Annotated in this window: 209 protein-coding genes and 3 tRNA genes (2 of these 212 running past the window's edge); 130 read left to right on the plus strand and 82 right to left on the minus strand. The window is 67.1% G+C overall.

Annotated features, from left to right (window positions below):
* The 4 genes from rph to ACSFA0_RS14810 form a co-directional block, all read left to right on the plus strand.
* A protein-coding gene (gene rph / locus ACSFA0_RS14795; protein WP_435451032.1) for a ribonuclease PH crosses the window boundary here: on the plus strand, window positions 1-310 show its end. It extends 419 nt beyond the left edge of the window; only the last 310 of its 729 coding nucleotides appear in the window; its start codon lies beyond the left edge, outside the window; it ends in the stop codon at window positions 308-310.
* A 26-nt stretch (window positions 311-336) separates the two neighbouring features.
* Entirely contained in the window at window positions 337-936 is a 600-nt protein-coding gene (gene rdgB / locus ACSFA0_RS14800; RefSeq protein ID WP_435451033.1) for an RdgB/HAM1 family non-canonical purine NTP pyrophosphatase, read from the plus strand.
* Window positions 933-2,180: a radical SAM family heme chaperone HemW gene (hemW, locus tag ACSFA0_RS14805; RefSeq protein ID WP_435451034.1), complete on the plus strand. Its 1,248-nt coding sequence runs from the start codon at window positions 933-935 to the stop codon at window positions 2,178-2,180. Before rdgB ends, hemW begins: the two co-directional genes overlap by 4 nt.
* 77 nt (window positions 2,181-2,257) lie before the next feature.
* Window positions 2,258-2,345 (plus strand) — tRNA-Ser (locus ACSFA0_RS14810).
* A 109-nt stretch (window positions 2,346-2,454) separates the two neighbouring features.
* Here ACSFA0_RS14810 and ACSFA0_RS14815 read toward each other — a convergent pair.
* The 3 genes from ACSFA0_RS14815 to ACSFA0_RS14825 all read right to left on the minus strand — a co-directional run bounded on the left by ACSFA0_RS14815 (window position 2,455) and on the right by ACSFA0_RS14825 (window position 5,009).
* A complete protein-coding gene (locus ACSFA0_RS14815) occupies window positions 2,455-3,429 on the minus strand; it encodes a DUF3644 domain-containing protein (RefSeq protein ID WP_435451035.1) in 975 nt (324 codons plus the stop codon).
* A gap of 25 nt (window positions 3,430-3,454) precedes the next feature.
* Window positions 3,455-3,685, minus strand: coding sequence for a helix-turn-helix domain-containing protein (locus tag ACSFA0_RS14820; RefSeq protein ID WP_435451036.1), 231 nt, complete (start codon window positions 3,683-3,685; stop codon window positions 3,455-3,457).
* A 176-nt stretch (window positions 3,686-3,861) separates the two neighbouring features.
* A protein-coding gene (locus ACSFA0_RS14825; RefSeq protein ID WP_435451037.1) for an IS3 family transposase occupies window positions 3,862-5,009 on the minus strand; the annotation gives its coding sequence in 2 pieces (ribosomal slippage) (window positions 3,862-4,742 and window positions 4,742-5,009; 1,149 coding nt in all).
* Between the two features lie 347 nt (window positions 5,010-5,356).
* On the opposite strand from ACSFA0_RS14825, the gene ACSFA0_RS14830 reads away from it, so the two are divergent.
* The 3 genes from ACSFA0_RS14830 (at window position 5,357) to ACSFA0_RS14840 (ending at window position 8,232) form a co-directional block, all read left to right on the plus strand.
* Entirely contained in the window at window positions 5,357-6,784 is a 1,428-nt protein-coding gene (locus ACSFA0_RS14830; RefSeq protein WP_435451038.1) for a hypothetical protein, read from the plus strand.
* Window positions 6,785-6,931: 147 nt separating this feature from the next.
* A complete protein-coding gene (locus ACSFA0_RS14835; protein ID WP_435451039.1) occupies window positions 6,932-7,255 on the plus strand; it encodes a hypothetical protein in 324 nt (107 codons plus the stop codon).
* Window positions 7,256-7,578: 323 nt separating this feature from the next.
* A complete protein-coding gene (locus tag ACSFA0_RS14840) occupies window positions 7,579-8,232 on the plus strand; it encodes a hypothetical protein (protein ID WP_435451040.1) in 654 nt (217 codons plus the stop codon).
* Between the two features lie 341 nt (window positions 8,233-8,573).
* On the opposite strand, the gene ACSFA0_RS14845 is transcribed toward ACSFA0_RS14840, so the two are convergent.
* The gene (locus tag ACSFA0_RS14845; protein ID WP_435451041.1) at window positions 8,574-11,105 is read right to left on the minus strand and encodes a beta-propeller fold lactonase family protein; all 2,532 of its coding nucleotides are present in this window, start codon (window positions 11,103-11,105) and stop codon (window positions 8,574-8,576) included.
* Between the two features lie 345 nt (window positions 11,106-11,450).
* On the opposite strand from ACSFA0_RS14845, the gene ACSFA0_RS14850 reads away from it, so the two are divergent.
* Window positions 11,451-13,667, plus strand: a complete 2,217-nt coding sequence (locus ACSFA0_RS14850; protein ID WP_435451042.1) for a putative bifunctional diguanylate cyclase/phosphodiesterase — start codon at window positions 11,451-11,453, stop codon at window positions 13,665-13,667.
* Window positions 13,668-13,731: 64 nt separating this feature from the next.
* Here ACSFA0_RS14850 and ACSFA0_RS14855 read toward each other — a convergent pair whose 3' ends face one another.
* Entirely contained in the window at window positions 13,732-15,453 is a 1,722-nt protein-coding gene (locus tag ACSFA0_RS14855) for an EAL domain-containing protein (protein ID WP_435451043.1), read from the minus strand.
* Between the two features lie 176 nt (window positions 15,454-15,629).
* On the opposite strand from ACSFA0_RS14855, the gene ACSFA0_RS14860 reads away from it, so the two are divergent.
* From ACSFA0_RS14860 to ACSFA0_RS14875, 4 genes are all read left to right on the plus strand, one after another.
* Complete coding sequence (locus ACSFA0_RS14860; RefSeq protein WP_435451044.1) at window positions 15,630-17,174, plus strand: methyl-accepting chemotaxis protein; 1,545 nt, start codon at window positions 15,630-15,632, stop codon at window positions 17,172-17,174.
* A 133-nt stretch (window positions 17,175-17,307) separates the two neighbouring features.
* Window positions 17,308-17,553 (plus strand): hypothetical protein, encoded by a 246-nt coding sequence (locus ACSFA0_RS14865; RefSeq protein ID WP_435451045.1) that lies wholly within the window; start codon window positions 17,308-17,310, stop codon window positions 17,551-17,553.
* A gap of 91 nt (window positions 17,554-17,644) precedes the next feature.
* A complete protein-coding gene (locus tag ACSFA0_RS14870; protein WP_435451046.1) occupies window positions 17,645-17,884 on the plus strand; it encodes a hypothetical protein in 240 nt (79 codons plus the stop codon).
* 45 nt (window positions 17,885-17,929) lie between these two features.
* Window positions 17,930-18,178 carry a hypothetical protein gene (locus tag ACSFA0_RS14875; protein WP_435451047.1) on the plus strand — a complete coding sequence of 83 codons (249 nt, stop codon included), beginning with the start codon at window positions 17,930-17,932 and terminating at the stop codon, window positions 18,176-18,178.
* Between the two features lie 92 nt (window positions 18,179-18,270).
* On the opposite strand, the gene ACSFA0_RS14880 is transcribed toward ACSFA0_RS14875, so the two are convergent.
* Window positions 18,271-18,459 (minus strand): hypothetical protein, encoded by a 189-nt coding sequence (locus tag ACSFA0_RS14880; RefSeq protein WP_435451048.1) that lies wholly within the window; start codon window positions 18,457-18,459, stop codon window positions 18,271-18,273.
* 342 nt (window positions 18,460-18,801) lie between these two features.
* Here ACSFA0_RS14880 and ACSFA0_RS14885 point away from each other — a divergent pair, with 342 nt between their 5' ends.
* On the plus strand, window positions 18,802-18,927 hold the full coding sequence (locus tag ACSFA0_RS14885; RefSeq protein WP_435451049.1) for a hypothetical protein: 126 nt from the start codon (window positions 18,802-18,804) through the stop codon (window positions 18,925-18,927).
* Between the two features lie 34 nt (window positions 18,928-18,961).
* On the opposite strand, the gene flhD is transcribed toward ACSFA0_RS14885, so the two are convergent.
* The gene (gene flhD, locus ACSFA0_RS14890) at window positions 18,962-19,315 is read right to left on the minus strand and encodes a flagellar transcriptional regulator FlhD (protein WP_435451903.1); all 354 of its coding nucleotides are present in this window, start codon (window positions 19,313-19,315) and stop codon (window positions 18,962-18,964) included.
* Between the two features lie 325 nt (window positions 19,316-19,640).
* Here flhD and ACSFA0_RS14895 point away from each other — a divergent pair, with 325 nt between their 5' ends.
* Window positions 19,641-20,312: a hypothetical protein gene (locus tag ACSFA0_RS14895; protein ID WP_435451050.1), complete on the plus strand. Its 672-nt coding sequence runs from the start codon at window positions 19,641-19,643 to the stop codon at window positions 20,310-20,312.
* Window position 20,313: 1 nt separating this feature from the next.
* On the opposite strand, the gene ACSFA0_RS14900 is transcribed toward ACSFA0_RS14895, so the two are convergent.
* Window positions 20,314-21,069 (minus strand): hypothetical protein, encoded by a 756-nt coding sequence (locus ACSFA0_RS14900; RefSeq protein ID WP_435451051.1) that lies wholly within the window; start codon window positions 21,067-21,069, stop codon window positions 20,314-20,316.
* A 260-nt stretch (window positions 21,070-21,329) separates the two neighbouring features.
* On the opposite strand from ACSFA0_RS14900, the gene ACSFA0_RS14905 reads away from it, so the two are divergent.
* On the plus strand, window positions 21,330-21,923 hold the full coding sequence (locus ACSFA0_RS14905) for a lipocalin family protein (protein ID WP_435451052.1): 594 nt from the start codon (window positions 21,330-21,332) through the stop codon (window positions 21,921-21,923).
* A gap of 72 nt (window positions 21,924-21,995) precedes the next feature.
* A complete protein-coding gene (locus tag ACSFA0_RS14910) occupies window positions 21,996-23,153 on the plus strand; it encodes an acyl-CoA dehydrogenase family protein (RefSeq protein WP_435451053.1) in 1,158 nt (385 codons plus the stop codon).
* Window positions 23,154-23,332: 179 nt separating this feature from the next.
* Here the strand turns inward: ACSFA0_RS14910 and groL are convergent, their stop codons facing one another.
* The 3 genes from groL to ACSFA0_RS14925 all read right to left on the minus strand — a co-directional run bounded on the left by groL (window position 23,333) and on the right by ACSFA0_RS14925 (window position 26,949).
* On the minus strand, window positions 23,333-24,985 hold the full coding sequence (gene groL / locus ACSFA0_RS14915; RefSeq protein ID WP_435451054.1) for a chaperonin GroEL: 1,653 nt from the start codon (window positions 24,983-24,985) through the stop codon (window positions 23,333-23,335).
* A 50-nt stretch (window positions 24,986-25,035) separates the two neighbouring features.
* Window positions 25,036-25,326, minus strand: coding sequence for a co-chaperone GroES (locus ACSFA0_RS14920; RefSeq protein WP_056572926.1), 291 nt, complete (start codon window positions 25,324-25,326; stop codon window positions 25,036-25,038).
* Between the two features lie 189 nt (window positions 25,327-25,515).
* Window positions 25,516-26,949: an MFS transporter gene (locus ACSFA0_RS14925; RefSeq protein ID WP_435451055.1), complete on the minus strand. Its 1,434-nt coding sequence runs from the start codon at window positions 26,947-26,949 to the stop codon at window positions 25,516-25,518.
* A 67-nt stretch (window positions 26,950-27,016) separates the two neighbouring features.
* Between ACSFA0_RS14925 and ACSFA0_RS14930 the strand changes: the two genes are divergently transcribed.
* From ACSFA0_RS14930 to ACSFA0_RS14940, 3 genes are all read left to right on the plus strand, one after another.
* Complete coding sequence (locus tag ACSFA0_RS14930; RefSeq protein WP_435451056.1) at window positions 27,017-27,457, plus strand: helix-turn-helix domain-containing protein; 441 nt, start codon at window positions 27,017-27,019, stop codon at window positions 27,455-27,457.
* 110 nt (window positions 27,458-27,567) lie between these two features.
* On the plus strand, window positions 27,568-28,587 hold the full coding sequence (locus ACSFA0_RS14935; protein WP_435451057.1) for a phosphotransferase family protein: 1,020 nt from the start codon (window positions 27,568-27,570) through the stop codon (window positions 28,585-28,587).
* Between the two features lie 61 nt (window positions 28,588-28,648).
* On the plus strand, window positions 28,649-29,158 hold the full coding sequence (locus ACSFA0_RS14940; protein WP_435451058.1) for a GAF domain-containing protein: 510 nt from the start codon (window positions 28,649-28,651) through the stop codon (window positions 29,156-29,158).
* Between the two features lie 66 nt (window positions 29,159-29,224).
* Here ACSFA0_RS14940 and ACSFA0_RS14945 read toward each other — a convergent pair whose 3' ends face one another.
* Window positions 29,225-30,991: an EAL domain-containing protein gene (locus ACSFA0_RS14945; RefSeq protein ID WP_435451059.1), complete on the minus strand. Its 1,767-nt coding sequence runs from the start codon at window positions 30,989-30,991 to the stop codon at window positions 29,225-29,227.
* A 153-nt stretch (window positions 30,992-31,144) separates the two neighbouring features.
* Window positions 31,145-31,624: a hypothetical protein gene (locus tag ACSFA0_RS14950; protein ID WP_435451060.1), complete on the minus strand. Its 480-nt coding sequence runs from the start codon at window positions 31,622-31,624 to the stop codon at window positions 31,145-31,147.
* 221 nt (window positions 31,625-31,845) lie between these two features.
* Here ACSFA0_RS14950 and ACSFA0_RS14955 point away from each other — a divergent pair, with 221 nt between their 5' ends.
* The 4 genes from ACSFA0_RS14955 to paoC all read left to right on the plus strand — a co-directional run bounded on the left by ACSFA0_RS14955 (window position 31,846) and on the right by paoC (window position 36,250).
* The gene (locus ACSFA0_RS14955; protein WP_435451061.1) at window positions 31,846-32,199 is read left to right on the plus strand and encodes an HU family DNA-binding protein; all 354 of its coding nucleotides are present in this window, start codon (window positions 31,846-31,848) and stop codon (window positions 32,197-32,199) included.
* 249 nt (window positions 32,200-32,448) lie between these two features.
* Window positions 32,449-33,105: an aldehyde dehydrogenase iron-sulfur subunit PaoA gene (gene paoA / locus ACSFA0_RS14960; protein WP_435451062.1), complete on the plus strand. Its 657-nt coding sequence runs from the start codon at window positions 32,449-32,451 to the stop codon at window positions 33,103-33,105.
* Complete coding sequence (locus ACSFA0_RS14965) at window positions 33,102-34,058, plus strand: FAD binding domain-containing protein (RefSeq protein ID WP_435451063.1); 957 nt, start codon at window positions 33,102-33,104, stop codon at window positions 34,056-34,058. Before paoA ends, ACSFA0_RS14965 begins: the two co-directional genes overlap by 4 nt.
* On the plus strand, window positions 34,055-36,250 hold the full coding sequence (paoC, locus tag ACSFA0_RS14970) for an aldehyde oxidoreductase molybdenum-binding subunit PaoC (RefSeq protein ID WP_435451064.1): 2,196 nt from the start codon (window positions 34,055-34,057) through the stop codon (window positions 36,248-36,250). The genes ACSFA0_RS14965 and paoC overlap by 4 nt, the downstream gene beginning before the upstream one ends.
* 46 nt (window positions 36,251-36,296) lie before the next feature.
* Here the strand turns inward: paoC and ACSFA0_RS14975 are convergent, their stop codons facing one another.
* From ACSFA0_RS14975 to ACSFA0_RS14990, 4 genes are all read right to left on the minus strand, one after another.
* Entirely contained in the window at window positions 36,297-36,584 is a 288-nt protein-coding gene (locus ACSFA0_RS14975; protein ID WP_435451065.1) for a hypothetical protein, read from the minus strand.
* 163 nt (window positions 36,585-36,747) lie between these two features.
* Entirely contained in the window at window positions 36,748-37,647 is a 900-nt protein-coding gene (locus ACSFA0_RS14980) for a RibD family protein (RefSeq protein ID WP_435451066.1), read from the minus strand.
* Window positions 37,648-37,823: 176 nt separating this feature from the next.
* Window positions 37,824-38,177 (minus strand): HPF/RaiA family ribosome-associated protein, encoded by a 354-nt coding sequence (locus ACSFA0_RS14985; protein ID WP_435451067.1) that lies wholly within the window; start codon window positions 38,175-38,177, stop codon window positions 37,824-37,826.
* A gap of 146 nt (window positions 38,178-38,323) precedes the next feature.
* Window positions 38,324-40,036, minus strand: coding sequence for a methyl-accepting chemotaxis protein (locus ACSFA0_RS14990; RefSeq protein ID WP_435451068.1), 1,713 nt, complete (start codon window positions 40,034-40,036; stop codon window positions 38,324-38,326).
* 301 nt (window positions 40,037-40,337) lie between these two features.
* Between ACSFA0_RS14990 and ACSFA0_RS14995 the strand changes: the two genes are divergently transcribed.
* From ACSFA0_RS14995 to ACSFA0_RS15005, 3 genes are read left to right on the plus strand one after another with little or no spacing between them, the layout of a single operon-like run.
* Entirely contained in the window at window positions 40,338-41,210 is an 873-nt protein-coding gene (locus tag ACSFA0_RS14995) for a methionine ABC transporter ATP-binding protein (protein ID WP_435451904.1), read from the plus strand.
* Window positions 41,203-41,865, plus strand: a complete 663-nt coding sequence (locus ACSFA0_RS15000; RefSeq protein ID WP_435451069.1) for a methionine ABC transporter permease — start codon at window positions 41,203-41,205, stop codon at window positions 41,863-41,865. The genes ACSFA0_RS14995 and ACSFA0_RS15000 overlap by 8 nt, the downstream gene beginning before the upstream one ends.
* A gap of 29 nt (window positions 41,866-41,894) precedes the next feature.
* Complete coding sequence (locus ACSFA0_RS15005) at window positions 41,895-42,719, plus strand: MetQ/NlpA family ABC transporter substrate-binding protein (RefSeq protein ID WP_435451070.1); 825 nt, start codon at window positions 41,895-41,897, stop codon at window positions 42,717-42,719.
* Between the two features lie 10 nt (window positions 42,720-42,729).
* On the opposite strand, the gene ACSFA0_RS15010 is transcribed toward ACSFA0_RS15005, so the two are convergent.
* Window positions 42,730-42,981: a hypothetical protein gene (locus ACSFA0_RS15010; RefSeq protein WP_435451071.1), complete on the minus strand. Its 252-nt coding sequence runs from the start codon at window positions 42,979-42,981 to the stop codon at window positions 42,730-42,732.
* A 288-nt stretch (window positions 42,982-43,269) separates the two neighbouring features.
* Here ACSFA0_RS15010 and ACSFA0_RS15015 point away from each other — a divergent pair, with 288 nt between their 5' ends.
* From ACSFA0_RS15015 to ACSFA0_RS15035, 5 genes are all read left to right on the plus strand, one after another.
* Window positions 43,270-44,271 carry a ferritin-like domain-containing protein gene (locus tag ACSFA0_RS15015; protein ID WP_435451072.1) on the plus strand — a complete coding sequence of 334 codons (1,002 nt, stop codon included), beginning with the start codon at window positions 43,270-43,272 and terminating at the stop codon, window positions 44,269-44,271.
* A gap of 168 nt (window positions 44,272-44,439) precedes the next feature.
* A complete protein-coding gene (locus ACSFA0_RS15020) occupies window positions 44,440-44,943 on the plus strand; it encodes a sigma-70 family RNA polymerase sigma factor (protein ID WP_435451073.1) in 504 nt (167 codons plus the stop codon).
* Complete coding sequence (locus ACSFA0_RS15025; protein WP_435451074.1) at window positions 44,940-45,944, plus strand: FecR domain-containing protein; 1,005 nt, start codon at window positions 44,940-44,942, stop codon at window positions 45,942-45,944. Before ACSFA0_RS15020 ends, ACSFA0_RS15025 begins: the two co-directional genes overlap by 4 nt.
* A gap of 114 nt (window positions 45,945-46,058) precedes the next feature.
* Complete coding sequence (locus ACSFA0_RS15030) at window positions 46,059-48,602, plus strand: TonB-dependent siderophore receptor (RefSeq protein ID WP_435451075.1); 2,544 nt, start codon at window positions 46,059-46,061, stop codon at window positions 48,600-48,602.
* 60 nt (window positions 48,603-48,662) lie between these two features.
* Window positions 48,663-50,801 (plus strand): TonB-dependent receptor family protein, encoded by a 2,139-nt coding sequence (locus ACSFA0_RS15035; protein ID WP_435451076.1) that lies wholly within the window; start codon window positions 48,663-48,665, stop codon window positions 50,799-50,801.
* A 16-nt stretch (window positions 50,802-50,817) separates the two neighbouring features.
* On the opposite strand, the gene ACSFA0_RS15040 is transcribed toward ACSFA0_RS15035, so the two are convergent.
* The 15 genes from ACSFA0_RS15040 to ACSFA0_RS15110 all read right to left on the minus strand — a co-directional run bounded on the left by ACSFA0_RS15040 (window position 50,818) and on the right by ACSFA0_RS15110 (window position 65,823).
* A complete protein-coding gene (locus ACSFA0_RS15040; protein ID WP_435451077.1) occupies window positions 50,818-52,992 on the minus strand; it encodes a TonB-dependent receptor in 2,175 nt (724 codons plus the stop codon).
* Window positions 52,993-53,061: 69 nt separating this feature from the next.
* On the minus strand, window positions 53,062-53,358 hold the full coding sequence (locus ACSFA0_RS15045; RefSeq protein WP_435451078.1) for a DUF3325 domain-containing protein: 297 nt from the start codon (window positions 53,356-53,358) through the stop codon (window positions 53,062-53,064).
* The gene (locus tag ACSFA0_RS15050; protein WP_435451079.1) at window positions 53,355-55,004 is read right to left on the minus strand and encodes a PepSY-associated TM helix domain-containing protein; all 1,650 of its coding nucleotides are present in this window, start codon (window positions 55,002-55,004) and stop codon (window positions 53,355-53,357) included. Before ACSFA0_RS15050 ends, ACSFA0_RS15045 begins: the two co-directional genes overlap by 4 nt.
* Entirely contained in the window at window positions 55,001-55,300 is a 300-nt protein-coding gene (locus ACSFA0_RS15055; protein ID WP_435451080.1) for a DUF3649 domain-containing protein, read from the minus strand. Before ACSFA0_RS15055 ends, ACSFA0_RS15050 begins: the two co-directional genes overlap by 4 nt.
* Entirely contained in the window at window positions 55,297-56,013 is a 717-nt protein-coding gene (locus ACSFA0_RS15060) for a DUF4198 domain-containing protein (protein WP_435451081.1), read from the minus strand. The genes ACSFA0_RS15055 and ACSFA0_RS15060 overlap by 4 nt, the downstream gene beginning before the upstream one ends.
* A gap of 165 nt (window positions 56,014-56,178) precedes the next feature.
* Complete coding sequence (locus ACSFA0_RS15065; protein ID WP_435451082.1) at window positions 56,179-56,898, minus strand: type 1 glutamine amidotransferase; 720 nt, start codon at window positions 56,896-56,898, stop codon at window positions 56,179-56,181.
* Between the two features lie 12 nt (window positions 56,899-56,910).
* On the minus strand, window positions 56,911-57,621 hold the full coding sequence (locus ACSFA0_RS15070; protein WP_435451083.1) for an ABC transporter ATP-binding protein: 711 nt from the start codon (window positions 57,619-57,621) through the stop codon (window positions 56,911-56,913).
* Window positions 57,614-58,378, minus strand: a complete 765-nt coding sequence (locus ACSFA0_RS15075; protein ID WP_435451084.1) for an ABC transporter ATP-binding protein — start codon at window positions 58,376-58,378, stop codon at window positions 57,614-57,616. Before ACSFA0_RS15075 ends, ACSFA0_RS15070 begins: the two co-directional genes overlap by 8 nt.
* A complete protein-coding gene (locus ACSFA0_RS15080; protein WP_435451085.1) occupies window positions 58,375-59,334 on the minus strand; it encodes a branched-chain amino acid ABC transporter permease in 960 nt (319 codons plus the stop codon). The genes ACSFA0_RS15075 and ACSFA0_RS15080 overlap by 4 nt, the downstream gene beginning before the upstream one ends.
* Window positions 59,331-60,191 (minus strand): branched-chain amino acid ABC transporter permease, encoded by an 861-nt coding sequence (locus ACSFA0_RS15085; RefSeq protein ID WP_435451086.1) that lies wholly within the window; start codon window positions 60,189-60,191, stop codon window positions 59,331-59,333. Before ACSFA0_RS15085 ends, ACSFA0_RS15080 begins: the two co-directional genes overlap by 4 nt.
* A gap of 12 nt (window positions 60,192-60,203) precedes the next feature.
* Window positions 60,204-61,400, minus strand: a complete 1,197-nt coding sequence (locus tag ACSFA0_RS15090) for an ABC transporter substrate-binding protein (protein ID WP_435451087.1) — start codon at window positions 61,398-61,400, stop codon at window positions 60,204-60,206.
* Between the two features lie 28 nt (window positions 61,401-61,428).
* Window positions 61,429-62,673 carry an NAD(P)/FAD-dependent oxidoreductase gene (locus ACSFA0_RS15095; protein WP_435451088.1) on the minus strand — a complete coding sequence of 415 codons (1,245 nt, stop codon included), beginning with the start codon at window positions 62,671-62,673 and terminating at the stop codon, window positions 61,429-61,431.
* Complete coding sequence (locus ACSFA0_RS15100; protein WP_435451089.1) at window positions 62,673-62,996, minus strand: 2Fe-2S iron-sulfur cluster-binding protein; 324 nt, start codon at window positions 62,994-62,996, stop codon at window positions 62,673-62,675. The genes ACSFA0_RS15095 and ACSFA0_RS15100 overlap by 1 nt, the downstream gene beginning before the upstream one ends.
* Before the next feature lie 20 nt (window positions 62,997-63,016).
* Window positions 63,017-64,456, minus strand: coding sequence for a glutamine synthetase family protein (locus ACSFA0_RS15105; RefSeq protein WP_435451090.1), 1,440 nt, complete (start codon window positions 64,454-64,456; stop codon window positions 63,017-63,019).
* Window positions 64,457-64,488: 32 nt separating this feature from the next.
* Window positions 64,489-65,823, minus strand: coding sequence for an aromatic ring-hydroxylating dioxygenase subunit alpha (locus ACSFA0_RS15110; RefSeq protein ID WP_435451091.1), 1,335 nt, complete (start codon window positions 65,821-65,823; stop codon window positions 64,489-64,491).
* 285 nt (window positions 65,824-66,108) lie between these two features.
* Here ACSFA0_RS15110 and ACSFA0_RS15115 point away from each other — a divergent pair, with 285 nt between their 5' ends.
* On the plus strand, window positions 66,109-66,843 hold the full coding sequence (locus tag ACSFA0_RS15115) for a GntR family transcriptional regulator (protein WP_435451092.1): 735 nt from the start codon (window positions 66,109-66,111) through the stop codon (window positions 66,841-66,843).
* Between the two features lie 513 nt (window positions 66,844-67,356).
* Here the strand turns inward: ACSFA0_RS15115 and ACSFA0_RS15120 are convergent.
* The gene (locus tag ACSFA0_RS15120; protein ID WP_435451093.1) at window positions 67,357-68,259 is read right to left on the minus strand and encodes a LysR family transcriptional regulator; all 903 of its coding nucleotides are present in this window, start codon (window positions 68,257-68,259) and stop codon (window positions 67,357-67,359) included.
* Window positions 68,260-68,378: 119 nt separating this feature from the next.
* Here ACSFA0_RS15120 and ACSFA0_RS15125 point away from each other — a divergent pair, with 119 nt between their 5' ends.
* The 5 genes from ACSFA0_RS15125 to ACSFA0_RS15145 are packed head-to-tail and all read left to right on the plus strand — an operon-like array spanning window position 68,379 to window position 74,582.
* On the plus strand, window positions 68,379-69,614 hold the full coding sequence (locus ACSFA0_RS15125) for an NAD(P)/FAD-dependent oxidoreductase (RefSeq protein ID WP_435451094.1): 1,236 nt from the start codon (window positions 68,379-68,381) through the stop codon (window positions 69,612-69,614).
* Window positions 69,614-71,572, plus strand: coding sequence for a hydantoinase/oxoprolinase family protein (locus ACSFA0_RS15130; RefSeq protein WP_435451095.1), 1,959 nt, complete (start codon window positions 69,614-69,616; stop codon window positions 71,570-71,572). Before ACSFA0_RS15125 ends, ACSFA0_RS15130 begins: the two co-directional genes overlap by 1 nt.
* Window positions 71,569-73,191 (plus strand): hydantoinase B/oxoprolinase family protein, encoded by a 1,623-nt coding sequence (locus ACSFA0_RS15135; protein WP_435451096.1) that lies wholly within the window; start codon window positions 71,569-71,571, stop codon window positions 73,189-73,191. The genes ACSFA0_RS15130 and ACSFA0_RS15135 overlap by 4 nt, the downstream gene beginning before the upstream one ends.
* Window positions 73,188-74,192: a tripartite tricarboxylate transporter substrate binding protein gene (locus ACSFA0_RS15140; protein ID WP_435451097.1), complete on the plus strand. Its 1,005-nt coding sequence runs from the start codon at window positions 73,188-73,190 to the stop codon at window positions 74,190-74,192. Before ACSFA0_RS15135 ends, ACSFA0_RS15140 begins: the two co-directional genes overlap by 4 nt.
* 3 nt (window positions 74,193-74,195) lie before the next feature.
* Complete coding sequence (locus ACSFA0_RS15145; protein ID WP_435451098.1) at window positions 74,196-74,582, plus strand: RidA family protein; 387 nt, start codon at window positions 74,196-74,198, stop codon at window positions 74,580-74,582.
* A gap of 13 nt (window positions 74,583-74,595) precedes the next feature.
* Here ACSFA0_RS15145 and metK read toward each other — a convergent pair whose 3' ends face one another.
* Window positions 74,596-75,777: a methionine adenosyltransferase gene (metK, locus tag ACSFA0_RS15150; protein ID WP_435451099.1), complete on the minus strand. Its 1,182-nt coding sequence runs from the start codon at window positions 75,775-75,777 to the stop codon at window positions 74,596-74,598.
* Window positions 75,778-76,000: 223 nt separating this feature from the next.
* Between metK and ACSFA0_RS15155 the strand changes: the two genes are divergently transcribed.
* Window positions 76,001-76,876 carry a lysophospholipid acyltransferase family protein gene (locus tag ACSFA0_RS15155; protein ID WP_435451100.1) on the plus strand — a complete coding sequence of 292 codons (876 nt, stop codon included), beginning with the start codon at window positions 76,001-76,003 and terminating at the stop codon, window positions 76,874-76,876.
* Entirely contained in the window at window positions 76,873-77,757 is an 885-nt protein-coding gene (locus ACSFA0_RS15160; RefSeq protein WP_435451101.1) for an LpxL/LpxP family acyltransferase, read from the plus strand. The genes ACSFA0_RS15155 and ACSFA0_RS15160 overlap by 4 nt, the downstream gene beginning before the upstream one ends.
* Here ACSFA0_RS15160 and ACSFA0_RS15165 read toward each other — a convergent pair.
* Window positions 77,751-78,665 (minus strand): alpha/beta fold hydrolase, encoded by a 915-nt coding sequence (locus ACSFA0_RS15165; protein ID WP_435451102.1) that lies wholly within the window; start codon window positions 78,663-78,665, stop codon window positions 77,751-77,753. The two genes, ACSFA0_RS15160 and ACSFA0_RS15165, sit on opposite strands and share 7 nt — an antisense overlap.
* A gap of 49 nt (window positions 78,666-78,714) precedes the next feature.
* On the minus strand, window positions 78,715-79,398 hold the full coding sequence (gene yihA / locus ACSFA0_RS15170; RefSeq protein WP_435451103.1) for a ribosome biogenesis GTP-binding protein YihA/YsxC: 684 nt from the start codon (window positions 79,396-79,398) through the stop codon (window positions 78,715-78,717).
* A gap of 71 nt (window positions 79,399-79,469) precedes the next feature.
* Between yihA and ACSFA0_RS15175 the strand changes: the two genes are divergently transcribed.
* From ACSFA0_RS15175 to ACSFA0_RS15195, 5 genes are all read left to right on the plus strand, one after another.
* Complete coding sequence (locus tag ACSFA0_RS15175; protein ID WP_435451104.1) at window positions 79,470-80,099, plus strand: c-type cytochrome; 630 nt, start codon at window positions 79,470-79,472, stop codon at window positions 80,097-80,099.
* A 120-nt stretch (window positions 80,100-80,219) separates the two neighbouring features.
* Window positions 80,220-82,355, plus strand: coding sequence for a cytochrome c biogenesis protein ResB (locus ACSFA0_RS15180; protein WP_435451105.1), 2,136 nt, complete (start codon window positions 80,220-80,222; stop codon window positions 82,353-82,355).
* On the plus strand, window positions 82,352-83,668 hold the full coding sequence (ccsB, locus tag ACSFA0_RS15185; protein WP_435451106.1) for a c-type cytochrome biogenesis protein CcsB: 1,317 nt from the start codon (window positions 82,352-82,354) through the stop codon (window positions 83,666-83,668). The genes ACSFA0_RS15180 and ccsB overlap by 4 nt, the downstream gene beginning before the upstream one ends.
* 82 nt (window positions 83,669-83,750) lie before the next feature.
* Complete coding sequence (msrP, locus tag ACSFA0_RS15190; protein WP_435451107.1) at window positions 83,751-84,761, plus strand: protein-methionine-sulfoxide reductase catalytic subunit MsrP; 1,011 nt, start codon at window positions 83,751-83,753, stop codon at window positions 84,759-84,761.
* A 25-nt stretch (window positions 84,762-84,786) separates the two neighbouring features.
* Window positions 84,787-85,437, plus strand: coding sequence for a protein-methionine-sulfoxide reductase heme-binding subunit MsrQ (locus ACSFA0_RS15195; RefSeq protein ID WP_435451108.1), 651 nt, complete (start codon window positions 84,787-84,789; stop codon window positions 85,435-85,437).
* 146 nt (window positions 85,438-85,583) lie between these two features.
* On the opposite strand, the gene lysA is transcribed toward ACSFA0_RS15195, so the two are convergent.
* Window positions 85,584-86,861: a diaminopimelate decarboxylase gene (lysA, locus tag ACSFA0_RS15200; protein WP_435451109.1), complete on the minus strand. Its 1,278-nt coding sequence runs from the start codon at window positions 86,859-86,861 to the stop codon at window positions 85,584-85,586.
* Window positions 86,858-87,082, minus strand: a complete 225-nt coding sequence (gene lptM, locus ACSFA0_RS15205) for an LPS translocon maturation chaperone LptM (RefSeq protein ID WP_435451110.1) — start codon at window positions 87,080-87,082, stop codon at window positions 86,858-86,860. Before lptM ends, lysA begins: the two co-directional genes overlap by 4 nt.
* A 36-nt stretch (window positions 87,083-87,118) precedes the next feature.
* Between lptM and cyaY the strand changes: the two genes are divergently transcribed.
* The gene (cyaY, locus tag ACSFA0_RS15210) at window positions 87,119-87,448 is read left to right on the plus strand and encodes an iron donor protein CyaY (protein ID WP_435451111.1); all 330 of its coding nucleotides are present in this window, start codon (window positions 87,119-87,121) and stop codon (window positions 87,446-87,448) included.
* Between the two features lie 24 nt (window positions 87,449-87,472).
* Here the strand turns inward: cyaY and ACSFA0_RS15215 are convergent, their stop codons facing one another.
* Window positions 87,473-89,869, minus strand: coding sequence for a penicillin-binding protein 1A (locus tag ACSFA0_RS15215; RefSeq protein ID WP_435451112.1), 2,397 nt, complete (start codon window positions 89,867-89,869; stop codon window positions 87,473-87,475).
* Window positions 89,870-90,110: 241 nt separating this feature from the next.
* On the opposite strand from ACSFA0_RS15215, the gene ACSFA0_RS15220 reads away from it, so the two are divergent.
* The 31 genes from ACSFA0_RS15220 (at window position 90,111) to hisA (ending at window position 120,827) form a co-directional block, all read left to right on the plus strand.
* Entirely contained in the window at window positions 90,111-91,190 is a 1,080-nt protein-coding gene (locus ACSFA0_RS15220) for a pilus assembly protein PilM (RefSeq protein ID WP_435451113.1), read from the plus strand.
* The gene (locus ACSFA0_RS15225; RefSeq protein WP_435451114.1) at window positions 91,187-91,822 is read left to right on the plus strand and encodes a PilN domain-containing protein; all 636 of its coding nucleotides are present in this window, start codon (window positions 91,187-91,189) and stop codon (window positions 91,820-91,822) included. Before ACSFA0_RS15220 ends, ACSFA0_RS15225 begins: the two co-directional genes overlap by 4 nt.
* A gap of 11 nt (window positions 91,823-91,833) precedes the next feature.
* The gene (locus tag ACSFA0_RS15230) at window positions 91,834-92,511 is read left to right on the plus strand and encodes a type IV pilus inner membrane component PilO (RefSeq protein ID WP_435451115.1); all 678 of its coding nucleotides are present in this window, start codon (window positions 91,834-91,836) and stop codon (window positions 92,509-92,511) included.
* Window positions 92,508-93,047, plus strand: coding sequence for a pilus assembly protein PilP (locus ACSFA0_RS15235; protein ID WP_435451116.1), 540 nt, complete (start codon window positions 92,508-92,510; stop codon window positions 93,045-93,047). Before ACSFA0_RS15230 ends, ACSFA0_RS15235 begins: the two co-directional genes overlap by 4 nt.
* Complete coding sequence (locus ACSFA0_RS15240) at window positions 93,044-95,203, plus strand: type IV pilus secretin PilQ (protein ID WP_435451117.1); 2,160 nt, start codon at window positions 93,044-93,046, stop codon at window positions 95,201-95,203. The genes ACSFA0_RS15235 and ACSFA0_RS15240 overlap by 4 nt, the downstream gene beginning before the upstream one ends.
* 6 nt (window positions 95,204-95,209) lie before the next feature.
* Window positions 95,210-95,791: a shikimate kinase gene (locus ACSFA0_RS15245; RefSeq protein WP_435451118.1), complete on the plus strand. Its 582-nt coding sequence runs from the start codon at window positions 95,210-95,212 to the stop codon at window positions 95,789-95,791.
* Between the two features lie 43 nt (window positions 95,792-95,834).
* Window positions 95,835-96,944: a 3-dehydroquinate synthase gene (gene aroB / locus ACSFA0_RS15250; protein WP_435451119.1), complete on the plus strand. Its 1,110-nt coding sequence runs from the start codon at window positions 95,835-95,837 to the stop codon at window positions 96,942-96,944.
* 25 nt (window positions 96,945-96,969) lie between these two features.
* Window positions 96,970-98,103: a deoxyguanosinetriphosphate triphosphohydrolase gene (locus ACSFA0_RS15255; RefSeq protein WP_435451120.1), complete on the plus strand. Its 1,134-nt coding sequence runs from the start codon at window positions 96,970-96,972 to the stop codon at window positions 98,101-98,103.
* The gene (locus ACSFA0_RS15260; RefSeq protein WP_435451121.1) at window positions 98,091-99,359 is read left to right on the plus strand and encodes an MFS transporter; all 1,269 of its coding nucleotides are present in this window, start codon (window positions 98,091-98,093) and stop codon (window positions 99,357-99,359) included. The genes ACSFA0_RS15255 and ACSFA0_RS15260 overlap by 13 nt, the downstream gene beginning before the upstream one ends.
* Window positions 99,356-99,967: a DUF1415 domain-containing protein gene (locus ACSFA0_RS15265; protein ID WP_435451122.1), complete on the plus strand. Its 612-nt coding sequence runs from the start codon at window positions 99,356-99,358 to the stop codon at window positions 99,965-99,967. Before ACSFA0_RS15260 ends, ACSFA0_RS15265 begins: the two co-directional genes overlap by 4 nt.
* A complete protein-coding gene (locus ACSFA0_RS15270) occupies window positions 99,964-100,824 on the plus strand; it encodes a class I SAM-dependent methyltransferase (RefSeq protein WP_435451123.1) in 861 nt (286 codons plus the stop codon). Before ACSFA0_RS15265 ends, ACSFA0_RS15270 begins: the two co-directional genes overlap by 4 nt.
* 13 nt (window positions 100,825-100,837) lie before the next feature.
* Entirely contained in the window at window positions 100,838-101,530 is a 693-nt protein-coding gene (locus ACSFA0_RS15275; RefSeq protein ID WP_435451124.1) for a transposase, read from the plus strand.
* Window positions 101,531-101,713: 183 nt separating this feature from the next.
* Window positions 101,714-106,453 carry a glutamate synthase-related protein gene (locus tag ACSFA0_RS15280; RefSeq protein ID WP_435451125.1) on the plus strand — a complete coding sequence of 1,580 codons (4,740 nt, stop codon included), beginning with the start codon at window positions 101,714-101,716 and terminating at the stop codon, window positions 106,451-106,453.
* A gap of 37 nt (window positions 106,454-106,490) precedes the next feature.
* Complete coding sequence (locus ACSFA0_RS15285; protein WP_435451126.1) at window positions 106,491-107,969, plus strand: glutamate synthase subunit beta; 1,479 nt, start codon at window positions 106,491-106,493, stop codon at window positions 107,967-107,969.
* 59 nt (window positions 107,970-108,028) lie between these two features.
* Window positions 108,029-108,886 (plus strand): ABC transporter ATP-binding protein, encoded by an 858-nt coding sequence (locus ACSFA0_RS15290; RefSeq protein WP_435451127.1) that lies wholly within the window; start codon window positions 108,029-108,031, stop codon window positions 108,884-108,886.
* On the plus strand, window positions 108,883-109,665 hold the full coding sequence (gene mlaE, locus ACSFA0_RS15295) for a lipid asymmetry maintenance ABC transporter permease subunit MlaE (RefSeq protein WP_435451128.1): 783 nt from the start codon (window positions 108,883-108,885) through the stop codon (window positions 109,663-109,665). The genes ACSFA0_RS15290 and mlaE overlap by 4 nt, the downstream gene beginning before the upstream one ends.
* Window positions 109,666-109,690: 25 nt before the next feature.
* Window positions 109,691-110,179, plus strand: coding sequence for an outer membrane lipid asymmetry maintenance protein MlaD (gene mlaD / locus ACSFA0_RS15300; RefSeq protein WP_435451129.1), 489 nt, complete (start codon window positions 109,691-109,693; stop codon window positions 110,177-110,179).
* Window positions 110,180-110,208: 29 nt separating this feature from the next.
* Window positions 110,209-110,934, plus strand: a complete 726-nt coding sequence (locus ACSFA0_RS15305) for an MlaA family lipoprotein (RefSeq protein WP_435451130.1) — start codon at window positions 110,209-110,211, stop codon at window positions 110,932-110,934.
* Between the two features lie 130 nt (window positions 110,935-111,064).
* A complete protein-coding gene (locus ACSFA0_RS15310; RefSeq protein ID WP_435451131.1) occupies window positions 111,065-111,724 on the plus strand; it encodes an MlaC/ttg2D family ABC transporter substrate-binding protein in 660 nt (219 codons plus the stop codon).
* A 4-nt stretch (window positions 111,725-111,728) separates the two neighbouring features.
* Window positions 111,729-112,001 carry an STAS domain-containing protein gene (locus ACSFA0_RS15315; RefSeq protein ID WP_435451132.1) on the plus strand — a complete coding sequence of 91 codons (273 nt, stop codon included), beginning with the start codon at window positions 111,729-111,731 and terminating at the stop codon, window positions 111,999-112,001.
* A 33-nt stretch (window positions 112,002-112,034) separates the two neighbouring features.
* Entirely contained in the window at window positions 112,035-112,982 is a 948-nt protein-coding gene (locus ACSFA0_RS15320; protein WP_435451133.1) for an ABC transporter ATP-binding protein, read from the plus strand.
* Window positions 112,979-113,743: an ABC transporter permease gene (locus tag ACSFA0_RS15325; RefSeq protein ID WP_435451134.1), complete on the plus strand. Its 765-nt coding sequence runs from the start codon at window positions 112,979-112,981 to the stop codon at window positions 113,741-113,743. Before ACSFA0_RS15320 ends, ACSFA0_RS15325 begins: the two co-directional genes overlap by 4 nt.
* Window positions 113,744-113,747: 4 nt before the next feature.
* Complete coding sequence (locus ACSFA0_RS15330) at window positions 113,748-113,990, plus strand: BolA family protein (RefSeq protein ID WP_435451135.1); 243 nt, start codon at window positions 113,748-113,750, stop codon at window positions 113,988-113,990.
* A gap of 32 nt (window positions 113,991-114,022) precedes the next feature.
* Window positions 114,023-115,306: a UDP-N-acetylglucosamine 1-carboxyvinyltransferase gene (gene murA, locus ACSFA0_RS15335; protein ID WP_435451136.1), complete on the plus strand. Its 1,284-nt coding sequence runs from the start codon at window positions 114,023-114,025 to the stop codon at window positions 115,304-115,306.
* Complete coding sequence (gene hisG / locus ACSFA0_RS15340; protein WP_435451137.1) at window positions 115,303-115,944, plus strand: ATP phosphoribosyltransferase; 642 nt, start codon at window positions 115,303-115,305, stop codon at window positions 115,942-115,944. Before murA ends, hisG begins: the two co-directional genes overlap by 4 nt.
* Window positions 115,945-115,949: 5 nt before the next feature.
* Window positions 115,950-117,275: a histidinol dehydrogenase gene (hisD, locus tag ACSFA0_RS15345; RefSeq protein ID WP_435451138.1), complete on the plus strand. Its 1,326-nt coding sequence runs from the start codon at window positions 115,950-115,952 to the stop codon at window positions 117,273-117,275.
* Between the two features lie 16 nt (window positions 117,276-117,291).
* Complete coding sequence (locus ACSFA0_RS15350; RefSeq protein WP_435451139.1) at window positions 117,292-117,639, plus strand: hypothetical protein; 348 nt, start codon at window positions 117,292-117,294, stop codon at window positions 117,637-117,639.
* 6 nt (window positions 117,640-117,645) lie between these two features.
* A complete protein-coding gene (gene hisC / locus ACSFA0_RS15355) occupies window positions 117,646-118,734 on the plus strand; it encodes a histidinol-phosphate transaminase (protein ID WP_435451140.1) in 1,089 nt (362 codons plus the stop codon).
* A complete protein-coding gene (gene hisB / locus ACSFA0_RS15360) occupies window positions 118,731-119,360 on the plus strand; it encodes an imidazoleglycerol-phosphate dehydratase HisB (RefSeq protein ID WP_435451141.1) in 630 nt (209 codons plus the stop codon). Before hisC ends, hisB begins: the two co-directional genes overlap by 4 nt.
* A 46-nt stretch (window positions 119,361-119,406) precedes the next feature.
* Window positions 119,407-120,063, plus strand: coding sequence for an imidazole glycerol phosphate synthase subunit HisH (gene hisH / locus ACSFA0_RS15365; RefSeq protein ID WP_435451142.1), 657 nt, complete (start codon window positions 119,407-119,409; stop codon window positions 120,061-120,063).
* A gap of 20 nt (window positions 120,064-120,083) precedes the next feature.
* A complete protein-coding gene (hisA, locus tag ACSFA0_RS15370) occupies window positions 120,084-120,827 on the plus strand; it encodes a 1-(5-phosphoribosyl)-5-[(5-phosphoribosylamino)methylideneamino]imidazole-4-carboxamide isomerase (RefSeq protein WP_140839986.1) in 744 nt (247 codons plus the stop codon).
* A gap of 113 nt (window positions 120,828-120,940) precedes the next feature.
* Here hisA and ACSFA0_RS15375 read toward each other — a convergent pair whose 3' ends face one another.
* Window positions 120,941-121,828 (minus strand): TRAP transporter substrate-binding protein, encoded by an 888-nt coding sequence (locus ACSFA0_RS15375; RefSeq protein ID WP_435451143.1) that lies wholly within the window; start codon window positions 121,826-121,828, stop codon window positions 120,941-120,943.
* A gap of 92 nt (window positions 121,829-121,920) precedes the next feature.
* Between ACSFA0_RS15375 and ACSFA0_RS15380 the strand changes: the two genes are divergently transcribed.
* Genes ACSFA0_RS15380 through tatC form a run of 9 tightly spaced genes read left to right on the plus strand, consistent with a single transcriptional unit; the run spans window position 121,921 to window position 126,740 of the window.
* Window positions 121,921-122,760 (plus strand): D-hexose-6-phosphate mutarotase, encoded by an 840-nt coding sequence (locus ACSFA0_RS15380; RefSeq protein WP_435451144.1) that lies wholly within the window; start codon window positions 121,921-121,923, stop codon window positions 122,758-122,760.
* Between the two features lie 28 nt (window positions 122,761-122,788).
* Window positions 122,789-123,568, plus strand: coding sequence for an imidazole glycerol phosphate synthase subunit HisF (hisF, locus tag ACSFA0_RS15385; RefSeq protein WP_435451145.1), 780 nt, complete (start codon window positions 122,789-122,791; stop codon window positions 123,566-123,568).
* A 44-nt stretch (window positions 123,569-123,612) separates the two neighbouring features.
* Window positions 123,613-124,002, plus strand: coding sequence for a phosphoribosyl-AMP cyclohydrolase (gene hisI / locus ACSFA0_RS15390; protein WP_435451146.1), 390 nt, complete (start codon window positions 123,613-123,615; stop codon window positions 124,000-124,002).
* Window positions 124,002-124,376, plus strand: a complete 375-nt coding sequence (locus tag ACSFA0_RS15395) for a phosphoribosyl-ATP diphosphatase (protein WP_435451147.1) — start codon at window positions 124,002-124,004, stop codon at window positions 124,374-124,376. Before hisI ends, ACSFA0_RS15395 begins: the two co-directional genes overlap by 1 nt.
* 10 nt (window positions 124,377-124,386) lie before the next feature.
* Entirely contained in the window at window positions 124,387-124,776 is a 390-nt protein-coding gene (locus ACSFA0_RS15400) for a DUF4870 family protein (RefSeq protein WP_435451148.1), read from the plus strand.
* A complete protein-coding gene (locus ACSFA0_RS15405; protein ID WP_435451149.1) occupies window positions 124,766-125,125 on the plus strand; it encodes a histidine triad nucleotide-binding protein in 360 nt (119 codons plus the stop codon). The genes ACSFA0_RS15400 and ACSFA0_RS15405 overlap by 11 nt, the downstream gene beginning before the upstream one ends.
* 45 nt (window positions 125,126-125,170) lie before the next feature.
* Entirely contained in the window at window positions 125,171-125,407 is a 237-nt protein-coding gene (gene tatA / locus ACSFA0_RS15410) for a Sec-independent protein translocase subunit TatA (protein WP_435451150.1), read from the plus strand.
* A 10-nt stretch (window positions 125,408-125,417) separates the two neighbouring features.
* The gene (gene tatB, locus ACSFA0_RS15415) at window positions 125,418-125,879 is read left to right on the plus strand and encodes a Sec-independent protein translocase protein TatB (RefSeq protein ID WP_435451151.1); all 462 of its coding nucleotides are present in this window, start codon (window positions 125,418-125,420) and stop codon (window positions 125,877-125,879) included.
* A 60-nt stretch (window positions 125,880-125,939) separates the two neighbouring features.
* Window positions 125,940-126,740, plus strand: coding sequence for a twin-arginine translocase subunit TatC (gene tatC / locus ACSFA0_RS15420; protein ID WP_435451152.1), 801 nt, complete (start codon window positions 125,940-125,942; stop codon window positions 126,738-126,740).
* Window positions 126,741-126,783: 43 nt separating this feature from the next.
* On the opposite strand, the gene ACSFA0_RS15425 is transcribed toward tatC, so the two are convergent.
* The gene (locus ACSFA0_RS15425) at window positions 126,784-127,947 is read right to left on the minus strand and encodes a S1C family serine protease (protein ID WP_435451153.1); all 1,164 of its coding nucleotides are present in this window, start codon (window positions 127,945-127,947) and stop codon (window positions 126,784-126,786) included.
* 206 nt (window positions 127,948-128,153) lie between these two features.
* Between ACSFA0_RS15425 and ACSFA0_RS15430 the strand changes: the two genes are divergently transcribed.
* Genes ACSFA0_RS15430 through pdxA form a run of 3 tightly spaced genes read left to right on the plus strand, consistent with a single transcriptional unit; the run spans window position 128,154 to window position 131,402 of the window.
* Window positions 128,154-129,485, plus strand: coding sequence for an MFS transporter (locus tag ACSFA0_RS15430; protein WP_435451154.1), 1,332 nt, complete (start codon window positions 128,154-128,156; stop codon window positions 129,483-129,485).
* A gap of 10 nt (window positions 129,486-129,495) precedes the next feature.
* Window positions 129,496-130,272: a Nif3-like dinuclear metal center hexameric protein gene (locus tag ACSFA0_RS15435; protein ID WP_435451155.1), complete on the plus strand. Its 777-nt coding sequence runs from the start codon at window positions 129,496-129,498 to the stop codon at window positions 130,270-130,272.
* Between the two features lie 59 nt (window positions 130,273-130,331).
* Window positions 130,332-131,402 carry a 4-hydroxythreonine-4-phosphate dehydrogenase PdxA gene (pdxA, locus tag ACSFA0_RS15440; protein WP_435451156.1) on the plus strand — a complete coding sequence of 357 codons (1,071 nt, stop codon included), beginning with the start codon at window positions 130,332-130,334 and terminating at the stop codon, window positions 131,400-131,402.
* Here the strand turns inward: pdxA and mscL are convergent.
* Window positions 131,389-131,817, minus strand: coding sequence for a large conductance mechanosensitive channel protein MscL (mscL, locus tag ACSFA0_RS15445; protein WP_435451157.1), 429 nt, complete (start codon window positions 131,815-131,817; stop codon window positions 131,389-131,391). The genes pdxA and mscL overlap by 14 nt on opposite strands.
* 168 nt (window positions 131,818-131,985) lie before the next feature.
* On the opposite strand from mscL, the gene petA reads away from it, so the two are divergent.
* The 6 genes from petA to ACSFA0_RS15475 all read left to right on the plus strand — a co-directional run bounded on the left by petA (window position 131,986) and on the right by ACSFA0_RS15475 (window position 136,210).
* A complete protein-coding gene (gene petA / locus ACSFA0_RS15450) occupies window positions 131,986-132,600 on the plus strand; it encodes a ubiquinol-cytochrome c reductase iron-sulfur subunit (RefSeq protein ID WP_435451158.1) in 615 nt (204 codons plus the stop codon).
* Between the two features lie 13 nt (window positions 132,601-132,613).
* Window positions 132,614-134,014 carry a cytochrome b gene (locus tag ACSFA0_RS15455; protein WP_435451159.1) on the plus strand — a complete coding sequence of 467 codons (1,401 nt, stop codon included), beginning with the start codon at window positions 132,614-132,616 and terminating at the stop codon, window positions 134,012-134,014.
* A gap of 16 nt (window positions 134,015-134,030) precedes the next feature.
* Window positions 134,031-134,786, plus strand: coding sequence for a cytochrome c1 (locus ACSFA0_RS15460; protein WP_435451160.1), 756 nt, complete (start codon window positions 134,031-134,033; stop codon window positions 134,784-134,786).
* Window positions 134,787-134,889: 103 nt separating this feature from the next.
* Window positions 134,890-135,501 (plus strand): glutathione S-transferase N-terminal domain-containing protein, encoded by a 612-nt coding sequence (locus ACSFA0_RS15465; protein ID WP_262075014.1) that lies wholly within the window; start codon window positions 134,890-134,892, stop codon window positions 135,499-135,501.
* 28 nt (window positions 135,502-135,529) lie between these two features.
* Complete coding sequence (locus ACSFA0_RS15470; protein WP_435451161.1) at window positions 135,530-136,084, plus strand: ClpXP protease specificity-enhancing factor; 555 nt, start codon at window positions 135,530-135,532, stop codon at window positions 136,082-136,084.
* 50 nt (window positions 136,085-136,134) lie between these two features.
* A tRNA-Thr gene (locus ACSFA0_RS15475) sits at window positions 136,135-136,210 on the plus strand.
* 106 nt (window positions 136,211-136,316) lie between these two features.
* Here the strand turns inward: ACSFA0_RS15475 and phnX are convergent.
* The 3 genes from phnX to ACSFA0_RS15490 are packed head-to-tail and all read right to left on the minus strand — an operon-like array spanning window position 136,317 to window position 139,050.
* Window positions 136,317-137,156, minus strand: coding sequence for a phosphonoacetaldehyde hydrolase (phnX, locus tag ACSFA0_RS15480; RefSeq protein ID WP_435451162.1), 840 nt, complete (start codon window positions 137,154-137,156; stop codon window positions 136,317-136,319).
* A 51-nt stretch (window positions 137,157-137,207) separates the two neighbouring features.
* The gene (locus tag ACSFA0_RS15485) at window positions 137,208-138,650 is read right to left on the minus strand and encodes an NAD(P)/FAD-dependent oxidoreductase (RefSeq protein ID WP_435451163.1); all 1,443 of its coding nucleotides are present in this window, start codon (window positions 138,648-138,650) and stop codon (window positions 137,208-137,210) included.
* Between the two features lie 13 nt (window positions 138,651-138,663).
* Complete coding sequence (locus ACSFA0_RS15490; RefSeq protein ID WP_435451905.1) at window positions 138,664-139,050, minus strand: nuclear transport factor 2 family protein; 387 nt, start codon at window positions 139,048-139,050, stop codon at window positions 138,664-138,666.
* Window positions 139,051-139,213: 163 nt separating this feature from the next.
* Here ACSFA0_RS15490 and pdxR point away from each other — a divergent pair, with 163 nt between their 5' ends.
* The 4 genes from pdxR (at window position 139,214) to ACSFA0_RS15510 (ending at window position 143,640) form a co-directional block, all read left to right on the plus strand.
* A complete protein-coding gene (pdxR, locus tag ACSFA0_RS15495) occupies window positions 139,214-140,749 on the plus strand; it encodes a MocR-like pyridoxine biosynthesis transcription factor PdxR (protein WP_435451164.1) in 1,536 nt (511 codons plus the stop codon).
* A 209-nt stretch (window positions 140,750-140,958) separates the two neighbouring features.
* Window positions 140,959-141,966 (plus strand): taurine ABC transporter substrate-binding protein, encoded by a 1,008-nt coding sequence (gene tauA / locus ACSFA0_RS15500; RefSeq protein WP_435451165.1) that lies wholly within the window; start codon window positions 140,959-140,961, stop codon window positions 141,964-141,966.
* An 11-nt stretch (window positions 141,967-141,977) separates the two neighbouring features.
* On the plus strand, window positions 141,978-142,766 hold the full coding sequence (locus tag ACSFA0_RS15505) for a taurine ABC transporter ATP-binding protein (RefSeq protein ID WP_435451166.1): 789 nt from the start codon (window positions 141,978-141,980) through the stop codon (window positions 142,764-142,766).
* Entirely contained in the window at window positions 142,759-143,640 is an 882-nt protein-coding gene (locus ACSFA0_RS15510) for an ABC transporter permease subunit (protein WP_435451167.1), read from the plus strand. The genes ACSFA0_RS15505 and ACSFA0_RS15510 overlap by 8 nt, the downstream gene beginning before the upstream one ends.
* A gap of 355 nt (window positions 143,641-143,995) precedes the next feature.
* Here ACSFA0_RS15510 and ACSFA0_RS15515 read toward each other — a convergent pair whose 3' ends face one another.
* Complete coding sequence (locus ACSFA0_RS15515; RefSeq protein ID WP_435451168.1) at window positions 143,996-145,342, minus strand: MFS transporter; 1,347 nt, start codon at window positions 145,340-145,342, stop codon at window positions 143,996-143,998.
* 53 nt (window positions 145,343-145,395) lie between these two features.
* Entirely contained in the window at window positions 145,396-147,036 is a 1,641-nt protein-coding gene (locus ACSFA0_RS15520) for a GMC family oxidoreductase (protein ID WP_435451169.1), read from the minus strand.
* Window positions 147,037-147,162: 126 nt separating this feature from the next.
* Between ACSFA0_RS15520 and ACSFA0_RS15525 the strand changes: the two genes are divergently transcribed.
* Complete coding sequence (locus ACSFA0_RS15525; RefSeq protein ID WP_435451170.1) at window positions 147,163-147,972, plus strand: IclR family transcriptional regulator; 810 nt, start codon at window positions 147,163-147,165, stop codon at window positions 147,970-147,972.
* A 6-nt stretch (window positions 147,973-147,978) separates the two neighbouring features.
* Here the strand turns inward: ACSFA0_RS15525 and ACSFA0_RS15530 are convergent, their stop codons facing one another.
* Complete coding sequence (locus tag ACSFA0_RS15530; RefSeq protein WP_435451171.1) at window positions 147,979-148,884, minus strand: LysR family transcriptional regulator; 906 nt, start codon at window positions 148,882-148,884, stop codon at window positions 147,979-147,981.
* A 124-nt stretch (window positions 148,885-149,008) separates the two neighbouring features.
* Between ACSFA0_RS15530 and ACSFA0_RS15535 the strand changes: the two genes are divergently transcribed.
* From ACSFA0_RS15535 to ACSFA0_RS15560, 6 genes are all read left to right on the plus strand, one after another.
* On the plus strand, window positions 149,009-149,791 hold the full coding sequence (locus tag ACSFA0_RS15535; RefSeq protein WP_435451172.1) for an enoyl-CoA hydratase-related protein: 783 nt from the start codon (window positions 149,009-149,011) through the stop codon (window positions 149,789-149,791).
* A gap of 44 nt (window positions 149,792-149,835) precedes the next feature.
* Window positions 149,836-151,044 carry a thiolase family protein gene (locus ACSFA0_RS15540; RefSeq protein WP_435451173.1) on the plus strand — a complete coding sequence of 403 codons (1,209 nt, stop codon included), beginning with the start codon at window positions 149,836-149,838 and terminating at the stop codon, window positions 151,042-151,044.
* A gap of 1 nt (window position 151,045) precedes the next feature.
* Entirely contained in the window at window positions 151,046-151,483 is a 438-nt protein-coding gene (locus ACSFA0_RS15545; RefSeq protein WP_435451174.1) for a Zn-ribbon domain-containing OB-fold protein, read from the plus strand.
* 59 nt (window positions 151,484-151,542) lie between these two features.
* A complete protein-coding gene (locus ACSFA0_RS15550; RefSeq protein WP_435451906.1) occupies window positions 151,543-152,718 on the plus strand; it encodes an acyl-CoA dehydrogenase in 1,176 nt (391 codons plus the stop codon).
* A gap of 23 nt (window positions 152,719-152,741) precedes the next feature.
* Window positions 152,742-154,877: an acetate--CoA ligase family protein gene (locus tag ACSFA0_RS15555; protein ID WP_435451175.1), complete on the plus strand. Its 2,136-nt coding sequence runs from the start codon at window positions 152,742-152,744 to the stop codon at window positions 154,875-154,877.
* Window positions 154,878-154,961: 84 nt separating this feature from the next.
* Window positions 154,962-155,996, plus strand: coding sequence for a Bug family tripartite tricarboxylate transporter substrate binding protein (locus ACSFA0_RS15560; protein WP_435451176.1), 1,035 nt, complete (start codon window positions 154,962-154,964; stop codon window positions 155,994-155,996).
* Window positions 155,997-156,006: 10 nt separating this feature from the next.
* On the opposite strand, the gene ACSFA0_RS15565 is transcribed toward ACSFA0_RS15560, so the two are convergent.
* From ACSFA0_RS15565 to ACSFA0_RS15590, 6 genes are all read right to left on the minus strand, one after another.
* On the minus strand, window positions 156,007-156,798 hold the full coding sequence (locus ACSFA0_RS15565) for a sulfite exporter TauE/SafE family protein (RefSeq protein WP_435451177.1): 792 nt from the start codon (window positions 156,796-156,798) through the stop codon (window positions 156,007-156,009).
* Complete coding sequence (locus ACSFA0_RS15570; RefSeq protein WP_435451178.1) at window positions 156,795-158,330, minus strand: AMP-binding protein; 1,536 nt, start codon at window positions 158,328-158,330, stop codon at window positions 156,795-156,797. The genes ACSFA0_RS15565 and ACSFA0_RS15570 overlap by 4 nt, the downstream gene beginning before the upstream one ends.
* A complete protein-coding gene (sauS, locus tag ACSFA0_RS15575; RefSeq protein ID WP_435451179.1) occupies window positions 158,327-159,769 on the minus strand; it encodes an acylating sulfoacetaldehyde dehydrogenase in 1,443 nt (480 codons plus the stop codon). Before sauS ends, ACSFA0_RS15570 begins: the two co-directional genes overlap by 4 nt.
* A gap of 70 nt (window positions 159,770-159,839) precedes the next feature.
* Entirely contained in the window at window positions 159,840-160,826 is a 987-nt protein-coding gene (locus ACSFA0_RS15580) for a tripartite tricarboxylate transporter substrate binding protein (RefSeq protein ID WP_435451180.1), read from the minus strand.
* 314 nt (window positions 160,827-161,140) lie between these two features.
* Window positions 161,141-161,953, minus strand: a complete 813-nt coding sequence (locus ACSFA0_RS15585; RefSeq protein WP_435451181.1) for an IclR family transcriptional regulator — start codon at window positions 161,951-161,953, stop codon at window positions 161,141-161,143.
* Window positions 161,954-162,211: 258 nt separating this feature from the next.
* Window positions 162,212-163,267 (minus strand): LacI family DNA-binding transcriptional regulator, encoded by a 1,056-nt coding sequence (locus tag ACSFA0_RS15590; RefSeq protein WP_435451182.1) that lies wholly within the window; start codon window positions 163,265-163,267, stop codon window positions 162,212-162,214.
* Window positions 163,268-163,445: 178 nt separating this feature from the next.
* On the opposite strand from ACSFA0_RS15590, the gene ACSFA0_RS15595 reads away from it, so the two are divergent.
* Window positions 163,446-164,453 carry a Bug family tripartite tricarboxylate transporter substrate binding protein gene (locus ACSFA0_RS15595; protein WP_435451183.1) on the plus strand — a complete coding sequence of 336 codons (1,008 nt, stop codon included), beginning with the start codon at window positions 163,446-163,448 and terminating at the stop codon, window positions 164,451-164,453.
* Between the two features lie 28 nt (window positions 164,454-164,481).
* Window positions 164,482-166,206, plus strand: a complete 1,725-nt coding sequence (locus ACSFA0_RS15600) for an N-acyl-D-amino-acid deacylase family protein (protein ID WP_435451184.1) — start codon at window positions 164,482-164,484, stop codon at window positions 166,204-166,206.
* 26 nt (window positions 166,207-166,232) lie between these two features.
* On the opposite strand, the gene ACSFA0_RS15605 is transcribed toward ACSFA0_RS15600, so the two are convergent.
* From ACSFA0_RS15605 to ACSFA0_RS15615, 3 genes are read right to left on the minus strand one after another with little or no spacing between them, the layout of a single operon-like run.
* Window positions 166,233-167,951, minus strand: a complete 1,719-nt coding sequence (locus tag ACSFA0_RS15605; RefSeq protein ID WP_435451185.1) for a cobaltochelatase CobT-related protein — start codon at window positions 167,949-167,951, stop codon at window positions 166,233-166,235.
* On the minus strand, window positions 167,948-168,922 hold the full coding sequence (locus tag ACSFA0_RS15610; RefSeq protein ID WP_435451186.1) for an AAA family ATPase: 975 nt from the start codon (window positions 168,920-168,922) through the stop codon (window positions 167,948-167,950). The genes ACSFA0_RS15605 and ACSFA0_RS15610 overlap by 4 nt, the downstream gene beginning before the upstream one ends.
* A 27-nt stretch (window positions 168,923-168,949) precedes the next feature.
* Complete coding sequence (locus ACSFA0_RS15615) at window positions 168,950-169,780, minus strand: IclR family transcriptional regulator (protein WP_435451187.1); 831 nt, start codon at window positions 169,778-169,780, stop codon at window positions 168,950-168,952.
* A gap of 170 nt (window positions 169,781-169,950) precedes the next feature.
* Between ACSFA0_RS15615 and xsc the strand changes: the two genes are divergently transcribed.
* Together xsc and ACSFA0_RS15625 are read left to right on the plus strand one after the other, a co-directional pair.
* Complete coding sequence (xsc, locus tag ACSFA0_RS15620) at window positions 169,951-171,774, plus strand: sulfoacetaldehyde acetyltransferase (RefSeq protein ID WP_435451188.1); 1,824 nt, start codon at window positions 169,951-169,953, stop codon at window positions 171,772-171,774.
* 21 nt (window positions 171,775-171,795) lie between these two features.
* Window positions 171,796-172,749, plus strand: a complete 954-nt coding sequence (locus ACSFA0_RS15625) for a bifunctional enoyl-CoA hydratase/phosphate acetyltransferase (protein ID WP_435451189.1) — start codon at window positions 171,796-171,798, stop codon at window positions 172,747-172,749.
* Window positions 172,750-172,777: 28 nt separating this feature from the next.
* On the opposite strand, the gene ACSFA0_RS15630 is transcribed toward ACSFA0_RS15625, so the two are convergent.
* Window positions 172,778-173,692 carry a LysR family transcriptional regulator gene (locus tag ACSFA0_RS15630; protein WP_435451190.1) on the minus strand — a complete coding sequence of 305 codons (915 nt, stop codon included), beginning with the start codon at window positions 173,690-173,692 and terminating at the stop codon, window positions 172,778-172,780.
* 85 nt (window positions 173,693-173,777) lie between these two features.
* Between ACSFA0_RS15630 and ACSFA0_RS15635 the strand changes: the two genes are divergently transcribed.
* The 8 genes from ACSFA0_RS15635 (at window position 173,778) to ACSFA0_RS15670 (ending at window position 183,263) form a co-directional block, all read left to right on the plus strand.
* Window positions 173,778-176,723, plus strand: a complete 2,946-nt coding sequence (locus ACSFA0_RS15635; protein WP_435451191.1) for a molybdopterin oxidoreductase family protein — start codon at window positions 173,778-173,780, stop codon at window positions 176,721-176,723.
* Window positions 176,720-177,520 (plus strand): 4Fe-4S dicluster domain-containing protein, encoded by an 801-nt coding sequence (locus ACSFA0_RS15640; RefSeq protein ID WP_435451192.1) that lies wholly within the window; start codon window positions 176,720-176,722, stop codon window positions 177,518-177,520. Before ACSFA0_RS15635 ends, ACSFA0_RS15640 begins: the two co-directional genes overlap by 4 nt.
* A complete protein-coding gene (locus tag ACSFA0_RS15645; protein ID WP_435451193.1) occupies window positions 177,517-178,440 on the plus strand; it encodes a dimethyl sulfoxide reductase anchor subunit family protein in 924 nt (307 codons plus the stop codon). The genes ACSFA0_RS15640 and ACSFA0_RS15645 overlap by 4 nt, the downstream gene beginning before the upstream one ends.
* A gap of 83 nt (window positions 178,441-178,523) precedes the next feature.
* Window positions 178,524-179,213, plus strand: coding sequence for a GntR family transcriptional regulator (locus ACSFA0_RS15650; protein WP_435451194.1), 690 nt, complete (start codon window positions 178,524-178,526; stop codon window positions 179,211-179,213).
* A 130-nt stretch (window positions 179,214-179,343) separates the two neighbouring features.
* Window positions 179,344-180,387 carry a taurine ABC transporter substrate-binding protein gene (locus tag ACSFA0_RS15655; protein WP_435451195.1) on the plus strand — a complete coding sequence of 348 codons (1,044 nt, stop codon included), beginning with the start codon at window positions 179,344-179,346 and terminating at the stop codon, window positions 180,385-180,387.
* Entirely contained in the window at window positions 180,387-181,220 is an 834-nt protein-coding gene (locus ACSFA0_RS15660; RefSeq protein ID WP_435451196.1) for an ABC transporter ATP-binding protein, read from the plus strand. Before ACSFA0_RS15655 ends, ACSFA0_RS15660 begins: the two co-directional genes overlap by 1 nt.
* Window positions 181,217-182,032: an ABC transporter permease gene (locus ACSFA0_RS15665; RefSeq protein ID WP_435451197.1), complete on the plus strand. Its 816-nt coding sequence runs from the start codon at window positions 181,217-181,219 to the stop codon at window positions 182,030-182,032. The genes ACSFA0_RS15660 and ACSFA0_RS15665 overlap by 4 nt, the downstream gene beginning before the upstream one ends.
* A 1-nt stretch (window position 182,033) precedes the next feature.
* Entirely contained in the window at window positions 182,034-183,263 is a 1,230-nt protein-coding gene (locus ACSFA0_RS15670; RefSeq protein ID WP_435451198.1) for a pyridoxal phosphate-dependent decarboxylase family protein, read from the plus strand.
* Between the two features lie 16 nt (window positions 183,264-183,279).
* Here ACSFA0_RS15670 and ACSFA0_RS15675 read toward each other — a convergent pair whose 3' ends face one another.
* Window positions 183,280-183,591 (minus strand): DciA family protein, encoded by a 312-nt coding sequence (locus ACSFA0_RS15675; protein ID WP_435451199.1) that lies wholly within the window; start codon window positions 183,589-183,591, stop codon window positions 183,280-183,282.
* 161 nt (window positions 183,592-183,752) lie between these two features.
* Here ACSFA0_RS15675 and secA point away from each other — a divergent pair, with 161 nt between their 5' ends.
* The 4 genes from secA (at window position 183,753) to ACSFA0_RS15695 (ending at window position 189,186) form a co-directional block, all read left to right on the plus strand.
* On the plus strand, window positions 183,753-186,536 hold the full coding sequence (gene secA, locus ACSFA0_RS15680) for a preprotein translocase subunit SecA (protein ID WP_435451200.1): 2,784 nt from the start codon (window positions 183,753-183,755) through the stop codon (window positions 186,534-186,536).
* A 31-nt stretch (window positions 186,537-186,567) separates the two neighbouring features.
* Window positions 186,568-187,797, plus strand: a complete 1,230-nt coding sequence (argJ, locus tag ACSFA0_RS15685; protein ID WP_435451201.1) for a bifunctional glutamate N-acetyltransferase/amino-acid acetyltransferase ArgJ — start codon at window positions 186,568-186,570, stop codon at window positions 187,795-187,797.
* A gap of 85 nt (window positions 187,798-187,882) precedes the next feature.
* The gene (locus ACSFA0_RS15690) at window positions 187,883-188,752 is read left to right on the plus strand and encodes an ATP-binding protein (protein ID WP_435451907.1); all 870 of its coding nucleotides are present in this window, start codon (window positions 187,883-187,885) and stop codon (window positions 188,750-188,752) included.
* Window positions 188,749-189,186 carry an NUDIX domain-containing protein gene (locus tag ACSFA0_RS15695; protein WP_435451202.1) on the plus strand — a complete coding sequence of 146 codons (438 nt, stop codon included), beginning with the start codon at window positions 188,749-188,751 and terminating at the stop codon, window positions 189,184-189,186. The genes ACSFA0_RS15690 and ACSFA0_RS15695 overlap by 4 nt, the downstream gene beginning before the upstream one ends.
* 7 nt (window positions 189,187-189,193) lie before the next feature.
* On the opposite strand, the gene ACSFA0_RS15700 is transcribed toward ACSFA0_RS15695, so the two are convergent.
* From ACSFA0_RS15700 to ACSFA0_RS15735, 8 genes are all read right to left on the minus strand, one after another.
* Window positions 189,194-189,406 (minus strand): DNA gyrase inhibitor YacG, encoded by a 213-nt coding sequence (locus tag ACSFA0_RS15700; protein ID WP_435451203.1) that lies wholly within the window; start codon window positions 189,404-189,406, stop codon window positions 189,194-189,196.
* A gap of 60 nt (window positions 189,407-189,466) precedes the next feature.
* Window positions 189,467-190,222 (minus strand): cell division protein ZapD, encoded by a 756-nt coding sequence (gene zapD, locus ACSFA0_RS15705; protein WP_435451204.1) that lies wholly within the window; start codon window positions 190,220-190,222, stop codon window positions 189,467-189,469.
* An 83-nt stretch (window positions 190,223-190,305) separates the two neighbouring features.
* Window positions 190,306-190,908: a dephospho-CoA kinase gene (gene coaE, locus ACSFA0_RS15710; protein WP_435451205.1), complete on the minus strand. Its 603-nt coding sequence runs from the start codon at window positions 190,906-190,908 to the stop codon at window positions 190,306-190,308.
* A 19-nt stretch (window positions 190,909-190,927) separates the two neighbouring features.
* A complete protein-coding gene (locus ACSFA0_RS15715; RefSeq protein ID WP_435451206.1) occupies window positions 190,928-191,782 on the minus strand; it encodes a prepilin peptidase in 855 nt (284 codons plus the stop codon).
* Window positions 191,782-193,005 carry a type II secretion system F family protein gene (locus tag ACSFA0_RS15720; RefSeq protein ID WP_435451207.1) on the minus strand — a complete coding sequence of 408 codons (1,224 nt, stop codon included), beginning with the start codon at window positions 193,003-193,005 and terminating at the stop codon, window positions 191,782-191,784. The genes ACSFA0_RS15715 and ACSFA0_RS15720 overlap by 1 nt, the downstream gene beginning before the upstream one ends.
* Before the next feature lie 22 nt (window positions 193,006-193,027).
* Window positions 193,028-194,761: a type IV-A pilus assembly ATPase PilB gene (pilB, locus tag ACSFA0_RS15725; RefSeq protein WP_435451208.1), complete on the minus strand. Its 1,734-nt coding sequence runs from the start codon at window positions 194,759-194,761 to the stop codon at window positions 193,028-193,030.
* Between the two features lie 115 nt (window positions 194,762-194,876).
* Window positions 194,877-194,953: transfer RNA gene (locus ACSFA0_RS15730), tRNA-Pro, on the minus strand.
* Between the two features lie 54 nt (window positions 194,954-195,007).
* Window positions 195,008-196,000 carry a polyprenyl synthetase family protein gene (locus ACSFA0_RS15735; RefSeq protein WP_435451209.1) on the minus strand — a complete coding sequence of 331 codons (993 nt, stop codon included), beginning with the start codon at window positions 195,998-196,000 and terminating at the stop codon, window positions 195,008-195,010.
* 187 nt (window positions 196,001-196,187) lie between these two features.
* On the opposite strand from ACSFA0_RS15735, the gene rplU reads away from it, so the two are divergent.
* From rplU to proB, 4 genes are all read left to right on the plus strand, one after another.
* The gene (gene rplU, locus ACSFA0_RS15740; RefSeq protein ID WP_435451210.1) at window positions 196,188-196,499 is read left to right on the plus strand and encodes a 50S ribosomal protein L21; all 312 of its coding nucleotides are present in this window, start codon (window positions 196,188-196,190) and stop codon (window positions 196,497-196,499) included.
* Between the two features lie 12 nt (window positions 196,500-196,511).
* Window positions 196,512-196,769 (plus strand): 50S ribosomal protein L27, encoded by a 258-nt coding sequence (rpmA, locus tag ACSFA0_RS15745; RefSeq protein WP_015866991.1) that lies wholly within the window; start codon window positions 196,512-196,514, stop codon window positions 196,767-196,769.
* Between the two features lie 101 nt (window positions 196,770-196,870).
* The gene (gene cgtA / locus ACSFA0_RS15750) at window positions 196,871-197,926 is read left to right on the plus strand and encodes an Obg family GTPase CgtA (protein ID WP_435451211.1); all 1,056 of its coding nucleotides are present in this window, start codon (window positions 196,871-196,873) and stop codon (window positions 197,924-197,926) included.
* 68 nt (window positions 197,927-197,994) lie between these two features.
* Window positions 197,995-199,134, plus strand: coding sequence for a glutamate 5-kinase (proB, locus tag ACSFA0_RS15755; RefSeq protein ID WP_435451212.1), 1,140 nt, complete (start codon window positions 197,995-197,997; stop codon window positions 199,132-199,134).
* 13 nt (window positions 199,135-199,147) lie between these two features.
* On the opposite strand, the gene ACSFA0_RS15760 is transcribed toward proB, so the two are convergent.
* The gene (locus ACSFA0_RS15760) at window positions 199,148-199,645 is read right to left on the minus strand and encodes a CNP1-like family protein (protein ID WP_435451213.1); all 498 of its coding nucleotides are present in this window, start codon (window positions 199,643-199,645) and stop codon (window positions 199,148-199,150) included.
* On the minus strand, window positions 199,632-200,285 hold the full coding sequence (locus ACSFA0_RS15765) for an RNA pyrophosphohydrolase (protein WP_435451908.1): 654 nt from the start codon (window positions 200,283-200,285) through the stop codon (window positions 199,632-199,634). The genes ACSFA0_RS15760 and ACSFA0_RS15765 overlap by 14 nt, the downstream gene beginning before the upstream one ends.
* Before the next feature lie 142 nt (window positions 200,286-200,427).
* Here ACSFA0_RS15765 and ACSFA0_RS15770 point away from each other — a divergent pair, with 142 nt between their 5' ends.
* Both ACSFA0_RS15770 and ACSFA0_RS15775 read left to right on the plus strand, forming a co-directional pair.
* Entirely contained in the window at window positions 200,428-202,173 is a 1,746-nt protein-coding gene (locus tag ACSFA0_RS15770; RefSeq protein WP_435451214.1) for a proline--tRNA ligase, read from the plus strand.
* A gap of 2 nt (window positions 202,174-202,175) precedes the next feature.
* Window positions 202,176-202,832 (plus strand): lytic transglycosylase domain-containing protein, encoded by a 657-nt coding sequence (locus tag ACSFA0_RS15775; protein ID WP_435451909.1) that lies wholly within the window; start codon window positions 202,176-202,178, stop codon window positions 202,830-202,832.
* Here the strand turns inward: ACSFA0_RS15775 and paeA are convergent.
* The 6 genes from paeA to hemA all read right to left on the minus strand — a co-directional run bounded on the left by paeA (window position 202,802) and on the right by hemA (window position 209,050).
* The gene (gene paeA / locus ACSFA0_RS15780; RefSeq protein ID WP_435451215.1) at window positions 202,802-204,130 is read right to left on the minus strand and encodes a polyamine export protein PaeA; all 1,329 of its coding nucleotides are present in this window, start codon (window positions 204,128-204,130) and stop codon (window positions 202,802-202,804) included. The genes ACSFA0_RS15775 and paeA overlap by 31 nt on opposite strands.
* Window positions 204,131-204,190: 60 nt before the next feature.
* Entirely contained in the window at window positions 204,191-205,195 is a 1,005-nt protein-coding gene (locus tag ACSFA0_RS15785; RefSeq protein WP_435451216.1) for an AAA family ATPase, read from the minus strand.
* A 106-nt stretch (window positions 205,196-205,301) separates the two neighbouring features.
* Window positions 205,302-205,625, minus strand: a complete 324-nt coding sequence (gene grxD / locus ACSFA0_RS15790) for a Grx4 family monothiol glutaredoxin (protein WP_435451217.1) — start codon at window positions 205,623-205,625, stop codon at window positions 205,302-205,304.
* A gap of 69 nt (window positions 205,626-205,694) precedes the next feature.
* Window positions 205,695-206,534: a peptide chain release factor N(5)-glutamine methyltransferase gene (prmC, locus tag ACSFA0_RS15795; RefSeq protein ID WP_435451218.1), complete on the minus strand. Its 840-nt coding sequence runs from the start codon at window positions 206,532-206,534 to the stop codon at window positions 205,695-205,697.
* A complete protein-coding gene (gene prfA, locus ACSFA0_RS15800) occupies window positions 206,531-207,619 on the minus strand; it encodes a peptide chain release factor 1 (protein WP_435451219.1) in 1,089 nt (362 codons plus the stop codon). Before prfA ends, prmC begins: the two co-directional genes overlap by 4 nt.
* A 156-nt stretch (window positions 207,620-207,775) precedes the next feature.
* Window positions 207,776-209,050: a glutamyl-tRNA reductase gene (hemA, locus tag ACSFA0_RS15805; RefSeq protein WP_435451220.1), complete on the minus strand. Its 1,275-nt coding sequence runs from the start codon at window positions 209,048-209,050 to the stop codon at window positions 207,776-207,778.
* Window positions 209,051-209,145: 95 nt separating this feature from the next.
* On the opposite strand from hemA, the gene ACSFA0_RS15810 reads away from it, so the two are divergent.
* Window positions 209,146-209,424 carry a hypothetical protein gene (locus ACSFA0_RS15810; protein ID WP_435451221.1) on the plus strand — a complete coding sequence of 93 codons (279 nt, stop codon included), beginning with the start codon at window positions 209,146-209,148 and terminating at the stop codon, window positions 209,422-209,424.
* Here the strand turns inward: ACSFA0_RS15810 and ACSFA0_RS15815 are convergent.
* The 6 genes from ACSFA0_RS15815 to ugpB all read right to left on the minus strand — a co-directional run bounded on the left by ACSFA0_RS15815 (window position 209,421) and on the right by ugpB (window position 217,284).
* Complete coding sequence (locus ACSFA0_RS15815) at window positions 209,421-211,910, minus strand: DUF3772 domain-containing protein (RefSeq protein WP_435451222.1); 2,490 nt, start codon at window positions 211,908-211,910, stop codon at window positions 209,421-209,423. The two genes, ACSFA0_RS15810 and ACSFA0_RS15815, sit on opposite strands and share 4 nt — an antisense overlap.
* A 61-nt stretch (window positions 211,911-211,971) precedes the next feature.
* The gene (ugpQ, locus tag ACSFA0_RS15820) at window positions 211,972-212,718 is read right to left on the minus strand and encodes a glycerophosphodiester phosphodiesterase (protein ID WP_435451223.1); all 747 of its coding nucleotides are present in this window, start codon (window positions 212,716-212,718) and stop codon (window positions 211,972-211,974) included.
* A 147-nt stretch (window positions 212,719-212,865) separates the two neighbouring features.
* Window positions 212,866-213,873 carry a sn-glycerol-3-phosphate ABC transporter ATP-binding protein UgpC gene (gene ugpC / locus ACSFA0_RS15825; RefSeq protein WP_435451224.1) on the minus strand — a complete coding sequence of 336 codons (1,008 nt, stop codon included), beginning with the start codon at window positions 213,871-213,873 and terminating at the stop codon, window positions 212,866-212,868.
* Window positions 213,874-214,014: 141 nt separating this feature from the next.
* Window positions 214,015-214,863: a sn-glycerol-3-phosphate ABC transporter permease UgpE gene (gene ugpE / locus ACSFA0_RS15830; protein WP_435451225.1), complete on the minus strand. Its 849-nt coding sequence runs from the start codon at window positions 214,861-214,863 to the stop codon at window positions 214,015-214,017.
* Window positions 214,864-214,906: 43 nt separating this feature from the next.
* Window positions 214,907-215,788, minus strand: a complete 882-nt coding sequence (gene ugpA / locus ACSFA0_RS15835; RefSeq protein WP_435451226.1) for a sn-glycerol-3-phosphate ABC transporter permease UgpA — start codon at window positions 215,786-215,788, stop codon at window positions 214,907-214,909.
* Window positions 215,789-215,961: 173 nt separating this feature from the next.
* On the minus strand, window positions 215,962-217,284 hold the full coding sequence (gene ugpB / locus ACSFA0_RS15840) for a sn-glycerol-3-phosphate ABC transporter substrate-binding protein UgpB (protein WP_435451227.1): 1,323 nt from the start codon (window positions 217,282-217,284) through the stop codon (window positions 215,962-215,964).
* A 236-nt stretch (window positions 217,285-217,520) separates the two neighbouring features.
* On the opposite strand from ugpB, the gene serA reads away from it, so the two are divergent.
* Together serA and ACSFA0_RS15850 are read left to right on the plus strand one after the other, a co-directional pair.
* Window positions 217,521-218,750, plus strand: a complete 1,230-nt coding sequence (serA, locus tag ACSFA0_RS15845) for a phosphoglycerate dehydrogenase (RefSeq protein ID WP_435451228.1) — start codon at window positions 217,521-217,523, stop codon at window positions 218,748-218,750.
* 83 nt (window positions 218,751-218,833) lie between these two features.
* Window positions 218,834-221,990: the 5' portion of a DUF3683 domain-containing protein gene (locus ACSFA0_RS15850; protein ID WP_435451229.1), read on the plus strand. It continues 722 nt past the right edge of the window; the window shows 3,157 of its 3,879 coding nt (coding positions 1-3,157); its start codon is at window positions 218,834-218,836; its stop codon lies beyond the right edge, outside the window.

The raw sequence follows: 221,990 nt of genomic DNA on the forward strand, positions 1-221,990 counted from the left end.
AGCGCAGGACGCGGTCGGCAAGCTGATGGCCAGCGGCGCGCTCACGGCGTCGCCGATCCGCGGCCATGTCGCGGCGATCTCGGTGGGCATCGTGCAGGGCACGCCGCTGCTCGACCTCGAATACATCGAGGATTCGGCCTGCGACACCGACATGAACGTCGTGATGACCGGCGCCGGCCACTTCGTCGAAGTGCAGGGCACGGCCGAAGGCGCGGCCTTCTCGCGCGACGAGATGAACCTGCTGCTCGGCCTGGCCGAGAAGGGCATCGGCGAACTGGTGCTGATGCAGCAGCAGGCGCTGGCCGCCTGAAGGCCGGACGAGGGCAGGGCACATCTATGCGACTCGTTCTGGCATCGAACAACGCCGGCAAGCTGGCTGAACTGCAGCAGCTTTTCGCGCCGCTAGGCGTCGAGCTGGTGCGGCAGTCGGAGCTTGGCGTCGGCGAAGCGGAAGAACCCTTCCGCACCTTCGTCGAGAACGCCCTGGCCAAGGCGCGCCATGCCGCCGCAGCCACCGGCCTGCCCGCCATCGCCGACGACGCGGGCCTGTGCGTCAACGCCTTCGGCGGGCTGCCGGGCGTCGACACCGCCTACTACGCCACGCAGTTCGGTTACCCCAAGGGCGACGCCAACAACGTGCGCGCGCTGCTCGAGCAGATGGCGACGGTCGACGACCGCCGCGCCGCGCTCGTCAGCACCCTCGTGGCCCTGCGCAGCGCGGACGACCCCGAACCGCTGATCGCCGTTGGCCGCGCGCCGGGCGAGATCACCCGCGAGCCCATCGGCGACAACGGCTTCGGCTTCGACCCCGTGATGTTCCTGCCCAGCCTGGGCAAGACCTTCGCGCAGCTGTCGCCCGACGTGAAGAACTCGCACAGCCACCGCGGCCAGGCCGCGCGGGCCATGCTGGCGCTGATGCGCGCCAACTGGATGTGAAGGCCTCCGTCCCGATCGCTGCGGCCGTCGAGCCCGGCGCGCCGCACGCCAACGACGTGCTGCACCTGATGCGCCCCGGCCCGTTGCAACTGGCCGCGCTGCCGCCGCTGTCGCTCTACGTGCACCTGCCCTGGTGCCTGCGCAAGTGCCCCTACTGCGACTTCAACTCGCACGAGTGGCGCGCCGGTGGCGAGCCGCTGCCCGAGCAGCGCTACCTCGATGCCCTGGTGGCCGATCTCGATGCGGCGTTGCCGCTCATCTGGGGCCGCACCGTCCACACCATCTTCATCGGCGGCGGCACGCCCAGCCTGTTCTCGCCCGAGGCCATCGACCGCCTGATCGGCGATCTGCGCGCGCGCCTCAAGCTCGCGCCCGACTGCGAGATCTCGCTCGAAGCCAACCCTGGCACCTTCGAGCGCGACCGCTTTCGCGCGTATCGTGGTGCGGGCGTCACGCGTCTGTCGGTCGGTGTGCAGAGCTTCAACGATGCGCACCTGCAGGCGCTCGGCCGCGTGCACGACCGCGCGCAAGCCATTGCGGCGGTGGAGGAGGCCGCCAGTGCCTTCGACACCTTCAACCTCGACCTGATGTACGCGCTGCCCGGCCAGACGCCGGCGCAGCTCGAGGCCGACCTGGCGCAGGCCCTGGCGCTGGCGCCGCCGCACCTGTCGATCTACCACCTCACCATCGAGCCCAACACCTACTTCGCCAAATTCCCGCCCGTCGTGCCCGAAGACGACGACGCCTACGCCATGCTCGACCGCATCACCGAAGCGACGGCGGCGCTGGGCATGACGCGCTACGAAGTCTCCGCCTATGCGCGCGAAGGGCACCGCTGCGCACACAACCTCAACTACTGGCAGTTCGGCGATTACCTGGGCATCGGCGCCGGCGCACACAGCAAGCTGAGCTTCGCGCACCGCCTGTTGAGGCAGGTGCGCTACCGCGAACCGCAGCGCTACATGGCCCAGGCGCTGGCCGGCGCCGCCGTCGCGCAGAGCGACGAGGTCGCCATCGCCGACCTGCCCTTCGAATTCATGCTCAACGCGCTGCGACTGCGCGAAGGCTTCACGCTGGCGCAGTTCACCGAACGTACCGGCCTGTCGATCACCGCCATCCAGCGCGGGCTGGAAGCCGCCGAGAAGAAGGGCCTGCTGCAGCGCGACCTGTGGCACGCCTGGCCCACCGAGCGCGGTCTGGATTTTCTGAGCGATCTGCAGACGCTCTTTCTGCCGGATGCGTAGATTCTTCGGTCGATCCGCCAGTGGCGCCCGGATGCCCGCATAAAATCGCGGCCGCTGCGTTGAAACGGCGCGGCATCGGAGAGTTGGGTGAGTGGTTTAAACCAGCAGTCTTGAAAACTGCCGACGTGAAAGCGTCCGTGAGTTCGAATCTCACACTCTCCGCCACGGGCCTATGTCTCTCATCGATTCTCGGGCAGTTCGATATCCTTACCCATCCACGTACCCATCTATCGCCAGTGCGACTGGGTGAGACTTCGTGAGAGGTGGGGCGACCTTACTTGTACTGGTCGCCCGCCGCAGTGCAGAGTTCGATGCACCGGGCGATCCAAGTGTCGTACCAGTACCAAGCTCCCTCCACCTGAGCGCCGAACCCCTTCGCCGGGTCTTTGGCGTTTTCCGCTCTCCACATGTCAACGTGTTCCCGCTGCGTGCGGAAGCGGGTAAAGCCCGCCTTTCTTACCTCTTCAGCCACTCGCGACGGCAGGTACTTGTTCCGCTCGACCTCCTTTTTGACCCAGAACTCCTTATCGATTGTCTTGGCGAGTTCCGAGTTTGGATCGATGAACTCGATGACGCGGTCGGCCTGACCTGGTCGGTTCACAAGCTTTTTCTTGAATAGTAGGCGGTAGGCGAAGCGAGGACTGTTGTACTCCTCATGATTCAGCGCAGCGTCGAACTCCGCGATGTACGCGCGTAGCCGGTCCGGAACTTGGGGCGAGGGGCGTCCCACCTGATCCTCCGACAGCTCTACAAATTGGATGCTGTAGGTCAAGTGGGAGTCAAGGCCTTGCTGCTTGCCGAAGAGCTTCTTGACGTAGTTGTTGTAGTTCAGAGCGCAGGCTTGATATCGGCCACTGAGATAGTTGTCGAGCGACCTCGTCATCTGGTGCTCGATCTCGTGCCGAAGCCCGATCAAGAAGCGAAGATTGTTGGCCGTGTCTCTGTCGATCGGGCACGCCTGCTCGTTCAAGCATCGTTCGAGTTCCCAGTACTTGAACGCCCCGTTCTTCGTCCGGTCGAACTTGCGTCGCTTGCCTTCCTGTCGGAAGTGCCGGTACTCGATGCGCTTCTTCCGATAGTGCGCATGCAGCAGGTAAGTCCACGCGATGTTCATCAAGACAATAAACGTCTCCGACTTGAAGGCAACATGGGGATCATTGAAGACGCGGATGGCGCAGAGCGCCGCCTCCTTCGACTTGATGAGAAGCTCCGTAGTGAGAGATCCGATGCTTCGAACCCGAGTAGCCATGCTTCTGGATGCCTCTTAGTCGCGTCTAGCCGAGGTTGTCGATCATGCCTGCAGGCGGCACTCCTATTGCCTTGCACACCGCGACGAATTCGATCACGTCCAGTTGGCGCTCGCCGTTCTCGTACTTCGACACGAACGATTGCGGGCGCTTTACGCGTTCTGCTACCTGAAGCTGGGTCAACCCTGCCTCGGCGCGCGCCTCTGCGAGAAGACGGCGAAGCTTCTTGTACGGTGGAGATTGGAGGCCGCGCGACACGCGGGCGAACGTACATCCCGTTTTAGAATATCCCAATTCAGGATGTCAAGGTGACAGTCTTGTTGAATCCGAGAGGAGTTGGGACGATGGTTCGACGTGTGACTTGGTGCTGCGCTGCCGCGGTCCTTCTGGCGCTCAGCGCCTGTTGGGCTGCCGCCGGAATCGTGGACACCGGCCTAAGCTTCTTGAGCTTTCTCGAACTCTATCGGACTGACGTAGCCGAGCGTCGAATGACGACGCGTCGGGTTGTAGAACCGTTCGATGTAGTCGAACACGTCAGCACGAGCCTGCTCCCTGGAGCGGTACACCTTCCTGGCCGTGCGCTCGGTCTTCAATGAACTGAAGAAGCTCTCCATCGCCGAGTTGTCCCAGACCTCGCCCGCGCGGCTCATGCTGCAGGTGATGCCTTGCTCCTTGAGCAATTCCTGGAAGTGTTCGCTGGTGTATTGGCTGCCCTGGTCCGAGTGATGCAGCAACGCCACCGGCTTGCCCCGGCGCCACACGGCCATCATCAACGCATCGGCCACGAGTTGCGAGGTCATGCTGTCCTGCATCGACCAGCCAACGATGCGACGCGAGTACAGGTCCAGCACCGCAGCGGCATATAGCCAGCCCTCGGCCGTCCAGATGTAGGTGAAGTCGGCCACCCACTTCTGGTTGGGCGCATCGGCCTGGAACTGACGGTCCAACACGTTGTCGGCGATGGCGCTGCGCTGGCCTCGGTCCTGCGGCAAGCCTCGACGCCGTGGCCTCGCGCGCAGGGCCTGTTCTCGCATGAGCCGTTCGATGCGATGCAATCCGCATCGTTGACCCAGTGCCAGCACGTCATGCCACACGCGCCGGGCGCCATAGGTGCGGTCGCTGCCCAGAAAGCTCTGGCGCACCTGGCTGCCGAGCACCTCGTCGACCAGACTGCGTTGGCTCCTGGGCCTGCTGAGCCACGCGTAGAAGCCGCTTCGCGAGACACCGAGCGCCTCGCACATCATTGCCAACGGCCACGGCCCTCGGTGTTTCGCCACGAAGCCGAACTTCACATCGACTCCTTGGCAAAGTAGGCCGCCGCTTTTTTCAGCAGGTCGCACTTCATCCTGAGCTTGGCGTTCTCTTTCCTCAAACGCTCCAGCTCCGCCTGCTCGGGCCTCATGACCCCTTGCCCGGGGAATGCATGCTGCGGGTCGACCGCCGCATCGCGTATCCACTTGCGCAGCACGTTCTCGTGCACATCGAGGTCGCGTGCAGCCTGCGCCACCGCCACGCCTCGCTCCTTCACCAGCTTGACTGCTTCAAGCTTGAACTCTCGGCTGAACTGCCTTCTCGTTCCCATGAACCACCTCCGGTTTCATCTTCCACCTTAACAAGGTGTCTTTGAAACCGGCAGCAGCCCAAAGCTCGAATTTGGCAAGGACCAGTTCGCCGGCGTTTGCCGAAGGCCCCGCTCGCACCGCGGAAGCCGCGAAGCTCCGTTCTTCTCTCGCGGCCCAAAGTGCACCCCCTTATCGCTGGCGCACGAGAGCTTTTCACGAAGGGGCGCAAGACGGAGACGGGGATGCTCAATCCCTCAAAGAAGTTGTTGGTGGGCGTGAGGCTTCCACGAGGAAGCGTGACAACGCGCGAGAGCCAATGCATGATCCGTCCGCGTCGCAGGGAGCCTTGCTTTTGCTTGGAGGAACCATGTTCAACGTCAGTCGACTTGGAGCTTCAGTCATCCCACTGTTCATTTCATACAGCGCGTTCGCTGCAAGCTTTGTAGAAAAGCCCCTTGGCGATTTTGGGGACACACTGCCAAAGGTGCCCAATGTGCCACCGCCCCCCAAAGTGCCGACGCCAGGCGACCTGCTCGAGCAGGGTAAGGAGGCGGCGACCGACGGTTGGAAGACATACACGAAGGGTTGGGTCGATGGTGCGGAGGAGGGAAAACGCGCGCTGAACGACGGTGCAGACGCAGTTAAGGCAGTTGCCAAATTTACAGAGAGACAAACGAGGTCGTCGATAGACAATGCTGAGAAGGTTGCACAACGAGCACGCGAGGGAAAGTTTGCGGATGCAGCATGGCACTGGACGACAGACAACTACAGATCAACTGAAAAAAATGCCGGCAAGGCAACCGAAGAAAGCAAGTGGGTGGACCAGGCAGCCGGCAGTGCTGCTGCAGTTTATGGAGGCCCTGGCGGCGCTGCTGCGTATGCGTCTTGGAAGACCTACCGTGCCACCGGCGACCCTACCAAGGCCTTTCAGGCTGGGCTTTTGGCCGCTGCCACAAGCCAGGCGGGGGCCGCGACGTCCAAGATGCCTGCCGGCACCTTAGGCGAGGTTGTCAAGAAGGCGGCCGTTGCCGGGGCCGCTGGAGGGCTTGCTGTTGCTGCGGCCGGAGGTGACGAGAAGGCCATTCGCGACGGCTTTTTAAAGGCGGGCGGGGCGGTTGTCATTCAAAGGTCAACAGACGCTGCGAAAGCATATTCTCCGAAGGCGGCAGACGCAGTCCAGATCATCGACTGCGTTTCGGCTCGGGACGCAAAGTGCCTTTCCAAGACAACCTACATGCGGAGTAAGGGCAAGCTGCTCACCGACAAATACGGAAAGCCGATAGAGAAAGCGATTCGGGACAATGAAACGGTGGGCCGTTGGTCGTCTGACATCGATAAAGCGACGCTCAAAGGCCAGAAGCTGGCGCGTATTGTGGATCGGGCAAAGCTCCCCGGAACTCAAACCATTCCGGTGATGGGTGACAAATTTGTCTTGACTTGGACACTTGGCCAAACTCAAAAGGTAGACCGGGCGGCTGTCGTGCTCACGCAGGTTGGTAACGATCCTCCCTTCCGGACCGTCAAGCCGGTGCAGCCTGCAGCCAAACCATCGACCAAAAAGTCGACGCCAACCACCGCCGTGTACATATGCCCGGTAGATGGCTTCAACCGCACGGTAACGGTGACTCCGTTCGGCCGAGGTTGCAAAGCGACCTATCAGCGCGGCGATCGTGAAGAGCGGCTGCTGTGGCGTTCTGACCGCTATCGCAACGTGTGCATGCCAGAGGCAGTGGAGTTGGTGAGAAAACTTCGCAACGTTGGAGTGCAGTGCCGTCGAGTGAGCGGTACGGCTTGATCAGTTCGGCAAGGCTGGGGCGCGCCCCTCGCTTGGCGCTAGAGCGAGGCCTTCGATAATTGGATGTCTGCAAGAGCTTGTACCCGGAGGGTTGGGATAGGCTGCTCGCAGCGCTCCGCTCCCAGCCGCACTCAGCAACAAGATCTCATGGCTCGTACAGGAATCGTCATTACCTTCGATCTTCACGATGTTCCGAACTCGCAGAAAAGTCGCATCTACTCGAACATCAAGCGTGATTTGGCCGGCCTTGCACTCAACAAGTTCATCATCAAGACAGACGGGACTGCGGTGGGCCTGCCTCGGAATACCTTTGTTGGAATCCTTGAAGGACGATTGTTCGAGCGCGATGCTGGGCAAGTACGAGACGTGGCCCGGACGAGGGTAAAAGAAATTGTTCTGCGCCATCATTCAAGCGCGACGATCTTCGTCTTCGTGGGAAAGAGTTGGGCTTGGGGAAGGTCCAAACTTTGAGCCTCGCTTTTGAGGCACTGGCTAGTCAAGATTTGAGAGGATTTGACAATGACTCAACTTCAAGCGCATTGGGAGAAGGGGTATCAAGATGGGTGGGGCGAACAAGGCGCGGCCCCCACTTTGGAGCCAAGGATTCCGCCTATGCCCAGCATCCCCGCCGATGTCTTGGACCCCGAGAAATGGGCTTATGACACGGGGAAGTCGCGGGGTGGGCTAGATCGCGTCAGGAAGCAGGCTGGCCTTTAATCCAGGAAGAGTCGTTCCGCGAAGCAAGCCTGAAACTGAAAGCGCGAGAGACCAGACGCGCCAGAGATCAAGCACCAGTGATCATCAGATTCGACTTCCCGAAAGTGACTGCGATCGGCGGCACGTTGCAGGGGCACTGGCTGCGCGGCACCCCATGGGGACGACGCGTGTATCAGTATGACCGCGAAGTTCGTGCCCTTGAAACAACGTTCCTCCGTCTGGTCGAGAGTGCTTTGCTTGAGTACGACCAGATGGAAGAGAGCATCCGCAGCTTTTGGGAGACCAGCACGTATGTGAATTTTGGGGCGATGAATGCTGCCGTCTCTAACGCTGAGATCTGCGTCACCAACATGCACCGTGCCGCAAGAATCTTCAATAGGCTCTTGCGCCGACCGAACATGAACCGGGAACTCTGCCAGTTGCTGGATTTTCGGGGCAAGGCCTTTCGAACGGATGCAGTCACCGGGCGGCTTGGCGATATCCGGAACGCGATCCATCACTTCGAGGATAAGCTTCTCGGCGGAGAGATCGGTGACGACGAGTGGCAGTCTCTTGCACCGACGGGGCCCGAACAGCCTATGGCTAGTGAACCCGGTCAGACGGTTAAGACAATCGATCGTCTTTGTCTTGGCCCTCATTCGGTGACATTCGGCGAGCTTGCCGATTGGCTAGCGGAGATGCGGCAGTGCGCGGTGCTCATGGCAGAGTTCGTACCGGTCCCTACTGAGTGAGAAGGGCCCCAAGGCTCATTCGGATGCTGACGGCTAAGCCATCCGTTGCCGCTCTCCCCCATCTCGATACCCATCTGTTACAGCGCGACCTCGCGAGCCGGAGCGAGATGCTGTGAAAGTTAGCTGCCTTGAGAGGCATCGGCAGGCGTTGCACGAAGGCCTGTTATGGCACGTTGTGACGCGTACACCTAGTGGTCACACTCTCCGCCGTCTATTGGCGGTGCCTATCGCGAATCGCCCTGTGCTTGGGCACCCCGGAAACTGGCCGAACTTCAAGGGGGTCATCGCAGAGTGCAGACACATTTCCAGCTCAAGGTCGTCGAAAGCTTTCCTTCAAAGCGCTAGGGCTTCACGACCGCCAGGTTGTACGGACGCGCCCCGACCCCGAACGGGCTGCCCGGAACAGGGCTGAGCGCGCCGGTCAGCGGATTGATGCGGGCCAGCGCGACAGTGATGGTGATGAAGTTGCCCACGTAGGCCAGGCTGCCGGTCGCGTCGAAGGCGGTGTAGAGAGGGCCCTCGCCCGTGTTGGCTTCGAAGGTATTGCCAGGCAGGCTGGTGAGCACCCCCGTGTTCGGGTCGATGCCAAATACCAGCAACGGGCCGTTCTCTCCAGCGCTCGCGTAGGCATAGGTGCCCGCCGGATTCACCGCAATGGCGCGCCACCCAGATCCCGCGTGCGCGCCCGCAAAAGGGCTGCCGGACATGGCGGTGAGCGCGCCGGTACTCGGGTCGATGTTGAAGCCCGAGATACTGGCCTGGTCATTCGCCACATAGGCGAAGGCGCCCCCCGGGTGGACCGTGACGGAATAGGGGCTGCCGGGGTTCGTGAAGGGGCTGCCCGGAACCGGGGTGAGCGCGCCTGAGCCCTGATCGATGCTGTAGCCCGAGATGTTGCCGCCATTCTGGTTCGCGACATAGGCAAAGGTGCCTGCCGGATTCATGGCCATTCGGATCGGGATCGCGCCGGCTGCGAACGGGCTCCCCGGCATCGGGGTGAGGGCGCCGCTCGCCTGATCGATGGCGTAGCCCGAGACGTTGCCGCCCTGCGAGTTGGCCACGTAAGCGAAGGTGCCGGCCGGATGGATGGTGATGGACACTGGCGCAGCACCCGTCGCGAACGGACTGCCCGACAGCGGCGTGAGCGTGCCGGTGCCCATGTTGACGCGGTACGCGGAAACATTGTTGGTCAACTGGTTCGTGGCATAGAGGAAGGTCCCGCCCGGCGTGGTCGCGGTCGACACCCAGCGTGGGTACGAGCCGGCAGCGAACGGGCCGCCAGGAATACTCGCGAAGGTTCCGAGGGCGGTGTCGAAGCGATAGCCCAGGACCCGGTTGTTTCCGTAGTCCGGCACGTAGATGAACACCGGCTGCGGCGTGGTCGCACACGTGATGCCGACACTTGTGACATCGGCCACCACATTGGCGCCGGAGCCGCTGCCGACCGTGCAGGTCTGACCGACCGGCTGCGCGCTCACGGTGACGTTGTAGCTGCTGGAAGACGCGACAGGCGTGGCGAAGACGAAGGCGCCGTCGGCCGTGAGGACCAGGGAATCGCCACCGTTGTTCTGCAGCGTGAAGGTTCCGCTCAAGCCACTGACCGTGCCGCCGATGGTGTAGGTGTTCGTCGAACAGGTGACGTTGACGTTGGAGACGTCGGCCACCAGATTGGATTGCGCACCGTTGGTGACCGTACAGATCTGGCCTGCCGGCTGTGTGTCGACCGTGACATTGCTGCTGCCGTGCCATGCCACCGGCGTGACGAAGGCGAATGCGCCATTGGTGCTGATGGTCTTCGTGTCGGTGCCGTTGTTCTGCAGGGCAAGCGTGCCGGTCAGTCCGGCGATCGACCCGCCGACCGTGTAGGTGAGCGTGGAACAGCTGACGGCAATGTTCGAGACGCTGGCGGTGATGCCGGCCCCCGAACCGTTGGACACCGTGCAGGTCTTGCCGGCGGGTTGCGTGCCCACCGTCACTGCATAGATGCTGGCGACCGGTGTCGGGAAAGTGAAGTTGCCATTGGCGTTGACGGTCAATGCATTGGCGCCGTTGAGCAGCAGCGCGATCGACTCGCCGGGCGACAGCCCGGTGGTCGAGCCGCCGATGTTGTAGGCCGTGGTCGAGGTCACGACGGAGCCGCCGCCCGGCACGGCGGGAAGCGTGACGAGCACCAGCGGGCCGATCGAACCCGGCGCCTGCAGCTGCACGCTGGTCGGTGTCGCGGTCAGCAGATAGGCATCGAAGAAGCCGTCGATGCCCTGGCCGTTCGCCACGAACGGTGTCGTGCCCGGGTCGAAGCTGGAGGTGTCGACGCCATGGCTGCTCTGGAGCCGTTGCAACAGGGCTGCGATCAGCACCGACGTCCGGGCCTGCTGGTACTGCGCCGGGGTGACCTTCGACAGCAGCGCCAGCACCTGGGCATTGCCGGTGGGCGCCGACGTGTCGACGACAAGGCCCGCGGCGGCATACGAAATCAGGGTGGTCAGCGGATCGATGTTGACGACGCCGCTGATGATCGGGGAGCCCTGCGGCGGGACAGCCACCGCGTTCAGCGGCGCGCCTTCGGGCGTCGTGTAGTTGGCCAGGTACACCGCGGCAGACCCTGCCGCGCACTGGGTCGTGTCCACGGCATAGCTGCCGTCGGCGGCCGTGCTGCCGGATGCGCAGACCTTGCCTGTCGCATCCTGGACTTGGACGACCTGTCCGCCGACGGCTTGGCCGTAGGCGGCCGTGCCGCCGATCTTGTAGGTGGGCGATGGCGCGGTCGGCTCGATGGGCGACGACGTTCCACGGTCACTTCCACCGCCACAGGCGCCGACAGTCAGTGTCAACAGGATGCAGGCGGCGAGGCCGAGGAGTTTGTTGGGTTGCATGGCGAGGGAGGCTTCTGCGGTAAGGGAATGCCCCGCGGCCGCGACGTGGCGTAGCGGCCAAATGGGGGGGGAGGGTGTTCAGGGAATTGGGAGTGAGCGATGCCCCCGCGCTGCGGGGGAATACACGGTCGGCCCGGAGGAGCATGCCCCGTAAGATACAAATGTCAACAAACGTTACAATGCGGTGGTCGCGTGCGCAATGGGCCAGTCGGTCCGGGCGAGCGTGGTCCTGTGCATCGGCCACGACTTCTGGATCACTTGGTCGAGAATGCTTCGGTCGTCTCATCGGCGCTGCAATCTTGTCTTTGGCACGGTTCCGCAGGACGCTTCCCTGCAGGAGGCCGGGTGAAAAGAATCAGCACAGAGGTCCTCAAGCTCCCGCGCTTCGGTGCCGAGCTGCGCAGCGTCGACCGAACGTTCAAGTTCAGCCGCTTGCTGCGTGCATGGAGCGCTGCGATGGCCGCGTCGATCGGCGTGGCCGTCCTCGTGGGATTCGCGCTGCGGTATGAACCCGCATGGCGACTGGGGGAGAACCTGCCGGCCGTCCACCCCTACACCGCGCTCTGCATCACGTTGCTTGCCTTGGGGCTTTTCCCTCCCTGGCCTCGCCGCGCTGTGGGCTGGCGGCATGCGGCGCACGCGGCGGTCGTGGCAGCCATCTTTCTGCTGCTGGTCCGCGTCACAGCGCCTCTGTTCGGCGAGCAGCTGTTCGAGGCCCTGACACCCTTTTCCGCCACGACGGCTGCCCAGCGCGCGTCCGGCACGCCACTGTCGATAGGCGTCGTCGTCGCCTGGACACTCCTGCTCATCGCCCTGGGCGAGGCGCTCCGCTGGGCGCGACGGCCGGTGCTCTCGCAAATCTTCGCAGCGTGCGCGCTCAGCCTGTTGTTCATGGCGGCCACCGGGTACCTGGCAGAGCTGCAGCCGTTCTTCGGCACCATGGCGCCCGCCACCTTGCTCGGCTCCACCCTGCTGGCCGTCTCGCTGCTGTTCGCCACATCGAGGCGGGGCTTCATGCGCGGTCTCACGGCCAACTCTGCACCGGGTCGAATGGCGCGGACGCTGCTGGCCAGCTCGACGGCATTCCTGCTGTTGATGGGGTGGGTCGTCACCCATCGCATCGACGCGCCGGGCATCCCGTTGCCGGCGGATGGCGAACTGCTGGTGTATCAGACCGCGCTCGTGCTGGCCTGGACATGGGCCATCGTGACGGTCATCACGGTGCGTGCCGACCGGCTGGACCGCTACCGCGGACTGTCCGAGCGCCTGTTCGAACGAACGGCCACGCGAGATGCATTGACGGGGTTGTTCACGCGCAACCATCTGATGCGCCTGACCCGCAGAATCGTCTTCGGACAGACGCAACCCTCGACCTACCTGCTGGTCGATCTGGATCGCTTTCGCACGGTCAACGAGGCCTTCGGGCCCGACGAGGGAGACCGGCTGCTGCTCGAGGTGGCCGAACGTCTTCGCGGCGCGGCAGCAGGGTCTGTCGTGGGGCGTTTGGGCGGGGACGAATTTGCGGTGTTGTGCACTCGAATGAGCGATTCGGACGCCGAAGCGCTGGGGGCAGAGCTCGTGCGCACCATGGCCAAGCCGTTCGCCATCCACGGACGTGATTTCAGGCTGAGTGCAAGTGTCGGCATCGCTCAGCGAAGCAGTGCTGCCGGAACGAAGCTCGAACAGGCCGCCGACGACGCGATGCACGTGGCCAAGGCCATGGGCGGAAATCGGTGTGTCGTCTTCGCCCCGCAGATGCACGAGATGCGCATGCAGCACGTCGGGCTGGAGCAGGATCTGCACGAAGCGCTGCGCCATGGCGGCCAGCTCAGCCTTCATTACCAGCCTGTGGTGCACGTCGGGGACCGCCGTGTCCTGGCCATCGAAGCGCTCGCCCGATGGGACCATCCGCGCCTCGGGGCCATTCCTCCCGACCGTTTCATTGCGATTGCCGAAACCACCGGATTGATGGTCGCGCTTGGGAGAAAGCTCATGCAGATCGCCGTGGAACAGGCGGTGGCCTGGGAGGCGGAAAGCCCTGGCAGTTGTCCGTTGTTGAACATCAATGTGTCGCCCGTGCAATTCATCGACAGCGATGTCGTTGGCGATTTGTCCGCGCTGGTCCGGCTGCATGGGTCGCAACCCGACAGATTCTGTCTGGAGATCACAGAGAGTGTTTTTGCCGCCGCCCCGGCCGTTCAGGCGCTGGAGCGTGCCCGGGCGTTGGGATTCCGGGTTGCCATGGACGACTTCGGCATCGGGTACTCCACGCTGTCGCAGTTGCCGCGGCTTCCCCTCACGTCACTCAAGCTGGACCGGAGCTTCATCGTGAACGCCACCCAGAGCGCAGGCGACGCGGCCATCCTGCGGGCGATCGTGCAGCTGGCACACGCCCTGGGCTTGACCGTGGTGGCAGAGGGCGTCGAGACGCGCGCTCAGCTCGACCTGATCGCCAACGTCGGGTGCGATGCGGTCCAGGGGTACCTGGTCGCGCGGCCCATGCGCCCGGAGACGCTGCTGGCCTGGCTCGGCGGTCTTCTCGAGGAGCCTCTGCACCCCTGATCCGACAGACCGGCGTACGCAGGGAGGCCCCTGCGGCCGGCGACTGGCCTCGAGGCCAGCGTTCTCACACGACCGGCCCACCAGCCTCACGGATGGTCAGCCCGGTCGCCCCCAGCTTGGCTTCGTGCTTGGCCAGTGCGGCGGCGTTCGCCACGTCCTGCGCGTCCTCGAAGTCGCCTGGTGACACCAGCAGCGCGCCGATCGACAGGGTGGTGAAGCCGAAGAATCGCAGCACGCCGTGGCGGTCTTCGCCCTCGATGCCGCCGGCCTCGAGTTCGCTGTCGTCGTAGAGGCGCATCGCCGCGCTTTCGAACTGGTCGATCATCCGCAGGCAGCGCTGTTTCCAGTCGGAGCTCTGGAAGAGCACCAGGAAGTCGTCGCCGCCGATGTGGCCGACGAAATCGCGCGTCGGCTCGGCGTTGCGCACGGCGATGCGAGCGAGTAGCCGGATCATCTCGTCACCGCGCCAGTAACCGTAGTGGTCGTTGAAGGCCTTGAAGTTGTTCAGGTCGCCGTAGCAGGCCACGAAGGGCGTGTTGTCGATCAGCAGCTGTTCGATGTGGATGCTGATCGGGATGTTGCCGGGCAGAAAGGTGAGCGGGTTGGCATGGCGCGCGGCCTCGATGCGCAGGTCGGTCACCGCGCGCAGCAGCTGGTCGGCCCGGCCGAGCCCGGCGTAGCGTCCGCCTTCGGTGGCGATGAAGCCTTCGCCCGGGTGACGCGGGTCCGAGCCCATCAGCGCCGCGACCAGGTCGTGCACCTCGGCGTCTAGTTCGATGATGTGCGGTGACGGATCGGCCAGCGCGCGGCACGACGCCCCGCCGAAGCGCTCGCGGAAATGCGGGCGGGCATAGGCATTCATGAGCGGCAACCGTCCGATCAGCGCCACGGGGCGCCCGTCGTCGACGACCGGCAGCGCTTGGAGGTCCGGCTGCGCTTCGAAGAGCGCGAAGGCTTCGTCGTTGGACGTGTGCCACTGAACGGTCGGCGCGACGACCATCGGGAGGCTGCGCAGCACGGTCTTCATCGATGTCTGCGCCGGCGGCGAATGGATGTCGGGCAGGGGGCCGTGCAGCGCATCCTGCGCGACGGTCGCCACATTCGGCAGCTCGACGTGGCGGGTGGCCGCATCGACGAGCAGCGGACCTGTCGCGCAGGACACGCCCATGTCGCGCAGTGCGACCAGGTCGGCCGGCTCGGTCACGCCGGTGGCGATCAGCGTGCTGCCCATGGCATGCCCGAGCGCCACCACGGCGCGCGCGACATCGTGGCGCCGCGAGGAGCGTCCGATGCCACGGGTGAGGGCGCTGTCGACCAGCATGTAGTCCGGGCCGAGTTCGGTCCACAGGCGGATGTGCGTGCATTCGTCGCCGAACTGGCCGATGGCCCAGCGCAGGCCCTGGCGGCGCAGGGCGGCGACGATGCTGCGCAGATCCGCCTCCGAACACGCGCGCACCGCGGCGCTCACGTCGACGATCAGCGGTGCGCGTGGCATGCCGAGTGCGGCCAGCAGCGTCTGCGTCCAGCGCGTGGTGTGGGCGGCGGCGGCTTCGTAGAGCGCGGCCGCGCCGGGTGCCACGATCAGCAGCGCGGTGCTGGTCGTGCCGTCGAAGCCGGCGCCCAGGATCGGCATCGGCCCCGGTGCGACGGGCAGGCGTGTGCCCCATCGGCCCGGCAGGTGCAGATGGTGGCCCACCACGACGACCCGGTGCAGGTCGACGATGGGCTGACAGCGGAGCGCGAGCGGATCCGTGTCGATCTGGTCGGGCAGTGTTTCGATGGGCATGGGGCGTACACCGGTTTCATGGGCCGGTCCCTGGTTATCGGCCGCTCCGGCCGATCTTGAAGCATCGAGGCCATTTGCCCGCGACGATGACCTTCAACTTTTGTAGGCCGTGTCGATATCCAGCCACCGGGGGGCCGATCGGTGACCGGCCTCTCTCCACCGTCAAAAGAATCTCCATGAAGCTGCTCGATGGTTTCGGCATTGCCAAGCGTCTGTATCTGGTGCTCTTCCTGCTGGTGCTCGCGCTGTCGGGCCTGGCCTTCGCCGCGTGGATCCAGCTGTCGCGCGTGAGCGACCTCGCCGGCGTGACAGGTCAGACGCGCATGCCGCAATTGCAACGCATCGCCGACATCGAACTGAACGTCACGCGCGTGTCGCTGCAGATCCGACACGCCATCCTGGTCAGAACGCCGGACGATCTGCGCCAGACGCTGGCGGACATCGTCGCCAAGCGGAAGATCATCGAAGACCGGGCGACGGCCTTCGGCACCGCCCTGTCGACGCCTCAGGAGCGGCAGTCCTTTCAGGACATGGAGCGCCTGGTCAGCGAGTTCTGGCCGATCGCGGTGGCCAACATCCGCTTGATCGAGGCAGGGCAGAAAGAACAGGCTTTCGATGAACTGGTCGGCAAGACCATTCCCGCGCGCAATCGCCTGCTGACATGGCTCGACGCGGAAAAGGATCGGCAGAGTGAACTGCTGGCCGCCGACCTGGCACGGGTCCAGGCCGATGCGGTGCGCACGCGGTCCGAACTGCTCCTGATGATGCTGGCCGTGGCCGTCGGTCTGATGGTGTTCTTCTGGCACTTGGTCGCCGTGGTGCGCCGACGGGTGTCGATGGCATGCGTGGTGGCCCAACGCGTGAGCGAAGGCGACCTGACCGTGCCCGTCACCGACAGCATCCGAGACGAGTTCTCGCCGCTTGTCGCCGCGCTGGCGCGGATGCAGGACAGCCTGTCACGCATCGTGGGCGATGTGCGTCAGGGCACCGACCTGATGGCCACGGCGTCGAGCCAGATCGCGTCGGGCAACCACGACCTGTCGTCGCGCACCGAAGAGCAGGCGAGCTCTCTCCAGCAGACGGCTGCTTCGATGGAAGAGCTCACCTCGACGGTCAAGCAAAACGCCGACAACGCACTTCAGGCGAATCAGCTCGCGGCTTCGGCGTCCGAGGTGGCCGTGCGCGGCGGCGCGGCCGTGAACCAGGTGGTGGACACGATGAGTGCCATCAATGCGTCCAGCCGGAAGATCGTCGACATCATCGCGGTCATCGACGGGATCGCGTTCCAGACCAACATCCTGGCGCTGAACGCCGCCGTCGAGGCGGCGCGTGCCGTCGAGCAGGGCCGTGGCTTTGCCGTCGTGGCTTACGAGGTGCGCAGCCTGGCCCAGCGCTCAGCCGGCGCCGCCAAGGAGATCAAGGGGTTGATCGACGATTCCGTCGGGAATGTCGAGGCTGGCAGTCACCAGGTGGCAGAAGCCGGGCGGACGATGGACGAGATCGTGGCCAGTGTGAAGCGCGTCACCGACATCATGGTCGAGATCAGCGCGGCGAGCCACGAGCAGACACAGGGCATCGAGCAGATCAACAGTGCCATCACGCAGATGGACAGCGTCACGCAGGAGAACACGGCGCTCGTGGAGGAGTCGGCGGCGGCCGCCGCGTCGCTCCAGCAACAGGCGGCACAGCTGGCCGAAGGCGTCCGGGTCTTCAAGCTGTGAGCGCGCTGGCGCTTGCGACAAGCCGACGCGGCGCGCAGGAAAAGCGCTGAACGACGAACAATGCCACGTCGTCCAAGGTGCGGCGGCCCTTTGTCCGATTGTTGAGCGCCTGTTGCGCTCCTAGGGTGTGGGCATGTCGAACACCCGTTCCCTCACCGACCCTGCATCGCTCGATGCGCTGCGCGACGCGCTCGAGCACAGCGCTGCCGACCTGGCGGAGCACCGCGCGTACATGATCGAAGCATTGGGAGACCGCCTCTGCGGCAGCGGCCCCGGGCCTCAGCCCGCCGACACCGAACGCCTGGAGAGGCTGGAGCGGACGCACCGGGCGCGGCGCCTGGCCTACGCAGAGGCCATGCAACTCAAACTCGAAAAGTAGTACCTTGGTTTTCGTTAAATAGTCCCGCGATGGCATGACAATTCGATAACGACTGTTGTCGGGCCAAATGTCGGTAGGCACAATGTATTACATGACGCCTACCTCCCACCCCACCTGGACCTCCAAGGGTCTGCTTGCGGTTCTCCGCGACACCCTGCCCGCGCACGATCTGAGCTTGGCTGCCGCGGCGAATGTGCCGCCGGTCGCCCCGTTTGCACCCCTTCTCGAAGACGTCGCCACCCGGCAGGCGCGCGTCGACCGGATGGGACAACGGCTCAAGCATCTGGTGCATGTGGCTGACGCGCCTGCCGATGCGGCCATGTCAGCATAGGCTTTGCAAGCCCGTTTCGAATTCAAACTTTCAGCAGGTGAAGCCATGAAAACTCAATCGGAAGCCATCCGCGACGGGTACTCCGTCGACTTGTCCGGCCCGGGGCGCCCCATGGGCGCGCGCGGCAACTACCCGAATTACGACGTCATTCCGTTGTTGACGGACATGGAAGCGGAGCTGCTTCATACGCTGTCGCTGATTCGTGCACTGCTCACCGAAGGTGGGGCGACCGATGACTCGAAGCACGGCGTCGTTCAGGCGATCGACGGGTTGCTGTCGGTGGCGCGTCACTGAGGGCCTTTCGACATCCTGAGGCCCTCGCGACCTGGCGGTCGCAAGGGCCATCAACCCGTGGCCGTCCGGCAATGCCGGACGGCCACGTGCGTTCAGCGGGTCAGATAGCGCGCGACCGCGCAGGCGGCCACGATCAGCGCGGCAATGGTGAGATTGCGGCGCCATCCGCTGCGGTATTGCTCCTGACGCTCGAGACGGGCGCGAAGAGAGAGCTCGCCGAGACGCGACGGCACGGTATCTGGCGCATCGTCGTGGCGACCCGTGTGGAAGAACTTGGACATCGAAGAGGACTCGGTAAACAGGGCGCACCCTCCGGGGAAGATGCGCCGGGTCGTTGAAACAGCGCTGCATGGTGACAACGCCACAGAAAAGGTCACTGACTGTGAGCCAGTTCAAATTCTGTAACAAAGATGCCTGCTGTAGTACCTAAGTTCTCTTGCAATCGATGGTTTGCGTGTACTTCGTGATTTTCTGCACATGCATCAGCCGGCCGATACTCCGACCGAGCGAACAGGACGGTGTTGTGGCTGCTGATGCGCCGATGCGCGAAGGGGTGTGCGTGGGATGCTTGGCATCGCCTCGGGACATTTTTCCCGATGTCGATATCAACCAGGAGGGATGCGATGAACACGAGCCATGCCCGGCTGCAACCGCAGGATCCGTTTGCCGCCAAGCTCGGCGTGTACGTCGTACGTGCTGGCGTCCTGCTGGTCATCGTCCTCGCCGCGGCGTCGTTGGTGCGCGGCTGACAGGTCAGGGTCCGTCCGGACCCGACCGATGCCTTCAGTTGAAGGTGACGGCGGTGCTCTCGCGCATCTGGCGCGCGGCCATCAGGATCGACATGTGCGCCTGCTGCAGGCCGCTGCTCTTGTCGTCGGCGGCCACGGTCAGCATCGGCTTGTTGTCGAGCCGAAAACTGCACAGCAACAGGTTCGAGGCGGCGAGTTTCACAATCTGCGACAGTGACATGCTGGCGAGCAGGTCGGCGAGTTCGCGACCGATTCCAAGGCGAAACATCGCCGCTGCCTTGTCCTGCTTCACCAGCTTTTGCGCCAGAAGCATGTACGCGAGATTGACGTCGCCGATCTCCTTGTACGTTTCCGCCGCTGCACCGCTGTCGTTCGAATCGATATCCACTTGCAAACTCCGTGATGAATCAACTGATGTAAGTAGACCATCCGAAGTTTTACATTTGTTAACCATCCGGTGGGCCAAGTGGGAAAGCGTGTGAAACAACACGCTTAGCGTCAGTGGATTCCTACAGGGCACTCGATTTACTGCTCGAAGTAGCGCCTAAGGATTACGTTTTTCTGTCGAATAGAAACCGGTTTCTACGCCATTCCCCGGCAGTCCGCATGGTTTTAGCAATTCGTAAGTACTCTTCCGTTTCGGGTCGGCCGCAAACCAGGTAAACAACGTGACTTCAACGATGCCGGCGGTGCCTGGCGCAACGCGATGACCTATGAAAGCCCTGGACAGCACAATGGTGACCATGAGCGATGGCGATTCAGGCGTTTTTCGACAGGTGGCTGGCCTCTGGATCTCCCCGGAAGTCGGTGTCGTCGCGCCGTGGCGCGCGCGACTTCGGCCATGCGTGGACTACGACGCGGTCGACTATGCAGGGCTGGGGCGTTTTCTCGAGAAGCACTTCTACTGCGGCGAAACCGTCTCGCTGCGCCTGCCCGACGATGCGCTCGACCATGTCGCCGTGCTGGCGCCCCTGCACGGTGCGCAGCCCAGCCGGGCTCACGAATTCGCACAGGGGCTGCTGCGCGCATCGGCGGCCGACGGGTGCCCGATCCCGGTCCGCCACGTCTGGGACGGCTTGCAGCGTCGCAAGGACCGGCGGCGCGCGCCACCGCCGGTGCTGCTCCTGTTTTTGATAACAGGGGCCTTCGAGGCGGTGACGATCTGGCACGCGCAGGCCTCGATGCGCCTGGGCATCCGCGCGGCCGACCTCAGCGTGCTCCTGTCGGGCGACATCAAGCCCAGCGACCACGACGGCAGGCTCACGGACGAACTGCATGCCGAGCTCGAGCGTCAATTCGGCGTCCCCTATCAGCGCCATTGCCGGCTGGCCAAGATGGCCTCGACGCCGCCGCCCGCCTGGTCGACCGGCACGGCGGCGGGCTGAGCTACTTCGGCGTCAGCACGTAGCCTTTCAAGATGCTTGCGGCCGTCTCGACGGCGGCGACATGCTGGCGAACATGCTGGCTCACGGTGGTCAGCAACTCGTATTCGCCGCAGACCAGCCGACGGGCAGAACCGGGCGCACCATCCGTGAGGTCCTGAGGAAAGGCGATGCTCCAGTAAGGCCAGTCGGCCGGCAGGACGTCGATGTCGTAGGCCTCGGCCAACGCGTAGGCCGCGATGGCGGCGGCCTCGAGAAAGCCGTGGTCGGGCTGTGCCACGGGAACGTTGACGCGCTCCACGAAGGTCAGGGCGAAGACGATCCGGGCGTCCAGATCCAGTCGCCGGTCCGCGATCTCGGCGTCCAGGAAGCGGGGCGCCGAGCGGTCGGCACTGGAGACGCGGTGGCCGCAGATGGCGTGCACCGCGCCGTCGCCATGCACGACGAACAGCTTCTGCGGATCGCGTCCCGGCGCCTTGGCGTAGGCCTCCAGCACGTCGCCGAGTCGCCGGCTCCGCGCGGCGTCGCAGTAAAGCCGCGCGGGGGAATGGCCGAAGCGCAAGAGCGCGAGGTGTGCTGCGTCCTCCACGGGCACCGTGCCGGCGACCCGCGTGAGCTTGCGAAGGCTGGCATCGACGCTGCGCAGCACTTTCTCGACAGCACTGAGTGGCTGGCCGGTAAGGGCCGCGAGCACCGCGGCCAGGGGATCGGGATCGCCCGCGACGTCGCGGATGATGGGGTGGAGCGAGGGTGCGTTCATCGAGGATCGGCGGGTGGCGCCACCGCTGTGGCTGACGGCTGAAGGGCTTGTCTCTTGGGTTCCGACGAAGGCTGCTGTACGGAGACCAAGGCTACCGCGAACCGGCCCGGTTCAAACTGGCGAACAGACGGCCAATCCCGCTGCAGGCGCTGCTGCGGACGCCGGCGTCGCGTTCGGGTGGCCGGCGGTCAGGGTCCTGTCCGACGCGTTGTCATTCGGCCGCCTTGTAGCGTGGGACTACCAATCAAGGAGCGCCCGTCATGTCCCGTTTTCTGCAGAGATCCATTCGCCCCTCGGCACTGGTGGCCGCAGCCGTCGCCGTGCTGTTCATCGCCGGCTGTGCCGTGTCGCCGACGCCGAAGATCCAGCCGGTGCCCGAGGTCGACCTTCAGCGCTTCATGGGCGACTGGTACGTCATCGGCAACATTCCCACGCGTCCGGAGCGCAACGCCTTCAACGCGGTCGAGTCGTACAGCCTGCAGCCGGACGGCACCATCGCCACCCGCTTCCGGTATCGCGAAGGGGCGTTCGACGGCGAACTCAAGACGATGAACCCCGTCGCCACGGTGGTGCCCGGCACCAACAACGCGGTGTGGGGCATGCAGTTCATCTGGCCGGTCAAGGCCGAGTACGTGATCGTCGATGTCGACCCGGCCTACCAGATCACGGTGATCGGCCGCAGCGACCGCGACTACGCCTGGATCATGGCGCGCACACCCCGCATCGCGGAGACGAGCTACCAGGCGGCCGTGGCCAAGCTTCAGGCGCTGGGTTACTCGGTCGACAACCTCCGGCGGGTGCCGCAGCGATGGCCGGAACAGCCCGGGGACAGGGACGCGTTGTCGCCTCGATGACCCGACCGGGCGTGCATTGACGGCACGATCGGCCCCATCCGGATGCAACGGCATCCCTCAAAGGACCGATCGATGGATTTCAGCTTCACGCCTGCCCAGACCGAGCTGCAGGAACGCACGCGTCGCTTCATCGCCGATGAAGTGATCCCGATGGAGAACGATCCGCGCCAGGATTCGCACGGCCCCAGCGAGGCGCTGCGCAACGACCTGGTGGCGCGAGCCCGGGCGCACGGCTTGCTCACGCCCCATGCATCGAAGGCGCACGGCGGCCTCGGCTTGTCGCACGTCGACAAGGCCATCGTCTTCGAGGAGGCCGGCTACTCGCCGCTGGGGCCGGTCGCGTTGAACATCCACGCGCCAGACGAAGGCAACATCCACCTGATGGAGGAGGTCGCCACGCCGGCGCAGAAGGCGCGCTGGCTGCAGCCGCTGATCGACGGCCACATCCGCTCCTGCTTCTGCATGACGGAGCCTCCACCCGGTGCCGGCTCGGACCCGTCCATGATGCAGACGCTGGCCGTGCAGGATGGCGACCACTACGTCATCACCGGCCGCAAGTGGTTCATCACCGGCGCCACCGGTGCTGGCTTCGCCATCATCATGGCGCGCATGGAAGACGGCCGCGCCACCATGTTCCTGGCCGACATGGACCAGCCGGAGATCGTCATCGAACGGCAGATCGACGCCATGGACAGCTGCTTCACCGGCGGTCACGGCGTGGTGCGATTGGACGGCCTGCGCGTGCCGGCCGACGACGTGCTCGGTGCCATCGGCGAAGGCTTTCGCTATGCCCAGGTGCGGCTCGCGCCAGCGCGCCTCACGCATTGCATGCGCTGGCTCGGTCAAGCGCGCCGTGCCCACGACGTGGCGAGCGTGTACGCTCGCCAACGCCAGGCCTTCGGGCAGCCGCTGGTCGAGCACGAAGGCGTCGGTTTCATGCTCGCCGACAACGAGATGGACCTGCACGCTGCACGGCTGGCTATCTGGCACTGCGCCTGGGTGCTCGACCAGGGCGGCAAGGGCCGGCACGAATCGAGCATGACGAAGGTGATGTGCTCCGAGGCCGAATGGCGCGTGGTCGACCGCTCGGTGCAGATACTCGGTGCCAGCGGCGTGTCGGGCGAGAGCATCGTCGCGCGCATCTTCACGGACATGCGCGCCTTTCGCGTCTACGACGGCCCGTCGGAAGTGCACCGCTGGAGCATGGCGAAGCGCATCGCGCGCGGTTAGGCCGAGCGCCAGTCGGTCGCAACGGCGGCGCCCATGAAAAAAGCCCTGCAGCTTGCGCTGCAGGGCTCTTTGCCTCGTTGGTGAAACACCGCGGAACTGGCTTTGCCAGGCCGCTGGTGTTGCCCCCAGAGGGGGGAGGGCACAGCGGACACGAAGTGCCGATGTGCCCTCGGGGGGGATCACATGCCCATGCCGCCCATGCCACCCATGCCGCCCATGTCGGGCATGCCGCCGCCGGCGCCGGATTCGTCCTTCGGTGCTTCGGCAACCATGGCTTCGGTCGTCAGCAGCAGCGAGGAGACCGATGCAGCGTTCTGCAGCGCGGTGCGGGTGACCTTCGTCGGGTCCAGGATGCCCAGCTCGAGCATGTCGCCGTACGTGTCGTTCGCAGCGTTGAAGCCGTAGTTGCCCTTGCCGGCCAACACAGCGTTCACCACCACCGAGGCTTCGCCGCCGGCGTTGTTCACGATTTCGCGCAGAGGCGCTTCGATGGCCTTGAGCACCAGCTTGATGCCGGCTTCCTGGTCGGCGTTGTCGCCCTTGACCGAGTCGCCCACGGCTTGCTTGGCACGCAGCAGCGCCACGCCGCCGCCAGCCACAACGCCTTCTTCCACGGCAGCGCGGGTGGCGTGCAGGGCGTCTTCGACGCGAGCCTTCTTTTCCTTCATTTCGACTTCGGTGGCAGCGCCGACCTTGATCACGGCAACACCGCCGGCCAGCTTGGCCACGCGCTCTTGCAGCTTTTCACGGTCGTAGTCGCTGGTCGCTTCTTCGATCTGAACGCGGACTTGCTTGACACGGGCTTCGATGTCGCCAGCAGCGCCGGAACCGTCGATGATGATCGTGTTTTCCTTGCCCACTTCGATGCGCTTGGCTTGGCCGAGGTCGGCCAGCGTCACCTTCTCGAGCGTCAGGCCCACTTCTTCAGCGATGACCTTGCCGCCCGTCAGGATGGCGATGTCTTCCAGCATGGCCTTGCGGCGGTCGCCGAAGCCAGGTGCCTTGACGGCCACGACCTTCAGGATGCCGCGGATCGTGTTCACGACCAAGGTCGCCAGGGCTTCGCCTTCGACTTCTTCGGCAATGATCAGCAGCGGACGGCCGGCCTTGGCGACTTGTTCCAGCGTCGGGAGCAGGTCACGGATGTTGCTGATCTTCTTGTCGAAGAGCAGAACGAACGGGTTGTCCAGAATCGCGGATTGCTTTTCGGGGTTGTTGATGAAGTAGGGCGACAGGTAGCCGCGGTCGAACTGCATGCCTTCGACGACGTCGAGTTCGCTGTCGAGCGACTTGCCGTCTTCGACGGTGATCACGCCTTCCTTGCCGACCTTGTCCATCGCGTCAGCGATGAGCTTGCCGATGGTTTCGTCGCTGTTGGCCGAGATCGAGCCGACTTGAGCGATTTCCTTGGAAGTCGTCGTGGGCTTCGATGCCTTCTTCAGCTCGGCGACCAGGGCGGTGACCGCCTTGTCGATGCCGCGCTTCAGGTCCATCGGGTTCATGCCGGCAGCCACCAGCTTGAAGCCTTCGCGAACGATGGCTTGGGCCAGGACCGTGGCGGTCGTGGTGCCGTCACCGGCGTTGTCCGAAGTCTTGGAAGCCACTTCCTTCACGAGCTGGGCGCCCATGTTCTGCAGCTTGTCCTTGAGTTCGATTTCCTTGGCGACGGACACACCGTCCTTGGTCACCGTGGGGGCGCCGAACGAACGCTCGAGCACCACGTTGCGGCCCTTGGGGCCCAGGGTCACTTTGACGGCGTTGGCCAGGATGTTGACACCCTCGACCATGCGTGCGCGGGCTTCGCCGCCGAAGACTACGTCTTTTGCTGCCATGTTGAATTACTCCGAAAGATTGATGGAATGAGCGGGAAGAAGGAGAAGATTTACTTCTCGACGACTGCGAACAGGTCGTCTTCCTTCATGACCAGCAGCTCGTCGCCGTCGACCTTGACGGTCTGGCCCGAGTACTTGCCGAACAGCACGCGGTCACCGACCTTGACGGTCAGGGCAGCGAGTTCGCCCTTGTCGTTGCGCTTGCCCGGGCCGACGGCCAGGACTTCGCCTTGATCGGGCTTCTCGGCGGCTGCGTCGGGGATGACGATGCCGGAGGCGGTCTTGGTTTCGCTGTCAACACGCTTGACGATCACGCGATCGGCCAAAGGACGAAGTTTCATTGCATCTCCTGAATAGAAACGGGGGTTGGGGTCGGGCGCAGCCCAAGGGCCTGCGCGCCATCGCCTGGAAACCGAGTTGTTAGCACTCGGGTTCAGCGAGTGCTAATGATACGGGCATTTGGCCGGGTTTCAAGGGGCGGGTCCGTTTGCGGGTGCGCTGTCGAGCGCCAGATGCTTGGTGCGATGGCGTCATGCGTCGCGGCTGCTCGGTGGACGAAAAGAGCCGGCTTGCGAGCGCCGTGCGGCCTTGCCCAGGACCGCGAGAAGGGTGGCCAGCACACACAGGCCGGTTGCCCAGACGAAGGTGGCTGAGAAGGCGGCGCGGACGGCCTCCGCCGAGCTGTCGGCCACGCCGCGCCCGCCCAGCATGGAAGCAAACACCAGCGGTAGCAGGGAGGCGCCCGTCATCAAGCCCACGTTGCGCGACAAGCCGAGCAGTCCCGAAAGCATGCCGCGATGAGCATCTGGGGCACGGGCCATCACTGCGGTGTTGTTGGCCGCCAGAAACAGCTGGAAGCCCGGCGTGATCAGCGCCAGCGCCATCACGTACCCCGGAATGCCGACGAGGGCCGGCAACACGGCGAAGCAGCACAGGCCGACAGTCGCAAGCATCAGTCCTGCAAGAAGTGTTGGGTGTGCGCCAAACCGGTCCGTGAGTCGTCCAGCGGGCACGCCCGACAGAGCCGCGACGGCGGGACCGACGGCCATCACCATGCCCGTCCCGGCCTCGCTCAGACCCAGGCCGAACGACAGCAAAAAGGGACCCACCACCAGCGTCGACATCATGATCGCGCCCACGATGAGGTTCGTTGCCAGCGACGTTGCGATAGCTCGCCCACGCAGCAGATGCACGGGGACAAGTGGGCTGGTCGCACCTGTTTCTGTGCGAACGAACGCCACCAACGCGATGACGGCCAAGACAAGCAAGCTCCAGAGCGGGATCGGCAAGCCGACCTTCCCTCCTGTGGCGGACAGTGCAAAGCACAGCAGCAGGATGGCCAGCCAGACGCTGCCCGCCCAATCCATGCCGCCGGCGGTGGCGCCCGATGCGCTTGCGGTGGGAATGGCTGTCGAGACGAGTACCAGCATGCCGGTGCCGCCAAGCGTGAGCAAAACGAATGCGGCGCGCCAGCCCCATGCGCCAATCAAGAGGCCACCAAGAGACGGGCCCATCGCAGTACCGACGGCCGACATCGTGCCGAGCAGGCCCATCGCAGTACCAAGACGCATTGTCCCGACCAGCCCTTTGGCCATCGGCATGGGCAGCGACATGAGGATCGCCGCACCCAGGCCTTGCGCCAGGCGGCCGGCGATGAGCCAGCTCAGACCCGGAGCCAATGCACAGACCGCAGACGCCAACGTGAACAGCAGCAGGCCGGCGATGAGCACGCGGCGATGGCCGTAGAGGTCTCCCAGGCGTCCGGCCGAAACAATGGCCGCTGTCACGGCGAGAAGATAGGCAAGGACGACCCATTGCACCTGCTGGACGGTTGCCGAGAAGGCCCTGGCCAGCGTCGGAAGGGCGACGGTCGCGATGCTGACGCCCAGTGACGCAAGCAGGACAGCGCCTGCCAATGCGGCCAGTACGAGCTTGTTGGCGGTGGGCGGGGCTTCGTTTTTCATGCGGGATTCCTTGCGCGGCTTTGGACGACGGCCTACTATGCGACTTCAAGTTAACTTGAAGTCAAGCATGAAACTCGTCGACATCGGCGCACTGTCCAAGACAAGCGGCGTTCCCGCGTCCACGCTGCGCTACTACGAGCAGGTCGGGTTGATCAAGTCGGTCGGCCGCCATGGGTTGCGTCGGCAGTACAGCGAAGACACGCTCGCGCAGCTCGCCTTGATCTCACTGGGGAAGGCGGCCGGTTTCTCGTTGGAGGACATCAGCGGGATGTTCGACACGGACCGAAACCCGGATCTGTCCCGACCGACCCTGCACCAACGTGCCGATGAACTCGACCGCCAAGTTCGCAGAATGACTGCCTTGAGCAGTCTGCTTCGCCATGTCGCTGAATGCCCCGCGCCGTCGCACATGACATGTCCCAGGTTCCGAAAGCTGCTGCGCATGGCGTGCCCGACAGCGACCCCTGTCGACGCGCAACGCGGGGGCACTGCCGCCGGCGAAGCGTAGGTCCGGCGAGCGCTTGGCCATCACAGTGCCGATGTGAAACTGCCGTACTTCGAGAGCACGAGGCGCCGCATCCGACCCGGTGGCCGGTCGCCGGCAGTGACAATGACGGTATGAACAAGACAGAGACAAGCACAGAATTCGATCCTGCTCGCCTGCGCGACTTTCTATGCGGCGCGATGCCCGGCCTGCATGGCGAGATGCGCCTGGCGCGCATCGGCGGGGGTCAGTCCAACCCGACCTTCTTCGTCGACTTCGACGACCGGGCACTGGTGCTGCGCAAGCAGCCGCCGGGCGAGCTGCTGCCGTCGGCCCATGCGGTGGACCGCGAGTTCCGCATCCTGCGGGCGCTCGCCGGCACCGACGTGCCCGTGCCGAAGGCGGTGCTCTATTGCGACGATCGCGGCGTCATCGGCACGCCCTTCTACGTGATGGACAAGCTCGAAGGCCGGGTGCTGTCGCAGTACGCGCTGCCGACGATCGCACCCGCCGAACGGCGCGCCTACTACCTGTCGATGGCCGAGACGCTGGCGAAGCTGCACCGGGTCGACCTGGCCGCTGCGGGCCTGACCGACTACGGCAAGCCGGGCAATTTCTTCCAGCGCCAGATCACGCGCTGGATCCGTCAGTGGGAAGCCTCGCGCACCCGCGAGGACGCGAACATCGACCGCCTCATCGCCTGGTTGCCCGCGAACATCCCGACGAGCGACCTGACCACGATCGCGCATGGCGACTTCCGCTTCGGCAACCTGATGTTCCACCCGAGCGAGCCGCGCGTGATCGCCGTGCTCGACTGGGAGCTGTCGACGCTGGGCCATCCCCTGGCCGACGTCGCCTACAGCTGCATGGCCTGGCACACCGGCGCCGACGAGTTCGAGGGCATGCGCGGCATCGACCTCGCGGCCGAGGGCATTCCCACGCAGGCCGAGTACATCGCGCACTACCAGCGCAGTGGCGGCTGCGCCGAACCGGTGACGAACTTCCACCTGGCCTTTTCGCTGTTCCGGTTCGCTGTCATCCTCGAAGGCATCGCAGCGCGTGCGAAGCGCGGGAGCGCCGCGGCCGAAAATGCGGTGCAGGTCGGCGCGCAGGCGGCGGGCTTCGCGCGACGTGCGGTGGCGCTGATCGACTAGGCCCGACGGGCGCGTCGACTGCACGCGGCGGCGAAGTCCCCATCTTGTTAGGATCGGTCCGATGCCCCACACCACGACCATCCCCCCCGAGTTGAGCCCCACCGCCAAGCGGGCACTGGCGGATTTCGCCGTGCAGCTGCGCGGCGATGGGCTGCGGGAAGCGCTGGCGTCGCTGTTGCGCAAGACGGACTACCGCTTCATCGGGATCTGGCGGTTCCAGGACGGCAAGGCGAGCGCGGCCGTCCACTACGACCGCGAAAATCCCGACGACCTGACGGCGACGGAGGTGCCCGACAACGCCACCTACTGCTGCTTCGTCCGCGAAACCGGCGCGCCCTTTAAGACCCCCAACGCCCTGGTCGACGAGCGCCTTGCAGCGCATCCGGCGCGGGATGCCGTCCTGGCCTATTGCGGGGTGCCGGTCATGGATGCGTCCGGCGTGCTGGTCGGCACCCTGTGCCACTACGACGTGGTGCCGCGCGATGCCGAGCAGATCGATATTCCGGCGATGCTGAGCATCGCCAGCTATATCGGGCTGGGCGGGCACGTTCCGCCGTATCCGCAAGGGTGATCCGCAGCGGGCAGCCCGGAGGACCCCGGGCCGCACCATCTCCTCGATTTTCCTGCCGCGCGCCGGCTAGCCGCAGTCGCGCACCGACAGTCCGTGCGACGCCAGCTTGGCCGCGTGCTTCGCATGCGCGGCCTCGCTCGCGATGTCTTCGGCATGTTGCGAAGCATTCGGCGCGACACGCACCGCGCCGATGGCCAGCGTGGTCAGCGGCGTGAAGCGCCGCACGCCGTAGCGGTCCTCCGCTTCCAGGCCACCGGCCTGCCGGGCCTCGTCGTCGTAGAGTGAGCGGGCCGCGCGGTTGAAGCTTCCGATCAGGTCCATGCAACGCTCCCGCCAGTCGGTGCTCTGGAACAGGATCAGGAAATCATCGCCCCCGATGTGGCCGACGAAGTCCATGTAGGGGTCGGCATGCTCGACGGCCAGCCGGGCGAGCAGGCGGATCATCTCGTCGCCCCGCCAGTAGCCGAACCGGTCGTTGAAGACCTTGAAGTTGTTCAGGTCCGCGTAGCAGGCCACGAAGCCGGCGCGGCCTTCCAGCAGGCGCTGGATGTGCACGCTCGTGGGAATGTTTCCGGGCAGAAAGGTCAGCGGGTTGGCATGCCGCGCGGTTTCCACACGCGCCTCGGTGACGGCGCGCACCAGCTGGTCCCCGGTGCCCAGCCCGACATAGCGTGAGCGCTCGGTCACGATGAAGCCTTCGCGCAGATAGGCCTGGTCCTCCGAGGTGAGGATGCCCAGCAGGCGCTCCACGCTGTCGTCGAGTTCGACGACGCGGGGCGTCGGATTGCCGTAGCTCAGGCAGGGCCGGCGCCCGTGGACTTCGCGAAAGTAAAGGCGCGAGTAGTCGTTCATGAACGACTGCCGGTTGATCAGCGCGACGGGGCGGTCGCCGTCGACGATCGGGAGCGCATGCAGTTCGGTGTGCGTCTGGAAGACGCTGGCCACCTCGTCGATGAGCGTCGCAGGATGCAGGGCCGGCGCGTCGATGACGGCGATCCCGCGAAGCGCCGCGGGCTGCCCCAGGCGTGTGGGATGCGGCACGACGGGGACGCGCCGGTCGTCGATGGCGGCGCTGACCAGGTCCGGCACCGCGATCTGCAGGGCGCGCTGCGGGTGGCCGAACCAGTACCCCTGGCCGAGGTCCACACCGAGTTCGCGCAGCACGCCCATGTCACGCGGGTTCTCCACCCCTTCGGCCACCAGCCGTGTTCCGAAGGCCTGCGCCAGGCCGACCACCATGCGCACCAGCGCCACGCGCTGCGGTTGGTCCGAAATGCCCTGGACGAAGGACTTGTCGAGTTTGACGAAGTCCGGTTGCAGGTCGGTCCATCGGCGCAGATTGGAGTGGCCCTCGCCGAAGTCGTCCAGGGCCAGGCGCGCGCCCGCCGCGCGCAGGCGATGGACCGCCTGGCCGAGTGCGTCGGCGGTCGCCTGAGCGGCGCTCTCGGTGAGCTCGACAACGAGCGATCCGGCGACGACGCCCTGCAAGGCGACCTGCGCTTCGAACCACGTCGCGCCGCCGTCCACGCTGGACATGGCCTGCACCAGTGCGTCGGCGCTCATGTTGATGAACAGCCGAGCCGGCGAGCGCTCGGCGCGCCAATGCGAGAGGATGGTCTCGACACAGTGCAGCTCGAAGCGAAGGAGGCAGGCATTCGCACTGGCCCAGGCCAGGAGCGCCGGTGCGCCATGCAGGGCAGAACCCTCGGGGCCGCGGATCAGGGCTTCATAGCCGACGACGGCGCCGACGCTCAGGTCGACGATCGGCTGAAAGACGGGGTGGAGGTTGGGAAAGTCGCGGGCATGCGCAGGCCGCTTTGGCTGATCGTTCATCGAGATCCGTTGGCGAAGACCCGAGAGCTTCGCCGCGATGCATGACAAAGCACTACTCGCCGGCCTGCGCGCCCGAAACAGCCCGCGCTTTGTGTCGGTTTCGTGCGATTGTTCGCGCACCACCCGGCCCGAGGGGCGGCTGATCGGCGAGCGTCAGTGGCCGCAGGCGAAGCGCAGCGCACGGGCGGCGTCGTGCACGCCGGCGAAGTCTTGGTCGACGCGTTGCAGCGGCGGCGTGCCACGCAGCGAGGCATGGGGCTCGACGAACCAGTCCGCCAGTTCCCAGTCGTCGAGCACGTCCGACAGTTCGTCGATCAGCGCACGCACCGGTGGGCGCACGGCCAGGTCGCCGGGCTCGAACTGGAACAGCGGAAGCCAGCGCTGCCCGGCCCAGTCGAGGCTGATGACGGTGCGCGCGGTGATGGCGCGGCCCAAGGTCGACAGGCCGGTGAAAGGCTGCCGCACGGCGATCTCCGACCCGGTGGCCAGCCCGCCCGAGGCCCGGTAGGCGTTCAGCAGGGCGATGAAGTGCGCGTCGCTGCCCGCCGGCGCGACCGCCACCCGCGGCCATGCGGCCACGCCGACGCCTCGCTGCGGGGCGTGGGGGAGGGGCAAGGTCTGGATGGCGGTCATGCGGCTCCTCGGCGTGTGCGTTGAAGCCTCGATGGTGCGAGTCGCTTCTTGCTCGTCGGTGTCAGATCGCGACCCGCATATTTCAGATGCAACGCAGTGCCCACCGGCCTTCGCACGAGGCTGGCGCGTTCGAGTCCGCTAAACTCCGCGCCCTTCGCGGCCCATTTCGTCGGGCGGCGGCGCCATCGGCAACATGGCGATCATTCAACAAGGAAAACGCAGTGAACCGTATCGAACTCGTCGAGAAAATCGCAACCGCCCACAACGTCAGCAAGGCCGAAGCCGCCCGCATCGTGGAAACCTTCACCGACGCCATCATCACGGCCGTCAAGAAGGGCGAGCCCGTTCAACTGGTGGGCTTCGGTACCTTCAAACAGGTGGCCCGCGCCGCACGTACCGGCCTGAACCCCAGCACCGGCGAGAAGCTGAAGATCGCTGCGGCCAAGCTGCCGAAGTTCGTGCCAGGCTCGGCCTTCAAGGCTGCCGTGGACCCGAAGGCCGCCAAGCGCAAGGCCGACAAGGCCGCTGCCAAGCCGGCCGCCAAGAAGGCACCGGCGAAGAAGACCAAGAAGTAAGTCCTCGTTGCAGCAGCGCTGCAACGCACGAAGAAGCGGCCCCTTGTGGGCCGTTTTTCATGGCGGGTCGCGGCCCGCCAGCCCCGGACTCGCGTGTCTGGTCGGCGGTCGCTTGGAAGACGACGCTGGCCGAAGGAGGAACCTTTCTCCTACTCGCCGTCCTCTGCCTGTCCCCTACTGTGACCCATCTGCGCCGCGCCAGCGGCGACGCCGCACCCGCCGGCGACCCACGATGAAGGATCACACCCCATGGACACCTCGAACAAACTCCCGATCACCCGGCGAGGGCTTCTCGCGGCCGGCGCTGCGTCGGCCACGATAGGCGGCGCCGCCCCGGCCGCCGCGCAGACGGCCCATCGCTCTGCCGCGCCGGCCACACCGGCGGGCACCCCCGCGTTGTCGACCGTGACGATGCAGGTCAACGGCAAGACGCAGCGCATGGAGCTCGACACGCGCACCACGCTGCTCGACGCCCTGCGAGAGCATCTGCACCTCACCGGCACCAAGAAGGGCTGCGACCACGGCCAGTGCGGCGCGTGCACGGTGATCGTCGACGGCCAACGGATCAATTCGTGTCTCACGCTCGCCGTGATGCACGAGGGCAGCGACGTCACTACGGTCGAAGGCCTCGGCACCCCCGAGAAGCTGCATCCGATGCAGGCCGCCTTCGTCAAGCACGACGGCTTCCAGTGCGGCTACTGCACGCCCGGGCAGATCTGCTCGGCCGTGGGCGTGCTGCGCGAGATCGAGCAGGGCGTGCCCAGCCACGTCAGCGCCGACCTCACGGCCCGGCCGATGTTCTCGGCCGACGAGCTGCGCGAGCGCATGAGCGGCAACATCTGCCGCTGCGGCGCCTACAGCAACATCGTCGAAGCGGTCACCGAAGTGGCCAAGGCGGCCGCATGAGGTCCTTCACCTATGAACGCGCGGCGTCGGCCGAAGATGCGCTGGCCAAGGCGGTGCGCACGCCCAACGCCAAGTTCATCGCCGGCGGCACGAACCTGCTGGACCTGATGAAGCTGGAGATCGAGACGCCGGCGCACCTGGTCGACCTGAACGGCCTCGGGCTGAAAACGATCGAGGCCACGCAGAACGGTGGCCTGCGCATCGGCGCGCTCGTCAGCAACACGCAGCTCGCGGCCGATGAACGCGTGCGTCGCGACTACGGCGTGCTGTCGCGCGCGCTGCTGGCGGGCGCATCGGGCCAGTTGCGCAACAAGGCGTCGACCGCGGGCAACCTGCTGCAGCGCACCCGCTGCCCCTATTTCTACGACACCAACCAGGCCTGCAACAAGCGCCTGCCCGGCAGCGGCTGTGCCGCCCTCGGCGGCTACAGCAAGCAACTGGCGGTGGTGGGCACGAGCGACGCCTGCATCGCCACGCACCCGAGCGACATGGCAGTGGGCATGCGGGCGCTCGACGCGTCGGTAGAGACCCTGCGGCCCGACGGATCGCGCCGCGTCATCCCGATCGCCGACCTGCACCGGCTGCCCGGCACCACGCCGCACATTGAGACCGAACTGACGCGCGGCGAACTGATCACGGCAGTGACGCTGCCGGCCCCGGTGGGCGGCACCCACATCTACCAGAAGGTGCGCGACCGCGCGTCCTACGCCTTCGCGCTGGTGTCGGTGGCGGCCATCGTGCAGCGTGACGGCAGCGGGCGCGTCGCCGTGGGCGGCGTGGCACCCAAGCCGTGGCGCATGGACAGCGCCGACGCGCAGCTGCCGCGTGGCGCCAAGGCCGTGGCCGACACGCTCTTCGCCGACGCCCGGCCGACCAAAGAGAACGCATTCAAACTGCCGCTGGTGGAGCGCACGCTCGCCGCGGTGCTGGCGCAGGCAAGGAGCCGAGCATGAAATTCGATACCCCCGCAGGCACCAACCCGATCGACCAGCTGAAGGTGGTCGGCCAGGCGGTCAACCGCGTCGACGGTCGCTTGAAGACCACAGGCACGGCCCGCTATGCCTACGAGAACCATGACGTGGTCGCCAACCAGGCCTACGGCCATGTGCTGGGCGCCGGCATCGCCAAGGGCCGCATCGCGGCGATGGACACGGCGCGTGCCAGGGCGGCGCCCGGCGTCATCGCGATCGTCACCGCCGAAAACGCCGGCAAGCTCGGCAAGGGCGCGCGCAACGTGGCCAAGCTGCTGGGCGGCCCGGCCATCGACCACTACCACCAGGCCATCGCGCTGGTCATCGCCGAGAGCTTCGAGCAGGCCCGCGCCGCAGCCCAGATGATCCGCGTCGAGTACACCCGCGCCGACGGCCAGTTCGACCTGGCGCACGCCCGCGAGACCCGTGCGAAAACGAAAGACGCCGACAAGGCCGTGGGCGATTTCGCGCCGCAGTTCGAGCGTGCCGAGGTGCAGCTGGACGCGACCTACACGACGCCCGACCAGTCGCATGCGCAGATGGAACCGCAGGCCTCGCTCGCGGTCTGGCGCGGCGACAAGCTGACCGTGTGGACATCCAACCAGATGATCGACTGGGCGGCCACCGACCTCGCGAAGACGCTGGACATGCCGCGCGCGAACGTCCGCGTCATCTCGCCCTTCATCGGCGGCGGCTTCGGCGGCAAGCTCTTCCTGCGTGCGGACATCCTGCTCGCGGCCGTCGGCGCGCGCGTCGCGAAGCGGCCGGTCAAGGTGGCGCTACAGCGCCCGCTGATCGCGAACAACACGACCCACCGGGCCGCGACCATCCAGCGGATTCGCCTGGGCGCGTCGAAGGACGGCCAGCTCACGGCCATCGGGCATGAGAGCTGGTCGGGCAACCTCGCCGATGGCGACCCCGAAGACGCGGTGCAGCAGACGACGCTGCTCTACGCCGGCGCCCATCGCCTCACCGGCACGCGCCTGGCCCGGCTCGACCTGCCCGAGGGCAACGCCATGCGTGCGCCCGGCGAGTCACCCGGCCTGCTGGCACTGGAGATCGCCATGGACGAGATGGCCGAGCGCGTGGGCCTGGACCCGGTCGAGTTCCGCGTGCGCAACGACACGCAGGTCGATCCCGCCGACCCGCAACGCAAGTTTTCGCAGCGCCGGCTGATCGACTGCATGCGCATCGGCGCGGAGCGCTTCGGCTGGAGCCAACGCAGCGCCAAGCCTGGGCAGGTGCGCGACGGTCAATGGTTCATCGGCACCGGCGTGGCCGCGGCCTTCCGCAACAACCTGGTGATGAAGTCCGCGGCGCGGGTGCGCCTGAACGCGCAGGGTGTCGTCACGGTCGAGACCGACATGACGGACATCGGCACCGGCAGCTACACCATCATCGCGCAGACGGCCGCCGAGATGATGGGCGTGCCGCTGGAGCGGGTCGTCGTGAAGCTGGGCGATTCGAGCTTCCCGGCCTCGGCCGGTTCGGGCGGGCAATGGGGCGGCAACTGCTCCACCGCCGGCGTGTATGCGGCCTGCGTCAAGCTGCGCGAGCAGATCGCGCAGCGTGCGGGCATCGATGCAGGCACCGCGAGCTTCGCCGACGGCCGTGTGTCCGGTGGCGGCCGCAGCATGGGGCTCGCAGAGGCAGCCGGCGGACAGGAGCTGGTGGCCGAGGACACCCTGGAATTCGGGGACCTGGACAAGAAGTTTCAGCAGTCCACCTTCGGCGCCCACTTCGTCGAAGTGGCCGTGCATGCCTTCACCGCCGAGGTGCGCGTGCGCCGCATGCTGGCGGTGTGCGCGGCCGGCCGCATCCTCAACCCCAAGACCGCGCGCAGCCAGGTGATTGGTGCCATGACGATGGGCGTGGGTGCGGCGCTGATGGAAGAGCTGGCGGTCGACGAGCGGCTGGGCTTTTTCGTCAACCATGACCTCGCGGGCTACGAGGTGCCGGTCCATGCCGACATCCCGCACCAGGAGGTGGTGTTCCTCGACGAGACCGACCCGATCTCGTCGCCCATGAAGGCCAAGGGCGTGGGCGAATTGGGCATCTGCGGCGTGGGCGCCGCGGTGGCCAACGCCGTCTACAACGCCACCGGCGTGCGGGTGCGCGACTACCCGGTCACCCTGGACAAGCTGATCGGCAAGCTGCCCCTGAGCGAGGCCTGACCCACGCGCGCCGTGCGCTGCCGGTTGCAGGCAGTGTCGGCGCGGCTCAGGCCCCGATGTAGCTCAGGCGCGCTTCGTGGACCGTGTTGTCGCGCACGATGTCGCGGGCTTCGTCGTCCGCGAAGTCCATCAGCGCGTCGCCGATCTCGTCTTCTTCGAGCGCGAACAGCAGCTCGATGGCTTCCTGCTGCGCTTCCGAGAAGGTGCCGGCCTGGCTCAATCGATCGAAGGTCGCGGCAGTTTCCTGCGGGGCCAGCAGACGCATGTCGAGCAGCTCGAGGACATGGCGGATCTGCGAAGGGGTCAAGGGCTGCGGGTGGGCGAGAGGCTTCATGGCGATGGATCTTTCAGTGGGTTCGAGGACCGTTCCTTTGTGGCGAATGGTGTCTTGGTGGTGAGACCCGAGCGTCGTCGAAAGGCCCCCTCGTGCGGGGCTGGGCAGGCGCAAAGCGCGGGCCGCTGTGCGGAAAGTCTCGAACCCGTGCGATGCGCTGTCGTTAATCCGACACGGGCTGCGGTGGCGTGGCCAGCGCGAGGTCCCACAGCACGTCGCCACCGAGCGCGAAAGTTCTCGCCGGGGGGCGCAGTGCGTCACCCATGGCGTCCGAGCGCCGCACCTGCAGGCCGGGTTGCCCGGCGCCGATGACCACCGGCGCGACGATGAGGTGCAGCCGGTCGAGGCAGCCCTGCTGCACGAACTGCGAGATCGTGACGCCGCCGCCCTCGACGAAGAGCACGCGCAGGCCGCGTTCGTGCAGGCAGCCGATCACCTCGCGCAGCGACAGGTGGCCCGCCTCGCGCCGCGGCAGCGCGATCACGCAGTGAGGCCCGAGCCGTGCCTCGGCGCGCGCGCGGTGCGCGGCGTCGCACACCAGCAGCGTCGGCGCCTGCCCGTCGGTGAAGACACGTGCGTCGGCCGGCACGCGCAGCGACGGGTCGAGGATGACGCGGGTCGGGTTGTCGCCAGGCACGCGGCGGGTGGTGAGTTGCGGGTTGTCCAGGCACACCGTGCTCGCGCCGACGATCACGGCGTCGCTCAAGGCGCGCAACCGGTGCAGGTGCACCAGTCCTTCGGGGCCGTTGACGAAGCACGAGTCGCCGCGGTGGGTGGCGATGCAGCCGTCGAGGCTCTGACCCAGCTGGCCCACGGCCCAGACATCGGGGTCACCGTGTCGGTCGAGCAACGGCTTGAGCAGGTCGAACAGCGCCCGGGCCCCGCCGCCCCAGCCGGGCGGTAGGGCGTAGCCCCGTGTGGGCGACCAGGCAAACGGCGCCCCCGCAGGCGCCGCACGCGGGCCGCTTCGCCGTTGGCGCGCGATGTCCAGGCATCCCTGCCAAAGCACTGCGACCTCGCCTTCGGCAGGCTCGGCGTTCACGGGGCGCGGAACAGCATTCACACGAACTCCTGTCGAATCACGGGAAGCCCCGAGTGTCTACCCGGAAGCCTCATGTCATCGAAGTTGTAACGGGAGCCTCAACTTTTGCCGTCGAGCGCCGATGAAGTAAATGGTTTCTCCATGGATCCCTTACCAAGATCCCTTCGGCCCGCTTCGTGCGGGCCGTTTTTTTAGGCTCAGAGAATCTCCGGCTCGGTCCGGATCGACGTGTGGTCGCGCCGGTCGCTCAGCTTGCCGATGGCGCTGTCCAGTGCGCGCCGTGCCTTGGCTTCGGCGCCGCGGAAGGCTTCGTCCATGTTGTCGGCCTGGTGCGTCACCGCCACGGCGGCATGACCGATCACGTGGGCCTCGATCATGCAGCGCTTGTCGTCGGCACCGCCCTTGCCGCTGTTCTCGTCCGACAGGTGCACCTCGACGCGACGCACGTCGTTCGAAAAGCGGCCCAGGGTGCGGCGGATCTCGGCGTCGGCCCAGGCTTCGAGCGTGGTCTTGTTCTCCATGCCATTGCCGGTGTTGATGTGAATTTCCATGGGGATGCGTCTCCGGTTGAAGCTGCGTCGTCGCAGCGGGCCGCGCAGGGCATCGAGGCCACCCTGTGCAGTGCGTTGGACGAAGCATGGCCCACGTCGACCCTGGATCGACGTAGGCCAAGGGAGGCTTTTCGCGCGCGGTGCGGTCAGAACTCCGCCCACGCCTGCGCGTCCGACGTCGCGAGGGCCTTCGATGCCGTCGTACGCCGTGCCAGGCCGGGTGTCGATGCGCGTAGTGCGGCCGATGACGCTGCGCGGGGTGCCGTCAGCTTCGCCGGGGTCGGGGTCACGCCGTCGTGAAGCTTGAACACGGCGACTTCCGCCACCAGCTGGTCGGCCTGCTCGCGCAGCGAAGACGCCGCTGCAGCCGCTTCTTCCACCAGCGCCGCGTTTTGCTGCGTGACCTGGTCCATCTGCGTGATGGCCTGGTTGATCTGCTCGATGCCCGAGGTCTGCTCCTGGCTCGCCGCCGTGATCTCGCCCATGATGTCGGTCACGCGCTTCACGCTGCCCACGATCTCTTCCATGGTGCGGCCCGCTTCGCTGACCAGCTCGGTGCCGGCGCTGACCTTGCCGACCGAGTCGTCGATCAGCCCCTTGATTTCCTTGGCCGCTCCGGCCGAGCGCTGTGCGAGGTTGCGCACCTCGGCCGCCACCACCGCAAAGCCGCGGCCCTGCTCGCCGGCTCGGGCCGCCTCCACCGCGGCGTTGAGGGCCAGGATGTTGGTCTGGAAGGCGATGCCGTCGATGACGCCGATGATGTCGACGATCTTCTTGGACGAGGCGTCGATCGAGCTCATGGTGCTGACCACCTGTGACACCACCGTGCCGCCCTTGACGGCGACGTCGGACGCCGACAGCGCCAGCTGGTTGGCCTGGCGCGCGTTGTCCGCGTTCTGCTTGACCGTCGACGTCAGTTCCTCCATCGACGCTGCGGTTTCCTCCAGCGAGCTGGCCTGCTGTTCGGTGCGGGACGACAGGTCCTGGTTGCCGGCGGAAATCTGGCCCGACGCCGTCGCGATGTTGTCGGTGCCGGCGCGGACGCCGGCCACCACGCGCGCCAGGCTGTCGCGCATGGCCTTCATCGCATGCAGCAGGCTGCTGTCATCGTTGGGCTGCGTCTGGATGTCGACGGTGAGGTCGCCCGCCGCGATGCGGCCCGCGATGTCGGCGGCATCACGGGGCTCACCGCCGAGCTGGCGCGTGAGACTGCGCGAAATCAGCACGCCGAGGATCAGCCCGGCGAGCACGCCGCCGAGCGTCAAGGAGATCAACTGGATGCGAATGCTGGAGACGATGACGGCCGTCTCCGCCGCCAGCGATTCGGCATTGGCCTGTTTGCGGTCGACCAGGTCCGTGAGGAGGCCGTCGATCTTGTCCCCTGCCCCCCGAACGTCGCCGAAGAGCTTGGCCGTGGAGGCGCGGGCTTCGCCGGGTGGCTCGTTGCGCAGCAGCGCGACGACGTCGTTGAGACCGGCCTCGTAGGCGCGTGCGGCTGCGACCGATTGCTGCAGCAGGGCCCTGCCGCGCTCGTTCTGAAAATGATCGCTGGCCGATTTCAGTTGCTCGTGCATGCCTTCCAGCCGCTTGCGCATTTCGGCGAGCTGGCGCTCGCGGTCGTCGAGGCTCGGCGCCATCACGGCGGAGCGGACGGCGCGGCCTGCCGCGAGCAGATGCATGTTGGCTTCGGCAGACTTGCGCAGGCCGACGGTTTCGCGCTCGAACATCTGCGACGCCATGCCGCCGATCTGCGCTGATTTGAGAATGCCTTCGGTACCGATGAAGGCGCCGATCGCTGCCACGATGGCGAAGCCGCCGATCAGGCGTGTGCTGACTTTCAGTTTGTTGAACCAGTTCAAGGGTGTTCCTCCGTGATGACGACAAGGGAAACGGCCGCTGGGCGGCCGTCAGTTGGGTTATCGGAGGAGGCCACTTGTTATGAAGGGCGCAGGGGAAGGGCGGCACCCCTGCAGTGCGTAGGACAGATCCTGCAGGTGGGCCGAAGCGAGTGAGCGTGGGTGAGGCGACGGCTTATGCATCACCAGAATAAGCAGATCGCGATTCGGTCGTTCGTTTTGCGTTGAACCTCTCGCATACTCGCGACCCGTTCTCCCTTTCTCATGCCATGGGCCGACCAGGCCCAGGCGCCAAGCTTTCGTGATTTCCCCTTCCCCGACCGATGCGGCCCGCAGGCCGCCGGTGATTCGCCTCGACGCGGTCCAGAAATCCTTCGCACTGCCCAACGGCGACGTCTTCGACGCGGTGCGTGCCTTGTCGCTCGACATCCCCGAGGGCGAGATCTTCGGCCTGATCGGCAAGAGCGGCGCGGGCAAGTCCACGCTGCTGCGCCTCATCAACCTGCTCGAGCGGCCCGACGCCGGCCGCGTGATCGTCGGCGGCCGTGACCTGACCACGCTGTCGCGTCGCGAGTTGCGCGACACGCGGCAGAACATCGGGATGATCTTCCAGCAGTTCAACCTGCTGCAGAACGCCAGCGTGTTCGACAACGTCGCCTTCCCGCTGAAGATCCATGGCCGCCATTCGCGTGCCGAGATCGATGCGCGCGTGCGCGAATGCCTGGCACTGGTCGGGCTCTCCGAAAAGATCGACACCTACCCGGCGCAGCTCTCCGGCGGCCAGAAGCAGCGCGTGGCCATCGCCCGTGCACTGGCACCGCGCCCACAGGTGCTGCTGTGCGACGAGCCCACATCGGCGCTCGACAGCGAGACCACGCGCGCGCTGCTGGAGACGCTGCGCGACATCAACGCCAAGATCGGCGTGACCATCGTGATCGTCACGCACGAGCTGTCGGTGGTCGAGGTGCTGTGCCGGCGCGTCGCCATCCTCGAGCGTGGGCAGCTCGTCGAACAGTTTGCGGTCGACGAGGCACCGCAGGCCGAGCGCCTCACCGCGCTCGGCCGCGAGATCGATGCCCTGGTTCGTCGCCGCGAGCGCGATGCGCGCGAAGCCGCCAACACGCCCCTGTCGTCACCGCTGTCGTCCCCTGTGCCCCGAGGAACCGCCCATGCCTGAGAACATCGCCGCCATCCTGCCCGAGCTGTGGCTCGCCACCGGGCAGACCTTCCTGATGCTGGGCATCGGCCTGTCGGCCGCGGTGCTCATCGGCGGCCCGCTGGGCGTGCTGCTGTTCCTGCTGGGCCCCGGTCAGTCGCTGGCCAACAAGCCGGCCTTCCTGGTGCTGAACTGGCTCGTCAACACTGTGCGCTCCTTCCCCTTCATCATCCTGCTGGTGGCGCTGGTGCCCATCACGCGCGTGATCGCGGGCACCTCCATCGGTCCGCTCGCGGCGGCGGTCCCGCTGTCGGTCGCGGCCATCCCGTATTTCGCGCGGCTGGTCGACCAGTGCCTGCGCGAGGTGCCGCGCGGCGTCATCGAGGCGGCTCATGCCATGGGCGCGTCGGAGCTGCAGATCGTGTGGCGCGTGCTCGTCGTCGAAGCGCGTTCGGGCTTGGTGCTGGCGCTCACGGTGCTGTCGGTCAGCTTCCTGTCGTACTCGGCCATCGCCGGTGTGGTGGGCGGTGGCGGCATCGGCGACCTCGCCATCCGCTACGGCTACTACCGCTTCCAGACCGACGTGATGGTGTTCACCGTGGTGCTGCTGGTGGCGCTGGTGCAGGTCATCCAGTTCGTCGGCAACACCGCGGCACGCCGCCTCGACAAACGGTGATTTCTTTTTTGTTCCCTGATCTCTCTGCCATGAAAACCTCTGCGCTCCGCCGCTCCTTCCTCGCCCTCTCAATCGCTGCCATCTCGCTCGGCGGTCTCTCGCTAAATGCCCAGGCGCAAGCCGACAAGAAGAACCTCGTCATCGGCGGCACGGCCGGATCGAACTTCGACCAGCTCAAGCTGGGTATCGTGCCGATCCTTCAGAAGAAGGGGTACACGGTGAAGTTGGTCGAGTTCAACGACTACGTGCAGCCCAACCTCGCGCTGGCGCAGGGCTCGCTCGACGCCAACTTCTTCCAGCACCTCGTGTACCTGAAGAAGTTCGCTGCCGACCAGAAGCTCGACATCGTGGAACTGGTGCAGGGCCCGATCGCGCCGCTGGGCGTGTACTCGACCAAGCGCAAGACCCTCGCGGAGGTGAAGAGCGGCGACCGCATCACGCTGCCGAACGACCCGAGCAACCTGGCGCGCGCGCTGGTGCTGCTGGAGCAGAACAAGCTCATCACCATCAAGCCCGGCGTCGATGCGATCCGCGCTTCGGAAAAGGACGTCGACCAGAACCCGCACAAGTTGAAGTTCATCCCGCTCGAGGCCGCGCAGCTGCCGCGCTCGCTGGGCGATGCGGAGTACGCCATCATCAACGGCAACTTCGCGATCTCGTCGGGCCTGAAGTTGACCGAAGCCGTGGTCCTCGAGAAGCCCGCCGACCACTACCTGAACGTGGTGGCAGTGAAGCGTGCCGACAAGGGCACGCCGTGGGCCAAGGACATCGCCGAGGCCTACCGCTCCAAGGAATTCAAGGCGGTGGTGGACAGCAAGTTCCAGGGCTACGCCAAGCCGGCCTACATGCAGTAAGCCGCGCCGGTCAGCGCCGCGCGCCGGTGACGGCGCGCACCAGGCGGTGCAGCCCGCCGCGCCCGCTGGCCGCACGGCCGAGCAGCGCGCTGCCTGCCGCACCCGCCAGCGTCCGCCCGAGGAACGACCGGCTGCGGCCCGCCATCAGCAGCAGAACCAGGCCCGCGCCCATCACGGCCCAGTGTTCGCCCGGCATGTCGGGGCGTTGGTCATCGGCCTTTCGGGCTTGTTTGATCCAGGAATTCGCGTCGTTCGAGTTCATGCAGGTCCTTGTGCGGTGGCGTGCGCTAGCAGGTGCGCGTTGAAGAAAAAAGAGAAGCGTCGTTGATAGGCGAACACGTGCGGTCGCGCGTGTAGGCGATGCCCGGCCTCGCAAGGCATGTTGCACCGCAGCCTGCGCAGGCGATGCCCTACAGGCAGCGTCTGGCGATCCTGACCCGAGGGCCGGTCTGCGTGTTCAGGATGAAGTCTTCAACGCGCCACTGTTGTTCCATTGCGCAACGCGATGACTTCGGTGGGCATTTCCAACCCTTCTCTCAAGGAGCCGAACATGGCCAAGGAAACAGACTTCAAGACCACCGACACGAACCGTGACCCGATCACCGGCGCACCGGGTGCGCATCCCGTCGGCACCGGGGTCGGTGCCGCAGGCGGCGCGGTGGCAGGTGCTGCCGCGGGCTCGGTGGCCGGCCCGGTGGGCACGGTCGTCGGCTTGGTGGCTGGCGGCTTGGCCGGTGGCCTGGGTGGCAAGGTGGTCGCCGAAAGCGTGAACCCTACCGCCGAAGACGCCTACTGGCGCTCGAGCTACGACCGCGAGAGCTACTACGAACCGGGCCGCAGCTACGACGACTACGCGCCGGCCTATGAAATGGGCTGGTCGAGCCGCGCGTCGCGCGGGGACAGTTTCGACACGGTCGAACCCACGTTGGCCGATGAATGGGCCACGCGCCGCGGCAATTCGACGCTCGATTGGCCGCAGGCGCGCCATGCATCCCGCGCGGCGTGGGACCGTGCGGACCGCACGTATTTCGGCGAAGCCATGCCGATGGCCCCGCGCGACGCGGATGCGTTCGACACCGACGCACGCACGGGCGAGCCGCTTTCGCACGACGACGTGGTCGACGTTCTCAACGACCTGATCGAGAACGCGCACGACGGCGAGTACGGCTTCCATACCTGCGCGGAGGAGGTGGAGAGCGCCAACCTCAAGCAGGTCTTTTCGGAGCGCGCGGTGGGTTGCCGCATGGCGGCCAATGAACTGGTCCAGCTCGTGACTCAGTACGGTGGCACGCCGGCGGATGGCGGCACCACCAGCGGCGCCATGCACCGCGGCTGGGTGCATGTGAAGGGCGCCGTGGGCGCCAACAGCGAGGCGTCGATCCTCGACGAATGCGAGCGTGGCGAAGACGCGGCGCTGGCACGCTACCGCAAGGCGCTGAAGCAGGCGCTGCCGCCCGATGTGCGCGCCGTCGTCGAGCGCCAGGCGCAAGGTGCGCAGCGCAACCACGACCAGATCAAGTCGCTGCGGGACGCGGCGCACGCGCGCAGCTGATCGCGTAATGCAGGGGCGGTCGCTCGCCCCGACCCGGACGCCACCGGGGCGCATACCCGTCTTCGGCCGGGAGGTGTAATTGCGAATAAGTCGCATTCGTTAGAATGCGGCTTTTTTCATGGGTGCTGTACGCCGCGCCCTCGCATCCTTCATCACCCCCGAGCGACCATGTCCAGCGCCGACTCTCTTTCGCACGAACAGCTCGGCACGCTGTACCTCCGTCATCACCGCTGGCTTCAGGGCTGGTTGCTCAGGAAGTCGGGCAACGCCTTCGATGCGGCCGACCTGGCGCAGGACACCTTCCTGCGTGTCCTGCGCATGCCGGGGCTCGACAGCCTTGCCGAGCCACGCGCCTATCTCACGACGGTCGCCCGCAACCTGCTGATCAACCATGTGCGTCGACGCGCCATCGAGCAGGCCTACCTCGACGCGCTGGCGCTGATGCCCGAGCCGGTGGCGCCGCCGCCGGAGGCGCGGCTCATGGTGCTGGAGACGCTGGTGGAAGTCGATCGACGCCTGAACGGTCTGCCCGCGCTGGCCAAGCAGGCCTTTCTCCTCGCGCAGCTCGAGGGGCTGGGGCAGGGCGAGATCGCCGCGGAACTGGGCATCTCCGTGTCGACCGTGAAGCGCCATCTCGCGAAGGCGGCGATGCGTTGCTTCTTTCCGGAATGAGCCCTTCGCCCCGCAGGCAGGATGTCCTGGGCGGTACCGACCAGGTCGCGCCGGCCGTCGCACACCAGGCCGTTCAATGGTGGGTGGCGCTGCGATCGCGCGACGTCGGTGCCGCGCAACGTGCGCAGTGGACGCGCTGGCGCGCGGCCGACCCGGCGCACGAGGCCGCGTGGCAGCGCATCGAAGCCGTTGGCGGGCGCCTGGCGGAGATCCCGTCGCCGCTGGCCCGCGCCGCCTTGCACGCCGCTCCGCGATCGATGCGGCGTCGCCGCGCGATGCAGCTTCTCTCGGTGCTGGTGGTCGGCGGCGGCAGTGCGATGCTCGCGCGCCAGACGACGCCGTGGCGATCGCTCACGGCGGACCATGTGTCCGCCGTCGGCGAGCGCATCCCGCTGACGCTGCCCGATGGCGGCCGGGTCACGCTCAACAGCGGCAGCGCCATCAACCTGCGCTTCGACACCGAGCGCCGTGTGCTTCAACTGGTGCGCGGCGAAATCCTGGTGCAGACCGCGCCCGATGCGCTGCACCGGCCTTTTCTGGTCGAGACCGAGGAAGGCTCGGCGCGGGCGATCGGCACGCGCTTCACGGTGCGCCAGCAGGGCGATGCGCAGGTCGAGGTCGGCGTGCTGCAGGGCGCCGTCGAACTCACGCCGCGCAATGCGCCGCAGCAGGCGCGCACGCTGCGGGCGGGCGAGTCCGGGCGCTTCACGCGCACGGGGGCGACGCCGCCGAGGGCCCTCGATCGCGACGAGAGCGCGTGGGCCGACGGCATGTTGGTCGCGTCGCACATGCGGCTCGACGACTTCCTCGCCGAACTCGGCCGCCACCGGCCGGGGCGCCTGGGCTGCGACCCGGCCATCGCCGGCCTCCAGGTGTCGGGCGCCTACCCGCTGGCCGACACCGACCGCGTGCTGGCGGCGTTGACCTCGGCGTTGCCGGTCGACGTGCAAACCTACACGCGCTACTGGGTGAGCGTGCGACCGCGCCGCGGTCGGGTGTGAACGTCGAAGAAAAATAAATGAGCTGATTCGACGGGCTCGACGGTCAAGGAAGGGAAGGGCGCGCACACCGCGCCCGACTTCTTCCCGCAATCTTCCATCGTCGAAGGCATTTCCATGTTCCTGCACACCGGCCGGCCGGCCTCCGTTCCTACCCCGCACTCGATCGCCATGCCGAGCCGCGGCAAGCCGCGCCTGCATGCGCTGGCGCGAGCGTCACGCAGCGCCTGCCTTGGCGCCGTGGCTGTGTGGCTGGTGGCTGGCACCGTCGCGCCGCGCAGCGCCTTCGCGCAACCGACCCCGGCGCGCAGCCAGGAAGTCCGCAGCTTCGACATCCCCGCCGGCCCGCTCGAAGGCGTGCTCAACCGCCTCGGCCGCGAGACCGGCGTGCTGATCACCTTCGGCTCTGCCGTGGCCGACGGTGTGAGCAGCCGCGGCGTGCGCGGCACTTACACCGTGGCGGACGCGCTGTCGCAGGCCCTCGCCAGCACCGGCCTCGGCGCGGTGCGTGCGGCGGGTGGCGGCTACGCGCTGCAGGCATTGCCGCCCGCCGCGCCATCGTCGTCGAGGGCGTCGGCCAACACGCTGGACGAAGTGCGCGTCACGGCCACGGCCGACGGCCCCTCCGAAGGCACCGGCGCCTACACCGTGCGCTCGACCAGCACCGCGACACGCCTGGGGCTCTCGCCGCGCGAGACGCCGCAGTCGGTCAGCGTCATCACGCGCCAGCAGATGGACGACCAGGCACTGGTCAGCGTGCCCGAGATCCTGGAGAAGACACCCGGCGTGACCGTCGGCCGCAACGACAGCGAGCGCGCGACCTTTTACGCGCGCGGCTTCGTGATCGAGAACCTGCAGTTCGACGGCGTGCCCAGCACGCTCGACACGTCGAACCAGTACACCGCCGCCATCGGCGACAGCGTGATCTACGACCGCATCGAGATCGTCAAGGGGGCCACGGGTCTCCTGACCGGCGCGGGCTACCCCTCGGCGACCATCAACCTGGTGCGCAAGAAGCCGACGGCCGAATTTGCCGGCAACCTGTCGCTGGGTGCGGGCTCGTGGGACCGCTTGCGCACCACCGCCGATTTCTCTGGCCCGCTCAACGCGAGCGGCAGCGTGCGCGGGCGCATCGTCGCCGCAGCGCAGAACGCGAACTCCTATGTCGACGACTACAGTCGCGACACCCGCAATCTCTACGCCGTGGTCGAAGCCGACCTGACGCCCGGCACGCTGCTGACCGTGGGCGTGGACCACATGAAGACGCGCGCCGACGGCGCCACCTTCGGCCACCTCCCGCTCTTCTACAGCGACGGCACGCGGACGAACTTCCGTCGTTCGCTCAACCCGGCGGCACGCTGGTCGTACTGGAACAACGACAGCACCACCACCTTCGCCAACCTCAAGCACGAGTTCGGCGGCGGCTGGAAGCTCGACGTGGCGGCCAGTCACCTCGACCAGTCGAAGGACGTGTTCTACGGCTCGGCCTACAACGGCAGCGTGAATCGCGCGACGGGCGCAGGCATCCGCATGCTGTCGGGCGCGCTGCCGACCCAGTCGAAGACCGACGCGCTCAACATCGCGCTGACCGGCCCGTTCACCCTCGGTGGCCGCACCCACGAACTGATGCTCGGCGCCGGCTACTCGCGCCAGCACCAGGAGGCGCAGCTGCACAGCTCCACCTACACGGCCATCCCCAACTACTTCGCGTGGGACGGCAACATCGCGCAGCCTGCGTCGGTGAAGCGCAGCGACCGCGACATCGTCACGCGCGAGAAGGGCGTGTCGGCGGCGGTGCGGCTGCGACCCACCGAGGCGCTGTCGGTGATCCTCGGCGCACGCACCAGCTGGTACGACCTGCGCGACGAGAGCACCAGTCTGGCTGGCTTGACCACGCTGAGCGACCAGCTCGATATCGACGCCAAGGTCGTGCCCTACGCCGGCGTCGTCTACGACATCGATCGCACCTGGTCGGTGTATGCGAGCCACACCGACATCTTCAAGCCGCAGACCTACTACAAGGACGCGAGCGACCGGGCCATCGCGCCGCTCACCGGCAAGAGTTCCGAGGTCGGCGTGAAGGGCGAGTTTCTCGAGAAGCGGCTCAACACCAACCTGGCGCTGTTCCACGTCAAGCAGGACAACTCGGCGCAGTACGTCGGCGTCAACCCGGCCAACGGCGACGAGATCTACACCGCGGTCGACGGCATCACCAGCAAGGGCATGGAGCTCGAGGTGGCCGGCCAGATCGCCCCGTCGTGGAACCTGGCGGCGGGCTACACCTTCCGCACGTCGAAGAAGCCGCAGCAGCCGAACGTGACCTTGAGCGCGGTCAACACCAACCAGCCCAAGCACCTGTTCAAGCTCAACACCAGCTATCGCCTGCCAGGCGCATGGCGCCAGCTGGTGGTTGGCGGCTCGCTGTCGTGGCAGAGCGAAACCTACTACCAGACCTCCGACGCCAACCGGTGGCGCGCGACGCAGGCGGCCTATGCACTGGTCGGCCTCATGGCGCGCTACGAGTTCGATCGCCACCTGAGCGTGTCGCTGAACATCAACAACGTGTTCGATAAGACCTACATGCCGGGCCTGGGCTCTTACGGCACCGGCGTGTACGGCGATCCACGCAGCGCACTGCTGACGATGAACTACAAGTTCTAGGCGCGACGACGCGGCAGTCCCTGACAGGCGCATCGATCGATGCCCCGCAGAATTCGAGGCATGAAAAAGACCGCTGCCGCCGCCGCTACGGCCCTGTTCGTCGCCACCCTGCATGCGCAGGACGCCGCGCCCCTTCTCGAGAGCCCGCCGGCCGACAGCACACCCAGCCTGCGGGCCGTTACCGTCTCCACGCCGCGCGGCGCCGCCGTGCCCTTCGACCTGCCGGGCTCCGTCGACGTGGTCGACAGGCAGCAGTTGCGCGACGGCAAGCTGCAGGTGAACCTGTCGGAGAGCCTGGGCGGCGTGCCCGGCCTGCAGGTGCAGAACCGGCAGAACTACGCACAAGACCTGCAGATCTCCATCCGCGGCTTCGGCGCGCGCTCGACCTTCGGGCTGCGCGGCGTGCGGCTGTACGTCGACGGCATCCCCGCTACGCTGCCCGACGGGCAGGGCCAGAGCACCAACATCGACATCGGCTCGGCCGACCGCGTCGAGGTGCTGCGCGGCCCGTTCTCGGCGCTGTACGGCAATTCGTCGGGTGGCGTGATCCAGGTCTTCACCGAAGACGGCGAAGCGCCGCCGCGGCTCGGCTTCTCGGTGGCGGGCGGCAGCTTCGGCAGCACGCGCTTCGGCGCCAAGGCCTCGGGCGTGAGCGGTGGCATCGACTACGTGCTGAGCGCGAGCCGCTTTCGCACCGACGGCTACCGTGACCACAGCGCGGCGACGCGCGACATCGCCAACGGCAAGCTCGGCGTGCAGCTCGACGACGGCAGCCGGCTCACGCTCATCGCCAACAGCGTGCGCATCGATGCACAGGACCCGCTGGGCCTGACGCAAGCGCAGCTCGACGCCGACCCGCGCGCCGCGCCGCTCGCCACGCAGTACGACACGCGCAAGACGGTCGACCAGACGCAGGTCGGCCTGCTGTACGAACGCCGCATCGACGCCGACCAGGACCTGCGCCTGATGCTGTACGGCGGCGACCGGCGCACGACGCAGTTCCAGTCGATCCCGCCCTCGGCGCAGGCAAGCCCCCTCAGCGCCGGCGGCGTGATCGACCTGCAGCGCCGCTACGCCGGCTTCGACGCGCGCTGGACGGTGCGCACCGCGCTGGCCGGCCGGCCCTTCGAAGTGTCGACCGGCCTGGCCTACGACACGCTGCATGAACAGCGCCGCGGCTACGAGAATTTCGTCGGAACCGGTGCGGCGCAGCAGCTCGGTGTGCAGGGTGCATTGCGGCGCGACGAGCGCAACCAGGTCGGCAATGTCGACCCCTACGTGCAGACGCGCTGGGACTTCGCCGAGCGCTGGTCGCTCGAAGCCGGCCTGCGACAGAGCACCGTGCGCTTCGAATCGGACGACCGCTACCAGCGCGGCATCAATGGCGACGACAGCGGCGACGCGCGCTATCGCAAGCTGCTGCCAGCCGCTGCGCTGCGCTTCGCCGCGACCCGCGACCTCAACCTGTACGTGAGCGCCGGCCGCGGCTTCGAGACACCGACCTTCAACGAGCTCTCGTACCGGCCGGGCAATGTGGGCGGCCTCAACTTCGCGCTGCAGCCCTCGGTGAATCGCAGCCTCGAAGTGGGCGCGAAGGCGCGCGTGGCCGATGGCCTGCTGACCGCCGCGGTCTTCCAGACGCGCACCGACGACGAGATCGTGACCGCCACCAACAGCGGCGGACGCGCCACCTTCCAGAACGCCGGCCGCACGCAGCGCGATGGCCTTGAACTGGCCTGGCTGCACGAGACGCCCAGCCATTGGCGTACGCAGCTGGCCTACACCTGGCTCGACGCGCGCTACCGCGACGGCTTCTGCTCGCCGTCGCCGTGCACGGGCGGCAATGTGGTGGCGCCGGACAACCGCATCCCCGGCATCGCGAAGCAGTCCTTCTTCGCATCCTTCGGTTACGCACCGCCGCTCGGGTGGCGCGCGGGCGCCGAGCTGCGCGCGCTCAGCCGCATCGACGCCAACGATGCCAACAGCGCGAGTGCGCCGGGCTACGTCGTCGCGGCCCTGCAAGCGGGCTACGTGCAGCGCTGGGCCGGCTGGGAGTGGAACGCCTTCGCCCGCGTCGACAACTTGTTCGACCGCCGCACCGTCGGCTCGGTCATCGTCAACGAAGGCAACGGCCGCTTCTTCGAGCCGGCTCCCGGTCGCAACTGGACGGTGGGGGCGGGGGCTACTTATGCCTTCTGAAGCGGTGTGAGCGCAATCAGAAGTCGATCGAGGCGGACAGCATCAGCGTGCGCGGGGCGCCGACGGTGACGTAGGTGCTGGTGACCCAATAGTTCTTGTCAGCCACGTTCTCGAGATTGGCGCGCAGCGTCACAGGCTTGCCAGCGACCTTGGTCGCATAGCGCGCACCGATGTCCACGCGCGTCCACGAAGGCACGGTCAGGCGGTTCGCAGCATCGGCGTAGACCGACGATGTGTTGATCACCCGGCCGTTCAAGCTCAGGCCGGGCAGCCATGGCATGTCCCAATCGAGGCCCACGTTGAATGTCCGGTCGGGCACGCCGGTCGCTTCATTACCCTGGTTCACGCCGCCCGCGGTGCGAGTGAGCTTGGCATCGTTGAAGGCTGCACTCGCCATCACGCGCAGGCCCCGCTGGACCTCGCCGTAGGCCGTGAGTTCGAGGCCGCGGTTGCGTTGTTCGCCGCCGAAGCTGTAGATGAGCGTGGCCGGGTCGGTCAGGGCGTTGGGCCGCGTGATCTGATAGACCGCGGCCTGCGTGGTGAGTCGGCCCCAGTCCACCTTCACGCCGATTTCATGTTGCTTCGACTTCTGAGGTGCGAAGGTCTCGCCGACGTTGGCGGTACCGGGGCCCGCCGTGCCGCCACGCGTCAGGCCCGCGGTGTAGTTGGTGTACAGCGAGACGTTGTTCATCGGCTTGACCACCAAGCCGGCGAGCGGCGTGACGGCGCTGGCCTTGTAGCGCGACGCGCGGGCGCCGGTGATTTGCGAGAAAGCTTCCTGCTCCATCGTCTGGTCGCGCAGGCCCAGCGTCAGCAGAACGCGGTCGTTGGCGAAGGATATGGTGTCGGCCAACGCGAGGCTCGATTGCGTGAGTTCGTTGGCCTTGACCGCCGGATTGCGCGTGGCTGTGATCGCAGGCAGCGCCGAGGGGTTGTAGAGGCTGGACGGATTCGTGGTCGTGGACGTTGTGTAGAAGTAGCCCGATTCCTGGCTCAGCAGGTTGACACCCAAGGCCAGCGTATGGCGAACGCTGCCGGTGTTGAAGCGTGTTCGGATGCCTGCATCGGCCGACGTGGTCTTGCTGTAGAAATCGTAGTAGGCATTCGACACATTGAAGTTGCCTGCCGAGTTGGGACGGCCGCTCGGGAAAATCTGCTTGTAGTCCAGGTCGGTGTAGCCCACGCTGCCATAGACGGTGGTGGCGTCGTTGACGTCATACTCGATGCGAGAAATGGTGGTCTTGACGTTGTCCTTCAGGTCGGTGCCGGGGTAGAAGTTCAGGCGTGCCGACGGTGGCTCAGGGATCTGCGTGATGCCGGCGGCAAAGCTGGTCTGCGGACGAAACTCCTTGGTTTCGCCTCGGCTGACAAATGCATCGAGTGACCAGCGCAGGCGCGTACCCAGGTAGTCCAGGCCCAACGAGCCCAGCCCGAGCCGCTGATTGCCGCCATCGATATTGCCCTCTCCGTTGCGCCACGCGCCGTTGACGCGCACGCCCCACTGGTTCTCCTCGCCGAAGCGACGGCCCACGTCGAGATGCGTGCCGAACTGCGCATCGCTCATGTAGGTGGTGGTCAGGCGCGTGAGCGGCACGTCGGCCGCGCGCTTGGTCACGACGTTGATGCTGCCGCCGACGCTGCCGCTGGGGCCGACACCGTTGGCCAGCGCGCCCGGACCCTTGAGCACCTCGACGCGCTCGATCATCTCGAGCGGTACGCGCGTGGTAGGTGACAGGCCGAACAGTCCGTTCATCGCGATGTCGCCGTTGGGAACGGTGAAGCCTCGAATCTGGAAGTCGTCACCGAAGCCACCGCGCGACGTCAACGGGCGCACCGAGGCATCGTTCATCACCACGTCGGCCACGCTGAGCGCCTGCTGGTTCTCGATCAGCTCCGAGGTGTAGTTGGTCGTGCTGAACGGCACGTTCATCAGGTCGGTGATGCCCAGGATGCCCAGGCTCCCGCCGCGCGCGAACTGGCCGCCCGAGTAGGTCTTCTGCAGCCCGCCGATGGCTTCGGCCTGGTCGGAAACCACGACCTCCTGCAGGGTGGTGCCGGTGGTGTTCTGCGCGCTGGCACCGACGGCCAACAACGCGAGCGAGGCGCCGAGGCATTGGCGCATGCGGTGCGCGAGCGGCTTGGGCGCGAAGCGGGGGGCTGCGCGGGACGATGCGGCGATCGAGGACTTCATGGGTGGGGTCGAAGAAGGAAGGACGAAGAAAAGCCGGCGACGCCGGGGTGGAGATCGGGATCGGAAAGCTCATCGCCGGGCGGGCCGGCGGCAGCGCGCTCGCTCGGCGACGACCAGCGCGCCGAAGACGAGGCCGGCGCCGAGGCTGGTGTGGCCGCTGTAGCTCACCAGGCCCACGCCCCAGCCCTGGGCCTGGACGATGAGAACGAGCGCCAGCAGCAGTGCGGCCCAGCCGGCCACGCGCAGCCATCGGGTGGCCGTCGCCGCGAGCGCGTGGCCGAACAGGTCTTCCTGGTGGCGTTCCATGGCGAGCGCGAGCGCCGCGAAACCCAGCGTGCTCAGCAGCAAGGCGGTGAGGTGCGTCATGCGCGTTCTCCGATCGAGGGCTCGGTCGTGCGCACGGGCGCAGCCCGGCGCACGGGTCGCGCCTTGGCGCTGTGCCGTGCCGTGCGGACCGCCAGCAGCGCGTGCAGCGCGGCCAGTGCCCATAGCATCCCGTCGACACCGACGAAGACCCAGTCGCCTTCGGCCAGGCTGTGCCACAGCGGGCGCTGGGTGGTGGCCGCGTTGAGCAGTGGCAGCAGCGCCAGCGCCGCGGTCGCCAGCCACAGCTGTTCCAGCCAGGCCCTCTTCGCGGGGCGCAGCACCGCGTGCACGGCCATCAGCCCCCAGACGATGAAGAAAGTGTGGATCTCCCAGGCGGCGCGTTCGGGCAGGCCGGTCGGCAGCAGGCGGTTGGCCCAGAGCATGCCGGCCATGGCGACCGACAGGCCGGCGATGGCGGCGATGTTCAGGCGCTCCACCACGCGAAAGCCGAAGTAGGGCTTGTCGGGGTTCGGCAGTTTCTGACGGCGCTTGACGGTCCACATGACCAGGCCGGTGCCCACCATCGCGGTGCCCGCGAGGCTGACGATGAAGTACAGCCAGCGCGTCACGGTGTCGCCGAAGCGGCCCAGGTGCAGCGCGTACATCACGCCACGCGTCTCGGCCGCGGGGCCGACGTGGTCCTTGGTCTCCAGCAGTTTGCCGGTGACGCCTTCGAAGAGCATGTACTGCGGGCTCATCGAGGCGCGGCCGGCGTCGCCGCGCGACACGCTCACGCGCGCCGCGGCGTCGCCCGCGTGGGTGATCGTCACGCGGCTGATGTTGTCGTGGCCCCAGCGCGCCTGGGCCTGCCGCACCATGTCTTCCACCGGCGCGAGGTCGGCCTTCTGCCCGCTCGGCTTGCCCGGCTGGATGAAGGTGCTGAGCTCGGCCGTGAGCTGCTGCCGCTCGGCCGGCGTCTTGAAGGCCGTCTGGCTGCCCCAGGGCATGTAGAGCGCCATCAGCGTCACGAGGCCGGTGTACGTGATCATCGCGTGGAAGGGCAGGCCGAAGACCGACAGCGCGTTGTGCGCGTCGAGCCACGAGCGCTGGCCCTTGCCCCATCGGAAGGTGAAGAAGTCGACGAAGATCTTCTTGTGCGTGATGACGCCGCTGACGATCGCCACCAGCATGAACATCGCGCAGAAGCCGGCCAGCCAGCGGCCCCACAACACCGGCATGTAGTGGAACTGGAAGTGGAAGCGGTAGAAAAAGTCGCCGCCTGCCGTTTCGCGCGCTGCGACCTTGTGGCCGGTGGCCGGGTCGAAGGTCGCACTCTGGAAGGCCCGCCGGCCTTCGACACCGGGCACGCGCCAGAAGGCGCTCGCCACGTTGTTGCGGGCGTCCGGCAGCGAGATGCCCCATTGGGAACTGCCGGCGGCGGTCACCTGCAGTTCGTCGGCGATGCGCCGCGCCACCCCGGCCGGGTCGGGCACCTCGGCCTGATGCTGCAACTCGGGCCGCATCCACTGCGAGAGTTCGTCCTTGAAGTAGCTCACCGTGCCGGTGAGGAACATCGCGTAGAGGAACCAGCCCGTCAGCAGCCCGGCCCAGATGTGCAGGTCGGACATGGTCTGGCGGATGCCACGGGCGAGGGGTTCAGCCTTGGCCCGGCGCGCGGTCGACGGCAGGTCGTGCTCGGTGCTCACGAGGCGGCGCCTCCGGCCCAGACGGACCACGCGGCGAGCAGCAGCGGCACGGCCGCGATCGCCAGCCCGGCCCATGCACGCCGCGCGCTGCGCACCGCGAAGACCCAGACCACCGCACCGGCGTAGATCGCGAAGCTCGCCAGCATCCCGGTGATGACCGCCTGCGGCTTCGCCATCGGCAGCGCGAGCGCGGCCACGCTGCCGAGCGCGGCCAGGCCGTAGCCACCGAACACGGCCGCAACGATGCGAGAGAGGAGCGGGCCCACGCTGCGGGCCCGGTCGAGCACGGCGATCACTTGTTGGGCGTGGCGGCCGGTCCTGCGGGGATCGGGGCGACGCCGTCGGCCTTGACGTAGGTGAGCGTGGTGACGTAGCTCACGCCGTCGTATTTGTCGGCGCCGCGTTCGCCGGGCGTGCGGTCGGTGTGGCTCGCTTCGGCCACGTAGGTGCCCTGCCAGGGCATGTCGAACTTCACCACGCCTTGCGCGTCGGTGCGGCCTTCCTTGGCCCAGCCGGATTGCGTGACCAGCGAGACCTTGGTCTTGGGCAGTGGCTGGCCCTTGAAGACGAGCTTCAATTCACCCGGCGTGCCGGTGGGCACGATGTCGAAGGCCAGCTTCGGCGTCTGTGCCGCGAAGCCGGTGATCAGCCGCGCGGCCGGGTGATACCAGTTCTTCGTTTCCTTGTCGCCCTGCTTCATCGTGTAGAGCGGGTAGCTTGCATCTTCGGCCACGATGCTCTCGCCCGGCGCGGCCTGGAAGGGCAGCATGAAGCCGTCGCTCGTCTTCGTGCCGTCGCCCAGCTTCTCGCCACGGGCCGACACCAGCGTGCCTGTCGGCTTGACGAACTTGTCCAGCAGGCCCGGCGATGCCTCGCGCAGGTTGTCGCCGAACTCGCCGAAGCGGATCACAGCGCGCTGGCCGGCGGGTTGCTCGAGCCAGATCTGGTGGGCCTGGGCGGCCGTGGCGAGGCCCAGCAGGGCGAGGGTGGCGATGAGGGTGTGCTTCATGGAAATGATGTCGTCGAAGGTCGAAGGAGACCGACCGTGCTTGCGCGCGCAGGCGCAAAAAAGAATGCGAACGGTTCGCATTCTAATTCCACATAAAGTCACAATTTGAATGTCCGACGATGCGCGCGGTCATTGCGAAGGCGCGATGCGCCGCGAGCCGCTTCGTCAGATGGCGCGTTGGCACCAGCGGGCGTAGAGCCGCTGCAGATGTCCGGTCATCCGCGCCGTGCGTGCTGGGAGGTCTTGCCGCGTCGCGGCCATCGACGCCACGGCCGGGTTGCCGGCGGCGTGCTGGCGCAGCAGCTGCGCCCCATTGCGTTCGAGCGAGAGTGCCACCAGCGCCGGCGTCATCTCCAGGTGCGACTGCACCAGCAGATGACGGCCGTCCAGCACATAGGCCTGCGCGGCGCAGTGCACGCCGGTGGCGATGCGCACCGCGCCCGGCGGCGGCGCGAAGGTGTCGCCATGCCACTGGAAGGTCTCGAGCGTCTGGCCGGCCGCGTCGCCCCACCAGTCGCGAGCCAGCGCATGGTCGTCGGTGACGATGTCGTTCCAGCCGATCTCCGGGCGTGTATGCGTGTGCACGCTGCCGCCCAGCGCGCGTGCCACCAGCTGGCTGCCGAGGCAGTGGCCGGCGACAGGGATGCCCTGTGCGGCGGCATCGCGGATGAGCGCTAGCTCCTGCGCGATCCACGGCAGCGAGTCGTTCGCGCTCATGAATCCGCCCATGAACACCAGCCCGCCGAACGCTGACGCATCGTCGGGCACGGGTTCTCCGTCGACGATGCGCACGATGTGCACCTCGCGGCCGAGCGATTGCAGGATGGGCACCACCGTGCCGGGTGTGCCGACCTCGGTGTGCTGGAAGACGGCGATGGGTTTCACGCGTTCATGCGGTCAGGCGGCGATGCCGACGCCCAGCAGGCCGTCGAGCAACGCCGCGTCGGCCGCCAGCGCGGCACTGGTGCCGGCGTGCACGACGGTGCCGCGTTCGAGCACGATGGCCTGGTGCGTCATCTCGAGCGCGAGCACCGGGTGCTGCTCGACCACGATTGATGCCAGGCCTTCGCCTTCGCACAGGCGGCGTATCGAGGCTGCCAGCTCTTCCACGATGATCGGCGCGAGGCCTTCCATCGGCTCGTCGAGCAGCAGCAGCTTTGGGTTGGTCATGAGGGCGCGGCCGATGGCCAGCATCTGCTGCTCACCCCCCGACAGCTGGTTGCCGTAGTTGCCGCGGCGCTCGCGCAGTCGCGGAAAGAAGCCGTACACGCGCTGCAGGTTCCGGGGGCCGGGGCTGGCGACCACGGTGAGGTTCTCCTCCACCGTGAGCGAGGGGAATACCTCGCGTTCCTGCGGCACCCAGCCCAGGCCGGTGCGCACGCGGCGGTGCGCCGGCCAGCGCGTGATGTCTTCGCCGCACCAGCGGATGGCGCCCTGCGTGACGCGGGTGTTGCCCATCAGCGTCTCGAGCAGCGTGGTCTTGCCCACGCCGTTGCGGCCGAGCACGGCCAGGCTCTGGCCCTCGGCCAGCGTGAAGCCCAGGCGGTGCAGCACCACCGCGTTGCCGTAGCCGGCGACGACATTGTCGAAGGCGAGCAGCTCAGCCATGGGCGACTTCTGCGTGGGCGTGGCCCAGGTACACCTCGCGCACCCGCGGGTCGGTGCCGATCTCGGCGGGCGTGCCCTCGGTCAGGATCTGCCCGGCCACCAGCACCGAGATGCGGCGCGAGAAACGGAAGACGAGTTTCATGTCGTGTTCGATGAACAGCACGCTGATGTCCGGCGGCAGTTCGGCAATCGCTTCGAAGAGTTCGCCGCTCTCGTCCTCGGGCACGCCGGCCGCGGGTTCGTCGAGCAGCAGGATGCGCGGCCGGGCCGCCATGGCGAGCGCGATTTCCAGCAGCCGCTGCTTGCCGTAGGCCAGCTCGGCGACCGGCACGTCGGCCAGCGCGTCGAGCTTCAGGCGGCCGAGCAAGGCGTGCGCTTCGTCGAACAGCGCCGTGTGCCGCGTGAGCGGCCGCCACCACACCGCGCCCAGGCCCTCGCGCTCGCTGATGGCGAGCACCACCGACAGCAGCGGCGTGAGGCTGGGGAACAGCGTGTTGATCTGGAAGGTGCGCGCCAGGCCCATGCGGGCGCGGCGGTCGGCGGCGAAGCCGGTGATGTCCTGGCCGCCCATCTCGATGCGCCCGGCGGTCGGCCGGATCACGCCGGTCAGCAGGTTGATGAGCGTGGTCTTGCCGGCGCCGTTGGGGCCGATCAGCGCCTGGCGTGCGCCGGGCTCGAGCGAGAGGTGCACGTCGTTCACCGCCTGGAAGGCGCCGAAGCGCACGCCCAGGCCGTGGGTTTGCAAGGTTGGCTTCATGGCGCGCTCCGCTTCGCGAGGCGCGACAGCGCGCCCATGATGCCGCCGCGCCCGACCATGACGGCCGCGATCAGGAAGATGCCGAGCCAGAACATCCAGTACTCCGGGTTGAGGTCGGCGAAGGCGTCGTGCACCAGCATGTAGACCAGCGCGCCGATCATCCCGCCGTAGAGCCGGCCGGTGCCACCGAGCACCAGGATGATCAGCACCTCGGCAGAGCGGTTGAAGCCGATCGATTCGATGCCGACGAACTGCGTGGTCTGCGCCAGCAGCGCACCGGCCACGCCGGCCACCGCGGCCGACAGTGCATAGGCCATGCGCAAGCGCGACTCGACCGGCGAGCCGATGGCCAGCATGCGCTTGCGGCTGTCGTGGATGCCACGCAGCGCCAGGCCGAACGGCGAACGCAGGATCAGCCGCACGCCCAGGAACATGACGAGCACCACGCCGAACGCGTAGAGAAACGCGGTCTTGCCGTAGAGGTCGAAGTCGAACAGCCCGAGCACCGGCCACATCACCATGCCCTGCAGGCCGTCGGTGCCGCCGGTGATGCCCGACAGGCGGTTGGCGAGTTCAGCCAGCAGCACGCATACGCCGATGGTGATCATCAGCCGCGTGAGGTCGGCGCCGCGCACCACCAGGTAGCTCAGCAGGTAGCCGAGCGCGGCGCAGACGACCAGCGCCACCAGCAGGCCCGTGAAGGGCTCGCCCCAGCCGTGCTTGGCGAGCAGGCCCGCCGCGTACGCGCCGGCGCCAAAGAAGGCCGCGTGCCCGACGGTGAGGATGCCGGCGTAGCCCAGCGCCATGTCGAGCGACACCGCGAACAGCCCGAAGATGAGGATCTGGCTCATCAGCGTGAGCTTGTCCGGCAGCAGGAAGAAGCAGGACGCGAGCGCGAGCCAGAAGGCGACCTCGACCCAGCGCAGACGGTGCGGAGAAAGGGTGATGCGCGTCATGCGATGCCTTTGCGCGGAATGATGCCGTTGGGCCGCAGCAGCAGCATGACGATCATCACGACGTAGATGAGGAAGGCGCCTGCTTCGGGCCAGTAGTACTTGCCGGCCATGTCGACGATGCCGACCAGCAGCGCCGCGACGAAGGGGCCGGTGATGGTGCCGGCCCCGCCGACGCACACCACGATGAGGAAGTACACGAGGTACTTGAGCGGGAATGTGGGTTCCAGCCCGAGCATGCCCAGGCTGAGCGCGCCGCCCAGGCCCGCCAGGCCGCAACCCAGCGAGAAGGTCAGGAAGAACAGGCGTTGCACATGGATGCCGGTGCCGGCGGCCACGCGCTGGTTGTCGACCGCTGCGCGCACCATCGCGCCGTAGCGCGTCTTGCCGATGCCCAGCAGCAGCACGGCCAGCACGAGCACGCCGCAGACGATGAGGAAGAGCCGGTAGCGACCGACCTCGAGCCCGCCCAGCGACACCCGTCCGTCGAGCATCGGCGGCAGCTGGAAGGGCTGCATCGTCGGGCCGAAGAAGTAGGTGAAGACGGCGATCGAGACGAACACGATGCCGATCGACAGCAGCACCTGGTCGAGCGGGTGCGCCTTGTAGAGCCGCCGGTAGAACACGAGCTCCAGCACCGCGCCGACCAGCGCCGCCGCGACGAAGGCCGCGGCCAGCGCCGGGAAGAAGCCCACGCCGTAGCGGCTCATCAGCACGCTCGCGGCGTAGCCACCCACCATCGCGAAACTGCCATGGGCGAGGTTGACGAAGTTCATCAGGCCCATCGTGATGGACAGGCCCACCGCGATGAGGAAGAGGAGCATGCCGTAGGCCACGCCGTCGAAAATCACAATGCCCATGGAACAGCCCGATTACTTCGCGGCTTCCTTGGCCGGGTCCTTGACTTTGTCGAACTTGTCGAACTCGACGTTCACAAGCTTGCCGTCGACCTTCTCGGTCTTGCGGATGTAGACGGTCTGCACGATGTCGCGCGTGACGGGGTCGATCTCGATCGGGCCGCGCGGGCTCTCGAAGGCGAGGCCCTTGAGTGCTTCCATGAACTTGTCGCCCGACACGTCGCCCTTGGTCTTGGCGAGCGCGAGGTCGATGGCGGCCATGGCGTCGTAGGCGGTCACGGCGAAGTAGCTCGGGCGCATCGTGGTGCCGAACTGCGCGACGAAGTCCTTCACGAACTTCTGGTTCTTCGGCGAGGGATGTGCGTACGAGTAGTGGTGGCTGGTGACCAGGCCCAGCGCCACGTCGCCGGTCGCGTCGAGGTAGCTGTCGTCGGTGGCTTCGCCGGTCGCGAAGAGCTTGATGCCGGCTTCTTCCATGCCGCGTTCCTTCCAGACCTTGAGGAAGGCCGGCGGCATCACGCCCGAGGGGAAGAAGAAGAACACCGCCTGCGGCTTCGCGTCCTTGATGCGCTGCACGTAGGCAGAGAAGTCGGGGTTGTTCATGGGCGTGCGGACCTCGCCCACCACCTTGCCGCCTTCGGCCGTAAAGGCCTTCTTGAAGGCCGTCTCGGCGTCGACGCCGGAGGCGTAGTCGGCCACCACCGTGTAGGCCTCCTTCACGCCCTGCTTGGCCATCCAGCGGGCCATCGGGTCGGTCACCTGCTGCACCGTGAACGACAGCCGCGCGACATAGGGCGAGCTGGTGGTGATGGCGGACGACGCCGCGTTCATCACCAGCGTCGGGATCTTCGCCTGCGTGGCGATGGCGCCCACCGCATAGGCGTTGGGGCTGAAGTCGAGGCCGGTGAGGATGCTCACCTTGTCCCGCACGACCAGTTCCTGCGCGATGCGCTTGGCCGCGTCGGGCGCCGGGCCGGCCGTGTCCTTCTTGATGATCTCGACCGTGCGGCCCGCGATCTTGCCGCCGTGTTCCTTCAGGTACAGCGCGACGCCGGCGTCGAACTGCCGGCCGTAGTCGGCGTACGGGCCGGAATAAGTGGCGATCATGCCGATGCGCAGCGGCTCGTCGGCCGCGTGCGCACTGAATGCGCCCATGGCAGAGAGCGCGGCCAGCGCGAGGGTGGCGAGGGTGCTTCGCTTGGTCATCTTCATCGTGGAACTCCGAGGGTTGCGGTAAGGATCAGGGGGTCGCGGTGGGCACGGTCTTCAGGTCGAAAGACGTGTCGGCCAACTGGGCGGCGGTGGGCTGCGCGCGGGCGGCGATCAGCTTGCGGCTCTGCATATGCTCGGCCGGCTTGTTGACCGAGTGCGCGCCGACCAGCACGCCGTCGCGCAGGTAGAACAGGCTGAACTTGTCGGTCGTGATGTCGCCGCGGGTCACGACCTCGTCGCCGTGCACCGGCAGGCCGGCCATCTGGAACTTGAGGTCGAACTGGTCGCTCCAGAACCAGGGCACCGCGGTGTTGGGCTGCTCGCGACCGACCACCACCGAGGCCGCGGCGCGCGCGCCATCGTTGGCCGCCTGGATCGATTCGAGCCGCACCCGCGTCGGGCCGCCGGGCACCGGCGCCAGCGCCATGTAGGCCACGTCGCCGGCCGACAGCACGCGCGGTGCCGAGGTGCGGCCGAACGCGTCGACCACGATGCCGTTGTCGACCGCAATACCTGCGGTCTGCGCCAGCTCGACGTTCGGCAGCACGCCGACGCCGAGCACCACCAGGTCGCAGTCCACGCGGTGGCCATCCGTCAGCTCGACGGCATCGACATGCCCGTTCGTGCCGTGCAAGGCGCGAACGCCGCGGCCGGTCAGCAGTTCGATGCCGCGGCGGCGGTGCGCGTTCTCGACATAGGCCGACATGATGGGCGGGAAGCTGCGCGTCAACAGGTGCGGCTGGGCCTCGACCACCGTGACCTCGGCGCCGCGCGTGCGCAGGGCCGACGCCACTTCGAGGCCGATGAAGCCGCCGCCGATCACACACGCGCGTTTCGTGCGACCGGCCGCGTCGGCCACGCGCAGGGCGTCGTCGAGCGTGCGCAGTTCGACGACGCCGTCGAGCTCCGCACCCGGCACCGTGAAGGGCCGGCAACGCGCGCCGGTCATCAGGGCGAGCCAGCCGTAGTCGAGCGTGCGGCCATCGGCGAGCGTGACCGTGCGCGCGCCGGCATCGACCGCCGCCGCGCGCTGGCCGAGCTGCAGGTCGATGCGGTTCTGCGTGAAGAAGTCGGGGCCGCGCAGCTGCAGCTGGTCAAGCGTCGTTTTGCCGGTGAGCAGGCCTTTCGACAACGGCGGCCGTTGGTAGGGCTGGTGGCGTTCGTCGCCGAGGATGGTGATCGGCGCCTCGAAGCCGAGCTCGCGCGCGGTGGCTGCGAGCTGCACGCCGGCGTACGAGGCGCCGACGATCACCAGGGTCTTCGCGCCGGGCATCAGATCTGCGTCTCGGGCACGCGCACGGTGATGCCGTCGAGCGCGGCCGTCATCGTGATCTGGCAGCTCAGGCGGCTGCCGGGCTGGCGTTCGGCGGCGACGCCGTCGAGCAGGTCGTTCTCCATGTCGTCGGCCGGTGGCAGCAGGGCGATGAAGGCGTCGTCGACGTAGACGTGGCAGGTCGCGCAGGAGCAGGAGCCGCCGCATTCGGCGTCGATGCCGCGCACGTTGTTGCGCACGGCGTTCTCCATCACGCTGCTGCCGGGCTTGGCGTCGATGGCGCGGGTGCTGCCGTCTTTGAGGATGTAGTGGATCGTGGGCATCGTAGGTATCGGGATCGTGTTCAGAACATGTCGAAGTACTCGCGATGTTCCCATTCGCTGACGTCGAGGTTGAAGCGGGCGATCTCCGCTTCCTTGATGTGGCAGAGGTAGTCGACGAAGGTCTTGCCCATCTGTTCGTTGAGCATGGCGTCGTCGCGCAGGCAAACGAGCGCGTCGCCGAGCGAACGCGGCAACTGCTGCGCGGGCGTCTCGTAGGGCGCATCGGCCGACGGGCCAGGGTCGGTCTTGTTGCGGATGCCGTCGAGGCCGGAGAAGAGCTGCGACGCGAGGTACAGGTACGGGTTGGCTGTCGGCTCGCCCACGCGGTTCTCGATGCGCGTCGCCTTCTGGCCGACGCCGCCGAGCACGCGCAGCATCGCGCCGCGGTTGTCGCGCGCCCAGATGGCGCGGTCGGGCGCCAGCGAGAAGGGGCGGTAGCGGCGGTAGCCGTTGATGGTCGGGCTCGCGAGCGCCGCAGCGCCGCAGGCGTGTTCCTTCAGGCCGCCGAGGTAGTGCAGGCCGAGCGGGCTCAGGTCTTGGCCTTCGGCCTCCGGCATGAACGCGTTCACGCCGTCGCTCTTGCGGCGCAGCGACTGGTGCAGGTGCCAGCCGCTGGACATCACGTTCGGGATCTTCGGCCGGCACATGAAGGTGGCGTGGTAGCCCGCACGCTGGCAGATCTGCTTGATGGCGCTGCGCAGCAGCACCATGGTGTCGGCGGGCAGCACGCCCGCGGTCGGGCCGAAGGTCAGCTCGAACTGGCTGGGGCCGTATTCGATTTCCAATGAGCGCAGCGGCAGGCCGAGCGCGATGAGGTTGGAGCGCAGCAACTCCATCACCGGGTCGAGCCGGTCGTAGCGCAGCTCGGTGAGGTACTGGTGGCCGTGCGACAGCAGCGACACGCGCGGCGGCTCGCCCGGCTGGCCCGAATCGCCCAGGCCCAGGCGCGGGTCGTCGAGCTTGAAGACGTGGAACTCGACCTCCAGCCCGGCGATGAAGTCCAGGCCGAGTTCGTCGAGCTGTTTGACCGCGCGCTGCAGGATCTGCCGCGTGGCGAAGGGGCAGGGCTTGCCGTCGGCCATGTAGGCGTCGCACAGAACCCAGCCCGTGCGCGGCGACCACGGCAGCACCTTGAAGGTGGCCGGGTCGGCCACGACGGTGAAGTCGGCGCCGCCCTGGAAGCCTGGCAGCGCGAAGCCGCCGCCGGCGCTGAACACCGGAAACACGGTCTTGTGCGAGGTGTCCTTGGCGAGCAGGGTCGACGTGAGGTTCACGCCGTCCCACAGCGCGTCGCGCGCCTCGCTGGCCACCAGCGTCTTGCCGCGCAGGATGCCGTGCTGGTCGGGGAAGGCGAAGCGCACCACGTCGACCTCGCCGCTGTCGAGCCGGCGCACCAGCTCCTTCGCCTGCTGCTCCTGGTCGTCGGACCAGAGGCCGAAGCGGTTCACGAAATTGCTCATGGTGTGCAGTGCCTCACGCGGTGTGCAGTGCCTCACGCGCCGAGCCGTGCGGCGGCCCAGCTGGACTTCAGGCGCCGCTCGCGGTCGGCCTGCTGCCAGTACGCCTCGGGGCCGACCCCTTCGCCGGCCTTCTCGTTCACGCCGTCGATCGATGGCGGGCCCGACATGGCGGTGGCCTGTTCCTGGCCGATGACCATCGGCGCGCCTTCGCCGGCCTGCGTGCTTTCGATGGCCTTCACCAGCATGCGGCGGTAGGCAATGATCCCCTTGTCGGTCGTGCCCAGGTGTTCGCGCGTGCGGTCCTGGATCGGGCCTTGCGACTCGACGGCCCACTGGTCGTGCACGTTGATGTCCTCGCCCATGCCGGTGTAGGTCTTGGTGAGCTGTTCGTTGACGTCGTAGCCGTAGTCGTTGCGCTTGTTCTTGCGCGAGGTGTAGTTCGGCAGTTCGTACAGCTCCAGGCGCTGGTCGCGCATCTGCTGCTTGTCGACCGGGCCGGTGAAGCTGGTGAAGATCGCGTACCAGTAGCAGTGCGTGTCGTCGACCGGCACATGCCATTGCGAGATGGTCATCTCGGTGCTCATCGGGATCACGAAGGCCTGCGGGAACACGACGTTGGTGACGCGCACGTGCGTGTCGGTGTCCGACACCTTGCGCAGCGTGGTCAGGCGCATGCCGTAGTCGGTGCTGGCGACGTTGATCTCGGGCAGGTCGAATTCGCGCAGCACCTTGGTGATGGGCAGGTCGGAGTCGGCCGAGGCGCCACGGAACTGCTTGCCGTAGCTCTCGGACGTGTCCTCGTCCTCGAAGAAGCGGTGCAGGTACGACGCGTGCGCGGGGTCGATGCCCACTTCGAGCGCCTGCAGCCAGTTGCACTCGAACAGCCCCTTGAAGGCGAAGGTGTGCGAGTCGGGTGCGACGAAGCAGTCGAACTCGGGAAATGCGGGCGGCTCGCCTTCACCGATGTACGCGAAGATGGTGCCGCTCTTCTCGACCACTGGATAAGCCGCCTGCTTGATGCGCGTGCACAGCTTGCTGCCCACGGGCTCGGCGGGGGTTTCGAGACAGTTGCCCTTCGCATCGAACAACCAGCCGTGAAAAGGGCAGCGCAGGCCGCCGCCTTCGAGCCGGCCGAAGGCCAGGTCGGCACCGCGGTGCGGGCAATCGCGATCGAGCATGCCCAGTTGCCCGTTCTCGTCGCGGAACAGGACGAAGTGCTGACCCATCAGCTGCACGGGCTTCACCGGGCGCGGCCCGGCAAGCTCGTCCGAGATCGCCACCGGCTGCCAGTAGCGGCGCAGCAACTGGCCGGCGGGCGTTCCGGGGCCGACCCGGGTGATGAGATCGTTCTGTTCGGCGCTGATCATGCGTGGAGCTCCATCGAGGTTTTGACAGGCATGCATTGCATGCAATTGCATACATTGTCGAAGCTGTCTTTGTCGAAGGTCAATGTCTTTCTACGGATTTAGTGGGTTATCAGCCTGAAATCAGCGCTTCGAGCTCATTTTTGAGCGCACCTTTGATGTGCGTCAAGGTTCTGATTTGGGGTGCTGAGGGCAATGTATGCAACAACCGGACCAAGCGCTGTCTCCTGTGTGCATGCAGCCGCCGCTCCTTAGAATGGGTCTTCTTTGCTGCGCCTTGCGAATCCCATGGACTCCCAACAATCCCGCGTGCTGGTCCAGTTGCGCGACATGATCCTCAAGGGCGAATTCGTGCCCGGCGAACGGCTCGCCGAGATCCCGCTGGCCGAAAAGCTCGGTGCCTCGCGCACGCCGGTGCGGCTCGCGCTTACCAGCCTGGAGCACGAAGGCCTGATCGAGCAATCGCCTTCCGGTGGCTACCAGATGCGCCGCTTCACCTCCCGCGAGATCGCAGACGCGATCCGCGTGCGCGGCCTGATCGAAGGCTTCGCTGCGCGCCTGCTGGCGGAGGACGGTGCGCCGCGCCAGTTGATGCGCGACCTGAACGAATGCCTCGACGCCGGCGACAAGGCGGTGAACAAACCGACGATGGAACTGGACGACTACGCCGCCTACGTCGAGATGAACGACCGCTTCCACAAGCTCATCATGGACGGCTGCGGCAACTCGGCGCTGCGCCGCGTGATGGACATGCTCGACGGCCAGCCCTTCGCGTCGCCGAGCGCGATGCTGCCAATGCAATCGTCGATGGAAGAGGGCCAGCAATGGATGAAGCAGGCGCACCGCACGCACCATGCGCTGGTGCAGGCGATCGAGCGGGGGCAGGGGTCACGTGCGCAGGCGCTGGGCGAGGAGCATGTCGAGATTGCGCGGATGAATCTGGACTATGCGTTGGAGCGGCCGGAGCTGGCTGCTGAACTGATGCCTGGGATGCGGTTGGTGGCGGGGAAGGTTCGGGGCTGACGTTCTATCGTTGGTTCTGGTGAGGGCGCCCGGCAGGCGGTGCGGGCCGATCGACCCTGGTGCGCCGGCCGCTTCGCGGCTTCCCTGCGGTGCTCGCGCCATCGGCTGCGTCGCAGAACTCGCTGCGTTCACTTCGTTCTCTGCGCTCAGACAGCTGCGACGAGTCAGATGTTGAAGCGCGCTGCGCGCGCAGCCGATGGCGCTGCGCGCCTTGGCGACGCACAGGGGATCGCCCGGCCCGCACCGCCTGCCGGGCTTGGGGTGGCGCAATCGCTGCGCTCGCTGGAGAGAGGTGCACAACGGCCGCGTCCACGTCGGTGGGCGGTAGGCCTGTGGGCGGCTGTCCGGCTGCGGCGAGCACCGCAGCGAAAGGCGGATCAGGGCCGCGCGTGTTTGAGCGAAGCGAGTTTGCGCGGACCCCGCCTTTCGTGAGGAGCAGCAGCGAAGCCCGAAGGGCCGCAGTCGTCTGCCGCCCACAGGCCTACTGCCCGCCGACGCCCCCTCAACAACACCTCATTTTTTCGCCACCCCGCGCCCCGCATGCCGCTGCATCATCACCACGAACGCTTCCGCAGCCGGTGACAGCGCCATCCCCCGCCGCTGGTAAACATAGAACTGCCGCCGAATCTCCGGCCCGCGCAGCGGCACGAAGCGCACCTTGAAGTTGTCCGCGAACATGCGTGCGTAATCGGGCACGGCGGCCAGCCCCGAACCCACGCCCACCATGGCAAGTGCGGTCGTCAGGTAGCCGACCTCCACAGCGGTCTGCATCGACAGCGAGGCATCGTGCGACTGCAGGATGCGTTCGAGCTGGCGGTTGAACTCGCTCGAATAGATCACCCATCGCTCGTCGCGCAGCTCGTCCCACGAGACGCCGCGTCGTCCGGCCAGCGGGTGCGTCGCTGGGCACACCATGCGGATGGGCACGTCCATCAGGAAGGTGCGCAGGACGTCTTCGCCCACTGTGCGTTCGGGGCCGACGCCGATCTCGGCTTCGCCGCGGCGCACCACGCCCACCACGTCGTCGGTCGTCGCGTCCGTCACGCGCAGCCCGATGTCCGGGTGCGTCGTCGCGAACTCGCCCAACACCGTCGAGATCCAGGTGCAGCTCAGCATCTGAGGCGCGACGACCCGCAGCAGGCCGGTGCGCAGCGAGCGCAGGTCCGACGCGCCTTCGACCACCTGGTTCACGTCGTCGAGGATGCGGCGCGCCAGGGGCAGCAGTTGCTGGCCGGCTTCAGTCAGCGTGACGGCGCCACCGCGGTCGAACAGCACCACGCCCAGCGCCTCTTCCAACTGCTGCACCAGCATGCTCACGGCCGACTGCGTGAGGTTCACCTGCTTCGCTGCCGCGGTGAAGCTGCCGGCACGCGCCACGGCGGAAAAAGCGCGCATCTGGCGAAAGCTGATGTTCATGGCTGCACCAGGGTGGGACGGTCGAAGAAGGGCATGGCGCTCGATTATCAGAATGTCTGATGCCTGCATCAAAAGAATTGGCTTGATTGATGGTGACACCGCTTCGCAGAATGCGCCGCATGCACATCGCCGTCATCGGAACCGGCATCGTGGGCGTCTGCACCGCAGCATGGCTGCAGCGCGACGGTCACCAGGTCACCTTCATCGATCCCCTCGAACCGGGCGAAGCCTGCTCGTTCGGCAACGCAGGGTCGCTCTCGCCCAGCGCCTGCCTGCCGGTCGGCATGCCTGGCATGTGGAAGCGCGTGCCGCGCTGGCTGCTCGACCCGTTGGGGCCGCTCACCGTGCGCTGGCGGTATGCGCCGGTCGTGCTGCCCTGGCTGGTGCGCATGCTGCAGCATTCGAGCCGCGAAGAGGTCACGCGCATCGCCACCGCGCTGCGCACGTTGCTCGAGCCCATCTTCGATTGCTACGACCCGCTGCTGGAACACGCCGAAGCGCAATCACTGGTGCGCCGCAGCGGCTGCCTGTACGTCTACTCGTCGCGCGAAGCGGCGGCCCAGTGGCAGTGGGGCATGAACCTGCGCCGTTCGCTCGGCGTGAAGCTGGTCGACGTCGAGCGCGATGAGCTGGAGGCCCTGGAGCCCGACCTGAAGGGCCGCTTTCGCTTCGGCCTGCTGGCGCCGGACAACGGCTCGACGGCCGACCCGTCCGCGCTGGTGAAGGCGCTGCATGCGCGCTGCATGGCCGATGGTGCCAAGCAGAATGGGCAGAGCGTCGTGGGCTTCGAGCGCCAGGGTGCACGGGTCACCGGCGTGAAGCTCGATTCGGGCAACACGTTGGCCGTCGACGGCGTGGTCGTCGCCGCCGGTGCCTGGTCTGCGCCGCTGGCCGCGCAGCTCGGCGAGCGCGTGCCGCTCGAAACGCAGCGCGGCTACCACGTCACCGTGCGCAGCTCGAACCTCGCCTTGCGCCACACGGTGATGGCGGTCGAGCACAACCTGATGGTCAACCCGATGGCGATGGGCCTTCGGCTTGCGGGCACGGTCGAGTTCGCCGGCCTTCAGGCGCCGCCTAACTACGAACGCGCCGACGCGCTGCTGCAGCAGGGGCGCCACCTGTTCCCGCACCTCGACACCTCCGAAATCACACGCTGGATGGGCCACCGGCCCTGCATGCCGGACAGCCTGCCGGTGGTCGGCCGCGCACGCGGTGCCGACAATGCATGGTTGGCCTTCGGCCACGGCCATATGGGCATGTGCATGGGCGCCAGCACCGGCCGCGAGATAGCGCACTTGGTGGCCGGCCGCGCGCCGCAGGTCGACCTGACGCCGTTCCGGCCCGATCGATTCTGATGCCAGTGCCCGACACGTCACGCTGGGCCATCGGGGTCGACATGGGCGGCACCTTCATCGACGCTGTCGCTGTCGCCGACGACGGGCGCCTGGTCAGCCTGAAGCATCCGCGCGAAGCGGGAAAGCTGGCGGAACCCGTGCTGGCCGCCATCGACCGCCTCTGCGCCGAGAACGCCATCGCACCGCCGCAGGTGGCCCGTATCGTGCACGGTTCCACCGTGGTCACGAATCTGCTGCTCGAACAGAACGCCCCGCCGGTCGCGGTGCTGACGACCGCCGGCATGCGCGACGTGCTGGCGCTCGCCCGCCAGGAGCGGCGCGAGCTGTACCTGCCGGTCATCGCGAAGCCGACGCCGGACGAGCGCCTCTTCCCTGCGCACCTGCGCTTCGAGATCGCGGGGCGCATCGATGCGCAGGGTCGCGAGACGGCACCGCTCGCGCGCGACGACTTCGACCGCATCGTCGATGCCATCGCGCAGTCTGGCGTGCGTGCCGTGGCCGTGTGCCTGCTCTTCGCGCACCGCAATCCCGCGCACGAGCAGCGACTGCGCGACCTGCTCGCCGCGCGCCTGCCGGATCTGATGGTGTCGCTGTCGAGCGAGGTCGACCCGAAGCCGCGCGAGTTCGAACGCTTTCTCACCACCGCGCTCGACGCCTACGCCAAGCCAATGGTGGCCGACTACTTGCGCGAACTGGCGAGCGCGCTCACCACGCGCGGGTTGCCCGAACCGTTCCTGATGCGCTCCGAAGGCGGCACCGGCGCCTGGCCTGACGTAGCCGCGCGGCCGGTCGGCCTGGCGATGTCGGGGCCGTGCGCTGCGCTCGAAGGCGTGGCCGCAAGCCTGGGCGGGCGGGCTGGCGCAACGGCCGTGGTGATGGCCATCGACGTCGGCGGCACCAGCACCGACATCGGCATCGTCGAGCACGGCCGGCCGGCCTTCGGCGATGCGCTGCAGGTCGGCGAGCTGAGCCTTCGGCTGCGTTGCGCCGATGTCGAGTCGCTGCCGGTCGGCGGCGGCAGCGTGGTGCGCGCGCTGCCGGGCGGCGCGTTGCGGCTCGGTCCGCGCTCGCAAGGCGCGTGGCCCGGCCCGGCGGCCTACGGCCTGGGTGGTGAGCGCGCGACGCTGACCGATGCGCTGTGCGTGCTCGGTCGCTTGCCGGCGCAACTCGCGGGCGGCGTGTCGCTGGACCGCGCGGCGGCCGAAGCCGCATTGCAGCGCGACGCCGCGTTGCCACTGGGCATCGATGTGAAGGACGCGGCGCAGGCCGTCGTTCGCACCGCCGCGTCGGCGATGGCCGAGGCGCTGAAGATGCGCAGCTTCCAGCGCGGGCTCGACCCGGCCGACAGCCAGCTCGTGGCCGCTGGCGGCGGCGGCGCGCAGCACGCGGCGGAAGTCGCCGACCTGGCCGGCATGACGCAGGTGCGCGTGCTGCCGCAGGCCGGCGTGATCGCCGCGCTCGGCATGCTGTGTGCCGCACCGACGCGCACCGTCGAACAGGCCATGGACGTGCGGCTGGATGACGACCAGTTGCAGGCACTGCGTACGCAGGCTGATGCGCAGGGCCAGGCCACGCACTGGCACCTCGCGCTGTGCCACGCCGGCCAGGAATTCGCCATCGACGTGCCGTGGTCACCCGACACCGACGCGGTCGATGCGCTGGCCGAGCGCTTCGAACAGCGTCATACGCAACTGCGCGGCAACGTGCCGGTGCGCCAGGCCTTGCAAGTGCGCCAGATGCGCACCGTGTTCGAAGAGGCGCAGCCGCAGCCCGCGCCTTTCACCGTGCCCGCATCGGAAGCGGCTGCGAGCGCGTGGGCCGGCCTGCCGCCGTCGGGCAACGGCCCGGCCTCGCTCTTCGCCGCGCTGACCACCGTGTGGGTGCCCGACGGCTGGCGCTGGCAGCGCTTGCCCGATGATTCGCTGCTGCTCGAACGCAGCGTGGAGGTCGCTGCATGAGCGGCCTGAACGTCACCACCCGCATGGAGCCATTGCGCCTCGCGCTGCAGGGCGCCGTCGACCGGATGCAGACCGGCATGATGCGCGCCGCCTATTCGTCCATCGCCCGCGAAGGCGGCGACTGCGCGGCGGCCTTGTTCCTGCCCGACGGCCGGCTGCTGGCACAGGCGCGCTCGCTGCCGCTGCTCCTGGGCTCGTTGATTCCCGCGGTCGGCGGCGTGCTCGCGCGCTTCCCTGCCGCGTCGATGCGCGAAGGGGAGGGCTATCTGATGAACGACCCATGGTCCGGCGGCACGCATTTGCCGGACATCGTCGTGGTGCGGCCGGTGCTGCTCGACGGCCAGGTCATCGCCGTGGCCGCGACCTGCCTGCACCACCAGGACGTGGGCGGCATGACGCCGGGCTCCATCCCGCCGAACGCCACCGAGATCTACCAGGAAGGCCTGCGCCTTCCGCCGCTGCGCTGGCGCACGGCCGACGGCATCGATGCCGCCGTGCAGACCATCCTCGATGCCAACAGCCGCACGCCGGTCAACCTGCGGGGCGACCTGGCGGCGCAATGGTCGGCGGTGAGCCTCGGCGCGCGTGAACTCGCGGTGCTGGCCGAGCGCACCGGCGATGTGTTCGGGCCCGTGTGCGACGCGCTCATCGCGCAGGCCGAGCAGATGACGCGTGCCGCGCTGCGCGACGCGCCCGATGGCGACTGGGCCTGGCACGACCAGCTCGACGGCGACGGCGTCAGCAACGACCCGGTGCGCATCGCGGTACGTATCCGCAAGACCGGCGATGCCATCGACATCGACTTCGCCGGCAGCTCGCCGCAGGTGCGCGGGCCGGTCAACGCCTCGCCCGGCAGCGTGCTGTCGGCGGCGCTTTTCTTCATGCGCACGCTCGCGCCCGATGCACCGAACAACGCCGGTTGCCTGGCGCCGCTCACGCTGCATCTGCCGACTGGCAGCGTGTTGAACCCCGACTTGCCTGCCGCGGTGAACGCGCGCACAGCGACTGTAAAGATGGCCTGCAACGCGATGCTCGGCGCCTGGTTTCAGGCGAACGCGGGCGTGTCGGTGGCGCCGCATGCAGGCGTTGCGACCGTGATGTCGCTGAGCGGCACACGCGACGATGGCCGGCGCTGGATGCTCACCGAGATCATCGCCAGCGGCGCCGGCGCGAGCGCGCAGGGCGCCGGTACGCCGGGCGTGTCGACCGACATCGGCAACGCGCGCAACACGCCGGTCGAGGTGATCGAGAGCGAAGCGCCGCTGCAGGTGGAGTGCTATGCGATTCGCCACGGCTCGGGCGGCGCCGGCCTGCATGCGGGTGGCGACGGCGTGCGCCGCGTGTACCGCCTGCTCGAAGGCCGCGCGTCGCTGTCGTACCGCGGCGAGCGGCATGTGTCGCAGGCGCGCGGTGCGCAAGGCGGCGGCGCAGGTGCGTCTTCGGCCGCGCGCATCGAGCGCGCGAATGGAGCGGTGGAGACGCTGGGCGCACGCGCCCGGACCGAATGGCATGCCGGCGACCGTCTCGTGATCGAGACGGCCGGCGGCGGCGGCTGGGGCGCGATCGACGCTGCCACCGCGAACGACCCCCATGCAACGAACCCAGGAGTGAATCGATGAAACGCAGCCCCCTTCTTGTCCGCACCGCTCGCCGTGTTGCCCTCGGTGGCGCCCTGGCGCTGGCCGCCACCGCGCTGCTGCCTTCGATGGCCGCTGCGCAGAGTTTCCCGACCAAGCCCACCCGCATCGTCGTGCCCTTTCCGCCGGGCGGCAGCACCGACCTGCTGGCGCGGCGCATCGGCGAGAAGCTGGCGGCGGCCTGGGGCCAGCCGGTGGTGGTCGAGAACCGCGCGGGTGCCGGCGGCACGCTGGGCGCCGACTATGTCGCCAAGTCGGCTCCCGACGGCTACACGCTTCTCATGGGCGTGACCGGCAGCAACGCCATCGCCGGCGCGCTGTACCCCAAGCTGCCCTACGACGTGGTGAAGGACTTCGCGCCAGTGTCGCTGGTGGTCTCGTCGCCGCTGGTGCTGGTGCGCAACCCGAGTTTCGCGCCGAAGACGGTGCAGGAGCTCGTGGCCGCAGCCAGGGCCAAGCCGGGCTCGATCAGCTACGGATCGCCGGGCAACGGCACCTCGATGCACCTGACGGGCGAGATGTTCAAGCTGTCGGCCAAGGTGTCGATGCTGCACATCCCTTACCGCGGCAGCGCGGGCGCGTTGAGCGACCTGATGGGCGGGCAGATCGACACCATGTTCGGCGACTTCCTCGTCGTGTGGCCGCAGCTGGAAGCCGGCAAGCTGCAGCCGATTGCGGTGACGTCGAAGACGCGCCACAAGATGCTGCCCAACGTGCCGACCATCGCCGAGAGCGGCTACCCCGGCTTCGAGGCGCTGTCGTGGCAAGGCCTGTTCGCGCCGGCCGCCACGCCGCCGGCCATCGTCGAGCAACTGAACCGCGAAGTGAACAAGGCGCTGGCCAGCGCCGACATCCAGGAGTACTTCGGCTCGCGCGGCTTCACGCTGGGCGGCAGCAGCGCCACGGAGTTCAAGGCCTTCGTGAAGGTCGAGGCCGACAAGTGGGCCAAGATCGTCCAGGCGTCCGGCGCCAAGCCCGATTGAGCGATGGGCGCGATCACGCACATCGGGCCGCCGGTGGTCCGCGCGGGGAAGACACAACCGATCTCGCCGGCCGTGGTCGTCGAGGGCGCGCTGGTCTTCGTGTCGGGGCAGGTGCCGATGCGCGACGGGAAGCCCGCGGCGCCGGACATCGCGGGGCAGACGCATGTGGCGCTCGACATGATCGAGGCCATTCTCGAGCGCGCCGGTTGCACGCTGGCCGACGTGGTCAAGGCGACCGTGTGGCTGGTCGACGGGGACGACTACCCGGCCTTCAATGCGGCCTGGGGCGAGCGCTTTGCGCCGGAAACGGCGCCGGCGCGATCTACTGTCATTTCAGGGTTGATCGCGCCGGTGCTGGTGGAGATCGAAGCGGTGGCGGTGCGGCGCTGACCGCCACGGTCGATCAGAGCCCGGCAGCAGCCCGCAGGTCCGCGGCCTTGGTCGTCGCTTCCCAGGTGAACTCCGGCTCTTCGCGGCCGAAGTGGCCGTAGGCGGCGGTCTTCTGGTAGATCGGACGCAGCAGGTCGAGCATCTGGATGATGCCCTTGGGGCGCAGGTCGAAATGCTCGCGCACCAAGGCGGCGATCTGATCGTCAGGGATCACACCGGTGCCTTCGGTGTAGACCGTGATGTTCATCGGCTGGGCCACGCCGATCGCGTAGGCCACCTGGATCTGACACTGGCGCGCGATGCCGGCCGCCACGATGTTCTTGGCCACATAGCGCGCGGCGTAGGCGGCCGAGCGGTCGACCTTCGACGGGTCCTTGCCCGAGAACGCGCCACCGCCGTGCGGGCAGGCGCCACCGTAGGTGTCGACGATGATCTTGCGGCCGGTCAGGCCGCAGTCGCCTTGCGGGCCGCCGATGACGAAGCGGCCGGTCGGGTTGATCAGGTAGCGCGTGTTCTGCAGCCATTCCTTGGGCAGCACCGGCTTGATGATCTCTTCGATGATGGCTTCGTTGAACGAGGCCTTCATCTTGGTCGACGTCTCGCTCTGGTCGGGGTGGTGCTGCGTTGACAGCACCACGGTGTCGATGCTGTGCGGCTTGCCGTCGACGTAGCGCATCGTGACCTGGCTCTTGGCGTCGGGGCGCAGGAAGGGCAGACGGCCGTCCTTGCGCAGCTGCGCCTGGCGCTCGACCAGACGGTGCGCATAGTAGATGGGCGCAGGCATCAGCTCGGGCGTCTCGTCGCAGGCGTAGCCGAACATCAGGCCCTGGTCGCCGGCGCCGATGTTCAAGTGGTCATCCGATGCATGGTCGACGCCCTGGGCGATGTCGTTGGACTGCTTGTCGTAGCAGACCATCACGGCGCAACCCTTGTAGTCGATGCCGTACTCGGTGTTGTCGTAGCCGATGCGCTTGATGGTGTCGCGCGCGACCTGGATGTAGTCGACGTGCGCGTTGGTGGTGATCTCGCCGGCGAGCACCACGAGGCCGGTGTTGGTCAGCGTCTCGGCAGCCACGCGGCTGCGCGGGTCTTGTTCGAAGATCGCGTCGAGGATCGCGTCGGAGATCTGGTCGGCGACCTTGTCGGGGTGGCCTTCGGAGACGGATTCGGACGTGAAGAGGAAATCGTTCGCCATATGCTTTGAATACTCCAAAAAGTTGAAAGGCGCGTTGCCGATTCCTTTTGGAGCTCTGGCGAACGCTTTAGCAGACGGCCCGTTCGGCCAAGGCACAATCGCGCGGCGCTTGTGCGTGTCGCCCTGCAAGTAGTTCCATAACTCAGCGACAATTTCATTCTATTCCAGCCCGGCCGCCCCTGCACTGGGCCATCAAGCGGGCAACCTCCCCCCACTTCCCCGAATGACCTTCCTGTTCCGATTGCTCGCCCGCGTGCCGCTGCCCTGGATGCAGCGGTTCGGCGTGGCCTTCGGATGGCTCGTGTGGTGGGCGGCGCCGGACTACCGGCGGCGCTTTCGCAGCAACGCCGAGGCGGCGGGCTTCACACCTGCGCAGTACCGGCCGGCCATCGGCGCGGCCGGTGCGATGGCCGCCGAACTGCCCTGGCTGTGGTCGCGTCCGCGCGGCGAGAGCGTGCTGCCGCGCATCGTGCGCTGGGAAGGTACCGAAGACTTCGAGGCGGCGATGAACGAACGCAAGGGTGTCATCTTCGTCACGCCGCATCTTGGCTGTTGGGAACTGTGCGGCCAGGCGGTGGCCGAGCGCTACGAGCGCACCTATGGACCGCTGACCGCCTTGTTCCGACCCCCGCGCAAGGCCTGGATGGCTGAACTGGTGAAGGGCTCGCGCGACCGCGCCGGTCTGCAGATGCTGCCGACCAGCGTGGCAGGCGTTCGGGGCCTCATGCGATCGCTGCGCGCGGGCGGCTACACCGGCATGCTGCCCGACCAGGTGCCGCCGCTCGGGCAGGGCGTGTGGGCGCCGTTCTTTGGGCGGCCGGCCTACACGATGACTCTGCTGCAGCGCCTCGCGCAGCAGACCGGCGCGCACGTGTTCCTGTGCGTCTGCGAGCGCCTGCGCGGGGCGCGCTACGCGATCCGCTTCGAAGCCTTCGACGGCACGGCGATGAGCGACCCGGGCTCGACGCCCGAGCAGGCGGCGGCGGCGCTCAACCGCGGCGTGGAGGCGCTGATCCGGCGCCTTCCCGGACAGTACGTCTGGGACTACGCGCGCTTCAAGCAACCCAAGGCCGAAGCGCCCGAAAGCGCGCTGGTATGAGCCTCGGTAGCCGTCTGGGCATCGTCTTCATGCGGGCGATGGCCCATGTTCCGCTGCGGATGTCGCGCGGGTTCGGTGTGGCCCTCGGCCGTCTGCTGCATGCGGCGGCCGTGTCACGTCGGCGTGTGGTCGATGTCAACCTGGCCCTGTGCTTTCCGCAGAAGTCGGCGGCCGAGCGGCGGCGCATCGCTCGCGAGACCTTCGTCTTCGTCGCGCAGTCCTGGCTCGACCGCAGTTGGCTGTGGCATGCGCCGGAAGCGGTGGTGCGACAGCGCCTGCGCGTGGTCGGGGCGGCGCCCGAGATCGAGGAGATGGCGCATGGCAGCGCGCCGATGATCCTGTTCGCGCCGCACTTCTACGGGCTCGACGCGGCAGCCACGGCGCTGACCATGCACACGGCGCGGCCGTCCACCACCATCTACACGACGCAGCGCGATCCGCTGATCGACGACTGGATCCGCGAAGGCCGCAAGCGCTTCGGCAATGTCATCACGCTCAACCGCACCGAGGGGATCAAGCCCATCGTGGCCGGGCTGCGCAAGGGTGGGTTGCTGTACCTGCTGCCCGACATGGACTTCGGACGCGACCAGACGGTCTTCGTGCCCTTCTACGGCGTCCAGGCCTCGACCATTCCGTCGCTCTCGCGCTTCGCGCGGCTGGGCAAGGCGAAGGTGGTACCGATCGTCTCGCGGCTGACCCCCACCGGCTACGACATCGAGGTGCTGCCGGCCTGGCAGGACTTCCCGAGCGACGACGCGGTGGCGGACACGGCGCTGATGAACCGGCGCCTGCAGGGCTACATCGACGCGATGCCGTCGCAGTACTACTGGGTGCACCGACGCTTCAAGACGCGTCCCGAAGGCGAACCACCCGTCTACTGAGTTCGCTCGATGAAGGCAGCGATCTCGGCGATCACCCGCTGCGGTTGCTCGTGGACGATCCAGTGCGTCGCGTCGGGGATTTTCACCACCTCAAGTGCGGGCACGTAGTCGTCGAGCCCGTCGAGCAGCCCGGGCAGCAGCGCGGTGTCGTCGAGCGCCCAAAGCACCAGCGTCGGTACGTCGACCGTCAGCCGCTCGCGCGGCAGCAACGGGATCGCGTCGATCGACTGGCCCTCCTGCGGCGGCTTCAGCGGTGTCACCGCATAGAGGTTGCAGGCGCCGCGCAGTCCCGCACCCCACAGCGCGCGGTACTGATCCTTGACCGTCTCGGTCAGCCAGCCGAAGCGCTCGGCGCCCGCACCCATCGCCGTGAAGAAGGGCCACATTCGCCGGTAGTCGTCTTCGGCGAGCAGCGCCGGCGCGTCCGTGCGCGCGAGGAACTGCATGTAGGCACTGGCCTTCTGCTGCGCGGGGTTCTCGCGCAGTTCTCGCGCGAAGGTGCCGGGGTGGGGCGAGTTCAGGATGACCAGGCGCCGCAACTGCGTCGGGAAGGCATTGGCGAAGCCCCAGCCGAAGGCGCCGCCCCAGTCATGCGCCACCAGCGTGTCGATGACGCCGTCGGCGCTTTCGGTGGCGGCGAGCTGGTGGATGTCCTGCACCAGCAGATGGGGCCGGTAGTCTGCGACGGCAGGCGGCGCGCTGGACTTTTCGAAACCGCGCAGGTTGGGCGCAATGCAGCGGTACCCGCCGTGGGCGGGCTGTGCGAAGTGTTCCAGCAGTTCGTCCCAGATGAAGGCCCCCTCGGGGAAGCCGTGGAGGAACAGCATCACCGGGCGGCCGGGGGTGCCGCTCGCGCGGCAACTGAGCGTGATGCCGTTGGGCAGCGTGCGCTGGAAGGTTTCGATCATGCGGGGTCTCCGGTCAAGGGCGCAGGGCCGGCCGACCGGTGCCGCGGCGTCAGGGCTCGGGGTGGGCCCAGCGCCAGAGCAGTTCGGCGGCCTCGTCGACGCCGTGCTTCTTCAGCGCCGAGAACAGTTTGACCTCGCCGCCGCCCGCCTGCAGTCGCACGATGGACAGCGCCTTGGCCCCTTCGGAGCGGGTCAGCTTGTCGGACTTGGTCAACAGCACGAGGAACTTCAGCCCGGCCTCGACGCGTGGGCGGATCACCTCGAGCAGGATCTCGTCGAGTTCGGTCATGCCGTGGCGCGGGTCGCACATCAGCACCACACCGCGCAGGTTCTCGCGCGTCATGAGGTAGTTGCCCATCACGCGCTGCCAGCGCAGCTTGGCTTCGCGCGGCACCGCGGCGTAGCCGTAGCCGGGCAGGTCAGCCAGCACGGCGTCGTCGACCTTCTGCTTGCCGACGCCGAACAGGTTGATGTGCTGGGTGCGGCCGGGCGTCTTGGAGGCGAAGGCCAGGCGGGTCTGTTGCGTCAGCGTGTTGATGGCCGTCGACTTGCCGGCATTGGAGCGCCCGACGAAGGCAATCTCGGGCAGATCGAAGGCCGGCAGGTGCTCCAGCTGGGGGGCGCTGGTGAGGAAATGGGCGGTGTGCAGCCAGCCCATGGCTGCGCGAATTCGGTCGGGTGCAGGCGCCGCCGACGGCGTTGCGGTGGCCGGTGAGGGCGCAGGGGAGGTCATGAGAAGGCTTTCGGTACGATGCACCATTGTAGAATCGCGGGGTTTTGCGCCACAAAAACGAGCCCCCCGATATGAAGTTGTTCGCCCATTTCCTGCTTGCAGCCCTCATGGGTGCCGCTGTCGGTGCCGCCTCCGCCCAGGCTCCGGCCAAGCCCGCGAAGCCCGACTTGGCCAAAGGCGAGGCGGCCTACACCGCCAAGGCTTGTGCCTCCTGCCACAACGCCGACGGCAACTCGGCCATCGCCGCGAACCCCAAGTTGGCCCAGCAGCATCCGGAATACATCCTCAAGCAATTGCAGGAGTTCAAGTCGGGCAAACGCAAGAACGCCGTGATGCAGGGCATGGCGGCCACGCTCAGCGACGAGGAAATGCGGGACGTGGCCTGGTTCGTCGGCTCGAAGACGGCCAAGCCCGGCTTCGCCAAGGAGAAGGATCTGGTTGCCCTCGGCGAAAAGATCTACCGTGGCGGCATCGCCGACCGCACGATCCCGGCCTGCGCCAGCTGCCACAGTCCGAACGGGGCCGGCATGCCGGCGCAGTACCCGCGCCTGGGCGGCCAGCATGCCGACTACACCGCGGCCCAGCTCGTCGCCTTCCGCGACGGCGTCCGTGCCAACAGCGCTCAGATGACCGGCGTCGCCGCCAAGCTGAACGACCGCGAGATCAAGGCGGTGTCGGATTACATCGCCGGCCTGCGCTGATAGCGGCGTCCTGCGCGTGAACTAAGCGCCGACAAACCAACCCAACCAGGCGGGCCGATCCAGACGGATGGCCCGCCTTTTTGCTTTTCGCAGCCACCGTTCGTCCTTTCCGCACCTCGCATGTCAGTTTCCACCCACGGTCTCCGCGTCCGCCGCGGCCCCCAGGCACTTCGCGCCGGGGTGGAGCTGTTCTCGTCGATGCGCTTTGCGATCGCCCTGCTGACGATCATCTGCATCGCCTCGATCATCGGCACGGTGCTCAAGCAGCACGAGCCCTTCGGCAACTACGTCAACCAGTTCGGGCCGTTCTGGGCCGAACTGTTCCGTGCCGCGCGCCTCGACGCGATCTACAGCGCCTGGTGGTTCCTGCTGATCCTCCTGTTCCTGGTGATCAGCACCTCGCTGTGCATCGCACGCAACACGCCGCACATCCTGAAGGACCTGAAGACCTTCAAGGAAGACATCCGCGCGCAGAGCCTCAAGGCCTTCGGCCAGCGCGCCGCGACCACGCTCGGCGAAGCGCCCGAGGCGGCGGCGCAGCGCATCGGCGGGCTGCTGACCGGGGGCGGCTGGAAGGTCAAGCTGCAGCACCGCGAAGGTGCCGGCTGGATGGTCGCGGCGCGTGCCGGCGGCGCACACAAGCTTGGCTACATCGCCGCGCACAGCGCGATCGTGCTGATCTGCATCGGCGGCCTGTTCGACGGCGACCTGGTGGTGCGCGCGCAGACCTGGTTCAACGGCAAGAGCGTGTTCACCGGCGGCGGCATGATCGCCGACGTGCCGGCCGAGCACCGGTTGTCGCCGTCCAACCCGACCTTCCGCGGCAACATCCTGGTGCCCGAAGGCGGCCGCTCGAGCGTGGCCATCCTGAACCAGTCCGACGGCGTGCTGCTGCAAGAGCTGCCCTTCGCCATCGAGCTGAAGAAGTTCATCGTCGACTACTACTCGACCGGCATGCCCAAGCTCTTCGCGAGCGAGGTGGTGCTGCACGACCGCGAGACCGGTGCCGAGGTGCCCGCACGCATCGAGGTCAACCACCCGGCGAGCTACAAGGGCGTGGAGATCTACCAGTCGAGCTTCGACGATGGCGGATCGACCGTGAAGCTCAAGGCGGTGCCCATGGGCGCGGCGGCCAAGCCCTTCGAGCTCGAAGGCACCATCGGCGGCAGTTCCGACATCACCAATGGCAGCGATAAGCTGACGCTTGAATACGTCGCGCTGCGCATCATCAACGTGGAGAACTTCGCCGACGAGGCGAATGGCCCGATGACCAGCGGTGCCGACGTGCGCAAAGTGGACCTGCAGCACAGCCTCGAGTCGCGCCTGGGCGCGGCCAACAAGACCAATAAGCCGAAGGTGCTGCGCAACATCGGCCCGAGCATCGGCTACAAGCTGCGCGACGCGGCCGGCCAGGCACGCGAGTACCAGAACTACATGGTGCCGACCGATACCGGCGACGGCCAGCCGGTGTTCCTGCTGGGGATGCGCGAGCGGCCCGAAGACCCGTTTCGCTACCTGCGCGTGCCGGCCGACGAGAACGGTTCGATGGATGGCTTCACCCGCATGCGCGATGCGCTGGCCGACGATGCGCTGCGCGCGCGCGCGGTCGATCGCTACATCGCGCGCGCGACCGATCCGCAGCGCCCTGAGCTGGCCGAGCAGCTGCGTGCTTCCACCACGCGCGCGCTGGCGCTGTTCGCCGGGACCGAGCGCGTCAAGGCCGATGCGACCAGCAAGGGCGGCTGGCAGGCCATCGCCGAATTCATGGAGACGAACGTGCCCGAGGCCGAGCGTGCGCGCGCCGGCGCGGTGCTGGTGCGCATCCTCAACGAGGTGCTGTTCGAGGTGCTTAACCTGAGCCGCGAGCGCGCCGGCTTGGCGGCCTTGCCCGGCGACGACAAGTCGCAGGCCTTTCTCACGCAGGCGGTGCTGGCCATGAGCGACGCGCATTTCTACCCGGCGCCCTTCGCGATGATGATGACCGACTTCAAGCAGGTGCAGGCCAGCGTGTTCCAGGTGGCACGTGCCCCTGGGAAGAGCGTTGTCTACCTCGGCTGCCTGTTGCTGATCATCGGCATCTTTGCCATGCTCTACGTGCGCGAACGCAGGCTGTGGATCTGGCTGGTCCCCGAAGGTGCGAGCGGTAGCGGTGCCACGATGGCCTTCTCGGTGAACCGCCGCACGATGGACAGCGACCGCGAATTCGACAATCTCAAGAACAAGCTGCTCGACCTCCACAAGGAACCGGCGCCATGACGACCACGACACTGACCCTCAACGACAGCTGGCTGACACGCCGCAACGCCCTCGACTGGGTGTTCGCGGCACTGGTCGTGGCCGGGGGGCTCTTCGCCTTCTCGCGCTACGCCGCATCGATGGACATCTACGAGAAGGCGATCCTGCTGGGCACCATGCCCGCGATGGTCTGGCTCGGCTGGTTCTGGCGGCCGTTGCGCGTGCTGGCCGTCGTGGTCGCCGCCGCGGCGGTGCTCGCCATCACGTCCTACCAGGGCGACCTGGCGCGGGCCGACACGGTGTTCTGGCTCAAGTACTTCCTCTCGAGCCAGTCGGCGATCCTCTGGATGAGCGTGCTGTTCTTCATGAGCACGGTCTTCTATTGGCTGGGCCTGTTCGGCGGCAAGCAGGGCGATGCGCTGGAGCTGATCGCGTCGCGCCTCGCGTGGGCGGCGGTCACGATGGCGCTCATCGGCACCATGGTGCGTTGGTACGAAAGCCACCAGCTCGGCCCGGACATCGGCCATATTCCCGTCAGCAATCTGTACGAAGTCTTCGTGCTGTTCTGCTGGCTCACCGCAGCGTTCTACCTCTACTTCGAAGAGCGCTACGCCACGCGCGCCATGGGTGCGTTCGTCATGCTGGTGGTCAGCGCGGCCGTGGGCTTCCTGCTCTGGTACACGCTGGTGCGCGAAGCCCACGAGATCCAGCCGCTGGTGCCTGCGCTGCAGAGCTGGTGGATGAAGCTGCACGTGCCGGCCAATTTCATCGGCTACGGCACCTTCGCGCTGGCTGCGATGGTGGCCTTCGCCTACCTGATCAAGGAACAGGCGCAGGAGACGCGCTGGTACAAGCTCACGCCGATCTGGCTGCTGGGCGTGGCGCTGTGCTTCGTGCCGGTGGCCTTTCGTCAGCGGGTGCAGGAGGCGGGCGGCAGCTACTGGGTGGTCTACGCGGGCATCTCGGCGCTGATCGCCGCGGGCATCCTGCTCGGGCGTAAGCGCATCGCGGCACGCTTGCCGGCCAACGAGGTGCTGGACGACGTCATGTACAAGTCGATCACGGTCGGCTTCGCCTTCTTCACCATCGCCACGGTGCTCGGCGCGCTGTGGGCGGCGGACGCGTGGGGCGGCTACTGGAGCTGGGACCCGAAGGAAACCTGGGCGCTGATCGTCTGGCTCAACTACGCAGCCTGGCTCCACATGCGCCTGGTCAAGGGCCTGCGCGGCACCGTGGCGGCCTGGTGGGCGCTGGGCGGCCTGGCGGTGACGACTTTCGCGTTCCTTGGCGTGAACATGTTCCTGAGCGGGCTGCACAGTTACGGCACGCTCTGATCCAACGGCGGGCGCGCTGCGTAACCAAATCGGCTTCAGCCACGAATTGAGGGTGAACCACCCCGTTATTGAAAGGCGCGTCATGCCCCCCCGTTCCCATCAAGATCTCGTCGACCGCGGCTTCATTCACGCGACCTCCAGCGACATCACACCCCGCGCGGCCTACGAAGGCCGTCGCGACATGCTCAAGCTGCTGGCCGGCGGTGCGGCCGGCGCCGCGCTGGCGTCGTGGGCCGCACGCGATGCGCTGGCACAGACCGTCGCGCCCGGCAAGCTGGCGGCGCTGAAAGGCGTGAAGTCCAGCGTGGCCGGGGCCCAGACGATGGAGAAGCTCACCGACTACAAAGACGCGTCGACCTACAACAACTACTACGAGTTCGGTGTCGACAAGGCCGACCCTGCCAAGAACGCAGGCACGCTCAAGACCCGCCCCTGGACCGTCGAGGTCGAGGGCCTGGTGAACAAGCCGGGCAAGTACGGCATCGAAGACCTCCTCAAGCTCAGCGCACAGGAAGAGCGCATCTACCGCCTGCGATGTGTGGAAGGCTGGTCGATGGTCATTCCGTGGGTCGGTTATTCGCTGGCCGAACTCATCAAGAAGGTCGAGCCGCAGGGCAGCGCGAAGTACGTCGAGTTCGTCACCCTGGCCGATCCGAAGACCATGCCCTACGTCGGTTCGCGCGTGCTCGACTGGCCCTATGCCGAAGGCCTGCGCATGGACGAGGCGATGCACCCGCTCACACTGCTGACCTTCGGCATGTACGGCGAGGTGCTGCCCAACCAGAACGGCGCGCCGGTGCGCCTCGTGGTGCCGTGGAAGTACGGTTTCAAGAGCGCCAAGTCGATCGTCAAGATCCGCTTCGTCGAGAAGGAGCCGGGCACCGCGTGGAACAAGGCCGCCGCCAACGAGTACGGCTTCTATTCCAACGTGAACCCGAATGTCGACCACCCGCGCTGGAGCCAGGCGACCGAGCGCCGCATCGGCGACGGCAGTGGCCTCTTCGCCAAGCGCACCAAGACGCAGCTCTTCAATGGCTACGAAGCGCAGGTGGGGCAGCTCTACGCGGGCATGGACCTGAAGAAGTTTTACTGAGCGCGGGCCTCGCTTGATCCAGACCGTGAACAGGCTGCTGCTGCACCCGGCCGCCAAGCCGATCGTCTTCCTCGCGTGCCTGGCGCCTTTCGCATGGCTCGTCTACGGCGCCTTTACCGATGGGCTCGGTGCAAATCCCGCGGAGTACCTGATCCGCTCGGCTGGCGACTGGACCCTGCGCTTCCTGTGCATCGTGCTGGCCGTGACGCCGCTGCGCGTGATGTTCAAGCTCAACGGGCTGGCGCGCTACCGGCGGATGCTCGGGCTGTTCGCGTACTTCTACGTCGTGATCCACCTTTTGAGCTACGGCTGGTTCGACATGGGCTTCGATGTGCCCGAGATCGCCAAGGACATCGCCAAGCGGCCGTTCATCCTGGTCGGCTTCGCCGCCTTTGTGTTGCTCACGCCGCTGGCAGCCACCTCGTTCAACCGCGCGATCAAGGCCCTGGGCGCCAAGCGCTGGCAGCGGCTACACAAGCTGGTCTATGTGATCGCCGGGCTGGGGCTGCTGCACTTCTTCTGGCTGCGCGCGGGCAAGAACAATTTCGACGAGGTGTTCGTCTATGCCGGCATCGTGGCTGTGCTGCTGGCTTGGCGCGTGTGGCACTTCGTGCGCCAGAAGCAGGCCGCGGCGTCGCGCCCCGCAGCCGTGCCGCGCGCGCACCCCTTGAAGTGAGGGGGCTGCGCCGCGGCTGGCGTCAGAACGTGTGAAGGAACCGTCGTGAGCGCCCCGAGCTCGCGTCGAGGACCGGAGCCGCACTGGCGTGCGGTGAGGACCGCAGATGCGAGATCGGGGCGCGCAGCAGGTTCATTCACATGTTCTCAGTCGAAGCGCTCGGTGCGCAACTGGTCGTCGAGGCTCTCGCGCCGGCGGATGAGCGTCGCGCGGTCGCCTGCTACCAGCACCTCGGCGGCTCGACCGCGGGTGTTGTAGTTGCTGGCCATCGACATGCAATAAGCACCGGCCGAGAGCACCGCCAGCAGGTCGCCGTCGACCACGTTCAGCGCCCGGTCGCGACCGATCCAGTCACCGCTTTCGCAGATCGGGCCGACCACGTCGTAGGTCGTCGCGCCAGCCATGGCGCGCTCGGCCACCGGCACGATCCGATGGAAGGCCTGGTACATCGCGGGGCGCGGCAGGTCATTCATGGCCGCGTCGACGATGCAGAAGTTCTTGTCTTCGCCGGGCTTGGTGTAGAGCACCTCGGTCACGCAGACGCCGGCATTGCCGACGAGCGACCGGCCGGGCTCCACGATCAGCTTGCGGTTGCCAAAGCCGCGCGCGTCCAGTCGCGCGAGCAACTGCTTCCACAGCACGTCGGCGGCCGGCGGGGTGTCGTGGTTGTAGTCGATGCCCAGGCCCCCGCCGAAGTCGAGGTGGTGCAGGCGAATACCGGCCCGCTCGATGGTCTCGACCAAGTCGAGCACGCGCTCCAGCGCATCAAGGTACGGCGAGGCTTCGGTGATCTGCGAACCGATGTGGCAATCGATGCCCACCACCTCGATGCCCGGCAGCGATGCCGCGTGGAGGTAGGCGTGCAGTGCGCGGTCGTGCGCCACGCCGAACTTGTTGCCCTTGAGGCCGGTCGAGATGTACGGGTGCGTCTTCGGGTCGACGTTCGGGTTGATGCGAATGCTGATGCGGGCGCGCTGCTGCTGCGCGAGCGCCACCGCATTGAGCACGTCGAGTTCCGCCTCGCTCTCCACATTGAAGCAGGCGATGCCCGCGGCCAGTGCCTGGCGCATCTCGTCGCGCGTCTTGCCGACGCCCGAGAAGATCACCTTGGCCGGGTCGGCACCCGCGGCCAGCACCCGTGCCAGTTCGCCGCCCGAGACGATGTCGAAGCCGCAGCCTGCTTCGGCGAAAACCCGCAGCACGCCGAGTGACGAGTTGGCCTTCATCGCATAGCAGACCAGCGCGTCGCGCCCCTCGAAGCCGCGGCGGTAGGCTGCGAGCGCGTCGAGCATCCACTGCTTGGAGTAGACGAACAGCGGCGTGCCGTGTTCGCGGGCCAGGGCGTCTAGCGAGAGCGCTTCCACATGCAGAATGCCGTCGCGGACGGCCACATGGGGATGTCCAGGGAGGAGGGGAGCCGTCACTTCATGCCTCCAGGGCTCGTCGGCGCACTGCCGGCTGCGGCGGGCGGCGCGATGGCGGCATCGGCTGGCGCTGTCTTCGCCGCGTCGTCGCGCGAAGGCAGGATCAGGCTCGGCAGCGTGGCGCGGTTGGCGGCCTCCGGCACCGTGGGCATGTACAGCGGGCCCTTGAGACCGCAGCCGGACAAGCCGACCCCGATGGCGAAGAGGCCGGCGGCGCTCATTAGAATTTGACGGACGTTCAACATCGCGAAATTGTAATGACCGACTCCGAGTACATGGATCGTGCGGAAGCCGCACTGGCCGCCATCGAGCGCGCCTGCGACCGCATCAACGACGCCACGGAGGCCGACATCGACAACCAGCGCGTCGGCGGGATGATCACGCTGAGCTTTCCGAATGGCAGCCAGCTGATCGTCAACCTGCAGAAACCGTTGCAGGAAATCTGGCTGGCTGCACGCTCCGGTGGCTACCACTACCGGCACGATGGCACCGCATGGGTCGACACCAAGACCGGCGAAGAGTTCTTTTCGAACCTGTCGCGCGAGGCCTCGCTGCAGTCGGGGCTGCGACTCGCGTTCGCCGCCTGAGCGATAGGCGCTCGAAGGCGGCGCTCAGTTGCGGAACAGGTCGAGGATGCGGTTGCGCTCCTCGGGCGGTGGTGGGGCACCGATGGGGGCGCCGACGTTGGGGTCGCCTGTGGGGGCCGCTGCTTCGACACCCAGGCTGGTGACGCCACGGCCCGGGCCGTAGTCGTCGTAGTACAGCTCCCCGCCGACATTCACGATCCCCGCTGGCGCGGTGGGCTCGGTCACCGGCACGCCCTTGAGGGCGGTTTCCATGAAGCTGATCCAGATCGGCAGGCTCAAGCCGCCACCGGTTTCGCGGTCACCCAGTTTGCGGGGCGTGTCGTAGCCGATCCACGCGATGGCGGTCATGGTCGGCTGGAAGCCGGCGAACCAGGCGTCGAGCGAATCGTTGGTGGTGCCGGTTTTGCCGTAGATGTCGGGGCGCTTGAGCGTGGCCTGCGCCTTGGCGGCGGTGCCGCCGCTGGCCACCGATTGCAGCAGGCTGTCCATGATGAAGGCGTTGCGCTGGGGTATGGCGCGCATGCTTTCGTTGAGAAGCGGGGGCTGGGTCTCGACCAGGACCTTGCCCTTGTGATCGGTCACGCGGGTGATCAGGTACGGATTCACGCGGTAGCCGCCGTTGGCGAACACCGAATAGGCCGTCGCCATCTGCATCGGCGTGACGGACCCGGCGCCGAGTGCCATGGGCAGGTAGGCCGGGTGTTTTTCCTTCTCGAAGCCGAAGTTGCCGATCCAGTCCTGCGCGTAGCGCGTGCCGATCGACTGCAGGATGCGGATCGACACCATGTTCTTGGACTTCATCAACGCCCGGCGCATCGACATCGGACCTTCAAAGCCGCCGTCGTAGTTCTTCGGCTCCCAGGGCTGGCCGCCGGTGGTGCCGGCATCGAAGAAGAGCGGGCCGTCGTTGATCACCGTTGCGGGGGAGAAGCCCTTCTCGAGCGCCGCCGAGTAGATGAAAGGCTTGAAGCTCGAGCCCGGTTGGCGCCAGGCTTGCGTCACGTGGTTGAACTTGTTCTTGCTGAAGTCGAAGCCCCCGACCATGGCCTTCACTGCGCCGTCGCGCGGGTCGAGCGCCACGAACGCCCCCTCGACTTCGGGCAGCTGCGTGATCTCGAAGGTGTTCTTGGGCGTGCGTGTGACGCGGATCACGGCGCCGCGGCGCACCTTGATGTTCGGTGGCGCCTTGTCGGACAGGCCGGACTGCGCCGGCTTCAGCCCGTCGCCGGTGATCTGCAGCGTGTCGCCATTGGCGCGTACGGCGACGATTTCCTTGGGGCTCGCCTTCAGCACCACCGCCGACATCACGTCGCCGTTGTCAGGGTGTTCGGCCAGCGCGTCGTCGACGGCCTCGTCCAGTTCCTTCGGGTCGCTCGGCAGTTCGACGAATTTCTCGGGACCGCGATAGATCTGCCGACGCTCGTAATCCATGATGCCCTTGCGCAGCGCCCGATAGGCCGCGGCCTGGTCGGCAGCCACCAGCGAGGTATAGACGTTGAGGCCGCGTGTGTAGGTGCTGTCGCCGTACTGGCTGTACATGAGTTGACGGACGGTCTCGGCCACGTATTCGGCATGCAGCCGCGTGGGGTCGGCGCCGTCGCGCAGGTGAAGCTCTTCCTTCTTCGCCTCGGTTGCCTGTTCGGCGGTGATGAAGCCCGCATCGCGCATGCGATCGATCACGTACAACTGGCGGCCGCGGGCGCGCGACGGGTTGTTGACCGGGTTGTTCGCCCCGGGCGCCTTCGGCAGCCCGGCGAGCATCGCGGCCTGGGCGATGGTGACGTCCTTCAGGGGCTTGCCGAAGTAGGCCTCCGATGCGGCGGCGAAACCATAGGCGCGGTTGCCGAGGTAGATCTGGTTCAGATAGATCTCGAAGATCTGGTCCTTGCTTAGCAGGTGCTCCAGCTTGAAGGTCAGCAGGACTTCGTAGATCTTGCGCGTCAGTGTCTTCTCGGAACTGAGATAAACGTTGCGCGCCACCTGCATCGTGATGGTGGACGCGCCCTGGCTCTTGATGCGATTCATGTTGGCCAGACCGGCACGGACCAAGCCCTTGTAGTCGACGCCGCCATGGTCGTAGAAGCGCGCGTCTTCCGCGGCCAGCACGGCGTCCTTCATGACCTTCGGAATGGTCGAGATCGGCGTGAGGTTGCGGCGTTCTTCACCGAACTCTCCGATCAGCGTGCCTTCGGACGAATAGACCCGCAACGGCAGCTTCGGGCGATAGTCGGCCAGCTCGGAGATGTCGGGAAGGTTCGGATACGCCACGGCCAGGGCAACCGCGATGATGCAGACGATCGCAACGGCACCGGCAACGGCAACCCCGGCGGTCCAACCCAGCAGCCGCAGCAGCCAGGTCACCCAGCGAGAGCGTGCCAGGACGGGTTTTTGGGGGCGCGCTGGGCGGGGAGATTCGGGCATGGAGGGGGGCTGAGTCACCGCGCATTATAAAAACGCCGGCTCTGCCAGCGACGAACCATCGCGCGCCAGCGCATGAAAATGGGGGCGTCGTCACGTAAGTTGCAGAAGTGAACGTTTGCGTGAACTTTTGACAACGCCACGGTGGCCGCCCGATCGTGATTCTTGGAGGTCACGCAATGTTGCTGCTAGCATGCAACCATACGCAAATTTTTCCAATCGTTACAAACGGATGGGATCGACCTTGACCGCTTTCGGATCGTTGTTTCGTCGTCAGCCCGCGCCGTTGGTCGGGTTGGACGTGAGTTCGTCCAGCGTCAAGCTGGTCGAACTGGGCCGCGATGCCGGCGGAAAGCTGGTGCTGGAGCGCTGTGCCATCGAGCCGCTCGAGCGCGGCTGGATCACCGACGGCAATGTCGAGAAATTCGACGAGGTGGCCGAAGCCGTGCGTCGGGTCGTCCGCAAGAGCGGGACCAAGACGCGCAACGTCGCGCTGGCGCTGCCGCCCTCCGCGGTGATCACCAAGAAAATCATCCTTCCAGGCGGCATGAGCGAGCAGGAGCTCGAGCTTCAGGTGGAGTCCGAGGCCAACCAGTACATCCCCTTTTCGCTCGACGAAGTGAGCCTCGACTTCTGCGTCATGGGGCAGAGCGCCAGTTCGGCCGGCGATGTCGAGGTGCTGATTGCGGCGTCGCGCAAGGAGAAGGTGCAGGACCGCCAGGGCCTCGCGGAAGCAGCAGGCCTCAAGGCCATGATCCTCGATGTCGAGTCGTACGCCTCCCGGCTTGCCACGGCACGGCTGATCGAGCAACTGCCCAGCCAGGGGCGCGACGCGGTCGTGGCGCTGTTCGAAGTCGGTGCCTACACGACCAGCATGCAGGTTCTGCGCAACCAGGAAGTGCTGTACGACCGCGACCAGGCTTTCGGCGGCGCCCAGTTGACGCAGCTGATCGTTCGTCAGTACGGCTTCTCGGTCGAAGAAGCTGAAGCGAAGAAGCGCAGCGGTGACCTGCCCGACGACTACAACGCCGGCGTGCTCAAGCCCTTCGTCGCCAGCATCGCCCAGGAAATCGCGCGCGCGCTGCAGTTCTTCTTCACCAGCACGCCGCACAACCGGGTCGACTACGTTCTTCTCGCGGGCGGCTCCGCTGCGCTTCCCGGCCTGACCAGTGCGGTGACCCGCCAAACCTCGTTCGCCTGCTCGCTCGTGAACCCGTTCGACGGCATGGAAATCAGCGCAGGCATTCGCGAGAAGAAGGTCAAGCGCGAAGCGCCGTCGTATCTGACCTCGTGCGGCCTGGCGATGCGGAGGTTTCTGCAGTGATCCTGATCAACCTACTGCCGCACCGTGAGGCGGCGCGCAAGCGTCGTCGCGAGAGCTTCTACGCCGCGCTCGGCGCTGCTGCGCTTTTGGGCGGTCTGATCGCTGGCGCGGCCTACGTCTGGTTCCAGGCGCAGATATCCAGCCAGCAGGCCAAGAACAACTACCTGCAGTCCGAGATCAAGAAGCTCGAATCCGAAATCAAGGAGATTGCGACGCTGCAGTCTGAAATCGCCGCCTTGAAGGCGCGACAACAGGCGGTCGAAGACCTGCAGGGCGACCGGAACATGCCGGTGCATCTGCTGAACGAACTGGTGCGTCAGCTGCCGGACGGCGTGTATCTGGCCAGCATGAAGCAGGACGACCGAGCCGTCACGCTGCAGGGCATGGCGCAGTCGAACGAACGTGTGTCCGAGTTGCTGCGCAACCTGGGCAACAGCAGCCCCTGGTTGGTGAAGCCCGAGCTTGTCGAAATCACGGCCGGAACCGTGGCCCTGAGCCCGCGCGACCAGCGCCGCGTAGCGAACTTCACGATGCGCATCGGCCTGAAGCGCCCGACCGACGTCGAGAAGCCGGCCGCGGGTGCCGCTCCCGGGCCGGCCAAGGGCGCCGCTGCAGCGCCTGCCAAAGGCTAAGGGGACCGTCCATGGCGACCAGAAAATCTGCTCCTAAAGTCGATATCGGCGATGCGCTGCGGCGCTTTTCCGATCAGTTCAAGGGGCTCAATCCGAACGATCCTTCGGTGTGGCCAGCGGTGCCGCGTTACCTGCTGTGCGCGGCGGTCACGGCACTCGTGTTGGTATTGCTGTGGTTCGTCTGGCTGACCAATGCCAACGACGAGCTGGAGGGGGAGCGCGCCAAGGAAGTCACCCTCCGCGCCGACTACCAAAGCAAGGTGGCGCAGGCGGCCAACCTCGACCTGTTGAAGAAGCAGCGCGAGCAGGCCCAGCAGTACGTCACGCTGCTTGAAAAGCAGTTGCCCAGCAAGGCTGAGATGGACGCTTTGCTGTCCGACATCAACCAGGCCGGTCTCGGCCGCAGCCTGCAGTTTGAGCTGTTCCGTCCGGGACAGGTGTCGGTTCGCGACTACTACGCCGAGCTGCCGATCGCCGTCCGGGTCAGCGGCCGATACCACGACATGGGCGCCTTCGTGGCCGACGTTGCCAACCTGTCGCGCATCGTCACCTTGAACAACCTCTCGATCACGCCGCAGAAGGATGGCGCCTTGACAATGGACGCCACCGCGCGCACCTACCGCTACCTCGACGACGAAGAGCAGGCCGCCCAGCGGCGCGCAGCGGCCTCCGGAGCAAAGAAGAAATGAGAAGCGCCAAAGCGTTCGGGCTCTGCGCCGTGGTGATGCTCCTCAGCGGATGCTGGGGCGCCGAGCAGACGGACCTGCAGCAGTGGATGGCGGAAGAGCGTGCCAAGGTGCGGCCGACCATCAAGCCGCTCAGCGAGCCCAAGAAATTCACGCCGCAGGCCTACACCGAAGGCGCGGCCTTCGATCCCTTCAACAGCCAGAAGTTGACGCAGGCGCTGCGCCGCGATTCGGCCCAGCCGAGCACGTCGGGGCTCATCGGCCCCGAACTGACACGCCGCAAGGAAGCGCTTGAGTCGTACCCGCTGGACGCCATGGCGATGGTCGGTAGCATGAGTCGCAACGGTCAGCCGATCGCCCTGGTTCGCGTGGACAAACTGCTCTACCAGGTCCGTGTCGGGAACTATCTGGGACTGAATTACGGGCGCATCACGCGCATCAACGAAACCGAGCTCGCCTTGCGTGAGATCGTGCAGGACGCTGCCGGCGAGTGGATCGAACGCGTTGCGACGCTGGAATTGCAAGAGAGGTCGAAATGAGTCAACAAAAAACGATGGTTGTACGGTGGCTCCGCGGTGCCGGCCTCACGCTCGGAATGTTCGCTGCTGTGGCAGTGGCACAGGCGCAGAACGCGATCGAGTCGGTGACCACCTCGATGCAGTCTGGCGCAGAGGTCGTCCGCATCGACCTGACGCAGCCGCTGAGCACGGCGCCAACGGGGTTCGCCATCCAGACGCCGGCACGCATCGCACTGGATTTTCCCGGCGTCACCAACGCGATCGGGCGCTCCGCGGTCGAGGTGAACCAGGGCAACCTGCGCTCCATCAACGTGGTCCAGGCCGGTGAACGCACCCGCCTGGTGTTGAACCTGAAGCAGGCCACCGCCTACAAAACCGAAATTCAGGGCCGTTCGCTGCTCGTGGCCCTCGAGCCGGTGGCCGGGTCGGCGCTGGCGGCGTCCGCGGCGGGCAGCTTTGCTGAGAACCGCAACCGCGACACCTTGCCGCTGCGCGACGTCGATTTCCGCCTGGGTGCGGACAACACCGGTCGCGTCATCGTCGATCTGGCCAACAACCAGGTGGGTGTCGACATTCGTCAGCAGGGCAAGAACCTCGTCGTCGAATTCACCAAATCGACCTTGCCCGAAGGCCTACGCCGGCGACTCGATGTGGCCGACTTCGGGACGCCGGTTCAGTTGATCACGGCGCAGCAGTCTGGTGACCGCGTGCGCATGACCATCGAGCCGAAAGGCGACTGGGAACACAGTGCGTACCAGAGCGAGAACCAGTTCGTGGTCGAAGTGCGTCCCCGCAAGGTCGACCCGACCAAGCTGACGCAGGGCGTCGGATACAACGGTGAAAAGCTCTCTTTGAACTTCCAGAACATCGAGATCCGCTCGCTGTTGCAGGTCATCGCCGATTTCACGAATTTCAACATCGTCACTTCCGATTCGGTGACGGGTGCGCTGACACTGCGATTGAAGGACGTTCCCTGGGATCAAGCGCTGGACATCATCATGCAGGCGAAGAACTTGGGCATGCGCAAGAACGGCAGCGTGCTCTGGATCGCGCCCAAGGACGAGATCAATGCGAAGGAAAAGATGGAATTCGAGGCCAAGGCGGCGATCGAAACCCTCGAGCCCCTGCGCACCCAATCTTTCCAGCTGAACTACACGAAGGCCTTGACGATCGCCCAGGGGTTGACCGGCACCGGGGCCAGCGCAGGCGGTGCGGGTGGCGGCTCCAACACGTCGCGTATCCTGAGCCCGCGCGGCAGCGTGATCGCGGAATCGCGCACCAATCAGCTCTTCGTCTCGGATGTGCCCACGCGCCTGGCACAGGTGGCCGAACTCATCCAGAAGCTGGACATTCCCGTGCGTCAGGTGCTGATCGAAGCGCGCATCGTCGAGGCCTCTGACACTTTCGGCAAGTCGCTGGGGGTGCGGTTGGGTGGTGGCGCCGTCAATTCGCGCACGGCGCTCGGCACCTATCCCAATGTGACCGGCGGCGGCACTACCACCACGGTGACGAATGGTGTGGCCACCAGCACGTCGACCAGCCCCACCGTCTCCTTCCCGCAGTTCACACAGAGCAACTTCGTGAATCTGCCGTCGACCGGTGTGGCCGGCAATGGCAACGCTGCGGGCACTTTCGCGATCTCCCTCTTCAACTCCAGCCTGTCGCGCATGCTGAATCTGGAGATATCGGCGCTCGAGGCGGACGGCAAGGGCAAGGTAGTGTCCAGCCCGCGCGTCGTCACGGCTGATCAGACCAAGGCGCTCATCGAACAGGGCACCGAGCTGCCCTACCAGGTGGCGACCTCCAGCGGGGCAACGTCCATTGCGTTCCGCAAGGCCAACCTGAAGCTGGAAGTGACACCGCAGATCACGCCGGAGGGCAACATCATCCTGACGCTCGACGTCAACAAAGACACGGTGGGTCAGGCGACCACCGCCGGTTTCGCGATCAACACGAAGCATGTGCAGACCGAGGTGCTGGTCGAAAACGGCGGCACGGTGGTCATCGGCGGCATCTTCGAGATGACAGAAAACAACAACGAATCGCGCATTCCGTTGCTGGGTGAAGTCCCTTACCTGGGCGCTCTGTTCCGGACGCGCGAGCGCACCTACAACAAGACTGAGATGCTGGTTTTCATCACGCCGAAGATGATCACCGACCGCAACGCCGCCCGTTGATGAAGCGTGAGCATCCCTAACGCTGTTGGCGCGTCGACGATTGCGCTTGTCGGATTGCCGGGTTCGGGGAAGTCTGCGATCGGGCGGCGGCTCGGGCAGCAATTGGGGTGGCGGTTCGTCGATAGCGACCACTGCATCGAGGAGCGGATCGGTTGCACGATTCGCGAGTTCTTCGAGCGCGAAGGGGAAGCGGCCTTTCGAGACGTCGAAGAGCAGGTTCTGGCCGATTTGACGTCGTCGCTTCGGCAAGGCGTCGTCGCCACGGGCGGCGGTTCGGTGTTGCGGGCAGCGACTCGTCAGCACCTCCGTGAGCGGACCCATGTCGTCTACCTTCGCTCCTCTCCCGAAGATCTGCTCAAGCGGCTGCGTCATGACACGAAGCGGCCCCTGTTGCAGGTGGCAGATCCGCTCCAGCGGCTGAAGGATCTGCATGCCGTGCGTGACCCGCTGTATCGGGAAATTGCGCACACCACCGTCGACACGGGGCGACCTTCGATCGCGATGCTTGTGGGTACGCTTGTTCAGCAGATGGAGGATGCGGGCGTGGCCCCTCGGAAATTCGGCTCGGAGAGCGACCCGACGACCTGAGGCCCCGCAACCGGCGCGCCGTGCCAGCGCCTAAACTTGCCGGATGCTCACACCGGTTTCTTTTACGGCGCCTCAGCGTGTCGACATCGCGCTCGGCGAGCGCAGCTACCCGATCCTGATCGGCTCGGGCCTATTCGACCAGCCCGCCAATTTCGCCGCCGTGCCGTCGGCATCGAGCGCGTTGATCGTGACCAACACCACCGTCGGGCCGCTCTACACGGCGACGCTGCAGAAGGCGCTGGCAGGCCGCTTCAACGCCGTCCACGTGCTCGAACTTCCGGACGGTGAGGCGTACAAGGACTGGACCACGCTCAACCTGATCTTCGACGCCTTGCTGGGCCACGGCTGTGATCGGAAGACCGTGCTGTTCGCCCTCGGTGGCGGCGTGGTCGGAGACATGACGGGGTTTGCTGCCGCGAGCTACATGCGCGGCGTGCCTTTCGTTCAGGTGCCGACGACGCTGCTGGCGCAGGTGGATTCGTCGGTGGGCGGCAAGACCGCCATCAACCATCCGCTGGGCAAGAACATGATCGGCGCCTTCTACCAGCCGCAACTGGTGTTGTGCGATTTGGCGACGCTGAAGACGCTGCCGCCGCGCGAGCTCAGCGCCGGCCTGGCCGAAGTCATCAAGTACGGGCCGATCTACGACATGGCCTTCTTCGACTGGATCGAGGCGAACCTCTCGGCGCTGCGTGCGCAGGAACCCGCCGCGATGGCCTATGCCGTGCGGCGCAGTTGCGAGATCAAGGCCGAGGTGGTCGGGCAGGACGAGCGCGAGAACGGGCTGCGCGCCATCTTGAATTTCGGCCACACCTTCGGCCACGCGATCGAATCGGCGCTCGGCTACGGCGAGTGGCTGCATGGTGAGGCCGTCGGTTGCGGCATGGTGATGGCAGCGCAGCTGTCGCAGCGGCTCGGTGGCGTCGACAACGCCTTCGTGCAGCGGCTGACCACCTTGATCGAGAAGGCCGGCCTGCCGATCGTCGCGCCGCGCTTCGGCGCCGAGCGATACATCGAACTGATGCGCATCGACAAAAAATCCGAAGGCGGCGAGATCCGCTTCGTGGTGATCGACAAGCCCGGCTCCGCCGTGATGCGCCCGGCCCCGGATGCGATGGTGCGCGAGGTCTTGGCGGCATGCGGCGCGGCGTGAAAACGGCGCGTACCGGCGAGCGGCCATGAGCGAACTCGCCCCGTTCGCCAGCCATCCGGCGCGCTCGCGTGGCCGCCGTCATCCGGAGCCGGCCGCGCCCACGCGCGACGACTTCCAGCGCGACCGCGACCGCATCGTGCATTCCACCGCCTTTCGCAGGCTGGTCTACAAGACGCAGGTCTTCTTGAACCACGAAGGCGACCTGTTCCGCACCCGGCTCACGCATTCGCTGGAGGTCGCGCAACTCGCGCGCTCCATCGCGCGCGCGTTGAAGCTGAACGAAGACCTGGTCGAGGCCATCGCGCTCGCGCATGACCTGGGGCACACGCCTTTCGGTCATGCAGGCCAGGACGCGCTCGACGACTGCATGCGCGAATACGGCGGCTTCGAGCACAACCTGCAGAGCCTGCGCGTGGTCGACACGCTCGAGCACCGCTACCCGCAGTACGACGGCCTCAATCTCAGCTTCGAGACGCGCGAAGGCATCCTCAAACACTGCTCGCGCACCAACGCCGAGCAGATCGAGGCGGCCGAGCCGAACGGTGTCGCCCACCGTTTTCTCGATCGCACGCAGCCCAGCCTTGAAGCCCAGTTGTGCAACCTGGCCGACGAGATCGCCTACAACGCGCACGACATCGACGACGGCGTGCGCTCGGGGCTCATCGGCATCGAACAACTGGCCGATGTCGAACTCTTCGAGCGCTACCGCCGCGAGGCGATGGACGAATACCCCGATCTCGCCGGTCGCCGCGTGTTGTACGAAACCATTCGCCGCATGCTGAGCGCCCAGGTCTACGACGTGATCGACGCGACGCGTGCGGCCATCGCCGCCGCCTCGCCGACCGATGCAGATGCGGCGCGGCGGGCCGGGCCACTCGTGCTGTTCGGCGACGCGATGCGCACGCAATCGTCAGCACTCAAGCGCTTTCTGTTCCAGGGGCTTTACCGGCATCCGCAGGTGATGCAGACCACGGCGCAAGCCCGTGTGGTCGTGCAGGAGCTGTTCGGCGCGTACATCGACAAGCCCTCGGAAATGCCGGAATCCTTCGCCGCGCGTGGCGACGGGCACCGTGCCGTGGCCGACTACATCGCCGGCATGACCGACCGTTTCGCCATGCGCGAGCATGAACGTCTCACGGGGCGGGCATGGGTGGAATGACCCGCGGCCGTTCGGGCCTGCCGTCCGCGACCCTGGCTGTTCTCTTCGCCGGCGTGAGCGCCGCACTGCATCTCGGCAAACTGCCGCCCGCGGTGAGCGCGTTGCAGGCATCGCTGGGCATCGGCCTGGTCGAGGCCGGCTTTCTGCTGGCGCTGGTGCAGGTCGCCGGCATGACGCTCGGGCTGCTGGCGGGCCTGGCCGCCGACACGATCGGCCTGCGCAGGAGCATGCTGATCGGCCTGAGCACGCTGACTGTCGCGAGCGTGCTCGGTGGCGCGGTCGGCGTTGCAGACCTGGCCGCCGCCGATGCCGTGCACGCGCTGCTCGGTCTGCGCGCGCTCGAAGGGCTGGGTTTCCTGATGGTCGTGATGCCGGCCCCGGCGCTGATCCGCATGACCGCGCCGCCGGACCGCGAGAAGTCGGCGCTGGGGTGGTGGGGCGCCTACATGCCGCTCGGTGTGGCGGCGGCGCTGCTCATCGGCCCGTTCCTGATCGGCGCGGCCGGTTGGCCGGCATGGTGGTGGGCGATCGCGGCCGTCTCCGGTGCGGCGGCGTTAAGTGTCGCGGTTTGCGTGTCGGCTGACGATGCACGCGTGTCACCGTCGACTGCAGCCGCGGCCGCGTCATGGTCGGAACGATCGCGCAACACGCTGCGTTCGACCGGGCCATGGTTCGTCGCCGCCGCCTTTGCCGTGTATTCATCGCAATGGATTGCGGTGATCGGTTTCTTGCCCGCGATCTACGCCGATGCCGGCGTTCCCTTGCAGTGGAGCGCGGTGCTCACGGCGCTGGCGGCGGCGATGAACATCGGTGGCAACGTGTTGGCCGGACGTTGGTTGCAACGGGGTGTGCCGGCGGGTCGCCTGCTGCGCTGGGGATACGCGTCGATGGCGATCGGCGCCATGGCCGCCTTTGCGCAGCTCGGTGTGGGGGTCGACGCCGTGGGCCTGCCGCCGGTCGTGCGCTACCTGGCGGTCTGCGGCTTCTCGCTCGCCGGTGGCATGGTGCCGGCCACATTGTTCGTGCTGGCCGTGCGTGTGGCGCCCGGCGCGTCCACCGTGGCGACCACGGTGGGGCTGATGCAGCAGGCCTCGGCATTCGGGCAGTTCGCGGCGCCGCCACTGGTCGCCTGGCTGGCCCACCGTGTCGGCGGCTGGCAGTGGACCTGGGCGGTGACCGGGGCGTGCGCGCTGATCGGCATCCTGCTGGCCGGCCAGCTCGCGCGGCGCAGTACACCGGCCGGAGTGCCCGCATGACGCATGAGGCCCATTCCGGCGCCGGCGAGCCGGCGCGCGCCGCGGCTGAGACAATCACCGCCGCGCAGGCCGAAGCCGACACGCGCCACTGGCTCGAAGCGGCGGTGATCGGCCTGAACCTCTGTCCGTTCGCGAAGGCGGTGCACGTGAAGCGGCAGGTCCACTACGCGGTGCACCTCGATGATGACGCCGGCCTGCTCGACCGGCTGCTGGCCGAGGCGGATGCCCTGGCCGGCCTCGACGCGAGCGAGCGCGACACCACCCTCCTGATGGCACCGAACACCTTGGCCGATTTCCTGGACTTCAACGATTTCACCGCGCGCGCCGAGCGCCGCCTGGCGCGCGCCGGTTTCGAGGGCACGCTGCAACTGGCGAGCTTTCATCCGCGCTTCCAGTTCGCAGGCACCGAGGCGGACGACATCGGCAACGCCACCAACCGTGCGCCGTACCCGACGCTGCACCTGCTGCGCGAAGAGAGCATCGACCGGGCGGTGGAGGCGTTTCCGGAGGCCGAGGCGATCTTCGAGCGCAACATCGAGACGCTGGAGGCACTGGGCACCGACGGCTGGGCAGCGCTGCATGTCGGCCCTGGCGGAGCCGCGCGATGAGCAAGATCGACAAGGCCGCGAAGGCCGAAGCCGACGTGCTGCAGGAGCTGCGCCCTGGCCAGTCCATCGAGCTGCTCAAGGAACTGCACATCCTCACGCGCGAAGGCCGGCTGAACCAGGATTCGCGGCGCAAGCTCAAGCAGGTCTACCACCTGTTCCAGTTCATCGAGAAGCTGCTGCGCGAGTTGCCGGGGGAGGGCGCCGGCGCCACACTGGCGGACCATGGCGCGGGCAAGTCGTACCTCGGCTTCATCATCTACGACCTGTTCTTCAAGGCGCTCGGCGGCGGCCATGTCTACGGCATCGAGACGCGTGGCGAGCTGATCGAGAAATCGCGCGCGCTCGCCGCGCGGCTGGGCTTCGACCGCATGGCCTTCCTCAACCTGACGGTGGCCGAATCGACCCATGCCAGCGAGCTGCCGGCGCAGATCGATGTGGTCACGGCGCTGCATGCCTGCGACACCGCGACCGACGACGCCATCGCCTTCGGCCTGGCGAAGCAGGCGAAGTTCATGGTGCTGGTGCCCTGCTGCCAGGCCGAGATCGCCGCCTGCCTGCGCCAGACCAAGGCGCTGGCCCTGTCGCGCACGCCGCTGGCCGAGCTCTGGCGGCATCCATTGCACACGCGCGAAATCGGCAGCCAACTCACCAACGTACTGCGTTGCCTGTACCTCGAGGCGCAGGGCTACCAAGTGACCGTGACCGAGCTGGTGGGCTGGGAGCACAGCATGAAGAACGAGCTCATCATCGCGCGCCGCACCGGCCACGCGAAGCCCAGCGCCGCCGAGCGCCTGCGCAGCCTGCTGGCGGAGTTCGGCCTGTCGTCGCTGCTGGAAACGCGCTTCCGGCTGCCCTGAAGCCCGCGCCGCCATGGCCCGCCTGCCCCGACTCACGCTGCCCGGCCAGCCGCACCACGTGATCCAGCGCGGCAACAACCGCCAGGCCATCTTCGTCGACAACGTCGACCGCGAGCGCCTGCTGGCGCTCTGGGCAGAACATGCGCCGCGCTTCGACGTGGCGCTTCACGCCTACGTGCTGATGGACAACCACTTCCACTTGCTGGCCACACCGGCGACGGCGGACGGCCTGCCGAAGTTCATGCAGGCGGTCGGGCGCAGCTACGTCCGCGCGTTCAACGACCGCCATGGCCGCAGCGGTACGCTGTGGGAAGGGCGCTACCGCGCGACGGTGCTGCAGGCAGAACGCTATCTGCTGCCCTGCATGGTCTACCTGGACCTCAATCCGGTGCGTGCCGGGCTGGTGACGGAGGCGCGCGACTTCGCGTGGTCGAGCCACCACCACTACGCCGGATTTCGGACGGATCGCTTCCTGTCGCCGCATCCGCTCTACTGGACGCTGGGCAATACGCCCTTCGCCCGCGAGGCCAACTACGCCGAACGGGTGCGCGGCGGGGTCCCTGCGCGTGAGCAGCAGGTGCTGACCGAATCCGCGCTCCAGGGCTGGGCGGCGGGGGACGAGCGCTTTGTTGCGCAGCTGCAGGAGGCGACCGGGAGGAGACTGGTCAAGGCACGGGCCGGGCGGCGGCCCTTGCCGAAGTCCTAACCAGCTCGATTCCGAAACGACGCTGTGCGCATTGCTAGATATGTCCCTAATTAATATCTGAACATAACAATCGGAATTAATTAAGTATCCGACCCCAATTAAAGTGCTTGGCATTGTTTGTGCAACGCAATATCCTCCGTTCCCCTGCGAAATTTCCCGCGATAAATGAAGGAGTGCGTCCCCATGACGACGGAAGCCGAAATCCAACACCTGGAACAACACGGTCTGTACTCGGCCAGCAACGAGCATGACGCTTGCGGCCTGGGCTTCGTGGCGCACATCAAGGGCGAGAAGCGGCACGACATCGTGACGCAGGCGCTCAAGATCCTAGAGAACATCGACCATCGCGGTGCAGTGGGCGCTGACAAGCTGATGGGTGATGGCGCCGGCATCCTGATCCAGATCCCCGATGCGCTGTACCGAGAGGAGATGGGCAAGCAGGGCGTCGAACTCCCGCCGTACGGCGAGTACGGCGTCGGCATGATCTTCCTGCCGAAGGAGCACGCGTCGCGCATGGCTTGCGAGCAGGAGATGGAGCGCGCGATCAAGGCCGAGGGCCAGGTGCTGCTGGGCTGGCGCGACGTGCCGGTCAACCGCGACATGCCGATGTCGCCGGCGGTCAAGAAGACCGAACCCATCCTGCGCCAGGTCTTCATCGGTCGCGGCAGCGACGTCATCGTGCAGGATGCGCTGGAGCGCAAGCTGTACGTGATCCGCAAGACCGCCAGCGCCAACATCCAGAACCTCGAACTCAAGCACAGCAAGGAATACTACGTTCCGAGCATGTCGAGCCGCACCGTGGTCTACAAGGGCCTGCTGCTGGCCGACCAGGTGGGCGTGTACTACCTCGACCTGTCCGACGTGCGCTGCGTGTCGGCCATCGGCCTGGTGCACCAGCGTTTCTCGACCAACACCTTCCCCAAGTGGCCGCTGGCCCACCCATACCGCTACGTCGCCCACAACGGCGAGATCAACACGGTGCGCGGCAACTACAACTGGATGAAGGCGCGCGAAGGCGTGATGTCGTCGCCGGTGCTTGCAGCCGACCTGAAGAAGCTCTATCCGATCAGCTTCGCCGGCCAGTCCGACACCGCCACCTTCGACAACTGCCTCGAACTCATGACCATGGCCGGCTACCCGATCAGCCAGGCCGTGATGATGATGATCCCCGAGCCGTGGGAGCAGCACGACACGATGGACGAGCGCCGCCGTGCGTTCTACGAGTACCACGCTGCGATGATGGAGCCGTGGGACGGCCCGGCCTCGATCGTCTTCACCGACGGCCGCCAGATCGGTGCCACGCTCGACCGTAACGGCCTGCGCCCGTCGCGCTACTGCGTCACCGACGACGACCTGGTCATCATGGCGTCGGAATCGGGCGTCTTGCCCGTGCCCGAGCACAAGATCATCAAGAAGTGGCGCCTGCAGCCCGGGAAGATGTTCCTGATCGACCTCGAGCAGGGCCGCATGATCGACGACGACGAGCTCAAGGCCTATGTCGTCAACACCAAGCCCTACAAGCAGTGGATCGAGAACCTGCGCATCAAGCTCGACAGCGTCGAGGCGCCGGCCGCGGCCATTCCTGAAAGCAAGGTTTCCCTGCTCGATCGCCAGCAGGCCTTCGGCTACACGCAGGAAGACATCAAGTTCCTGATGTCGCCCATGGCCCAGGCCGGCGAGGAAGGCATCGGCTCGATGGGCAACGACAGCCCGCTGGCCGTGCTGTCGAGCAAGAACAAGACGCTCTACAACTACTTCCGGCAGATGTTCGCCCAGGTGACCAACCCGCCGATCGACCCGATCCGCGAGGCGATCGTGATGTCGCTCAACAGCTTCATCGGCCCCAAGCCGAACCTGCTGGACATCAACCAGGTCAACCCGCCGATGCGGCTCGAGGTGGCCCAGCCGATCCTCGACTTCGCCGACATGGCGAAGCTGCGCAACATCGAGCAGCACACGCAGGGCAAGTTCCGCTCGAGCACGCTCGACATCACCTACCCGGCCGACTGGGGCCGTGAGGGCGTCGAAGCCAAGCTGGCGTCGCTGTGCGCCGAGGCGGTCGATGCGATCAAGGGCGGCAGCAACATCCTGATCGTGAGCGACCGCGCGGTGAGCGCCACGCAGGTGGCCATCCCCGCGCTGCTCGCCTCGAGCGCGATCCATCAGCACCTGGTGCGTGAAGGTTTGCGCACCACCGCCGGCCTGGTCGTCGAAACGGGCAGCGCCCGCGAAGTGCATCACTTCGGCGTGCTGGCCGGCTACGGTGCCGAAGCCGTGCACCCCTACCTGGCCATGGAAACGCTGGCTGCGATCCATAAGGACCTGCCGGGCGACCTGTCGGCCGAGAAGGCGATCTACAACTACGTGAAGGCGATCGGCAAGGGCCTGTCGAAGATCATGTCCAAGATGGGCGTGAGCACGTACATGAGCTACTGCGGCGCGCAGCTGTTCGAGGCCATCGGCCTGAACAACGACACCATCGGCAAGTATTTCTCGGGCACCGCCAGCCGCGTCGAGGGCATCGGCGTCTTCGAGATCGCGGAAGAAGCGCTGCGCATGCACGCCGCCGCCTTCGGCGACGACCCGGTGCTGGCGAACATGCTGGATGCCGGCGGCGAATACGCCTGGCGCACCCGCGGCGAAGAGCACATGTGGAGCCCGGACGCGATCGCCAAGCTGCAACACAGCACGCGTGCCAACAACTGGAACACCTACAAGGAATACGCCCAGATCATCAACGACCAGAGCCGCCGCCACATGACGCTGCGCGGCCTGTTCGAGTTCAAGATCGATCCGTCGAAGGCGATCCCGGTCGAGGAGGTCGAGCCGGCGGTGGAGATCGTCAAGCGCTTCGCCACCGGTGCGATGTCGCTGGGCTCGATCTCGACCGAGGCGCATGCCACGCTGGCCGTGGCCATGAACCGTATCGGTGGCAAGAGCAACACGGGCGAGGGCGGGGAAGACCCGGCGCGCTACCGCAACGAACTCAAGGGCATCCCGATCCAGCAGGGCGACACGCTCAAGAGCGTGATCGGCGAGGCCAACGTCGAGGTCGACCTGTCCCTCAAGCCCGGCGACTCGCTGCGCTCGAAGATCAAGCAGGTCGCGTCGGGCCGCTTCGGCGTCACGGCCGAGTACCTGAGCTCGGCCGACCAGATCCAGATCAAGATGGCGCAGGGCGCGAAGCCCGGCGAAGGCGGCCAGCTGCCCGGCGGCAAGGTGACCGAGTACATCGGCAAGCAGCGCTACTCGGTGCCGGGCGTGGGCCTCATCAGCCCGCCGCCGCACCACGACATCTATTCGATCGAAGACCTGGCGCAGCTCATCCATGACCTGAAGAACGTTGCACCGCACGCCAGCATCAGCACGAAGCTGGTGAGCGAAGTGGGCGTGGGTACGGTGGCCGCGGGCGTGACCAAGTGCAAGAGCGACCACATCGTGATCGCCGGGCACGACGGCGGCACGGGCGCATCGCCCTGGTCGTCGATCAAGCACGCCGGCGGTCCGTGGGAGATCGGCCTGGCCGAGACGCAGCAGACGCTGGTGCTCAACCGCCTGCGCGGCCGTGTGCGGGTGCAGGCCGACGGCCAGATGAAGACCGGTCGCGACGTCGCCATCGGCGCACTGCTGGGTGCCGACGAATTCGGCTTCGCGACCGCGCCGCTGATCGTCGAGGGCTGCATCATGATGCGCAAGTGCCACCTCAACACCTGCCCGGTGGGCGTGGCGACGCAGGATCCGATCCTGCGCAAGAAGTTTTCAGGCAAGCCCGAGCACGTCGTCAACTACTTCTTCTTCATCGCGGAAGAGGTGCGGCAGATCATGGCGCAGCTGGGCATCCGCACCTTCAACGAGATGATCGGCCGCGCCGACCTGCTCGACATGAAGAAGGGGCTGTCGCACTGGAAGGCCAGCGGCCTCGACTTCAGCCGTCTGTTCGCGCTGCCGAACGTGCCGGACGATGTGCCGCGCTTCCATGTAGAGAACCAGGAGCACGGCCTCGAGCACAACCTCGACACCAAGCTGATCGAGAAGTCGCGCGCGGCCATCGACAAGGGCGAGAAGGTCCAGTTCATCGAGGTGGCGCGCAACGTGAACCGCACCGTCGGCGCCAAGCTGTCGGGCGCGCTCACGCGGGTGCACCCCGAGGGCCTGCCGGACGATTCGATCCGCATCCAGCTCGAAGGCACCGGCGGGCAATCGTTCGGCGCCTTCCTGGCGCGCGGCATCACGCTGTACCTGATCGGCGATGCCAACGACTACACCGGCAAGGGCCTGTCGGGCGGCCGCATCGTGGTGCGCCCGAGCCTGGACTTCCGCGGTGAAGCGGTGCGCAACACCATCGTGGGCAACACCGTGATGTACGGCGCGACCACCGGCGAGGCGTATTTCTGCGGTGTGGCCGGCGAGCGTTTCGCGGTGCGGCTCTCGGGTGCGACGGCGGTCGTCGAAGGCACCGGCGACCATGGCTGCGAATACATGACCGGCGGCACGGTGGCCGTGCTGGGCAAGACCGGCCGCAACTTCGCCGCCGGCATGAGCGGCGGCGTGGCCTTCGTCTATGACGAAGACGGCAAGTTCGCCTCGCGCTGCAACCTGTCGATGGTCACGCTCGAGAAGGTGCTGACCACGACCGAGCAGACCGCGACCGTCAAGCCCGCAGTCTGGCACAACGGCACGACCGACGAGGTGCAGCTCAGGAAGCTGCTGGAGGACCACCACCGCTGGACCGGCAGCAAGCGCGCGCGCGAGCTGCTGGACGACTGGACCGTGAGCCGCACGAAGTTCGTGAAGGTGTTCCCGAACGAGTACAAGCGCGCGCTGGCGGAAATCCACGAGCGCAAGGCCCTTGCCGCCGCCAGCGGCAACGACGCCAAGGCCGGCCTCGAGCCGCACGCCACGCGCAAGACCGCCGCCGTCTGACGCGCAGCCGCCAAGAACAAAGGAACAGGACAGCACGATGGGAAAGATCACCGGCTTCATGGAGTACGAGCGCGTCGAAGAGGGCTACAAGCCCATCGAGGAGCGCCTCAAGCACTACAAGGAATTCGTCGTCGGCCTCGACAAGGACCAGGCCAAGGTCCAGGGTGCGCGTTGCATGGATTGCGGCACGCCCTTCTGCAACAGCGGATGCCCGGTCAACAACATCATTCCGGACTTCAACGACCTGGTGTACCGCGACGACTGGCAGAACGCCTTCGCGGTGCTCGACTCGACCAACAACTTTCCGGAATTCACCGGCCGCATCTGCCCCGCCCCATGCGAGGCCGCCTGCGTGCTCAATGTGAACGACGACCCGGTCGGCATCAAGTCGATCGAGCACGCGATCATCGACCGCGCCTGGGACGAAGGCTGGGTCAAGCCACGCGTCGCCAAGCACAAGACCGGCAAGAAGGTCGCCGTGGTCGGTGCCGGCCCGGCGGGCATGGCGGCCGCCCAGCAGCTGGCGCGTGCCGGCCATGACGTGACGCTGTTCGAGAAGAACGACCGCGTGGGCGGCCTGCTGCGCTACGGCATCCCCGACTTCAAGATGGAGAAGACGCACATCGACCGCCGGGTCGAGCAAATGAAGGCCGAGGGCGTGACCTTCCGCACCGGCGTGATCGTCGGCGCCGCCAAGGACACGCTGGGCAAGGGCTCCAAGGTCACGAACTGGGCCAAGGAAACCGTCACGCCCGAGCAGCTCGATAAAGAGTTCGACGCGGTGCTGCTGACCGGCGGCGCCGAGCAGTCACGCGACCTGCCGGTGCCCGGCCGCGATCTCGATGGCATCCATTTCGCGATGGAGTTTCTGCCGCAGCAGAACAAGATCAACGCGGGCGACAAGCTCAAGGGCCAGCTACGCGCCGACGGCAAGCATGTCATCGTGATCGGTGGCGGCGACACCGGTTCCGACTGCGTGGGCACGAGCAACCGCCATGGCGCCGTCAGCGTCACGCAGTTCGAACTGATGCCACAGCCGCCGGAAGAAGAAAACCGCCCGATGACCTGGCCGTACTGGCCGTACAAGCTGCGCACCAGCTCCAGCCACGAAGAAGGTTGCGAGCGCGAGTTCGCTATCTCGACCAAGGAATTCATCGGTGAAAAGGGCAAGGTCACCGGCCTGAAGACCGTCCGCGTCGAGTGGAAGGACGGGAAGATGGTCGAGGTGCCCGGCAGCGAGCAGATCCTCAAGGCCGACCTCGTGCTGCTGGCGATGGGCTTCGTCAGCCCGGTCGCGAACGTGCTCGACGCCTTCGGCCTCGAGAAGGACACGCGCGGCAACGCCAAGGCCACGGTCGACTTCACCGGGGGTTATGCCACCAGCATTCCGAAGGTCTTTGCCGCCGGCGACATGCGCCGCGGCCAGTCGCTGGTGGTGTGGGCCATCCGCGAGGGTCGGCAGGCCGCGCGCTCGGTCGACGAGTTCCTGATGGGCTTCAGCGACCTGCCACGCTGAAACGTGCCGTAACGTCAACCGGTGGAGTCCCTTATCATGGGGGCCGACCGCGAGCCGGGATGCCTGAAAAGGCGCCCGGCTTTTCTTTTTTGGATATGGACGCAAACCCCCCTTCGCTCATCGAATTCCGTGACGTGACCTTCGGGTACGGCGCGCGCGCGATCCTGGACGGCGTGTCGCTCGCGGTGCCGCGTGGCAAGGTCACGGCGCTGATGGGCGCCTCCGGCGGCGGCAAGACCACCGTGCTGCGCCTGATCGGCGGCCAGCTGCGCGCGCAACGCGGCGAGGTGCTGCTCGACGGCGCCGACGTCGGGAAGATGAAAGCGCCTGCGCTCTATGCGGCGCGGCGCCGCATGGGCATGCTGTTCCAGTTCGGCGCGCTGTTCACCGACATGAGCGTGTTCGACAACGTGGCCTTTCCGTTGCGCGAGCACACCCAGCTACCCGAAGCGCTGGTGCGCGACATCGTGCTCATGAAGCTCGATGCGGTGGGCCTGCGAGGCGCGCGCGACCTGCGGCCCAGCGAAGTTTCGGGCGGCATGGCGCGCCGCGTGGCGCTGGCCCGTGCCATCGCGCTCGACCCCGATCTGGTGATGTACGACGAACCCTTCGCCGGCCTCGACCCGATCTCGCTGGGGACCGCCGCCCGGCTGATCCGCCAGTTGAACGACACGCTCGGCCTCACCAGCATCATCGTGTCGCACGACCTGGAAGAGACCTTCCGCATCGCCGACCACGTGATCATCCTGGCCAATGGCCGCATTGCGGCGCAAGGGCGGCCCGCCGATGTGCGTGAAAGCGTCGACCCGCTGGTTCACCAGTTCGTCAACGCGCTGCCCGACGGGCCGGTGCATTTCCATTACCCCGGAGCCACCGTCGAAGACGACTTCGGCCCCGCGCCGGGAGGCCACCGATGAGCTTTTGGAATCCGGCCGACATCGGATATGCCGTTCGCAGCAAGCTGGCCGACCTGGGCCAGGGCGCGCGACTGTTCGCGCGCCTCGCGGGCCCCGGCGCCCGCAGCCTCGGCCGCTTCTCGCTGGTGCGCGACCAGATCCATTTCCTCGGCAACTACTCGCTGGCGATCATCGCGATCTCCGGGCTGTTCGTCGGCTTCGTGCTCGGCCTGCAGGGCTACTACACGCTGCAGCGCTACGGCTCGGCCGACGCGCTGGGCCTGCTGGTGGCGCTGAGCCTGGTGCGCGAACTCGGCCCGGTGGTGGCTGCGCTGCTCTTCGCTGGGCGTGCCGGCACGTCGCTCACGGCCGAGATCGGCCTGATGAAGGCGGGCGAGCAGTTGAGCGCCATGGAGATGATGGCGGTCGACCCGGTGCGACGCATCCTCGCACCGCGCTTCTGGGCCGGCGTGATCACCATGCCGCTGCTGGCGGCCGTGTTCAGCGCGGTCGGCATCCTCGGCGGCTACGTGGTCGGCGTGCTGATGCTGGGGCTCGATCCGGGATCCTTCTGGGGACAGATGCAGGGCGGCGTCGATGTCTGGAAGGACGTCGGCAACGGTGTCGTCAAGAGCGTCGTCTTCGGCTTCACCGTGACCTTCGTGGCGCTGCTGCAGGGCTTCGAGGCGCAGCCGACGCCCGAAGGCGTATCGCGCGCCACCACCCGCACGGTCGTGGTGGCTTCGCTGGCCGTCCTCGGCCTGGATTTCCTGCTGACGGCGATGATGTTCAGCATCTAGTAGAAACGCACAACGAGACCGAACCATGCAACGTTCCAACAATGACATCTGGGTGGGCCTGTTCGTGCTGATCGGCGCGGCGGCGCTGCTTTTCCTGGCGCTGCAGTCGGCCAACCTGTTGAGCCTGAACTTCCAGAAGACCTACACGGTGACGGCGCGCTTCGACAACATCGGGGGGCTCAAGCCGCAGACCGCGATCAAGAGCGCGGGCGTGGTCGTCGGTCGTGTCGAGTCGATCACGTTCGACGACAAGAATTTCCAGGCCAGCGTGACGCTGTCTTTGCAAAATCGGTACAGTTTCCCCAAGGACAGTTCGCTCAAGATCCTGACCAGTGGCCTGCTCGGTGAGCAGTACATCGGGATCGAGGCGGGTGCCGAGGAAAAGAACCTGCAGCAGGGCGACGTGATCATCTCCACGCAGTCGGCCGTCGTTCTCGAGAACCTGATCAGCCAGTTCCTGTACAGCAAGGCCGCCGAGGGCAGTCCGCAGCCCGCATCCACCACCAAGAAATGATGCCTCGTCCCACTTCCGCCTCCTTGGCCATGCCGGCACCGACCTTCTCGCGGTGCTTCCGCATCGCGGCCGCCGGGTTCGCACTCGTGACGCTGGCCGGCTGCGCCAGTGGGCCCTTTCCCAACAAGGCCGACCCGTTCGAGCCGTTGAATCGGGGCGTCTTCGGCTTCAACGACGCGGTCGACCGGACCGTGCTGGTGCCAGTGGCCACCGCGTACGAGAAGGTGTTGCCGTCGCCGGTGCGCACGGGGGTCAACAATTTCTTCGCCAACCTGGGCGAGGTCTGGAATTTCGCCAACAACGTGCTGCAGTTGAAGGCCCAGAACAGCGCCGAGACCCTGATGCGTTTCAACGTCAACACCTTCCTCGGCCTGGGCGGACTGATCGACGTGGCCAGCGAACTGGGCATCGACCGTCACAGCGAGGACTTCGGCCAGACGCTGGGCCGCTACGGCGTGCCGAGCGGCCCCTACGTGGTGCTGCCGATCCTCGGGTCGTCGACGCTGCGCGACACGGCGGCCCTGCCGCTCGACATGAAGGGCGATCTGGTTGGCTACGTGGACGACATCCCGGTGCGCAATTCGATGTATGTGCTGCGTGCGGTCGACACCCGTGCCAGCTACCTGCGCGCCGGCCGGCTGATCGGCGACGCTGCGCTCGACAAGTACTCCTTCACCCGGGACGCGTACCTCCAGCGCCGACGCAGTGATGTCTACGACGGCAATCCGCCCGACGACGGCGCGGGTGCCGACTGAGGGCGCTGTGCTTGCATCCGGTTGCAAGCGTCCGCGCCGGGCGTGGAACCCCTTGCATGATTTTCCCTTCCAACAGGCCTGAGTGACGACGCTCCGCCTTTTCGATTTGTCCGAGGAAATTGTTTTGACCATGAACTCCACCGCTACCGTGCAACGCCGCCACATCGTTCGGCTTGCCCTCGCCAGCGCCTTGCTGTTCAGTGCAGCCGCGCTCTTCGTCTCGCCCGTTCGTGCCGCCGACGAGGCGCCCGACGCCCTGGTGCAGCGCATTTCCGGCGACGTGCTGGACACGATCAAGGCCGACAAGTCGATCAAGGCCGGGGACATCGACAAGATCATGTTGCTGGTCGACAGCAAGATCATGCCCAACGTGAATTTCCAGCGCATGACGGCTTCGGCGGTCGGCCCAGCCTGGCGCCAGGCCACGCCGGAGCAGAAGAAGCGGCTGCAGGACGAGTTCAAGGTCCTGCTGGTGCGCACCTACGCTGGCGCGCTCGATCAGGTGAGCAACCAGACCGTCAACGTTCGTCCGTTCCGCGGTTCGGTGGACGACAAGGACGTGCTGGTACGCACCGAGATCCGCGGCGGCGGCGACCCGGTGCAGCTCGACTACCGTCTCGAGAAGACGCCGGGCGAGGGCAGCGGCTGGAAGGTCTACAACCTCAATGTGCTGGGGGTCTGGCTCGTCGACACCTACCGCACGCAGTTCGCACAGCAGATCAACAGCCAGGGCATCGACGGCCTGATCGCCGCGCTGGCCGCCCGCAACAAAACCAACAACAAGAGCTGATCCGATGTTGGTCCTGCCGCCCCGGTTGACGCACGACGAAGCCCCGGCCTGCATGCGCATGCTGCAGCAGGGGATGGCCGGCCAGCAAGGCTCCGCCGCCGTGGTCGATGCGAGCGCGCTGGAGCGCTTCGATTCATCGGCCCTGGCGGTGTTGCTCGAATGCCGCCGCGAGGCGAGCGCGCTGGGACGCAGCTTCGCGGTCAGGGGCTTGTCGCCGCGCTTGCGCGAGCTGGCTTCGCTCTACGGTATCGCGGGCCTTTTGCCTGCCGCGCCCTAGAAAAGTGCGGCCGGCCTAGAATCCCGGGCTCCCATGCCCGCGATCTCCTTCCAGTCGGTCTGCAAGACCTATCCCGCCTCCCGTCAACAACGCGCCCTCGGTAAACCGGGGCTGCGCGCCGTCGACGACGTGAGTTTCCAAATCGAAGAAGGCGAATTTTTCGGCCTGCTCGGGCCGAACGGCGCGGGAAAAACCACCCTCATCAGCATGCTCGCCGGCCTCTCCCGGCCGACTTCGGGCACCGTCAGCGTGCACGGCTTCGACGTGCAGAAGGATTACGCCGAGGCGCGACGCCACCTGGGCATCGTGCCGCAGGAACTGGTGTTCGACCCCTTCTTCAATGTGCGCGAGTCGCTGCGCATCCAGTCAGGCTACTTCGGCATCAAGAAGAACGACGCCTGGATTGACGAGCTGCTGCACAGCCTGGGCTTGGCCGACAAGGCGAACGCCAACTTGCGGCAGCTGTCGGGCGGTATGAAGCGCCGCGTGCTGGTCGCGCAGGCGCTGGTGCACAAGCCGCAGGTCATCGTGCTCGACGAGCCCACGGCCGGTGTCGACGTCGAGTTGCGCCAGACGCTGTGGCAGTTCGTCGCCAAGCTCAACAAGCAGGGCAGCACCGTGCTGCTGACCACCCATTACCTCGAGGAAGCGGAAGCCCTGTGCAACCGCATCGCGATGCTCAAGCAAGGCCGCGTGATCGCGCTCGACCGCACCAGCGAATTGCTCAAGTCTGCTGCCAGCAACGTGCTGCGCTTCAAGACCGACGCCGACCTGCCGTTGGCGATCGCGCAGCATGCGCGCATCACCGGGCGCATCGTGCAATTGCCTGCGAAGAATGCGCATGAGGTCGAGCAACTGCTCGGCGCGTTGCGCCAGGCTGGCGTGGCCGTCGAAGACGTCGAGATGCGCAAGGCCGACCTGGAAGACGTGTTCATCGACCTGATGGCGGGCGAGCAGACGCCGCTGGAGGTGGCCCGATGATCGCTACCACCGGCTGGCGCACGCTGCTGTACAAGGAAACGCTCCGCTTCTGGAAGGTCGGCTTCCAAACCGTTGGCGCGCCGATCCTGACCGCCGTGCTTTACCTCATGGTCTTCGGGCACGTGCTGGAAGACCACGTGAAGGTCTACGGCACCGTCAGCTACACCGCCTTCCTCATCCCCGGCCTGGTGATGATGAGCGTGCTGCAGAACGCCTTCGCCAACAGCTCGTCCTCAATCATCCAGAGCAAGATCATGGGCAGCCTGGTCTTCGTGCTGCTCACGCCGCTATCCCACTGGGGCTGGTTCCTGGCTTATGTCGGCTCGTCGATCATCCGCGGGCTGGCCGTGGGCCTGGGCGTGTTCGTGGTGACGATCTTCTTCGCGATGCCGGACTTCGCCGCGCCGCTGTGGATCCTCGTGTTCGCCTTCCTCGGCGCCGCGATGCTCGGCACGCTGGGCCTCATCGCCGGCCTGTGGGCCGAGAAGTTCGACCAGATGGCGATGTTCCAGAACTTCCTCATCATGCCCATGACCTTCCTGTCGGGCGTGTTCTATTCGATCGGCTCGCTGCCACCGTTCTGGCAAGGCGTGAGCCACCTCAATCCCTTCTTCTACATGATCGACGGCTTCCGCTACGGCTTCTTCGGCATCAGCGACACCTCGCCGTGGCTCAGCCTCGGCATCGTGGGTGGTGCCTGGCTGATCGTCAGCGCCGTCGCCGTCCACCTGCTGCGCATCGGCTACAAGATCCGAGGCTGACCCCATGACCGCCGACCAACTCCAAGCCATCATCGAAGCCGGACTGCCCTGCGAGCACATCGCCCTCGAGGGCGACGGGCGTCACTGGTACGCCACCATCGTCTCGGCCGAATTCGACGGCCTGCGCGCCATCCAGCGGCACCAACGGGTCTACAAGACGCTCGGTGCGAAAATGCATACCGACGAGGTGCATGCGCTGTCGATGAAGACGTACACGCCCGCCGAATGGGCCGCAGCACCGCGCTGAGCCTCCCGCTCCCCTTTCCTGCTGGATTTCTCATGGACAAACTTCTCATTCGCGGCGGGCGCACGCTCGGCGGCGAGGTACTCGTTTCCGGCGCCAAGAATGCCGCGCTGCCCGAGCTTTGCGCTGCGCTGCTGACCGACCAGCCGGTGACGCTGCACAACGTGCCGCGGCTGCAGGACGTGTCGACCATGCTCAAGCTGGTGCGCAACATGGGCGTGACGGCCGAACGCCACGACAACGGGACCGTGCTGCTCGACGCGGGCGATCTGAACAACCCCGAGGCCCCCTACGAGCTGGTCAAAACCATGCGTGCGTCGGTGCTGGCGCTCGGCCCGCTACTCGCGCGCTTCGGCCACGCGAAGGTGTCGCTGCCCGGCGGCTGCGCGATCGGTTCGCGCCCGGTTGATCAGCACATCAAGGGCCTGCAGGCGATGGGCGCCGAGATCGTGGTCGAGCATGGCTACATGCTCGCCAAGCTCCCGGCTGGCCGCACGCGGCTGCAGGGCGCGCGCATCCTGACCGACATGGTGACCGTCACCGGCACCGAGAACTTCCTGATGGCCGCTGCGCTGGCCGAAGGCGAGACGCTGCTCGAGAACGCCGCGCAGGAGCCCGAGATCGTCGACCTGGCCGAGATGCTCATCAAGATGGGCGCGAAGATCGAAGGCCACGGCACCAGCCACATCCGCATCCAGGGCGTCGACAAACTGCACGGTTGCGAGCACGCCGTGGTGGCCGACCGCATCGAGGCCGGCACCTTCCTGTGCGCCGTGGCTGCAGCCGGCGGCGAGGTCTTCCTGCGCCATGCGCGCGCCGACCACCTCGACGCCGTGATCGATAAGCTGCGCGAGGCGGGCTGCGACGTGAAGCCGGTCGACGGCGGCGTGCGTATCGCGTCGCGCGGCGGCGCCACGTTGAAGGCGCAGGCCTTCCGCACCACCGAATACCCGGGGTTCCCGACCGACATGCAGGCGCAGTTCATGGCGCTCAATTGCGTGGCGCAGGGCACGGCCGCCGTCACCGAGACGATCTTCGAGAACCGCTTCATGCACGTGAACGAGCTGGTGCGACTCGGCGCGACCATTCATGTCGACGGCAAGGTGGCGGTGGTGGAGGGCGGCACTGCGCTGTCGGGCGCGAGCGTGATGGCAACCGATCTCCGTGCGTCCGCCAGCCTGGTGATCGCCGGCCTGGTGGCCGACGGCGAGACGATGGTCGACCGCATCTACCACCTCGACCGGGGCTACGACCGCATGGAAGCCAAGCTGCGCGGCCTGGGCGCTGACATCGAGCGCGTGACGGGAGCCGCAGGATGATCACGCTGGCGCTGTCCAAAGGCCGCATCTTCGACGAGACCCTGCCCATGCTGGCCGCCGCCGGCATCGAAGTCACCGAGGACCCGGAGAAATCGCGCAAGCTGATCCTCGCGACCACCCAGCCCGACGTGCGCGTGGTGCTGGTGCGCGCGTCCGACGTGCCGACCTACGTGCAGTACGGCGGCGCCGACATCGGTGTGACCGGGCTCGACGTGCTGCTCGAGCACGGCAACCAGGGCCTGTACCAACCACTCGACCTGAAGATCGCCGCCTGCCGCTTGAGCGTGGCGGTGCGCGCCGACTACGACTACGCCTCGGCCGTGAAGCAGGGCTCACGCCTGCGCGTGGCGACCAAGTACGTGGGCCTGGCGCGCGACTTCTTCGCCAGCAAGGGCGTGCACGTCGATTTGATCAAGCTTTACGGCAGCATGGAACTCGCGCCGCTCACGGGCCTGGCCGACGCCATCGTCGACCTGGTGTCGACCGGCAACACCCTGCGTGCGAACCACCTGGTCGAGGTCGAACGCATCATGGACATCAGCGCCCGCCTGGTGGTCAACCAGGCGGCGCTCAAGCTCAAGCAGGCGCCGATCCGCCGCATCCTCGACGCCTTCGCGTCGGCCATTCCGCAAGACTGAAAGTCATGACCCTCTCCGCCGCGCCCCTTCGCCTGTCCACCGCCTCGGCCGATTTCGATTCGGCCTTCAAGGCGCGGCTGCATTGGTCGGCGGAGGCGGACGCGGCCATCGAGCAGCGCGTGGCCGAGATCCTGGCCGACGTGCAGCAGCGTGGCGACGCGGCGGTGCTCGAGTACACCAAGCGCTTCGACCGGCTCGACGTCGCTGACATGACGGCGCTGGAACTCACCGCGGACGAACTGCGCACCGCCTTCGAGTCGCTGCCGGCTGTGCAGCGCGAAGCGCTCGAAGCGGCCGCGCGCCGTGTGCGCAGCTACCACGAGGCCCAGAAGAAGGCGAGTGGCGAGAGCTGGCAGTACCGCGACGAAGACGGCACGCTGCTCGGTCAGAAGGTCACGCCGCTCGACCGCGTCGGCATCTACGTGCCGGGCGGCAAGGCAGCCTACCCGTCGAGCGTGCTGATGAACGCGATCCCCGCGCACGTGGCCGGCGTCGGCGAGATCATCATGGTGGTGCCCACGCCGGGCGGCGAGAAGAACCCGCTGGTGCTGGCCGCCGCGCACGTCGCCGGCGTCAGCCGCGCCTTCACCATCGGCGGCGCGCAGGCCGTGGCGGCGCTGGCCTACGGCACGGCCACGGTGCCGGCGGTCGACAAGATCACCGGCCCCGGCAATGCCTACGTGGCCGCAGCCAAGCGCCGCGTGTTCGGCACGGTGGGCATCGACATGATCGCCGGACCCAGCGAGATCCTGGTGCTGGCCGACGGCAGCACGCCGCCCGACTGGGTGGCGATGGACCTCTTCAGCCAGGCCGAGCACGACGAGCTGGCGCAGAGCATCCTGCTGTGCCCCGACGCGGCCTACATCGACCGCGTGCAGCAGGAAATCGACCGCCTGCTGCCGACCATGCCGCGCGCCGAGATCATCGCTGCGTCGCTCAACGGCCGCGGCGCGCTCATCCACACGCGCGACATGGAAGAAGCCTGCGCCATCAGCAACCGCATCGCGCCGGAGCACCTGGAAGTGAGCAGCCGCGACCCGCACCGATGGGAGCCGCTGCTCAGGCATGCCGGCGCGATCTTCCTCGGCGCCTTCACCAGCGAAAGCCTGGGTGACTATTGCGCCGGCCCGAACCATGTGCTGCCGACCAGCGGCACCGCACGCTTTTCGAGCCCGCTGGGCGTCTACGACTTCCAGAAGCGTTCCAGCCTGATCGAGGTGAGCGAGCAGGGCGCGCAGACGCTGGGCCGCATCGCGGTCACCCTGGCCGAAGGCGAGGGCCTGCCGGCGCACGCCGAGGCGGCCCGGATGCGCCTCAAGCCCAACCGCTGAGACCCCGACGATGGCCGTGTTCGCACGCACCGTCCTGCTGGTCTGTCTCGCCGTGGGCGCCGGTGCGCACGCCATGAGCATCCGCGAGCTGCGCACCCTCGAGGCCAACGAGAAGGACGGCAAGCTGTACGCCAATTACTACCTCGTCGGCGTGATGGAAGGCCTGCGCGAGGCGAGCGAGGCGGCGCAGCGCGCCGGCCAGAAACCGCTGTTTTGCCCCGAAGGCCGCAAACTGGAGCCGGCAATGGCCCGCTCGCTCTACCAGACCGAACTCTCGCGCAACGCCGACAGCTACGAGGCCGACATGCCGGTGCAGCTCGTGCTGTCGTCGGCCCTGCGCAGCAGCTACCGCTGCACCCACTGAGACCCCATGACCGCTTCGACCACCCCTGCCGCCCTCCAGCGCATCCGCGCCGATGTCCAGTCCATGCACGCCTACGCGGTGCAGGACGCGACCGGCTTCCTCAAGCTCGACGCGATGGAGAACCCGTACGGCCTGCCGCCGGCGCTGCAGGCCGAGCTCGGCGCGCGGCTGGGCGCGCTGGCGCTCAACCGCTACCCCGGCACACGTGGCGAGGACCTGAAGCGCGCGCTGGCGGAGTACGCCCGGATGCCCGCCGGCTTCTCGTTGATGCTGGGCAATGGCTCCGACGAACTGATCTCGCTGCTCACGGTGGCCTGCGACCAGCCCGGCGCAAGCATCCTGGCCCCGGTGCCGGGCTTCGTGATGTATGCCATCTGTGCCCAGCTGCAGGGCGTGAACTTCGTCGGCGTGCCGCTCACCGCCGACTTCGAGCTCGACGGCCCGGCCATGCTCGCCGCGATTGCTGCCGAGAAGCCGGCCATCGTGTACCTCGCCTACCCGAACAACCCGACCGCCAACCTCTGGGACGACGCGACCATCGAACAGATCGTCGAAGCGCAAGGCGCCCAGGGTGGCCTGGTGATCATCGACGAGGCCTACCAGCCCTTCGCCGCCCGCAGCTACATCGACCGCGTGGCGCGCCATGGCCACGTGCTGCTGATGCGCACGCTCAGCAAGTTCGGCCTGGCCGGCATCCGCCTGGGCTACCTGATGGGGCCGCAGGCGCTGATCGCCGAGATCGACAAGGTGCGCCCGCCCTACAACATCAGCGTGCTCAACTGCGAGTGCGCGCTGTTCGCGCTGGAACACGCCGAGGTGTTCGCCGCCCAGGCGGCCGACCTGCGCGCCCAGCGTGAGCGCCTGGTCGCCGGCCTGGCGAAACTGCCTGCCGTCCAGCAGTGGCCCAGCGAGGCCAACATGGTGCTGGTGCGGGTGCCCGACGCGACAAAAACCTTCGAGGGCATGAAGGCACGCGGGGTTCTGATCAAGAACGTTTCTAAAATGCACCCCTTGCTGGCGAACTGCCTGCGCCTGACCGTCGGGACCGCCGACGACAACGCGCGGATGCTCGCGGCGCTTGAATCCTCCCTATGAACACCCCCACGGCACCCGAGGCCGTCGTCGCCACCGGCGACCGCACAGCCTCCGTCACGCGCAACACCGCCGAGACGAAGATCAGCGTTTCCGTGAACCTCGACGGCAGCGGCCGCGCGACGCTGTCGACGGGCATCGGCTTCTTCGACCACATGCTCGACCAGATCGCCCGCCACGGGCTGATCGACCTCGCCATCGACTGCCAGGGCGACCTGCACATCGACGGCCACCACACGGTCGAAGACGTCGGCATCACGCTCGGCCAGGCGGTCGCGAAGGCCGTCGGCGACAAGAAGGGCATCCGCCGCTACGGCCACGCCTACGTGCCGCTCGACGAAGCGCTCAGCCGCGTCGTCATCGACTTCTCCGGCCGCCCGGGCCTGGTGATGCACGTGCCCTTCACCAGCGGCATGATCGGCGGCTTCGACAGCCAGCTGACGTACGAGTTTTTCCAGGGCTTCGTGAACCACGCCGGCGTGACGCTGCACATCGACAACCTCAAGGGCGTCAACGCGCACCACCAGTGCGAGACCGTGTTCAAGGCCTTCGCCCGCGCGCTGCGTGGCGCGCTGGAGCTGGACCCGCGCTCGGCCGGTGTCATCCCCTCGACCAAAGGCTCCCTGTAAGCTTTTCCCACCGCGCAGGCCCGACCGCCTGTGCCGATGCATCCACATGACCACCGCCGCCAACACCGTCGCCGTCGTCGACTACGGCATGGGCAACCTGCGCTCCGTGTCGCAGGCCGTCCAGCACGCCGCCGACCAGGTCGGCGTGGAAGTCTTCGTCACGTCCGACCCCGAGGTGGTGCGCAAGGCGACCCGCGTGGTGCTGCCGGGCCAGGGCGCCATGCCCGACTGCATGCGCGAGCTGCGCGATTCCGGCCTGCAGGCTTCGGTGCTCGAGGCGGCGGCCAGCAAGCCGTTGTTCGGCGTGTGCGTGGGCATGCAGATGCTGCTGTCGACCAGCGAAGAAGGGCCGACGAACGGGCTGGGCCTCATTCCCGGCGCGGTCATCAAGTTCGACCTGGCCGGTCGCATCCAGCCCGACGGCAGCCGCTACAAGGTGCCGCAGATGGGCTGGAACCAGGTGCGCCAGGCGCAGCCGCACCCGGTGTGGGCGGGCGTGCCGGACGAGGCGTACTTCTATTTCGTCCACAGCTTCTTCGCGCGACCGGCCGACCCGAAGCACAGCGTCGGCGAGGCCGACTACGGCGCGCCGTTCACGGCCGCCATTGCGCGCGATAATATTTTCGCCACCCAGTTTCACCCCGAGAAGAGTGCGGACCACGGTCTGCAGCTCTACCGCAACTTCCTCCACTGGAACCCCTGAGCCTTCCGGCTCGCCCTGCCATGCTGCTGATTCCCGCCATTGACCTCAAAGACGGCCACTGCGTTCGCCTCAAACAAGGCGACATGGACCAATCGACCATCTTCAGCGAAGACCCGGCCGCCATGGCGCGCAAGTGGGTCGAAGCGGGCGCCCGTCGGCTGCACCTGGTCGACCTGAACGGCGCGTTCGCCGGCAAGCCGCAGAACCACGCGGCGATCAAGGCGATCCTGCGCGAAGTGGGTGCCGAGATTCCGGTGCAACTCGGTGGCGGCATTCGCGACCTCGACACCATCGAGCGCTACATCGACGACGGCCTGCGCTACGTGATCATCGGCACCGCGGCGGTCAAGAACCCGGGCTTTCTGAAGGACGCCTGCACCGCCTTCGGCGGCCACATTATCGTGGGCCTCGACGCCAAGGACGGCAAGGTCGCCACCGATGGCTGGAGCAAGCTCACCGGCCATGAAGTGGCCGACCTGGGCAAGAAGTTCGAGGACTACGGTGTCGAATCGATCATCTACACCGACATCGGTCGCGACGGCATGCTGTCGGGCATCAACATCGACGCGACTGTGAAGCTCGCGCAGGCGCTCACCATCCCGGTCATCGCCTCGGGTGGCCTGTCGAACATGGCCGACATCGACCAGCTCTGCGCGGTCGAATCCGAAGGTGTCGAAGGCGTGATCTGCGGTCGCGCCATCTACTCGGGCGACCTCGACTTCGCCGCGGCGCAGGCTCGCGCCGACGAACTCGCGCCGAGCTGAGGCGCTCGGCGGCTAACGGCTGCCCAGTCGTTCCAGGATCTCGTCGGCGTCCGCACCAACCTTCGCCTGCCACTGCGTCACCGCGCCGGCCGATGCTGCCTTCAGCCCGCGCATCACGTCGGGCGCGACCCGTGGTCGATCGCGACGCCGTTGCTGCGCATGGTCTTGTAGTTCTCGTCAAGCCGGCTGCGGATGCGTTGCCACTGCACCGCTTCGGTCTCTGCACCGGCCTGGTCGACGGCCACTTTTCCGGCGGCGTCGAGCCCTTCGTACGCGGCCAGATTGATCGTCGTGATCGAGATCGGCATGGCGTAGTTGATCTCCGCGAAGGCCGGCAGGTATTGCCACAGCTTGCGGCCCGCTCCGCCGTCGCCGGACGACAGCACGGCATCGACATCGCCCGCCGCGATGCGCGGCATGGCGTCGGCGAACGAGATGTTGAAGGCCTGCGCGCCGGCGCTTGTCATCGTCGACTGCGAGATGTCGTCGTAGGTGCGGATGCGCAGCGCCCTCAGCGCATCGAGCGACCCCACGGGCTTCTTCGACCAGATGCCCGAGGCCGGCCAGGGCGTGGTGTAGAGCAGCTTCTGGCCGTGCGCCTGCAGGAAGCGTTCGTAGGCCGGGCGCGCGGCCTTCAGCAGCGCTTCGGCCCGCGGCAGAGAGTCGGCCAGGAAGGGAAGCGACGACACCGCGAACAGCGGGTACTTGTTGGCGATGCCGCCGGCGAAAGCATCGGCTGCGTCGATCTTGCGGGCCTGGACCGCGTCGACCATGTCGCCGGACTTGAGGCCGGCCGACGCGTCGAAGCTGGGCGTGAAGACCACGCGCCCGCCGCTCTTCTGCGCGACCTTCTCGGCGAAGGTCGACACGCCGAGACCCGGCATTGACGTGGCGGGGTATTCGGTCGTTATCTTCAGCGTGGTGGCCGGCTGGGCAGCCGCGGTGGTGGCGACGAGGAGGACGATCAGGCCGGAGAGACAGAGAGAGGGCGAGCGCGACATGGTGGTTCCTTGGGTGGTGCGACGTCCTTGCAAGTTGCAGACCGTCGGTGAACCGGGTGCTCCGATGACCGGGCTAAATCTAGAATCGGGCCATGCCCTTGCAAACCCTCGACGTCCGCGGCCAGCCCGCGGTGCGCCTGACCCTCTCCGAGGGCAGCACCTGCACCATCGCGTTGCACGGTGCCCATGTGTTCGGCTGGACCACGGCCGACGGCGTCGAGCGCCTCTACCTCAGTCCGGACGCCGTCTTCGACGGCCAGGCCGCCATCCGAGGCGGTGTGCCGGTGTGTTGGCCGCAGTTCAACCAGCGCGGGCCGCTGGCCAAGCATGGGTTCGTGCGCAACATGGCGTGGCGGGTCGAGCCGCAAGATTCGGCCGTGCCGGGCGAAGTGCGCCTGGTGCTGACCGACAGCGATGCGACCCGCACGCTCTGGCCGCACGGCTTTCGCGCGACCCTGACCGTCACGTTGACGCCGCAGGGCCTGCACACCGCGCTCGACGTGGTGAACACCGGCGCCGCCCCCTGGTCCTTCACCGCCGCGCTGCACACCTACCTGCGGGTCGACGAGATCGCGGATGCGCGCCTGGAAGGCCTGCAGGGCACCGCTCGCTGGGATGCGGTACGCGACCTGCGCCATCCTGAAACTGCCGAGGCGCTGCGCTTCGGCGAGGAATTCGACAGCGTCTACGCCGCGCCAGCCGCACCCCTGCGGCTGGTCCAGCCGCGCGGCACCGTCGAGATCGCACAGAGCGCAAGCTGCACCGAGACGGTGGTGTGGAACCCGGGCCCCGTGCTCGCGGCCAAGCTGTCCGACCTGCCGGACGACGGCTGGCGCCACATGCTGTGCGTCGAGGCGGCGCGCATCGACGAAGCGGTGCTGCTTCAGCCGGGTGCCGCCTGGCAGGGCTGGCAACAATTCAGCGTGCGCTGATCCTTCTCTTCTTTTCAGTACCGATTCCATGCTCGCCAAACGCATCATTCCCTGCCTCGACGTGACCGGCGGCCGTGTCGTGAAGGGCGTCAACTTTGTCGAACTGCGCGACGCCGGTGACCCGGTCGAGATCGCAGCCCGCTACAACGCCCAGGGCGCCGACGAACTGACCTTCCTCGACATCACCGCGACCAGCGACGGCCGCGACCTGATCCTGCCGATCATCGAAGCGGTGGCCTCGCAGGTCTTCATCCCGCTGACGGTGGGCGGCGGCGTTCGCACGGTCGACGACGTGCGCCGCTTGCTCAATGCGGGCGCCGACAAGACCAGCTTCAATTCAGCCGCCATCGCCAATCCGCAGGTGATCGAGGACGCCTCGCACAAGTACGGCGCCCAGTGCATCGTGGTCGCCATCGACGCCAAGCGCCGCACGCCCGAAGATGCCGCCACGCGTGGCCCGGGCTGGGACGTGTACAGTCACGGCGGGCGCCAGAACACCGGGCTCGACGCCGTGCAGTGGGCGGTCGAGATGGCGCGCCGCGGCGCCGGCGAGATTCTGCTGACCAGCATGGACCGCGACGGCACCAAGAGCGGCTTCGACCTGGCGCTGACCCGCGCGGTGAGCGACGCGGTCAGCGTGCCGGTGATCGCCTCCGGCGGCGTCGGCGCACTCGACCACCTGTCCGACGGCATCCAGCTCGGTGGCGCCGACGCGGTGCTGGCCGCCAGCATCTTCCATTACGGCGAGTTCACCGTGGGCGAAGCGAAGGCGCAGATGGCTGCGCGGGGTATCCCGGTGCGGCTTTGAGTCCGTTGGCCGATCCGGCGCTGACGGTTTGCGACAATCCGCCGATGGATTGGCTCAACGAAGTGAAATGGGACGCGAACGGCCTGGTGCCGGTCATCGCGCAGGAGCAGGGCAGCAACGACGTGCTGATGTTCGCCTGGATGAACCGGGAGGCGCTGGCGAAGACGGCAGAACTCGGCCGCGCGGTGTACTTCAGTCGCTCGCGCAACAAGCTGTGGTTCAAGGGCGAGGAATCGGGGCACGTGCAGACGGTGCACGAGATCCGCCTGGACTGCGACAACGACGTCGTCCTGCTGAAGGTGACGCAGCTCGGCCACGAGCCAGGCATCGCCTGCCACACCGGCCGTCACAGCTGTTTCTTCAGCCGCTACGAGAATGGCCGATGGATGGCCGTCGAACCGGTCTTGAAAGACCCTGGGACGATCTACAAATAATGGAAACGATGACCACCGACGCGCTCGCCCGCCTTGCCGCCACGATCGAAAGCCGACTGCCTGCGCGCGGCGGCGACCCCGAGAAAAGCTACGTCGCTCGCCTGCTGCACAAGGGCCCCGACGCCTTCCTCAAGAAGATCGGCGAAGAGGCGACCGAGGTGGTGATGGCAGCCAAAGACGCCGACCACGGCGGCGACCGCCAGAAAATAGTGAACGAAGTGGCCGACCTGTGGTTCCACAGCATGGTGGCGCTCGCGCACTACGGCCTCACGCCGCGCGCGGTCATCGACGAACTGGAGCGCCGTGCGGGCACCAGCGGCATCGAGGAAAAGGCGCTGCGCAAGGCGCAGGCCCGCGACGCGTCCAACGACTGAAAGAAAAGCCATGGCCAACGACATCGTGAACGCCGAACCCGACGAATCGCTCCGCACCTGGGGCTGGGTGAGCTACATCCTCCACCTGATCGTCGCCGTCGGCGCCGTGCTGCCGGGCGCCCAGGCCTCGGTCGTGCTGCTGCTGATCGCGCTGGTGATCGATCTGGTCAAGCGCGACGATGCGCGCGGCACCTGGCAGAAGTCGCACTTCAGCTGGCGCATCCGTTCGGTGCTGTGGGCGGGCATCCTGTACGTGCTGACGTCGTGGCTGTGGCTGTTGTTCGTGGTGCCCGGCTGGATTGCCTGGGGCCTGATCTCGCTGTGGTTCCTCTACCGCATCGTCAAGGGCATGGTCCGCATGAACGCCAGCCGTCCGATGGAGCCTGCCGATGTCGTCTGATCCGAACTGCATCTTCTGCAAGATTATCGAAGGGAAGATCCCGTCGAAGAAGGTCTACGAGGACGAAGACGTCTTCGGCTTCCACGACATCGCGCCGTGGGCGCCGGTGCATTTCATGCTGGTGCCCAAGCGGCACATCGCCTCGATGGCGCAGCTGACGTCCGACGATGCGGCGCTGATGGGCAAGATCATGACGCTGGCCCCTCTGCTCGCGCTCGAGCAGGGCTGCCGGCCTTATCCCGAAGGTGGCTACCGCGTGGTGGTCAACACCGGCGCCGAGGGCGGCCAGGAAGTGCACCATCTCCATGTTCACGTCATGGGCGGCCCCCGCCCTTGGCTCAAGGGCTGATATTCAGCCCGGTCTAAAATTCTTCACATTCTTCAGGAGTCTTCCATGGGTTCTTTTTCTATCTGGCACTGGCTGATCGTGCTGCTCGTCGTGGTCATGATCTTCGGCACCAAGAAGCTGCGCAACATGGGCTCCGACCTGGGCGGCGCCGTGAAGGGCTTCAAGGACGGCATGAAGGACGGCTCGACCACCGACCCGTCGGCCACCCCCACGCAGCACGTGACCGGCACGCCGGCTGCCGACAAGTCGACCATCGACGTCGAAGCGCGTCAGAAGTCCTGAGTCGACCCGCGTGATCGATCTCGGCATTTCGAAGCTCGCGATGATCGGCGCGGTGGCGCTGATCGTCATCGGCCCGGAGAAGCTGCCGCGCGTCGCGCGCACGGTGGGCATGCTCCTGGGCAAGGCGCAGCGCTACGTCAATGACGTGAAGTCCGAAGTCAATCGCTCGATGGACCTCGACGAGCTGCGCAAGATGAAGGACACGGTGCAGGACGCTGCCCGCGATGTCGAGCAGAGCATCCACACGGGCGCGAGCGACTTCGAAAAGCAGTTCTCCGAGAGCGGGCAGACGCTGTCGGCCCTGGCCGAGCCCGATGCACCGTCGTTTCCCGAATACAAACATCCCCGCAAGAACTGGCGCCTGAAGCAGGGCGCCACGCCGCAGTGGTACAAGTCGCGCAACGGCGTGCGTACCAAGGCGCTTTCCGGCGCGGCGCGTGTCGCGCGCTTTCGCCCCCACAAGATCAACTAGCCGCGCGCCGAACCCGGCCGCGCGCAGTGCGTCTCCGATTTCCTGCCCGCAGCGTCTCCCATGGCCGATTCCACCGACAAGAACAAAGAAGACGAGCTGGCCGGCACCGAGCAGCCTTTCGTCGCGCATCTCGTGGAGCTGCGCGACCGGCTGCTCTACTGCGTTTACGGTCTGGCCGTGGCGGCCGCGCTGCTGGCCTTCTGGCCCGGCCCGGCGGGGCTCATCGACCTGATCGCGGTACCGATCCGCGCCCACATGCCCGAAGGCGCCAAGCTCATCGCAGTGGGCGTGTTCTCGCCCTTTTTCGTACCGCTCAAGGTGCTCGGCATGACGGCCGTGCTGCTGGCGCTGCCTTGGCTCATGTACCAGATCTGGATGTTCGTCGCGCCGGGGCTTTATAGCCACGAGAAGAAGTTCGCGCTGCCGCTGATTCTGTTCGGCAGCCTGCTGGCCTACACCGGCATCGGCTTCGTGCAGTTCTTCGTGCTCGACAAGATGTTCGGCTTCATCCAGAAATTCACGCCACCGAGCGTGAACGCCACACCCGACATCTCCTCCTATGTGGAGGCGATCCTGTCGCTCTACATCGCCTTCGGTTGTGCCTTCCAGGTGCCGATCGTCGTGATGCTGCTGGTGCGTTTCGAAATGGTCACCATCGAGAAGCTGCGCAGCTTCCGTGGCTATTTCATCGTGCTGTCCTTCGTGGTGGCCGCGGTGCTCACGCCGCCCGACGTGGTGTCGCAGCTGGCGCTAGCCATCCCGATGTGCCTGCTCTACGAGGTCGGCATCATCGCCGCGCGCTATTTCGTGAAGCACAGCGCCGCGCCGGCGGAAGAGGGCGCCGATTCGCCGCAGTCCTGATCGAGCCTGAGCCGTTTGTGGCGCCGCGTGGTGCCGCCTGCCATCACTCGGGATCGTTCGGGGTGCGACGCACCGGCGTCTTCGGCCGCAGCCCCGGCACCACGTTCAGCTCCATCTTGTCGGTCCCACGTTGCAGCGCGAAGCGCGATTCGCTGCCGGGCTTCAGTCCGGCCACGGCCGTCAGCAGTTCCTGCACGTTGTCGACCTTCTTGTCGTCGACGCTAGTGATCACGTCGCCCGGGCGGATGCCGGCCTGCGAGGCGGGGCCGTTCTGCAGCACACCAGTGATGATCACGCCGGCATTGGCCTTCACGCCGAAGGTCTCGGCGAGTTCGGGCGACAGGTTGTTCGGCTCCACGCCGATCCAGCCGCGGGTGACCTTGCCTTCCTTCACGATGTCGCCCAGCACTTGCTTGGCGATCGAGACGGGGATCGCGAAGCCGATGCCCATGCTGCCGCCCGAGCGGGAGTAGATCGCGGTGTTGATCCCGCCCAGGTTGCCGTTGATGTCGACCAGCGCGCCGCCCGAGTTGCCAGGGTTGATCGCCGCGTCGGTCTGGATGAAGTTCTCGAAGGTGTTGATGCCGAGCTGGTTGCGGCCCAGCGCCGAGACGATGCCGCTGGTGACGGTCTGGCCCACGCCGAAGGGGTTGCCGATGGCCAGAACCTGGTCGCCCACTTCCAGCGTGTCGGAGTTGCCCAGCACGATGACCGGCAGCTTGTCGAGTTCGATCTTCAACACCGCGAGGTCGGTGTCCGGGTCGGTGCCGATCACCTTGCCGTGTGCATGGCGGCCGTCGTTGAGCGTCACCTCGATCTCGTCGGCGCCGGCGACCACGTGGTTGTTGGTGAGGATGTAGCCCTCAGTGCTGACGATCACGCCGCTGCCCAGTCCGACCTGCGGCTGGTCGGCGCCCTGGTCGCCGAAGAAGAAGCGGAACCACGGGTCGTTGCTGCGCGGATGGCGCTGCGCGGCCTTGCTGGTATTGATGCTCACCACGGCGGGCGCCGCCTTCTTGGCCGCGCTGCTGAGACTGCCCGGCGCTGCCGAGGCCGGCGTGGCGCTGCCCGGTGCTTCGATCACCGGAACAAGACCGCCGAGCGAGGTGCGCCGGTTCAGCCATTCGGGCTGGAGCGTGGCGACGACGAAGTAGGCCGCCAGCAGGACGGTCACGGCTTGGGCAAACAGCAGCCAGGTGCGTTTCATGGAGAGGTCGGAGAGATGGGGAAGCGCGCACTGCAGCGTGGCGCCGGGGGCGGTCATTGTCCATCAAAGGCCTTCATCGCTTCGTCAGCGAAGGCCGGGACCGCTTGGGACCAGAGGGGCAACGGCTGTGTCTAGGGAAAACCCTTAAGATCGCCGCCCTTGCGCTGCCGCGATGCCGTGCCGCCCGCTTCCCTTCCCGCCTGCCCATGACTGCCTCCACCCTTGCCGAACATGACGCGTCCGCTGGCGCGCCCGGCCGCACGCTGAACGCGCGCGACTACAAGACGCTCTCCCTCTCCGCCCTCGGCGGCACGCTCGAGTTCTACGACTTCGTCATCTACGTGTTCTTCGCGACGGTGCTGGGGGCGTTGTTCTTCCCGGCCGACATGCCTGACTGGCTGCGCCAGCTGCAGACCTTCGGCATCTTTGCCGCAGGCTATCTGGCGCGGCCGCTCGGCGGCATCGTCATTGCGCACTTCGGCGACATCCTCGGCCGCAAGCGCATGTTCACGCTGTCGATTTTCCTGATGGCCGCGCCCACGCTGGTGATCGGCCTGCTGCCGACCTACGCCAGCATCGGCGTGGCGGCACCGCTGCTGCTGCTGGCCATGCGGGTGCTGCAGGGCGCGGCCATCGGCGGCGAAATGCCCGGCGCCTGGGTCTTCGTGGCCGAGCACGTACCGGCCAAGCGCTACGGCTTCGCGGTGGGCACGCTCACTGCGGGCATCACGGGCGGCATCCTGCTGGGTTCGCTGGTGGCCGTGGCCATCAACACGCACTACGCACCGGCCGAAGTTCACGACTTCGCCTGGCGCATCCCGTTCATTCTGGGCGGTGTGTTCGGCCTGGTGTCGGTGTACCTGCGTCGCTTTCTTCACGAGACCCCGGTCTTCCAGGAGCTGGCCGACCGCCGCAATGTCGCGCGCGAACTGCCGGTCAAGACCATCCTGCGCGAACACCGCGGCGCCATCGCCTTCGTTGGCCTGCTGACCTGGGTGCTGTCGGCCGCCATCGTGGTGGTGGTGCTGTACACGCCGACCTACCTGCAGAAGGTGCACCACGTGCCGGCCGCGCTCGCGCTGCAGGCGAATGCGCTGGCGACGCTGACACTGACCATCGGCTGCATCGTGGTCGGCTGGGCGACGGACCGCATCGGCACCCGCGCCGTGATGCTGATCGGCTGGGGCGGGCTGCTGGCCACGTCGTACCTTTTCTACACGAGCCTGCCCGGCACGCCGACGTCGCTGGTCTGGCACTACGGGCTGGTCGGCTTCTTCGTCGGCACGATCGCCACGGTGCCGATCGCCAGCGTGCGCGCCTTCCCGGCGCCGGTCCGCTTCTCGGGCCTGTCCTTTGCCTACAACATGTCGTATGCGATCTTCGGCGGCCTCACGCCGGTGATTCTCACGCTGTGGCTGCAGAAGGACCCGATGGCCCCTGCGCATTACGTGGCCGCGCTGGCGGTGCTCGGCCTGGTGCTGTCATTGCTGCCGATGGCCACGCGCGGTTACCCCATGCGGGCGACGCCGAAGGCGTAACAATGGCGGGATGACGACCACCCGCCACGAACTTCTCCACGCGTTCGACCTGCTGCTGGCGCCCGAGCGCTTCAAGGACTACGGGCCGAACGGGCTGCAGGTCGAAGGCCGCACCACGGTGCGCAAGATCGTCTCCGGCGTGACCGCCAGCCGCGCGCTGATCGAGGCCGCGATCCACGCCGAAGCCGATGCGATCTTCGTTCACCACGGGCTCTTCTGGCGTGGCCAGGACGGCCGGGTCACCGGCTGGATGCGGCAGCGCCTGGGCCTGCTGCTCGGAGACGACGTGAACCTCTTCGCCTACCACCTGCCGCTCGACGCGCATCCGGAGCTCGGCAACAACGCGCAGCTCGGGCTGCAGCTCGGCCTGGTCGCGCACAACGGCGGCGCAGGCCGTTTCGGCGAACAGGGTCTGGGCTTCATCGGTGGCCGCGTCGATGATGGCGACGTGTTCGCCGACGCGGCCGCGCTGGCCGCGCATGTTGAAGGCGTGCTGGGCCGCCACGTCACGCTCGTCGAGGGCGCGCGAAAGCCGATCCGAACGGTGGCTTGGTGCACCGGCGGCGCCCAGGGCCACTTCGAGGCCGCCATCGCGGCGGGCGCCGATGCCTTCATCACGGGCGAGCTGTCCGAGCCGCAGGCGCACTACGCACGCGAACTGGGCGTGGCCTTTCTCGCGTGCGGTCACCATGCCACCGAGCGCTACGGCGCGCCGGCGGTGGCGGCGCATGTCGCGGCGCAGCTCGGGCTGGTGCACGAGTTCATCGACATCGACAACCCCGCATGAGTGCCGCCCGGCCGCCCGAAGGCGCTCAGCACCGCAGCCCGCAGGGCGGAGGTCATCCAATGAACACGCCGCCAGACACACGCGGCCTGCCCATCGCGGTCACGATGGGCGACCCGGCCGGCATCGGCCCCGAAATCATCGTGAAGGCCTTCCGTGATGCGCGCGCACTGACGCGCGGCTGCTTCGTCGTCGGTGACGTGGCCACGTTGCGCGCTGCACAGCGCTTGCTGAGCGATCCGGCGGGCGTGTCGATGCCGATCGCGTCGATCGAACATCCTGACGAGGTTCTGCGCCTGCCCCCGAACTGCCTGCCCGTGCTCCAGGCTATTGCGCCGCCGCAGGGCGTGGTGACGGGGCAGGTCGGTGCCGCGGCCGGCAAGGCGGCCGGCGACTGCGTGGTGTGGGCCGCGCGCGCGGCGCTCGCCGGGCAGGTGTCGGCCATCGTCACCGCGCCGCTGCACAAGGAATCGCTGGCCGCAGCGGGCTTCACTTATCCCGGTCACACGGAACTGTTGCAGGCCGAGGCTGCGGCGCATCGCCATCGCCCGATCGCCGAGGTGCCCGTGCGGATGATGCTGGCCAACGACGAGATGCGCACCGTGCTCGTGAGCATCCACATGTCGCTGCGCGACGCGATCGAGGCAGTGCATTTCGACGGCGTGTTGGCGACGATTTGTATCGCACATCACGCGCTGAGTGCCGCCCTCGGCCGAGCGCCGCGCATCGGTGTGGCCGGGCTGAACCCGCATGCGGGGGAGGGCGGGTTGTTCGGTTCGGAAGAGCAGACCATCATCGCGCCGGCGATCGCCGCTGCGCGGGCCGAGGGCATCGACGCGCATGGCCCCTATGCGCCCGACACGGTGTTCATGCGGGCGCGTACGACGCCGACGAAGCCGGGCGAATTCGACGTGGTGATCGCGATGTACCACGACCAGGGTTTGATCCCGGTCAAGTATCTGGGTGTGGAGAAGGGCGTGAACGTCACGCTCGGGTTGCCGCTGGTACGCACCAGCCCGGACCATGGCACGGCCTTCGACATCGCCGGCACCGGGCGCGCCGACGCATCGAGCCTGATCGAGGCGATCCGTACGGCGCGATCGCTCGCGCCGGGTGCATTCAGGGGCGCTTGAGGCTGTCGCGGATTTCGCGCAGCAGCGCGATGTCTTCCGGCGGTGCGGCCACGGCGGGCGCGGCTTCTTCCTTCTTGCGCAGCTTGTTCACCTGCTTGACCATCATGAAGATGATGAAGGCCAGGATGATGAAGTTGACCGCGACGGTGATGAAGTTCCCGTACGCCAGCACGGCCACGCCGGCCTTCTTCAGGTCGGCCAGGTTGTTCGCCACGCCGGCCGGCACGGTGCCCAGCACGACATAGAGGTTGGAGAAGTCGAGCTTGCCGAAGACCAGACCGACGATCGGCATGATGAGGTCGGCGACCAGCGAATCGACGATCTTGCCGAAAGCCGCACCGATGATCACGCCGACCGCGAGGTCGACCACATTGCCCTTGACCGCGAATTCGCGGAACTCTTTCATGACGCTCATCGGAAGCTCCTCGCGGGTGTGAAGGCTGGCGAGTATAGAAGGCATGGAAGGGTATGCACACAGCGTGCCATGCCATGCATCGCGCGGCCATGCGCGTTGAATCCGTCTGTGACGCTCCGCTACAATCGCGGGCTGCCCCCCACCCCAGCGACAAGATTGAGGACCCCCATGAGTGACACCCCCGTCGGCGCCCCCCGGTTAGACAAGAGCAAGCGGACGTGGTTGATCGCCTCCGGCTGTGCCGGTGCAGTAGGGGGTGTGGCAACGGCGATCCCGTTCGTGAGCACGTTCCAGCCGTCCGAGCGCGCCAAGGCCGCCGGTGCGCCGATCGAAGTGGACATCGGTGCCATGCAGGTCGGCGAGAAGCTCACCGTCGAATGGCGCGGCAAGCCGGTATGGATTCTCAAGCGCTCGCCGCAGCAGGTCGCAGAGCTGCCCAAGCTCGATGCGCAGCTGGCGGACCCGAAGTCCGAGCGCAACCCCGCCGAATTCACCCCCGAGTACGCTCGCAACGAAGCCCGTTCGATCAAGCCGGAAGTGCTGGTGGTCGTCGGCATCTGCACCCATCTCGGCTGCTCGCCGATCGACAGGCTCCAGGCCGGGCCGCAGCCCTCGCTGCCCGACAACTGGGAAGGCGGCTTCCTCTGCCCGTGCCACGGCTCGACCTTCGACCTGGCCGGCCGCGTCTTCAAGAACAAGCCCGCACCCGACAACCTGCCGGTGCCGCCACACATGTACCTGTCGGACACCCGCCTGCTCATCGGCGAAGACAAGAAGGCCTGAGGGAAGAGACGACATGGCTGAATTCAAGGACATCTCCCCCAACGCCCCGGTCGCCGAACGGGCGCTCAACTGGGTCGACAACCGGTTCCCGCTGACCAAGCTGTGGAACGATCAGTGGGGCAAGTACTACGCGCCCAAGAACTTCAACTGGTGGTACATCTTCGGCTCGCTCGCGATGCTGGTGCTGGTCATCCAGATCGTGACGGGCATCTTCCTGGTGATGCACTACAAGCCCGACGCGAACCTCGCCTTCGCCTCGGTCGAGTACATCATGCGCGACGTGCCCTGGGGCTGGCTCATCCGCTACATGCACTCCACCGGCGCCTCGGCGTTCTTCGTGGTGGTGTACCTGCACATGTTCCGCGGCCTGATCTACGGCAGCTACCGCAAGCCGCGCGAGCTGATCTGGATCTTCGGCTGCGCGATCTTCCTGTGCCTGATGGCCGAAGCCTTCATGGGGTACCTGCTGCCCTGGGGGCAGATGAGCTATTGGGGCGCGCAGGTGATCGTGAACCTGTTCGCGGCCATTCCCTTCGTCGGCCCCGACCTCGCACTGCTGATCCGCGGCGACTACGTGGTGAGCGATGCCACGCTCAACCGCTTTTTCAGCTTCCACGTGATCGCCGTGCCGCTGGTGCTCCTCGGCCTGGTGGTCGCCCACCTGATCGCCCTGCACGAGGTTGGATCGAACAACCCCGACGGCATCGAGATCAAGGCCCATCGCGGCCCGGACGGCCATCCGCTCGACGGCATCCCGTCGCACCCGTACTACTCGGTGCACGACATCTTCGGCGTCGTGATCTTCCTGACGATCTTCTCGGCGATCATCTTCTTCGCCCCGGAGATGGGCGGGTACTTCCTTGAGTACAACAACTTCATCCCGGCCGATTCGCTGAAGACGCCGAACCACATCGCGCCGGTGTGGTACTTCACGCCCTTCTATTCGATGCTGCGCGCCATCACCAGCGAGATGATGTATGCGCTCATCGCCTGCGTCGTGGCCGCTGCGGTCTTCGGTGTGTGGAAGGCGCGGGTCGCGACACTGGTCAAGGGCGCGATCGTCGTCGCCGCCGTCGCCGTCGCCGTGCTGATGCTGTCGATCGACGCCAAGTTCTGGGGCGTGGTCGTGATGGGTGGCGCCGTGATCATCCTGTTCTTCCTGCCGTGGCTGGACCACAGCCCGGTGCGGTCGATCCGCTATCGCCCGACGTGGAACAAGTACCTCTACGGCGTGTTCGTCATCAACTTCCTGATCCTGGGCTACCTGGGTGTGCAGCCGCCGTCGCCGCTGGGCGAACGCGTGTCGCAGGTGGGGACGCTCTTTTATTTCGGTTTCTTCCTGCTGATGCCGTGGTGGAGCCGCCTCGGTGAATTCAAGCCGGTGCCCGAGCGTGTGACCTTCACCGCGCACTGAGCTGGAGAGAAGAACCATGAAGAAACTGATCCTCACGCTGATCGCCGCCCTCGGTATCGTCACTGGCGCCCATGCCGCGGAAGGCGGCATCGCCTGGGACAAGGCGCCGAATCGCACCAACGACCTCGCGTCGCTGCAAAACGGCGCGAAGCTGTTCGTCAACTACTGCCTGGGCTGCCACTCGGCCGCCTTCATGCGCTACAACCGCCTGCAGGACATCGGCATCTCCGAGCAGCAGATCAAGGACAACCTGCTGTTCACGACCGACCGGGTCGGTGACGTGATGAAGGCCAACCTCGATCCGCGCCAGGCCAAGGAATGGTTCGGCGCGAATCCGCCCGATCTGACCCTGGTGGCGCGCTCGCGCGCCGGCCACGGTGGCACGGGTGCCGACTACCTCTATACCTACCTGCGCACCTACTACCGCGACGACACCAAGGCGACCGGCTGGAACAATCTGGTCTTCCCGAGCGTCGGCATGCCGCACGCGCTGTGGGAACTGCAGGGCGACCGTCGCCCGGTCTACACCAAGGTCGAGCAGCATGGCCATGAGGTGGATGTGTTCAAGGGCTGGGAGCAGGTCCGCCCCGGTACCATGACGCCCCTGCAGTACGACCAGGCCGTCGGTGACCTGGTCAACTACCTGCAGTGGATGGCCGAGCCGGCGCAGAACACGCGTGTGCGCGTGGGTGTCTGGGTGCTGTTGTTTCTGCTGGTGGCGCTGGTCTTCGTTTGGCGACTGAACGCGGCGTACTGGAAAGACGTCAAGTAGTCGTTCACATGCCGACCGACGGGCCCCGACCGGGGTGTCGTCGGTCTTGCGGAGTGGGTTGCCAACGCAGCCCACTCTTTTTGATTTTTAGGAGTCTCCCGCCATGATGGTTCTGTATTCAGGTACGACCTGCCCCTTTTCCCACCGCTGCCGCTTCGTCCTGTTCGAGAAGGGCATGGACTTCGAGATCCGCGACGTCGACCTGTACAACAAGCCCGAAGACATCAGCGTGATGAACCCGTACGGCCAGGTCCCGATCCTGGTCGAGCGCGACCTGATCCTGTACGAGTCGAACATCATCAACGAGTACATCGACGAGCGCTTTCCGCATCCGCAACTGATGCCCGGCGACCCGGTCGACCGTGCCCGTGTGCGCCTGTTCTTGCTCAACTTCGAGAAGGAACTCTTCGTGCATGTCGCCACGCTCGAGAACCGCACTGCCAAGGGCAACGAAAAGGCGCTGGAAAAGGCGCGTGCGCACATCCGCGACCGCCTGACGCAGCTCGCACCGGTGTTCCTCAAGAACAAGTACATGCTGGGCGACAACTTCTCGATGCTCGACGTGGCCATCGCGCCGCTGCTCTGGCGCCTGGACTACTACGGCATCGACCTCAGCAAGAACGCCGCACCGCTGCTGAAGTACGCCGAGCGCATCTTCTCGCGCCCGGCTTACATCGAAGCGCTGACCCCCTCCGAGAAGGTGATGCGCAAGTAAGCGCCATCCCACGCTTGCCCCGCTCTTCATGCTCAACGCCCTCGAATCGTCCTCGACACGCCCGTATCTGATTCGGGCGATGTACGAATGGTGTACCGACAACGGCTTCACGCCCTACGTCGCGGTGCAAGTGGACGACACCGTCCAGGTGCCGCGCGAGTACGTGAAGAATGGCGAGATCGTGCTGAACGTCAGCTTCGATGCCACCAGTTCGCTCAAGCTCGGCAACGAGTTCATCGAGTTCAAAGCGCGCTTCGCCGGGAGCGCGCGTGAGATCGTCGTGCCGATCGGGCGCGTGATCGCCATCTACGCGCGAGAGAATGGGCAGGGCATGGCTTTTCCTGCGCCGGTGCCCAGCGCCGCACCCGTCGATGGCGCGGTGCCCGCACCGTCGGCCGCATCACGCGCGCCGTTGCGTGATGCGTCCCGCGACGGTGAGAACGAGGCCGGCAAGGTCGTCCATCTCGTGACCGTTGACGACCATGAGGTCGTCGGCGACGACGGCACGGACGGCGACGGCGCTTCGCCGCCACGTCCGCCCGCAGGGGGCGGCGCCAAACCGTCCCTCAAGCGCATCAAGTAGGCTTCGGGCACCGGATCGCCGGACCCTCGTTGGATAGAATCCACCCCCACGCCGCTTTAGCTCAGTTGGTAGAGCAACCGCCTTGTAAGCGGTAGGTCGTCAGTTCGATTCCGACAAGCGGCACCATTTTCCTCAGTGGCAGAAGGCCGCCTGCGATCGTCTTGAAGCAGGTTGAACCACACGGCCCAACGTGCCCAACGTCTGGCCAAAGCTCAGGCCATGGCGATTCCGCTCAAGCCGGCAACGGCTGACGAGCCATCTCGGCGATCTGATGCAACGCTTCTGGCAGCTCCGCGATGCTGTCGATCACCAGATGAGCACCCGCCGCTCGAAGTCGACCCGCCGCGATCTGACGTCGCTCATCGATCTCCGTCGATGAGAGTCGGCCGAGTTCCTGCTGCGTCAAGCCCACCTCGTTGCCTGAGAGACTGATCCCGACGCACCACATGCCTGCGTTGCGCCCTTCCTCGATGCCCGGCGCTGTGTCGTCGACCTTCACGCAAGCGCGCACGTCGGGAATCCGAAGCGCGAGCACGTTGGCCAATGCCATGTAGGGGCCGGGGCGTCCACCGGCGGGCAACTCGTCACCAGCCACCACGTGATCGGGCGCGACGCCGAGCGCCGCGGCCAAAGGCAGCAACACGTCCAGCACCTGCCTCGGATAGCCTGAGCAGGAGCCGATCTTGACGCCTTGCGCCCGGAGCCACGCGAGCGTCTCCACCGCGCCGGGGATGGGCTGCGAGTAGTCGCCGACCTTCTGGACTTGCAAGGGCATGAAGCGCTCGTACAACGCATCGACATCTGGCGCGCCAGGCAGTGCGCCGAAGCGCTGCTGCCACTGGGTGCTGATCGCAGGCTCGTCGAGCAGGGTGCGAATGTGGTCGCGTTTGGACAGGCCCATCGGCCCGCGTGCCTGCGCCAGGCTGATGTCGATGCCGAAGGTGGCGAAGGCCTCGACGAAAATTTGCGTCGGTGCCAACGAGCCGAAATCCACCAGGGTGCCGGCCCAGTCGAAGATCACCGCGTGGATCTTGTTCGGGGGCAGCGCGGCTGGGTGTGTGGGTGCGTTCATGTCGGTGCCAAAGGCGCAAGGAGAGGGAGGGCTTGATCGTCGACGGTCGTGCTACTTCTCATCGCGCAGCCAGTACCACTTGTAGAGAACGCGCTGCCCCATTCGGCGGAACGGGGCGAACATGGGCGACTCGACCATGCCCAGCACGTTCGGGAACGGCAGCGGCGACCGGTAGATCGGCAGCTCGAAGACATCGCGTCCGCTGTCCTTGCCGACCAGGCGCTCGGCGAGCCGCTTGCCGGCCCAGGTCGAGAAGGACACACCGTTGCCCCCATAGCCCACGGCATACCAGACGGTCTTGTGGGCATCAGGCTGGACCATGCGCGGCATCATGTCGTGGCTCATGTCGACCCAGCCCCACCACGAGTAGTCGATCGGGATGCCGGCCAGCGGCGGAAACTTGCGTGCGATGGCGTCGGTGAGCAGCTTCAGGTGCACCGGGTCTTCCGCGTCGGCCCCGCTGACCGAACTGCGGCTGCCCAGCTGCAGCCGGTTGCCCTTGAGCAGGCGGTAGTAGAAGCGCAGCGTGCGCGTGTCGGTCAGGAAGGTGAGCGACTTGAAGTTGGTGGCGGCCAATTCCGCATCGGTCAGTGGCCGCGTGACCACCGAGTTCGACAGGATGGGCATGATCCGGTTCTTCAGCAGCGGGTTCAGGGCCTGGCCGGTGTAGCCGCCGGTGCACACGGCGACCCGTCTGGCCCGGACGATGCCGCCGGGCGTGCGCAGGTGGTGCACGCCGTCGATCGTCTCCCATCCCTGCACAGGGCTTGAAGTGTGCACCTTGACGCCCAGCGCGCGCGCCTTGCGCAGCAGGCCGAAGGTGAACTTGAGCGGATGGATGCCGACGCCCTCGGCTTCGAACATGCCACCAACCGCCTCGCGCTCGTCGCAGTAGTCGCGCCGCACCTCTTCGGCGCTCATCATGCGGGTGGCATAGCCGAAGGTCTCGCGCATCAGCGTGGCTTCGGCGGCCAGGCCGGCCATTTTCTCGGCGCGGTGGGCCAGGTGCAAATGGCCACCGTCGTAGGCGTCGCAATCGATCTGCGTGGTGAGGTCCTTGAAGTTCTCGAAGCCGCGACGAATCTCGGCGTCGAGCCGCTTGGCCGTGTCGATGCCCCAGCGCGCGATCCATTGCGAGCGCTTCAACCGGCCGCTGGCGTTCTGGCCCTGGCCACCGCTGCGGCTGGAACAGCCCCAGGCCGCCTGGTTGGCCTCGAGCACCGTCGCCTGGATGCCGTGCTCCTGGGCGAGGTAGAGCGCCGTCGACATGCCGGTCGCGCCCGAGCCGATGATCGCCACGTCGACGTCGATGTCGTGCATGACCGGGCCGTCGTCGTCGGGCGGCGTGCCCGCGCTGGCGACCCACCACGTCGGCGCATAGGCCCGGCCCGCGCCGGGGTCGGGCGCGACCAGCGGGTCGTAGCGCGGGTCGTAGGGCTTGCGGGCCGCGGCAGTAGGAACGGCGGTGAACGACGCGGGAGCAGTCATCGTCATGAGGCGGCTCCGGTTACTTGGCGGCCGGCAGGTTGGGGCGGGACTTGCGGAACACGTTCTTCAGATGGATCTTGCCGTCCTTGAAGGTGAACACATCAATCCCATCGACCTCGATGCGGCTGCCATCGGCCGCGGTGCCGGTGAAGGTCCACTGCGAGGTGCCGAAGTCGCCCTGGACGAAGTGCCGGCCGTTTTCCCATTGGGCGTCGGGCACTGCCTGCCACGCAGCCGCGAAGGCGGTGCGCACCGCCTCGGTGCCGGTGTGCCGCGTGCCGCAGGCGTCGGGGCCGGCGGCGGTCTGGAAGATGCAGTCGTCGGTCATGAAGCCCATGAGGGCGTCGATGTCATGGCGGTTCCAGGCGTCGCTGAAGGCGGCCAGGGTGTCGCAGGTCACGGGCATGGCGGGGGAAGACGAGAGGGTCACGCGGAAGCTCCTGGGATTGATGGTCCGAGCGTAGGCAGGCGAGGGCGCGAGCGCTAGGGCCAGATGCAGGGATTCGACCGAGCCAGTACGCCGCAGCAGCATGCGCGGCAAGGCCTGCCAGCCCCTAGACTGCATGCCCATGGCTTCCACGCGATCCATCCAATGGGCCCAGCTCTTCACGCTGCCCGACCAACCGGCACTGCCCTTGCAGGGGCGCTTGCGCGCCGCCGTGGTGCAGGCCATCTTCGACGGGCGGCTCGGCCCCGGCGCGCCGCTGCCGTCGTCGCGTGAACTCGCACTGCTGCTGGGCCTGAGTCGCAACACGGTGACCTCCGCCTACCTGCAACTCATGGACGAGGGGTTCCTGGAGGCGCGACCGCGCAGCGGCGTGTTCGTGGCGCTCGATGCGCACCCAATGTCGGCGGTCGCGGCCGAGCCGCTGGTCAGCCGCAGCGGGCAGCCCAGCCAGCCGCCGGACTGGACGGGGCGTGTGCTGCGCTCATTGCGTGATCGGCCGACGCTGACGAAGCCCGACCAGTGGCGCGGCTACCCCTACCCCTTCGTCTACGGCACCTACGACCCGCAGCTGTTTCCTACCGAGGACTTCCGCGAATGTTGCGCGCGCAGCCTCGCGCGCTCGCAGCTGCCGCACTGGACGCCCGATTTCGAGACCGACGACGTGCCCGACCTGATCGAGCAGATCCGCACCCGGCTGCTGCCCAAGCGCGGTGTCTTCGCGCTGAAGGAAGAGATCCTCGTAACCGTGGGCGCGCAGCATGCCTACTACCTGCTGGCCGAGGCCCTGTTCGACGAGCACAAGTACGTGGGCCTCGAAGAACCGGGTCATCCGCATGCGCGCAACAGCTTCGCGCTGCGCAACCCGAAGTGGGTCGAGGTCGCGGTCGACGAAGAGGGCCTGGTGGTCGATGCATTGCCGGCTGTCGACTACCTGTTCATCACGCCGTCGCACCAGAGCCCGACCACCGGCACGCTGAGCCTGGAGCGGCGCCAGTGGCTGCTGCGCAAGGCCGAGCTGCAGGACTTCGTCATCATCGAGGACGACTACGAAGCCGAGAATCTGTATGAAGGCGTGCCCATGCCAGCGCTCAAGAGCCTGGACAAGACCGGGCGCGTGATCTACGTGGGCTCGGTGTCCAAAAGCCTGTCGCCTGCGCTGCGCCTGGGGTACATCGTGGCACCGCGCGCGCTCATCACCGAGCTGCGCGCGATTCGCCACGCGATGGTGCGCCATCCGAGTGCGTTCCTGCAGCACGCCTATGCGCTCTTCCTGTCGCTGGGCCACCACGAGTCCCATGCGCGGCGCGTGAACCAGGCCATGCAGGAACGGTTGGCACTGGCTGCGCGGGCGCTGCACGAGCACCTGCCCGATTTCAAATTTCGCATGCCGCAGGGCGGTGCGTCGCTCTGGGTGCAGGCGCCCGACTGGGTGGACGCCGGCGAGCTCGCGCTGATGGCGCGCGCGCATGGCGTGTTGATCGAGGCCGGCGACGTCTTCTTCGCCAAGCCGCCGTATCCGTGTCCGTTCTTCAGGCTTCGCCTCTCGTCGATCGCGGCGGCGCAGATTCCGGCCGGGGTGCGCGCGCTGGGCCTGGCGGTGGAAGAACTCGCCGCCGCGCGCGGCGAGCATCGCGCTCGTACGACGCTCGCGGACTGAGGGCCGCGCACCCTCGGCGTGCACGTGCCGACGAGGCGCACCACAACGAGGGTAAGCCCTGAGCCACTGGCTCCATGGGCGTTGCCGCGCTGGCACTTCCGGGTACGTAGCGTTCGGTGCAAAGTACCGACGCGCTCTAACGCGGCAATCCCACGTGGCTTTGCACGACACCGTGCCAGGCGAATTCCAACCTCCGAGGAGAAGTCCCGATGAACCATTTCAAGCGTCTGACCCTGCAAAGCGCAGTCGTCCTTGCCACCGCCGTGTTGTGCGGCGGTGCCGTGGCCCAGACCAAGGAGGTGACCTTCGCCCACCAGGACATGCTGGTGCCGCTGCGTCTGGTGATGGAGTCCGGCGAGGTTGAGAAGGCCACCGGCTACAAGATCAACTGGCGCATGTTCTCGGGCGGTGGCGACGTGATCCGCGCGATGGCCTCGGGCGACGTGCAAATGGGCGAGACCGGTTCCAGCCCGCTCACCGCTGCGGCCAGCCAGGGCCAGGACATCCAGTTGTTCTGGATCTCGGCGGACATCGCCAACGCCGAAGCGCTGGTGGCGCGCAACGGTTCCAACATCAACAGCATGAAGGACCTCGCCGGCAAGAAAGTCGCCACGCCTTTCGTTTCCACGGCGCACTACCAGCTGATGGCCGGCATGAAGATGGACGGCGTCGACGCCAAGAGCGTGAACGTCATGAACATGCGGCCGCCCGAGATCGCCGCCGCCTGGGAGCGAGGCGACATCGACGCGACCTTCATCTGGGATCCGGTCCTGTCGAAGATCAAGGGCAACGGCAAGACCATCGCCACCTCGGGCAGCATCGGCAAGCGCGGTGCCCCGACCTTCGAGGGCATCGTGGTCAACGGCAAATGGGCGGCAGCGAACGAGCCGTTCATGGTCGCCTTCGTGAAGGCGCTCAACCGCGCCAACGACGAGTACAAGGCCACGGGCAAGGGTTGGACGCCCGACTCGCCGCAGATCAAGGCCATGGCGAAATGGACCAAGGCCGATCCCAAGGACGTCTCGGCCGCCATGGCGCTCTACACCTTCCCGACGATGGCCGAGCAGCTCTCGCCCACCTGGCTCGGCGGCGGCGCCGCCAAGGCGATGGCCGGCACGGCGGCGTTCCTGAAGGAGCAGGGCCGCGTGCAGGAGGTCAAGCCGGACTACAGCGCCTTCGTCACGACCCGGTACGTGACCCAGGCGATGGCGAAGTAAGCGTCTGCAGCATGCCCACGCTCGACATTCGCGACCTCACGGTCAACTACGCGGTCAAGGGCGGCACGCTGCAGGCCCTGGCACCTGTCAACCTGAAGATGCACGACGGCGATTTCGTCGTCGCGCTGGGGGCTTCCGGCTGCGGCAAGACGACGCTGCTCAACAGCATCGCGGGCTTCCTGCCGCCGTCGTCGGGCGAGATCCTGCTCGACGGCCGGCCGGTGGTCGGTCCGGGGGCCGACCGCGGCGTGGTGTTTCAGAAGCACGCGCTCATGCCGTGGCTCAACGTGCGCGACAACGTGGCGCTCGGCTTGCGCCTGGCCGGTATGGGCAGGGCCGAGCGCGACCGCATCGCCGAAGAGAAGCTGGCGCTGGTCGGCCTCACGAAGTACGCCGAGCGCGCCGTGTACGAACTGTCGGGCGGCATGCAGCAGCGCGTGGGCATCGCCCGTGCGCTGGCCAGCGACCCGGCCGTGCTGCTGATGGACGAGCCGATGGGCGCACTCGATGCCTTCACACGCGAGTCGGTGCAGGAGATCCTGCTGAAAGCCTGGTCCCGGTCCAACAAGATGGTGTTCTTCATCACCCACTCGGTGGAAGAGGCGCTGTTCCTGGCCACCCGGCTGATCGTGATGAGCCCCAGCCCCGGGCGCATTTCGCATGTCTACGACGCCGTGCCTTTCTCTCGTCAGTTCCTCGATCACGGCGACTCGCGCCGCGTGAAGTCGGAGCCCGCATTCATCCGCATGCGCGAAGAAGTGCTGTCCATCATCCATCAGAGGGAGGCCGCCCATGCCTGAGGCCATCGTTGCCGTTCCGGTCGCCGTGCAACCGGCTGCCACACCTGCCGACGCGCCGGCCCCAGCCGCCGGGGCCACGCTCAAGACCAGCGCCTTCAAGGTGCCGGGCGAGGGCTCGAGCGTGCTCATCAGCGTCGTCACCGTCGTCGGGTTGCTGGTGGTCTGGGCACTCGTCACCAACATGGGTTGGATCAAGCCGATATTCCTGCCGTCGCCGCAGGCCGTGTTCCAGCAGTTCTACGAATACCTCACCGGCCAGGCCAACGACAAGCCGTTGTGGCAGCACTTTCTGGCCAGCATGCTCCGGGTGTTTTCGGCCTTCCTGCTCGCCTGCGTGACGGCCATTCCGGTCGGCATCGCCATGGGGATGAGTCGGTGGGCCCGCGGCATCTTCGATCCGCCGCTGGAGTTCTACCGGCCTCTGCCGCCGCTGGCGTACCTGCCGCTCATCATCATCTGGTTCGGCATCGACGAGCTGCCCAAGGTGCTGCTGATCTTCCTGAGTTGCTTCGCGCCGCTCGCACTGGCTGCCCGCTCGGGCATGCGCAGTGCATCGCAAGAGCAGATCAATGCCGCCTACTCGATGGGCGCCAGCTACATGCAGGTGATCCGCCACGTCATCCTGCCGTCGGCGCTGCCCGACATCCTGGTCGGCATGCGCATCGCCATCGGCTTCGGCTGGACCACGCTGGTGGCCGCCGAGATGGTCGCCGCCAACATGGGGCTGGGTCAGATGGTGCTGAACGCCTCCAACTTCCTGCGCACCGACATCGTGATCATGGGGATCATCGTGATCGGCGTGGTGGCCTATCTGTTCGACCTGCTGATGCGCTGGCTCGAACGCCGGCTGGTGCCCTGGAAGGGGCGCATGTGACCTGAGGATCCTGTGCGCCGCGCTGCGCACAGGACGCCGGCGGGGCCGGTGGTGGGGCACATGCCCGTGCCCGCGAAGCCCCGCGGCGGCCCGCAGGAACGCCGCGGCACCCTGACTGCTCTTCCCCCGGAATCCGTCTGCTTGAAGGCCGGGTGACTGCGGCCCCTCCCAGGCCGCCAAGACGAAGCTCATGCCAAGGTGTGGGCCATGTTCATGTTGTGCACCTTCGCGGGTGAACCCGTGACCGACCTTGTCGAAGGCTCCGAACGCCTTGATGTCGATGTGCAGCCGCTGTGGATTCGGAAGAAGGGGGGGCGCAAGGGCGTCGCCGCCCTTGCGCAGACCGACGACCGACTCAGCGCGCGTTCTGGCGGGCGCGTTGCAGCGGCATGGCCGGTGACTCGACGATGTCGCCGGGTTGCGGCGAGCGGCCGATCAGCCACGCGCACCATGCGGACACCAGCCCGGCGAACAGCACGTACATGCAGATCTGCCAGGGTTCGCCGCCGCCCGACTTGAGCAGGGCGGTGGCGATGATGGGCGTGATGCCCGAGGCGAAGATGCCCGAGAACTGGTAGACGAAGGAGATGCCTGTGTAGCGGACCTTGGCGTCGAACAGGTCGCAGAACAGCGCGGCTTCGGGGCCGTACACCGAGGCATACAGGATGCCGAACGGGACGATGATCGCCAGCCAGATCATGAACATGTTGCCATTGCTGTGCATCATCAGCCAGAAGCCCGGGAAGGCCGCCAGCGCGGTGATGATCGAGCCCCACATGAAGACCTTGGTCCGTCCCATGCGGTCCGACAGGCGGCCGAAGAAGGGGATGGTGAAGCACATCACGACCGCCGCCGCCATCACGCCCAACAGCGCTTCGGTGCGGCTGATCTTGATGGTGTTGGTGAGGTAGTTGATCGAGAACACGCCGAAGATGTTGAAGAACACCCCGTCGATGTAGCGCGCCCCCATGCCCTTGAGCACGTTGCCGGGATAGCGGCGGATCATGTCCATGAAGGGGATGCGCGCTTCGGCGTTGCGCGCCTTCACCGCTGCGAACTCAGGTGTCTCCTGCACGTGCAGGCGGATGTACATGCCCACCAGCACCATCACCCCGGAGATCAGGAACGCGATGCGCCAGCCCCAGGACATGAATTGCTCGTCGGTGAGGAGCCAGGACAACAGAGCCACCACACCGGAGGCCAGGCACAGGCCGATGGCCAGGCCGATCTGCGGCAGCGACGCGTAGAAGCCGCGCTTCTCCTTCGGCGCGTACTCGTAGGCCATGAGCACGGCCCCGCCCCATTCGCCACCCAGGCCGATGCCCTGGGCCACGCGCAGCAGCAGCAGCAGCAAAGGCGCCGCGATGCCGATCTGCGCGTAGGTCGGCACCAGGCCGATCAGGAAGGTCGCAACGCCCATGATCATCAGCGTGATGACCAGCATGCTCTTGCGCCCGATCTTGTCGCCGAAGTGGCCGAAGATCACGCCGCCCAGCGGCCGTGTGACGAAGCCCACCGCGAAGGTGGTGTACGCCAGCAGGGTCGATACCACCGGGTCGCTGCCGGGGAAATAGAGTTTGCTGAAAACGATGCCGGCGACCACGCCGTAGAGAAAGAAGTCGTACCACTCGATGGTGGCGCCGACGAGCGCCGATATGACGACCTTGCGTATCGCCTTCTCGTCTGGGGTTGCTGCACTCATGTGTTTGTCTCCAATGAAGTGTCGTTATGGATGCCCTCGGGGGCCCTGCGCGCCTACTGAAATCGTGTGGGTTGCCTTGCGTCTTCTCGGATCATGTCGACGGCCTTCTCGGCCATCATCACGGCCGGTGCGTTGGTGTTGCCCGAGACCAGCGTGGGCATGGCCGAGCAGTCGATGACGCGCAGGCCGGCGATACCGCGCACGCGCAGGCGGTCGTCCAGCACCGCCTCCGGACCGCTGCCCATGGCGCAGGTGCCGCTCGGATGGAAGATGGTCGCGCCGTTGTTGCGGCAGAACTCCAGCAGGTCGGCGTCGCTTGCGGTCGCCGGCCCGGGCTTCACCTCACGCTTGACGTAAGGCCGCATGGCCGGTGCGTCGGCGATGGCGCGTGCCGCCTTCACGCCCGCCACGGTGGTGCGGCGGTCGAGCTCCGTCGAGAGGTAGTTCGGCTGCATCTCCGGCGGCTCGAACGGATCGAGCGATCGGATGCGAATGTGGCCGCGGGACTCCGGCCGCAACTGGCACACCGACATCGTGAACCCCGAGTACGGATGCACCTGTCCACCAGCCATGTCGGCGGACAGCGTGGCCACGTGGAACTGGATGTCGGGCGTCTTGGCCACCGGCTTGCCGTCGTCGTCCTTGAGCGCCTGCATGAAGCACCCGCCCTGGTTGATGCCGATGGCCAGGGCCCCGGTGCGGTGCAGCATCCATTCGAGGCCCAACTTGGCCTGGCCCACCCACGAGTTCAACTGGTCGTTGGTCGTGATCGGCTTGGTGCACTCGTAGCTCACGCGGATCTGCAGATGGTCTTGCAGGTTCTCGCCGACGCCGGGTAGATCGTGCAGCACCGGCACACCGCGCGCTTCGAGCAGCGCACGCGGGCCGATGCCCGACAACTGCAGCAACTGCGGCGACTGAATGGCGCCCGCAGAGAGCAGCACTTCGGCGCGACAACGGGCCGTCTTCATCTCGCCACCTTGGCGGTAGCGAACACCCACGGCGCGCCGGCCTTCCATGACGAGGCCGGCAGCGAACGCCTCGGTTTCGATGCGCAGGTTAGCCCGCTTCTTCGCGGCCGGCGTGAGGTAGGCCTTCGCCGTGCTGCAGCGCAGACCCTTGTGGGTGTTGAGCTGGAAGTAGCCGGCGCCTTCCTGGCGGGCGCCGTTGAAGTCGTCGGTGCGTGGCACCCCGATCTGCTGCGCGCCATCGATGAAGGCCTCGATGAGTTCGTGCCTGGCGCCGATGTCCGACACCTTCAGCGGACCGTCGCCACCATGCAGCGGGATGTTCCCGCGCTGGTTGCCTTCGGACTTGACGAAGTAGGGCAGCACGTCGTCGTAGCCCCAGCCCTGGTTGCCGAGCGCCGCCCAGTGGTCGTAGTCCTCGCGCTGGCCGCGGATGTAGATGAGCCCGTTGATCGAACTGCAGCCGCCCAGCGTCTTGCCGCGCGGCCAGTAGATGCGCCGCCCGTTCATGTTCGGGTCGGGATCGGTTTCGAAGCGCCAGTTGACCACCGGGCTCCACATCGTCTTGCCGTAGCCGATGGGCAGATGAATCCAGGGCGAGGTGTCGCGCGGCCCGGCCTCCAGCAGCAGCACCCGGGTGGCGGGGTCTTCGCTGAGCCGGCCCGCCAGCACGCAACCGGCAGACCCTGCGCCCACCACGATGTAATCGAATTCGTCTTGGTTCATTCTGGAAATCTTGGGCGATGGAACAATCGCGGTGTCTCGGCCCGGATCCTAGGCCATCGATTTCCGGAACACAACGTTCCACTTTAGAGGATTACCCGTATGACGCCCTCGCGGCGAAGCGCCCCCGTGGCCCCACGAACCGCTGCTGTTGCGGCCCCCGACACCGGTTCCGAACCTTCGACGGCAGAGTCGGCCTCCAGCTCGTCGGCCGAGCGCAGCCTGCGTCTGCTGGCGCTGCTCGCGAGCGAAGGCCGCGCGCTCACGTTGGCCGATTTGGCCGCACGGCTGGCGCTGCCCAAGGGCACGGCACATCGGATTTGCACGCAGCTCATGGGTGCAGGCTTTCTGTCGCGCGATGTCGACGAGCGCTCGTTCGTCGTCGGTCCGGCGTTGCGCAAGCTGGCCTTCGACACACTCAACCACGGCGTGGTGCGCGGCCTGCGGCACGACGTGCTGTCGGAGCTGGTGCGCCAGGTCGGCGAAACCTGCAACTTCACCACGCTCGACGGCACGCAGGTGCTCTACCTGGATCGGGTCGAAGCGCAATGGCCGCTGCGCCTCACGCTGGACGTCGGCTCGCATGTGCCGCTGCATTGCACCGCCAGCGGCAAACTGCTGCTGGCGCAGATGCCGCGCGCGACGCGCGATGCCGTGATCGCGGGGCTCACGCTGACCCCCATGACGCGCAACTCCATCGTCACGGCAGCCAAGCTGCGCACGGAGTGCGACGCCATCGCCGAGCGAGGCCATGCCTGCGACAACGAAGAGTTCATCGCCGGCCTGGTGGCCGTCGCCGCCCCGGTGCGCGATGCCGCTGGCGTGGTGCGTGCCGCGATCGCCGTGCACGCGCCGACCGCGCGCATGTCCCTGGACGATGCCCTGGCGCGTCTCGATCTCTTGAAGGTTGCGGCCGAGCGCATGGGCCCGCTGCTCTGAGCGTCGTCAGAGCCGCTGGCAGAAGTCCATGAGGTGGTTGCGAAACCACTGGTGGCTGGCATCGCCCGTGGCCGACTCGTGCCAGATGAGATAGACCGGAAAGCGCGGGATGCGTAGCGGCACGGTGTGCGACCTCAGATGGAAATGATCGGCGTAGAGGTGCGCCATGCGCCGCGGCAAGGTGCAGATCATGTCGGAGGTCTGCACCATCATCGGCATCGACAGGAAGTGCGGCACCGTCACGGCGATGTGGCGCTGCAGCCCCCGCTTGGAGAGGGCGAGGTCGATCATCGGCGTGGTGTTGGCGCGCGGCGCGAGCACCACGTGGCGCTGCGCCAGGTAGGTCTCCATGCTGAGCCGCTCCGACACGGTCGGATGGTCCCGGCGTGACAGGCTCAGCAGCGTCTCGGTCAGCACGCATTCGCTGCGGTAGCCGTGCTCCTGCAGTGCGAAATAGTCCAGGGCCAGGTCGACGGCGCCATCACGCATCTCGCCCTTGAGCAGCGCCGCCGGCTCCGGAAGGATGCGGATGCGGATGCGCGGCGCGACCTTGGCCAGCCAGTCGATGAAGCGCGGCAGGATGATCGTCTCGCCGTAGTCCTCGACCGCGATCACGAACTCGCGATCGGACTGCGCGAAGTCGAACTCGTCGTCGCCCCGGAAACCCCGCTCGAGCACGTCGAGGGCCTGGCGTATCGGCTCGGACAAGGTCTTGGCCCGCGCAGTCGGCAGCATGCCTTGCGAGCTGCGCTCGAAGAGCGGGTCTTGCAGCCGCTCGCGCAGCCGGGCCAGCGCGTTGCTCACCGTCGGCTGCGACAGATGCAGTTTGACGGCCGCCTTGGAGATGCTCCGCTCGTTGTAGACGGCATCGAAGATCAGCAAGAGGTTCAGATCCAGGGAACGCAGGTTCATGGCGGGATGCGGTGTCTCGAAGTCGCGGATGGTATTTGGAATCTGAATATCCGGCATTTGAGATGGAAAGTGGCCGAATGTGGAGCGGCCTTCCACAATGCCCGCAGAACACAGGAGACACGCGATGACAGAGGCCGCAACCATCTTGCGGACGGACCGCCCACGCCCGGGCGTGGTGCGTCTGACCTTGAACCGCCCCGAAGCGCGAAACGCGTTGAACACCGCGCTGCGGCACGCGTTGGCCCGCGCCTTTGTCGCGCTGGACGAGGACGACACGGTGCGCTGCGTGGTGCTGTGCGGCGGACCCACCTGCTTCGCCGCAGGCGCCGATCTCAAGGAGATCGCAGGGCTCGGCCCGGCGGCGGTGTCCGGCCTCGGCGTTCTTCGCTGCTGGAAGGCCATCGCCGATTTCTCCAAGCCGTTGATCGCGGCGGTGGCGGGCCCGGCACTGGGCGGCGGCTGCGAGCTCGCCCTGCATGCCGACATCATCGTGGCGGCACGCAGCGCGCGCTTCGGCCAGCCGGAAGTGAGCGTCGGCATCATGCCCGGCGGCGGCGCCACACAACGGTTGATGAAGGCGCTCGGCAAGTACCGGGCGATGAAACTGATGCTCACCGGCGAAGCCGTCGGGGCCGACGAGGCGTTTGCCATGGGCATGGTGAGCGAGGTGGTCGACGACCACGTGCTGGAGGCCCGTGCGCTCGACCTCGCCGCGCTGGTCGCGTCGCGGCCGCCCATCGCGCTGCGCCTGCTCAAGGAAGCCGCGCTGGCCGGTGCCGATGCGCCGCTGTCCACCGGGCTGCTGCTGGAGCGCCGCGCCTTCGAACTGCTCTTCGATACCGCCGACCAGAAGGAAGGCATGCAGGCGTTCGCCGAACGTCGAACGCCCGTGTTCTCTGGCCGCTGACGCGCGCTGATCACCACTCACCCCTCCAGGAAGGAAACACCTCGATGCGATCCGAAGTTGCCATCGTCGGCTGCGGCCGAACGCCGTACAGCCGCGCCAAGCCGGGCGAACCGGTACTCACCGTGGACGAATACATCGCCTGGGCGGCCGAGCTTGCGCTCCAGCAAGCGGGCATGTCGAAGAACGATTTCAACGGCCAGGGGCTGGGCGTCGCCCATGCCGAAGTGGCACACACGGTCAACTGGTCGGCCGCCACAGCGGAGAACCTGGGCATCAGCCCGCAGGTGCTGCTGCGCGCCGACCAGGGCGGCGCGTCGGCGTCGGCGATGCTGATTCGCGCGGCCGCGATGATCCGCGCCGGCATCGTCGATCGCGTGCTGGTGGTCGGCGCCGACACACCGCTGCACATCCCCTCGGTGGCGCCCGGTCTGCCGCTTTCGCCCGAACGCACGCGCGGCGTCTACTGGGACTTTCAGGGGCCCTTCGGCGTGATGGGCGCGAGCGCGCAGTTCGCGCTGGTGCTCACGCGCTACATGCACGAGCACGCGTTGAGCTTCGAGCAGCTCGGCAAGATCGCCGTCAACGCGCGTTACCACGCGTCGCTGCATCCGGGTGCGATCTACCGCAAGCCCTTCACGCTGGAAGAGTACATGGCGTCCCGCATGCTCTCCGACCCGATCCGGCTCCTTGACTGCGTCCCCATCGTCAACGGCGGGCTGGCCTACATCGTGACCTCGGCCGAGACCGCTCGCAGCCTGACCGACAAGCCGGTGTACCTGCGCGGCTTCGGCGAGGCGAACAACTTCTACAGCGGCCGCCGTGCGCAGCCCGACATCACGACCACCGGTTTCGCCGAGGCCGCCCCCAAGGCGATGGCGATGGCCGGCGTGTCGCACCGCGACATCCAGTTCCTGCAGCCCTACGACGACTATCCCTTCATCGCGATGATGACGATCGAGGACCACGGCTTCTGCAAGAAGGGTGAGGGCGGGCGGTTTGTGGAAGAGCACGACCTGCACTTCGACGGCGACTTTCCCATGTCCACCGACGGCGGCCAGCTCTCGGGCGGGCAACCCGGCGGTGCCATCGGCGGCTTCATGCCGCTGGTCGAGGCCGTCGCCCAGCTGCGCGGCGAGGCCGGCGAGCGCCAGGTGCGCGACGCCAGTGTGGGCGTGGCCTGCGGCTTCGGTGGCATCCCGTACGGCCGACCTGGCCGCAGCTGCATTTCCCTGGTCCTTGGAACGGAAGCCTGACATGAGCGACACCGCATCGAACGCCAACAAGCCGCTGCCCGCCATCACCGACCTGACGCGCCCGTTCTGGGCCGCAGCGAAGGCCGGGCGGCTGATGCTGCAGAAGTGCCAGCAGTGCAGCACCTTCAACTTCCATCCGAAGCCGTGGTGCATCGAGTGTGGCAGCCGCGCGCTGACCTGGACCGACGCGCAGCCCGGCGGCACCGTGTATGCGCACACCGTGTCGCGCTCGGTGGCGATGAACTTCCAGGGATGGGCCGACGAGCTGCCGGTGATCCTGTGCCTGATCGACCTGGACGACGGCGCGCGCATGTACGCGCAGGTGACGGACTGCGCACCAGCCGACATCCATGTCGGCATGCGCGTGGAGGTGCATTTCGAATCGATCAGCGAAGAGGCCGGCATTCCGAAGTTCCGGCCCGCCGGGATCGGACGATGAACGCCGTTGCTCCCCCGCAGGACACGGCGCCCGACGCGCATCTGCTGCGCAAGGCCGGTATGCAGCAGGTGCCGTTCGACTGGAAGGATCCGCTGCGGTTCGACGAGTTGCTCACGCCCGAGGAGGTGATGATCCGCGACGTCGCGCGCGACTACGCGCAGGAGCGGTTGATGCCGCGCATCCTGGAGGCCAACCGCCACGAGACCTTCGACATCGAGGTGATGCAGGAGATGGCCGGGCTGGGCTTCCTCGGCGCGACGATCGACGGCTTCGGCTGCGCCGGCATCAGCTACGTGGGCTACGGGCTGATCGCACGCGAATTCGAGCGCGTCGACACCAGCTTCCGTTCAGCGCTGGGCGTGCAGACCACGCTGAGCATGATGCCCATCTACCTCTTCGGGAGCCAGGAACAGCGCGAGCGCTACCTTCCCGCCATGGCGCGGGCCGAACGACTGGGCTGCTTTGGTCTGACCGAGCCCGACCACGGCTCCGACCCCGGTGGCATGGGCAGCCGCGCGCGGCAGGTCGAAGGCGGCTGGCGCCTGTCGGGGACCAAGACCTGGATCACGCACGCGCCCATCGCCGACCTCATGATCGTCTGGGCCAAGGATGACGAGGGTGTGGTGCGCGGCTTTGTGCTCGAGCGCGGCATGAAGGGCTTGGCGACCAGCAAGATCGAAGGCAAGTTCTCGGTCCGTGCATCTCCGACCGGACAGATCCTGATGGACGACGTGTTCGTGCCCGAGTCGCAACGCCTGCCGGGCGCACAGGGCATCGGCGCGCCCTTCGCCTGCCTCAACAACGCCCGCTTCGGCATCTGCTGGGGCGCCATGGGCGCAGCCGAGTTCTGCTGGCATGCGGCGCGGCAGTACGCGCTCGACCGCAAGCAATTCGGCCGGCCGCTGGCGGCCAATCAGCTGGTGCAGAAGAAGCTGGCCGACATGCAGACCGAGATCACGCTGGGGCTGCACGCCTGCCTGCACCTGAGCCGTCTGCGCGACGCGGGCCGCGCGAGCCCGGAGATGGTGTCGCTGCTCAAGCGCAACTGCGCCGGCAAGGCGTTGGACATCGCCCGCGTGGCGCGCGACGTCCACGGTGGCAACGGCATTTCCGACGGCTACCACGTGATCCGCCACGTGATGAATCTCGAGACGGTCAACACCCTCGAGGGAACGCACGACATCCACGCGCTGGTGCTGGGCCGCGCCCAGACCGGCATCTCCGCCTTCAACTGAGTCCACACGCTCCTCCACACGCCATGACCCTTTCGACCTTCGACCGCGCCGACGTGGTGAACCGCATGCTGCATCCGCGCTCGGTCGCGGTGATCGGCGCCTCTGCCGACCTGACAAAGATCAACGGCCGACCCCTCAAGCACCTGATGGACAAGGGCTACGCCGGCCGCATCCTGCCGGTCAACCCGAAGTACCGCGAGATCGCCGGCTTGGCCTGCTACCCGGACATCGCCAGCCTGCCCGAGGCAGCCGACCTGGCCGTCGTGGCGGTGCCGGCGAGCGAGGTCATCGCAAGCATCGAGGCGCTGGCGCGCCGCGGCATCCGCGCTGCCGTGGTCTTCAGCTCGGGCTTCGGCGAGATGGGCGGCGAAGGCCATGCATTGGAAGAGGCGCTGACCCGGCGGGCACGCGAATGCGGCGTGGTGCTGTGCGGCCCCAACTGCCTGGGCTTCATCAATGCCTTCGACAAGGTCTACGCGACCTTCAGCCAGTACGCCGATGGGGAGACCGGCCCGGGGCCGATCGCGTTCGTCACGCAGTCAGGCGCCTTCGGCACGGCCATCGCGGCGCTGGTGCGCCAGCGCGGCCTCGGGCTTGGCTACTTCATCAATACCGGCAACGAAGCCGACCTGGCCTTCAGCGAGCTGATGGGGACCGTGGTGGAAGACCCGCGCATCCGCGTGGCGGCCGGCTACCTCGAGGGCCTGAACGATGGTGCGGCGCTGGTGCGCCTGGCCCAGCGCTGCCAGGCCCTGGGCAAGCCGCTGGTGCTCACCAAGGTCGGGCGCATGGCGGCCGGCGCACGTGCGGCGGCCTCGCACACCGGCGCGCTGGCTGTGGAAGACGCGGTGTTCGACGCCGTCATCCGGCAGTACGGCGTGCTGCGTGCGCGCAACGAGGAGCAGATGCTCGACATGCTCGAGGCACTGAGCCAACCCCGTATCGCCGAGGGCAACGGCCTGGGCATCGCCACCCAGTCGGGCGGCGCCGGCGTGATGATGGCCGACCGCGCGGAAGAGATGGGCCTCACCGTCCCCGAGCTCGGCGCCGCGGCGCGTGCCCGCCTGGCCCAGGTCATGCCGGCCTTCGGCGCGGCGGGCAACCCGGTCGACGTGACGGGCCAGTTCGTCGCACGCCCGGAGTTGCTGAGCGAATCGGTCGTCGCGCTGATGGACGACCCCCAGGTGCATGTCGGCATCGTCTGGCTGCAACTCATGACCGCCCATGTCGACACGCTGGTGCGCATCTTCGGCGAGATCCAGGCGCGCACCACCAAGCCCTTCTTCGTGTGCTGGGTGGCCGCACCGCCCGAGGCGCTTTCGCGATTGCGCGCGCTGGGGCTGGTCGTCTACACCGCGGGTGAACGTGCGGTCGAGGCGGCGGCTGCGCTGGTGCGCTACCACGCGGCAGGCCGGCGCCTCGCGGCGTCGGCAGCGGCCCCGGAGGTGGCATCGCTGCCGGCCGGCGACTGGATCGACGGTGTGCAGCCGACCGTGCAGGCGGCGGCGCAGTTGGCCGCGGCCGGCGTGCCGATGGCGCCGGTTGCGCTGGCGCTCGACGAGGACGACGCGGTGCGACGCTGGCGGGCGGCGGGTGGTGCAGTCGCGCTGAAGATCGAATCGCCCGACATCACGCACAAGACCGAGGTCGGCGGCGTGCTGCTGCAGCGCGACGACGAGGCCGCGGTGCGCGAGGGCTTCCGCCTCCTGATGCAACGCGCCGCGCTCGCCGAGCCGTTGGCGCGGCTGCAAGGCGTGGTGGTGCAGCGCATGGCCGAAGGGCATGTCGAACTGGTGATGGGCGTGCAGCGCGATCCGGTCTTCGGGATGGTGGTCATGGTCGGCTCCGGTGGCGTGCTGGTCGAAGTGCTCAAGGACGTCGTGTTCCGCCGGGCGCCCTTCGACACCGACGAGGCGCTGCGCATGCTCGACGAACTGCGCATGGGCGCACTGCTCGATGGCGTGCGAGGAAAGCCGGCGGTCGACCGCCATGCCATCGCCCGCATGGTGTCGGAGCTGTCGCGCTGGGCCGCCACCATGGCGCCCGTGCTGGCCGAGCTCGACCTCAACCCGGTGCTGGTGGGCCCGCGCGGTCCGGTGGCCGTCGATTGCGTGATGGTGGTGAAGGACCTGCGCCGAAAGGGCCCGCCGACGCACTGACCGACATGCGCAGGCAACGCCGAGACCGAGACCAAGACAAAGACAAAGACAGAGACAAAGACAGTTCCAACCAGGAGACAACCCATGACTTCGATTGCTTGCATTGCCGGACGTTTCTCGCATCGGCGCCTCGGCGCCGCCGTGGGGGCGGGCCTCACGGCGATCGCCGTGCTGGCCGCGCCGACGGCTTCGGCGCAGGACCCGTACCCGAACCGGCCCATCACCGTTATCTCACCCTACAGCGCCGGTGGCGACGCCGATTTGGCGGCGCGCAATTTCGCCTTCGCTGCACAGCGCGCGCTGGGCCAGGCAGTGGTGGTGATGAACAAGACGGGCGCCAGCGGCGTGATCGGCTCGGCCCACGCACTCGCAGCGCCACCCGATGGCTACACGCTGCTGCTCGCGCGCACCGGCTCGCAGGCGATTCTGCCGGCCATCATGCCCGCCACCACCAAGTACAAGTGGGACGACTTCGACTTCATCGGCACGCTCGAGATCAACCCTTACGGCTGTGTCGTCAGCGGCAAGTCGCCCTACCGCAGCTTCGGCGAACTGGTCGACGCGATGCGCGTCAAGGGCAAGACGATGAACTTCGGGACGGCCGGCGTGCTCACGACCAACGACATGGGACCGCGCCAGCTGTTCAGGATGCTCAAGCTCACCGACCAGACGCCGACGCAGATTCCCTACAAGGGCACCGGGGAGGCCTCGATGTCGCTGGTCGCCGGCCAGACCGAGTTCGCCTGCGGCAGCCTCGGCTCGTTCCTGTCGCTGATCAAGGGGGGCCAACTGCGTGCGCTGATGGTGACCACCGCCGAGCGCATGCCCTCAATGCCCGACGTGCCGACGGCCCGAGAGCTGGGTTACTCCGACATGGAGGGCATCGTCGGCTGGAGTGCAGTCTATGCACCACCCAACCTTCCAGCGGAGGTGCGCGCCAAGCTCGTGTCGGCCATGAAGACCATTGCCGCCGATGCCGCATGGCAGGCGGCCACAGCGCAGTCAGGATCGCTGCCTTACGTGAAGTCGCCCGAGGAAACCAAGCTGTTCGTGCAGAAGCACTATCAGCTCTACCGCTCGCTGGGCGAGTCGCTCAACATCATCGATTCGAAGATGTAGCGCGCGCTGCTCAATGCAGCAGTCCGTGCAGCGAACGCAGCACGCTCACCGCCGCCAGCGCGATCAGGAGATTGAGCACATGGCGGCGGAACTGCGCCGGCGACACGTTGGCGAAGGAACGCTGGCCGAGCCAGATGCCCGCCAGCATGGCCGGGGCCAGCCACAGTGCCCAGCGCCACGTGGCGGGCCCGAGCAGCGTGCCGCCTTCGTGTGCCGCACCGGGCAGGAGCGCCGCGCTGGCCAGCGCCACCACGTCGCTCCAGAGCAGCAGCACGATCATCGTCGCGCGCAGGGTGGCGGGTGGCATGCGGGTGGTGCTCAGCAGCACCGCCAGCGCGATGCCGCCGATGGCGGCCACGCCGTTGATGAAGCCCGACATCGCACCAGCGAAGAGCCGCACGCCGCGCGTGGGTGCCAGGGATGCGTGGTGGCCGCCCCGCAACAAGATGGCGGCCATCATCAGCAGCGCGCCGATCAGCAGGCGCAGCGGTGTCTCGGGCAGCCAGGCCAGCAGGGCCACGCCCATGGGAATGAACAGGAGATTGCCAAGCGCCAGCCAACCGATCCATTGCACGTCGACGTCGCGCGCGATCCCGCGCAGCTGGCTCAGGCTGGCCAGGATTTCGAGCGCGAAGATCGCGGGGACCACCTTGGCCGGCGACACGATCAGCGACAAGCCGGCCACCGAGACGGCGGAGAAGCCGAAGCCCGCGAAGCCGCGAACCACGCCCGCGGCGCAGACGACGCCCAGGCTGTAGGCCAGGAGCAGCGGGTCGAGCGGTGCGTCGAGCAGCCCTGTCATTCGAACAGGGGGGCGAGCTTGAGCCGCTGCACCTTGCCCGACGGCCCACGCGGCACGTCGTCGACGAAGCGGAAATGGCGGGGCGTCTTGTAGCGGCCGAGCATGCGTTCGCAAAACGCGCGCAGCTCGGCTTCGTCGCATGTCACGCCATCGCGCAGCACGATGCACACGCCGATCTCCTGGCCGTAGTGCCGGTCGGGCACGCCGACCGCAGCCGCCTCCCGCACGGCCGGGTGCTGCAGCAGCGCCTCGTCGATCTCGCGCGGCGCGATGTTCTCGCCGCCCTTGATGATCAGTTCCTTGATGCGACCGGTGACGAAGAAGAAGCCGTCGATGTCGCGATGCCCCAGGTCGCCGGTGCGCAGCCAGCCGTCGGGCGTGAAGCTGGCGCGTGTCGCGTCGTCATTCTTGTAGTAGCCCTGCATCACCTGCGGGCCGCGGATCACCAGCTCCCCGGTGGTGCCGTCGGGCACCGCGTCAAGGGCGGCGTCGACCACCCGCGCCTCGCACCCGGAGGCACGGCCGACCGAACCGAGCTTGCGCGCGCGCGGCGCCATCGGGTTGGAAAAGGCGGGGGCGGCTGTCTCGGTCAGGCCCATGGTCTCGACGATGCCGATGCCGAACATCGCCTCGAAGGCACGGTGATGCTCCGGCGCCAGCGCTGCCGACGCCGAGCGGCAGAAGCGGATGCCGGTGGTCAGCGCCCGCGGTACCGGGCCCCCTTCGATCAGGTAGGAAATCATCGTGGGCACGACGTTGATCCAGGTGCAGTGCGCACCTGCGGCCTGCGCCCAGAACCGACCGGCCGAAAAGCGTGGCGGCATCGCCAGGCTGCCCCCATGCGCCAGCGGCGCTAGCATGGTCACGGCGAAGGCGTTGATGTGATAGAGCGGCAGCACCGCCAGCACACGATCGGACGGTGCGAGGCCATGCTCGGCGTCGATGGCATGCGCGTTGGCGGCGAGGTTGGCCTGCGTCAGCATCACGCCCTTGGGCTGGCCGGTGGTGCCCGAGGTGTACATCAGAAGCGCGAGCGCATCCGGCGCAGGCGGTGCCAGCGCGATGGCGGCCGCGTCGTCCTCGCCGGGCAGGGTCGGCGCGTCGGGGTCGACCACCCACAGCGTGACTGTGCGATCGATGGTGCCGAGCATGGCGCGCACGCGCTCTTCCCATTCGGGCGCGACGCACACGACGCGGCAGTCGGAATGGGCGAGCACGTAGCGCATCTGCTCGGGTTGCGCGACCAGGTTGATCGGGTTCACGCACAGTCCCGCATGCATCGCACCCAGCAGCAGGCGCAGGGTCTGCAGGCCGTTGGGCATGACCAGCGACACGGTGTCGTGGGGCTGCGCGCCGTGCGCGTGCAGCAGTGACGCGATGCGCCGGCAACCCTGGGCCAGCTCTGCATAGCTGATGGCGCGGTCGGCCTGTTCGGTCGGCAGCGCGTAGACGGCGTTCGGCTGGCGCCGCGCCTGCTGCTCGATCAGTTCATGAACGGTCGTGGCCGCCCCGGGCGGCAGGGCTGCGTTCACGCGGCACCATGCCGGGCGAAGTAGGCGCCGAAGATCTCGTCCTCGGTGGGCATGCGCTCGGGAATGGGGCGTGAGATGCGCGTGATGTTCAGGTAGTGCCGGTAGTTCATGTTGTCCGAGAAGTTGTTCTTCCCCCAGGTGCCACAACCCATCGACAGCGAGAAGGGCAGGCCGTTGTCGAAGTTGCCGCCGGTGGCCAGCGCATGTGGCTGGTCGACGATCACGCGCGAAACCGGCAGCGTCAGGCCCAGGTGCAGCGCGCGCTCCGGCACCGTGCTGTGCAGCCCGACCGAATGGCCCGCGCCTTCGTAGCCGTAGATGCGCTCGACCGTCGCCACCGCCGCATCAAAGTCGGCCGCGGCGTACACCGTGAGCACCGGGCTGAGCTTCTCGCCCGAGAAAGGATGGTCGTGCCCCACGCCGTCTTCCGGCACCATGAGGATGCAGGGGTCGCGCTCGGCGATGGCGAGCCAGGCGCTGCGCCCCGCGGCATCCTGGGCGGCGGCTCGCTCGGCGATGACCCGGGCCGACTGGCCGATCACCGCGGCCGACAGGCGGCCCTCGGGCCACATCAGGGCCTGCAGCACGGCCTTCTGCGAAGCGTCGAGCATCACGGCACCGCGTTCTTGCAGCGCCGCCAGCAGGCCGGCCCGCGCGGCGTCGACCACCACCAGGCTGTTCTCGGCCGAGCAGCTGGTCGCGTTGTCGAAGGTCTTCGAACGCAGGATGCGCTCGGCCGCGAGCCCGGCCTGCGCCGTTTCGTCGACGATGCTCGCCACGTTGCCCGCGCCCACCCCGAAGGCCGGCGTGCCGCTGGCATAGGCCGCACGCACGTTGGCCTGCGAACCGGTCGCCACCACCAGGTCGCACAGCGACATCAGTTCCGCAGTCGATTGCTTGTTGACCGGCGACGGCAGCAGCTGCACCAGATCGCGCGGCGCGCCGATGCGGTCGAACTGCGCGTGGATGTACTCGATCAGCCGCGCCGCCGTGGTCCAGCCTTTGGGCGAGGGCGCCACGATCACCGCGTTTCGACCTTTGAGCGCGTTGATGATCTTGTTGGCCGGCGTCGCACCCGGGTTGGTCGACGGCGTGACGGCACACACCACGCCGACCGGCCGCGCGATCTCGACGATGCCCAGCGACGGGTCTTCGGAAATGACGCCCACCGAGCGGGCGCCTTTCAAGTCGCGCAGCAGGCCGAAAGTCTTGCGGTGGTTCTTGCGGATCTTGTCTTCGACGTTGCCGACGCCAGTATCGGCCACGGCCATCTGCGCCAGTTCACGGTTGCGCGACGGCTCGATGATGGCCCAGCCGGCGGCGGTCACGGCCATGTCGACCTGCTCTTGGGACCAGGTCTCGTACACACGCTGTGCCGCGCGCGCCCGCGCGACCAGTTCGGCGATGGGGCTCTGTGGGGAGGATGTGGAATGTTCCATGGCGATCATTGGTTGCTGCGAAATGTTGAATGCGGGAGCTGCGGCGACGCTGCAGAACCGTGGCGCCGGGTCAGTCGACCTTGATGCTGGCTTCCTTCGCCAGCTTGTTCCAGCGCACGAGCTCGGTGGTCACGACCTTGCCGAGCGCTTCGGGCGGGCCGCCTGCGCCTTCGCTGCCCTGAGCCAGCAGCTTGTCGCGAATCTCCGGCTCCTGCACCACGGTGTTGATGACCTTGTTCAGCTTGTCGACGATGGCCCTGGGGGTCTTGGCCGGCACGAAGACGGCGTACCAGGAGTCGACCTCGAAGTCGGCGATGCCGGCCTCCTGCATGGTGGGCACGTCTGGAAAGGCCGCGCTGCGCTTGGTCGTCGACACGGCGAGCGCCTTGAGCTTGCCGGCCTTCACGAACTGGGCCGCTGCGGGGATCGAGACCCACAGCAGCGGCACCTGGCCGCCCATCACGTCGGTCACGGCCGGACCGCCACCGCGGTAGGGAATGTGCGTCATCTGAGTCCCGGTGCGCAGCTTGAGCAGTTCGCCGGCCAGGTGGCCGGGCGACCCGTTACCGACCGAAGCGAAGGAGATCGAACCCGGCTTCGCCTTGGCCAGCGCCGCCAGTTCGGCCACGTTGTTGGGCGCGAACTGCAGGTTCGCCACCAGGATCTGCGGCAGCGACGCCACCATGCCGACCGGCTCGAAGTCCTTGGCCGTGTCGAACGGCAGCTTGGGATAGATGCTTGGGTTGATGGTGTGCGAGGACAGGGTGAACAGCACGGTGTAGCCGTCGGGCGCCGCCTTGGCCGCAATTTCGGTCCCGATGGAGCCGGCCGCGCCGCCGCGGTTGTCGATCAGCACGGGCTGGCCGAGCAGCGTCTGAAAGCGTTCCTGCACGATGCGCGCGATGACATCGGTGCCGCCACCCGGTGGGTACGGCACGATGAACTTGATGGGCTTGGTGGGGTAGTCGGTGGCGTTCTGTGCCATCGCCCCAAAACTCGTCGCGAGGGCTGCGACGGTGACCAGGCCGGCCCGGAGCAGGGATGTGAAGCGGTTCATGGGTTATGTCTCCTTGTTTGTCTCGAATCATTCGAACCTCGGTGCTCAAGGGGTGCGGCGCAGCCGGTGTCGCCTTCGGGTGGGCGCTCGAAAAAAGGCAAATGGCGCACGGTGCTGGGCTCTCTGTTCTGCTGCGCTGCGAGGGGTTGACCGAACGTCTGTCGCGTTCGCAGGGCCGGTGCGCGCAGACCCTTCACGCGTGAACGCGTCGACGCAGGCATCGGTGGATCCGATGTCGCCTTGGCGGTCGCGGCCACGCAGGGGCCTCAGACGTTCAAGCGCCACAACGACGTCGCTGATGCGCTGCAGGTTCGTCATTCAAGACGGTCGCTCTTGGGCGGTCGGCTCGTCGGAAGACGCGTCGCCGGTGCCGGACGGCTTCGGTAACCGAGCGTGCTGCTGGCGTCACGTGCGCAGGCCATGACCTTCTCGGCCAGCTCACGGGCCTGGGTGCGCGCGAAGCGGATCGAAGGCACGCTCATGCCCAGCGCGGCGACCGCTTCGCCCCGCGCGTTGAACACCGGCACCCCCAGACCGCACACGCCTACGCGCCATTCCTCGCGGTTCTCGGCGAAGCCGCGGGTGCGCGCGCGCGCCAGGTCGGCCTGCAGCGCCTCGATGTCGAGGATGCTGTTCGGCGTGTGCGCGACCAGCGGGCCGAGCCGGGCCTGCAGGGTCGGCAGATCGAGCTCGGCAGCCGCCAGCAACGCCTTGCCCGAAGCCACGCAGGCCGCCGGCGCGCGACCGCCGATCCGTGAATAGGCGGCCACCGGCAGCGGGCTGTCGAACTTGTCGAGGTAGACGATCTCGGCGCCGTCGAGCGTGGCCAGGTGGATGGTTTCGCCGGTGGCCTGCGCCAGTGCGGCGAGGTGCGGGCGCATCAGCGCAGCGAGGTCGGCCACCTCCGCCACCAGCGCGCCCAGCTCGAACAGCCGAAGGCTCGGCCGGTAGGCGCTGGTGGTCGCGTCCTGCACGGCCCAGCCGCACTCGACCAGGGTCTGCAGGGTGCGGTGCGCGTTGCTGCGTGCCAGGCCCAGCGCCTGTGCCAGATCGGTCACGCGGCAGTCGCGTTGCTGGCGGGTCATCCATTCGATGGCGGCGAGGCCTTTGGCCAGGGTGGAGTCCATGAGCGTCCGGTAGAAAAACAAAGGGGATCTTGAGGTGTTCCAAATAACAGAACACGATTCGGCTATATGGAACAACTCTAGAAGCGGACGCCACGGCTGTCAATCGGGTCGCCGTGTGAAGCCGCCCATGGGGGTCTGCCACCGCGCGCGCTGCGGCCGCCACACACGAGGCGGCGCTATCGCCGCATCGCGGCTTAGCTTGGCGGCGCTGTCGCCGCGTCGGAGCTCAGTCGGGCGGCGCTGTCGCCGTGTTGCGGCTCAGCGGGGCGCCGCTGCGGTGCTGGCGCGCTGCATTAACTGCACCGGCAGCAGGGCCGGTACCGGCGACGTGGTGCCGTGCATCCTGGCGAGCAGCTGGCGCCCGGCCTGTTCGCCGATCTGGCGGATGGGCAGGCGCACGGTGGTCAGCGGCGGATGCAGGTAGGGCGCGAAATCGTTGTCGTTGAAGCTCGCCACCGACAGCCGCTGCGGCACGGCGATGCCGGCCTGGTCGAGCGCCGCGAGCGCACCTGCGGCCAGGTAGTCGCTGCCGCACACGATCGCCGTGACCGGTGGCCGGCGTCGTGCGATGGCGTTCATGGCCTCGAAGCCCTCGCGAAAGCCATGCTCGGTCTCGACCATTGCGTCGGGATGCAATGCGAGGCCCCGCTTGGCACAGGCCAGGCCCAGGTCGTTCAACCGCCGGCGGGCGCGTTCGCTGTCGGCCGTTCGCCCGCCGATGTAGCCGAGCGTGCGGTGGCCGAGCCCGGCGAGGTGCTCGATGACCAGCGCCGCGGCGGCCTGTTCGTCGAAGCCGATGCAATGGCCCGCTGCGTCCGGCGGCGCCCACATCGTGACGAAGGGCGTGCGGTGGGCCGCGAGCATGGCCAGCACCTGCGGTGGCTGTTCGATGCCGAGCAACGCCACCGCATCGACACCGCGCTCCAGCAGCGTGCGCAGGATGCTCGTCTCGTAGGAAGGCCGAGGGTCGGGCGCCGACAGAAGCAGCGTGTAACCCTCGGCCGCGAGCGTGGCCTCCAGCGCCTGCACCAGAGCCGGGAAGGAGGAGCTGCCGAAGCGCGGCACGATGGCGCCCACGGTCCGCGTGCGGCGCATGGCCAGCGCGCGGGCAGCGCCGTTGGCCACGTAGCCCAGCCGCTCGACCGCGTCCATCACGCGCTGACGCGTCGCGGCGCTGATCATGTCGGGCTTGCTCAGGGTGCGTGACACGGTGCCGGTCGACACGCCCGCGAGATTCGCCACGTCCGCGAGCGAGGCCGAGCGGGCAGCGTTCGGCGCTTCGGGCGGTGGGAGCGATGGGGCGGCGGCGGGCATGGCAAGAGCGATCTTAGTCAAGCCGCCTGCAAGCGGATGCAGTCGGTTGGCGTTTACCCGGGTTCCAGCCACAAGCCGTTGGGATTTATGCTGCCATGCAAGCGCTTGCATTATTGCCGGCGCCACAGGACGGGACGCCATGCAGCGGCCCGCGTTCCCCACCGCTGGAGACACCCCCATGAAGTCCATTGCGCGCCCTCGGCGCTTCCTGCTTGCCGCCGCCGTTGCGTCCGTCCTGGGAATCATGGGCTCGGCGCCCCCGGCGCTCGCGCAAGGCGCCTGGCCGATCGCCGGCAAGCCCATTCGCATCGTCGTGCCGTTTCCAGCCGGCTCGGGCTCGGACGCCACCGCGCGGGTGATCGCGAAGCTGATGACCGACGAGCTCGGCGGCCAGAGCGTCATCGTCGACAACAAGCCCGGGGCCGGCACGTTCATCGGCGCGCAGGACGTCGCACGTGCGCCTGCCGACGGCCACACGCTGCTCTACACCATCGTCATCACGCACACGCAGAACCCGCACCTCTATGCCAAGCTGCCCTACGACCCGGTCAAGGACTTCACGCCCCTGGCCCAGATGGTCAAGTCGGCCACGGTGCTGATCGCGCCGCCCGACGCGCCTTTCAACAACGTGCAGGAACTGGTGAGCTATGCCAAGGCCAACCCCGGCAAGCTCAACTACGCCTCGTTCTCGCAGGGCTCGACCTCGCACCTGAACGTCGAACTGCTGCAGATGCGCACCGGCACCAAGATGACCCACGTGCCCTACAAAGGCACGGCCGACGCGTCGCGGGCACTGGTGGCCGGCGAAGTGCAGCTGTACTTCGACGGCACGGCCACCGCGGTGGCTTTCATCAAGGCGGGCAAGGCCAAGGGCATCGCCACGGCGACCCCGGTGCGTGTGCCGGTGCTCCCCGAGCTGCCGACCTTCGCCGAGCAAGGCGTCAAGGGCCTGGACATCGTGGGATGGCAGGGCATCTTCGGCCCCGGCGCCATGGAGCCGGCCACCGCCAAGAAGATCGGTGACCTGCTCGCCAAGATCGCGCGATCGCCCGACATGCTCAAGTTGATCGAGACCCAGGGCAACGAGCCGTCCGGTGCGTCGGGGCCCGCCTTCGCCGCCATCGTCAAGAACGACAGCGAGCGATGGGGCGAGGTCATCAAGGCCGCCAACATCAAGCTGGACTGACCCCCGAAACGACTCCCAAGGATCCGACATGTTCGACACCATCATTCGCGGCGGCACGCTCGTCGACGGCAGCGGCCAACCGCGCTTCACCGGCGACCTCGGCATCACCGACGGCCGCATCGCCGAGGTCGGCGGCAAGCTCGGTGCCGCCCGGCGCGAGATCGACGCCAGCGGCGCGATCGTGACGCCCGGCTGGGTCGACGTGCACACGCACTACGACGGCCAGGTGACCTGGGACCCGTACCTCAGCCCGTCCACCGACCACGGTGTGACCAGCGTCGTCATGGGCAATTGCGGGGTCGGTTTCGCGCCGGTGCATGCCGACAAGCGCGACTGGCTCATCAGCGTCATGGAGGGCGTGGAAGACATCCCCGGCACCGTGCTGGCGGAAGGCATCGACTGGCAATGGGAGACTTTTCCCGAGTACCTCGACGCGCTCGAGCGCATGCCGCGCGCCCTCGACGTCGGCGCCCAGATTCCCCACTCGGCGCTGCGAACCTTCGTGATGGGCGAGCGCGGCATCACGCACGACGAGGCCACGCCAGCGGACATCCAGGCGATGGTGCAACTGGTGCGCGAAGGCATGCGCGCCGGGGCGCTCGGCCTGTCGACCAGCCGGACGATCATCCACAAGTACCAGGGGCGCAAGTACCCGCCGGGCACCTTCGCGTCGCCCGACGAGATCCTCGGCATCGCCCGCGTGCTCGGCGAGGTGGGCCACGGCGTGTTCCAGATGACGTCGAACCACTACCAGATGGAAACCGAGCTGCCCTGGATGACGCAGCTGGCAAGCGACAACAACCTGCCGGTGGCCTTTGCGCTGGTGCAGACCGATCAGACGCCCGACACCTGGAAGCGCCTGCTGGCCGCACTCGACGAGACGCACAAGGCGAACGTGCCCTTGTACGGCGCGGTGGCCGGCCGGCCCGCCGGCATCCTGATGGCATGGCTCGGCTCGACCCATCCCTTCATGACGCACCCGCTGTGGCAGGAGATCGCGCCGCTGCCATGGCCCGAGAAGCTGGCCCGTCTGCGCGACCCCGCGGTGCGCGCGCAGCTCACCGACATGGCGGCGCTGATGGGCTCCGCCCAGTACGACACGCGCTCCGCCTACCTGACCCAGAGCTTCCACAAGATGTATGCGTTGGGCGCCGAGCCCGACTACGAGCCCCCGCAATCGCAGAGCATTGCCGCCATCGCCCAGCGAGACGGCCGCACGCCGCTGGAGGTGGCCTACGACATGCTGATGGACCTGGACGGCAAGGGCATCGTCTACTTCCCCAGCTTCAACTACGCCTACAACGACCTGAGCCAGCTGCACACAGAACTGCAGCATCCGCGCACGATGATGAGCCTGGCCGACGGCGGGGCGCACTGTGGCTACATCTGCGACGTGAGCATGCCGACCTACATGCTCACGCACTGGGCGCGCGACCGCAGCCGCGGCCCGACGCTGCCGCTGGAGCTGATGGTCCAGCGCCAGACACGCGACACGGCGCGCATCTACGGGCTGAACGACCGCGGGCTGCTGCAGCCGGGGTACATCGCCGACATCAACATCATCGATTTCGACCGCCTGCGCATTCCGCCGCCGTTTGTCGCCTTCGACCTGCCCGCTGGCGGCCGGCGCCTGGTGCAGACCGCCGAGGGCTACCAGGCCACGCTCAAGGCCGGCGAGACGATCATGGAAGCGGGCCAGCGCACCGGCGCGCTCCCGGGCAAACTGCTGCGCGGCCCGCAACGGCGCGCCTGACGCGGCGCGGTCGGACGGACAGGCCTTCAGCGCGGCAGACGCGCCATCAGGCCGACGATCTCGGCGAAGACCGCGTTGCCGATCGACCCCGCGAGGTCGATCACCTGGCTGTGGCTGTAGTACGGGCTCAGGTCCAGCCCGACGCCGATACCGCCGATGGCGACGCGCCGGCCCTGCTCGTGGCGCGCCACCACGTTGCGCAGGTGGTGGTCGAGGTAGTGCGCGTCGTTGGCCAGTTCGGTGGCGCTGTCCATGGGCGAGCCGTCCGAAATGACCAGCAGCAGCTTGCGCGCTTCGGGTCGTGCGAGCAGCCGACCGCAGGCCCAGTCGACCGCCTCGCCGTCGATGCCTTCGCGAAACAGGTCGGCCTTGAGCAGCGCTGCGATGTCCGGTCGCGCGCGGCGCCATGGGGTTTCGGCGCCCTTGAACACCATGTGGCAACGCTCGTTGAGCCGGCCAGGGTGCGGCGGCTTGCCGGCGCGCTGCCAGTCGCGCCGTGCGCGGCCACCGTTCCAGGCGCCGGTCGTGTAGCCGAGGATCTCGCTGACGACGCCGGCCTGTTCGAGCGCACGGGCGAACACGTCGACCAGCATGGCGACGGATTCGGCGTGTTCCTTCATCGAGCCCGAGCAATCGATCAGGAAGCTGACCACGCAGTCGGCCACCGGTTCCTGGCGCTCTTTGCGGAACAGGCGCCGCTCGGTCGGCGATGCGACCAGTTGTGCCAGCCGACGCCCGTCGATATGGCCCTCTTCCTGGCCACCGTCCCAGCCGTCGCGTGTCGGCTCGGCCAGGAGTGCGCGCAGTCGGCGCGCCAGGCGTGCCACGTTCACGCCCTGACCTGCGATGCGGCGATCGAGCCGCTCGCGGTGCTCGACCAGCACCTGCTTGCGCGCTAGCGTCGCGGCCCGGTGTTCGCGGTCGTGGGCGGTGGTGAAGACGCGGTAGGCGCCGGCCGCGTCGTCCAGCGTGGGGCTGCGGCCCGAGGCCGCGGTGGTGAAGCGCTCGATGATCTCGGCGTCCATGTCGGCGACCAGGCTGAACAGGCCGCGCCGGGTGTCGGCCTCGGCGGCGTCGGGCGCGGCTTCGTCGTGGTCGCCCGCTTCGGCCAGCATCCCAGCCACGGTGTGCGCGATGGCGCGTGCGTGCACGGCGTACGCCGCCTGATCGGCGCGGTCCCGGCGCAGGCCGGCGAGCGCGTGGCCGATCAGCGGTGCCAGCGCGAAGCGGGTGGCTTCCAGCATGTCCTCGGTCTCTTCGACCACCTGCTGCCCGCTCACGCGGCCGCGGCAGATCTGCGCCACCGCGTAGATCAACAGGCCGCGCGCGGTGTCGGTCATCCCCGAGTGATGGAAGGTCAGCGACCAGGTTCGGTGACGGTGGCGAAGATTGCGCACCATGCCCGGCATGGCGTCGGGCGCCAGGGTCTCGACGCGGAACTGCTCGAGCATCTCGAACAGGAAGCGCTCGACCGGTGCCTCGGGCTTCAGTGTCTCGTGCAGCGCCGCGTCGGAGCGGCTCAGGCGCAGCGCGAGCCCGTCGGCCACGCCGCGGAAAGACCCGAAGTCGTCGGTGTCGGGCGAGGGGTGCAGGTGCGGCGCGAACCAGGGCAGGGCGTCGCGGCCACGGTGCAGGCGCCGACCGCGAAAGTGCAGGTCGCGTTCTCCGGCGATGGCGCGCACCACGGCCGCGCAGAGTTCGGCCACCTGCTGCTCCTGGCGGATGCGCTGCTGCAGTTCGCTCATGGCGCGGAAAGCGGGAGCGACTCCTTCAGTTCGCGGTCGAAGCAGCGCTGGAAGTACTCGGCCACCAGCGGCCGCTCGGCCTCGTCGCACTTGTTCACGAAGGACAGGCGAAAGGCCAGCGCCGGATCTTTGAAGATATCGACGTTCTCGGCCCAGGTGATGACGGTGCGCGGCGACATCAGCGTCGACAGGTCGCCGGCGGCGAAGCCCTTGCGGGTCAACGCGGCCACCGCCACCATGGAGCGCACGAGCGCGGTGCCCGCCGCGTCCGTCAGCGACGGCACGCGCGCCTGCACGATGGCCACCTCTTCGTCGACCGGCAGGTAGTCGAGCGAGGCGACGATGTTCCAGCGGTCGATCTGCGCATGGTTGAGCCGCTGCGCACCGTGGTAGAGGCCGTTGAGGTTGCCCAGCCCAACCGTGTTGGCGGTGGCGAACAGGCGGAAGAACGGGTGCGGGCGCAGCACGCGGTTCTGGTCCATCAGCGTGAACTGGCCGTCGCGCTCGAGGATGCGCTGGATCACGAACATCACGTCGGGCCGGCCGGCGTCGTACTCGTCGAAGATCAGCGCCACCGGCCGCTGGAGCGCCCACGGCACGATGCCTTCCTGGAATTCGGTGACCTGCTGGCCCTCGCGCAGCACCACGGCGTCCTTGCCGACCAGGTCGAGCCGGCTGATGTGGCCGTCAAGGTTGACCCGCACGCAAGGCCAGTTCAGGCGCGCGGCGATCTGTTCGATGTGGGTCGACTTGCCGGTGCCGTGCAGCCCCTGCACCATCACGCGCCGGTCGCGCATGAAGCCCGCCAGGATCGCCAGCGTGACGTCGGGCTGGAAGCGGTAGACGGCGTCGATCTCGGGCACGTGCGCGTCGCGGGTGCCGAAGGCAGGCACCTGCAGGTCGCTGTCGATGCCGAAGGTGTCGCGCACGCTCAGCAGGCGGTCGGGTGTCAGGGCAGCGGTGTCGGTCACGGTGGCTTTCTCTGTCGCAGAAGGGGGTCAGGCCAGCGCCTGGCGGGCGGGCGCGGCGTCGGCGTCGATGCGCGCCAGCGCCTGAGCGGCGCGACGCAGGGCGGGCATCAGCTTTTTCGCCTTGGCGATGTCCAGCCGCATCACCGGCGCCTGCACGGCGACGCAGAGGTTCGACGGGCCCTGACGGCTGGGCACCCGCATCGCGATGCACAGCAGCCCGGGCAGGAACTCTTCGTCGTCCAGCGCAAAGCCGTCCTGCTGCACGCGGGCGATCTCGCTTTCGATCTGGCCCAGGTCGGTCAGCGTCTTCGGCGTGTAGGCGTCGAGGGGGCTGTGGGCCAGCAGGCGCTTGCGCTGAGCCAGGTCCATCTGGGCGAGAAAGATCTTGCCGCTGGCCGAGCAGTGCACCGGGACCCGCGAGCCCGGGTGCAGGTAGAAGCGCAGCGGCGCGGCGGTTTCCACGCGGTCGAGGTAGACCACCTCGCTGCCGGACAGCGCCGTGATGTTGCAGCTTTCGCCGACCTCTTCGACCAGGTGGCGCAAGACGGCATGGCGCGCGCCATGCAAGCTGTCGTTGAGCAGCAGGTTCTCGGCCAGCCGGCGCAGGCGCGCGCCCATGCCGTAGTGCCGGCCGTCGCCTTCACGCTGCAGCAGCCCCGCGCCTTCGAGTTGCTGGAGCATGCGATGCAGCGTGGGCTTGGGCAGGCCGGTTTCTTCGACCAGGCCCTGCAGCGCATAACGCTGGTCCTTGGCGGCGATGGTCTCGAGCAGGGCGAACAGCCGGATCGCAGGCGTGTCGGCACTGGCGTCACCCGCCGCCACCGTGGGCATCGACTTGGAACTCTTGACGATCTTCATGGGGCGCGATCATAGTCATTTACAAAAAACAGTACATGCTGTTCCGTTTTTTGAAATTTGTTTGACGCCGGCGTGGTCGCGTCCTATAGTCGTCGCACGATAAATCGGTACGGGTAGTTCCAATTTTCGTAACGGCCCACTGCCACACCCAGACCCCTCAGGAGACAACCATGAGCAAGCAACCCCCCGCCACCGCCGCCCGCACCGCCGTCACCGGCGTGCAGAAGATGACCCCGTCGGAGGCCTTCGTCGAGACCCTGGTCGCCAACGACGTGACCGACATGTTCGGCATCATGGGTTCGGCCTTCATGGATGCGATGGACATCTTCGCCCCCGCGGGCATCCGGCTGATCCCGGTGGTGCACGAGCAGGGCGGCGCCCACATGGCCGACGGCTATGCGCGCGTGTCGGGTCGCCACGGCGTAGTGATCGGCCAGAACGGCCCTGGCATCAGCAACTGCGTGACGGCGGTCGCTGCCGCTTACTGGGCGCACAGCCCGGTCGTGATGATCACACCCGAGACCGGCACGATGGGCATGGGCCTGGGCGGCTTCCAGGAAGCCAACCAGCTGCCGATGTTCCAGGAGTTCACCAAGTACCAGGGTCATGTGGTCAACCCGAAGCGCATGGCTGAGTTCACGGCACGCTGCTTCGACCGCGCCATCTCGGAGATGGGCCCGACGCAGCTGAACATTCCCCGTGACTATTTCTACGGCGAGATCGAGTGTGAGATTCCCAAGCCGATGCGCGTGGAGCGCGGCGCCGGCGGCGAAAACAGCCTGAGGGCGGCGGCTGAGCTGCTGGCCACGGCCAAGTTCCCGATCATCCTGTCGGGCGGCGGCGTGGTCATGGGCGATGCGGTGGAAGAGTGCAAGGCCCTGGCCGAGCGCCTGGGCGCGCCGGTGGCCAACGGCTACCTGCGCAACGACTCGTTCCCCGCCAGCCACCCGCTGTGGGCCGGCCCGCTCGGCTACCAGGGTTCGAAGGCCGCGATGAAGCTGATGGCCCAGGCCGACGTGGTGATCGCGCTCGGTTCGCGCATGGGTCCGTTCGGCACGCTGCCGCAGCACGGCATGGACTACTGGCCGAAGAACGCGAAGATCATCCAGGTCGAAGCCGACCACACCAACCTCGGCCTGGTCAAGAAGATCACCGTCGGCATCCACGGCGATGCCAAGGCGACGGCCAAGGCGCTGCTCGCGCTGCTCAAGGACAAGACGCTCGCGTGCGACGCGACCAAGGCCGAGCGCGCCGCCACCATCAAGTCGGAGAAGGACGCGTGGGAGAAGGAGCTCGACGAATGGACCCATGAGCGCGATCCGTTCAGCCTCGATTCGATCGAGGAAGCCAAGGGCGAGAAGACGCCCAACGGCGGCACCTACCTGCATCCGCGCCAGGTGCTGCGCGAGCTCGAAAAGGCCATGCCGCCGCGCGTGATGGTCTCCACCGACATCGGCAACATCAACGCCGTGGCCAACAGCTACCTGCGCTTCGACGAACCCCGCAGCTTCTTCGCGCCGATGAGTTTCGGCAACTGCGGCTACTCGCTGCCCACCATGATCGGCGCCAAGTGCGCCGCCCCCGACCGTCCGGCCGTGGCGTACGCCGGCGACGGCGCCTGGGGCATGAGCATGGTGGAGATCATGACGGCCGTGCGCCACGACATCCCGGTGACGGCCGTGGTCTTCCACAACCGCCAGTGGGGCGCCGAGAAGAAGAACCAGGTCGACTTCTACAACCGCCGCTTCGTCGCGGGCGAGCTGGAAAGCGAAAGCTTCGCCGGCATCGCCAAGTCGATGGGCGCCGAGGGCATCGTGGTCGACAAGCTCGAAGACGTGGGCCCGGCGCTCAAGAAGGCCATCGACATGCAGATGAACGAGGGAAAGACCTGCGTCATCGAAATCATGTGCACCCGCGAACTCGGCGACCCGTTCCGCCGCGACGCGCTGGCCAAGCCGGTGCGCTTCCTCGACAAGTACAAGGATTACGTCTGAGCACGCGCTGACGTCACTGCCATGACTGCAGCGCTGCTTGCAGAGACCGGCGCGACGGCCACGCATCCCCGCCTCGACGAGCTGGTTCGTCGAGCGCGGGAACACGCGGCTGCAGCGCCCCAGCGCATCGCGCTGGTCTACCCGTGCGACAGCGCGGCCATCGATGCCGCGGTGCGCATCGCCGACACCGCACTCGGGGTGCCCGTGCTGGTGGGCCCGCGGGATGCCATGGCGCAGGCGGCGCGGGAAGCCGGCGTCGATATTGCGCGCTTCGAACGGGTGCACACGGCCGAGGCGCCCGCAGACGCGGCGCGGCGCGCCGTCGAACTGGCGCGCGAAGGCCGCGTCGCCGCGCTGATGAAGGGCTCCCTTCATACCGACGAGCTGATGTCTGCCGTCGTCGACCGCGAGGCCGGCCTGCGCGGCACGCGGCGCATCAGCCACCTGTTCCTCTTCGATCTGCCGCGCTACCCCAAGCTCCTGGGCCTGGCCGATTGCGTGGTCAACATCGCGCCGGACCTCAAGACCAAGCGCGACATCCTGGGCAACGCCATCGACCTGATGCAGGCGCTGGGCATCGCGCATCCGAAGGTCGGCATCCTGGCGGCCGTGGAGTCGGTCAACCCGGCGATCCCTGCGACGCTCGATGCGCAGGCGCTGGTCGCGATGGCGAACGAGGGTGCATGGCCCGGCGCACGGGTCGAAGGCCCCTTCGGTTTCGACAATGCGATCTCGGCCGAGGCGGCGCGCATCAAGAAAATGGATTCGCAGGTCAGCGGCGATGCCGATCTGCTGATCGTGCCCGACCTCAACGCCGGCAACATGCTCTACAAGAGCTTCAACTACGTCGGCGGCGGCGAGTGCGCCGGCCTGGTGCTCGGTGCCCGCGTGCCGATCGTGCTCACGTCGCGGGCCGATTCGGCGCTGGCCCGGATTGCCTCCGTGGCGCTTGCGGTGCTGGCGGCGCCGCGCTGAGTCGGCGCGGCAGCGAGAAGCGCTCGCTTCAGGCGGCCGCCTTCATGCAGTGCTCGACGAAGGCCAGCGCGCTGCGGCCCAGGTGCTTGTCGCGGTGCGTCACGATGGCCAGGTGCCGGAATGCCTTGGGCAGTCGCGTGCGCAGCTCGACCAGCCAGCCCCGCTCCAGCGCATCGGCGACGGCATAGCGCGAGACGCAGCCGAGCCCCACGTTGCGCGTCACGAACTGCTTGATGGCCTCGGTGCTCCCCAGCTCGAAGCCGACGTTCAGGCGGCCCAGATGCTCCAGCAGCCAGCGGTCTGCGGCCTCGCGCGTGCCGGAGCCGCGCTCGCGCAGCACCCAGTCGGCCTCGCGCAACTGTCGAAGGCCGGCCACCTGACCGGCAAGCGGGTGCGTGGGCGACGCCACGATGACCAGTTCATCGGTGAGCCAGCCCTGTGTGGAGAGTTCGGGGTGCGTCTGCGAGCCTTCGATGAAGCCCAGGTCGACATCGAAACCGGCCACGGCCTCGATGGCCTGCGTGGTATTGCCGATCTGCAGGCGCACCTGGCTGTCCGGGTGCGCGTCTTTCCAGCTCGCCACCAGGTTGGGCAGCAGGTACTCGCCGATCGTGAAGCTGGCCGCCATGCGCAAAGGCGCCGGATGCGCCGTGGCGAAGAGCGACTGCATCTCTGCCGCCTGCTCCAGCAGCGCGGCGGCCCTGGCGCGCAGCGCATGGCCGTTCTCGTTGAGCACCAGGCGCCGTCCGACCCGGTCGAAGAGGTGGACGCCCAGCACGGCCTCCAGCTCGGCCAGCGATGCGCTCGCGGCGGATTGCGAGCGCGCCACGCGCGTCGCGGCAGCGCGGGTGGAGCCTTCGCGCGCCGTGGCCACGAAGACCTCGAGCTGGCGCAGATTGAGACGAAGTCGCGAGTCGACGTGCTGATCGGTTTTACGGGTCATTGTGAGAAATATTCTCCGCTTTTTTGTTTGACCGCAATCCCTAGGATGAGCGCGGCCCCACACCAAAAGAACCGAAGGACCGCCCGTGTTCAAGTTCCTCTCGCGCGAACCGATCCACGATCCGCTCGACGCACCGACGCCGACCTCCGAGACCGAGGTCAAGACCACCACTTGCTACATGTGCGCCTGCCGCTGCGGCATCCGCGTGCACCTGCGCGAAGGCGAGCACGGGCCGGAGGTGCGCTACATCGACGGCAACCCCGAGCACCCGCTGAACCAGGGTGTGATCTGCGCCAAGGGGTCGTCGGGCATCATGAAGCAGGTGTCGCCCGCGCGGCTCACCCAGCCGCTGCTGCGCAAGCCCGGCAGCGAGCGCGGGGCCGGCGAGTTCGAGCCCATCAGCTGGGAACGCACCTTCGAGATCCTGACCGAGCGCCTGGGCAAGATCCGCTCGACCGATCCGAAGAAGTTCGCGCTTTTCACCGGCCGTGACCAGATGCAGGCGCTCACCGGCCTGTTCGCGCGGCAGTTCGGCACGCCCAACTACGCGGCGCACGGCGGCTTCTGCTCGGTCAACATGGCCGCCGGGATGATCTACACCATCGGCGGCAGCTTCTGGGAGTTCGGCGGCCCCGACCTCGAGCGCGCCAAGCTGTTCGTGATGATCGGCACCGCCGAAGACCATCACAGCAACCCGATGAAGATCGCCATCAGCAAATTCAAGCGCGATGGCGGACGATTCATTTCGATCAACCCGGTGCGCACCGGCTACTCGGCGATTGCGGACGAATGGATTCCCATCAAGCCGGGCACCGACGGCGCGCTGTTCATGGCGCTGCTGCACGAGCTGATCGCCAGCGACCTGATCGACCACGCCTTCCTCAAGCGCTTCACCAACGCACCACAACTGGTGGTGCTGGACGAAGGCGAACGCGAAGGCCTGTTCGCTTTCGACCCCGACCCCGAGCGCGGCCCGCCGGGCGATGGGCGCCACCCGCACAACAAGCTGATCTGGGACCGCGCCGACGGCGCCGTGAAGGCGGCCTATCCCGAAGGCGTCGGCGAAGGATGCGACCCGGCGCTCGAAGGCCACTACACCCTGGCCGACGGCACCCGCGTCGCGCCTTCGTTTCAGCTGCTGCGCGACCGCGTGGCCGACTGCACGCCTGAGTGGGCCGCAGCCATCACCGGGATCGATGCCGAACGCATCCGCAAGCTGGCGCGCGAAATGGGCGAGACGGCGCTGCACCAGGCCTTCGAGATGCCGATCCCGTGGACCGACGCCTGGGGCAAGGTGCACCCGACCACCCAGGGCCGCCCGGTGGCCTTCCACGCGATGCGTGGCCTGGCGGCGCATTCGAACGGCTTCCAGACCATCCGCGCGCTGGCGGTGCTGATGAGCGTGCTGGGCACCATCGACGCGCCGGGCGGCTTCCGCCACAAGGCGCCGTACCCGCGCCACATCGTGCCGAACTATCGGGCCTTCAATTCGCCCGAGATGATCAAGCCCAACACGCCGCTCAACGCCGCGCCGCTGGGTTTTCCGGCCAGCCCCGACGAGCTGGCCATCAACCCCGACGGCTCGCCGATCCGCATCGACCACGCCTTCTCGTGGGAGCATCCGTTGTCGGCCCACGGGCTGATGCACAACGTGATCACCAATGCCGTCAAGGGCGACCCATACCGCATCGACACGCTGATGATCTTCATGGCCAACATGGCGTGGAACTCCAGCATGAACACGATGGGCGTGCGCGAGATGCTCAACCGCAAGGACGAACACGGCGAGTACATGATCCCTTTCCTGGTCGTGTGCGATGCCTTCCAGAGCGAGACCGTCGCCTTTGCCGACCTGGTGCTGCCCGACACCACCTACCTCGAGCGCCACGACGTGATGGGCATGCTCGACCGGCCGATCTCCGAGTTCGACGGGCCGGTCGATTCGGTGCGCATCCCGGTGGTGCCCCCGACCGGCCAGTGCAAACCCTTCCAGGAAGTGTTGATCGAACTGGCCTCGCGCCTTCAGTTCCCGGCCTTCACCACGCCCGAAGGCGGACGCAAGTTCACGGGGTACCCGGACTTCGTCGTCAACTTTCAACCGTCCCCGGGCATCGGATTCTTGATGGGTTGGCGCGGCAAGGACGGCACCGAACATCTCAAGGGCGAGCCCAATCCGAAGCAGTGGGACATGTACGCGAAGAACAACTGCGTCTTCCAGCACCACATGCCCGAGACCATGCACTACATGCGCAACTGGAATCGGGAATACCTCGACTTCGCCAAGGACAAGGGCTGGCGCCAGCGCAACGACCCGGTGCAGATCGCCATCTACTCGGACACGCTGCAGAGCTTTCGCCTGGCGGCCCAGGGCAAGACCCCGGGGCGCCAGCCGCCCGACGAACTGCGCGAGCGCATCGACACTTACTTCGACCCGCTGCCCTTCTGGTACCCGCCACTGGAAGACGGCGTGACCGACCGCGACACCTACCCGCTCAATGCGCTCACGCAGCGGCCGATGGCGATGTACCACTCGTGGGATTCGCAGAACGCCTGGCTGCGGCAGATTCACAGCCACAACTACCTGCACGTGAACCCGGTGACCGCGAGGGCCGCCGGGATCGAGGACGGCGGCTGGTGCTGGGTCGAGAGCCAATGGGGCAAGGTGCGCTGCATGCTGCGCTACAGCGAGACGGTCGAGCCCGGCACGGTCTGGACCTGGAACGCCATTGGCAAGGCCGACGGCGCCTGGCAGCTGGCGCCGGGTGCCGACGAAGCGCGCAAGGGCTTCCTGTTGAACCACCTGATCACCGAAGAACTGCCCTTTGCCAATTCGCACGGCGGCACCACCATCAGCAACTCCGACCCGATCACGGGACAGGCCGGCTGGTACGACGTGCGGGTGCGTATCCGGCCCGCCGACCCCGAAGAGCCGAAGGAGACCTTTCCCCAGATCGCGAGCATGCCGAGCGCGCCGGGTGTGGTCGGCAAGGCGGCGAGCGTGCTGACCTACTTTGCGGGGCGCCGGAAATGATTCAATGGCTCAAAGACCTGATCACCGGCGCAGCACCGCCGATGGCGCTGGTGGAGGAGGGTGTGCGACCGGTGTCGATCGCGCGCGACGGCCACGTGAGCGTGCGTGCCGACCCCGGTGAGACGCTGGCCAAGCAACTGGCGCTGGTGATCGACCTGAACGTGTGCGTCGGCTGCCATGCCTGCGTCACCTCCTGCAAGCAATGGAACACCTCCGGCAGCGCCGGTCCGCTGTCCGACGAGAAGCCCTATGGCGCCGAGCCGACCGGCACCTTCTTCAACCGCGTGCAGACCTACGAGGCCGGCGCCTTCCCGGTCACGGAAACCATCCATTTCCCCAAGAGCTGCCTGCACTGCGAAGACCCGCCCTGCGTGCCGGTGTGCCCCACGGGCGCCAGCTACAAGCGCAAGGAAGACGGCATCGTGCTGGTCGACTACGACAAGTGCATCGGCTGCAAGTACTGCGCATGGGCCTGCCCTTACGGCGCGCGCGAACTCGACGAAGAGCGCCAGGTGATGACCAAGTGCACCCTGTGCGTCGACCGCATCTACGACGAGAAGCTGCCCAAGGAAGAGCGCAAGCCGGCTTGCGTGATGGCTTGCCCGACCGGCGCGCGCATCTTTGGCGACGTGAAGGATCCGAACTCCGCAGCGTCGATCGCCGTGCGCGAGCGCGGCGGCTATTCGCTCATGCCGGAGTGGAACACCAGCCCGGCGAACCAGTACCTGCCGCGCCGCGTGACCGACGTGGCCGGCGGCAGCTCGAAGGTGCAGCCCACCATCGGAGGCGAGCAATGAACCCGGCCTTCTCCGTCGTGATCTTCACGACCATCGCCGGTGCAGCGCAGGGCATGGTCGTCGCGCTCGCGCTGGCGCGGCTCGCCGGCATGGCACTGGCGCCGTCGTTCGTGGGCATGGCCCTGATCGTGGCCGAGGCGATGCTGCTCATCGGCCTGGGTGCGTCCTTCGCCCACCTGGGCCGGCCCGAACGCGCGTGGCGCGCTGTGCTGATGTGGCGCACCTCGTGGCTGTCGCGCGAGGTGATCGTGCTGCCCGCCTTCATCGCCGTCGTCGCCCTGTGGTGGCTGGCGCTGTCTGCCGGCATCGACACGGTGTGGCTGCCGCTCGCGGCCATCGTCGTCGCCGCGCTGCTGTGGTACTGCACCGCCATGATCTACGCGTGCCTGCGCTTCATCCAGGAATGGGCGCAGCCGCTGACCATCGTCAACTTCACGCTCATCGGGCTGTCTTCGGGGCTGATCCTGACGAGCGCGCTGGCCGTGCTGCTGGCGCAGCCGCAATTGCTGCAGGCCAGCGGTCCGGCGGCGCTGGCGGTGACGGTCATCGCATGGATCACCCGAACCATGGCGCTGCGCCGCAACGCGCTGATCAAACACCAGTCCACGCTGCAATCGGCCACCGGCATCCGTGCGCCGAACCTGGTGCAGAAGTCGATGGGCATGTCGGCCGGCTCCTTCAACACGCGCGAGTTCTTCCACCGGGCCAGTCGGCTGGCCATGAAGAACGTGAAGCTGGCACTGCTGGTGCTCGGATTTGCACTGCCGACGCTGCTGTTGGTTTGGGGCGTGACCGCCTCGGCAGGCCTGGCCTTCGTGCTGGCGCTGGTGGTGCAGGTGCCGGGGCTGGTGGCAGACCGGTGGTTCTTTTTCGCGCAGGCCAGGCATCCGCAGAACCTCTATTACCAGGTCGTGTCCTGAGATCGTGAGGGCGGGCGCCGCAGGGCAGCAGAGTATATTCATGCGGTCTTCAGGCCACCGCGGCCCTCGTCGCCGCCCGACCCATGCCCGTCATCCCTCTGAGCCGAAACCCGCCCGACGACGACGCGGACGTCCGTACCGACACGCTCGCCGACCAGGCCTACCGGCGCCTGCAACGCGCACTCATGACCGGCGGGCTGCTGCCCGAGCAGGTGTTGACCGTGCGCGGCATCGCCGAGAGCTACGGCGTCAGCCTGACGCCGGTGCGCGAGGCGGTGCAGCGGCTTGTCGCCGAGCGCGCGCTGACCGTGGAGAATGGCCGGACGCTGCGCGTGCCGCGGCTGGGGGTCGAGACCTACCGTGAGATCCTGAAGATCCGGATCGAGCTCGAGCCCATGGCGGCGCGTGAAGCCGCAGCACGGATGGACAACGCCGAAATGGACCGGCTCGACCAGGTGGTGGCCCTCCACCTCGCGGCCATCCAGGGCGGCAGGGCGCACGAAACGCTGAGCGCCAACACGGATTTTCACCTGTCGATATATCGTGCATCCGAGCAGCCGGTGCTCATCGGCATCATCGAAAGCCTCTACCTGCGGGTGGGCCCGACGCTGAATCTCTTGTTCCCGCAGTACTGCGGCAGCCTCACGGGGCACGAGACCCATCTGCAGGCGATCGATGCCCTGCGGCGGCGCGATGGAGACGCCCTGGCGAAGGCCATTCGGGACGACCTCACCCAGGGTGCGAAGTTTTTGATCCGACTGCTCCAGCCCTGATGGGCGGCGTCGGGCGCGACCACCGAGGGTCGCGAAATTACGCTTGAGAATATATTCAAACGCCTCTATTCTTCATCGGACCCCAGGTCGACGCCTGGTTTGTGCTCCCGCCCTTTCTGAAAGGCATCCGATGAAGCTCACTCTGTCCCGGCGCGATTTCGGTGTGACCGCCGCCCACATGATGGTCGGTTCGATGGCGGGAGGGGCGTTGATCGGCGCCGGCCCGGTCTTCGGGCAGGCCCCGAAGACCGTCAACCTGGGGACGTTCGGCAGCATCGACGCGCAGAACTACATCCGCGCCAAGGGCCTGGCGCCGAAGATCTTCGGCGCCGGAACCAAGGTGGACTTCGTCACCGTGCGGGCGGGTTCCGAGGTGATCTCGGCCATGGCCGGCAACAGCCTCGACATGTGCAACCTCGGGTCCAGCCCGATGGTGGTGGGCTATGCCAACGGCGTGCAGGCCTCGCTGGTCTACATCTACAAGAACATCATCGACAGCGAAGCGCTGGTGGTGCAGAACAGCGCCAACATCAAGAAGCTGGCCGACCTCAAGGGCAAGCGCGTCGGCCTGCCGTTCAACACCTCGGTCCATTTCGCGGCCCTGGCGGCCTTCAAGACCGCGGGCCTCGGCGTCAACGACGTGCAGCTGATCAACATGCGCGCGGACACCATCGCTTCGGCCTGGACGCGCCGCGAGATCGATGCCGCCTACATCTGGGTGCCGGTGATTCCCAAGCTGGTCGAAGATGCGGGCACGGTGATCTTCAAGACCGGTGACCTCAACGCCGCTGCCGGACTGGTGATGTTCGATGCGTTCCTGGTGCGCGACGACTTCAAGAAGAAGAACCCCGACATGGTGCTGGCCTTCCTCAAGGACTTCGAACAGATCGCCGCCACCTTCAAGCAGAACCCGAAGGAGGTGGTCGACACCATGACCAAGTTCCTCGGCGTCGACGAGGCCGCGGTGATGCGTTCGCTGAACACCTTCTACCCGGTGCCGGCCAGGGAACAACTCACCGCGAAGTGGCTGGGCAAGCCCGGCGAGAAGAACTCCGCTGTCGTCAAGACGCTGCAAGTGCAGGCCGAGTTCCTGAAGGAGACGGGGCAGATCAACGCACTGCCCAAGGACATGAACGGGCTGGTCGACAGCAGCTTCGTCGCGCAGCTCGCCTGATGCAGGGCGATCTTTCCGCCCGCGGCGGCGGTCTGGCGTCGCCGGTGGTCAAGGCACGCTTCGACAAGGTCACCAAGCGCTTCGGCTCGGGCGACGACGCGGTGCAGGCGCTGGAACCGATCTCGCTCGACATCGCCGAGAACGCCTTCGTCTGCCTGGTCGGGCCTTCGGGTTGCGGCAAGAGCACGCTGCTCAACATCCTGGCCGGCTTCGAGAAGCCGACCAGCGGGGAGGCGCTCATGGACGGCGTGCCGGTGCGCGGGCCTGACCCGCGGCGCGGCGTGGTGTTCCAGCAGGGCGCGCTGTTCACGTGGATGAGCGTGCGTGACAACGTCGCCTTCGGACCGCTCGCCACCGGCGCGTCGTCGGCCGAAGCGAGCCGCATCGCCGACCGCTACCTCGAGATGGTCGGCCTCACGGCCTTCGCCAGGCGCTACCCCTACGAGTTGTCGGGCGGCATGCAGCAGCGCGTGGGCATCGCCCGGGCGTTGGCCAACGACCCGGAGATCCTGCTGATGGACGAGCCCTTCGCCGCGCTCGACGCGCAGACGCGCGAGCTGCTGCAGGAAGAGATCAAGCGCATCTGGCAGAGCACGCGCAAGACGATGCTGTGGATCACGCACAGCATCGAAGAGGCGCTGTTCCTCGCCACCGACATCGTCGTGATGTCGGCGAGGCCGGGCCGCATCAAGGCGCGCCTGGCGCCGCAGTTCGCGCTGAGCGAGGACCCCGCGGTGGTCGCGAGCGTGGAGTTCGTCCGCATGAAGGCCGAGATCTTCGGCCTGCTGCGCGAAGAGTCGCTGGCGGCGCAGCGCCAGGAGGGTGGTCGATGAGCAGCACTTCGCACCACGGCGCCAGTGGTCGCACCCGGCGCTCGCTGGGAATCAACCTGGCTTCCTTCGCCGGCCTGCTGCTGTTGTGGGTTCTGGTGACCACACCCCTGGGCCAGAAGCCGCTGGTCGCGCCGTTGTTCCTGCCGTCGCCAGGGTCGGTGTGGGACACGTTCCTGATGCTGCTGAACAACGGCTACCAGGGCAAGACGCTGGGCTATCACCTGGGCATCAGCCTGTTTCGCTTCGGCACCGCCTTCGTGCTGTCGGTGGTCGTCGCGGTGCCGCTCGGGCTCTGGATGGGCATGAACGAAACGGTCAAGGCCGTGCTCGATCCGCCCATCGAGATCAGCCGCCCGATGCCCAAGCTCGCGCTGTTGCCGCTGCTCATCATCTGGTTCGGCATCGGCGAACTGGCGAAGGTGGTGATCATCGTGCTGGCGCTGTTCCCGATTCTCTCGATCAGCGCGATGCAGGCGGTGCGCGGCGTGGGCCGACGCAAGGTGCAGGCCGCGCTGGCGCTCGGCGCGTCGCGCGCGACGATCTTTCGGCGCGTGATTTTCCCGGCCAGCCTGCCCGGCATCTTCACCAGCATCCGCGTGTGCATCGGCCTGGGCGTGACCATGCTGGTCGGCGCCGAGATGATCGCCACCAGCGCGGGTATCGCGTACATGGCGATGTCGGCGTCGGACTTTCTGCTGACCAACGTGGTGATCGTCGGCGCGCTGATCATGGCCGCGCTCGGCTATTTGCTCGATCTGTGCGCTCGCGCGCTCGAAAACCGCATCGTCCATTGGGGCGGGAAAGAAGGCTGACATGACTGTGTTGCCCAAGGAAGGCATCGGCTGGCCCGCGTTGAAGGCGCAGTTGCAGGAGGCCGGCCAGCGCGATGCCGACTGGCGCGGCGGCCGCGTGCCGATGTTCATCCACTATGCCGGGGACGATGTGCTCGAGGTGGCCAAGCAGGCCTACCTGATGTATTTCTCGGAGAACGGCCTGGGCTTGCGCGCCTTCGGCAGCCTGGAACGCTTCGAATCCGAGGTGGTGGCGATGGGGCTCGGTCTGTTGCACGGCGGCCCACTGGCACGCGGCGCCATGACCACCGGCGGGACCGAGAGCATCTTTCTCGCCGTGAAGGCCGCGCGCGATCAGGCGCGTCGGCGAAACCCCGCGATGGGGACGCCGCAGATCGTGATGGCCACGAGCGCGCACCCGGCCTTCGACAAGGCGGCGCATTTCATGGGCCTGACGCCGATCCGCACGCCCTTGCGCGCGGACTTCACCGCCGACCCGCAGGCCATCGCCGCGGCCATCACGACCGACACGGTGATGGTGGTCGGCTCGGTGCCGGCATTTCCGCACGGCGTGGTCGACCCGATCGGCGAAATCGCCGCGGTGGCCAGCGCGAAGGAGGTGTGGATGCATGTCGATGCCTGTGTCGGTGGGTACTTCGCACCCTTCGCGCAGCAGCTCGGCGTGCAGTTGCCGGACTGGGATTTCAAGGTGCCCGGTGTGGTGTCGATCTCGGCCGACCTGCACAAGTACGGCTACACCGCGAAGGGCGCCTCCACGCTGTTCTTCCGCGATGCCGACAGCTTTGCGGGCATGGGCTGGTACTTTGACCAGTGGCCGCGCGGCCAGTATTTCACCAATACGCTCGTCGGCACCCGCGCCGGCGGTGCGATCGCCGCGGCCTGGGCTGTCATGAACTACCTCGGCGAGGCGGGCTACCGTCGCATCGCCGCACGGGTGCTCGCCACCCGCCGCGCGTTGCAGGACGGTGCTGCCGCACTCGGCCTGCCCACCATCGCCGACCCGCAACTGTCGATCCTGGCCTACGGCTCACCCGAACGCGACATGGCGGCCATCGGTGCCGGCCTCACGCGGCGCGGCTGGGTCGCGGGCTACGTGACCCAGCCGGCCGGGCTGCACCACATGCTCAATCTGACGCACGAGCCGGTCGTCGACCAGTACCTCGCAGATCTGGAAGCCGCGATCGCAGAAGCACCGCAGCGCGCGGGCGGCAAGGTCGACGCGCGCTACTAGCGCGCCGAGGCGCCGATCAGCGCCGCGTCTGCACCTTGATGCGGATGCTCGCCACCTTCCAGCCCCGGGCGTTGAGCCGTGCCACCAGCGTCGGCGCCAACTGACGTAGCTTGGCCGCCGCTGCACTGCCCTGCACGAGGAGGCACCACACGTCGTCCTCCGCCGGACCGGGCTTGATGGCCGAACGCATCTCGACCGGGATCAGACCCTCGATCGCCTGCAGCCTGTCGGCGGCATCCTGCGCACGCGCCAGCAGCCCCGCCAGCGTGGGCGATCCGTCCGCGGCCTGCAGCAGCGTGAAGGAATTGAATCGGCGGTTCGATGACATGAGGGGAGGAGGTCAAGTGGCTAAAATGCCCGGTTAGCCGGTGTTCGCGCCGGCACGGGCCGCTTGCTTTTGGCAAATGCGCGCCCATGTGCTTTCACCCTATCTTAGGGATTTCATCGCGGCGTCCGAATCCGTTCGGGCGCTCGATCGATCCTTCACACATGGCCACCAACTTCCTGACCCAAATCTTCGGCAGTCGCAACGACCGGCTACTCAAGCAGTACCGCAAGACCGTTGAACGCATCAACGCCCTCGAGCCGCAGTTCGAGAAACTCAGCGACGATGCGCTGCGCGCCAAGACCGTGGAGTTCAAGGATCGCGTCGCCAAGGGCGAGTCGCTCGACGACCTGCTGCCCGAAGCCTTCGCCACGGTGCGCGAAGGCTCCAAGCGCGTCATGAAGATGCGCCACTTCGACGTCCAGATGCTCGGTGGCATGGCCCTGCATAACGGCAAGATCTCCGAGATGCGCACCGGCGAAGGCAAGACGCTGACGGCCACGCTGCCGGTGTACCTCAATGCCCTGGCCGGCAAGGGCGTGCACGTGGTCACGGTCAACGACTACCTGGCCAATCGCGACGCGCAATGGATGGGTCGCCTCTACAACTTCCTGGGCCTCACGGTGGGCATCAACCTGCCGAACATGCCGCGCGAGGAGAAGCAGGCCGCCTATGGGGCGGACATCACGTACGGCACGAACAACGAGTACGGCTTCGACTACCTGCGCGACAACATGGTCTACGAGTCGCGCGACCGGGTGCAGCGTTTGCTGAACTACGCGATCGTCGACGAGGTGGACTCGATCCTCATCGACGAGGCGCGCACCCCGCTGATCATCAGCGGCCAGGCCGAGGACCACACCGACCTGTACCTCGCGATCAACAAGGTCGTGCCGCTGCTCGAGAAGCAGGAAGGCGAGGAAGACCCGCGCACCGGCGAGGGCGTGACGAAGCCCGGCGACTTCACGGTTGACGAGAAGACGCACCAGGTGTTCCTGACCGAAGCCGGCCACGAGAAGGCCGAGCAGCTGCTGTCGGAGTTCAAGCTGCTGCCCGAAGGCGCGTCCCTGTACGACCCGGCCAACATCACGCTGATGCACCACCTGAACGCGGCACTGCGCGCGCGTCACCTGTATCACCGCGACCAGCACTACGTGGTGCAGCAGGGCGAAGTCGTCATCGTCGACGAGTTCACCGGTCGTCTGATGAGCGGACGCCGCTGGAGCGATGGCCTGCACCAGGCCGTGGAGGCCAAGGAAGGCGTGGAGATCCAGGCCGAGAATCAGACACTGGCGTCGATCACCTTCCAGAATTACTTCCGTCTGTACGGCAAGCTGGCCGGCATGACCGGCACGGCCGACACCGAGGCCTACGAGTTCCAGGAGATCTACGGTCTGGAGACCATGATCATCCCGCCGAACCGCATCAGCAAGCGCGACGACCAGCTCGACCGCGTCTACAAGACGACACGCGAGAAGTACGACGCGGCGATCCAGGACATTCGCGAATGCTACGAGCGTGGCCAGCCGGTGCTCGTGGGCACCTCGTCGATCGAGAACTCGGAAATCATCGATGCGCTGCTGACCAAGGCCGGTCTGCCGCATCAGGTGCTCAACGCCAAGCAGCATGCGCGCGAAGCCGACATCGTGGCCCAGGCCGGCCGCGCGAAGATGATCACCATCGCGACCAACATGGCCGGTCGCGGCACCGACATCGTGCTCGGCGGCAACATCGAGAAGGTGATCGCCGCGATCGAATCCGACGAGGGCATGGACGAAGCCGCCAAGGCGGCCGAGATCGCCCGCGTGCGCGAGGAATGGACGAAGGACCACGAAGCCATCAAGGCGCTCGGCGGCCTGCGCATCATCGCGACCGAGCGGCACGAATCGCGCCGCATCGACAACCAGCTGCGGGGCCGTTCGGGTCGGCAGGGTGACCCGGGCTCGTCGCGTTTCTATCTGAGCCTGGACGACCCGCTGATGCGCATCTTCGCGGGCGACCGCGTCAAGGCCATCATGGACCGGCTGAAGATGCCCGACGGCGAGGCGATCGAAGCGGGCATCGTCACGCGCAGCATCGAGAGCGCGCAGCGCAAGGTCGAGGCGCGCAACTTCGACGTGCGCAAGCAGCTGCTCGAGTACGACGACGTGTCGAACGACCAGCGCAAGGTGATCTACCAGCAGCGCAACGACATCCTCGACGCGGCGGACCTCACGGCGCAGATCGCCGGCCTGCGCGAGGGTTGCTTCAGCGAGCTGGCGCGCCAGTACGTGCCCACGGAATCGGTGGAAGAGCAGTGGGACCTCGTCGGTCTCGAAAAGACCCTGGTGAACGACTGGGCGCTCGACCTTCCGCTGAAGCGCGAGGTCGAAGCCGCCACCGCCATCAGCGACGAGGACGTCGTCGAGAAGGTGGTGCAGGCCGCCCATGCCGCGTTCGACGCCAAGGTGGCGCAGGTCGGCCAGGAGAACTTCACGCCCTTCGAGCGCATGGTGCTGCTGCAAAGCATCGATACGCACTGGCGCGAGCACCTGGCGTCGCTCGACTACCTGCGCCAGGGCATCCACCTGCGCGGCTATGCACAGAAGCAGCCCAAGCAGGAATACAAGCGCGAAGCCTTCGAGCTCTTCGGCCAGTTGCTCGACGCGGTCAAGAACGACGTCACGCGCCAGCTCATGACCGTGCGCGTGCAGTCGGGCGAGCAGCTCGAAGAGGCGGCCGAGAACATCGAAAGCCGCGCCGAGGCCATCTCCAACATCACTTACACCGCGCCCACCGAAACGGGCGAGGTCGAGGTGCGTGTCGACGAGGAAAGCACCCGCCGTGCTGCCGCCGCCGGTCTTGGCCTGAGCGCCGAGGCTGCGGCCTTCGCGCGCGTCGGCCGCAACGACCCGTGCCCTTGCGGCAGCGGCAAGAAGTTCAAGCAGTGCCACGGCAAGCTGACCTGATTCACCTGTTCCTCCTTTTGAAGACCACGCCATGCCAGTGAACCTCACCCCTCCCGATCCGGCGAACCTGCATGCGGTGCCTGGCGTGCGCATCGGCGTGGCCGAAGCCGGCGTGCGAAAGGCCAATCGCAAGGACCTGACGGTCGTGCTGATCGATGAAGGCGCGGCGGTCGGAGGCGTGTTCACGCTGAACCGCTTCTGCGCCGCGCCGGTCCAGGTGTGCCGCGACCACCTGGCCAAGGGCTACGGTATCCGCGCGATGCTGATCAACACCGGCAATGCCAATGCCGGCACCGGCCAGGACGGCCTGGCGCGCACGCACCAGAGCTGCGTGGCGCTGGCGCGCGAGCTCGACATCGCGCCGGAGCAGATCCTGCCGTTCTCTACCGGCGTGATCATGGAGCCGCTGCCGGTCGACCGCATCGAGGCCGGCCTGCCCGCGGCGCTGGCGGATGCGTCGCCCGACCACTGGGCGCGTGCAGCCGAAGGCATCATGACCACCGACACGGTGCCCAAGGCCTTCAGCCAGCAGGTGCAGATCGGTGGCGCCACCGTGACCATCACCGGCATCAGCAAGGGCGCCGGCATGATCCGCCCGAACATGGCGACCATGCTCGGCTTCATGGCCACCGATGCGCAGATCGACCCGGCGCTGATCCAGCCGCTGGCCAAGGCGCTGGCCGATGCGTCGTTCAACCGCGTGACCATCGACGGCGACACGTCGACCAACGACTCCTTCGTCGTCATCGCGACGCAGAAGGCCGCGCATGCGCGCATCGATTCGCTCGATTCTGCCGATGGCCGTACGCTGCTCGCCGCGATGCAGAACGTCGCGCGCCAGCTGGCCCAGGCCATCGTGCGCGACGGCGAGGGCGCCACCAAGTTCATCACTATCCGCGTCGAGGGTGGCCGCGACGCCGCCGAGTGCCGGCAGGTCGCCTATGCCGTGGCGCATTCGCCGCTGGTCAAGACGGCGTTTTTCGCCAGCGACCCGAACCTCGGCCGCATCCTCGCCGCCGTCGGCTATGCCGGCATCGACGACCTCGACCAGACCGGCATCGACCTGTACCTCGACGACGTGCACGTGGCCGTCCAGGGCGGACGCAACCCGGCCTACCGCGAAGAAGACGGCCAGCGCGTGATGAAGCAGAGCGAGATCACGGTGCGTATCGCGCTCGGCCGCGGCGACGCGGCCGACACGGTGTGGACCTGTGACCTGAGCCACGACTACGTCTCCATCAACGCCGACTACCGCTCCTGATGGCCCCCACGTTCATCACTCCGTGTATTCACTGCCCCCCGAGGGGGTGCTCAACGCCCTTCGGGCGGCCGGGCGGGCGTCGTCGATGAACGAGAAGTTCGAGCACCTCATCGAGCGCGCCGAGCAGCTCATTGCCCGCATCGAGTCGATCCTTCCGCAGCCGCTGCAGGCACCCGCCGACTGGGACGCCGCCATCGCCTGGCGCTACCGCCGGCGCAGCTCGGGTCACGGCACGCTGGAGCCGGTGCGCCATGTGGCGCCGATGCCGCTCGAGGCGCTCAAGGAGATCGACGTCCAGAAGGAAAAGATCGAGCGCAACACCCGGCAGTTCGTCGAGGGCAAGCCGGCCAACAACGTGCTGCTGACCGGCGCTCGGGGCACGGGCAAGTCGTCGCTCATCCGGGCGTGCCTGCAGGCCTACGCGCCCCAGGGCCTGCGACTGATCGAGGTCGACAAGGCCGAGCTGACCGACCTGCCCGACATCGTCGATGTGGTGGCGAACCGCCCCGAGAAGTTCATCGTCTTCAGCGACGACCTGAGCTTCGACGAGGGCGAGCCCGGCTACAAGGCGCTCAAGTCCATCCTCGACGGCTCGGTGGCCGCATCGACGCCCAACGTGCTGATCTATGCGACCAGCAACCGGCGCCATCTGCTGCCCGAGTACATGAAGGACAACCTCAGCTACACGCACACCGAGGATGGCGAGGTGCATCCGGGTGAGGTGATCGAGGAAAAGATCTCGCTGTCGGAGCGCTTCGGCCTGTGGGTGAGCTTCTACCCTTTCAGCCAGGCCGAATACCTGGCGATCGTGGCGCAGTGGCTGTCTTCTTTCGAGGTCGATGCGGCCGCCATCGAAGCCGCCCGGCCCGACGCGCTCATCTGGGCGCTGGAGCGCGGCTCGCGCAGCGGGCGCGTGGCCTACCAGTTCGCGCGCGACTACGCGGGGCGTGCATGAGCACTGCAGCCGACACGCGCAAGCACACCGAGGTGGCGGTCGGCATCCTGATCCGCGATGCGGACGATGCACTGCTGCTCTCGACCCGGCCCGAAGGCAAGCCCTATGCCGGCTACTGGGAGTTCCCAGGCGGCAAGATCGAAGCGGGCGAGACCGTGGAACAGGCGCTGCGCCGCGAGCTGCAGGAAGAGCTCGGCATCACCATCGGCGGCGCCGAGGTCTGGAAGGTCACCGAGCACGACTACCCGCATGCGCTGGTGCGGCTGCACTGGTGCAAGGTGCGCGCGTGGGACGGTGACTTCGAGATGCGCGAAGGCCAGGCGATGCAGTGGCAGCAGCTGCCGCTGGACGTGACGCCGGTGCTGCCCGGCGCGCTGCCGGTGCTGGCCTGGCTGGCGGAAGAGCGCGCTCCAGGCGAATCACGCGCCGGCTGAGCCCTCGCTACTGCAGCCGCGGGTCGCCGAAGGGCTCGTCGTCCGGCGGCGCCTCGGCCGGCATGCGGAATTCTTCGCTGGCCCACGCGCCCAGGTCGACGCCCTTGCAGCGCGCGCTGCAGAAAGGGCGATACGCATTGCCGGGGCCGTAGACGCTGTCCTGGCCGCAGGCGGGGCACCGCACGATGCGGTCGCCGTTCGGGGTGGTGCGGGTGGTCATGGCTTCTCTCCTGCGCCCCGTACCGACAGGGGCAACGACGCCGGTTCGTTCATGCGCGCGTCAGGCGCACAGGGTCAGTTCAAAAGGGGTGTCTTCGAGGCTCGCGTGCAGGCGGTCGTCTGCCTCATGGCGCATCATCCGGACCGACACCATCAACCGGTTGCCGCTGATCTCGGGGATCCGGCCGAGCCGCGGATCGATGCGCAGGCGCAGCAGCTGGAAGCTGCGTCCCTGCGGCAGGTTCTGCTGGAACTGCCCGCCGGCGGCGATGACCTTGTAGGGCACGTCGGCATCCCGCAGCAGCTTGAGCAGCAGGTAGATCGACTCGGCCAACGGGGCCAATGTCGACGACCAGCGTTCGAGGTCGACGCGCCGCGCCGCAGCGGGGCGGTTCTGCCAGGCGTGGTAGGCCGGCAGGTCGAATTCGCAGGTGCCGCCGGGAATGCCCGCACGGCTGCGAATGCTCATGAGCCACTCGTTCTCCGTCAGCGCCTGCCCGGCCTTGCCCGGCACGGTGTTGAGGATGCCGAAATTGCGTTCGAGCTGGCCGACCACCTGGTCGAGCACAGCCTCGGAGATCGCGGGGTTGCCGCGGTAGCTGTTGAAAACGTTCTTGTGCTTGTCGAGGTCGCGCAGCACGTCGGACTTGAGGTCGGCGCGCGCGGCGACGTCCATGATCTCGAAGATCGTGACCAGCGCGTAATGGTGCGAGAGGGCGGATTCCGCGGGGACCAGCTCACCAAGACGGCGGAACAGGTGCTCCAGACGCAGGTAGGTCCGGATGCGCTCGTTGAAGGGGTACTCGTAAAGAATCACGCGATGTATCGTTTCCAGTCGCGGAATCATAGTCGCCCGCGTGCGGTGTCGTGTGTCGTGATGCTTCGTCGGGGTCCGTGCGCTCACTTAATCGTGCGGTACGCCAACCAGTGCGTCCACAGGCTGCGCACATCGTCGGCCAGCGCCTCGAGGCTCACGCCATCGTTGAAGAGCACGGCGTCTGCGGCGGCACGGCGATCACTGCGCCGGGCCTGCTGCGCGATCACGGCTTGTACGGCATCGGGCGCCCAGCCGGAACGCGCCACCACGCGCGCCAGTTGCGTCGCTTCACTCGCATCGACCACCAGCACGCGGTCGACGATGCGGCGCCATCGCTTCGATTCGACGAGCAGCGGCACGTCGAAGACGAGCGTCGTGCCCGTGGCCGCTGCGGCCTGCCGCTCGGTCTCGATGCCGATCAGCGGATGAAGGATGGCTTCGAGCCGGCGCTTGGCGTCGGCATCGGCGAACACGATCTCGCGCATGCGCGCCCGGTCCAGCCCGCCGGCGGCGTCGAGCACGTCACGACCGAACGCCAGTTCGATCGCGGGAATGGCCGCGCCGCCGGGCAGGGCGATGGCGCGCGCGATGGCGTCGGTGTCGATCAGCGTGGCGCCCAGGCGGGCAAGCATCGCGGCCACCGTGCTCTTGCCGCTGCCGATGCCCCCGGTCAAGCCGATGCGCATGGTTCGCCGTCTCCTGAGGTCAGAGCCCGACGACGCGCAGGATCGTGTCCGCGCCGAACAGCATGGCGGTGAAACCCGCGCCCGCCAGGAAGGGGCCAAAGGGCACGTAGCCACCTTCGCGCAGGCCGTTGTTGAATTTGAGCGCCAGACCCACGATGACGCCGATGACCGACGCCATCAGGATGATCGGCACCAGGGCCTGCCAGCCGAACCAGGCGCCGAAGGCCGCGAACAGCTTGAAGTCGCCGTAGCCCATGCCTTCCTTTCCGGTCGTGAGCTTGAAGAGCCAGTAGATGCTCCACAGCGACAGGTAGCCCGCGACGGCGCCCAGCACGGCGTTCGTCAGGCTCACGCCGGTGAAGCCGAGGAGGGCGGCCAGCAAACCGGCCCACAGCAGCGGCAGCGTGATGTCGTCCGGCAGCAGCGTGGTGTCCCAGTCGATCAGCGCCAGCGTGAGCAGCGCGGCAGAGAAGCCGCACCATGCGAGCGCCGCCCACTGCCCCGGCATGCGCCACACGCACCAGGCGAACAGCAGGCCAGTGACCAGTTCGACGATCGGGTAGCGTGGGCTGATCCGCGTCTTGCACGATGAGCAACGGCCGCGCAGGAGGAGGTAGCTCAACACCGGCACGTTCTCGTACCAGCGGATGGCGTGCCCGCACTGCTGGCAGCGCGAGTGCGGCACCATGAGGTTGAAGGCTTCGGCGGGCGCTTCGGGTGCGTCAGGCGTCGACCCGTCGAGGGCGGCACAGTCGCCTGCCCACTGCCGCTCGAGCATCTTGGGCAACCGGTAGATCACGACGTTGAGAAAGCTGCCGATCAGCAATCCCAGGACGCCGGCCAGTGCGGCCTCCACCCCCTGCGACACCCACATCAGACGACCTGGCCGAGCTTGAAGATGGGCAGGTACATCGACACCACGATGCCACCGATGATCACGCCCAGGAACACGATGATGATGGGTTCCATCAGGCTGGACAAGCCGGCGACCATGTCGTCGACCTCGGCCTCGTAGAAGTCGGCGGCTTTGCCCAGCATGTGGTCGATCGAGCCGGATTCCTCGCCGATCGCCGCCATCTGCAGCACCATCGACGGGAACACGTTGGCGTTCGTCATGGCCGAGGTCAGGCTGGTACCGGTCGAGACTTCCTGCTGGATCTTGGCGGTCGCGTCGGCGTACACCGAGTTGCCCGAGGCACCGCCGACGGAGTCGAGCGCTTCCACCAGCGGCACGCCGGCCGCGAACATCGTCGACAGCGTGCGGGTCCAGCGCGCCACGCAGGACTTGTCGATCAGCGTGCCGAAGATCGGCAGGCGCAGCAGCAGGCGGTCCATGACGCGCTGCACTTTCTCGTTGCGCTTCCAGGCCTGGAGGAAGAAGTAGATGCCACCCCCGAGCACGCCGAAGATCAGCCACCAGTAAGAGACGAAGAACTCGCTGATGGCCATCACGATCAGCGTCGGCGCCGGCAGGTCGGCCCCGAATGAGGAGAACACCTCCTTGAACGCCGGGATCACGAAGATCATGATGATCGCGACCACCACGAAGGCCACAACGACGACCGACGTCGGGTACATCAGGGCCGACTTGATCTTCGACTTGATCGCCTCGGTCTTCTCCATGTAGGTCGCCAGGCGGTCGAGCAGTTCTTCCAGGATACCGGCCGCTTCACCGGCCTCGACCAGGTTGCAGTACAGGTTGTCGAAGTACTTCGGGAACTTGCGGAACGCGGCGGACAGCGACGTGCCGGTCTCGACGTCGCTGCGGACATCGTTGAGCAGCTTGGCCACGCTCGGGTTGGCGTTGCCGCGGCCCACGATGTCGAAGGCCTGCAGCAGGGGCACACCGGCCTTCATCATCGTGGCGAGCTGCCGGGTGAAGATCGCAATGTCCTTGGGCTTGATCGACTTGCCCGCACGCATGCGGCGCTTCTTGACTTTGGTCAGCAGCACGCCTTGTCGCCGCAGGGCCGCCTGCACCTGGTTCGTGCCAGCCGCGCGGAGTTCGCCTCGGACCTGCTTGCCGTTGCGGTCCTTGCCCTCCCATTCGTACACAAATTCCTTGTGTCCGCGGGGCGTGGATGTTGCCGTTGCCATGGGAGATCTCCGCTTGTGAGTGCTATTCGTTGGTGACCGCCACCACTTCCTCGAGCGATGTCAGCCCCTGCATGACCTTCTTCAGGCCGGATTGGCGCAGGGACCGCACGCCTTCGGCTTCCGACTGCTTCGCGATGTCCAGTGCGCTGCCGTCGCGCAGGATGATCTTCTGAATCTCTTCGGACACCGGCATCACCTGGTAGATGCCCACGCGTCCCTTGTAACCGCCGTTGCAGGCAGAGCAGCCGACCGGGCGGTACGGTTTCCAGGAGCCGTCGAGATCTTCTTCCTTGAAGCCTGCATCGAGCAGCGCTTCGCGCGGCACGTCGGCCGGCGTGCGACACACGGTGCACAGCCGCCGTGCCAGCCGCTGCGCCGTGATGAGAATGACGCTGGATGCGATGTTGAAGGGCGCGATGCCCATGTTGCGCATCCGCGTGAGCGTGGTCGGCGCATCGTTCGTGTGCAGCGTGGACAGCACCAGGTGGCCGGTCTGCGCGGCCTTGATGGAGATGTCGGCCGTTTCGAGGTCGCGGATTTCACCGACCATGATGATGTCCGGGTCCTGCCGCAAAAAGGCACGCAGGGCTGTTGCGAAGGTCAGGCCGGCCTTCTCGTTGACGTTGACCTGGTTCACGCCCGGCAAGTTGATTTCGGACGGGTCTTCCGCCGTCGCGATGTTGACCCCGGGCTTGTTCAGCAGGTTCAGGCAGGTGTAGAGCGACACCGTCTTGCCGGAACCGGTCGGCCCCGTGACCAGCACCATGCCATAAGGCCGGCCGATGGCGGCCAGCAGGCGCTCCTTCTCGACCGCGTCGTAACCGAGCGCGTCGATGCCCAGGCGGGCGCTGCTCGGGTCCAGGATCCGGATGACGATCTTTTCGCCGAAAAGCGTGGGCAGGGTGCTGACCCGGAAGTCGATCACGCGATCGGGCCCGATCTTGAGCTTCATCCGACCGTCTTGCGGGATGCGCTTCTCGGAGATGTCCAGCCGCGAGATCACCTTGATGCGGGAGGCCAGCTTGTCCTTGATGACCGGCGGCGGGCTGGCGATTTCGCGCAGTTCGCCGTCGATGCGGAAGCGCACGCGGTACTGGTGCTCGTAGGGCTCGAAGTGAATGTCGGAGGCCCGCATGCCGAAGGCGTCGAGCAGCATCTTGTGGAGGAAGCGCACCACCGGTGCATCTTCGACTTCGGCCGTGGCCTGCTCGGCGGTATCGCTGGCGGTGTCGATCGTTGCTTCGTCGAACTCGAACTCGGCTCCGACGATCGTGTCGATGCTTTCGGCCGCACTGACGGCCGCCGCCTCGACCATCCGGGACAGCTTGTCGAATTCTGCGATCACCCAGTCCACGCCCATCTGCGACGCGAACTTGATCTTTTCGACCGCCTGTTGATCGGACGGATCGGCTGTCGCAACGATGAGCCGGTTGTTGCGCTTGCTCAGCACGACGATGCGGTAGGCCAGGCACAGCTTGGGGTCGAGCAGGTCCTTCGGCAGACGCTGAGGGTCGATCGCATCCAGGTCCAGCAGGGGGGCGCCGAAGGCGCTGGACAGCGTGTGAGCGAGGTCGGCGGCCGAGACGGCGCCGGTGCCGGTCAGTTCGGCGATGAAGCTCGACCGCGAGATGAGAGATCGCTGATAGATCTCCTCGGCCGTTTTCGCCGGAAGCTTGCCCGCAGAGATCAACGCTCGGGCAAGGCCCGGCAGGGCAACGGTCGAGCTATCTTTGACGGGAGGTTCGGCGGCGGCCATCAGCGAATGTAAAAAACGTGAAAAAGTGCTTCACGATCATCGCTGATCGCCCTTTGACTGTAAACCGGTGCGCCGTGACGACCGCGCAGCATTTGGCGTTACAGCCATAAAAGGCTGGTCGGGGTGAGAGGATTCGAACCTCCGGCCTCTACGTCCCGAACGTAGCGCTCTACCAGGCTAAGCTACACCCCGATGGTGGTTGCAGAAAAAGAGGAAGTCGTCTGGTTGCCCAATGGAATGGGCCTTCTAGGCGCGTCGCTCAAGCAACTGAGCCGCCAATTGTAGCAAACCCGTTGTGTGCGAATTCGCAGGAAAACCACGCAATGCGTCGATCGCGCGCTGCGCTTCGGCGGCTGCCGCCGCGCGCGTGGCGTCGAGTGCGCCCGTCTCCCGGACGATAGTGACGATATTGGCCAGTTGGCTCGTATCGCCGGTTTCGATCGCGTCGCGCACCAGCGCGCTCTGGGCGGGCGCTGCGCGTTGCATGGCCAGAATCAGCGGCAGTGTCGTCTTGCCTTCGCGCAAATCGTCGCCGACGTTCTTGCCGGTTTCGCTGGCATCGCCTTCGTAGTCAAGTACGTCGTCGATCACCTGGAAGGCGGTGCCGATCGCCTGGCCGTAGGAGGCGCAGGCTTCCTCGGTGGCGGCGTCCGAGCCGGTCAAGACCGCGGCGAGGCGGGTGCTCGCCTCGAAAAGCTTGGCCGTCTTGGAGCGGATCACCCGCAGATAGGCCGCTTCGTCGAGCGAGGCATCGTGCATGTTCATGAGCTGCAGCACTTCGCCCTCGGCGATCACGTTGGTCGCCTCCGCGAGGATCTGCATGACGCGCATGTCGTTCGCGTCCAGCATCATCTGGAAGGCGCGCGAATACAGAAAGTCGCCCACCAGCACGCTCGCCGGATTGCCGAAGGATTCGTTAGCGGTGGGGCGCCCGCGCCGCAGGGTCGACTCGTCCACCACATCGTCGTGCAGGAGCGTGGCGGTGTGGATGAACTCCACCACGGCCGCGAGGTTGAAGTGCTGTTCGCCCTTGTATTCGAGTGCGCCGGCCATCAACAGAAGCAAGGCCGGGCGCAGCCGCTTGCCGCCAGCCGAGATGATGTACTGCGACACGTGGCTGACCAACGGCACGCCGGTGTCGAGGCGTCGCGCGATGACGCGGTCGACCTGCGCCATGTCGGCGGCGATCAGTCCGAGGACGGAGGTGGTCGGGGAGGAGTCGGCGGCAGGGCGAGGCAAGGCGAGGGCGCTGGGCGCTGCGTGAGGTAGAGAGGGTCGGCCGAAGGGCCGGGAAGCCGCAAATTATAGGGAGCGCGGCGCAGGTGGCCGGGCGTACGGTCATGCGCCTTGGGCTGCGGGGGCGCCCGTGCTAGAATCTTGGGCTCTGCGGAATTCGCCGCCGAGACTCAATTTCTAAGAGGTTTACATGTACGCGGTCATAAAAACCGGCGGCAAGCAGTATCGCGTTGCTTCCGGCGAAAAAATTAAAGTAGAACAGATTGCTGCGGACGTAGGCCAGGAAATCGTGCTCGATCAGGTTCTCGCAGTCGGCAACGGCTCGGACATCAAGATCGGCACGCCCCTGGTGTCCGGCGCATCCGTCACGGTCACCGTGCTCTCGCACGGCTTGCATGACAAGGTCCACATCTTCAAGATGCGCCGTCGCAAGCACTATCAGAAACGTCAAGGCCATCGCCAGCAGTTCACCGAACTGCAAATCGGCGCGATCGCCGGTTAAGGAGTAGGCACCATGGCACAGAAAAAAGGCGGCGGCTCCACGCGAAACGGGCGCGATTCCAAGCCCAAGATGCTCGGCGTGAAAGCGTTCGGCGGCGAACTGATCAGCGCAGGCTCGATCATCGTGCGTCAGCGCGGCACCCAGTTCCACCCCGGCGTGAACGTCGGCGTGGGCAAGGACCACACGCTGTTCGCCCTCGTCGACGGCCATGTGTCGTTCGGCGTCAAGGGTGCACTGAACAAGCACATGGTCAACGTGACGCCGGCCTGAGCCTCGTCACTTCGATCTGCTCGAAGCCCCGCTTGTCGGGGCTTCTTCGTTTTCCACACCGCCGCCGCAAGTCGGCCACCCGTTTGTAAACTGGACACCCCATGAAGTTCGTCGACGAAGCCTTCATCGACATCGCCGCCGGCGATGGCGGCAACGGCTGCGTGTCGTTCCGTCATGAGAAGTACAAGGAATTCGGCGGCCCCAACGGCGGGGACGGCGGGCGCGGCGGCCATGTGTTCGCGGTGGCCGACATCAATCTCAACACGCTGGTCGATTTCCGCTACTCGCGCCGTCACGAGGCCAAGCGCGGCCAGCACGGCATGGGCTCCGACATGTTCGGTGCGGCGGGCGACGACATCGTCCTGAAGATGCCGGTCGGCACCATCATCACCGACGCCGAAACCGGCGAGGTGCTGTACGAGCTGCTGGTGCCGGGCGAGGTGATCACCATCGCCAAGGGCGGCGACGGCGGCTTCGGCAACATGCGCTTCAAGAGCGCCATCAACCGTGCGCCGCGCCAGAAGACGCCGGGCTGGCCGGGCGAGAAGAAGAGCCTCAAGCTCGAGCTGAAAGTGCTGGCCGACGTCGGGCTGCTGGGCATGCCGAACGCTGGCAAGTCGACTTTCATCAGCGCCATTTCGAACGCGCGACCGCGCATTGCGGACTATCCGTTCACCACGCTGCATCCGAACCTGGGTGTCGTGCGCGTCGGCCCGGAGCAGAGCTTCGTCGTGGCTGACCTGCCCGGCCTGATCGAGGGCGCTGCCGAAGGCGCCGGCCTCGGCCACCTGTTCCTGCGCCATCTGCAACGCACGCGCCTGTTGCTGCACATCGTGGACATGGCCCCGTTCGACGACGCAGTCGATCCGGTGGCGCAGGCCAAGGCGATCGTTGGTGAGCTCAAGAAATACGATGCGGCGCTGTTCGACAAGCCACGCTGGCTGGTGCTGAACAAGCTCGACATGGTGCCCGACGACGAGCGCGCGGCACGTGTGAAGGACTTTGTGAAGCGCCTGCGCTTCAAGGGTCCGGTGTTCGAGATCTCGGCGCTCACCCGCGAGGGCTGCGAGCCGCTCGTGAAGGCGATCTACCAGCACGTGAAGGCCCAGCAGGTGGCCGAGCAGCCGCCAGCGGACATCGACCCACGCTTCGCCTGAACGCCGCCCCTCGCACGGTGCCGGCGCGGTGCCGTCACCGCTTCACCTCCGACCATCGACAGACCCTCATGAGTTCCATTCCCGCTTCCAACGCACTGCGCGATGCGCGGCGGATCGTCGTCAAGGTGGGCTCCAGCCTGGTGACCAACGAGGGCCGCGGACTCGACGAGCAGGCGATCGGCGAATGGTGCCGCCAACTGGCTGCGTTGATGCGCGATGGGCGCGAGGTCGTGATGGTGTCCAGCGGCGCCATCGCCGAAGGCATGAAGCGCCTCGGCTGGCGCACCCGTCCGCGTGAAGTGCACGAACTCCAGGCCGCGGCCGCGGTCGGCCAGATGGGCCTGGCCCAGATGTACGAGACGAAGCTGCGCGAGAACGGTGTCGGCAGCGCGCAGGTGCTGCTCACCCATGCCGACCTGGCCGACCGCGAGCGCTATTTGAATGCCCGCACGACCCTGCGCACCCTGCTGGGTCTCGGCGTGGTGCCCGTGATCAACGAGAACGACACCGTGGTCAACGACGAGATCAAGTTCGGCGACAACGACACGCTCGGTGCGCTCGTGGCGAACCTGGTCGAGGCCGATGCGCTGGTTATCCTGACGGACCAGAAGGGCCTCTACACCGCCGACCCGCGCAAGCACCCCGAAGCGCAGTTCGTGCACGAGGCACTGGCCGGCGACCTAGCGCTCGAAGCGATGGCCGGCGGCGTCGGCTCGGCCATCGGCAGCGGCGGCATGATCACCAAGATCCTCGCGGCCAAGCGGGCTGCGGGGTCCGGTGCGTCGACCGTGATCGCCTGGGGGCGCGAGCCCGACGCGCTGCTGCGACTCGTGCGCGGCGAGCCCATCGGCACCTTGCTGGTCGCGCAGACCGCCAAGCACCAGGCGCGCAAGCGCTGGATGGCCGACCACCTGCAACTTCGCGGATCGGTCACCGTGGACGCAGGCGCGGCCGTCAAGGTGCGCAGCGAAGGCAAGAGCCTGTTGCCGATCGGCATGACGGGCATCGAGGGCGATTTTTCGCGCGGCGACGTGATCGCGGTGCGCGACCCGCACGGTGTCGAACTGGCGCGCGGCTTGGCGAACTATTCGAGCGCCGAAGCGCGCTTGCTGTGCCGCAAGCCGTCCGGCGAATTCGAGCGGCTGCTCGGCTATGCGGCCGAGCCGGAGATGGTGCACCGGGACAACATGGTCCTGACGGCGCGTTGAGCGGCGTCGCCGGTTACTGCACTTCCGGCAGCGGATTCTTCAGCCGTTGCACCATTTCTTTGGCCGATCCGCGCGGCGCGGCGCCGCGGCAGATCCCCTGCTGAGATAGCAGCAGGGTGTAGCTCGAATTGAGCGTGAACATCTTCTTCCACTCCGGGTTCGGCAACACGTCCCAGCCATTGCTGCCGTAGCGGGCATAGGTTTTCATCTCGCCGGTGGCGCAACGCACGCCTTCGTAGAACGCGTTGGTCGCACCGCCGGCCTTGTTGCTCGCCACCACGACGTAGCGCACCACGCCATCGCCCGTGATCGCGATGGTGGCCGGGTCGACGCCAAACTTCAGCGTCATGTAGCGCGGCATTTCGATCGGCACCAGCCGGCTTTCGTCGAAGGCCGGCGGCGGTGGCACGGGCGTCTCCTTCCACTCCGGGTCCGTGAACACCTGGGCCGACGCACCGCCGGCTGCGCCGAGCAGGCAGGCCAGCGCGAAGGCGCGGCTAGCGCGGTGCATGAAAGGGGTCGGGCGGCGGAAGATCGGTGGCAATGTTTGCATTGGGGTCCGGGTCAAAGCTGGCGCCCGGAGGCAGGTCGAAGTGGTGTTCCTGCCCGGCGAGAGGCATTTGGCGATCGAGTTCGCGGGTGCGGACGTTGCTGCGCAGGAAGCGGTTGCGGAAATCCTGCCGTGGCAGGTAGCGTGCAAGTTCGGTCAGCGCCATTTCATAGACGCCGCGCTTGAACTCGACGACGACGTCGAGCGGCACCCAGTAGTCGTGCCATCGCCAGGCGTCGAATTCCGGATGGTCGGTGGCGCGCAGGTTCAGATCCCAGTCGTGGCCGACAAGTTGCAGCAAATACCAGATCTGCTTTTGGCCCTTGTAGTGGCCTCGTGCGTCACGGCGGATGAACCGATCCGGCACCTCGTAGCGCAACCAGTCACGGGTACGGGCGATGATCCGCACATGCTCCGGATGGAGCCCCACTTCTTCATGCAGTTCCCGGAACATGGCTTGCTCGGGACTCTCGCCGCGATCGATGCCGCCTTGCGGAAACTGCCAGGAGTGGGTGCGTATGCGTTTGCCCCAGAAAACCTGGTTTCTCTGGTTGAGCAGGATGATGCCGACGTTGGGCCTGAAGCCGTCCCGGTCGAGCATAATCAAACCCCAATTTTTGAACTGCGTCGATTATGCCTGCCGGGTCGCACTCGGCAAGTGAGCGGTTCCTGCGGCGACCTGCAAACCGCCTGCGATCCCCACGTTCGACACCCCTTTTTCGACACCCTTTCGAGCGCGACCGATGAAAGCTTCCCGTTTCTTTGTCTCCACCCTGAAGGAAGCGCCGGCCGATGCCGAAGTCGCGAGCCACCGGCTCATGATGCGCGCCGGCATGATCAAGAAGCTCGGCGCGGGCATCTACACGTACATGCCGATGGGCCTGCGCGTCATCCGCAAGGTCGAGGCCATCGTGCGCGAGGAAATGAACCGTGCCGGCGCCGTCGAGCTGACGATGCCGGTCGTGCAGCCGGGCGAGTTTTGGCAGGAGACGGGCCGCTTCGAGAAGATGGGCCCCGAGCTGCTGCGCATCAAGGACCGGCATGAACGCGACTACGTCGTGCAGCCGACCAGCGAAGAGGTCGTGACCGACATCGCCCGCCAGGAGATCCGCAGCTACAAGCAGCTGCCGCGCAACTTCTACCAAATCCAGACCAAGTTTCGCGACGAGCGCCGCCCGCGCTTCGGCCTGATGCGCGGCCGCGAGTTCACGATGAAGGACGCCTACAGCTTCGACCGCGACCTCGACGCGGCCAAGCTCAGCTACCAGGCCATGGCGCAGGCCTACCGCCGCATCTTCGACCGCTTCGGCCTGACCTACCGCGCGGTGGCGGCCGACAGCGGCGCCATCGGCGGCGACCTGAGCGAGGAGTTCCAGGTGATCGCCGCCACCGGCGAAGACGCCATCGTCTACTGCCCCGACAGCGACTACGCTGCCAACCTGGAGAAGGCCGAGGCGCTGGCGCCGACCGCGCCGCGTGGTGCCGCCGCGAAGCCGCTCGCCAAGACGCCGACGCCGGGCAAGAGCACCTGCGCCGATGTGGCGGAACTGCTCGGCATGCCGCTCGCGACCACGGTGAAGTCGCTGGTGCTCGCGACCGACGTTCTCGACGACGCCGGCAACATCAAGGGCTCGAAGGTCTGGCTCCTGCTGCTGCGCGGCGACCACGACATGAACGAGATCAAGGTGAGCAAGCTGCCGGGCCTGGACCAGGGCTTCCGCTTCGCGACCACGGCCGAGATCGACGATCACTTCGGCTGCAAGCCCGGCTACCTGGGCCCGCTGAACCTGAAGAAGCCGGTGACGCTGGTGGCTGACCGCGAAGTCGCCGTGATGTCTGACTGGACCACCGGCGCCAACGAGGTCGACTTCCACATGACCGGCGTGAACTGGGGCCGCGACCTGCCCGAGCCCACGTTGGTCGCCGACATCCGCAACGTGGTGGCCGGCGACGCCTCGCCCGACGGCAAGGGCATGCTCGCCATCGAGCGTGGCATCGAGGTCGGCCACATCTTTGTGCTCGGCACCAAGTACAGCAAAAGCATGAACGCCACCTTCCTCGACGAAGGCGGCAAGCCTCAGTTCCTCGAGATGGGCTGCTACGGCATCGGCATCACGCGCCTGCCGGCCGCGGCGATCGAGCAGAACCATGACGAGCGCGGCATCATCTGGCCCGACGCGTTGGCACCGTTCACCGTCGTCCTGTGCCCTATCGGTATGGACCGCAGCGCCGAGGTCAAGCTCGCTGCCGAAACGCTTTACGAGCAGCTGCTGGCCGCCGGCGTCGACGTGCTGCTGGACGACCGCGGCGAGCGCCCGGGCGCGATGTTCGCCGACTGGGAGCTGATCGGCGTGCCGCACCGCCTGGTGATCTCCGACCGCGGCCTCAAGGAAGGCCAGTTCGAGTACCAGCACCGGCGCGACACGGCGGCCACCAAGGTGCCGTCCGCGGCCGCCATGAGCTTCCTGCAATCCAAGCTCGCTGCGTGACGATGAAGCCGACGGCGGACCGAGGCTCGCCCCTGTCCCGCCGGCTCGTGCTTGGCGGCACCACGATCGGTGCCCTGATGCTGGCTCTGCCGCGCAGCGCCTTCGCCGGCGCGCAGATCGAGGAGCCGCTGATCGATTCGGTGCGCAACGCGCTGAGCGCCGCGATCCGCAGCAGCGCCCCGCCCAAGCTCGAGTTCACGGATACCGAATCGCGCCTGGCGCATCTGCGCTGGCTCGGCGAGATGAGCCAGCGGCTCAAGCGCAAGATCCCGGGCCACCAGGAGCGCCTCGAGCTGCTCCAGACCGTCTGGTACGAGAGCAAGCGTGCCGGGCTCGACGTGAGCCTGGTGCTCGGGCTGATTCAGGTGGAAAGCAATTTCCGCAAATGGGCCATCTCGAGCGCCGGCGCGCGCGGGCTGATGCAGGTGATGCCGTTCTGGACGCGCGTCATCGGCGACGGCGACGCCAACCAACTGTTCAAGATGCAGCCCAACCTGCGCTTCGGCTGCGTCATCCTGCGCCACTACCTCGACCGCGAGCGCGGCGACCTCTTCATGACGCTCGGCCGCTACAACGGCAGCCGCGGCCGCGCGCCGTACCCCGACGCGGTCTTCGCCAACCAGCGGATCTACGCTTTCAACGACCGCGCCGCCGCCTGAGCTGCGCCCTCGACATCGGTCACCATGACCTGGTCGATGCGGTAGCTGTCCACGTCCATCACCTCGAAGGTGTAGCCGCCCCAGGTGACGCTATCGGTGCGCTTGGGCACGCGGCGCAGCATCACCATCAGGAAGCCGGCCAGCGTCTCGTACTCGTCGGCATGGGGCAGGGGCGCATCGAGGTCGAGCGCGCGCTGCACGTCCTGGATCGGCGTCACGCCGTCGATCAGCCAGGAGTTCTCGTCGCGCCGCACGATCTGCTGTTCTTCGTCCTGCGGGCCGACCAGGTCGCCCATCACCGTGCTCATCACGTCGTTGAGCGTGATCACGCCGACCACCAGGCTGTACTCGTTGACGATGATCGCGAAGTCCTCGTGCGCATGGCGGAACTGCTCGAGCACCTCGGTGAGCGACAGGCGGTCTGGCACTACCAGCGCCTTGTGCAGCGGCACGCCCTGGTCGAGCGCCAGCGGCTGGCCGCTCAGCACGCGCTGGAACATGTCCTTGGCGTCGACGTAGCCCAGCACATGGTCGATGTCGCCGTCGCACACCGGGTAGGCCGAGAAGGGCTCCGCGACGATGCGCGCGCGCAGCACAGATTCGGGGTCGTCCTTCTGGAACCACGCGATGCGGTCGCGCGAGGTCATCACGCTGTTCACCAGCCGGGTGTCGAGCTCGAACACGTTGGCGATCACCTGCTGCTCGCGCACCGCCAGCACGCCGGCCCGCGCGCCGGCCTCGGTCATGGCGAGGATGTCGGCCGAGGTGATCTGCTCGTCGCGGTGCGCCGGCATGCCCAGCAGCTTGAAGAGCAGGTCGGTGCTGCGGGTGAAAAGCCACACCAGCGGCATGAAGGTGGTGATGAGCACCTGCATCGGCCCGACCATGCGGACCGCGAGCTGCTCTGGGTTGTTCATGCCCAGCCGCTTGGGGAACAGGTCGGCGAAGACCAGGAACACCGCGATGATCGTGACGAACGACGCCGCGAACGCCGCGGCCTGCGCCGTGTCGGGGCTGAACCACAGGTCGAACAGCCGCGCGTAGTAGGGGCTGAGCGAGCCTTCGCCCACCACGCCGCCCAGGATGGCGACCGCATTCAGGCCGATCTGCACCACGGTGAAGTAGTGGCCGGGCTGTGCCTGCACGCGCAGCACCCGCTCGGCCCGCACGTCGCCCTCGTCGGCCATCTGGCGCAGCCGCAGGCGGCGCGAGGCGGCCAGCGTGATCTCGGCCAGCGAGAAGAAAGCGCTCAAGGCAATGAGCGCGACGATGAGAAGCAGGCTTTGGGTGAGGGTCATGACGGTCGCAGGAGCCGCCAATGGTGCCACGGCGGGCGCCTGGCGCCGTGACGCACCCCTTTACTGCACGAAGCCGATGCGGCTGCGGCAGGCGGCACTGCGTGGCAGATCGTCCACCTGCACGTCTTCGCGGTGCGCCAGCCGCGCATTGCCGAAGCCGGTCATCAGCGCCCGACGCATCTCGCGCGGCGCCACGGCGGCCAGGTGATCGAGCACGTCGTCGCTCGGCTCGGGCGACACGAGGCGGCCCCAGTCGTGGTCGGCGCGGATCGAGGCATAGAGCTGCCGCGCGATCTGCCGGGCCGCCTCGTGCGACGGCGCTTCGACCTCGAACACGTTCATCCGGTTGAGGATGGGTTCCGGGATGCCGCGCGCGTCGTTGGCGGTGGTGATCCAGATGACCTGGCTGGCATCGATCGGCACCTCGGCGAACTCGTCGACGAAGGCATGCGCGGTGTCGTGCTCCAGCAGGCTGTAGAGCGCGCCGAGCGGGTCGTACTGGGCATCGGTGCCGGCCTTGTCGATCTCGTCGATCACCATCACCGGGTTGGCGTACTGGCCGTCGACGAGCGCCTCGAAGACCTTGCCCGGCTTGGAACCCTTCCACTGCGAGGACGCGCCCGACAGCAGCCAGCCGGCCGTCATCGAACTCATCGGCACCAGCGACATGCCGGTGCCCAGCAGGTCGGCCAGCTTCTTCGCGAAATGGGTCTTGCCGATGCCCGGCGGGCCGAGCAGCAGGATGGGCGTCACTTCCAGCCCGTCGCGGCTGTCCTGCGCGAGGGCGACGTGGCGGCGCACGTCGTCGAGCACCTCGGTGAAGTTGGGCAGCTGGGCGTACAGCGAGGCCATGTCCGGCACGCCGCTGGGCTTAACCTGGAAGCGATCGGGGCCGCGCTCGAGCATGCGTTCGTAGGTGGTGCGCAGATGCTCGTGATCGCGGTCGGGGAGCTTGGCGAGCTTGCGTTCGACATCGTGCGGCTGCAACACGCTGCGCAGCTGCGCCACAGGCAGCTGGAACGACGAAGAAGCAGGGATCAGGTCGTGGGACGAGCGGGAATCCATGAACACCTCCAGTGACGTGCTGTCAAACACAGCATAAGCCGTGCCGGACACCATTGGATGTGGATGTTTTCGCGCTTTCCCGTGTTCGCGACAGCCGCGCGGCGTGTCAGACGGGCGCGTTGATCACCTGCTGCAACTCGCCGGACTCGTACATCTCCATCATGATGTCCGAGCCGCCGACGAACTCGCCCTTCACATAGAGCTGCGGGATCGTCGGCCAGTTGCTGTACTCCTTGATGCCCTGGCGGATCTCCTGGTCGTCCAGCACGTTGACGGTCTTGAGCGCCTTGGTGTCGACGCCGACCGCCTTGAGGATCTGGATCGCGCGGCCGGAGAAGCCGCACATGGGGAAGCTGGCGTTGCCCTTCATGAAGAGCACGATGTCGTTGGTCTTGACGAGGTCGTCGATGCGTTGCTGAGCGTCGGGCATGGTGGGAACTCCTGGATTGGGCTGAGAGGGATTATTTCACTGCAGCGGTTTGTCCGCCGCCGGTGGGGGTCAAGCCCCGGCGCGCCGTGCGCCGGAGCAGCGTTCGATGCCGGCCAGGTCGGGGCGCGACTGCACGGCCTCGAAGCCGGCGGCGGCCAGCAGCGCGCGCACCGCCGCCGCCTGGTCGTGGCCGTGCTCCAGCAGCAGCCAGCCGCCGGGCGCCAGGTGGGCCGGTGCGTCGGCGACGATGCGGCGGAGGTCGTCGAGGCCGTCGGCGCCCGAGACCAGCGCCGATGCGGGCTCGTGGGCCAGCGCCGGCAGGTGCGGGTCGCCGGCGGCGATGTAGGGCGGGTTGGAGACGATCAGGTCGTAGCCCGACGCGGCACCCGCCAGCCAGTCGGCCTGGGCGAAGCGCACCGCCAGGCCCAGCCGCTGCGCGTTGCCGCGCGCCACGGCCAGCGCCTCGGCGCTGGCATCGACCGCGTCGACCACGGCATCGGGCCGCGCATGCTGCAGCGCCAGGGCGATCGCGCCGCTGCCGGTGCCCAGGTCGAGCACCGTCGGCCGCGGGCGGTCCAGCGCGACTTCCAGCGCCCATTCGACCAAGGTCTCGGTGTCCGGCCGCGGCACCAGCACGCGGGCGTCGACCTGCAGCGCCAGGCCGTGGAATTCCTTCTCGCCGAGCAGGTAGGCCACCGGCTCGCCGGCCCGGCGTCGTGCGCACAGGGCGGCCAGCGCCGGCCAGGCGTCGGACGGCAACGCGTCGCCGTCATGGGCCAGCAGCCAGGCGCGCTCGTGCACCGGCCGGCCGAGCGTGTGCAGCAGCAGCAACTGGGCGTCGAGGCGGTCGAGGCCGAGCGCCGCGACGGCACGCAAGGCTTGGGCGACCGTGTCCGGTGCCGTGGTCATCCCGGCAGGCTCGATTCCAGCTCCGCCAGTTGCTCGGCCGCGCGTGCGGCCTGCAGCGCGGCCAGCACGTCGCCCAGGTCGCCTTCCATGATCGACTGCAGCTTGTAGAGCGTGAGGTTGATGCGGTGGTCGGTGAGCCGGCCCTGCGGGAAGTTGTAGGTGCGGATGCGGTCGCTGCGGTCGCCGCTGCCGATCAGGCCCTTGCGAACCGCCGCGTCCTTGGCGGCGCGCTCGCTGCGGTCCTTCTCCTGAATGCGGGCCGACAGCACCTGCAGCGCCTTGGCCTTGTTGCGGTGCTGGCTACGGTCGTCCTGGCATTCGGCCACGATGCCGGTCGGGATGTGCGTGATGCGCACCGCCGAATCGGTCTTGTTGATGTGCTGGCCACCGGCGCCGCTGGCGCGGTAGGTGTCGATGCGCAGGTCGGCCGGGTTGATCTGCACCGCCACCGTCTCGTCGGGCTCGGCCAGCACCGCCACCGTGCAGGCGCTGGTGTGGATGCGGCCCTGCGTCTCGGTGGCCGGCACGCGCTGCACGCGGTGGCCGCCGGATTCGAAGCGCAGCTGGCCGAACACGTCGTCGCCCACCACGCGGACCACGACTTCCTTGTAGCCGCCGAGCTCGCTCTCGCTCTCGCTCACCACCTCGCAGCGCCAGCCGGCGCGCTCGAAATAGCGCGTGTACATGCGCAGCAGATCGCCGGCGAACAGGGCCGACTCGTCGCCACCCGTGCCGGCGCGGATTTCCAGGAAGGCGTTGCGCGCGTCGTCCGGGTCTTTGGGCAGCAGCAGGCGCTGCAGCTCGTCGTCCAGCTTCCGCAATTCCTCCTCGGCGCCGGTGATCTCTTCCTGGGCCATCTCGGCCATGTCGGGGTCGTCGAGCATCTCGCGCGCCCCGGCCAGGTCGGCCTCGAGCTGCTGGTAGCGCGCGTAGCGCCCGGCGATCTGCGTGACCTCGGCATGCTCGCGCGAGATGACGCGGTACTGCGCCATGTCGGACATGATGTCCTTGCGCGAAAGCAGGAAGTCCAGTTCGCCGAGGCGTTGCGCATAGCGCTCGAGTTGGTGGCGGAGGAAGGGTTTCACGGGCAATGGACTCAGGATCGGGGCCGTACGCGAAGGGCGCGAAGGTTTCGCGAAAGGCGCGAAAAAAACCGCAAGAGGTTTTCGGGTTTCCTTTTGCGTCCTTCGCGAAACCTTCGCGTCCTCTGCGTCCGGAAACCCGTATTCGACCGAGCGTCGCTAACGCTCTTTGCGCAGGAACAGGCGCGAGATGGTCTGCGCCGTCTGCTCGCGCGAGGCGGCATCGCCGGCGTGCAGCTCGGCCAGCGCGCCGTGCAGCATCTTCTGCGTGAGGCCGCGCGACAGGGCTTCGAGCACCGCGTCGACCGATTCGCCCCGGGCCAGCAGCTTGCGCGCACGGGCCAGTTCGGCGGCACGCCACTCATCGGTCTGCGCGTTGAGTTGCTGGATCAGCGGCACGGTGCCGCGCTGGCCCAGCCAGTGCATGAAGTTCTGCACGCCGGCGTCGATGATGACCTCGGCCTGCGCCACCGCCGCCTGGCGGTTGGCCTGGCCCTGCTGCACCACCTGGGCGAGGTCGTCGACCGTGTAGAGGTACACGTCCTCCAGCGCCTTCACCTCGGGTTCGATGTCACGTGGCACGGCCAGGTCGACCATGAACATCGGGCGGTGCTTGCGCTGCTTGAGCGCCCGCTCGACCGCGCCCAGGCCGATCAGCGGCAGCGTGCTGGCGGTGCAGCTCACGACGATGTCGAAATCGGCCAGCCGCGCGGGCAGGTCGGCCAGCCGCATGGCGGTGCCGCCGAAGCGGGTGGCCAGCTTCTCGCCGCGTTCGAGCGTGCGGTTGGCGATGGTGATGGACTTCGGTTCCTTGGCGGCGAAGTGCGTCGCGGCCAGGTCGATCATCTCGCCCGCGCCCACGAAGAGCACGCGCGTTTCCTTGAGGTCCTCGAACAACTGGCCCGCCAGGCGCACCGCGGCGGCGGCCATGCTGATCGAATGCGCGCCGATCTCGGTGGCGCTGCGCACTTCTTTGGCGACCGCGAAGGAGCGCTGGAACAGCTGGTTGAGCGTGCTGCCCAGCGCGCCGGCGCTTTCGGCGGCGCGCACGGCGTCTTTCATCTGGCCGAGGATCTGCGCCTCGCCCAGCACCATCGAATCGAGCCCGCTGGCCACCCGGAAGGCATGGCGCGCCACGGCGTCGTCGTGCAGGGTGTAGGCATGCGAACGCAGCAGGGCCGGGGAGACGCCGCCGCTTTCGGCCAGCCAGCCGACCGTGTGGTCCAGCGCGGCGGCGTGCTCGGCGGCGCAGTAGATCTCGGTGCGGTTGCAGGTGGAGATGATCGCCGCCTCGACCGCCGGGTGCCGGCCGGAGGCGAACGAGGTGCGCAGGCTCTGCAGCGTGGGAGCGATCTGATCGAGCGCGAACGCGAAACGACCGCGCAGGTCGAGCGGCGCGGTCGTGTGGTTCAACCCGAGGGCCCAGACTGACATAGACCGCGATTATAAAATTTGTGGAGCGCCGCGCCGTTTGACGCCGCGCAAGTCCTGCCCCGCCGCTGCGGCATGCCCCGTTTCCCCTCTCCCTGATGCCGCCACTCGCCCTGATCGACCACCTGCTGAACTTCGTCGCGCCCGCCTTCTTCGTGGCGCTGACGCTGGCGATCCTCGCGCGGTGGATGTTCCGCCGCAACGCGGGAGCGCCGGGCTTCTGGACGCAGATCGCCATCAACGCCATCGCGGGCGTCGCCGTGCTGGCGGTCGGCCTCATGTACTTCGGCCGCGACGGGAAGATGGCCACCTATGCCGCGCTGGTGGCGGTGTGCGGCACCGTTCAGTGGTTCCTGGCGGGCGGCTATCGGCGCTAGGCCGCGGGCGGCGGTGGCGGTGCAGCCGTGACCGGCGGCGGCTCGCCCGGCACGGTCGGTTGTGGCGGCGGCGGTGCCGCGTAGGCGACCAGCGGCAGGTCGGCCTGCTTCAGGCCGTCGAGCATGCTGAAGAGCAGGTCGCTGCGCACGCCCCCGGCCAGCCGCGGGCTTTGCACGTACGCGATCACCTGAAAGATCAGGAAGCCGTTCTCGATACCATCGAGCATGACCGACGGCGCGGGTGTGGGCAGGATGCCGTCGTGCGCAGTGCAGGCCGCCATCAGCACCTCGCGCGCCCGGTTGGCGTCGGTGGTCAGCGGCATCGGCAGGCGGATCAGCACCCGGCCCTCGGCGTTGGCCAGCGTCATGTTGCGCACGGTCTTCGTGATGAATTCCGAGTTCGGCACGATCAGCGTCGAGCGGTCGCCCAGCTGGATCTCGGTGGCGCGCACGTTGATGCGCCGCACGTCGCCCTCGGCCGTGCCGAGCACCACCCAGTCGCCCACCTTCACCGGTCGTTCCGCCAGCAGGATCAGGCCCGAGATGAAGTTCTGCACGATCGCCTGCAGGCCGAAGCCGATGCCCACCGACAGCGCGCTGGCCACCCATGCGATGCGCTCGACGCCGATGCCCAGCGCCGACAGCGCCGAGGCGACCACCAGGATGCCGCCGACATAGCCCAGCAGCGTGGTGAGCGAACTGCGCATGCCCGGCTCGAGCGTGGTGCTCGGCAGGTAGCTGTTGTCGAGCCAGTGCTTGACGAGCCGCAGCGCAATGAAGCCGATCACCAGCACCCCGAGCGCGCCCAACAGCGCCCCCGGCACCAGCTCGAACTGACCCACCTTGAGGCTGTTGCCGACCTGGCCGCTGCGATCGAAGAGCTCGTCCGGCGTAGTGCCCAGCGGCGCCAGCAGGGCGATCACCAGGTAGAAGAACAGCGTGACGCGGCTCACGGCCGACAGCACCACGGCCGCCTGGTCGAGGGTCGTCGGTGCCACGTTCAGGCTTTTCTGCAGACGCTGGCCGACATTGCTGCGCGACGACAGCAGCGCCATCGCCAGGTCGTCGGCGAACTTGAACAGCAGGTACGCTGCCGCGGCCACCACGCCGGTCCAGATCAGCTGGCTGGCGATGAAGCTGGCCAGCGAGACGTAGCCGACAGCCACCAGCACGCAGATCGCGATCAGCACCGCCGCGACGCCGCCGGTCAGCAGGCCGACCCAGAGCGGGCGTTCCGGCAGGGGGGCGGGCGCATCGGCCGGCGTTTCGGCGGGCTTGGCGTCGGCCGGCTTGGCCGCATCGGCGGTGCCGAGCTCGGCCTCGGGCAGGCGCAACCGCATCACCATGATGGCAGTGAGCGCAGTGAGCGTCAGCGCGCTGGCGGCGTGCGTGAGCACGGTGGCCGCCAGACTCGCATCCATGATCGTATTGACCTGGGTCGTGAGCCAGCTCAAGGTGCTGACGCCGGCGATCAGCCAGGGGAAGAAGGCCATGCGCGCGGCCATGCCATCGGCCATCGGCGGCAGCCGCCAGGTCGGTCGGCGCTGCGCCAGCAGGGCCCGCCCGAGGCCGATGACGAAGCCCACGAAGAGCGCGAAGCGGGCCACCGCATCACCCAGTCGCAGTGCGAGCGGACCCCACTCGCCGGCTTCCTGCAGTGTCTGCCAGGCCCACTGCGCGGTCAGCCCCACGATAAGCACAGTGGCCACCACCGTGCTGAGCGCCAGCAGCGAGCGCCGCAGGCGGCCCTTCGGAAAGACGCGGGACGCCAGCTGCGTCAGGGCATGCTCGGCGGCCCAGGTGCCGACGAAGGCCAGCAGCAGCGCGCAGACGAGCGCGGCCACGACCATGCCGCCATGCGCGCCGCGCAGCGCGGTCGATGCGCCGGTACGCACCTCCATCGCGAACGCCTTCAGCCGTTCGCTGTCGGCCGGCCACGCCGCCGCGACACTGCGCCAGAAGGCGCCGCCCAGCGGCGAATGCGTTCGCTCGAGCAGCCGCGCCTCGAACAGGGCGCGGCGCTGCGACCGCAGGTCGCTGGCACGCTGCTGGGCGTCGACCGACACCAGCCGCGCGAGGCGGATGTCGGCATCGAGCGCATTGCGCTCCTTTTCGAGCGCGGCGCGCTGGCGCGTGATGTCGGGATCTTCGGCCGTACCCTTGGGGGGTGCCGCGCCCAACTCGCCGAGGCGGGCGTTGAGATCGGCCAACGGACCTTCGCGCGACGCCACGAAGCGCTGGGCGAGGCCCACGATGTCCTGCGCCTCGGCGACGAAAGCGGTGATGTCCTCGTTGCGTTCGACCGTCTCGGGAATCTTGTCCAGCCGCGCGCGCAGCGCGGGCACGGTCACCTCGGGGCCGAGCGGGGTGCTGCTGTCGGCAACGGGTGTCGCGGCGGCGGTCGACGATTGCGCCCAGACGGGGCTCGCGGCGGCGAGCAGCGCCGCCAGAAGCCCGGCCGCGAGCCAGCGTGGAAGGAATGTCATCGGGCCGATTATGGAAGCCCGGCCGGTGACAGAACGCTACCGGCGGCAGCGAGGCAGCGGCTCAGCGGCCGGGGCTGAACAGGTCGACCCGATCGGTGATGATGCCGTCGGTGCCGAGGGCGACGAGCCGCTCGGCCGCCCACTCGTCGTTCACGGTGTAGCTCAGCGTGCGCAGGCCGGCGTCGCGCGCCTGCGCGACGGTGTGCGCGTCCCACAGCGCGTGGTTGCAGACGATCGCCACGCATCCCAGGTCGAGCGCCGCAGTCAGCCAGCCGTCCCACAGCGTGTCGAGCAGCAGGCCGCGAGGCAGCCCGGGCGCCGTGTCGCGGGCACCGGCCAGCGCGTCGGTCTTGAAGGAGGTGAGCAGTGGCGGGGTCGCCTGCCCGGCCCACAGCCGGTGCGCGTCGCGCGCCACCACCTCGCCGGTGCGGCGCTCCACGCCCGGCGTCGGCTTGATCTCGATGTTGAGCAGGTGGCCGTTGTGCAGGCAGAAGCGCGCGATGTTCTCCAGCGTCGCCAGCGGCTCGCCCGCGAAGGCGCGCGAATGCCAGCTCCCGGCGTCGAGCTGCGACAGCGCGTGCCAGGGCTGATTGCCACCGACGCCATGGCCGCTGGTCGTGCGCTCCAGCGTGCTGTCGTGCATCAGGAAAGGCACGCCATCGGCGCTCAGCTTGACGTCGCATTCGAACATGCGGTAGCCGTGCTGCGCGCCCAACCGGAAGGCCGCCAGCGTGTTCTCCGGCGCCAGCTTGCCGGCGCCGCGGTGGGCGACCCAGCGGGGGTAGGGCCAGTTCTTCCCGATGCTCATGTCAGATATCTACCATTCCTCTGCGGGCCCCATGGCGGATGAGACCGGCGCAGCCAAATACCAGGGATACCGCGGAGCCGGCTCTGCCGGGCCGCTGGTATCGCTCCCTTGAGGGGGAGGCGCTGAAGGCGCTTCGGGGGTGTTTCATCACCCTGCGCGTTTTCCGGAGCCCGCGTCGAACCAGTGCAGGCTGTCCTGCGGTGCCGAGATGTGCACCGTGTCGCCGGCCGTCGGCGGCTGGTCGGCCGCGTCGGTGCGCATGATGATCTGCTCGTCGCCGATGCGGCCATACACCAGGCGCTCGGCGCCCAGCAGTTCGACGTGTTCGACCTGCACCGTCCAGCCGGTCTGGTCGAGCTTCAGGTGCTCCGGCCGCACGCCCAGGATATGGCCGGGGCGCACGCCCGGCGCGTGCTTGAGCAGGTTCATCGGCGGCGAACCGATGAAGCTGGCGACGAAGGTGGTGGCGGGGCGGTTGTAGACCTCTTCGGGCGTGGCGAACTGGTCCATCACGCCGCCGTTCATCACGATGATCCGCTGCGCCAGCGTCATGGCCTCGACCTGGTCGTGCGTGACGAATAGCGAGGTGATGCCCAGCTCGCGGTGCAGCTTCTGGATCTCGATGCGGGTCTGCGCGCGCAGCTTGGCGTCGAGGTTCGACAGCGGCTCGTCGAACAGGAAGACCTGCGGCTGGCGCACGATCGCGCGGCCCATGGCCACGCGCTGGCGCTGGCCGCCGGACAGCTCGCGCGGCTTGCGCTCGAGCAGGTGGCCGAGCTCGAGGATCTTGGCGGCCTTGTCGACGCGCGCCTTGATCTCGTCCTTGGACACACCCTGAATGCGCAGGCCGTAGGCCATGTTGTCGAAGTTCGACATGTGCGGGTACAGCGCGTAGTTCTGGAACACCATCGCGATGTCGCGCTGGGCCGGCTCCAGGTCATTCACCACGCGCGGGCCGATGGCGATATCGCCGGCACTGATTTCTTCCAGGCCGGCCACCATGCGCAACAGGGTGGATTTGCCGCAGCCCGAGGGGCCGACGATGACCACGAATTCGCCATCGTTGATCTCGGCGCTCACGCCGTGGATCACTTGGTTGGCCTTCGGGCCTTTGCCGTAGCGTTTGATGACGTTGCGAAACGAAAGAGCTGCCATTTTCTTCTCGGTATTGCCTCAACGCGAGGCGCGAATTCTTTTCGAGGAACACCGCGGAACTGGCTTTGCCAGTCCGCTGGTGTTGCCCCCGGTAGGGGGTGGGAGCTGCGACACGAAGCGCGCAGCGACCTGGGGGCGAGCCTATTTCTCGGTATCTACGAGGCCCTTGACGAACCATTTCTGCATCAGCATCACCACCAGCGTGGGCGGCAGCATCGCGAGCAGGGCCGTGGCCATGATGATGTTCCAGTCATTGGCGGCTTCACCGCCGGCCAGCATCCGCTTGATGCCGATCACCACCGGGTACATGTCCTCGGAGGTGGTCATCAGCAGCGGCCACAGGTACTGGTTCCAGCCGTAGATGAACTGGATCACGAACAGCGCCGCGATCGAGGTCTTCGACAGCGGCACCAGCACGTCCTTGAAAAAGCGCATGGGGCCTGCGCCGTCCACGCGGGCCGCTTCCACCAGCTCGTCCGGCACCGTCAGGAAGAACTGGCGGAACAGGAAGGTCGCGGTGGCCGAGGCGATCAGCGGCAGCGTCAAGCCGGCGTAGCTGTTGAGCATGCCCAGATCGGCCACCACCTTGTAGGTGGGCAGGATGCGCACTTCCACCGGCAGCATCAGCGTCACGAAGATGGCCCAGAAGCACAGCTTCTTGAACGGGAAGCGGAAATAGACGATGGCGAAGGCCGACAGCAGCGAGATGGCGATCTTGCCGACGGCGATGACCATCGCCGTCACGAAGCTGATCCACATCATGCGTGCCACGGAGGTGTTGAACCCCTGCTTGCTCTCGCCGAACAGCGCCGTGCTGTAGGTGTTCCAGAAGTTGCTGCCGGGCAGCAACGGCATGGGCGCCTGCACGATGGCATCGGGCGTGTGGGTGGAGGCCACGAAAGCCAGATAGAGCGGAAAGGCCACGATCAACACGCCGACGATCATGACGGCGTGCGACAGCACGGTGACCCAGGGGCGACGGTCGATCATGCGCGCGCTCCGTTGTGAAAGAAGGTGGGGGCGACGGGCGTCATTAGTATTGAACCTTCTTCTCGACGTAGCGGAATTGCACCACCGTGAGCGCGACGACGATGATCATCAGCACCACCGATTGCGCGGCAGAGCCGCCGAGGTCCAGTGCCTTGAAGCCGTCCTGGTAGACCTTGTAAACCAGGATCGAGGTGGACTGGCCGGGGCCGCCGGCGGTCATCGCGTCGATGATGCCGAAGGTGTCGAAGAAGGCGTACACCACATTGATCACCAGCAGGAAGAAGGTGGTGGGCGAGAGCAGCGGCAGCTGGATGCTCCAGAAGCGGCGCCACGGGCCGGCCCCGTCGATGGACGCGGCCTCGATGAGCGACTTCGGGATCGATTGCAGGCCCGCGAGGAAGAACAGGAAGTTGTACGAGATCTGCTTCCAGACCGAGGCGACGACGATCAGGGTCATGGCCTGGTCCTCGTTCATCAAGTGGTTCCAGTTGTAGCCGAGCTTCCCCAGGTAATAGGTCGCGACACCGAGGGACGGCGAGAAGATGAACAACCACAGCACGCCCGCGATCGCCGGCGCCACGGCATACGGCAGGATCAGCAAGGTCTTGTAGAACATGGCGCCGCGCACGATGCGGTCGGCGAAGATGGCCAGCCCCAGGGCCAGGCAGATGCCGGTGACGGCCACCAGCACCGAGAACATGGCGGTGGTCTTGAACGAGGCCAGGTAGCCAGCGTCGTTGAAGATGCGCTGGAAGTTCTCCAGCCCCACCCATTCGGTGCTCATGCCGAAAGCGTCTTCCGTCTGCAGCGACTGCAGCAGGGCCTGGCCGGCGGGCAGGAAGAAAAAGACGGTGATGATGACCAGCTGCGGCAGCAGCAGGATCCAAGGTAACCATTTCGACCGGAACAGGACGCGTTTTTCCATCGTCGCTCAGCTTTCGGGACAGGACAGGAGAGGGCAGGCAGGCCGCCGGCAAGGGGACAAACAGCAGGCGGCGCCGAAGCGCCGCCCAGTCATCAAACTGTCACATTGTCATCGAAATGCGCGCCGCCCCGGTGGGGCGAGGCGCTGCATCGTGACGATGCGACCGTGCGCGATTACTTCTTGCCGCCGTTGGCCGCTTCGAAGCGCACCAGCAGTTCGTTGCCGCGCGAGACGATGCTGTCCAGCGCATCCTTGGGCGACTTCTTGCCGCCCCAGACCTGTTCGAGTTCCTCGTCCTCGATGGTGCGGATCTGCACGTAGTTGCCCAGGCGGATGCCGCGCGACTTGTCGGTCGTCTTGCGGATCATCTGCGTCACGGCGATGTCGGTGCCCGGGTTCTTTTGATAGAAGCCGGACTTGTCGGTCAGGTCGTAAGCGGCCAGTGTGATGGGCAGGTAGCCCGTGCGCTGGTGGCTGGCAGCCTGCACCTTGGTCTGCGACAGGAAGTTGAAGAATTCGGCCACGCCCTTGTATTCGGCAGGCTTCTTGCCGGACATCACCCACAGCGAGGCGCCGCCGATCACGGTGTTCTGCGGTGCGCCCTTCACGTCGGGGTAGTAGGGCAGCGAAGCCAGGCCGTACTTGAACTTCGCGTTCTTGGCCACGTCGCCGTAGAAGCCCGAGGAGGTCTGGATCATGGCGCACTCGCCCGAGGTGAACGAAGCCTGTGCGTCCGAGCCGCGGCCCTTGTAGACGAACTCGCCGGCCTTGGCGGCGGCGGCCAGGTTCTCGATGTGCTTGACGTGCAGCGGCGAGTTGATCTTCATGCGCGCCTTGTAGCCGTCCTTGGACAGGCCGTTCTGCTCGGTCGCGAACTCCACGTTGTGCCAGGTCGAGAAGCTCTCGAGCTGCGTCCAGCCCTGCCAGGCGAGGGTCATCGGGCAGTTGTGGCCGCTGGCCTTGAGCTTCTTGGCCGCCTCGAACACTTCGGGCCAGGTGGCGGGCGCCTTGTCGGCGTTCAGGCCGGCCTTCGCGAAGGCGTCCTTGTTGATGTAGAACACCGTGGTCGAGCTGTTGAAGGGGAAGCTCAGCATCTGCCCGTTGGGCGCGGTGTAGTAACCGGCCACAGCGGGAATGTAGGTGGACGGGTCGAAGGTGAGACCGGCGTCGGTCATCACCTTGGCCACGGGCACGGTGGCGCCCTTGCTGGCCATCATGGTGGCGGTGCCCACTTCGAACACCTGCAGGATGTGCGGTGCGTTGCCGGCGCGGAAGGCCGCGATGGCCGCGGTCATGCCTTCGGTGTAGTTGCCCTTGAAGGTGGGCACGACCTTGTATTCCTTCTGGCTCTCGTTGAACTGGCGAGCCAGGTCATTGACCCACTCGTTGTTCACGGCGGTCATCGAGTGCCACCACTGAATTTCAGTCTGCGCCTGGGCAGTGGTGGCAAAGGTCGCCGCGAGCGCCGTGGTCAAGGCGAGCATTTTGAATCGCATGAAGACTCCTGAAGGGGAATTTGGAAAGCGTGAAAAGCGCGAATGCTAGGGGCTGTGTGTGACACAACCGCGTCACATTTGACGCATGGGCGGGGATGACGACCAAGCGGGGAAACCCTTTTGGTGCCATGTGCGCCCATGGCGCCCCATCGGCGTGCTGCGCTGCACCATGCTAGCATTTCCGCTTCGTTTTTCGGCTCTGCCTCCGAGCCCTGTCGGGGGCCTTCATGACCGCCATGAGCAAGACCTCCCTCGACAAAAGCAAGATCAAGTTCCTCCTCTTGGAGGGCATCCATGCCTCGGCGGTGGAGGTCATCCGCGGCGCGGGCTACACCCAGATCGAGATGCTGCCGAAGGCGCTTCAGGGCGAAGAACTCAAGGCCAAGCTGGCCGACGTGCATTTCCTCGGCATCCGCTCGCAGAGCAAGCTCACGGCCGACGTGCTATCGGCCGCGCCCAAGCTGGTGGCCGTCGGCTGCTTCTGCATCGGCACCAACCAGGTCGACCTGAACGCGGCGCGCGAGCGCGGCGTGGCGGTCTTCAACGCGCCGTATTCCAACACCCGCTCGGTGGCCGAACTGGTGCTGGCCGAGGCGATCCTGCTGCTGCGCGGCATCCCGGCCAAGAACGCGCTGGTGCATCGGGGCGGCTGGATGAAGTCGGCCGCCCAGTCGCACGAGATCCGCGGCAAGACACTGGGCATCGTGGGCTACGGCTCCATCGGCACCCAGCTGTCGGTGCTGGCCGAAGGGCTGGGCATGCATGTGGCCTTCTACGACGTGGTGAGCAAGCTGCCCCTGGGCAACGCGCGCCAGGTGCCGCAATTGCACGACCTGCTCGCGCAGAGCGACATCGTGAGCCTGCACGTACCCGAACTGCCGTCGACCAAGTGGATGATCGGCCCGGCCGAGATCGCCGCGATGAAGCCGGGCGGCATCCTGATCAATGCCGCGCGCGGCACGGTGGTCGACATCGACGCGCTGGCCGAAGGCATCACCAGCGGCAAGCTCTGGGGCGCGGCCATCGACGTGTTCCCGGTCGAGCCGGGCAGCAACAATGAAGAGTTCCAGTCGCCGCTGCGCGGGCTGGACAACGTGATCCTCACGCCGCACATCGGTGGCTCGACGATGGAGGCGCAGGCCAACATCGGCGGCGAGGTGGCCGAGAAGCTGGTGAAGTACAGCGACAACGGCACCTCCATCACGTCGGTGAACTTCCCCGAAGTGGCGCTGCCGGCCCACCCGGGCAAGCATCGCCTGCTGCATATCCACCACAACGTGCCGGGCGTGCTCTCGGCCATCAACCAGGTGTTCGCGGACAACCACATCAACATCGCGTCGCAGTACCTGCAGACGAATGAGAAGGTGGGCTACGTGGTGACGGACATCGACGCGGCGTCGTCGGAGCTGGCGCAGGAAAAGCTGGCGCAGGTGCCCGGCACCATCCGCAGCCGGGTCCTTTTCTAACCCGCGAGCGCTTGGGTCGGCGCTGACTTAAAATCGCCGGCCCGGTTCAAGGGCGCGCAGCGTCCTGCCGAGGCTGCTCCCCGATGAACGCTCCGATCGCGCTGACTGCGTTGTTGACGCAGGCCGCAGAGCCCGCCCGACTCCGCGAGATCCCGTACAACTACACCAGCTTCTCCGACCGAGAAATCGTCATTCGCCTGCTCGGCGAACGCGGCTGGTCGCTGCTGCAATCGCTGCGCGACGAGCGCCGCACCGGGCGATCGGCACGCATGCTCTACGAGGTGCTTGGCGACATCTGGGTGGTGCAGCGCAACCCGTACCTGGTCGACGACCTGCTCGACAACCCGCGCCGGCGCGGGCAGCTGGTCGATGCGCTGAACCATCGGCTGACAGAAGTTGGCAAGCGCCGCACCCCCGACGTGGATGCGCAGCGAGACCTGCTGGTGGGCGAATTGACCGCGTTGGTGGCCCAGGCCATCGCCACCTTCGACACGATGTTCAACGATGTGGCCGCGCTGCGCCGCAAGGCCACCCGCGCCTTCCGCCGGCTGACCGCCAAGGACAACATCAAGTTCGACGGCCTCTCCCGCGTGTCGCACGTGACCGACGCGACCGACTGGCGCGTCGAATATCCGTTCGTCGTGCTGTGCCCCGACACAGAGGCCGAGATGGCAGGGCTGGTCAAGGGCTGCATCGATCTGGGCCTGACCATCATTCCGCGTGGCGGCGGCACCGGCTACACCGGCGGCGCGATCCCGCTCACCTGGAACAGCGCGGTCATCAACACCGAGAAGCTCGAGGCGATGACCGAGGTCGAGCTGATGGCGCTGCCCGGCCTCGACGACGCCGTGCCGACCATCTGGACCGAGGCCGGCGTGGTCACGCAGCGCGTGGCCGATGCGGCCGAGCGCGCGGGCTACGTCTTCGCGGTCGACCCGACCTCGGCCGAGGCTTCGTGCGTCGGCGGAAACGTCGCGATGAACGCGGGCGGCAAGAAGGCCGTGCTGTGGGGCACCGCGCTCGACAACCTGGCCTCGTGGCGCATGGTGACGCCGCAGGCCGAGTGGCTCGAGGTCACGCGCGTGGGCCACAACCTCGGCAAGATCCACGACGTCGACAGCGCCGTGTTCGACCTGCAGTACTTCGCCGCCGACGGCCGTACCAAGCTGCGCAGCGAGCGCCTGGAAATCGCCGGCAAGACCTTCCGCAAGGAGGGCCTCGGCAAGGACGTGACCGACAAGTTCCTCTCGGGCCTGCCGGGCATCCAGAAGGAGGGCTGCGACGGCCTGATCACCAGCTGCCGCTGGGTGGTCCACAAGATGCCGGCGCACACGCGCACCGTGTGCCTGGAGTTCTTCGGCAACGCCAAGGACGCGGTGCCCAGCATCGTGGAGATCAAGGACTTCATGTTCGCCGAGCAGAAGCGCTCGGGCGTGCTGCTGGCCGGCCTGGAGCATCTCGACGACCGTTACCTGAAGGCCGTCGGCTACGCGACGAAATCGAAGAAGCACGGCGGCCTGCCGAAGATGGTGCTGTTCGGCGACATCGCCGGCCACGACGCCGACGATGTGGCGCGCGTCACGTCGGAGGTGGTGCGCATCGCCAATTCGCGCAGCGGCGAAGGCTTCATCGCCATCAGCCCCGAGGCGCGCAAGAAGTTCTGGCTCGACCGCAAGCGCACGGCCGCCATCAGCCGCCACACCAACGCCTTCAAGATCAACGAAGACGTGGTGATCCCGCTGCCACGGATGGCCGAGTACACCGACGGCATCGAGCGCATCAACATCGAGCTGTCGCTGCAGAACAAGCTGGCCTTCGCCGATGCGCTGGAAGCCTTCTTCGCCCGCGGCAACCTGCCCCTGGGCAAGACCGATGACGCCAACGACATCCCGTCGGCCGAGCTGCTGGAAGACCGCGTGGCGCAGGCCATCGCGCTGGTGCAGGACGTGCGCGCGCTGTGGGCCGGTTGGCTGCAGGACGTCGACGCGCTGTTCCCGCAGCTGCAGGACCATTCGCTGCGCGCCAGCTGGAAGACGCAGATCCGCGCGCCGCTGCAGCAGATCTTCACCGGTGCCGAATTCGCGCCGATCCTGGCCGAGTGCAATGCCATCCACCAGCGCGTGCTCAAGGGTCGCGTCTGGGTCGCGCTGCACATGCACGCCGGCGACGGCAACGTGCACACCAACATCCCGGTCAACAGCGACAACTACGAGATGCTGCAGAGCGCGCATGCCGCCGTGGTGCGCATCATGGCGCTGGCGCGCTCGCTCGACGGCGTGATCTCGGGCGAGCACGGCATCGGGATCACCAAGCTCGAATTCCTGACGGATGCCGAGCTGCAGCCCTTCACCGACTACAAGCAGCGCGTCGACCCGGAAGGGCGCTTCAACAAGGGGAAGCTGCTGCGCGCCGACACGCCCGCCTCGCACGGTCTGCATGCTGACCTGACCAACGCCTACACGCCGAGCTTCGGCCTGATGGGCCACGAGTCGCTGATCATGCAGCAGAGCGACATCGGCGCCATCGCCGATTCGGTCAAGGACTGCCTTCGCTGCGGCAAGTGCAAGCCGGTGTGCGCCACGCACGTGCCGCGGGCCAACCTGCTCTACAGCCCGCGCAACAAGATCCTCGCGACCTCGTTGCTGGTCGAGGCCTTTCTGTACGAAGAGCAGACGCGCCGCGGCGTGAGCATCAAGCACTGGGAAGAGTTCGAGGACGTGGCCGACCACTGCACGGTCTGCCACAAGTGCCTGTCGCCGTGCCCGGTGAAGATCGACTTCGGCGATGTGTCGATGAACATGCGCAACCTGCTGCGCAAGATGGGGCAGAAGAGCTTCCGCCCCGGCAACGCGGCGGCGATGTTCTTCCTGAACGCGACCAACCCGTCGACCATCAAGGCGATGCGCGTGGGCATGGTCGACATCGGCTTCAAGGCGCAGCGCCTGGCCAACGATTTCTTCCGCCTGCCGGCGAAGAAGCAGACCGCTGCGCCGCCGGCCACGCTCGGCCCGGCGCCGATCAAGGAACAGGTCATCCACTTCATCAACAAGAAGATGCCCGGTGGCCTGCCGAAGAAGACGGCCCGCGCCCTGCTCGACATCGAGGATGCCGACTACGTGCCGATCATCCGCAACCCGAAGGCGACGACGGCCGAGACCGAGGCCGTCTTCTATTTCCCCGGCTGCGGCTCGGAGCGCCTGTTCTCGCAGGTCGGCCTCGCGACGCAGGCGATGCTGTGGC

Source organism: Variovorax restrictus, from assembly GCF_051216715.1.
Lineage (GTDB): Bacteria > Pseudomonadota > Gammaproteobacteria > Burkholderiales > Burkholderiaceae_C > Variovorax.

What these genes read in the sequence shown, in the direction of transcription:
- rdgB (WP_435451033.1), top strand. Translation starts at nt 337, where the DNA reads ATGCGACTCGTTCTGGCATCGAACAACGCCGGCAAGCTGGCTGAACTG.
- ACSFA0_RS14815 (WP_435451035.1), bottom strand. Translation starts at nt 3,429, where the DNA reads ATGGCTACTCGGGTTCGAAGCATCGGATCTCTCACTACGGAGCTTCTC.
- ACSFA0_RS14830 (WP_435451038.1), top strand. Translation starts at nt 5,357, where the DNA reads ATGTTCAACGTCAGTCGACTTGGAGCTTCAGTCATCCCACTGTTCATT.
- ACSFA0_RS14835 (WP_435451039.1), top strand. Translation starts at nt 6,932, where the DNA reads ATGGCTCGTACAGGAATCGTCATTACCTTCGATCTTCACGATGTTCCG.
- ACSFA0_RS14845 (WP_435451041.1), bottom strand. Translation starts at nt 11,105, where the DNA reads ATGCAACCCAACAAACTCCTCGGCCTCGCCGCCTGCATCCTGTTGACA.
- ACSFA0_RS14855 (WP_435451043.1), bottom strand. Translation starts at nt 15,453, where the DNA reads ATGCCCATCGAAACACTGCCCGACCAGATCGACACGGATCCGCTCGCG.
- ACSFA0_RS14860 (WP_435451044.1), top strand. Translation starts at nt 15,630, where the DNA reads ATGAAGCTGCTCGATGGTTTCGGCATTGCCAAGCGTCTGTATCTGGTG.
- ACSFA0_RS14865 (WP_435451045.1), top strand. Translation starts at nt 17,308, where the DNA reads ATGTCGAACACCCGTTCCCTCACCGACCCTGCATCGCTCGATGCGCTG.
- ACSFA0_RS14870 (WP_435451046.1), top strand. Translation starts at nt 17,645, where the DNA reads ATGACGCCTACCTCCCACCCCACCTGGACCTCCAAGGGTCTGCTTGCG.
- ACSFA0_RS14875 (WP_435451047.1), top strand. Translation starts at nt 17,930, where the DNA reads ATGAAAACTCAATCGGAAGCCATCCGCGACGGGTACTCCGTCGACTTG.
- ACSFA0_RS14880 (WP_435451048.1), bottom strand. Translation starts at nt 18,459, where the DNA reads ATGTCCAAGTTCTTCCACACGGGTCGCCACGACGATGCGCCAGATACC.
- ACSFA0_RS14885 (WP_435451049.1), top strand. Translation starts at nt 18,802, where the DNA reads ATGAACACGAGCCATGCCCGGCTGCAACCGCAGGATCCGTTTGCCGCC.
- ACSFA0_RS14895 (WP_435451050.1), top strand. Translation starts at nt 19,641, where the DNA reads ATGAAAGCCCTGGACAGCACAATGGTGACCATGAGCGATGGCGATTCA.
- ACSFA0_RS14900 (WP_435451051.1), bottom strand. Translation starts at nt 21,069, where the DNA reads ATGAACGCACCCTCGCTCCACCCCATCATCCGCGACGTCGCGGGCGAT.
- ACSFA0_RS14905 (WP_435451052.1), top strand. Translation starts at nt 21,330, where the DNA reads ATGTCCCGTTTTCTGCAGAGATCCATTCGCCCCTCGGCACTGGTGGCC.
- ACSFA0_RS14910 (WP_435451053.1), top strand. Translation starts at nt 21,996, where the DNA reads ATGGATTTCAGCTTCACGCCTGCCCAGACCGAGCTGCAGGAACGCACG.
- groL (WP_435451054.1), bottom strand. Translation starts at nt 24,985, where the DNA reads ATGGCAGCAAAAGACGTAGTCTTCGGCGGCGAAGCCCGCGCACGCATG.
- ACSFA0_RS14920 (WP_056572926.1), bottom strand. Translation starts at nt 25,326, where the DNA reads ATGAAACTTCGTCCTTTGGCCGATCGCGTGATCGTCAAGCGTGTTGAC.
- ACSFA0_RS14925 (WP_435451055.1), bottom strand. Translation starts at nt 26,949, where the DNA reads ATGAAAAACGAAGCCCCGCCCACCGCCAACAAGCTCGTACTGGCCGCA.
- ACSFA0_RS14930 (WP_435451056.1), top strand. Translation starts at nt 27,017, where the DNA reads ATGAAACTCGTCGACATCGGCGCACTGTCCAAGACAAGCGGCGTTCCC.
- ACSFA0_RS14935 (WP_435451057.1), top strand. Translation starts at nt 27,568, where the DNA reads ATGAACAAGACAGAGACAAGCACAGAATTCGATCCTGCTCGCCTGCGC.
- ACSFA0_RS14940 (WP_435451058.1), top strand. Translation starts at nt 28,649, where the DNA reads ATGCCCCACACCACGACCATCCCCCCCGAGTTGAGCCCCACCGCCAAG.
- ACSFA0_RS14945 (WP_435451059.1), bottom strand. Translation starts at nt 30,991, where the DNA reads ATGAACGATCAGCCAAAGCGGCCTGCGCATGCCCGCGACTTTCCCAAC.
- ACSFA0_RS14950 (WP_435451060.1), bottom strand. Translation starts at nt 31,624, where the DNA reads ATGACCGCCATCCAGACCTTGCCCCTCCCCCACGCCCCGCAGCGAGGC.
- paoA (WP_435451062.1), top strand. Translation starts at nt 32,449, where the DNA reads ATGGACACCTCGAACAAACTCCCGATCACCCGGCGAGGGCTTCTCGCG.
- ACSFA0_RS14965 (WP_435451063.1), top strand. Translation starts at nt 33,102, where the DNA reads ATGAGGTCCTTCACCTATGAACGCGCGGCGTCGGCCGAAGATGCGCTG.
- paoC (WP_435451064.1), top strand. Translation starts at nt 34,055, where the DNA reads ATGAAATTCGATACCCCCGCAGGCACCAACCCGATCGACCAGCTGAAG.
- ACSFA0_RS14975 (WP_435451065.1), bottom strand. Translation starts at nt 36,584, where the DNA reads ATGAAGCCTCTCGCCCACCCGCAGCCCTTGACCCCTTCGCAGATCCGC.
- ACSFA0_RS14985 (WP_435451067.1), bottom strand. Translation starts at nt 38,177, where the DNA reads ATGGAAATTCACATCAACACCGGCAATGGCATGGAGAACAAGACCACG.
- ACSFA0_RS15000 (WP_435451069.1), top strand. Translation starts at nt 41,203, where the DNA reads ATGCCTGAGAACATCGCCGCCATCCTGCCCGAGCTGTGGCTCGCCACC.
- ACSFA0_RS15005 (WP_435451070.1), top strand. Translation starts at nt 41,895, where the DNA reads ATGAAAACCTCTGCGCTCCGCCGCTCCTTCCTCGCCCTCTCAATCGCT.
- ACSFA0_RS15010 (WP_435451071.1), bottom strand. Translation starts at nt 42,981, where the DNA reads ATGAACTCGAACGACGCGAATTCCTGGATCAAACAAGCCCGAAAGGCC.
- ACSFA0_RS15015 (WP_435451072.1), top strand. Translation starts at nt 43,270, where the DNA reads ATGGCCAAGGAAACAGACTTCAAGACCACCGACACGAACCGTGACCCG.
- ACSFA0_RS15020 (WP_435451073.1), top strand. Translation starts at nt 44,440, where the DNA reads ATGTCCAGCGCCGACTCTCTTTCGCACGAACAGCTCGGCACGCTGTAC.
- ACSFA0_RS15025 (WP_435451074.1), top strand. Translation starts at nt 44,940, where the DNA reads ATGAGCCCTTCGCCCCGCAGGCAGGATGTCCTGGGCGGTACCGACCAG.
- ACSFA0_RS15030 (WP_435451075.1), top strand. Translation starts at nt 46,059, where the DNA reads ATGTTCCTGCACACCGGCCGGCCGGCCTCCGTTCCTACCCCGCACTCG.
- ACSFA0_RS15035 (WP_435451076.1), top strand. Translation starts at nt 48,663, where the DNA reads ATGAAAAAGACCGCTGCCGCCGCCGCTACGGCCCTGTTCGTCGCCACC.
- ACSFA0_RS15040 (WP_435451077.1), bottom strand. Translation starts at nt 52,992, where the DNA reads ATGAAGTCCTCGATCGCCGCATCGTCCCGCGCAGCCCCCCGCTTCGCG.
- ACSFA0_RS15045 (WP_435451078.1), bottom strand. Translation starts at nt 53,358, where the DNA reads ATGACGCACCTCACCGCCTTGCTGCTGAGCACGCTGGGTTTCGCGGCG.
- ACSFA0_RS15060 (WP_435451081.1), bottom strand. Translation starts at nt 56,013, where the DNA reads ATGAAGCACACCCTCATCGCCACCCTCGCCCTGCTGGGCCTCGCCACG.
- ACSFA0_RS15070 (WP_435451083.1), bottom strand. Translation starts at nt 57,621, where the DNA reads ATGGCTGAGCTGCTCGCCTTCGACAATGTCGTCGCCGGCTACGGCAAC.
- ACSFA0_RS15075 (WP_435451084.1), bottom strand. Translation starts at nt 58,378, where the DNA reads ATGAAGCCAACCTTGCAAACCCACGGCCTGGGCGTGCGCTTCGGCGCC.
- ACSFA0_RS15080 (WP_435451085.1), bottom strand. Translation starts at nt 59,334, where the DNA reads ATGACGCGCATCACCCTTTCTCCGCACCGTCTGCGCTGGGTCGAGGTC.
- ACSFA0_RS15085 (WP_435451086.1), bottom strand. Translation starts at nt 60,191, where the DNA reads ATGGGCATTGTGATTTTCGACGGCGTGGCCTACGGCATGCTCCTCTTC.
- ACSFA0_RS15090 (WP_435451087.1), bottom strand. Translation starts at nt 61,400, where the DNA reads ATGAAGATGACCAAGCGAAGCACCCTCGCCACCCTCGCGCTGGCCGCG.
- ACSFA0_RS15095 (WP_435451088.1), bottom strand. Translation starts at nt 62,673, where the DNA reads ATGCCCGGCGCGAAGACCCTGGTGATCGTCGGCGCCTCGTACGCCGGC.
- ACSFA0_RS15100 (WP_435451089.1), bottom strand. Translation starts at nt 62,996, where the DNA reads ATGCCCACGATCCACTACATCCTCAAAGACGGCAGCACCCGCGCCATC.
- ACSFA0_RS15105 (WP_435451090.1), bottom strand. Translation starts at nt 64,456, where the DNA reads ATGAGCAATTTCGTGAACCGCTTCGGCCTCTGGTCCGACGACCAGGAG.
- ACSFA0_RS15110 (WP_435451091.1), bottom strand. Translation starts at nt 65,823, where the DNA reads ATGATCAGCGCCGAACAGAACGATCTCATCACCCGGGTCGGCCCCGGA.
- ACSFA0_RS15115 (WP_435451092.1), top strand. Translation starts at nt 66,109, where the DNA reads ATGGACTCCCAACAATCCCGCGTGCTGGTCCAGTTGCGCGACATGATC.
- ACSFA0_RS15120 (WP_435451093.1), bottom strand. Translation starts at nt 68,259, where the DNA reads ATGAACATCAGCTTTCGCCAGATGCGCGCTTTTTCCGCCGTGGCGCGT.
- ACSFA0_RS15125 (WP_435451094.1), top strand. Translation starts at nt 68,379, where the DNA reads ATGCACATCGCCGTCATCGGAACCGGCATCGTGGGCGTCTGCACCGCA.
- ACSFA0_RS15130 (WP_435451095.1), top strand. Translation starts at nt 69,614, where the DNA reads ATGCCAGTGCCCGACACGTCACGCTGGGCCATCGGGGTCGACATGGGC.
- ACSFA0_RS15135 (WP_435451096.1), top strand. Translation starts at nt 71,569, where the DNA reads ATGAGCGGCCTGAACGTCACCACCCGCATGGAGCCATTGCGCCTCGCG.
- ACSFA0_RS15140 (WP_435451097.1), top strand. Translation starts at nt 73,188, where the DNA reads ATGAAACGCAGCCCCCTTCTTGTCCGCACCGCTCGCCGTGTTGCCCTC.
- ACSFA0_RS15145 (WP_435451098.1), top strand. Translation starts at nt 74,196, where the DNA reads ATGGGCGCGATCACGCACATCGGGCCGCCGGTGGTCCGCGCGGGGAAG.
- metK (WP_435451099.1), bottom strand. Translation starts at nt 75,777, where the DNA reads ATGGCGAACGATTTCCTCTTCACGTCCGAATCCGTCTCCGAAGGCCAC.
- ACSFA0_RS15155 (WP_435451100.1), top strand. Translation starts at nt 76,001, where the DNA reads ATGACCTTCCTGTTCCGATTGCTCGCCCGCGTGCCGCTGCCCTGGATG.
- ACSFA0_RS15160 (WP_435451101.1), top strand. Translation starts at nt 76,873, where the DNA reads ATGAGCCTCGGTAGCCGTCTGGGCATCGTCTTCATGCGGGCGATGGCC.
- ACSFA0_RS15165 (WP_435451102.1), bottom strand. Translation starts at nt 78,665, where the DNA reads ATGATCGAAACCTTCCAGCGCACGCTGCCCAACGGCATCACGCTCAGT.
- yihA (WP_435451103.1), bottom strand. Translation starts at nt 79,398, where the DNA reads ATGACCTCCCCTGCGCCCTCACCGGCCACCGCAACGCCGTCGGCGGCG.
- ACSFA0_RS15175 (WP_435451104.1), top strand. Translation starts at nt 79,470, where the DNA reads ATGAAGTTGTTCGCCCATTTCCTGCTTGCAGCCCTCATGGGTGCCGCT.
- ACSFA0_RS15180 (WP_435451105.1), top strand. Translation starts at nt 80,220, where the DNA reads ATGTCAGTTTCCACCCACGGTCTCCGCGTCCGCCGCGGCCCCCAGGCA.
- ccsB (WP_435451106.1), top strand. Translation starts at nt 82,352, where the DNA reads ATGACGACCACGACACTGACCCTCAACGACAGCTGGCTGACACGCCGC.
- msrP (WP_435451107.1), top strand. Translation starts at nt 83,751, where the DNA reads ATGCCCCCCCGTTCCCATCAAGATCTCGTCGACCGCGGCTTCATTCAC.
- lptM (WP_435451110.1), bottom strand. Translation starts at nt 87,082, where the DNA reads ATGAGCGCCGCCGGCCTCTTCGCCATCGGGGTCGGCTTGTCCGGCTGC.
- cyaY (WP_435451111.1), top strand. Translation starts at nt 87,119, where the DNA reads ATGACCGACTCCGAGTACATGGATCGTGCGGAAGCCGCACTGGCCGCC.
- ACSFA0_RS15215 (WP_435451112.1), bottom strand. Translation starts at nt 89,869, where the DNA reads ATGCCCGAATCTCCCCGCCCAGCGCGCCCCCAAAAACCCGTCCTGGCA.
- ACSFA0_RS15230 (WP_435451115.1), top strand. Translation starts at nt 91,834, where the DNA reads ATGGCGACCAGAAAATCTGCTCCTAAAGTCGATATCGGCGATGCGCTG.
- ACSFA0_RS15235 (WP_435451116.1), top strand. Translation starts at nt 92,508, where the DNA reads ATGAGAAGCGCCAAAGCGTTCGGGCTCTGCGCCGTGGTGATGCTCCTC.
- ACSFA0_RS15240 (WP_435451117.1), top strand. Translation starts at nt 93,044, where the DNA reads ATGAGTCAACAAAAAACGATGGTTGTACGGTGGCTCCGCGGTGCCGGC.
- aroB (WP_435451119.1), top strand. Translation starts at nt 95,835, where the DNA reads ATGCTCACACCGGTTTCTTTTACGGCGCCTCAGCGTGTCGACATCGCG.
- ACSFA0_RS15255 (WP_435451120.1), top strand. Translation starts at nt 96,970, where the DNA reads ATGAGCGAACTCGCCCCGTTCGCCAGCCATCCGGCGCGCTCGCGTGGC.
- ACSFA0_RS15260 (WP_435451121.1), top strand. Translation starts at nt 98,091, where the DNA reads ATGGGTGGAATGACCCGCGGCCGTTCGGGCCTGCCGTCCGCGACCCTG.
- ACSFA0_RS15265 (WP_435451122.1), top strand. Translation starts at nt 99,356, where the DNA reads ATGACGCATGAGGCCCATTCCGGCGCCGGCGAGCCGGCGCGCGCCGCG.
- ACSFA0_RS15270 (WP_435451123.1), top strand. Translation starts at nt 99,964, where the DNA reads ATGAGCAAGATCGACAAGGCCGCGAAGGCCGAAGCCGACGTGCTGCAG.
- ACSFA0_RS15275 (WP_435451124.1), top strand. Translation starts at nt 100,838, where the DNA reads ATGGCCCGCCTGCCCCGACTCACGCTGCCCGGCCAGCCGCACCACGTG.
- ACSFA0_RS15280 (WP_435451125.1), top strand. Translation starts at nt 101,714, where the DNA reads ATGACGACGGAAGCCGAAATCCAACACCTGGAACAACACGGTCTGTAC.
- ACSFA0_RS15285 (WP_435451126.1), top strand. Translation starts at nt 106,491, where the DNA reads ATGGGAAAGATCACCGGCTTCATGGAGTACGAGCGCGTCGAAGAGGGC.
- ACSFA0_RS15290 (WP_435451127.1), top strand. Translation starts at nt 108,029, where the DNA reads ATGCCTGAAAAGGCGCCCGGCTTTTCTTTTTTGGATATGGACGCAAAC.
- mlaE (WP_435451128.1), top strand. Translation starts at nt 108,883, where the DNA reads ATGAGCTTTTGGAATCCGGCCGACATCGGATATGCCGTTCGCAGCAAG.
- mlaD (WP_435451129.1), top strand. Translation starts at nt 109,691, where the DNA reads ATGCAACGTTCCAACAATGACATCTGGGTGGGCCTGTTCGTGCTGATC.
- ACSFA0_RS15305 (WP_435451130.1), top strand. Translation starts at nt 110,209, where the DNA reads ATGCCGGCACCGACCTTCTCGCGGTGCTTCCGCATCGCGGCCGCCGGG.
- ACSFA0_RS15310 (WP_435451131.1), top strand. Translation starts at nt 111,065, where the DNA reads ATGAACTCCACCGCTACCGTGCAACGCCGCCACATCGTTCGGCTTGCC.
- ACSFA0_RS15315 (WP_435451132.1), top strand. Translation starts at nt 111,729, where the DNA reads ATGTTGGTCCTGCCGCCCCGGTTGACGCACGACGAAGCCCCGGCCTGC.
- ACSFA0_RS15320 (WP_435451133.1), top strand. Translation starts at nt 112,035, where the DNA reads ATGCCCGCGATCTCCTTCCAGTCGGTCTGCAAGACCTATCCCGCCTCC.
- ACSFA0_RS15325 (WP_435451134.1), top strand. Translation starts at nt 112,979, where the DNA reads ATGATCGCTACCACCGGCTGGCGCACGCTGCTGTACAAGGAAACGCTC.
- ACSFA0_RS15330 (WP_435451135.1), top strand. Translation starts at nt 113,748, where the DNA reads ATGACCGCCGACCAACTCCAAGCCATCATCGAAGCCGGACTGCCCTGC.
- murA (WP_435451136.1), top strand. Translation starts at nt 114,023, where the DNA reads ATGGACAAACTTCTCATTCGCGGCGGGCGCACGCTCGGCGGCGAGGTA.
- hisG (WP_435451137.1), top strand. Translation starts at nt 115,303, where the DNA reads ATGATCACGCTGGCGCTGTCCAAAGGCCGCATCTTCGACGAGACCCTG.
- hisD (WP_435451138.1), top strand. Translation starts at nt 115,950, where the DNA reads ATGACCCTCTCCGCCGCGCCCCTTCGCCTGTCCACCGCCTCGGCCGAT.
- hisC (WP_435451140.1), top strand. Translation starts at nt 117,646, where the DNA reads ATGACCGCTTCGACCACCCCTGCCGCCCTCCAGCGCATCCGCGCCGAT.
- hisB (WP_435451141.1), top strand. Translation starts at nt 118,731, where the DNA reads ATGAACACCCCCACGGCACCCGAGGCCGTCGTCGCCACCGGCGACCGC.
- hisH (WP_435451142.1), top strand. Translation starts at nt 119,407, where the DNA reads ATGACCACCGCCGCCAACACCGTCGCCGTCGTCGACTACGGCATGGGC.
- hisA (WP_140839986.1), top strand. Translation starts at nt 120,084, where the DNA reads ATGCTGCTGATTCCCGCCATTGACCTCAAAGACGGCCACTGCGTTCGC.
- ACSFA0_RS15375 (WP_435451143.1), bottom strand. Translation starts at nt 121,828, where the DNA reads ATGTCGCGCTCGCCCTCTCTCTGTCTCTCCGGCCTGATCGTCCTCCTC.
- ACSFA0_RS15380 (WP_435451144.1), top strand. Translation starts at nt 121,921, where the DNA reads ATGCCCTTGCAAACCCTCGACGTCCGCGGCCAGCCCGCGGTGCGCCTG.
- hisF (WP_435451145.1), top strand. Translation starts at nt 122,789, where the DNA reads ATGCTCGCCAAACGCATCATTCCCTGCCTCGACGTGACCGGCGGCCGT.
- hisI (WP_435451146.1), top strand. Translation starts at nt 123,613, where the DNA reads ATGGATTGGCTCAACGAAGTGAAATGGGACGCGAACGGCCTGGTGCCG.
- ACSFA0_RS15395 (WP_435451147.1), top strand. Translation starts at nt 124,002, where the DNA reads ATGGAAACGATGACCACCGACGCGCTCGCCCGCCTTGCCGCCACGATC.
- ACSFA0_RS15400 (WP_435451148.1), top strand. Translation starts at nt 124,387, where the DNA reads ATGGCCAACGACATCGTGAACGCCGAACCCGACGAATCGCTCCGCACC.
- ACSFA0_RS15405 (WP_435451149.1), top strand. Translation starts at nt 124,766, where the DNA reads ATGTCGTCTGATCCGAACTGCATCTTCTGCAAGATTATCGAAGGGAAG.
- tatA (WP_435451150.1), top strand. Translation starts at nt 125,171, where the DNA reads ATGGGTTCTTTTTCTATCTGGCACTGGCTGATCGTGCTGCTCGTCGTG.
- tatC (WP_435451152.1), top strand. Translation starts at nt 125,940, where the DNA reads ATGGCCGATTCCACCGACAAGAACAAAGAAGACGAGCTGGCCGGCACC.
- ACSFA0_RS15425 (WP_435451153.1), bottom strand. Translation starts at nt 127,947, where the DNA reads ATGAAACGCACCTGGCTGCTGTTTGCCCAAGCCGTGACCGTCCTGCTG.
- ACSFA0_RS15430 (WP_435451154.1), top strand. Translation starts at nt 128,154, where the DNA reads ATGACTGCCTCCACCCTTGCCGAACATGACGCGTCCGCTGGCGCGCCC.
- ACSFA0_RS15435 (WP_435451155.1), top strand. Translation starts at nt 129,496, where the DNA reads ATGACGACCACCCGCCACGAACTTCTCCACGCGTTCGACCTGCTGCTG.
- pdxA (WP_435451156.1), top strand. Translation starts at nt 130,332, where the DNA reads ATGAACACGCCGCCAGACACACGCGGCCTGCCCATCGCGGTCACGATG.
- mscL (WP_435451157.1), bottom strand. Translation starts at nt 131,817, where the DNA reads ATGAGCGTCATGAAAGAGTTCCGCGAATTCGCGGTCAAGGGCAATGTG.
- petA (WP_435451158.1), top strand. Translation starts at nt 131,986, where the DNA reads ATGAGTGACACCCCCGTCGGCGCCCCCCGGTTAGACAAGAGCAAGCGG.
- ACSFA0_RS15455 (WP_435451159.1), top strand. Translation starts at nt 132,614, where the DNA reads ATGGCTGAATTCAAGGACATCTCCCCCAACGCCCCGGTCGCCGAACGG.
- ACSFA0_RS15460 (WP_435451160.1), top strand. Translation starts at nt 134,031, where the DNA reads ATGAAGAAACTGATCCTCACGCTGATCGCCGCCCTCGGTATCGTCACT.
- ACSFA0_RS15465 (WP_262075014.1), top strand. Translation starts at nt 134,890, where the DNA reads ATGATGGTTCTGTATTCAGGTACGACCTGCCCCTTTTCCCACCGCTGC.
- ACSFA0_RS15470 (WP_435451161.1), top strand. Translation starts at nt 135,530, where the DNA reads ATGCTCAACGCCCTCGAATCGTCCTCGACACGCCCGTATCTGATTCGG.
- phnX (WP_435451162.1), bottom strand. Translation starts at nt 137,156, where the DNA reads ATGAACGCACCCACACACCCAGCCGCGCTGCCCCCGAACAAGATCCAC.
- ACSFA0_RS15485 (WP_435451163.1), bottom strand. Translation starts at nt 138,650, where the DNA reads ATGACGATGACTGCTCCCGCGTCGTTCACCGCCGTTCCTACTGCCGCG.
- ACSFA0_RS15490 (WP_435451905.1), bottom strand. Translation starts at nt 139,050, where the DNA reads ATGCCCGTGACCTGCGACACCCTGGCCGCCTTCAGCGACGCCTGGAAC.
- pdxR (WP_435451164.1), top strand. Translation starts at nt 139,214, where the DNA reads ATGGCTTCCACGCGATCCATCCAATGGGCCCAGCTCTTCACGCTGCCC.
- tauA (WP_435451165.1), top strand. Translation starts at nt 140,959, where the DNA reads ATGAACCATTTCAAGCGTCTGACCCTGCAAAGCGCAGTCGTCCTTGCC.
- ACSFA0_RS15505 (WP_435451166.1), top strand. Translation starts at nt 141,978, where the DNA reads ATGCCCACGCTCGACATTCGCGACCTCACGGTCAACTACGCGGTCAAG.
- ACSFA0_RS15510 (WP_435451167.1), top strand. Translation starts at nt 142,759, where the DNA reads ATGCCTGAGGCCATCGTTGCCGTTCCGGTCGCCGTGCAACCGGCTGCC.
- ACSFA0_RS15515 (WP_435451168.1), bottom strand. Translation starts at nt 145,342, where the DNA reads ATGAGTGCAGCAACCCCAGACGAGAAGGCGATACGCAAGGTCGTCATA.
- ACSFA0_RS15520 (WP_435451169.1), bottom strand. Translation starts at nt 147,036, where the DNA reads ATGAACCAAGACGAATTCGATTACATCGTGGTGGGCGCAGGGTCTGCC.
- ACSFA0_RS15530 (WP_435451171.1), bottom strand. Translation starts at nt 148,884, where the DNA reads ATGAACCTGCGTTCCCTGGATCTGAACCTCTTGCTGATCTTCGATGCC.
- ACSFA0_RS15535 (WP_435451172.1), top strand. Translation starts at nt 149,009, where the DNA reads ATGACAGAGGCCGCAACCATCTTGCGGACGGACCGCCCACGCCCGGGC.
- ACSFA0_RS15540 (WP_435451173.1), top strand. Translation starts at nt 149,836, where the DNA reads ATGCGATCCGAAGTTGCCATCGTCGGCTGCGGCCGAACGCCGTACAGC.
- ACSFA0_RS15545 (WP_435451174.1), top strand. Translation starts at nt 151,046, where the DNA reads ATGAGCGACACCGCATCGAACGCCAACAAGCCGCTGCCCGCCATCACC.
- ACSFA0_RS15550 (WP_435451906.1), top strand. Translation starts at nt 151,543, where the DNA reads ATGCAGCAGGTGCCGTTCGACTGGAAGGATCCGCTGCGGTTCGACGAG.
- ACSFA0_RS15555 (WP_435451175.1), top strand. Translation starts at nt 152,742, where the DNA reads ATGACCCTTTCGACCTTCGACCGCGCCGACGTGGTGAACCGCATGCTG.
- ACSFA0_RS15560 (WP_435451176.1), top strand. Translation starts at nt 154,962, where the DNA reads ATGACTTCGATTGCTTGCATTGCCGGACGTTTCTCGCATCGGCGCCTC.
- ACSFA0_RS15565 (WP_435451177.1), bottom strand. Translation starts at nt 156,798, where the DNA reads ATGACAGGGCTGCTCGACGCACCGCTCGACCCGCTGCTCCTGGCCTAC.
- sauS (WP_435451179.1), bottom strand. Translation starts at nt 159,769, where the DNA reads ATGGAACATTCCACATCCTCCCCACAGAGCCCCATCGCCGAACTGGTC.
- ACSFA0_RS15580 (WP_435451180.1), bottom strand. Translation starts at nt 160,826, where the DNA reads ATGAACCGCTTCACATCCCTGCTCCGGGCCGGCCTGGTCACCGTCGCA.
- ACSFA0_RS15585 (WP_435451181.1), bottom strand. Translation starts at nt 161,953, where the DNA reads ATGGACTCCACCCTGGCCAAAGGCCTCGCCGCCATCGAATGGATGACC.
- ACSFA0_RS15590 (WP_435451182.1), bottom strand. Translation starts at nt 163,267, where the DNA reads ATGCCCGCCGCCGCCCCATCGCTCCCACCGCCCGAAGCGCCGAACGCT.
- ACSFA0_RS15595 (WP_435451183.1), top strand. Translation starts at nt 163,446, where the DNA reads ATGAAGTCCATTGCGCGCCCTCGGCGCTTCCTGCTTGCCGCCGCCGTT.
- ACSFA0_RS15600 (WP_435451184.1), top strand. Translation starts at nt 164,482, where the DNA reads ATGTTCGACACCATCATTCGCGGCGGCACGCTCGTCGACGGCAGCGGC.
- ACSFA0_RS15605 (WP_435451185.1), bottom strand. Translation starts at nt 167,951, where the DNA reads ATGAGCGAACTGCAGCAGCGCATCCGCCAGGAGCAGCAGGTGGCCGAA.
- ACSFA0_RS15615 (WP_435451187.1), bottom strand. Translation starts at nt 169,780, where the DNA reads ATGAAGATCGTCAAGAGTTCCAAGTCGATGCCCACGGTGGCGGCGGGT.
- xsc (WP_435451188.1), top strand. Translation starts at nt 169,951, where the DNA reads ATGAGCAAGCAACCCCCCGCCACCGCCGCCCGCACCGCCGTCACCGGC.
- ACSFA0_RS15625 (WP_435451189.1), top strand. Translation starts at nt 171,796, where the DNA reads ATGACTGCAGCGCTGCTTGCAGAGACCGGCGCGACGGCCACGCATCCC.
- ACSFA0_RS15630 (WP_435451190.1), bottom strand. Translation starts at nt 173,692, where the DNA reads ATGACCCGTAAAACCGATCAGCACGTCGACTCGCGACTTCGTCTCAAT.
- ACSFA0_RS15640 (WP_435451192.1), top strand. Translation starts at nt 176,720, where the DNA reads ATGATTCAATGGCTCAAAGACCTGATCACCGGCGCAGCACCGCCGATG.
- ACSFA0_RS15645 (WP_435451193.1), top strand. Translation starts at nt 177,517, where the DNA reads ATGAACCCGGCCTTCTCCGTCGTGATCTTCACGACCATCGCCGGTGCA.
- ACSFA0_RS15650 (WP_435451194.1), top strand. Translation starts at nt 178,524, where the DNA reads ATGCCCGTCATCCCTCTGAGCCGAAACCCGCCCGACGACGACGCGGAC.
- ACSFA0_RS15655 (WP_435451195.1), top strand. Translation starts at nt 179,344, where the DNA reads ATGAAGCTCACTCTGTCCCGGCGCGATTTCGGTGTGACCGCCGCCCAC.
- ACSFA0_RS15660 (WP_435451196.1), top strand. Translation starts at nt 180,387, where the DNA reads ATGCAGGGCGATCTTTCCGCCCGCGGCGGCGGTCTGGCGTCGCCGGTG.
- ACSFA0_RS15665 (WP_435451197.1), top strand. Translation starts at nt 181,217, where the DNA reads ATGAGCAGCACTTCGCACCACGGCGCCAGTGGTCGCACCCGGCGCTCG.
- ACSFA0_RS15670 (WP_435451198.1), top strand. Translation starts at nt 182,034, where the DNA reads ATGACTGTGTTGCCCAAGGAAGGCATCGGCTGGCCCGCGTTGAAGGCG.
- ACSFA0_RS15675 (WP_435451199.1), bottom strand. Translation starts at nt 183,591, where the DNA reads ATGTCATCGAACCGCCGATTCAATTCCTTCACGCTGCTGCAGGCCGCG.
- secA (WP_435451200.1), top strand. Translation starts at nt 183,753, where the DNA reads ATGGCCACCAACTTCCTGACCCAAATCTTCGGCAGTCGCAACGACCGG.
- argJ (WP_435451201.1), top strand. Translation starts at nt 186,568, where the DNA reads ATGCCAGTGAACCTCACCCCTCCCGATCCGGCGAACCTGCATGCGGTG.
- ACSFA0_RS15690 (WP_435451907.1), top strand. Translation starts at nt 187,883, where the DNA reads ATGAACGAGAAGTTCGAGCACCTCATCGAGCGCGCCGAGCAGCTCATT.
- ACSFA0_RS15695 (WP_435451202.1), top strand. Translation starts at nt 188,749, where the DNA reads ATGAGCACTGCAGCCGACACGCGCAAGCACACCGAGGTGGCGGTCGGC.
- ACSFA0_RS15700 (WP_435451203.1), bottom strand. Translation starts at nt 189,406, where the DNA reads ATGACCACCCGCACCACCCCGAACGGCGACCGCATCGTGCGGTGCCCC.
- coaE (WP_435451205.1), bottom strand. Translation starts at nt 190,908, where the DNA reads ATGCGCATCGGCTTGACCGGGGGCATCGGCAGCGGCAAGAGCACGGTG.
- ACSFA0_RS15715 (WP_435451206.1), bottom strand. Translation starts at nt 191,782, where the DNA reads ATGTGGGTGTCGCAGGGGGTGGAGGCCGCACTGGCCGGCGTCCTGGGA.
- ACSFA0_RS15720 (WP_435451207.1), bottom strand. Translation starts at nt 193,005, where the DNA reads ATGGCAACGGCAACATCCACGCCCCGCGGACACAAGGAATTTGTGTAC.
- pilB (WP_435451208.1), bottom strand. Translation starts at nt 194,761, where the DNA reads ATGGCCGCCGCCGAACCTCCCGTCAAAGATAGCTCGACCGTTGCCCTG.
- rplU (WP_435451210.1), top strand. Translation starts at nt 196,188, where the DNA reads ATGTACGCGGTCATAAAAACCGGCGGCAAGCAGTATCGCGTTGCTTCC.
- rpmA (WP_015866991.1), top strand. Translation starts at nt 196,512, where the DNA reads ATGGCACAGAAAAAAGGCGGCGGCTCCACGCGAAACGGGCGCGATTCC.
- cgtA (WP_435451211.1), top strand. Translation starts at nt 196,871, where the DNA reads ATGAAGTTCGTCGACGAAGCCTTCATCGACATCGCCGCCGGCGATGGC.
- proB (WP_435451212.1), top strand. Translation starts at nt 197,995, where the DNA reads ATGAGTTCCATTCCCGCTTCCAACGCACTGCGCGATGCGCGGCGGATC.
- ACSFA0_RS15760 (WP_435451213.1), bottom strand. Translation starts at nt 199,645, where the DNA reads ATGCACCGCGCTAGCCGCGCCTTCGCGCTGGCCTGCCTGCTCGGCGCA.
- ACSFA0_RS15765 (WP_435451908.1), bottom strand. Translation starts at nt 200,285, where the DNA reads ATGCTCGACCGGGACGGCTTCAGGCCCAACGTCGGCATCATCCTGCTC.
- ACSFA0_RS15770 (WP_435451214.1), top strand. Translation starts at nt 200,428, where the DNA reads ATGAAAGCTTCCCGTTTCTTTGTCTCCACCCTGAAGGAAGCGCCGGCC.
- ACSFA0_RS15775 (WP_435451909.1), top strand. Translation starts at nt 202,176, where the DNA reads ATGAAGCCGACGGCGGACCGAGGCTCGCCCCTGTCCCGCCGGCTCGTG.
- paeA (WP_435451215.1), bottom strand. Translation starts at nt 204,130, where the DNA reads ATGACCCTCACCCAAAGCCTGCTTCTCATCGTCGCGCTCATTGCCTTG.
- ACSFA0_RS15785 (WP_435451216.1), bottom strand. Translation starts at nt 205,195, where the DNA reads ATGGATTCCCGCTCGTCCCACGACCTGATCCCTGCTTCTTCGTCGTTC.
- grxD (WP_435451217.1), bottom strand. Translation starts at nt 205,625, where the DNA reads ATGCCCGACGCTCAGCAACGCATCGACGACCTCGTCAAGACCAACGAC.
- prmC (WP_435451218.1), bottom strand. Translation starts at nt 206,534, where the DNA reads ATGACCACGGCACCGGACACGGTCGCCCAAGCCTTGCGTGCCGTCGCG.
- hemA (WP_435451220.1), bottom strand. Translation starts at nt 209,050, where the DNA reads ATGTCAGTCTGGGCCCTCGGGTTGAACCACACGACCGCGCCGCTCGAC.
- ACSFA0_RS15810 (WP_435451221.1), top strand. Translation starts at nt 209,146, where the DNA reads ATGCCGCCACTCGCCCTGATCGACCACCTGCTGAACTTCGTCGCGCCC.
- ACSFA0_RS15815 (WP_435451222.1), bottom strand. Translation starts at nt 211,910, where the DNA reads ATGACATTCCTTCCACGCTGGCTCGCGGCCGGGCTTCTGGCGGCGCTG.
- ugpQ (WP_435451223.1), bottom strand. Translation starts at nt 212,718, where the DNA reads ATGAGCATCGGGAAGAACTGGCCCTACCCCCGCTGGGTCGCCCACCGC.
- ugpC (WP_435451224.1), bottom strand. Translation starts at nt 213,873, where the DNA reads ATGGCAGCTCTTTCGTTTCGCAACGTCATCAAACGCTACGGCAAAGGC.
- ugpE (WP_435451225.1), bottom strand. Translation starts at nt 214,863, where the DNA reads ATGATCGACCGTCGCCCCTGGGTCACCGTGCTGTCGCACGCCGTCATG.
- ugpA (WP_435451226.1), bottom strand. Translation starts at nt 215,788, where the DNA reads ATGGAAAAACGCGTCCTGTTCCGGTCGAAATGGTTACCTTGGATCCTG.
- ugpB (WP_435451227.1), bottom strand. Translation starts at nt 217,284, where the DNA reads ATGCGATTCAAAATGCTCGCCTTGACCACGGCGCTCGCGGCGACCTTT.
- serA (WP_435451228.1), top strand. Translation starts at nt 217,521, where the DNA reads ATGAGCAAGACCTCCCTCGACAAAAGCAAGATCAAGTTCCTCCTCTTG.